The following is a 230686-nucleotide window of genomic DNA, read 5'->3' as shown; positions in this document are numbered from 1 at the left end:
CACCTATCAGGCCGCCGGTGTTATCGATCAACAACATTTCGACCATTTCGCCGGGCGGGTGGGGTTGTTTAACAATCAGGCGGGCGACAAGCTGCTACAGCAGGCCGATTTGATTGTCACCGTCGGCTACAGCCCGGTTGAGTATGCGCCTGCGCTGTGGAATAGCGGTCATGCGACGCTGGTGCATATTGATGTGCTTCCCGCTGAGGTTGAGAGCGCCTATCGCCCGGATATCGAGCTGGTCGGTGATATCAGCATCACCATTGATATGCTCAATCAACAGTTACGCTCACCGATTGCACTCTCTGCAACGGCGCAGCAGATTCTGGCCGAACGCCGTCAGCTACGTCACGAGCTGGCCACCCGGGCGATTAACATGGAGGGGTTTGCCATTCACCCTCTGCGGCTGGTGCGGGTGATGCAAGACCTGATAAACCAAGACGTGACGCTGTGCGTGGATATGGGCAGTTTCCATATCTGGCTGGCGCGTTATCTCTACAGTTTCCGCGCCCGCCAGATTTTGATGACCAACGGCCAGCAGACTATGGGGGTCGCTCTGCCGTGGGCGATTGCCGCCGCGCTGGTGAACCCGCATCAGAAGGTGGTGTCGGTATCCGGCGATGGCGGATTTATGCAGTCGAGTATGGAGCTGGAAACCGCCGTGCGCTTAAACGCCAATATTCTGCACATCATTTGGGTGGATAACGCCTATAACATGGTGGCAATTCAGGAGGAGAAAAAATATCGGCGTACATCCGGCGTCACCTTCGGGCCGATCGATTTTAAAGCTTACGCCGAGGCGTTTGGCGCGAAAGGGTTCGCGGTGGAGTCAGCCAGTGAACTGGTGCCCAAGCTTTGGCAGGCGATGGGGGTGGAGGGCCCCGCCGTTATCGCGATCCCGGTGGATTACTCCGACAACCATTATCTGATGGAAAATGTGAATATCAGCCAGCTTATCTAACTACGTTCCCTACCTGCTGCATAAATAACGTGCAGCCTTTGAGCCCCACTGCCGTGCCGCCAGACGATGGCTGCCACGGCAGCGAGGTTGCTCTACGCGTCCTGACACTCCGACACGGGGCTCTGCCCCTGCCATACATCGCCAGGTGTTGCAGGGCGAAGCCTGAGACTGGCTGGACGCGCATTTTTTCTGTGAACAGCAGCGAATCAGTAAATTGACTGGTGTCAGTAAATTGACTGATAGAGCGCCGCAATCTCTTGCACACTGGCTGGCCGAGGATTACCGCCGGTGCAGACATCGTCAAACGCGGCCTGCGCCAGCGCCGGAATGTCTTGCTCTTTGACGCCAACCTGACGCAAGCGCGGCGGAATATCCACATCCCGAGCCAGTTGGGTGACGGCCTCAATCGCGGCGGCTCTGGCGTGTGCCAGCGGCAGCGTCGCGGCCTCTTTTACCCCCATGGCCTGCGCGATCGCACGGTACTTTTCACCGGTGTAATCGGCATTCCAGGCCATAATGTGCGGCAGCAGAATCGCGTTCGCCACCCCGTGCGGCGTGTTGTAGAACGCCCCCAGCGGATGTGCCATACCGTGTACCAGCCCCAGCCCGACATTAGAAAAGCCCATTCCGGCAATATATTGGCCCAACGCCATATCTTCGACGCCTTTATCGTTGCCCGCCACCGAATCACGCAGTGAGCGGCTGATAATCTCGATGGCTTTTAAGTGCAGCATGTCGGTCAACTCCCAGGCAGCGAGGGTGGTAAAGCCTTCGATGGCGTGGGTGAGCGCGTCAATACCGGTTGCGGCTTTAAGAGAGGCGGGCATAGAGCGCATCATGTCAGCATCAATAAACGACACAATCGGAATGTCGTGCGGGTCAACGCAAACAAATTTGCGCCGTTTCTCTTCATCGGTGATGACGTAGGGTGTGTCCCGTAACTATTTTTTGTACAATCAGGGACATGATTTCACCACAAAAAGTCCTTTAATTTGGCTCGTTACGATTTTCCCGATGACGCCTGGGCGTTGATTTCTCCCATGCTGCCACCTGAAAGAGGCTCTTCCCGAGGCGGGCGTCCTTATTTTGCGCACAGACATGTCATGAATGGCATATTTTGGGTGCTTTGCTCTGGCGCACCCTGGCGGGACTTACCTGAGCGTTATGGTCAATGGAAAACCATTTACAACCGCTTCAATCGGTGGTCTAAAGCCGGAATAATGAACAGCATTTTCAATAAATTACTCCAGATTCTGGATGAAAAAGCGCTGATAGACTGGGATGTTATCGCGCTGGATGGCAGTAACGTTCGCGCCCTGAAAGCGGCCGCCGGTGCGAAAAAAACATCCCGATGAATGCGAGGACCATGGGCTGGGTCGCTCTCGCGGCGGCTTTGGCACCAAAATCCATCTGGCGACAGATGGCACAGGATTACCACTGAGTTTTTGCCTGAGCGGTGGACAGGCCCACGAAAGCCGATACGCGGAAACGTTGCTCAACCGGGTCGGATTATCCGAAAAAGCGGGCACCTGAAATCACGTCCGAAAGCGGTGCTGGCGGATAAGGGTTATTCAGGTAAAAACCTTCGCATTCACTTGAAAATGAAAGGAATAAAAGCGGTTATTCCGTTTAAATCGAATGAGAAGGCCAGTCAGGACGGACGTCGCCCCCTCGACACGCGCCTGTACAAAAAACGCAATGTCGTGGAGCGTTGCTTTGCGATACTTAAAGAAAATCGCCGTATTGCCACCCGCTCGGAGAAAACGGCCAGAAACTACCTGAGTATGCTAAAACTGGGAGCGATCAGGTTATTTTTAAAGCGGTTGTTAAGTTAAGGGACACAGCCTAGTTGATGGTCACTTCTGCGGCGGTGCCGGAGGTGGTCGGAATGGCGAAAATCGGCACGCTGGGTTTGCGCGTGGCGGCGACCCCTTCGAGGCTGCGCACATCGGCAAATTCCGGGTTGTTGATAATAATGCCGATGGCTTTACTGGTGTCTTGCGGCGAGCCGCCGCCGATAGCAATCAGGTAGTCGGCGGCAGCCTCCTGAAAACGCTTCACGCCCTGATGCACAATGGCAATAGTCGGGTTAGGAATAACGCCGTCATAGACATCATAAGGCAGGCCGGCGTTATCGAGCAGGCGGGTGACTTTGCCCGCCACCCCATGCGCCACCAGCTCGCTGTCCGTCACGACCAGCGCTTTATGAAAACCGCGCCGTTGCACCTCTTGCGTCAGGTGAGCTATCGCGCCTTGGCCAAAATATGACGTCTCATTGAGTATCATTCTGTGTGTCATCACTACGCTCCTGTTTTCGTTGATAAACCACAGTGTGAACCTCTTACACCCCGCCACCTTCCGGTTATTGCCATCATCAGCACCGCGCTGGCGCTGAGGGGAAGATAGCCGTGAGAGCTATCACAAAACGCCATACTGCACGGGCATTAACAATGACGTAACTGACCTGAAATAATCTAATTTCAGGTTTTTTTCGCATTACTTTATATAATGATTAATGCTTTTTTGTTATCTGATAACCCACTTCGATAGCGGTGTTTTTTGTATTTAGTGTTCAGTAAATAACTATATTGTGAGATTAAAAAATTATTTTATAATTATTTTTGGTTTTTAATTCTGATGATGATGGTGCGAGACAGGTCGGGGGTTTTATGTTTTATATAGATAAACTTATGACTAAGGGTGTGGTGGCGGGCGCATTTCGGTGGTAAGTTCAATGGCAGGATAAACGTTTGCGTCGTGGGGCCTGGCGTCACAACGCGCGGCTAACGTAGAAAGGCGTAGAGAAGAGAAAAATGGCAAACCACACTCCGTTGTATCAACAGCATCTGGCCGATGGTGCCAAGATGGTGGACTTCCATGGCTGGATGATGCCGCTGCATTATGGCTCGCAGCTTGATGAGCATCACATCGTGCGTAACAGCGCCGGTATGTTTGATGTTTCACACATGACCATTGTCGATTTGCGCGGCGCCCGGGTGCGCGAATTTTTACGTTACTTACTGGCCAACGACGTCGCCAAACTGACCCAACCCGGCAAGGCGCTCTACACCGCGATGCTGACGCCGTCTGCGGGCGTGATCGACGATTTAATCGTCTATTTTCAGAGCGAAGATTATTTCCGTCTGGTGGTGAACTCCGCCACCCGTGAGAAGGACCTGGCCTGGATTAGCGAGCACGCCAAACCGTTTGGGGTGACGCTCACCGAGCGTGAAGACCTGTCGCTGATAGCGGTGCAAGGGCCGCAGGCGCAGGAAAAAGTGCGCAGCCTGTTAAGTGCGGCGCAGTGTGAACAGATTGCGGGTATGAAACCGTTCTTCGGTGTGCAGGCCGACGAGTTATTTATTGCCACCACTGGCTATACTGGCGAAGCAGGCTACGAAATTGCCCTGCCGCAGGCGCAGGCGGTGAGTTTCTGGCAACAGTTGCTGGCCGCTGGCGTAAAACCCTGTGGTTTGGGCGCGCGTGACACGCTGCGTCTGGAAGCGGGCATGAACCTGTATGGTCAGGACATGGATGAAACCGTGTCACCGCTGGCCGCCAATATGGGCTGGACGATAGCCTGGCAGCCGCAAGAGCGCCAGTTTATTGGCCGCGAGGCGCTGGAGCGCCAGCAGGCGCAAGGCACCGAACAACTGGTGGGCCTGGTGATGACCGAAAAAGGCGTGTTGCGTCATGGTCAGACGGTGCGTTTTACCGACGCGAACAACGTGGTGCAAGAGGGCGTCATCACCAGCGGGTCATTCTCGCCAACATTGGGCGTCAGCGTGGCGCTGGCCCGTGTGCCTGCGGGTATCGGTGAGCAGGCAACCGTGCTGATTCGCAATCGTGAGCTGCCGGTGCATGTCACCAAACCAAATTTTGTCCGCGCCGGTAAGGCGCTGGTTCAGTTTTAATTTTTGGCTTAAGTAAGGAGAAAGTGGCAATGAGCAATGTTCCGGCAGAACTGAAATATACCTCCTCCCATGAATGGGTGATGGCGGAAGGCAATGGCATTTACAGCGTAGGGATTACCGAGCACGCTCAGGAGTTGCTGGGTGATATGGTGTTTGTCGATCTGCCGGAAGTAGGCAGCACGGTGAACGCCGGTGACGATTGCGCCGTAGCCGAGTCGGTTAAAGCCGCTTCAGATATCTATGCGCCGCTGAGTGGCGAAATCGTTGAAGTGAATGATGAATTAGAGGGCGCGCCTGAGCTGGTGAACAGCGCACCTTATGCGGAAGGCTGGTTGTTCCGCATCAAAGCCGCTGATGAGTCAGAGCTCAATGAATTGCTGGATGCCGAAGGCTATCAGGCGTTGCTGGCAGAAGAAGACGGCGACGAAGACGAATAACGCGGCAGCCCTGCGGCCTGATGGCGGCAGGGCATGACCGTTGCCCGCAGGTTTTGCGATCGGTTTTATTTTGTTGTCTGTTGCGGTATGTCTGCGGCGTATTGATACCGTTTGAGGCATATCACGGTGCTAAATGCAGGAAATTCCCCCCATGATCCAGACCCTCAGTGAACTTGAACACGCTCATGCTTTTATCGAGCGTCATATCGGCCCGTCGGATAGCCAACAGCAGCAGATGTTGCAGGCGATTGGCGCGGATTCTCTTGCCGGGCTGATTCGCCAGATTGTGCCCGCAGATATTCACCTGTCGCAGCCGCCTGCGGTGGGGGAGGGGGCGACGGAGGCGCAGGCGTTGGCAGAACTGAAGTCTATCGCCAACCTTAACCTGCGCTATAAAAGCTATATCGGCATGGGTTATCACGCCGTGCTAACGCCGCCGGTCATTCTCCGTAATGTGCTGGAAAACCCGGGCTGGTATACCGCTTATACGCCGTATCAGCCGGAAGTGTCGCAGGGGCGTCTGGAGGCGTTGCTGAATTTTCAGCAGGTGACGCAGGATTTAACCGGGCTCGAACTGGCTTCCGCCTCGTTGTTGGATGAGGCGACGGCCGCAGCAGAAGCGATGGCGATGGCCAAACGCGTCAGCAAGCTCAAGCAGGCGAACCGTTTCTTTGTCGCAGAGGATGTGCATCCGCAAACGCTGGATGTGGTGCGCACGCGCGCAGAGACCTTCGGCTTTGAGATTGTGACCGGGAAAGCGCACGAGGCGCTGGAACAAGAGGGCGTGTTCGGCGTGTTGCTGCAATACCTCGGCACCACCGGCGAGCTGCATGACTACCGTGCGCTGATGGCGGAACTGAAAAACCGTAAAATCATTATCAGCGTGGTGTCTGACATCATGGCGCAGGTGCTGTTAGCCGCACCGGGCGCGCAAGGCGCGGATATCGTGCTGGGGTCGGCGCAGCGTTTTGGCGTGCCGATGGGCTATGGCGGCCCGCATGCGGCGTTCTTTGCCTGCCGCGACGAATACAAACGTGCGATGCCGGGCCGTATTATCGGGGTGTCGCGCGATGCGGCCGGTAATACCGCGCTGCGTATGGCGATGCAGACCCGTGAGCAACATATCCGCCGTGAAAAAGCCAACTCCAATATTTGTACTTCGCAGGTGCTGCTGGCGAATATCGCCGGGATGTATGCTGTGTATCACGGCCCGCAGGGATTAAAACGCATTGCCCGCCGTATTCACCGTTTCACCGATATTCTGGCCGCCGGGCTGGTGCAGCGCGGCATGACCCTGCGCCATCACACCTGGTTTGACACCTTGACCGTTGAGGTGGCAGATAAAGCAGCGTTACTGCACCGTGCCATGAGCGCCGGTATTAACCTGAGAGCCGATCTGGATGGCGCTGTCGGGATAGCGCTTGATGAAACTACCACCCGTCATGATGTGCTGGCGCTGTTTGCCGTGTTGCTGGGCGACAACCACGGGCTGGATATTGATACGCTGGATGCCGCGCTTGCCCACAGCAGTGCCTCCATCCCACCGGCGTTGCTGCGCACGGATGACATTTTGGCTCATCCGGTCTTCAATCAATATCACAGTGAAACCGAGATGATGCGTTATTTGCATCGTCTGGAGAGTAAAGATCTGGCGCTCAATCAGGCGATGATCCCGCTTGGCTCTTGTACGATGAAGCTGAATGCCGTGGCCGAAATGTTACCGATCACCTGGCCGGAATTTGCCGAACTGCACCCGTTCTGCCCGCCCGATCAGGCATTGGGGTATCGTCAACTGATTACGCAGTTATCCGATTGGCTGGTGCGACTGACCGGTTATGACGCGGTGTGCATGCAGCCAAACTCCGGGGCGCAGGGGGAATATGCCGGTTTGCTGGCGATCCGCCGTTATCACGAAAGCCGTGGTGAAGGCGAACGCACGATTTGCCTGATCCCCAGTTCGGCGCACGGCACTAACCCGGCATCGGCTCAGATGGCGGGAATGCAAGTAGTGGTGGTGGCGTGTGATAAGCAGGGCAATATCGACCTCAATGACCTGCGGGAAAAAGCGCAGCAGTCGGATGAGGCGCTGTCTTGCATTATGGTGACGTACCCGTCTACGCACGGCGTGTATGAGGAAACTATCCGTGAAGTGTGCCAAATCGTGCATCAGTTCGGCGGCCAGGTGTACCTGGATGGCGCGAACATGAATGCGCAGGTTGGCATTACCTCGCCGGGCTACATCGGTGCTGATGTGTCGCACCTGAATCTGCATAAAACCTTTTGCATTCCGCACGGCGGTGGCGGCCCCGGCATGGGGCCGATTGGGGTGAAAGCGCATCTGGCGCCGTTTGTGCCCGGTCATCAGGTGGTGGCGATTAACGGTGTGCTGACGCGGCAGGGGGCGGTGTCGGCGGCGCCCTTTGGTAGCGCGTCTATCCTGCCTATCAGTTGGATGTACATTCGCATGATGGGCTCCGAAGGGCTTAAGCAGGCCAGTCAGGTGGCGATTTTGAACGCCAACTATGTGGCGACGCGTCTGCAAGAGGCCTATCCGGTGCTGTATACCGGTCGTGATGGCCGGGTGGCGCATGAGTGTATTTTGGATATGCGCCCGCTGAAAGAGCGCACCGGCATCAGCGAGATGGATATCGCCAAGCGCCTTATCGATTATGGCTTCCATGCGCCGACCATGTCATTCCCGGTGGCGGGGACGCTGATGATTGAGCCGACCGAGTCGGAAAGCCGCGTCGAACTGGAGAGATTTATTGATGCGATGCTGGCGATTCGCGCCGAGATTGACCGTGTTGCGGCAGGCGAGTGGCCGCAGGATGATAATCCGCTGGTGAATGCGCCGCATACTCAGGCTGAACTGGTGGCGGAATGGTCACACCCATACAGCCGTGAATTGGCCGTATTCCCGGCGGGTCAGGCCCATAAATATTGGCCGGCGGTGAAGCGCCTTGATGATGTGTATGGCGACCGTAACCTGTTCTGCTCTTGCGTGCCGGTAAGCGAGTACCAGTAAGCGTCACGGCTTCCTGACGGTATCTGTAACGGGCACGACGTGAGTAGTGCCCGTTTTTTTGCGTGTCAGGATGTATGGCATGGCACAGACACAACACAATGAAGGTGAGGAAGGATGTTAGGGATTCACGATCTGTCACTGTTTATCTTGTCTGGGATTTTACTCAACATTATGCCGGGCCCGGATTCATTACTGATAATGACAAACAGCGCCTCTCGCGGATGGCGTGTCGGGTCAGCGGCGGCGCTGGGGATAGGTTCGGGGACATTGGTGCATGTGCTGGCGGCCGCACTGGGGTTATCCGCTATTTTAGCGACCTCCGCCGCCGCTTTTACCGTGGTAAAAGTGCTAGGCGCCGCCTACTTGATTTATATGGGGGTACAGGCGCTGCTGGCGAAAGCTACGCTATCTGCCTCTGCTCTCACACCCGCCAGCCCGCTGTTGCTCTCTAAACGTAAGGTTTACTGGCAAGGGTTTCTCACCAATGTGCTGAACCCGAAAGTTGCGCTGTTTTTTCTGGCGTTTGTGCCACAGTTTATTGACCCACAGACACCACAAAAGGCGCTGGCATTCATTGTGTTAGGGTTGATTTTCAATACAAGCGGCATGCTGTGGTATCACTTTCTTGCTGTCTCGACCGCCATGGCCAGCCACCGCCTGAAAGTCAACACGGCGGTGCGTTTCTGGCTAAATAAAACCATCGGCGCACTGTTTATTTCATTGGGCGTAAAACTGGCGCTTTCGGCCAAAAACTGAAGACGTGAGAGATGGGCTGAACGTCGCAATAGACTGAATATATTACGTATTAATTATTGTTGAATCATATTGTTGAATCGTATTGTGAGCGGTTTGACATACCGCTCACGCTGGCGGGTGCTGTTTACTTTAGCCAGCCTTTCGTTTGCGCCTGCTCAAGATGCTGTTTCAGGTAATGCCAAAGTGCAGGGTAAATCTCGCCGATAAAGGCATTGCGGCTTAATACCTGTTCCAGACGAATGCCGTGCTCCACCCAGCTCTGGCCGCCGTTATGCAGGTTCATCAGTACCGGCATCACCCGGTCAATCATCAATGCAAAACGGGCTTCGGCGCTGTCCCCGGCTTCATACTCATGCCACAGTGCCAGAAACTGGTCATGCTGTGGTTGCGGCAGCAGGCCAAAAATACGGGCGGCGGCGGCCTGCTCCTGCTGTTGAATGGCGGCACGGGCTTTGAGGTCATAAACCAGTACGTCTCCGGCATCAATTTCCACGATATCGTGAATCAGCGCCATTTTCAGCACCCGGGCAATGTCAATCTCGGGTGCGGCATAAGGCGCAAGGCTCATCACCGCAACGGCAAAATGCCAGCTGTGCTCTGCGGAGTCTTCTTGTCTGTTTGTACCAATCACCTTTGAACGGCGTTGAACACTCTTGAGTTTGTCGATTTCCATCAAGAACTGCACTACTTCGGTCATAGGGCCGAAATCCAGCACGGGTAACGCTGATGACATGTCTAACCTCCTGTAATTAACCCGGTCATTGTAGAGGATGTCACCCGTGATGAATATGCCGCAACGCTTGTCGATGGCGGCCAGCCTTTATTTTAGCGTACAGGTGTACACTGGAATGGTTCTCAGTTAATCTGCACAAAGTGTGTTCAATCACGTTGGCTGTACGTTCGACGGGTTTATCACACGTGTTGAAAAAGAGGTAGGTTATGACGAAAAAATCGCAGGTATCAGAATATTCGCTGGCAGAGGAGATTGCCAACAGCATTAGTCACGGAATTGGCTTGGTGTTGGGGATTGTCGGGTTGGTTTTACTGTTGGTGCAGGCGGTTAACAGCGGGGCGGATACCACAGCGATTACCAGTTACAGTCTGTATGGCGGCAGTTTGATTCTGTTGTTCCTTGCCTCAACGCTCTACCATGCGATTCCACATCAGCGCATCAAGCGCTGGCTGAAAAAAGCAGACCACTGTGCGATATACCTGTTGATTGCAGGAACCTATACGCCGTTTTTGCTGGTGGGGCTGAACTCCCCTTTGGCGCATGGGCTGATGATTGCAATCTGGAGCCTGGCCCTGTCAGGCGTGATTTTCAAACTGGCTTTTGCCCACCGTTTTGAGGTGCTGTCATTAATCACTTATCTGGTGATGGGGTGGTTATCGTTGATTGTGATATATCAACTGGCGGTAAAGCTGTCTGCCGCAGGCGTTACGTTGCTGGCGCTGGGCGGTGCGGTATATACAGTGGGCGTGGTGTTTTACGTCAGCAAACGTATCCCGTTTAATCACGCGATTTGGCACGGTTTTGTGCTAGGCGGGAGCCTGTGCCACTTTCTGGCTATCTACCTGTATGTGGCGTAAACCCAGGGTTTGTTGAGTATTGGTACGGGGAGCTGGCATGTTGCTCCCCGCCCTTTCAGGCCGCCTGCGTGCGGTGTGAGTTAGTCCAACAGCGAGTAAGGCAGAGCCTGAATATTCAGGCGGCTGTTGCTGTCATCACGCACCCGCAGCAGGCTTTGTTCGTCCAGGTCGTTATTGAGCACGGCCTGCACCCATAGCGTTCCATCCTGTAACTGGCAGCTAGCCAGCACCGTTCCGGTACGACGCCAGTTTTCACCTAACTGAAGCTCCAGTTCATCACCGATGGCAGGTGCATTCGCCGCTGTACCGGCAAGCCAGTAAAGCGCGCGTTTGTTCGCACCACGATATTTGGCGCGCGCCACCATCTCCTGACCGCTGTAACACCCCTTGGTGAAGCTAATGCCCTGTAATGCTTGCAAATTGGTCGCCTGAGGGATGAACTGTGCGCTGTTAGCGCTGTCAATAACAGGAAGACCGGCTTCAATATCCAGCGCCAGCCATTGACGGCTGTCATTGGTTGGCAGCGCAGGAAGCAACGCATCCTGTAGTGACTGGGCCCGCGCCTGATTAAGCACCAGCACAAAACGTTCGGCAGGCTGCGCAATGTGCAGTAACGTCGCCCCGTCTTGTTGCACGACCGGATTATCGGCGTCAGGCAAGCTGTCGAATAGTGCGGCCAAAGAGTGGCGAATGTTCTGACCCGCCGCACCCAGTAACACCACGCTATCATCAGCCGTTAGCGTGGTTTTGGAAAAGACGGCGTATTTCTTAAGCTCTGTCAGTTGCGCGTCACGCAGGCTGCGGCGCTCAAGGTAGGCCAGCCCTTCGCCATAATGGAACAGGCGCAATGCGCTCCACATTTTTCCTTTGGCATCACAATGGCCGCATAAAACATGTTGGTTGGCGGCAAGGGCAGGGACATCAGCCGTGAGCTGCCCCTGAAGGTATTTGACCGTGTCCGGCCCGGTCATTGTCACCAGCGCCCATTCATCGAGTGCGATAAGGGTGGCGGGCAGGTGGGTGGAAGAGAAGAGCGGTTGTGCGGTAAAGGTATGAGCCATATTACAATCCTGCGATGCGTAATGTCAGCGATTGCCCAATGGTAAAAGAGCGACAAGGGTTTGCAAGTCATTTAGGTGCTATTTTTTTCACACCGGAACGCGAAGCGAATACGGTTGTGAAAAGCAAACCATCCGGTTTTGGCGTGTGCGATGGCGCACGCATTATTGCGATGTCTCAGTAAAAGGGTCGCGTAGTAATACGCGAGAATATGTCAAAGTGTTACTCTTAATGGCAGGCCATCAGGTAGAATGAGAAAAACTCCGCTGGTCAGTTGCCAGCGGCAGTCACCATACAGCGAAGCGGGCGAAATAACATGGATATTGATAATAAATCACGTATTCACTGGGCATGTCGGCGCGGAATGCGCGAATTGGATATCTCCATCATGCCGTTTTTTGAGCATGAATATGACGGGTTAAGCGATGATGATAAGCGTCAGTTTATTCGTTTGCTGGAGTGCGATGATCCCGATCTGTTTAACTGGTTGATGAATCATGGCGAGCCGCAGGATCCGGGCCTGAAACGTATGGTGTCCCTCATTCAGACGCGAAATAAAGATCGTGGCCCAGTGGCAATGTGATCTGCGCGTATCCTGGCGCATGCAATTGTTTTCGCTGATGATGCACGGTTTTCTGGTGCTGATGATCCTGCTGGCCCCCTGGCCAGATGGCTATGCACCACTATGGCTGGGGCTGCTGACGCTGGTGGTGTTTGGGTTTGTGCGCAGCCAGCGTGTGATTAAACTGCGTCAGGGTGAGATAGCGCTGCATGATGAGAACCGCCTGCGTTGGCAACAGCGGGACTGGCTGATGGTACGGCGGCCCTGGATGTTGCGCAGCGGTATCTTGCTGTCATTGCGGGCGGTGAATGGCAAAGAACAGCAGCGGCTGTGGCTGGCATCTGACAGTATGGGAAGTGAAGAGTGGCGGCGATTATGCCAGCTATTGCGGCAGCAACCATTAGCGGGCATTCAGTCCTCCCGTCACCACTAAACCCGTCATCGCTAAATACGCGACCTATTGAAAGCCGTTTTCCCTGCCATGGCCTGTGCTGTTTGTGGGGAGCGGCTTTCTGTCTGGCGCGTAATGCCCGTTTTTTAACGCACTGCTATGCACCGTAGACCTCCCCATAACGTGGTTTACAGCAACGCGGACATTTCTTGCAGGATTTGCTCACACCATTGTTCAATGCGCGCTTCACTCAGTTCGTATTGGTTGACGTCATCAAGCGCCAGCCCGACAAAGTGTTTCCCCTCTTGCGTCAGTGGTTTTGGGCTGGTGAATTCGTAACCCTCTGTTGGCCAGTAACCGATAAACTGCACGCCCAGCGGCGCGAGCTGCTGATGCAACATACCGAGTGCGTCTAAAAACCACTCGCTATACCCGACCTGGTCTCCCATGCCGTAGAGCGCAACGATTTTTCCTTGCAGATCAAGAGTAGGTAATTGTGCCCAGACGGAGTCCCAGTCTTCCTGAATCTCGCCAAAATCCCAGGTAGGAATACCTAAAATCAGGATGTCGTACTGCTCCATCGTGTGAAGCGCAACGTCCTTAACGTTGTGTAGTTCGACCAGCTCTTCGCCCAGCACATCGCGGATTTTCTCCGCTGCCATTTCGGTGTAGCAGGTGCTGGAGCCGTAAAAAAGTCCTATTTTCATAAGTGTCTGAGTGGTGATGGCATCAGTAAAGGCGCTAGCCTAGCGGAATATGGCGCAGGCGTACAGGGTGAAGGCAACAGCCTCCACCCTGTACGAAATCAGAAGAGGTTAACCGAGTGACTGGTGGCGAGTTTCTTTGGTTAACAGCAGGGCGATGAGCGTCAAGGATGCCATAGCCGCAAGGTAAACCCCCACATAGAACAGCCCGTAGTGACTGGTGAGCCAGGCGGCAATATAGGGTGCGACGGATGCGCCTAAAATCGACGAGACGTTATAAGAGAAAGACGCACCGGTATAACGCACCTCGGTTGGAAACAGCTCTGGCAGCAGGGCTCCCATCGGGCCGAAAGTCAGCCCCATCAGGCTCAGGCCACAAACCAGAAAGGCCATGATAAGCCCCTGATTACCCGAGCCCAGCAGAGACGGGAAGGCCATGGCGAACACCAGCATAATGCAGGTTACGGCAATCATGGTTTTACGGCGACCCAGCGCATCGGCCAGATACCCGGCAACCGGAATCATCAAACCAAAACCAATCACCGCTATCATCAGCATCCACAAGAAGTTGTTCCGGGGAATGCCAAGACCAGCGGGGGCAGGCGTGGTGCCATACGTCATGGAATACACGGTCATGATGTAGAACAAGGTATAGGTCGCCAGCATGATGAACGTACCCAGAACGGTCGCTTTCACATGTTTACTCAGCAACGTACCCAGCGGGATGCGCACCTGTTTGCCTGCTTTGGCAACCTTGGTAAATACCGGCGTTTCATGTAATGACACCCGGACATACAGGCCGATTATCACCAACACAGCGGAGGCAATAAACGGCACGCGCCAGCCCCAGCTCATGAATTGTTCGTTCGTCAGCCCCCAGGAGAGCAGTAAAAATGTACCGTTGGCAAAAAAGAAACCGATAGGCGCACCCAGCTGTGGGAAGGAACCATACAGCGCGCGTTTGTTAGCCGGTGCATTTTCTGTTGCCAGCAGCGCCGCGCCACCCCATTCGCCGCCAAGACCGAGCCCCTGACCGAAGCGGGCCAGCGCCAGTAACATCGGCGCCAGTACGCCAATTGTGGCATAGCTCGGTAACAGGCCGATTAAGACGGTGGAAATGCCCATCGTCAGCAATGAGGCAACGAGGGTGACTTTACGACCGATGCGATCGCCGAAGTGACCAAATAGCGCCGAACCAATCGGGCGTGCGACAAAGGCGATGGCGAAGGTTGCCAGAGATTGCAGCGTAGCGGCGGTGGCATCTCCCTGCGGGAAGAAGATATGTGGGAACACCAGCACGGCGGCGGTTGCGTAAATGTAAAAGTCGAAGAATTCGATGGCGGTGCCGATCAGGGAGGCGACAACCACCTTGTTGCGCGAGTTTACCGGCGCGTCGGTAGCTTGATTATCAAGAGTGGATGAGATGGAGGCTTGCATAGTTTTTTGCTTTTTTTTAACACACGGACGCGCATTCTATGCATAGAAAAAATTTCTTTTCAAACCCGCGCCCGGTCTGATGTCCGGCCTTACAGGAAAGGCATGCCGGGTTAGCGGCGAATAAGAAAATATAATCCGTTACTGGATTCATTTCGCAACAGGATGTGATGAAGTTGAGAATGATTACCGAATTGTACCCCGAACATGCACCATCATGCATAATAGACGGCAGAGCCCAGTGTTATTCGATCGGGAGGGAAGATGCAACAACCGGATCAGGCGTTAATCGAACAGTTTCTTGATGCGTTGTGGCTTGAGCGCAATCTGGCGGAGAATACGCTGTCGTCTTACCGTAATGACCTGTATGCGATGGCGCAGTGGCTGTCGCATCACGGCAGCGGCGTGTTGCAGGCCAACTCTCTCGATTTACAAGGGTTTCTCGCTGAACGGGTGGAGGGCGGCTATAAAGCGAGCAGCTCGGCCCGCTTACTCAGCGCGATGCGTCGCTTATTTCAGTACCTGTACCGCGAAAAACAGCGTACCGATGACCCCAGCGCGTCGCTGGCGTCACCCAAACTGGCGCAGCGCCTGCCCAAAGACCTGACGGAAGCGCAGGTAGATGCGTTGTTGGCGGCGCCCGCTATCGATCAGCCAATCGAGCTGCGTGATAAAGCCATGCTGGAATTGCTGTATGCCACCGGGCTGCGTGTTTCCGAGCTGGTGGGGCTGTCGATGAGCGATGTCAGCCTGCGTCAGGGGGTCGTGCGGGTGGTGGGGAAAGGCAATAAAGAGCGGTTAGTGCCGCTGGGTGAAGAGGCGGTGTACTGGCTGGAGCAGTATTTGCAATACAGTCGTCCGTGGCTGCTCAATGGGCATACTCTGGATGTGATGTTTCCCAGCAATCGCGCCCGGCCAATGACCCGGCAAACCTTCTGGCACCGGATTAAGCACTATGCGACACTTGCCTCTATTGACAGCAATAAACTTTCTCCGCATGTTTTGCGTCATGCCTTTGCAACCCACCTGCTGAATCACGGGGCGGATTTGCGTGTGGTGCAGATGTTACTTGGCCACAGCGATCTCTCGACCACGCAGATTTATACCCACGTTGCGACGGAGCGGCTAAAAACGCTGCATCAACAACATCATCCCCGGGCATGACGTCCGGTGGAGTGACAGGATGTCATGGCGGATTGCCCGCCAATGATGGACATGCACGGCGCTTGCGCCTTGATAACAGGATAATTCCATGAAAAAACGTATCGTATGGCTTTCGCTATTGACCCTGGCCTTTGGCGGCGTAGCACGCGCGGATGACGCGGCGATTAAACAAACGCTCAATCGGCTCGGCTTGCAAAATGTGGAAGTGAAAGAATCACCGATTGGCGGAATGAAAACGCTTCTGACCGATAACGGTGTACTTTACATCACCGAGGACGGCAAACACCTGTTACAAGGGCCGTTGTACGATGTGAGCGGCGCGACGCCAGTCAATGTCACCAACACGATTTTGAATGGCCGCCTCGATGCCCTTAGCGATCAGATGATCGTGTATAAAGCCGCGCAGGAAAAACACGTTATCACGGTGTTTACCGATATCACCTGCGGCTACTGTCACAAACTGCATGAGCAGATGAAGGACTATAACGCGCAAGGGATTACCGTGCGTTATCTGGCGTTTCCTCGCCAGGGCATGAATTCCCAACCGGCAAAAGAGATGCAATCTATCTGGTGCGTGGCAAACCGCAACAAGGCGTTTGATGCTGCCATGAAAGGCGATGAGATTTCGCCGGCCACCTGCAAAACCGATATTGCCGCACACTATCAACTGGGCGTTCTGTTCGGCGTGCAGGGCACACCGGCTATCGTGCTCAATGATGGCACCGTGGTGCCGGGCTATCAGCCTCCTAAAGAGATGCTGGCAATGCTGGAAGCGCATAAAGCGTCTCAGAAATCCGGCGGTTAATACGGTATTGAGCCATCGCTCAAGGTGGTGGCTCAAACGTCATGGTTAAGTTAAGTCAGCGTGATGGTTAAATCAGCGTGAATGTAGTCACCCAACTTCGTCGTCGCCCGGCAGTTTCAACACAATTGCCCGATACATTGCCCGATTTGCTGCGCCGCTTATATGCCCAGCGCGGCGTAACGCAGCCGCAGGAGCTTGAGCGTAGCCTGCATGGTCTGCTTGATTATCGTCTGTTGCAGGGGATTGATAAGGCAGTCAGTGTGCTGCAACAGGCATTATTGCAGCAGCGTCGTATTGTCATTGTCGGCGATTTTGATGCGGATGGTGCCACCAGTACCGCCTTGACGGTGCTGGCGCTGCGCAGTATGGGCGGGCGCGAAGTTCAGTATTTGGTGCCCAACCGCTTCGAAGATGGTTATGGGCTCAGTCCCGAAGTGGTGGCACAAGCCGCTGCCAAAGGTGCCGAGCTGATTGTCACCGTCGATAACGGCATTTCATCTCATGCTGGCGTTGATGACGCGCACCAGCGCGGTATCGAGGTGGTGGTGACAGACCACCATTTGCCTGGCGAAACCTTGCCTGCTGCCGAGGCGATGATAAACCCGAACCTGCCGGACTGCGCGTTTCCCTCTAAAGCGCTGGCGGGGGTTGGCGTCGCCTTTTACCTGATGATGGCGCTGAGGGCTCGGTTGCGTGAGTCCGGCTGGTTTAGCGCGCAGGGAATTGCCGAGCCCAATCTGGCCGAGTTGCTTGATTTGGTCGCCCTTGGCACGGTTGCCGATGTGGTGCCGCTTGATGCCAATAACCGGATTTTGGTGGCGCAAGGGCTAAGGCGCATTCGGGCCGGCAAGTGCCGACCAGGGGTTCGCGCCTTGCTCGAAGTGGCTAATCGAGAAGCTTCACAACTGGTCGCAAGCGACCTTGGGTTTGCCCTTGGCCCGCGTCTGAATGCCGCAGGCCGTCTGGATGATATGTCCGTTGGCGTTGAGTTGCTGTTATGTCAGGACATCGCCCAGGCGCGCATGCTGGCTTTCGAACTGGATGCGTTAAACCAGAGCCGACGCGAGATAGAAGCGGGCATGCAGGTCGAGGCATTACAATTTTGTGAACAGCTTGAGCGTAGCCGCGACGCGCTGCCGCTCGGGTTAGCGATGTACCACCCGCAGTGGCATCAAGGCGTGGTGGGGATTCTGGCCTCGCGTATCAAAGAGCGTTTTCATCGCCCGGTGATTGCATTTGCACCGGCAGGCGACGGCATTCTGAAAGGTTCCGGGCGGTCTATCGCCGGGTTGCATCTGCGCGACGCGCTGGAACGCCTCGATACCTGTCACCCCGGTATGATGCTGAAATTTGGCGGCCATGCCATGGCCGCTGGCTTGTCACTGATGGAGAGCCGTTTTGACGAGTTCCGCGCCCGCTTTGCCGAGCTGGTGGGCGAATGGCTTGATACTTCTCAGCTTGAAGGTGTGGTGTGGTCGGATGGCGAGCTTTCGCTGACGGAATTAACGCTGGATACTGCCGAAATGTTGCGCGAAGCCGGGCCCTGGGGACAAGCGTTTCCTGAACCATCGTTTGATGGCCGCTTTCGCATTCTGCAACCGCGCTTGCTCAAAGAGCGCCACTTGAAAGCCATGTTTGAGCCACTCGGTAGAACCGGCCCGGCACCGTTGCTGGATGGCATCGCGTTTAATGTCGATACGGCTATCTGGCCCGATCCGAGCATTAAAGAAGTGGAAATGGTCTACCGGCTGGATATCAATGAGTTTCGGGGGAAACGTTCCGTCCAATTGTTGATAGAACATCTGTGGCCGTTGTCATAATCGACGCGGAATAATACGGCGATGTGTTCGCGATAGATGTGTTTGCGATATAGATGTGTTCGCGATAATAGATGTGTTGCGTGATACACGCCGGGCTTTCCCCGGCGTTTTCTTTGTCGTTGCAGTAGGCGCTATCCTGGTCGGTACTATTTGTCAGGTCTTATCCCGCCAAACGCGACAGGCGGCTGCCGCTAAAATCGGTAAAGAACTATAAACCCCGGCGTTGATCCGCTACAATTCGCGGTTTACATGCATTCTTTCATCGATAAACAACCTATAAGATCTGACGACCATGTTTGAAATCAATCCGGTAAAAAACCGCATTCAGGACCTGTCTGACCGGACAGCCGTTCTGAGGGGGTATCTTTGACTACGACGCTAAAAAAGAGCGTCTGGAAGAGGTAAACGCCGAGCTGGAGCAGCCCGACGTATGGAATGAACCTGAGCGCGCACAGGCGCTGGGCAAAGAGCGATCCTCTCTGGAGATAATCGTTGATACCATTGATCAGATGGTGCAAGGGTTGGACGACGTTTCCGGCCTGCTGGAACTGGCCGTAGAGGAAGACGACGAAGACACCTTCAATGACACGCTGCTTGAGCTTGATCAGTTAGAAGGCAAGCTGGGCCAACTGGAGTTTCGCCGTATGTTTTCCGGCGAGTACGACAGTGCGGACTGCTATCTTGACCTGCAAGCCGGTTCCGGCGGTACGGAAGCGCAGGATTGGGCCAGTATGCTGCTGCGTATGTACTTGCGCTGGGCGGAAAGCCAAAGGCTTCAAAACCGAAATTATTGAAGAATCCGAAGGCGAAGTCGCGGGTATCAAGTCTGCCACTATCAAAATCATGGGCGACTATGCATTTGGCTGGCTGCGTACCGAAACCGGCGTACACCGTCTGGTGCGTAAGAGCCCGTTTGACTCAGGTGGTCGCCGTCACACCTCGTTCAGTTCTGCTTTCGTGTATCCAGAAGTCGATGACGACATCGATATTGAAATCAATCCTGCCGATTTACGCATTGACGTGTATCGCGCCTCCGGCGCGGGTGGCCAGCACGTTAACCGTACCGAATCTGCGGTGCGTATTACTCACATCCCGACCAATATTGTGACGCAGTGCCAGAACGATCGATCTCAGCACAAGAACAAAGATCAGGCCATGAAACAGCTGAAAGCCAAGCTGTATGAGTTTGAAATGCAGAAGAAGAACGCTGAGAAACAGGCGATGGAAGACAATAAGTCTGATATCGGCTGGGGCAGCCAGATTCGTTCTTATGTGCTGGACGACTCCCGCATTAAAGATCTGCGTACCGGGGTGGAAACACGCAATACTCAGTCGGTGCTGGATGGTGATCTGGACAAGTTTATCGAAGCAAGTTTAAAAGCGGGGTTATAAGGAATCTCATGTCTGAACCACAAAACCAGGGTGCCGAGCAGGCGCTGGATCTGAACAACGAACTGAAAACCCGCCGCGAGAAGCTGGCGGCGTTGCGTGATAACGGCATCGCTTTTCCGAACGATTTCCGTCGTGACAGCACCGCCGATCAACTGCATGCCAGCTTCGATGAAAAAGACAACGAAGAGCTGGAAGCGCTGGGCCTGGAAGTGACGGTGGCAGGGCGCATGATGACCCGCCGTATCATGGGCAAAGCGTCATTCGTGACTTTGCAGGACGTTGGCGGCCGCATTCAGCTGTACGTCGCGCGTGATGACCTGCCGGAAGGCATCTACAACGAGCAGTTCAAAAAATGGGATTTGGGCGACATCCTTGGCGCACGCGGCAAGCTGTTTAAAACCAAGACCGGTGAGCTTTCCATCCACTGTACCGAACTGCGTTTGCTGACCAAGGCATTACGCCCACTGCCGGATAAATTCCACGGCCTGGCGGATCAGGAAACCCGTTACCGCCAGCGTTACCTTGACCTGATTGCCAACGACGAATCCCGCCACACTTTCCGTGTGCGCTCGCAGATTCTGGCCGGTATTCGCCAGTTCATGGTTGGCCGCGATTTTATGGAAGTGGAAACGCCGATGATGCAAGTCATCCCCGGCGGTGCGTCTGCTCGCCCGTTCATTACCCATCACAACGCGCTGGATATCGACATGTATCTGCGTATTGCGCCGGAGCTGTACCTGAAGCGTCTGGTGGTCGGTGGTTTTGAGCGCGTATTCGAAATTAACCGTAACTTCCGTAATGAAGGGGTGTCGCCGCGCCATAATCCTGAGTTCACCATGATGGAACTCTACATGGCGTACGCGGATTACAAAGACCTGATTGAACTGACGGAGTCACTGTTCCGCACGCTGGCGCAAAATATTCTCGGCAACACCGAAGTGACTTATGGCGACCAGGTGTTCGACTTCGGCAAGCCGTTTGAAAAGCTGACCATGCGCGAAGCTATCAAAAAATACCGCCCGGAAACTGAAATGGCCGAGCTGGATCAATTCGATAGTGCGAAAGCCATCGCTGAAACCATCGGTATTAAGGTGGAGAAGAGCTGGGGGCTTGGCCGTATTGTGACTGAAATCTTTGAAGAAGTTGCAGAAGTTAATCTGATCCAGCCGACGTTCATCACTGAATATCCGGCTGAAGTGTCGCCGCTGGCGCGCCGCAACGACCAGAACCCGGAAATTACTGACCGCTTCGAGTTCTTCATCGGCGGACGTGAAATCGGTAACGGTTTCTCCGAGCTGAACGACGCTGAAGATCAGGCGCAACGCTTCCAGGATCAGGTGGCGGCGAAAGATGCCGGTGACGACGAAGCGATGTTCTACGACGAAGATTACGTTACGGCGCTGGAACATGGCTTGCCGCCGACGGCGGGCCTTGGTATCGGCATCGACCGTATGGTGATGCTGTTTACCAACAGCCATACTATTCGTGATGTCATTCTGTTCCCGGCGATGCGTCCGCAGAAGTAACGGTTGCTCGTCAGAGGTATACGGCCCGACTGCCTGAATAAGACAGCCGGGCCGTTTTCATTTCATTGCCTGACTGTTGATGATGGTGCCAGCCGTGGCATGATGCCTGTGGCAAACGATAAATGAAGGCTGATAACAAGGCTGATGGCAAAGCTGATAGAAAAGAGGAAAACAATGTTACTGGTTGTGCTGAGTGGATTACTGCTATCGCTGTCGCTGTGCCTGGATTTGGGAATGGTGAATACGGCGATCATTAACCGTGGCTTGCGCGATGGTGTGGGGGCGGCGTTTTTTATTGGCCTGGGGTCGTGCTTTGGCGATCTGATTTATGCCACGCTCTCGGCATTGGGGATGGTGGTCATCTTCAATTACACGCCAGTTCGCTGGCTGCTGTGGCTAGGTGGTGGCGCGGTGTTGCTGTGGTTGTCATTGAGTATGGCGCGTAGCGCCTGGCGTGACTATCGGCAACAACGCACGTTATCGCTTGAGACACAAGAGCCATCGGCACCGGTGGTGGCGACGGCCGCCGGGCGGAACTTTATCAGTGGCGTAGGAATGGCATTGGCATCGCCGAGTTCATTATTGTGGTTTGCCGCAGTCGGTGGCACGCTGATTGCGCAGGCAACCGATGGGTCATCCAGCCAGGTTGCCTTGTTTTTATCCGGTTTTTTTGCAGGCGGCGTGCTTTGGACGCTACTGATGTCGATACTCATCAAATTCGGGCGCGGCGCATTAAAAGGGCGCTTATCGCTTTATTGCAGTGCGATATCGGCAGTCTTGTTTGCTGGCTTTGCTATCCAGGTTATCGTGAATGGCTATCAAACACTGCTGTTACCACTGGCTTGATTCAATCGCTCAAAACACACGCAGTTAACCGGTGTTTTGTCTTGCCCGCCAGACAGATAACGCTATAATGCCTCTCACTTCCCGCGCGGGCGTAGTTCAATGGTAGAACGAGAGCTTCCCAAGCTCTATACGAGGGTTCGATTCCCTTCGCCCGCTCCAATCACGCGTGTAACATCTTCCCTTTCGCCAAGAGTCGAATCAGTCTCATAGACTGCGTTTTTTGATTATTTACCACGGCTTGTGTCTGCCAAAACAGTATAGCGGTAATAGTTTTCTACTGGGATCGTACCTTGCTCGGGGCTTTGAGATTGTGCTTAATATCTAGCTATGTATACCCGTTATACTTCAAATTGCAGGCGCGCTGGCTTTCCTGCAACTCGAATTATGTAGCGTATGGATACATATTTTTATGTGAATGAAACATCCTGCCATAACCGATAGTAAAGGTATGAAGACAGTGGAATTAAATCAACAATTAACCATGGAAATATATTTTCAAATATGGTTTTTATGTTGGTTATATTGATGCTTATGATTTTATTGATTTTTTAAACATTAACTGCATATTGAATATTTTGTTAATGCATGTCTCTATTGGTCAGTTTTATTTGGTAATGTTAATTTATCACCTATGGATTTCGGTGAATAAGGCTAGTGTTAACAAAGATATATACTTATATAAGGCTTTAATGTTTATTTTGGTTCAGTTGTTATCTATTGAAAATAGTTACCTTGATTAAAAATCGCCAAATGATTTTATTTGATAATGAAAATCAGTTTCACTTTTCTGATTTCCAGAATGACCTTATTCCATTTTAGGTCACAACTTTGTTTGATGTGTTGACTTGGCATGTGTTGGTTGACTGTTGTGCTGAAGTAGGAGTGGGGACTATTGCTTGTTATTCGTCAAGCTCTTATGGCGTGAATTTTGAGTTTTCTTATGGAGGTAAGTCACAATACTGCTACACCTCCTTTGCTGTGGCATGTAGAATATGCGGGTTATTTTTCCTTTTTCTGGCCATTTTTTCAACAAAATCGGACGTGCATCGACAAAACGAAGGCATAAGGCGAACTTTGGGAGCCCCCAAGGGCGGTAGCATGCCTAAAATTTGTACGGTTTTGTCGCAAAAACTGATGGTCAGCAAGTCAGATATTTCGTTTTCTGGATGCAAAACTATGAAAATATTAGTAACAGGTGGTGCCGGATTTATCGGTTCTGCAGTGGTTCGTCATATTATCAAGAACACAGCGGACTCCGTTGTTAACGTAGATAAACTCACCTATGCTGGCAATCTTGAATCGTTGGCTGACGTTAGTGGACATGAACGTTACGTTTTCAAGCATGTCGATATTTGTAATGCCGCTGACTTAAAAGAGGTTTTTGATAGCTGTCAGCCAGACGCGGTGATGCATTTGGCCGCAGAGTCCCATGTTGACCGCTCTATTGATGGCCCTGCTGCTTTTATTGAAACTAATATTGTTGGAACATACACATTACTGGAAGCGGCTAGGGCTTACTGGAGTCATCTGGAGCCGAGCAGGAAATCAGCTTTCCGTTTTCACCATATTTCGACAGATGAGGTCTATGGCGATTTAGAGGGAACAGATTCTCTATTTACAGAAACGACACCCTATGCCCCTAGTAGCCCGTATTCAGCCTCTAAAGCATCCAGCGATCATCTTGTCCGTGCCTGGTTACGTACTTATGGTTTGCCGACAATTGTGACAAATTGTTCTAACAACTATGGCCCCTATCATTTTCCCGAAAAATTAATTCCACTGATGATTTTAAATGCCTTAGAAGGTAAGGCGTTGCCGGTTTATGGTGATGGGATGCAGATTCGTGATTGGTTGTTTGTTGAAGACCATGCACGAGCGCTTTATAAAGTCGTTACTGAAGGTGTTGTTGGCGAGACTTACAACATTGGCGGGCACAACGAAAAAGCCAATATTGAGGTTGTTAAAACCATTTGCAGTCTGCTTGATGAATTAGTACCACAAAAGCCAGCTGGTGTTGGAGCATATCAGGATTTGATTACCTATGTAAAAGACCGTCCAGGGCATGATGTACGTTATGCTATTGATGCAGGAAAAATCGGTCGGGAGCTCGGATGGAAACCTCAGGAAACCTTTGAAAGTGGTATTCGAAAAACGGTTGAATGGTATCTAAATAACCGTTCATGGTGGGAGCGAGTATTAGATGGTTCATATAGTAGAGAACGTTTAGGGAGCGTGAATAAATAATGAAAGGGATTATTCTTGCCGGTGGTTCTGGTACGCGCCTTTATCCTCTTACTCGCGGTGTCTCCAAACAATTGTTGCCTATCTACAACAAGCCGATGATTTATTATCCGCTATCAACGTTGATGTTGGCGGGTATTCGTGATGTATTAATCATCACGACGCCTGAGGATAATGAGGGATTTAGACGCCTGTTGGGTGATGGAAGCCACTTCGGAATTAATATTGAGTATGCAGTACAGCCGAGCCCTGATGGTTTAGCTCAGGCATTCATTATTGGTGATAAATTCATAGGTAATGATCGTTGTTGCTTAGTTTTAGGTGATAACATTTTCTACGGCCAGTCTTTTAGTAAAATGCTTAAAACTGCCGCGTCAAAAGAAACGGGTGCTACTGTATTTGGCTATCAGGTGAAAGACCCTGAGCGTTTTGGCGTAGTTGAGTTTGATGCTGAAATGAAAGCTATTTCTATAGAGGAAAAGCCTCTCAAACCTAAATCTAATTATGCGGTTACGGGGTTATATTTTTATGATAATCGTGTAGTAGATTTTGCTAAACAAGTGAAACCCTCTCACCGTGGTGAGCTTGAGATTACCTCAATTAACCAGATGTATCTTGAAGACGGTTCGCTGAGTGTTGAGCTATTTGGCCGCGGATTCGCGTGGCTTGATACCGGAACACATGAAAGTCTGCATGAAGCCTCTTCATTTGTTCAGACGATTGAGAATGTACAAGGGTTGAAAGTTGCTTGCCTGGAAGAAATTGCTTGGCGTAATGGTTGGTTGTCTGATGATGTTTTAGTTTCGCTAGCTGAACCAATGTTGAAAAATGAGTATGGGCAGTATCTGATGAGCCTTGTTAAATAAAATCCTGACAAGAATACATGATGAAAATATTAATTACTGGCAGTAAAGGGCAAGTTGGACACTGTCTTGTCAATCAACTGTCCACGCAAGCAGATATACTTGCTGTTGATCGCGATGAACTGGATATTACGGATAAGAATGCCGTTTTTGACACTGTTAAAAAATTTCGTCCAGATTATATTATTAATGCTGCCGCTCACACGGCAGTAGATAAAGCTGAAGATGAAGTTGAGCTTTCGTATGCAATTAATCGTGATGGTCCCACATATCTTGCACAAGCTGCCAGCGCTATAGGCGCGGTAATATTACATATTTCCACTGACTATGTTTTTGATGGTGAAAGTGAGCATGAGTACGAGGAATGCATGCCTACCGCACCACAGGGCGTATACGGAAAGAGTAAGTTGGCTGGTGAACAAGCGGTCGCTTCCTCAGCAGATAGATATTTGATTTTGCGTACAGCCTGGGTATTTGGTGAGCATGGGCATAATTTTGTGAAAACAATGTTAAAACTTGGCTCAACTCGAGATAATATTAGTGTTGTCAGTGATCAGGTTGGTGGGCCTACTTATGCTGGTGATATTGCCACAGCATTAATTGGTATGGTCAATTACATTGACAGTGGGAAAGCCCCTGAATGGGGAGTGTATCATTTTTCAGGTATGCCCCACGTTAGCTGGTTTGAGTTTGCTTCTGAAATATTTTCTCAAGCTAAAGAAAAAAATGTATTAGAGTCTGTCCCGTGTCTCTCACCGATTCCAACCTCTGCATATCCTACACCAGCTAAAAGACCATCCAATTCTCGATTAAATTGTGAGAAAATTAAAAGGCAGTTCAATATTTCCCCCAGTGACTGGCAGAAAGCACTGAATAATATTCAAGCATATAAGTGATATTATGAAAGTTATAGATACAGATATTCCTGATGTTAAGATTATTGAGCCTGTAGTATTTGGTGATGAACGTGGTTTTTTCATGGAGACTTGGCAACAAGATAAATTTGATGAATTAGTTGCTGGTTATCCATGCCATTTTGTACAGGATAATCAATCAAGATCGCAGAAAGGCATTCTTAGAGGGCTTCATTATCAAACTGAGAATACTCAAGGGAAATTAGTCCGAGTAACACTTGGAGAGGTTTTTGATGTTGCTGTTGATATTCGGCAATCATCACCGACATTTGGGAAGTGGGTAGGCGTCTATCTTTCTGCAGAAAATAAAAGGCAATTGTGGATACCGAAAGGATTTGCTCACGGATTTTATGTCACCTCTCAGGAGGCTGAGTTTGTATATAAATGTACCGATTACTATAATCCCAAATCTGAATGTACATTGTTATGGAATGATGCTGAAATTAATGTGCACTGGCCCTTTCCAAAGGATTGGACTCCGGTTTTATCAGAAAAAGATAGAAGTGGTAAATCATTCGCAGAGTGTAAAAAATTATAGTAACTGGGGTATAAAAGAACATGCTTTCTCGACTGTATAATCATATCGGTCTAATAAAAACATTAACCATTAGAGATATAAGCTCTCGCTATAAAGGCTCTTTCTTAGGGGTTTTATGGACATTAATAAATCCGATAATGATGCTGGCTGTCTACACCTTTGTTTTCAGTGTTGTATTCAAAGCTAGATGGCCTGGGGGAACTGGAAGTAAAATTGAGTTCGCATTACTATTATTTTCAGGGTTAATTGTATACAACATTTTCTCTGAATGTGTTAATAAATCTCCTTTGCTAATAGTCAATAATCCGAATTTTGTTAAAAAAATCATTTTCCCCGTTGAGATTTTACCAATTGTCAGTGTTATATCTTCACTTTTTCAAGCGTTGATGAGTTTTATTGTTTGGGCGGGATTTTATTTTCTATTTTCCGGTGCTCCACCATTAACAATAATACTACTTCCTATAATTTTATTGCCTTTAATTTTTATTACTCTGGGTGTCAGTTGGTTTTTAGCCGCATTAGGTGTTTATATTAGAGATATTTCTCAGATAACAGGGCTAGTAACAACAGCACTACTTTTCCTATCCCCTATTTTCTATTCAACCGATTCCTTACCTGAGCAATTTCAGGATCTTATGAAAATAAACCCGCTCACTTTAATCATTGAGCAGGTTAGAGATATTATGATTTGGGGGAAGCCAGTAGATATTCTTGACTTTTTAATGATTACTGTTTTTTCTTTAATCGTGTTGGTCTTTGGTTATCTTTTCTTTAATAGAACCAAGAAAGGATTTGCCGATGTACTATAGTAAGAGATATATTTAATAATATATTTCATTTTTAATAAAGAAGTAAACCATGCTAAATATATAAAGTTCTTTATCGGGTCTTTATATTTATAATAATAATCGCAGGGGTTTTCTGCTCGGTCTAATTACTAGATGGTTAAATCAGTATCTCTTTTTATAGAAAATCAAAATACTCATATCTTTAATTAAATATAGCTTTCTATATTTTATATTGTTTTTTAGATGGAAATATAATAGGAACTATTTCGTTTGTTCCTATAGCTCTAAATTTTTGTAGCTTTCTCTAGCTATTTTAGCTTCAAAATACAATGAAGGGTTTTGCTGATGTCATCCGATATTGCGATAAAAGTAGAAAATTTAAATAAATGCTATGAGATTTACGATAATCCTTTAGACAGACTAAAGCAGTTCATCTTTCCTCCAATAGTTCGATCTCTGACTGGCAAAGATAAAAAATACCATAAAGATTTTTGGGCATTACGAAATATATCTTTCGAAGTAAAGAAAGGAGAAACAGTCGGATTGATTGGTCGGAATGGCTGTGGGAAGTCAACATTATTACAACTTATTTGTGGCACATTGAGTCAGACATCAGGAGATATCCAAACTAATGGCCGAATAGCGGCATTGCTCGAATTAGGTTCGGGATTTAATCCTGAGTTTAGTGGTCGCGAAAATGTCTATATGAATGCATCTGTTCTTGGATTAAAAAAGACGGAAATAGATCAGAGATTTAATGACATTATTGCGTTCGCAGATATTGGAGAGTTTATCGATCAACCCGTAAAAAACTATTCCAGTGGTATGGTTGTCAGGTTAGCATTCGCCGTCATTGCGCATGTTGATGCAGATATTTTAATTATTGATGAAGCGTTAGCCGTTGGTGATGCCTTTTTTATTCAAAAATGTATGAGATTTCTTCGGTCCTTTATGGAAAAGGGTACCGTTTTATTTGTAAGTCATGATACTGCGGCAGTTATTAATTTATGCAATAAAGCTATATATATAGATAAGGGTGAGGTTATTTCTATAGGCGCACCAAAGGATATTACTGCCAAATATCTTGCCTCTTTATATGAAGAGGAACAGGATATTAGTTACTCTGCTACTGATCATGATGATGTCAAGGAGATCAATGATTCTGAATACCGGGATTTTCGAGAGTCTATGATCAATGTCTCCACATTAAGAAATGACATTGAGATTTTTAAGTTCTCTCGCGATGCGGATAGTTTTGGTAGTGGTGGTGCAACAATTAATTCGGTTAGATTATTAGATTCTGATGGAACGCCCCTATCTTGGATAGTCGGTGGAGAGAACGTTATTTTAGAAGTGAGATGTTTTGCTAAAGAAGATATATTTCAACCCATAGTTGGTTTTGATTTTAAAGACAGACTAGGACAGGTTATTTTTGGTGATAATACATATTTAAAATATAAAAATACTCCATCAGAAATTAAATCGGGTCAAACAGTAGTTGCAAGATTCCATTTTAAATTACCTATGTTACCAACGGGGGATTATACCGTAAATGCGGCAATAGCTGATGGTACACAGGAAAAACATGTTCAATTGCACTGGGTTTATGATGCAATGATGGTCAAAGTACACGCGAGCTCTATATGTTTTGGCCTTGTAGGTATACCTATGCGAGATATTGAGTTATCTATTAAGTGATATAACTTAATTTTTATCGCAGTAGCCAATTTTTGATGATGTAAAAATTATATCTCAAAGCCTAAGTGAATTCTGAGGAAATACTGATGCATCAATCAGCTATGTATTACGGGGGCATGTTCTTTAAAGCATATTGCCAAAACCATATGAATAAAGAATTGGTAATAGCTGAAATTGGCTCCCAGAACGTAAATGGTTCATTAAGAGATATTGCACCTGAAGGCTCTAGTTATATAGGAATGGACTTTGTTGCAGGAAACGGTGTCGATATTATTATTAATGACCCATATCGGTTGCCACTTGACAATAACTCTGTCGATGTTGTGGTAAGCTCATCCTGCTTTGAACATTCTGAATTCTTCTGGCTTGTATTGCTTGAGGCATTAAGGATTTTAAAAAAAGATGGGATTCTATATTTAAACGCTCCAAGTAATGGATTCGTACATCGCTGGCCAGTCGATTGTTGGCGTTTTTATCCTGACTCAGGGCATGCATTGGTGAACTGGGCTAATAGAAATGGGCATAATGCATTGCTATTAGAGTCCTTTGTTGGCAAAAAATCGGAGGGCGAGGTTGCTAGTGGCGGAGCATGGAATGACTTTGTTGCTGTAATTCTTAAAGACGCCAGTTTTGCTGAACACTTTGATAATAGAATTATCGAAGAGCTATCAGAGTTTACAAATGGCTATTCAAATAAAGTATCTGGAGTTATTAACGATTCTGCGGAAAACCCAGATAGTACAGTCCTAATCCTTCAAAATGAAAGAATTAAAAAACTAACTAATGAAGTTGATAATATAAAAAACTTATTGAATGAAAAAGAATTATTAATAAAGGATATGACGGAAAGGGAAGGCGTCTTTATGGAGTCCGTCAAGCTCTTTGATGAAAGTGAGAGTCTGATTGATGAGAGCCCAGACTTTAATTTAAATATTAGCAAATCAATTATTAGCAATGCAATAAAGAAAAAAAGTAATCTTTTGGATAATATTAGATTGCTTGAAGATGAAAGAGATCAGCTTACTCTATCTCTGGATGCCAAGGATTTAGTAATTAAGGAGGTGATTGAAGATAAAAGAGTCCTTGAGGAAGAGATCGAATCTCTAAAAAATGAAAAATCAAGGCTAGAAGATGAAAAAGAAAATCTCAATCTATCACTCTCTGAATTAAATATAATAAATAGTGAGTTGCATAATACTGCAGACTCTTATTTCAATTACATTGAAGAAATTAAACGGTCTACTTCGTGGCGAATATCCTCACCGGTGAGACTATTTGGGAAAATATATAATAAAGCTAAGTATATGATAAAATACATAATTTCAAAATTAATTTCCTCCCCAAAAATAAAAATTGCCAAGTTATTTAATGCGCTTTCTTATGCACACCGCTATTATGGTTCTTATAATGTTTTGATGAAGAAAGTGATAAATATTTATAGCCGTGAGGGTATCAAAGGATTAAAGAATAGAGCCAATACTCTTTTATTAAGAAATGCTCCTCAAAATACCTTACCGCAGAGTAATGGTCATGCTGAAGATATTAATTTAGTTAATAGTAACTCTAATCATGGTTTTTCTGATGGATATAATTATACATTGCCTGGCCATTCTGATTATGAACCACTGGTGTCAGTAATTGTCCCTAATTATAATCATGAAAAATATTTAAAAGAAAGATTAGATTCAATTTATAATCAATCCTATAAAAACATCGAGGTGATACTGTTAGATGATAAGTCGACAGATAATAGTAGAGATGTTTTAGAGGAGTATGCTAAACGGTATAAAGAGAATACAAGAATTTTCATCAATGAGGAAAACTCAGGTGGTGTTTTCTTTCAATGGAAAAAGGGATTCTCTTTGGCCCGAGGTGATTTAATCTGGATTGCAGAAAGTGATGATTATTGCTCACCTAATTTTCTGGAAGATAACGTCAAGAAATTTAGTAATGAAGCCGTAATGCTGTCCTTCTGCCGGACTGTTTTTGTTTCTGGTGATGATAAAAAAGAGATATGGTCTTCCGATGAATATTTGAGAGGACTGGATGTAAAAAATTTAGATAAAGACTTCATAAAATCAGCTCATTATCTTGTAAATCAGTCTTGGGGTATTGGTAATCTGGTTGCTAATGTTAGTAGTGCTTTATTTCGCCACCCTGGAGATTTGCAAGTCTTAGATGATAAGAAATGGTTTTCGATGAAAATCTGTGGTGATTGGGTTTTCTATCTCCATTTAATTAGAGGTGGTCTTGTTGCTTATACGCCTCATAGTACAAACTATTATAGGCAGCATGAGAAAAACACATCGACCTCGAATCAATCAAAACCGATCTATTATCAAGAGTATGAGGCTGTTGCTAAACAGATTGTGTCACTATATAAGATTAACAATAATGTATTACCTAGGTTAGAAAAAGAAGTACAGAAGCAATGGAGTATTTTTAACTCTGATGAATCATTCGATGTTCTATCGGAATACTTTAATATAGAGCGAGTGAGATCAACTTCCTCAGAAAGAAAACCTAATTTGTTGATGTCTACATATGCTCTTGCGGCAGGCGGTGGCGAAACGTTCCCCATATTGTTAGCCAATATAATGCAGAAAAATGGATATGCTGTTACCTTGTTTAATTGGTACGATGCGCCTACAGAAATTGGCGTTCGTAAAATGCTAAATAAGAATATTCCATTGTTGCAAGATATTAACCGAGAACAGCTGTCAGCTATAGCCACAGATTTAGGGATTGAAGTTACCCATTCACACCATGCATGTGTTGATATGTCTCTAGCTGCATTGTTATTAGAAAATAAAGAAGTTGCTAGAGTAATATCTATGCATGGTATGTACGAGATGATTCCAGAGCAAGAGAGAAAACATTGCTTGGGATTAATGGAGCGCTCTATTCATAAGGTTGTATATACAGCACAGAAAAACCTGACTCCATTCTCGATAGATTTTCAGAAAAAACTCGGCTTCGTAAAAATAAATAATGCATTACCAAAACTAGCTATTAATCCCGTCGATCTCTCGTCCTTGGGGATTAATAAGAGTGACTTTGTTATTTGTTTGGTTAGTCGAGCTATTCCAGAGAAAGGTTGGGCTGAGGCTATAGATGCAATAAATATAGCTAATGAATCTAGTGAAAGAAAAATTCATCTTTTGTTAATAGGTGAAGGTGACTGCTATGAGTCATTATCAAAGTCTAAAGCATCCTCAAGTGTTCATTTCTTGGGTTTTAGAAGTAACATTCGTGATTACTTTAGTGCATCACATATTGGTTTACTCCCTTCTAGATTTAAAGGTGAGAGTTTTCCTTTAGTTCTCATTGATTGCTTACTTGCTGGTAAACCGATTATTGCTAGTAATGTTGGGGAAATTGCTGATATGATTAAGTCCCCGCAGGGTGATGCGGGTGTTCTATTTAATCTTAATGATTGGAAAATTCCTGTAAATGAGTTGGCATCGATATTTGTCGAATTATCAAATGCTAGCTCTACAAAGTACGATTTATTGAAAGATAATGTTCCTCATGCGGCATCTAAATTTAGTGAGGAAAAACTCTTTGAGTCTTATGATAGCATTTATACATCAACGATTTCACATATTGGTGATATTAATTAATCTAATATATAATATTAGAAATAAAACCAGCCCCAAATAGTTGGGGCTGTGATAGACAGCATTCTCGAGTTCTTTACTTTTATCATATTGGGAATGTACCTTAATATTGATAAGCTTTCAGTTACGGGGTATATGTGAGAGTACTTATATTAGGCGGCGGTGGATTTATTGGTTCAGCAGTAGTTGATAGATTACTGCATGATGGACATGATATCGTTGTTCTTGATAGGAAGAATGTTAAACCATTCAGAGAGTTTTCTGCTGAAGAGTCTGTTACGTGGATAGAAGGTGACTTCTGCGATAAAGATGATATTAATTCTGCACTAAACAATATTGATGTTGTTTATCATCTTGTGTCAACAACGTTACCGCAAAGTTCGAACGATAATCCATTTTTTGATGTTGAGAGTAACGTTCTTGGTACCATTCAGATTCTGAATTTAATGGCGGAAAAGAAAGTCTCTCGAATTATCTTTATTTCATCTGGGGGAACGGTGTACGGGAATCCTGTATATTTGCCTATAGATGAACAGCACCCTACAGAACCTATGGTTTCTTACGGTGTAACTAAGCTTGCTATTGAGAAATATCTCGCTATTTTTGAAAGAAAATATGGTATTAAAGCATTCTCTATGAGGGTTTCAAATCCTTATGGTGAAAGACAAAAAGTTAATACTGCACAAGGCGCACTAACAATTTTCTCCTATCTCGCACTACAAAATAAAACCATCGAGATCTGGGGTGATGGAAGTGTTACTAGAGACTTTTTGTATGTGGCCGATTTGGCCGATGCTTTTGCTAAGGCATTGACTTATGATGGCCTGCATCGCGTGTTTAATATTAGCTCTGGCACCGGAGCATCCCTTATAGACATAAAAAATACTATTGAAAAAGTTTTGGGAAGAGAGGTTTCATGTGAGTATAAACCAGGTCGAAGTTTTGATGTTCCGGTAAGTATTTTATCTAATTCATTAGCCTTGAAAGAGTTGAATTGGTTTCCCGCTATAGATCTTGAAACTGGTGTAAGAAAAACACTCCAATGGCTGAGTGATAATTATCTTACCAAATAAATTCTCATTGTTTTTTTGACGAATTTATCTCTTGGGTTTAAATTGAAAGTCATTCTATTTATTAATTAAATTATACAGGGGCTCCTGCTTGATAAGTACGGAGTTTTCTGCTCTTTTATCCTTTATTTTATTTTATTTTATTTTATTTTATTTTATTTTATTTTATTGGGTTGTCTTATTTTTATGACCATCCATTGCCTTTTATATGTGGAGTGAGTAATTTTATCATCTTGTTTTTTAGGCCACTTCATAAAAATAAGTCTATCATATAGTATTAACTCTATATCTAGTATATTTTAAGACCGAAGTCGAACGTTTCTTATAAAAATACCACCTACATGATATTGCGTGTCTGTTGATTGTGTTTAACAATCACAGATTTATAAAATTGTTTGAAAAAATGGTTATGTCATGAAAAATCTATATGGCGTTATCCCCCTTTCTAAAGATCGGTTTATATGGTTACTTGTCTTACTGGTGCTATTCTTTAGATTTATTATTGGCTCTACAACCGAAATAGTCGGGGGAGAGTATGATACGGATGCTCTTGCTTATCTGGTTAATGCAGGATACTGGGGGCATTCACAAGATCCTATTCGCCCTCCATTCTTTCCTTTACTCGGATGGGTTGTAATGAAAACTGGCATTCCATTTAGATTATTTTTGGAGTTTTCTTTTATTACATCAATATCTTGGTTGGCTATATTACTTCGGAAAGAGTTAGGCAAACTCCTGGCTATTGCTGTTCTGGTTGCAGTTATACTAAACCCATATACCATCCGTAGTTTTACCGAGGCGCAAAGAGAGCCTGTTCTATTAATATTATATATTATTGAGTTTGGTATCTTATTAAGTATACTGCAGCGTATTAAAAGTGGTAACGTTCCTTATCTTATAGGTGGGGCATTCTCCATTAATTCTGCTTTTATTATACTAACAAGAGAAGGTGAAGAAGTTTTTTCTTTTGTTCTAATTGCTTCGCTAGTGATTTCTATTTTTTTCTTTTATCGGCAGATTGAGAAAAAGAAATTAATTTATTTTTTGATTGTCATGTTACTTCCAATTTTAATTTTATTTAAAATTGTTTCATCATTAAATTATTCTTATTTTGGTGTTGATGGTTATAGAGGACTCTTCTCTTATGAAGTTAAGCTTCTCAATCAGCTTAACCGGATTAAAACTGATGATGCGGTAAGATATGCACCAATAACAAATAATTCTTTTAAACTTGCCCTTGAGAAGAGCCCGGCTTTTGCTGAGTTTGCATCAGATATAACTAAGCGAGAAGGGTATTATGAGTTATTGCGTCAGCATTCCTCTTCTTTTGTCGGTAAAAAGGAAATAGACCCTACGCGAACTATTTGGGCAATTAATAATGCGCTAGATAGTAAATATGCTCAGGATGGCCATACTAAAGCGGTAAAACTGAGTGCTGCTACACGCGAGCTTGAGACATTATTAAATGAGGGACAGCTACCATCTTATACCTTACCTCTGCCTTATCCTTTTGATCCTAACTTTGGTCATTGGATTGGGTATATAGTTTCTTCCTCTGCGTTCTTATTAAAAGATACAGTATTTTTAACAAATGATTTTTCTGGTCTGGGTGTTCGTAACGATTTTGATCCAGACAATTTTAATAATGCCTATAATCGCCGCCCGGCCGTTGTGCAGAAACAGTTCGGTGGGCGGATGCATATGGTTCGAGAGTATATCGTTTCACATTACGATAAATTTTTATGGTTTATTTGTTTTCTGGTCGTTCTTTTCCCACTGAAGAAGATTAGTAGTACGACGCTTATTTGGATGGGGATTATTTCGGCTTGTTTACTAGCTCGTACATTAGTTACTTCAATTCTTTTTACGAGCGTTGCACCAGTTAGCCGTTACATGGTTTTTTCTGCACCTTTATTCTCTATTTGGCTGGTTGTCTTCTTCTTTCTTTTAAAATGTAAATTTTTTCCTACGGTCAAAAAAACGCCGGAAAATTCAGTGGCTCGAGGTGCATAAATTTTATAAATAGACGAATTAAGTTTCGTTGTCTGGTAAATTTTTATTGTTGATGCTGCATCCACTTCTCTAGTGATATGTTGATAATCAATGTTAGGGCATGGATGCCGAAGTGTTTTTTGTAGGAGTGCGAATATATATTTCTTTCCTCATATACTGAAAGTTTTATCTATTAATTGGATGGAAGGTCTGTGTGTTCGCGTTTGATAACAATATATAGTGCCAAACAGTTATGCCCCTTGTTTGACACTATATGTTTATCCTAACTCTCAGAAAAATATCAGGGTGGTTTAGCAGTACAGCGACGACTCACCATCGGGGCGGGTTTTAAATCGGCGATGCAACCATAGATACTGCTCTGGGGCACGCAGAATTTCCCGTTCGATAATCTGATTCATATATTTTGCTGCAAGCTGTTGATCCTGGGAAGGGTAGTCCTGCAATTCAGGCTCAATAACCAGATGATAGCCCTTAAAGTCTGGTTTTCGAATCAATACTGTGGTGATAATTGCCGGCTGTGCTAAACGATGAATGGTAAATGTACCCGAAGTTGTTGCCGCATGTTCCACAGCAAAGAATGGCGCAAAGACACTGCCTTTCGGGCCATAGTCCTGATCGGGCGCGAACCATACCGCCTCGCCGCTTTTTAATGCCTGCACCATACCCCGCAAATCTTTCCTGTCGATCATCGCCTTGTTCGATCGCGAGCGACCCCAGGTTTGCACCAGTTCCATTACTTTATTGTTATGACGTCGATACATCGCCATCATCGGCTGACAAAGGCCCATTGCACGCCCTCCCAGCTCCAGCGACATGAAATGAACGCCAATGACCATAACACCACGTTGCTCACGCCCGGCGTGCTGCAAGTGTTCAAATCCTGAAACGTCAAACCACGCCCTGACACGCTTGTCTGACCAAAACCAGGCCATACCGGTTTCCATCAGCGCCATACCGAGTGAGGCGAAATTCGCCTCTAGCAAGCTTTCACGCTTTTCAACCGTCATCTCAGGAAAACAGAGTTCCAGATTACGGCGGGCCACAGCAACACGGCGTTTAAGAAAATAACGTGATCCCCGCCCCAATGCACTTCCTAACCGCATCAGTAGTGGGTACGGTAATTGCACGAGCAGAAACAAAATGGCCAAGCCACACCACAGTAACCAATAGCGCGGATGGAGCAAATCCCGGGTAAATGTTTGTTGAGTCATGATGAAATATTCCTGAATACGACGCCAGCCAGTTCTTACAAACCAACTATGCCCGACAGTGTCGTTATCCAGCCAACCCAAAGGAATACACAGTGAATGTAAAAAAAGAGGATGAACGGCAGCAAACGAGCGCATAAAGCCTGCTGCCGGAGCGGTTAAGATTACCCGAATTCCCGTTAAGAGAGGAGAGGCGGAGTGTAAATATTACCAAATAGCGACCATGCGCGGTGGTTACATTTTCCTGACTGTGTCACGGTATTAGCATGGTGTTGCCAGAATAACGCTGGAAGCCTTAATTAAGGCGATGACCTTACTGCCCGGCTGTAATCCCATTTCAACGACACTTTCATTGGTGACGCTTGCATGCAGTATAAGCCCGGCGTGAGTGGCTATCTGAACCGTGCTATGAACCGCCCCGTTGATGCATGAGTCAACCGTGCCGGAAAACTGGTTACGTGCGGAGAATTTCAGGCCGCAATCGGCTGATGCTAAAACCACCCAAGGGGCTTTGATTAACGCCAAGGCGGTTTTTCCTGGTTCCAGACCCAGTTCCACCACACTGCTACGCGTGATGATAGTCGTGAGCTGCTCGCCGCTTTCCAGCGTCAATACGACCTCGCTATTTACTGCGCCTTCGGAGACTTGTGACACAATACCCTTGAGCTGATTACGTGCAGAAACGGACATTTTCTCTCCTTAGATAACGATCGACACATTTAATAGACCACGTGTTTTACGATACAAACTCCATGCGTTTACATGAGATTTGCAGAAAATCATTTCGATTGCAGAGCGTATCTTCGATTACAAAGAGTATCGCGGTACGGTTTCACTCCTTTGCCATAAAAGGCGTCTCTCAATGCATTAGCGAACGCGATCCCCAGAGCCCTTACCAACGACAGTTTGTACTAAATAGGTGAAATAATGTGCCAGCGTCATTGTTTCTATCATCTGCCTATCGTACTCGGCCAGTTTTTGTGGTGTAGACATATCTACCGCATTAACCTGGGCCAGACCTGTAATCCCCGGTAACACCTCAAACACCCCCCGCTTTTGCCGTTCTTCAATCAACTCCTGTTGATTAAACAGGCAAGGTCTCGGCCCGACCAGGCTCATTTCACCTTTGAGCACATTAATCAATTGCGGTAATTCGTCTAACTTGGTTTTACGTAAAAAAGATCCGAGCGGCGTGATAGCCGCACGACTCGCAAGGTGTGTCGCAACCGATTCTGTTTTCACCGCCATAGTGCGAAATTTAATAAGATTAAACGGGCGTTGCCGTTTGCCAACACGCTGTTGAACAAATATCGGAGACCCCGTATCGAATAATCCCAACAGATAAACCACGACCATGACAGGCCACAAACACAGCACTCCAATCAGAGCAAGCATGACATCAAAAATACGCAACATAATTACCGCTCAACGTTTACCATCTGTTTTAAATGAAAAATATTCCGCTATTTGGCGTTTTTAGCCTCACCAGATTGCGCTAAAAACGCATTCGCTGTAATTAGCATGGCTTGATGGTAAGGGATGCTGGGCTGCCAGCCAAGGCAGCGCTGGGTATCAGATATATCGACTTGCAACGAGCCTAATAAGCGTTCAGCCATCGCTCGTTTACCGCACATTGCCGCCGCATATTTCAGAAATGCCACCGGGCACCGCCAGCTACGATTTTTTACCCCTAACGCACGAGCCATATCAGCCAATAATGTTGCGGTAGAGACATCATGATTATCCGAAATCATCCAGACTCTACCGGCAGCTAAAGGGTGCTCAAGGCATAATAATACTAAACTCACTAAATTATCGATAAATACCAGGCTGCGGCGATTGTCAACGGCAGCCAGTGGTAACGGAACGCGTTTCATCATCCAACGCATCATTGACTGAAAATTCGCTTTAACGCCAGGCCCATAGACCAGGGGGGGACGAATAATGACGATGTCCAGACCGGTTTCGCGCGATAACGCTAACAATCCTTGCTCTGCCTCGAATTTACTCAATCCATAGGGATCGGTAGGCGGAGTCACGACCTCTGCGCAAAAAGGCTGCCCTGCTGCGGTTTGTTCACCATTCACTTTGACGGAACTGATAAAAATAAATCGTTTTACCCCAGCCTCACTTGCCTGTCTGGCCAATTGCAGCGTTCCTGCCACATTGGTCTGCCGATAAAGCGACAGCATATCCTGTTTATCATTCATCTGATGGACTCTGGCTGCGCAATGCACAATGACATCAATGTCATGTAGCGCGGGTCTCCAGTCGGTAGACTCCGTCAGGTTCGCAAAAAAGAGGGACGGCTCGCCTTCGCTGGCAGCACTCAAGCTACGCTGACCTACGCAGGAGATGCCTTGCTGTTGCGCCAGAGCTATCACCCGGCTTCCGACAAAACCACTGCTGCCTGTGACAAATATTTTCAAGATAATTACCTGATTTAAAACCCATACCCAGTAAGATGAGGCAATTAACGATGAGGCGATAAATGTCGCCGCATACTGTCATCGCATACTACGGTATAGCGATAAAAACGAACAATGCGATACTATTGGCGTAAGAAGCAGCACACGATGATAGCGCCCACAAGATCTTTAACCAAAATTCAGCATAACACGACTGGTCAAGCCATTAGCAGACCACTAAAATACCCGATTAATATCACTTTACTGTCACATCCAAACATTCAGGTTCTTGATGTTAAAATTCATTTCGCTTTTGCTTAATGCTGAACGCGCCCAGAAGCGCACCGTGACGGTACTGTATGACGTTATCGCCATTATTGTCTCGCTCTATCTGGCTGTGGCTGTTCGCCTGGGTACGATGACCTTTCAGGTCGGTTATGCTGAAATTGCAAGCCTTGTCGTCACCCTTTCTATCACTATTTTAGTTTTTATCCGCTGTGGCATGTATCGGGCCGTATTGCGCTACATGATGCTACCTGCAATGGGATATGTTTTTTTATCCGTCATCTTATCTGCGATTAGCCTGTCATTGAGCAGTTTCTTTTTTCAATCTTTTGTACCACGCAGTGTGCCTTTCATCTATGCGGGTTTGGCCACTTTGGCACTGGGAAGTCCTCGCGTTCTTATTCGTACTTTTTATTACCACTATTACAAGCGCCAGAAGCCAAACGTCTTTATCTATGGTGCTGGTTCGACGGGGCGAGATCTGCTCTATGCGCTGATTCAGGGGGATGAATATCACCCGGTAGTGATATTTGATGATGATGAAAAAAAAATCGGGCAGATTATTTGCGGTATTCGAGTTCATCACAGCAGTGAATTTGAAAAATTAAAACCTCTGTATCAACCCGTGAAATTGCTATTGGCAGTGAACAACATCAAGAAAGGGCAACGCTTACGGTTACTGGAAAAATTATCGCATTGGCCAATTGAAGTGCAATCGGTTCCCTCTGTTGAAGATATTGCGGCAGGTAAAGCCGTTGCAACTGAAATACGCGATCTGGATGTGGCGGATTTATTAGGCCGTGAAGCGGTTGATCCAGACAAACAACTAATGGCAAAAAATATTTCTGGCAAATCAGTGATGGTCACAGGGGCCGGTGGCTCTATTGGTTCAGAGTTATGTCGCCAAATACTTACACAGCGTCCTCGTGTCTTGGTGCTGTTCGAACTAAATGAATACAACCTCTATACCATTGATCAAGAATTACAAAACATCAAAAAACGGCTGAAATTAGAAACGAAAATTGTGACTGCACTGGGTTCTGTACAAAAACAGAATCGGGTGCAAAAGCTGATAAAAGCCAATCAGGTAGAAACTATCTATCACGCGGCAGCATACAAACATGTTCCTCTTGTTGAGGAGAACGTTATCGAAGGAATCCGTAATAACGTTTTTGGTACTCTGGCTTGTGCTGAAGCAGCTATTGCTGAGGGTGTCACCAATTTTACGCTTATCTCAACGGATAAAGCCGTTCGCCCTACGAATATAATGGGCACCAGCAAGAGAATGGCTGAACTTATTCTACAAGCATTGGCGGAACGCCAGCATCAGACTATTTTTACGATGGTGCGTTTTGGTAATGTATTAGGGTCATCAGGCTCTGTTGTCCCCCTATTCAAGAAACAGATACGTCTAGGAGGGCCTGTTACTGTAACCCATCCAGATATTATTCGTTATTTTATGTTGATTCCTGAGGCAGCACAGCTTGTTATACAAGCCGGTGCTATGGGAATGAACGGTCAAGTGTTTGTATTAGATATGGGGGAACCCGTCAAAATTCTTGATCTCGCACGACGCATGATCAATTTGATGGGGATGAAAGAATACATTGAAGGGTATAGTGATGAGGGCGATATTGCGATCAAATTTACTGGGTTACGACCAGGAGAAAAATTATATGAAGAATTATTGATCGGTGAAAATGTAGAGGGAACCGATCATCCTAAAATTATGACAGCACAAGAGGAAAAACTCAGTTGGCAAGATATGCAACTGTTATTGGATAAGTTAGATAGATGTTGTCATGATTTTAATGTGGAGTCAATTAAAGCTATTTTGCTAATGGCTCCTACAGGATATACGCCGACGTTGAATAAGAAGGGTTGATATTGTGACTAATATTTTTATTTCTGTTGTCAGCCATAACAGTGATGCCCTAATTATTGAGAGTAATGTGTTATCTGTACTGGCTAAAAATTTTACGGTTGTTATTAAGTGTAATACGAAACCCAGCACCCAGTTACTTGAGTATGCAGAAAAATCAGGAATCACATTACTCAACGAAAAGTATGGATTAGGGTTTTCACAGAATAATAATTATGTTTACGACTATTGTCGGCATAATCTATGCATGTCCAGTGCTGATTTCTTTCTGGTATTGAACCCTGATGTAATTATTGATGTCGCTGAGTTGGTAAAGCTTCATGACATCGTTGAAAGAGAACGTGCGGAAATATGTACAATTAACCTTTTTAAAGACAAGGAAAAAAAACACCCTGAGAATTCTATAAAAAAATTCCCATCATTATTAGCACCATGGTCTGCTTTTTTTAACAGAGCACGACTGGACGTATACGATAAATCAGAAATAAAAAAACCTATTCCTATCGACTGGGCTGCAGGGTCATTTCTTCTATTTCGAGTGGATGTTTATCAATCTTTACATGGATTTAATGAAGGTTTTTTCATGTATTTCGAAGATGTGGATATTTGCAGAAGGGCGAGAAGGAAAAATATAGAAATTATTTATTATCCAAATATTGAGGCTGTACATATTGGTGCTTATAAGAATAGAAATATACTATCACGTCACTTTCTTTGGTATGTAAGAAGTTACCTTCGTTATCACTTTTCTTTCTAATGGCTGAAGGCGAAGTTTTCTCTGTGAGATAAATATAATTCTTTATGAAATACTCATTTTTATAATAAAAATTAGCTTCTTCTTTAAATTAAAATAGATATACCTCTGCGGTTTAACTATTTCTATATTTAATTAAGAAAATGTTTTTACGCTTACTCTTCAACTTCTTTCAAAATTCATATTAAAAAAATAATTCTAACACCCGTATAAATAATATATAGAAAATTAAAGCAATGAACCTACAGTATTACTGTAAATAAAAAAAACGGCTACCCAAAGGTAGCCGTAATAAGAAGGAGAGATAATGTATTACTTAACGAAACAGAGCGTATGGGTTAACACCGCGATAGGTTTTGCCCAACGCTTTTAATACTTGAGTGATTTGACGGACAATACTCATCGGTTTTACCCCCACACACTGAATAGAATTAGTTGTTGAACATACCGAAGTTAACGGTGAAATTTTCAAACATAGCGATAACTTTTTTCAGAAAGGTCATTGTCGTATTCCTCTAGTCGATTCATTATTTATGTGATGCTCTTCACGGTTTTAAAGATACACCTCGATTAACTTCGGGTCAACTTTTTCGTGATGTTCATCACAAAAAAATGAGCCATCGGTCGGTTGATTCTGAACCACTGTTTTATTTTTCAATTAAAATCAATGTATTGCTTTACCTTCTGCAGCGGACATTTGTTTCATCTTTGTTCATCACTGTGCGTTTGTGTGTTTTATGGCGGAGCCTTGGGTATCACGTCCGGCGATACTGGCAGGAATAGCAGTTGAAATGGATCTCCAGAAGGCAGGATAATCTGCGGCCTTAATAGCAACAGGCAGGGCTCGGCCTCTCTGTAATGCGGTGGTTAATCGTTTGCGTAGCGGTTGGAGCGGGTAAAATGGCAGTCTATTTTGCACCTGAACAGTGCGTGTGCCCGCCATAGGCTTCTTGTTAGCCCTGTGCCGATGATGATGCTCGATAACCATAATTATTTGATAAGAATGACAATTCAGGGGGATATATAATGTCTAAGACGACTCGTCAGGTTGACGATACGGCGCGCCCGACCTGCGCGCTTGATGCTTTCTTCAAGATTACACAGCGCGGAAGTAGCGTTCGTCAGGAAGTGCTGGCGGGCCTGACGACCTTTCTGGCAATGGTTTACTCAGTGATAGTTGTTCCGGGGATGCTGGGTAAAGCCGGTTTTCCTCCGGCCGCAGTATTTGTTGCCACCTGTTTAGTTGCAGGGGTTGGCTCGTTGTTGATGGGGTTGTGGGCTAACTTGCCGATGGCAATTGGTTGCGCAATTTCACTGACGGCGTTCACCGCTTTTAGTCTGGTGCTGGGGCAGCATATTAGTGTACCGGTTGCGCTGGGCGCTATTTTTATGATGGGCGTGCTGTTTACCGTCATCTCGGCCACAGGTATCCGCTCTTGGATACTGCGTAACTTGCCTACCGGGGTTGCGCACGGTGCCGGTATCGGTATCGGCCTGTTTTTGTTGATTATTGCGGCCAATGGTATTGGTCTTGTTATCAAAAATCCAATTGATGGTTTGCCCGTTGCGCTGGGGCACTTCACCGCGTTCCCGGTTATCATGTCGCTGATTGGCCTGGCTGCCACTATTGGTTTGGAAAAGCGTCGTGTCCCTGGTGGGATACTGATTGTCATTATCGCTATTTCAGTTATTGGTTTGATTTTTGACCCCAATGTGAAATATCAGGGATTATTCGCCTTGCCTAGTCTGAGTGATGCGAATGGTCAGTCACTGATTTTTGCTCTGGATATCAAAGGCGCGTTGCAGCCAGTCGTGTTACCAAGTGTGCTTGCGCTGGTGATGACGGCAGTATTTGATGCAACCGGTACTATCCGTGCCGTTGCAGGGCAGGCGAACCTGCTGGATAAAGAAGGGCAAATCACTAATGGTGGACGGGCGCTAACGGCTGATTCTGTGAGCAGCATTTTCGCAAGCCTGGTTGGGACGTCGCCTGCGGCAGTGTATATCGAATCAGCGGCGGGTACGGCGGCTGGCGGTAAAACCGGATTAACGGCCACGGTGGTTGGGGCGTTGTTCCTGCTGATTCTGTTTTTATCACCGTTGTCTTATCTGGTACCGGCTTACGCTACGGCACCCGCGCTGATGTATGTCGGTTTGCTGATGCTAAGTAATGTTTCCAAACTGGATTTTAACGACTTTGTTGATGCCATGTCTGGCCTGGTATGTGCTGTATTTATCGTGCTGACCTGTAACATTGTGACCGGCATTATGCTGGGTTTTGGTTCACTGGTGTTAGGGCGTCTATTTAGCGGTGAATGGCGTAAGCTTAACGCTGGTACGGTTATCATTGCGGTCGCGTTGGTGGTGTTCTATGCCGGCGGCTGGGCGCTTTAACGCGCTTTGTTAAGCGTGATGCTCGAATTTATTAAGGGGAACTGCGGTTCCCCTTTTTTGTTTTTCTTTGCTGATTTTCTTGTTGTTTCCTGTTCATCACACAATATCTTGTTATTATTGAAAAATGTTACTCTATAGATAGTGTGGGCTGCGTGGCTTATCGCAGTTTGGATGCGTTTCATGTAATGGCAGGCAACCAGGGAACACATGGAAATATTTTTCACCATTCTTATCATGACGCTGGTGGTTTCACTTTCTGGCGTTGTTACCCGTATTTTACCTTTTCAGATACCACTGCCGCTGATGCAAATTGCGCTAGGCGCTATGCTAGCCTGGCCTCAGTTCGGCTTACATGTTGATTTTAATCCCGAATTATTCATGGTGCTGTTCATTCCTCCATTGCTATTTGCCGATGGCTGGAAAACCTCAACCCGTGAGTTTTTGCTGCATATGCGGGAAATTCTTGGTCTGGCGTTGGTATTGGTTGTGGTGACGGTGGTGAGTATCGGTTATCTGTTGCATTGGATGATACCGGAAATGCCTTTGGTGGCGGCGTTCGCCCTGGCCGCAGTATTATCGCCCACCGATGCTGTCGCGCTGTCTGGCATCGTCGGTGAAGATCGCATTCCGAAAAAACTCATGGGGATTTTGCAAGGCGAAGCGCTGATGAATGACGCATCCGCGCTGGTTTCGCTGAAATTTGCTGTCGCGATTGCGATGGGCACCATGGTCTTTAGTGTCGCGGGCGCTACGCTGGCGTTCTTGCAGGTGGCGCTTGGTGGTTTGCTGGCGGGTATTGGTGTGGCCTGGATTTACAGTAAATCACTGGTTTTGCTGGGCCACCAAACGGACGATGATGCCGCAACGCAAATTGTTCTGCTGCTGTTATTACCTTTTGCTGCCTACCTTATTGCCGAGCATTTCGGCGTATCAGGCATTTTGGCGGCAGTAGCATCGGGCATGACCATGAGCAGAACGCAATTGCTGCGTCAGGCACCGCTCAATATGCGGCTTCGAGCCAATGGCGTGTGGAATATGCTGGAGTTTGTGTTCAACGGTATGGTGTTTCTGATGCTGGGGCTGCAATTACCCGGCGTGATTGAAGAGTCCATCGTGCAGGCTGAACTCGACCCGACTATCGAAACCTGGATGCTGTTTGCCGATATTTTGCTTGTCTATTGTGCGCTGTTGCTGCTGCGTTTTGCCTGGTTGTGGTTAGTGAAACTCTATAGCCGAGTGGTTAATCACAAACATCCTATGTTATTTGCGCGCTATACATCGCGTGAAATTTGGATCAGTACCTTTGCCGGCGTGCGGGGGGCGATTACGTTAGCCGGCGTATTGTCGGTTCCCCTTTATCTCAGCGATGGCGTGCCGTTTCCATCCCGCTATCAACTGGTGTTTATTGCTACCGGCGTGATTCTGTTTTCTCTGTTATGTGGTGTATTGGCGCTGCCTTTATTGTTAAAAGGCATCACGCTGACCGATCACAGCATGCAGAAAAAAGAAGAGCGCATCGCCCGCGTAACAATGGCGCAGGTGGCAATAGACAGCCTGAAGAAAATGCAGGAGCGGCTAGCCGCCGATCGTGAGGAAAACCTTGATGAGCAGGTTTTAGCCGAAGTAAGTGCCCGAGTTATCGGGATGCTGCATCGACGGGTCGCAGGCACTGATGAACTGGAAAACAGTATGGCGATTGAGAACCTTGAGCGGCGTTTTCGGTTGGCTGCGGTGAATGCCGAGCGTGCCGAACTCTATCACTTGCGAGCCACGCAGCGTATCAGCAATGAAACCTTGCAAAAAATGCTCAGAGAGCTCGATTTACTCGAAGCGGTGTTAAGCGAGAAGGTGTAATAAAAAAGCCGGGGAGACCCGGCTTAACAGAAGAGAGAAGAGATGGCATAACTGGCGTTATGCCATGTTTTCGTTAGTGCGAAGACCCTTTGGAAATACCAAGGCCAGTTTGTGAACGAATAAACTGCGCTTTAAACTTATTGCGCTCTTCAACGGCATTAGCCGAGTTATCGGTAATCGAGAAGAACCAGATACCGATGAAGGCGACCAGCATCGAGAATAACGCCGGGTATTCATAGGGGTAGATAGGGGTGGCATTACCCAGAATTTTCACCCAGATAGTTGGCCCCAAAATCATTAATATCACGGCTGTTAGCAGCCCGGCCCAGCCACCGATCATGGCTCCACGTGTTGTCAGCTTAGACCAGTACATTGACAGCAGGATAATCGGGAAGTTACAGCTGGCGGCGATAGAGAAGGCCAGGCCTACCATGAAGGCAATGTTTTGATTCTCGAACAAAATCCCCAACAGAATGGCGACGACACCCAGCGCTAATACGGTCATTTTTGACACTCTCAGCTCATCGCGCTCAGTTGCTTGCCCCTTCTTGATAACGTTTGAGTACAAATCATGTGATACCGCCGACGCGCCAGCCAGCGTAAGCCCAGCGACAACGGCCAGAATCGTGGCAAATGCGACGGCAGAGATAAAGCCCAGGAAGAAGTTACCGCCGACGGCATTAGCCAGGTGAATCGCTGCCATGTTGTTGCCGCCTATCAGTGCGCCTGCCGCATCTTTGAAGGCCGGGTTAGCGCTGACTAACAAAATGGCACCAAAGCCGATGATAAATGTCAGGAAGTAGAAATACCCCATGAAGCCAGTGGCAAACAACACGCTTTTGCGAGCTTCTTTGGCATCACTGACGGTGAAAAAGCGCATCAGAATATGCGGCAAACCCGCTGTACCAAACATCAACCCTAACCCAAGTGACAATGCGGATATCGGGTCGGAAACCAGTCCACCCGGCTTCATGATTGCGCTGCCTTTGGCATGGACTTTCATGGCTTCGGAAAATAGCGTGTCAAAGCTGAAATTGGCTGCTTTTAACACCATTAATGCCATGAATGTTGCGCCACACAGTAACAAGACCGCTTTGATTATCTGCACCCAGGTGGTTGCCAGCATGCCGCCAAACAAGACATACATCACCATCAAGATGCCCACTAACACGACGGCGACATGGTAGTTCAGGCCAAACAGTAACTGGATAAGTTTGCCTGCACCGACCATTTGCGCAATCAGATAGAGGGCGACCACGACCAGCGAACCACAGGCTGAGAGCGTTCGAATCGGTTTTTGCTGCAACCGGTAAGAGGCGACATCAGCAAAGGTATAACGCCCAAGGTTACGTAACCGCTCGGCTATCAAGAACAGAATAATAGGCCAACCAACCAGAAACCCGAGCGAATAAATCAGGCCATCAAACCCCGATGTGTAAACCAGAGCGGAGATGCCAAGGAAAGAGGCCGCAGACATGTAATCGCCTGCGATAGCCAGGCCGTTTTGAAAACCGGTGATATTTCCGCCAGCCGTGTAGTAATCACTGCGCGAGCGAGTACGTTTGGAGGCCCAGTAGGTGATGTAAAGTGTGGCGGCGACAAACAACACAAACAGTACGATCGCTTGTACGTTTAGTGGTTGTTTTTGCACATTACCGGAGACGGCATCCGCCGCCCATGCTACCTGTGCGAACAGTGGCAGCCCCAGCAAACCAGTCAGCAGCAAAAGACGGCTTTTCATTTTTGCACCTCGTTGAGCAGTTCTTTGGTCAGGCGATCAAACTCATGATTAGCACGGTAGACGTAAATACCGGTTAACGTGAAGGAGATGATAATAAGACCGATACCCAATGGGATACCACGGGTGGTGCCTGCGCCAGGGGCAATGGGCGTTCCCAGCCAGCCGGGTGCGAATGCAATCAATAAAATAAAACCGATGTACAGTACCAGCATGATCAGTGAAAGAAAGGCGGCAAAACGCTGCCGTTTCTGCACAAGCTCTTGAAACTTGGGGTTAGCCTCAATCCGTTGATAAATGAGATCATTCATCATAAATCTCCAGTCAGGTAGTACGTATCGTCCTGCCGGACGGCTGTTTTTCAGGTGCCATCACACACCAGATAACACAGAGCTTCTGGTGTGGATGACGCTGTTTTTATCGGATAACGATTAAGACGGTGTGTTGTCCATAGCTTGCTTTTCTTCCAGCAGCTTCTCTACGACGCCAGGATCTGCAAGCGTAGAGATGTCCCCGAGATTGCTGGTATCTCCAGCGGCAATCTTGCGTAGAATTCGACGCATGATTTTGCCGGATCGGGTTTTCGGTAGTGCGTCGGTCCAATGCAGGATGTCCGGCGTCGCGATAGGGCCAATCTCTTTACGCACCCAGTTGCGCACCTCGGTATAAAGTTCGCTGGTGGGTTCCTCACCATGATTGAGGGTGATGTAAGCGTAGATAGCCTGCCCTTTGAGACTATGGGGAATACCGACCACGGCCGCTTCAGCGATTTTAGGGTGAGACACCAGTGCCGATTCGATTTCCGCCGTGCCCAGACGGTGCCCGGAAACGTTTAATACATCGTCAACGCGGCCGGTTATCCAGTAGTAACCATCTTCATCGCGCCGCGCGCCATCACCGCTGAAGTACATCCCTTTGAAGGTGGAGAAATAGGTTTGTTCAAAGCGCTCATGGTCGCCAAACAGTGTGCGGGCCTGGCCGGGCCAGGAATCTGTAATCACCAGATTCCCTTCGCAGGCACCTGCTTGCGGCGTGCCAAGATTGTCTACCAACGCGGGTTGAACGCCAAAGAATGGCAACGTGGCTGACCCTGGTTTGGCTTCAATCGCACCCGGCAGCGGCGTTATCATGAAACCACCGGTTTCTGTCTGCCACCAGGTATCAACAATAGGGCAGCGGCTGTTACCTATTTTCTTGAAGTACCATTCCCAGGCTTCCGGGTTTATCGGCTCGCCAACAGAACCCATGATTTTGAGTGACTGACGAGAAGTACCTTCAATCGCTTTATCACCATCGGCCATTAACGCGCGAATCGCTGTCGGGGCGGTGTAGAGAATATTAACCTGATGCTTATCCACAACCTGACCCATACGGCTGGCGCTAGGCCAGTTAGGAACACCTTCAAACATCAGCGTAATCGCACCGCAGGCCAGCGGGCCATACAACAGATAACTGTGTCCCGTTACCCAGCCCACATCGGCCGTACACCAATACACATCACCAGGATGGTAATCAAACACATATTTAAATGTGGTGGCGGCATAGACCAGATATCCACCGGTAGTATGCAACACGCCTTTGGGTTTACCGGTCGAACCTGAGGTGTAGAGAATAAAGAGCGGGTCTTCGGCATTCATCTCTTCAGGCGGGCAGTCATCATCTACCTGAGCGATAACATCATGCCACCAGAGGTCGCGGCCTTCCTGCCAGTGACCCGCTTTACCGGTGCGCTGGAACACGATGACGTGATTGACGGTGGTCACAGCGGGGTTACGCAGCGCTTCGTCAATATTCTTTTTCAATGGAATCGCACGCCCGGCGCGGATACCCTCATCGGCGGTGATAACCAGTTTGGCACTGGAATCGACGATCCGCCCGGCGATGGATTCTGGCGAAAAACCGCCGAAAATGACGGAATGTACTGCGCCGATACGAGCGCAGGCTAACATGGCGACAGCGGCTTCTGGCACCATTGGCATATAAATAGCGACGACATCGCCCTTACGAACCCCTTTTGCTTTTAGTGCATTCGCAAAACGGCATACGGCAAGGTGCAATTCTCGGTAACTCACGTGACGGCTTTCACGGCTGTCATCGCCTTCCCAGATGATCGCTGTTTGATCACCCTGAGTGTCTAGGTGGCGATCGAGGCAGTTTGCTGACACATTCAGCGTGCCATCCTCGAACCAGCGGATGCTGATATGACCGGGATCAAAGGAGGTATTTTTCACCTGCTGATACGGTTTGATCCAGTCAACGATCTTGCCTTGTTCCCGCCAAAAAGCATCAGGATCCTGAACCGATTGCTGATACATTTTCTGGTATTTTTCGGCGGTGATTAACGCATTTTCTGCAATAGTTGTGGGTATAGGGTGCTTATTATATTGGCTCATAGCGCTTCTCCTTAAACATTGTTAATATTATGTCAATCAAAGGTTAATAACAGCGAGCCGTTAACATTTGTTTCTTTTTTGCGCGACGGATCACGCATTGCTGAAAAGGGCTGAGGCATTTGCTATTCAAGAATAGTCTTATATCGATATGTGTGAGGCCGCAGTGCGGGGGATGTGGCTGCTTTATGCGAAGGAGTTCACATTTTTATCGGCAGAGATCGCGCGATCTGTTTTGTTGAAGATTTCTATTAATGAAAAACACATTTTGATTGGTTTTTACTATCGTTAACCAGATCCAGATCGGGCTACATGATCAAAAGGGCAAAAGATCGGCCTTATTTGAACGATCAACTGCTGTTAAAAGCAGATATAGTGCAAACGACCTCTAAAAAACAGAGAAAACGGGATTATTCGTTGCCAGTTTGTTTTTTCTGTAACCAGAATGTGAGTAATCAATAGCCTGATTAGTGTAATAGACAATTTCGATTTACGTTCAGTCAAAGAGGTCTATATAGTCTGTTGAAAGAATACATTTATATTTATTAGACTGCATAATAACGAAGGGAATTAACCTCCCTGTTGCAAGTCTCTGTCTTGATTGGCTTAATTCCAATTATATCAACGGTTTAATTATTATGATTGTCGGATAAATATCCGGCTGATTTTAAAACTATCTTTCGTTTTCCGGCAATATCGTGGATATCACCGAGAGATATATTTCACATAGCAGAAGGCAGAGTTTATATGAGTCTGATATTTGGACAGAACGAGATAATGAGTATGTTAAGCGCCCCTGTCCATAATGACAGACGTGCGATTGCTGTGATTGACGAGAAATGTAAGATACTTTGCGCAAACTCTGCGTTTAATGCGCATTTTGGTTTACGTAGCGGTACTAACGCTCCTGCCTCTATCGATGATGTGTTGCCTGTGAATGTGCGCTTTGCCTATCAAGATTTTATGACAAACAATGACTTACTTAGTACCCATGTCGCCTGGGATCTACTATCGGATGGTTTCGCTAAAAAACCCTTGAGCACGCTCTCTTTTTCCAAGCTGAATGTGGAAGATAGAGTGTTATCGCTGTTGATCCTTAATCAGGATGAGAGTGAGATCCCGACAAATATGGCATCGTAAGCAAGATTTTTCTGCCCGTGTTAATGCATTTTTGCTGCCGGTTGTGAGCTGTTTCCATTCGATTTATCCTCCCCCATTTTCTGCCTCGCTGTGATTTTAATATCGATACGTTTCGATAACGGATATCGCTTATCCAGCGCATCAAGTTTTTATAATTAAATACACTTAATTAATTAAAATGTGTTCTTTTTCCGTGTTCCTATGTTGAGTACCTTTGTACGTGATGCGTGACGTGAATAGTGGCCGCTTGCTCACCTTTATATCCTGTTCGTGGATAACCGCATTTAAACAACACTATTATCATGGTTATTTAATGCGGCCATATTGCCGGGCGATAGCTGGCACAAGGGTCTCTACATCGTTGCACGGCAACGAAGGTATCGCTGTGATAGCCGACATTGCCGATGCGTTCTCGGCTACCTGAGTATCAAACGTTGCTCGACGGAGTGAGAATCTTGCTGGTATTTCGTCACTAAAACGCTAAGAATGTGAGCTGAAACACCATTTCATCGCCAGTAGATGGTTTTATCGCGACGAGATGGCGTGTTCTTTATGGCTGAGAGGCTTCTGGCATAGTGGTTCGAAACAGGATGTCGTATGCAGTTGTTAAATTTGAAACAAGCTCGATTGCTAAGTTTTATCTTTATCATGGGAGGGCTGCTGCTTTTATTGGAGTTGCGCTTGCTGGCCTGCTTTATTGCGGGGTTTCTGGTGTATGAAATCATTAATCTGCTCACGCCATATTTTCAGAAAGTGATCAGTGGAAAACGTGCCAGATTAGTCGCGGTGGCGATGATAAGCACTTTGGTTGTCAGTTTACTGAGCCTGTTATTTGGTACGTTAGTCGGATTATTGATGCAGGAGATGAAGGATACCAGTGTATTTAATGCCCGTATCGCGTTTATCCTGAACGATGTGCAAAAGCAGATAATGACCTACTTACCGGGCTATCTGCCCGTCAGTGTGGAAGAGTTGCAGCATGAGTTTGTCGTATGGCTGCAAAAGCATGTTGAAATGCTCCAGAATCTGGGGAAAGACTTTTTACATGGTTTCGTGACCATGTTAATCGGCATGATTCTTGGGGCTATCATTTCTCTGAATAATATTCAGCCTTCGCTGGAAAAACCGTTGCTGAAAACAGAGCTGTTGCACCGGGTGTCGCTGTTGTCATCTTCATTTCGTAATATCGTGTTTGCTCAAGTGAAAATATCACTTGTTAACACCGTGCTCTCCGCTGTTTTTATATTGGGCCTGCTGCCCGGGTTCGGTATTCATTTACCGTTTTCCAAGACACTGGTGATCCTGACATTCGTTTTTGGGTTGTTGCCGGTTATAGGGAATCTCATCTCCAACTCGGTTGTGTTTATCGCCGCCTTATCGATATCTTTACCGATTGCGTTGCTGGCATTGGCTTACCTGATGTTGATTCACAAGCTGGAGTATTTTCTGAACGCACAGATTGTTGGTAGCCGTATCAAAGCGCACGCCTGGGAGATTTTACTGGCGATGCTGGTGTTTGAGGCTGCATTTGGTATTGCGGGCGTTATTGCCGCCCCGATTTATTACGCCTACCTGAAAAGTGAGCTGCGTGAAGCTGCATTGATTTAAGGCATGAGGCGGTCAGGCTGCGGCTTTCGTGCCACAGGCCTGATTGCCGTGACCTGAGCACACCGCTGGTAATATCCACCTTTCTTGCGCTTGCGCCACGACCGGAGCAACTGCGCTGACTTTTGTTTGCCCACCACACAGCCTGTCTCCTGCAACTATCCGTACCACATGTCTATACCTCTGGGGCATTGATGCCCATCGGCGAACGCCCTGTTACGGCCTTGAGTGTTCGGGCTAACGTGTTGGCTCAGGTATCGGGAACGTCTGTTTGGCGGACAAGGGGAGGTTGGCTGGCAGGGGCTGGAGGTAATGCGTTAGGGAAATGTCCGGCCACCAATCGGTGGGGGTGATGAAATAACAATGCCGCCCGGTGTGAAGTGGGCGGCATTAAAACACGTTAATCAGTAGTCTTAACGGGGTGACGTTGCGACAACCGGCTCAGGCGCTTCCTGCTGTGCTCCGAGTGGGTTATTGCCCCAGCACTGCTCGTATTTCCAACCCGTCAGGTCTTCAGCTACGGCGCGGGCTTCTGCTGGCACATCAGCAATGGCACCACCGGCTTTGATACGGGCAATTTCTTGCAACAGAATCATGTGGTTTTTGCGATCCAGGTTCATCTGTGCGCTGTAGTAGATTGCCACGACAGCCAATGCAATCACACCCAGAGAGAAGACACCAACGATAGCCAATACCGCACTTTCTGGTTGAGCTGCCTTGCCAGAGACGAAACCGAACTGGCTCAGAATCCATCCCATCGCAAAGACGATAACAGAGCGAACCATTTTACCAGCGAAGGTCATGGCACCGGCATAAATCCCTTCTCGACGGCGGCCTGTCAGCACTTCATCCACATCGGCGAGGAAGGTGTAGACTGTCCACGGAATGTAGTAGATACCACCGGTACTCAGGCCGAAAACCGCCGTGATACCGAACAGCACTACGATCATCGCTGTCTGAGACCAGCCAGTGAAGTACAGCGCGGCGTACGCAATCACGCTGACGATAACCACCATCAGGGCCAGACGATACGGACGACCAAAGCCCATTTTCACGCAGATGCCGATGAACAGGAAGGTCGAGATAAACTGCATTATCGAACTGAAGCTGTTGAGCTGCGAAACAACGGCAGTGCTTTGTTTCAGGCCGAATACGATGAAATAGGTAAACGCGGAAGCGAACAGCCATTCAGCACCGAAACCGAACAGGTACATCCCGAGGTGTTTACGGAAGATACGCAGACGGAAAGTAGAGACCATATCGGTGCTCAGTTTCTTCAGTGACTGCAACAGATTCTGAGTGTGCTCGCGCGTCACTTCAGATGGAGAACGTTCCCAGGAGGTGAGGTAGAGAGCAATCATGGCAGCACACATAATCGCGCCGTAAGCCAAACCGGTGTAGAAGAATGGCGTGGCAGAGTCTTTACCATAGATCCCGATGAATTGCCCCGGAATGAACGCAGCCAGGAAGTTGGCAACTTTACCGAAAATGGCTTTAGAACCTGTCAGTTTAGAGCGCATTTTGAAATCGGTGGTCATTTCGGTAGCGAGCGTCTCGTATGGCACCATAATCGAGGTATAAATCAGCTCGAATACGATGTAAGTCGCCAGGTAATACCAGAAACCAAACCCTTCCACCCACAGCATCGGGTAGACCAGTACCAGCGGGATACCCACCAGAATGAAGAAACGACGGCGGCCTAAAAGACGGCCAATACGGGTGTTGTAGAAGTTATCACTGATGTAACCCATGATAGGGTTACTGATAGCATCGATAACGCTCGCCACAGAGAAAATGGCGGCGGCCTGAACTAAGGTTAATCCACAGAATGTGGTGTAAAAATACATTAACCAGGCACCACTAATGGCTAATGCGCCACTGCCTAGCAGGTTCGCACTGCCGTAGCAGAGCGTGTGTTTGAACGTAATAGATTTACTCATAGTCAATTCGCCTAACAATATTAAAACATTATTTCATTTGAAATGAACTTATGTTCTTATCATTTGCCTGATCGCGACAAAAGTAAACTAGCCATCCCGTTCCTGAGGGCTTTTAATAGCAATCTGTCATGGAGATCATGAAATAAGTTTTTTTAATTTGATTCAGGGATAAGAGAAGAGAAACGCAGTAGTTTGCTGTTATGTGTTGTTTTTTTACTGTTTAACAATAAAAGAATGGGGTGGTGAAGAAAGTCATTCCAATGAGAGTGGTGAATTCATCAACACCATTTCGCAGTTTCAGAGAAGAAAAAGCAAGCATAATTGTAAAAAATGGCGATAAATTGTGATCAGGTTGTGATATGAGGCGCTTGCGCTTGCCCTGAATGTGATTTACCTCACGCGGCAAGACGGAGTATTTTATCGGGCTATAGGTCAGTTTCTTGGTAAGTTGTCATGCCAATTGTTGTCAGACTCGATGTGCTGTTGGCACAAAGAAAAATGAAATCCCGTGAACTGGCGATGTTAATCGGTATCACGGAGCAAAACCTTTCTCTACTGAAGTCCGGTAAGGTGAAAAGCATCCGGTTTGATACGCTGCAAAAAATTTGTGGCGCGTTGTCTTGCCAACCGGGTGATGTGCTGGAGTATCAAGCCGAGGAGTAACGGTATCGGATGTCCCGCGACCGGATGAACCGCTTATCCCGTCGCGGGCCTATAATGCCCTCAGATACTGATATTAATGCTTAAACAGGCTGGCAACAGTGGCTGCTGCCCCGTGGTCACGCAGTGATAAATAAGCTTGGGTTAATTCTTCCACCCAGGCTTTGTTGGCGCGGAGATCGTCGCTAAACAGAGCGTTAACGGATAACCAACCTTGTACCCTTTCGTGTGTATCCGGCGTACTTTGGGCGATGTGCTGCAAGCTCTCTGCCAGCGGATCGCGAATATCGATATGTTGCCCGGCATCATCCATACCACCGACATAACGCATCCAGCCGGCAATGCCCAGCGTAAGTGCGCGGTGATCGCTGCCGCGAGCCAGATGCCAGCGTAGCGAGGCCAGCATGCGCTGAGGCAGTTTTTGGCTACCATCCATCGCAATTTGCCAGGTGCGATGTTTGAGCGCCGGGTTAGAGAAGCGCTCAAGCAACTGTTCGGCATAAGCCTCGAGATCGATACCGCTGACCTGTAGCGTTGGCGCTTGTTCCTTTAGCATCAGGTGGCGCACGGCACGGCGGTAGTTTGCGTCATCCATGCAGTTGTTGATGTGCTCATAACCGGCCAGATAGCCAAGGTAAGCCAGAAATGAGTGGCTGCCGTTAAGCATGCGCAACTTCATTTCTTCAAACGGCAGTACATCGTCTACCAACTGGACGCCCGCGTGCTCCCATGCCGGTCGGCCGGCGACAAAGTTGTCTTCAACCACCCATTGAATGAACGGCTCACAGGCAATACCGCATGGGTCTGCAACACCGGTTGCCTGGGCAATTTGAGCCAGCGTTTCCGGGGTGGCGGCTGGCACAATTCTATCGACCATGGTATTGGGGAAGGTGACGTGCTCGGTTATCCACTGCGCCAGAGACGCGTCTTGCAAGCGAGCGGCATCGATAACCACCTGACGTGTGACCTTGCCATTCTCCGGCACATTGTCACAGGAGAGCACCGAGAATGGGGCAATGCCACGTTCCCGGCGCAGGCGTAGCGCCTCAGCCAGAATACCCGGCACCGACGACGGCTGGCGTGGATGCGCAATATCTTGTTGTACCAGTGGATTATCTTTATCCAGTTCCCCGCGATTACCCGCCCGACAATAGCCTTTTTCGGTAATGGTTAGCGACACAATGGCGACGTCCGGGTCTGCCAACTGTGCCAGAATCGCCGCGATCCCCTCAACCCGCGCATGCAGCGAACGGCAAACGGAACCGACAATAATCGCCTGATTGCCCTGTGCCGATTTCTCCAGCACGGTAAAAAGGTGATCCTGACGACGTAGCGCTGAAATCAGGGTGTCATCACTGAATAACACCACTTCGCAGATGCCCCAATCGCCGCCATGCTGCCTGAGCACCCGGTCAGTCAGCAATGCCTGGTGCGCGCGGTGAAATGCGCCAAAGCCGATGTGAACGATACGCGGTGTTACGCGCTGCCGGTCATAGTCAGGTGACAGTACGTTATCGGGAAGGGTTACATTGGAGATGTTTTTTTCGTTACTGGATAAGGTGTTGCTGGACATATCGGGCGTCCTGAAGTGAGAAAATTAACCGCCCAACCTTAACGGCCTTTGCAACGGGCGGCAACCATCATGTTGTGTGTTCTGAAGATGTTTCACAGTGTCAGGAACCCTGAGTGCGCGAGGCAGTATCCGTTGGGTTCAGCACGGGACGGGGCCGGATAAACCATGCGGGCAGCATGGCAAAGAAAAAGAATAATGCCACGACAAAGAAACCATCCTGATAAGCGAACATTTGCGCTTTAGGCGTCAAGACCGAGAGCAGGTAAGTCATGATACCGGGATTAATGCTGGTACTGAGCGGGTCGCCAAGTGGATTGCCCGCGTGCCCGAATAGCAGGCCGAGTTGGCGAATCGCATCAGGGCTGCGCGTATTATCCAGCATTAACGCTTGCGACAACATCTGGCCATGAAAGGTGGTGCGCCGTTCGATAAAGACAGAGAGCAGGTTGACGCCCATCGCGCCGCCGAGCTGACGCACAAAGTTGAGGCTGCCCGCGCCCTGTGCCAACTGGTGAGGCGGCAAGGCCCGCAGTGCGCCAGCATTCATGGCGGGGAGCATCAGGCCCAAACCCACCCGACCAATCACAATCCACCAGGCCATTGTCCAGAACGGCGTGTCGGTGTCGGCTTCACTGGATAACCAGCATGATAAGCCAAACAGCAGCAGCCCTATCATCACCAACGTATGCGGCCTGAGTTTATCGCTTAATGAACCGGCCAGCGGAAATACCATGCCAAGGGCTAATCCGGCGGGCATTAGTAACAAGCCTGAGCGTGTTGGGGTATACCCCTGAATACTCTGGACAAATAGCGGAATAATATAGGTTGAGCCATAAATACCGGCACCTAACGCAAAGGCAACGATACAGCCTGATGTGAAGGCGGGATTCGCAAACACGCGCAGATTGAGCAGCGGGTGCGGCGTGGTGAATTCGCGCAGGATAAACAGCAGCATCGTGATAACGGCGACCGCCAGCAGGCTGATGATGAACAGTGAATCCCACCCGGTACGTTGGCCGTTTGAGAGCCCCGCCAGCAACGCGGTTAGCGCAATCACCAGCAGAATAAACCCTGCGGTATCAAATTGATGAGTGGCACCAGCCCGGTGAGGGCTTTTAGCCGGAAGAATCACCACGGCGGCAGCTATTCCTGCCAGACAAAATGGCACCACCACCATAAATACGGCGCGCCAGTCGAGAGAATCGACCATCAGGCCGCCTGCCGCAGGGCCTAATGCCGGGGCCAGCACCACGCCCACGCCATAAATACCCATTGCTTTGCCTCGCTCTGAAACCGGAAAAACCTGCGAGATAATAATCATGGCTAACGGCTGGATAATGCCGCTGGCACCGCCCTGAAGAATTCGGGCGATAATCACCTCTGCGCTGCTTTGGCTAAACGTGCCAAGAAGACTGCCCAGCACAAAGATAACCAGTGCCCCGACATAGGTAGCGCGGTAGCCAAACCGCTCCAGTGTCCATGCCGTGACGAGCATGGTGGCCGTCATTGAAGCGAGAAACGCGGTAGAGAGCCACTGCGCCTGATCCTGACCCATGCCAAATGCCCCCATGATATCGTGCATGGCGACATTCACGATGGTGGCGGTGGCGGTGGTGGCAATCGTCCCCAGCATGATGGTAAAGGTGGCCAGCCAGCGGTAGCTGTCGCCAAAGCGGGCGGCCTGGCTTTCAAGCGGCGACAACACAGGCTTATTTGGCGACATGGATGCTCACTTCCGCCATTAACCCCGGTTTCAGGCTCTCATCAGGGGTATCCAGTGCGATGCGAACCGGTACGCGTTGGGTAATTTTCGTGAAGTTGCCTGACGGGTTTGGACTGGGCAGCAGGGCAAACTGGCTGGTGGCGGTATTGCCGACGCGAATCACTTTGCCGCTGAAATGCTTGTCCGGGTAGGCATCGATTTGTATATCAACAGATTGCCCGACGTTAACTTGCCCGATAGCGGTTTCTTTAATATTGGCCTCCACCCACACGTGATGAGGCGAGTGAATCAACATAATCCACTGCCCTGCCTGCACATAACTGCCGCTATTGACGAAGGTTCTGTCCACTACGCCATCTATCGGTGAGTATAGGGCACGGTCTGCAATATCCTGTTTTAGCTGATCAAGCTGCGCTTGTAAGGCAATACGCTGTTGGCGTTGCATCTCGATTTGCCTGTCTTGCACCTGCAAGGTGTGGCGCTGTGCTTCGGCGTTATTCAACGCAGCCTGCCGAGCCGTGCGCTGCGCCTGTGCTTCATGCAGTTCGCTTTGGCGTTGTAATAATTGCGTATGGGATTCGTCCCAGGTTTTTCGTGGCGTCAGGTTGCTTTTCAGTAATTGATCGTCGCGCTGAAAATTGTTTTGCGCCAGGGCGAGCTGAGAGCTGGCATTGGTCACGGCAGAATCTGCAGAAGAGAGATTGGCCCGCGCTTCATCCAGCGCCGCCTGAGTGGTTAAATCCGTCACTTGCCGTTGGGTCTGACTATAAATGATTTGTGCATCGGCGGCAGCCAGCGTTCCCTCTTGTTCCGCCAGTTTTAGACGGGCTTCGCGATCATCAATCTGAGCCAGCAACTGGCCTTTTTTGATGATATCGCCATCAATAACCGGCCGGGCGGCCAGCCAGCCGCTTTCCCGACTGGCCAGCGAAATGACCTCACCCATGACGCGGGCATCGGTTTCGTTGACGTGGGTCAAGCGCTGGTGAAACCAGTATGACAAGGCGAGCGCTATCAATAACAACAGCGTGCTGCCAGTGAGTAAAAAGGTACGCTGACGCGGATTCAGGCGGCGCAGCCCCGCCAGTTTTGAGGTGTGATGATTCATGACTGACGGCTTTCTGTTTTAGCGAGATTGTCGATAACCTGGCTTATCACCCGGCTGACATGTTGGATATCCTGCTCGTCGAGCCCTTCTAAGGCGTGATGACGTACTTGTGCCGCGATCAGTTCTACCCGGTTGACCAGTTCAATGCCGCTCTCGGTAAGGTGTATTTCCTTAAAGCGGCGATCATTGCCTTCACGACGCTCGATCACGCCTTGCTTTTGCAAATTATCAAGGACTCTGACGACCGCCGAGGCATCCAGCCCCAGCGATTCAGCCAACGCCTTTTGATGGATAGGCGTATTGCCACGAGCAATGAACAACAACGGGAGCCAGGCGGCTTGGGTTAAGCCGTAGGGTTGAAGTTCCCGGTCTATCACCCGTCGCCATAGGCGGGTGGTTTGGCCTAACTGGATAGCAAAATTCCGGCGGGCGGAAGACTCAGTCTGTGACATAACGGTACTCATGGAGTGAATGAAATATCGGATGGGTATTAGTTAACCAAATCAATAGATGACAAGTCAATTGATTTTGAGCGTGAAAGTCTCATTGGCGGGCAATAGCGGATTTAGGCAGGCGCTGCACGATGTGGCGGTGGGGCATAGGCTATTTAACATAGGTGGTTGCCGCGTGTTGTGCCGGAGGCTACAGAGGGTAAAGCGATAGGTAAATGTGAGGCTGACGGCGAAGGAACGCGCCAGAAAAAATCAGGGCAGCGGATGGGCTGCCCTGATGAGGGGGATTAGGACTGGCTGGATGCGGTGGTGGAGACCACCGTCGTAGCCGGTGCCTGGGTGTTATCCGGGCTGCTGGTCTGCTGGATGGCCGGAGCCTGCGGTGCAACCGGCGCGGTTTCTTCCGGGCCGTTGACTTTGACCGGCATACCGACACGGTTTTGCAGCGCCTGGTTGACGGCGTTCTCGCTCACGCTGGCATCTGCCAGTGTTTTGCTGACAACCGGTGTCAGTTTGATTGGCGCTGGCGCTGATGAATTGAACTCTTCTTCCGTGCGTGACAGCGGGTTGTGAACCTCGACGTAGCGTGAACCGTCTGGCTCAACGGTGGCTTTTACCGGCTCGTTAATAAACTGTACGCGGGTGCCGACCGGAACGTGGTTAAACAGGTACTTGATGTCGTCTGCACGTAAGCGCACACAGCCGTGGCTGACGCGCAGGCCGATGCCAAAATTGGCGTTGGTGCCGTGAATCGCATAGAGCTTACCGATGTAGAGCGCATACAGGCCCATCGGGTTATCCGGGCCTGCCGGGTAAACCTGCGGCAGGTATTCGCCACGAGCGGCATATTCTGCGTGCATGGCCGCAGTGGGCGTCCAGGTTGGGCGCTCTTTCTTACGCTGCACGGATGTTACCCAGTTAATCGGCGTGTCTTTACCCAACTGGCCGATACCGATAGGCAACACGACCACGGTTTTTGAACCTTTCGGGTAGTAGTACAGACGCATTTCCGCCGTGTTGATCACAATACCTTCACGCGGCGCATCAGGAAGAATCAACTGCTGCGGTACAATCATGGTGCTGCCCGGCTTCGGCAGATAAACGTCGATGCCCGGATTCGCTTCCAGTAGGTTGCTCAGGCCCATCTGGTATTGGGCAGCGAATTGCTCCAGCGGAGCCGTGCTGTCTTTAGGAATGGTTACTTCAATGTTTTCACCGACCAGCCGACTGTTTGGCGCTGGCAAGGGATAAACCACGGCGAGAGCTGTCTGGCTGAAAGCCGCCACCGTTACAACTACTGATGTCAGGATCGCGCGAATACTCATTTTCATGTCTTTGTTGAGTGTTAAAGCCATTGTGGCAAAGGAATTGTTGTTATACCGGTATGACTCGGGTTGCTGGTCGTCTGGCTGCCTGGTGACTGCCACCGGAATCATTCGGTATCTCCGGCTCACAACTGGCCGGATGCGCATTATATGTTCAGAATGGTGACAGGAAAACCCGATGTACAATCCATTACATTTCTTTGTCATCAAAACGGTTGATTTATAACCACTGGTCAACGTAACAGACGATAAAGGGAGCAGAATGCTCCCTTTGTCATACTGCGGCGCGCTGTGCGCTTATTCCGGCGTATTTTTCTCCGCTTTTCCTGCCAGCATGCTCAGAAAATCGTAGCGACGGCGTAGGTCAGCTTCGGCTTCGGCATAGAGCTGGGCGGCGGCATCCGGCTGTAGGGTATTCAGGCGGCGAAAGCGTTGCTCGTTGAGCAGCGTATCGCTCAGGCTGGCCGACGGTGCGCGTGAGTCTGTCACCAGCGCCGGTTTCCCTTCCTCGGCGCGTCTCGGGTCGAATCGGTAGAGCGGCCAGAATCCGGTGGTGGTGAGCTGGCGCATTTGCTCGTGGCTGTGCGCCAAATCATAACCGTGCTCCTCACACGGGCTGTAGGCGATAATCAACGACGGGCCCGGCCAGGCTTCGGCTTCCTGAATGGCTTTAACCGTCTGGTTTAACTGAGCGCCCAGTGAGATTTGCGCCACATAGACATGGCCGTACATCATCACATTGATGCCCAGGTCTTTACGCGCTTTGCGCTTGCCGTGTTCGCCGAATTTGGTGACGGCGCCAAGCGGCGTCGCTTTGGATTGCTGGCCGCCGGTGTTGGAGTAGCACTGGGTATCCAGCACCAGTACGTTAACGTTCTCCGACAGGCTCATCACGTGGTCAAGGCCGCCGTAGCCAATATCGTAAGCCCAGCCGTCACCGCCAATCAGCCAAACGGATTTTTCGACCAAGTGGTCGGCATCGGCTGACAACTGGCGCGCGGCATCGCTGGTGTGCGTTTGCAGTAACTGGCGCATCTGGGCAATCTGCTCGCGGCGTGCATCAACGGTGACACGGCTGTCGCGCAGGCCCTCGACCAATTCTGGCGGGAGCTGGTCACTCAGCTGCTCCAGCAGGCGCAGCGCGCGCTGGCGGTGGCTATCGACGCTCAGGCGAAAGCCCAGGCCGAATTCGGCATTGTCTTCAAACAGCGAGTTAGCCCAGGCCGGGCCCCGGCCATTGGCGTCGGTTGTCCACGGTGTGGTGGGCAGGTTGCCGCCGTAAATCGACGAGCAGCCGGTGGCATTGGCAATCAGCAGGCGATCGCCATAGAGCTGTGTCAGCAGCTTGATATAGGGGGTTTCGCCACAGCCTGAGCAGGCACCAGAGTATTCAAACAGCGGGGTAATCAGCTGCGAGGTACGAATATCGATGCGTTCAATCTGGCTGCGGTCAATTTCCGGCAGCGTCAGGAAGAAATCGTAGTGCGTTTTCTCTGTCGCGACATGCTCCAGACGCGGCTCCATGTTGATGGCTTTAATGTCCGGGTTTTGGCGATCTTTGGCCGGGCAGACTTCGACACACAGGTTACAACCGGTGCAATCTTCAGGGGCCACTTGCAGTACATATTTTTGGCCGCGCATATCGCGCGCCTTCACGTCCAGCGAGGCCAGTGACGCCGGAGCCTCCGCCATTGCCGTGGCCGGAACGACTTTCGCGCGGATAGCCGAATGCGGGCAGGCGGCAACGCAGTGGTTGCATTGCGTACAGAGTTCAGCTTTCCACAGCGGGATACGCTCTGCGATGTTGCGTTTCTCCCACTGGGTGGTGCCGGTAGGCCAGGTGCCGTCCGGCGGCAGGGCCGACACCGGCAGGCTGTCACCCAGCCCGGCTAGCATGGCGGCGGTCACGGTTTTTACAAAATCAGGGGCGGCATTGGACACGACCGGTGGGCGGTGTGGGCTGGCCGGATTGACCGGTTCCAGCGCGACGGCGTCGAGTGAAGCGAGCGTGGCATCCAGCGCCTGCCAGTTCCGCTCGACCAGTTCCTGGCCTTTGTTGCCATAACTGCTGCTGATGGCGTCGCGCAGTTTATCGCGTGCATTCTCGCCCGGCAGAATTTGCGTCAGGTGGAAGAAGGCCATCTGCATCACGGTGTTGATGCGTGCGCCTAACTGACACTCCCGCGCGATTTTGGCCGCATTAATGCAGTACACCCGCGCCTGCCGCTGGTTTAAACCGGCCTGAACCTCTTGTGGCAACCGCGCCCACAGTTCGCTTGCGCTATACGGGGCATTGACGAGGAAGATTCCGCCCGGTTTCAGGCGATCGACCATGCTGTACTTCTCGATAAACTGCCATTGGTGGCAGGCGACAAAATCCGCCTGTTCAATGAGATAGGCCGAGTGAATCGGGTGCGGGCCGACGCGCATGTGTGAGACCGTCAGGCTACCGGCTTTCTTGGAGTCGTAGACGAAATACCCCTGAACGAACAACGGCGTAGCGGTGCCGACGATTTTAATCGAGTTTTTGGCGGCAGAAACCGTGCCGTCGCTGCCAAGGCCGTAAAACAGCGCTTGCAGCGACATCTGCGTCGGCATCGGTTGCCCGGACAGCGGCAGTGATAAATGGGTCACATCGTCATAAATACCGACGGTAAAACGCGCTCTGGGGTTAGTAAGCGCCAACTCGTTATATACCGCTTCTACGCACTGCGGCGTGAACTCTTTGGAGGAGAGCCCGTAACGGCCACCGATGACTTGCGGCATCAGCGAGCGCTCACCGCGAGAGAAGGCTTCTGCCAGTGCCGTCATCACATCCAGATACAACGGTTCGGCCAGCGCACCCGGCTCTTTGGTTCTGTCGAGCACGGCAATGCGCTGCGCGCTCTGCGGGATGCAGCCCAGCAGGTGTTGTGCCGAAAAGGGGCGATAAAGGCGCACTTTCACCACCCCGACCTTTTCGCCGCGCGCCAGCAGCGCATCGACCACTTCTTCACAGGTGCCGCTGCCTGAACCCATGATAACCACCACGCGTGTGGCTTGTGGGTGGCCGTAATACTCAAAAGGCTGATACTGGCGGCCGGTGACGCCAGCGAAATCATCCATCGCCTGTACGACATGGCCAACGGCGGCGTCATACCACGGGTTGGTTGCTTCCCGTGCCTGGAAGAACGTATCGGGGTTGGACGCCGTTCCCCGGATAACCGGGCGATCGGGTGTGAGTGCTCGCTCACGGTAGGCATCAATTGCAGCCTGTGGCAGCAACGTGCGCAACACATCATCGCTCAGGGGCGCAATTTTATTGATTTCATGCGAGGTGCGAAAACCATCGAAGAAATGGATAAACGGCAAGCGACTATTCAGACTGGCCATTTGCGCAATCAGCGCGAAGTCTTGCGCTTCTTGCACACTGCTGGCGCAGAGCATGGCGCACCCGGTTTGGCGTACCGCCATCACATCGGAATGATCACAAAAAATCGACAATGCATGCGTTGCGACGGTGCGTGCGGCGACATGCAATACCAACGGCGTCAGTTGGCCGGCCAGTTTGTACAGCGTCGGGATCATCAGCAGTAACCCCTGCGATGAGGTAAACGAGGTGGACAGGGCACCGGTTTGCAGCGCGCCGTGTACCGTGGCGATGGCACCGGCTTCCGATTGCATCTCAATCACCCGAGGTGTGTCTCCCCAGATATTTTTGCGTTCGTCACTCGACCAGGCGGCGGCCTGTTCCGCCATGGTCGAACTGGGCGTAATGGGGTAGATGGCGATGACTTCGCTGGTGCGAAACGCAACGGAAGCGACCGCGTTATTACCATCGGTGGTGATCATGACGTAACCTTCTCACTGATTGCTGAATTGATGACCCTGCGGGGGCTTATTATCGCTATCTCGCTGAGTTTTTTGACCGACGCTGACCTGGCAGAGTTGTTTCAAGATGTGTATAGGCGTATGGCCCGGTATTGAAGACAGCACCGTCATGGTTGCTGCCCGCATCATAACAGCTTGGGCAAGGCGTTTGCAGTGATAGTCGGCTAATCAGAGGAGTGAGGCGTTGTTTTCTTTCGCTGGACGAGCAGAGACCGCCACGCGCCCGTTTTTCTCATGGGGCGGATATTTTCCGGCGAAGAATGTGACCGGACACGCTGTAATGAACCGGTTAAATTGACGTTAATATGTGAAGAGGTTTCTATCCGGCGAGATGTTAAGCCTATGTCTATACTCAAGATGTGAGCCAGGATGGAAAAAAGTAACCTGTACCTTTAAAGCGTGATAAGTCAGTGGAAGGATAGGCATCTGCGCCTATGCTGAAAGTAATACCATGATGTACCTGATGCTGATACGTCATGCCTCAGGTGTAAACATCCCAGACGCGAGGGTTAAGGATAGCGGTTCTACTCCAGGGGGAGTTTTCGCGGTCTTCGGGCTGATTATCGATTTCGACGGAAGGAGCAGCGCTATGTTTAACGATCTGAGAGAAAAAATGGTGACGGTATTAGCTCGAATCCGCGAAAGGGGCTACGGGCCGCAAGAGGCTATCATGCATATCGTGCAGTCCCTGGGGAGTCGTTATAGCGATGTGTCCAGAGTGAACGTATTAACGTCGAAATTGATCGCAGATGTCATTTACTCCACCTATCAGGATGAGACATCCGCGCTGGAAATCGCCGGTATTATTCGCATACTGGGTTATGCCAGCCGTGACGTGGTGGGCGGTATTCACGGGCAGTTTCCCGAGCTGACCCCTGAAGAGGTAGGGCGCATCGTGCTCAATGAGCAGGTCTACCCGAATATCGATCGCAGCACCTTTGTCGCGGCGATGACATACGGCGGCTATTCCCGTGAAGAAAGCGAGCAGGTGGCCACGCTGCTTTACTCATGAACGGTTTCCTGGGCGCGGAAAGGTGCGCGGCACCTTTCTGGAACCGTGGCCGATGAGAATGCCACCTAAACAGTACGCCATAAGGCACACATGCCCGCTGTGCTGGCGCGACTGAGAAGGAGAGCACCATGTCGCCACAACCCTCACTGACCACCGAACACCTGATACTGCGCCCGTTACACGGCCACGATGCCGGGCCTATCTGCACATTGCTAAATAGCGATCCGAGCATATCGGCCATGACGCTACTCATTCCTTATCCCTGCTCGCTTGAAGCGGTACAACGCTGGATTGCCGATTTCCAGCAATACTGGCTACAGCGCAACGGCATTGCTTATGCCATTTGTCACCGAGGCAGCCAACAGATTATTGGCGCTATTTCACTGGTATCGCTGGAAACGGCGCACCCGGAAATTGGTTACTGGCTGGAACCGGCCTTTCGACAGCAGGGGCTGGGCACTGAAGCCAGCCGCATGCTCTGCCAATTCGCCTTTAATGAACTGGGTATCGAAAAAATCTACGGTTGTCATTTACCGCAAAATACCGCTTCTGGCAGGGTGCTGCTGAAATGCGGTTTTCACTCCCTGGGGCTGCGGGTGGTGTTCTTGAATACGCTCCAGCGGCAGGAAACGGTCGCCGTTTATATGATGGAGCCGTCACGCATGCAACTTTCTGCCTGATGCGTCGCTGATAGGAGAATTGGGATGGGGTTTCGCCGTGGGGCAGCAAAATAAGACAACCGGGCGGGAGCTGACGAGCGATGGCGGTTGACGTCTACGCCAGGCTGCGGTGGGCAGGGGGCTGGCGTAGACGATAATGATTATTCAACGACTAGCCATTCGTCGGCTTCTTCAAACATTTCCTCGACGATGCGATTGATGGTGGATTTGTCCTGCTTGCTGGCGTTGGAGTTAATTGCATTCGCCTGCATCGGCTTGATTTTGATCTCCGCGTCTGGGAATACCCGGTGAATCCGTTTGGTCAGCTCGTTTTTGATCTGTTCTGCCGCGTTGGGTAATCCGCTCACGTTTCTTTTGTCGTAAACCAGCTCTACATACATTGCTGCCATTGCTGTGTCTCCATAAAAAATACTGGTTGAATATACAGCGTTTGCGTGAATCGGCGCAATGCTTTTTTTATGCGCTTTTCGCCAGCGTTTTTTCCATATAGACACTCAACGGATCGTCGCCATAAGGGGGAAACGGGCCGCGTATTTGATAGCCATGGCGCATATACAGGCGGATCGCCTGAGGTTGATGAATGCCGGTTTCCAGCCTGATAACCCAACAACCTGCATGATGGGCTCGTTTTTCCAGTTGTCTGAGCAGTTGATCGGCCGCTCCGCTGCCCCGGCACTCAGGCGAGAGGTAAATTCGCTTCATTTCGCCCTCACCCGGTTTACGCAACACGATTGCGCCACAGCCTACGGCGTGGCCGTTTGCGTGGCGAATAACCAAAAAAATCAGTTTATCCGTCGCCACGGTGCGCAAATCAGTGAAGTGGCAGCACTCCGCCGGGTACAGCGTTGACTGATACGCATCCAACTGTGCCAGCAGCGCGAGCACCTCCGGCTGGTCAACGGCTTCCGGCTGGATGGAGAACAGGGGGGAATGATGAGGAGACATATCGGTTGCGCCATTATCAGAAAGTGAACGTACTATTCCATATAATTCCATGATAAAAAAGAGGATTTCTTATTGTGGTCAATTTTTTAAAACCGTGCTATCACTGTATCTGGAAGCCAAAAGGAGCAAAATATGACCACGTTGCGAGTGGCGAGGCCGGTCACGGATTTGGCGCGTAGTGAACGGATGTACTGCGATGGCGTAGGATTGCAGAAATTAAGCGCGTTTGCGCAACATGATGGATTCAGTGGTGTTATGCTGGGGCTACCGGGGTTGGCCTGGCATCTGGAGTTTACGGTTTGCCATCACCATCCGGTCAGACCGACTCCGACGGAAGACGATTTACTGGTGCTGTACATTCCCGAGCCGATACGGTGGCAGGCAACCTGTGAGCGTATGGTGCAGGCCGGGTTCAGCGTGGTGACGTCATTTAATCCTTACTGGGATCGGCTGGGAAAAACGTTTGTCGATCCCGACGGTTATCGGATGGTGCTGCAAGCCGGGCGTTGGCCGATAGCCGACTGATAATGAAGAGAACGACCATGTTTATCATCAGTCTGACATACACAGCGCCAATGGATGAAGTTGAGGGATTTTTGGAATCGCACGTCACCTGGCTCAAACGAGGCTATGAACAGGGAATATTTATCGCCTCGGGGCGCAAGAACCCGCGTACCGGCGGGGTGATTCTGGCCCGCAGTATTGAGCGTGCCGCACTGGAGGATTTTCTCAAACAAGATCCGTTTCAGGCGGTGGCAAGCTATGAGGTAATTAATTTTCAGCCATCTATGACCAGCGACAGTTTTGCGATGTTAAGCCGCGTGTGATGCTGATGAGAGAAACCCGGCTTAGTCAGCCGGGCTGGCTGGCGACAAGAGGGCGTACTGGTACGCCCTCTTTGCGTTTATACGGCTTATATTTATACGACTTACGTTTATATGACCTGCGGTTATACCGTTGTCGTAAAAATGACGCATGCTCGCCGAGACGCTGGCGGATAGCCGCAACCGCCGCGCCGGGCGCACGGCGAACCATCCGGGTTACTCTGGCGAGACAGAACTTTGCAGGTTTGTGTCTTGTGCATGGCGCTCCAGCGCCAGTTCTATCAGTTGCGTAATTAACTCGCTGTAGCCAAGGCCGCTGGCTTCCCAGAGTTTGGGGTACATGCTGATGTTGGTAAAACCAGGCAGCGTGTTGATCTCATTGACGATCACCTGATTATCTGGTGTCAGGAACACGTCTACTCGCGCCATGCCACGGCAATCCAGCGTTTGGAAAGCCAGCAGCGCCAGTTCACGAATACGCTGATGCACGGCGTCATCCATCGGGGCCGGGATCGCCACCGCTGCACCGGCTTCACTGATGTACTTGGTATCGTAAGAGTAGAATTCGTCATGCAGGACGATTTCGCCGCACAGACTGGCTTTCGGGTAGTCATTACCGAGTACCGCGCATTCGATTTCCCGCCCGACAATCGCCGACTCGACCAGCACTTTGTGGTCATAACGGAAGGCCAGCGCCAGCGCCTCGTCGAACTCGGCGCGGTTGCGCACCTTGCTGACGCCAACCGATGACCCCTGATTCGCCGGTTTGACGAACAGCGGCAGGCCTAATTCCGCGCTCAGGCTGTCATAACTGTGGCGCGCGCGGTTGGCGCGCGTCAGCGTCACGAACGGGGCGACCTGTAAACCGGCATCGCGCAATAACCGTTTGGTGATGTCTTTATCCATGCTGACTGCCGAGCCCAGCACGCTGCTGCCGACAAACGGGATATTCGCCATACGCAGCAACCCTTGCAGCGAACCGTCTTCGCCCAGCGTGCCGTGTACGATAGGGAAAATAACGTCAATCTGCGATAGCGCGCCCGCGCCCTGGGTGTCAATCAACTGATGATGGGTTTGCCCCGGAATCAACGCCACATTCTGGCTGGAGCGATTAAGGGCGATAAGCTTGGGATTATCCGCGTTCAGCAGGTAGTTGGAGGCGTCATTAACGTGCCATTCGCCTTGCTTGTCGATGCCCAACAACACGACATCGAACCGCGTTTTATCAATGGCATCCACAATATTCTTTGCCGACTGGAGAGACACTTCGTGCTCAGAGGATTTACCACCAAAAACCACGCCAACCCGAATTTTACTCATATCACTCTTTCCGTTATGGGATCAGTTGTACTGGCTACTGCCTGATAAGACGTTATTTGATCTAGGGCTGCAAGAGTATCATTTCAGGCCGGACGACGGGACTTTTTTCCATCAGATACGTGCATGTGAATGCGGCAATATTCGCCATGATTTTCCGGTTCATGGCGAGTGATGAGGCTGTCGCCGCGCGATGGTCATCGGCGCAGGCGCAGCGAAACACGCGGTCATTTGGCGGCAGGTGGCGAGGATAATTGCCGTGTTGGCTGGCGGTTGCCCTGACGGTAGGCCAGCGACACCATCAGCGATTGCACCAAACAGAGCGTCGCTGACTGGGAGCGGAACGCATCCACCTGCGCTTCCTTTACCACGAAACAGACATCGCTGAGGCTGGCAAGCGGGCTGAGTTGGCTGTCGGTGATGACTATCTGGCGCGCCCCGGCGCGGGCGGCTAGTTCGCTTGCCATCACGGTTTCGGGCGCGTAGGGCGAAAAACTGATGGACACCACCACATCCTGTTCGCTGACCCGACATAGCTGCTCGTGAAACATGCCGCCCAGCCCATTGACCAGTACCGGCCGACTCTCCAGATGGCTTAACGCATACGCCATGTACGCCGCCACGCTAAATGAACGTCGTAGCCCGACGATATAAATGGTTTGCGCCTGCGCCAGCCACTCGACGGCTTTTTCCAGCGTTTCAGGCGCGGTACGCGTGGCGAGCTGTTGCATCGCCTGGGCGTTAGATCGCGCAAACTCATGCAATATGTCTTGCGGGCGTTCTGGCGCGGCTTCTTCCATTTCACGGAATAGCCGCGCGCGGTCAGTGTAGCTGGCGGTTTCCTCAACCAGATTCATGCGAAACAGCTGTTTCATTTCATTGAACCCGCTGAACTCAAACGCATTGGCAAAACGGATAAGCGTGGACGGCGGCACATCGGCTTGCTCGGCGATGATGGCTACGGTGTCGAACGCGACGCTATTGGTGTTATCAAGCACATAGCGGGCCACTTGTTGCAGGCGTTTGCTGAGTGTGTCGTACCGGGCGCGGATTTGCTGTTGTAATTCTCTCAGGTTGGTCGCCATCGCCATGATTCTTCTCCGTCACGCAGGCGGGATACAGTCGCTCAGATTCTAGTGAGTTGAACCGGCATTTCAAACCGTTTTCTGATGTTTAACGTGAAAAATAGAATAAATAATTCAATTGGCTCGCCGCTTAACTGAACGATAAAACGCTATCGGGTCGCGTTATTGCTGGGTTTTTCGAAAATCCACGCTGGATCACAATAATCAACATTTATTTTATTTCCTATTAAAATGAAATTTTCATTTCATATACAGTAATGCGGTAGCAGCCAATTGCCCCTTAACCCCAGCGGAGGTGTCATGATGGAAACGGTCTCGAATTTTATCCACGGCGAGCGCGCAGAAAGTCACAGTGGCCGGTTTGCCCCGGTGTATAACCCGGCGACAGGCGAGCAAACGCGGCAGGTGGCATTAAGCAGCGCGGCGGAAGTTGAACAGGCTATCCACGCGGCGGCCAACGCGTTCCCCGACTGGGCCAGGCAGTCGCCGCTGCGCCGGGCTCGTGTGTTATTCCGTTTTAAGGCGCTGCTGGAAGAGAATATGGATAAGCTGGCGCGCGTTATCTCTGATGAGCATGGCAAAGTTTACTCTGATGCGCTCGGCGAACTGACCCGTGGCATCGAGGTGGTTGAGTTTGCCTGTGGCATGGCGCACCTGCAAAAAGGCGAACACTCGGCGAATGTCGGCAGCGGGGTGGACAGCCATTCGCTGATGCAGCCTTTGGGGGTGTGCGTGGGCATTACGCCGTTTAACTTCCCGGCGATGGTGCCGATGTGGATGTTCCCGATTGCGCTGGCGACCGGTAATACCTTTGTGCTTAAGCCGTCGGAGAAAGATCCTTCGCTGTCGCTGCTGCTGGCGCAATTACTGAGCGCCGCCGGTTTACCGCCGGGGGTCTTTAACGTGGTACAAGGCGACAAAGAAGCGGTGGATGTCCTGCTCAGTGATGCGCGCGTTCAGGCGGTGAGTTTTGTCGGCTCGACGCCGGTGGCGGAGTACATCTACCGTACCGCCTCGGTGCACGGCAAGCGCTGTCAGGCATTAGGCGGTGCGAAAAATCACTGCATCCTGATGCCGGATGCCGACATGGACATGGCCGCCAGCGCGATTCTGGGAGCCGCTTACGGCGCGGCAGGCGAGCGCTGCATGGCGTTATCGGTGGTGGTGGCGGTGGGTGATGAGACGGCGGAAGCGCTGTGCCAGTCGCTGGAGCGGCAGATTGCCGCCATGCGCGTCGGCCCCGGCCTGACAGAGGAAAAAGAGTATGACATGGGGCCGGTGATTTCGGCGGCTCACCGTGACAGCATCATCGGTTATATTCAGCGCGGCGTTGAGCAGGGCGCAACGCTGCGGGTGGATGGCCGTGCCCTTCGCGTAGCGGGGCATGAGCAGGGTTATTTTGTCGGCCCGACGCTGTTTGATAACGTGACGCCGCAGATGGATATTTACCGGAAAGAGATTTTCGGCCCGGTGCTTGCGGTGGTGCGCGTGCCGGACTACCAGACCGCGCTGACGCTTATCAACCAGCATGAGTACGGTAACGGCGCGGCGATTTTTACCCGTGATGGCGATACTGCACGCCAGTTCAGCGAGGAGGTGCAGGCGGGGATGGTCGGCGTAAACGTGCCGATCCCGGTGCCGATGGCGTTTCACAGCTTTGGCGGCTGGAAACGCTCTATCTTTGGTGCGCTCAATGTACACGGCAATGACGGCGTGCGTTTTTATACCCGCATGAAAACCGTGACCAGCCGCTGGCCTGCCAGCATCAGGCTTACGCAGCACACCAGCCATTTTGTGATGCCGACGCTGGAATAATGCCACTTCAGGTGCAGGAGCAGAGCGATGCAAACATTGAACATGACCATGGCGCAGGCGCTGGTTAAGTTTCTGAATCAGCAATACCTTGAGGTCGATGGTGTGGAAACCCCGCTGTTTGCCGGGGTGATGACTATTTTTGGCCACGGCAATGTGCTGGGCATCGGGCAAGCGCTGGAGCAGGAACCGGGGCACTTGCGCGTGTATCAGGGCTGTAATGAACAGGGAATGGCGCACATCGCCATTGGTTTTGCCAGGCAGCACCGCCGCCTGCGTGTGATGGCGGTGACGACATCGGTTGGGCCGGGCGCGGCGAATCTGGTGACTGCGGCCGCCACCGCTACCGCTAACCGCATTCCGCTATTGCTGCTGCCGGGCGATCTGTTTGCCAGCCGTCAGCCCGACCCGGTATTACAGCAAATCGAGCAGTACCACGATGCGACCCTCAGTACCAATGACAGCCTGAGGCCGGTTAGCCGCTATTGGGATCGCCTCTCCCGCCCCGAGCAACTGATGAGCGCGTTGCTCAATGCCATGCGGGTGCTGACTGACCCGGCCGATACCGGAGCGGTGACACTGTGTTTGCCACAGGATGTACAGGGGCAAGCCTGGGATTATCCGGCGGCCTTTTTCCAGCGCCGGGTACACCATCTGGAACGTCGTCCGCCGGATGCGTCCCGTCTGGCGCAGGCGGCGGCACTGCTGGCGCGCAAGCAGCGGCCATTGTTGATTTGCGGCGGCGGCGTGCGTTACGCCGGGGCGCATGAGGCTTTCCAGGCCTTTGCCGAACGCAGCCAGATACCTTTTGCCGAAACGCAGGCGGGCAAGAGCGCGGTGGTGTCGTCCCATCCGCTCAACGTCGGCGGAATTGGTGTGACCGGCGGGCAGGCGGCCAACCGGCTGGCGGCGCAGGCAGATGTGGTGATTGGTGTCGGCACCCGCCTGACTGATTTCACCACCGCGTCGAAGTCGCTATTCACGCATCCCGACGTGGAGTTTTTACTGTTGAATGTGGCGGAATTTGACGCCCTGAAGCTGGATGCCACTGCCTTGATAGCCGATGCGCGCGTCGGGTTGCAGGCCCTGTCTGCGGCGACCGAAGGCTATTGCAGCGCCTGGGGCGAGGCGATAGCGAAGGCCCGCGCCGACTGGCAGCGTGAGTGCGAGCGCCTTGCCGCCCGTCGCGATGACGATGGGCAGGGGCTGGAAATCGCCGGGCACCTTGAGGCGCAACTGGCGGAATACCGCGAAGCGCTGGGGACGCGTTTGATGCAAACCCGTGTGCTGGGCCTGCTTAACCAGGCGCTGGAGGAGGATGCCATCATCGTGGGGGCCGCCGGTTCCCTGCCGGGGGATTTACAGCGGCTTTGGCAGGTCAACACGCCAGACAGCTACCATCTGGAGTACGGTTACTCCTGCATGGGCTATGAAATCGCGGCGGCGATGGGCGCACGGCTGGCCGCGCCGTCGCAGCCGGTGTATGCCATGGTGGGCGATGGCTCTTACCTGATGCTGCACAGTGAACTGCACACGGCGGTACAAGAGGGCATCAAAATCACGGTGCTGTTGTTTGATAATGCCGGTTTTGGCTGCATCAATAATTTGCAGATGAGCCAGGGCATGGGCAGTTTTGCCACCGAAAACCGCAGACGAGAGCCGGGCAGTGGCCGGTTGACCGGCCCGCTGGTGACGGTAGATTTCGCCCGCAATGCCGAAAGCTACGGCGTGCGCGCCTGGACGGTGCGCGATGAAGCCTCGCTGTTGCACGCCTTACGCGAGGCGCAGGCGCACCCCGGCCCGTGTCTGCTGGATATCAAAGTGTTGCCCAAGAGCATGTCGCACGGTTATGACGCCTGGTGGAACATCGGCACGGCGCAAACGGCGGAAAACCCGGCGATTGTCGATGCCGCCCGCGAGGTGCAATTACAGCGCGCCCGCGCGCGGCAGTATTAAGTGATTAACCGGGTATTAAGTTATTACGTCATCCGGCAGGCGCTGCGCCGTCTCTGATTGCGGCGTTGCGCCTGATTTATCGCTTGCGCCAAGGGGCCGGTTACTGCTCTGCCTCCTCTTTTCTGCGATAGACGGGAAAGCCTTCCGGTTTTAAATCCGGGTGGTCGAGCGAAATATCATTAATCACATTGCACAGCGTATGGATGAGGTAGCCCACCTGATGTCGGCATTTTTTATATTCCTCTTGCGGTAATTGTTGGCCTAATTCGACCAGCTCTTTTTCAACCAGCACGATCATTTTTGATGACTGGTTAAGCACTTTTCTGGCTATCTCTTTATCGGTAATAAACAAGGCGAAACTCCAAATATTGGTTAAGCAGAGAAAGGGGATTGGCCTGAGTCAGGGCCGCGTTATTCCTTCATTAATTCCTGCAACATTCTTTCCGGGTGATTGAGAAATGATCGCGTAATTTGGTAATGATCCGTATCGCGATAATTGACTGACGAAAGCGCTGCACCATCAAATTGATAGATCAACGCATCGGGATAACCGAGCAGAATCGGCGAATGGGTGGCGATGATAAATTGCGAGTCATCCCGAATCAGGTCATGCATTCTGGCCAGCATCGCCAATTGTCTGGCGGGGGAGAGCGCCGCTTCCGGTTCATCGAGCAGGTATAATCCTTGGCTGCCAAAGCGGCTCATCATCAGTGAGAGAAACGACTCGCCGTGCGACTGCTCATGTAACGAGTGGCCGCCATAGGAATTAATCACCGGCGGGCTGGCGGCGGGTTCGGCATCAAGGCGTTCGATTTCGGAGGCCAGATTAAAAAAGCTTTCGGCACGGAAGAAAAAGCCCGTGCGCGGAGGCTTCACCCCTTTGGCGATTCTCAGGTAATGCGATAATTCGGAATGTGATGCCCGCGTGCTGAAATGAAAATTGCGCGTACCGCCTTCGGGGTTAAACCCCATGGCGACGGCGATAGCCTCCAGCAGGGTGGATTTCCCTGAACCATTCTCGCCGATAAAAAACGTGACGTTGGGATGGAGCGGGAGCGTATCAAGAGCGTGGATCGCGGGAATGGAGAAAGGATACCCCTCAAATGACGGCACATCATCACGCCGCAGCGAAACATGGCTGATGTATTGGCTGGAAATCATATGCGCTAATCTGCTACCGATGAGTGTAAATGCTACTCATTATCATGATTTTGCCTGCCCATGCCAACAGGCAGAGCCGATACCGGCAGAGGAATCTCACCGCCGCGCTGTTTAATCCAGTGTCTTTTGAAATATTCATTTCATTTTGTGGCGGTAAGCCTGATGGCGAGACAGGCATAAACCGCACGGCCTTCTGTCAGCGCACCGCTCATCCGTCTCGCTTTTGGGGCATTCTCCGCCAGACACGGCTATGCCATAAAACGGATACACCATGAAGCGTGGCCGGGCAATCGGGCGGCCTGTCGTTGGCTTTTCCCCCGCTGGGGCCATCCTGCTGATTCCGTGACTTTGCTAACACTATTTTGCTGATTTGTCACCAAAGTGTTATCTGGTGCGCAAAAACGTAATTTCCAGTTTTACTGAAATTGGAATAAACGTTCTATTATCAGCACAGGATAATGCTACCTCACACAGAAACCCGACACTCAACCAGAGATACCCGGCGGTATCGAAGGAGCAGCCATGTTTAACATTGCATTACTGGGCGCTGGCCGTATTGGTCAGGTACATGCCGTTAACATCGCCAGTCATCAGGACACCTGTCTGTACTCGGTGGTTGACCCGAACCCGGCCAGTGCCAGCGCATTGGCGGCGCGTTATCAGGCGCGCGTGCAAACGCTGGATGACGCCATGGCCGACCCGGCCATTCACGCGGTGTTGATAGCTTCCGCCACCGATACCCATGCCGATTTAATTGAGCGTGCCGCCCGGCATGGCAAAGCGATTTTCTGTGAAAAGCCGGTGCATCTGGATATCGCCCGGGTACGCGACTGCCTGAAGGTTGTTGAGCAGCAGGGCGTGCCGCTGTTTGTCGGCTTTAATCGCCGTTATGACGCGCAATTTCGCCGGGTACACACGCTGGCGCGTGAGGGCGCAATCGGCAAAACCGAATCGCTGATGGTGATTTCCCGCGACCCGTCCCCGCCACCGGCGGAATATGTGCGCGTGTCCGGCGGCATGTTCCGCGATATGACCATTCACGATTTCGACATGGTGCGTTTCATCATGGGCGAAGAGCCAGTATCGGTGTTTGCCCAGGGCAGCAATCTGGTTGACCCGGCGATTGGCGAGGCCGGCGATATCGACACCGCACTGGTGGTGTTCCGCTTCGCCAGCGGAGCGATGGCCACCATCGTCAACAGCCGTCGCTCCGGTTACGGCTATGACCAGCGCTTAGAGTTGCACGGCGAGCGCGGCGTGCTGCGCGTCGGCAACGTCCATGAGCATCAGGTTGAACACTGGGGCGATGCCGGATGTCTGGCGGCCAAACCGGAGCACTTCTTCTTGCAACGTTATCGCGAGGCTTACGCCGCCGAGTGGCGTCACTTCGTTGATGTGCTGCACGGGCGCACGCAGCCTGAGTGCAGCGGCGCGGATGGCGAGCGTGCGCTGTATCTGGCGGATAAAGCGCTGGAGTCGCTGGCAAGCGGGCGCGCGGTGGCATTGTGATATGACCCGGGCTGGCTATGTACCGGCCCGGTAATAACGCTGCAATGCCGCAGCAGCGGCATCGCGGCACCTCTACCTACACCAACGGATACCGAGACAACACCATGAAAAAAAACCTCACCCTCATGGCCGTGGCACTGGCTTTCGTCACGTCACCCGCTCTGGTACAGGCCCAGAACGAGCAAATCGTTTTTAGTACGCCCAATCTGGCCATGCCGTTTGAAGTGCATATGCAGCGCACGGCGGTCAAAGCGGCCAAAGACTTGGGCGTGAACCTGCAAGTGCTCGATAGCCAGGGCAGCTCGCCGAAGCAGGTGGCTGATTTGGAAAATGCCATTACCCGTGGCGCACAGGGCTTTGTGGTTTCCCCGAATGATGTGAATGCGGTGTCCGGTGCCGTGGGGGAAATTCAGGATGCCAAATTGCCGGTGGTGACGCTGGATCGCTCCGTTAAAACCGACAGAAAAGTGCCGCATTTTGGTGCGAATAACTACAAAGGCGGGCAGGCGGTGGCGGATTTTGTCAAAGCGCGTTTTCCCAACGGCGCGGATATTGTGCTGCTGACCGGGCAGCCAGGGTCGTCATCCAATATTGAGCGCACGCAGGGCATCCGCGACAGCCTGAAAGCCGGGGGCGCGAAATACCGCCTGGTGGTCGATCAAACCGGTAACTGGATGCGCTCGGAAGGGATGCGCATTGTTGAAAGCGTACTGCCTTCGCTGCCAAAGCGCCCGCAGGTGATTTTATCGGCGAACGATGACATGGCGCTGGGGGCGATTGAGGCGTTACAGAGCCAGGGGTTTAAGCCGGGAGAGGTGTTGGTGACAGGGTTTGATGCCGTGCCGGAAGCGCTTGCGCGCGTGCGCGATGGCTGGCTGGCGGCGACGGCTGACCAGCGCCCCGGTTATGCGGTCACGCAGGCGATGACGCAATTAACCAACAATATTCGCACCAAAGCGCCGATTACCGGTGCTGACTATCCGCCCACCATGATAACCAAAGACAACCTTAACGACGCAGAGCGAATCGGCGAAGCGGGCAAGTAAGCTGAAACGCGCTCTATCGGGCCATTCAGCAGACACACCACGCAGGCACCGGTCATCAGGCCGGTGCATAACGAGGGACATGCCATGACTGAACCTTTACTGAACATTCGTGACCTGACGAAAAATTTCTCCGGCGTGTTGGCGCTCAATCAGGTGCAACTGACGGTACTGCCCGGAGAAATTCATGCCTTGCTGGGCGAGAACGGTGCCGGGAAATCGACGCTGCTCAAGGCGCTGGCCGGTGCCCAGCCGCAGACCAGCGGCGATATTGACTTTAATGGCGAACGGCTGTCGCCGCAGGACTCACCGGTCGAGCGGCAAAAACGCGGCATCATCACCATCTATCAGGAATTCAACCTGCTGCCCAATATGACGGTGGCGGAGAACATGTTTCTGGGTCGCGAGCTGCAACGCAACCGCCTGTTTGTGGATGCGCAGGCCGTCAATCAGGAAGCCCGCACGGTACTGGAATATCTGCAATTAAACATTGAACCGACAACCCGGGTTGCCCGCCTGAGCGTGGCGCAACAGCAGATGGTGGAGATAGCCCGGGCGCTGACCCTGAATGCGCGTTTAATCGTGATGGATGAACCCTCGGCTGCCCTGAGCGACAGCGAAGTCGAGAGCCTGCACCGGGTGGTGCGCGAGCTGAAGGCGCGCGGTGTCAGCGTGATTTATGTGACGCACCGTTTGCATGAAGTGTTCCAGCTGTGTGACCGCTTTACCGTACTACAGGATGGCCGCTATACCGGTTCCGGCAAGGTGGCTGACATCGATGTGGCGGGCATCATCCGCATGATGGTCGGGCGCGATGTGGTGTTCACCCGCCGCCCCGCCTCGCAAACCCACCATCAGGACAAACCGGTCAGACTGGCGGTGAACGGGCTATGCCGCGAGAAACCGCCGCTCGACTCGCACGGCATCGCGCTGAACAACATCAGCTTTCAGGTGCATGCCGGTGAGATCCTCGGTATCGCCGGGCTGGTGGGGGCCGGGCGCACCGAAGTGGCGCGCTGTCTGTTTGGCGCCGATCCGTTCACCCACGGCGAATTCTGGCTGGACGGCCAGCCCTACCATCCGGTCGATCCGCTGCATGCATTGGAGCAGGGCATTGCGCTGGTGCCGGAAGACCGCAAAAAAGAGGGCGCGGTGCTGGGGCTGTCGATTCGCCATAACCTGTCGCTCTCTAGCCTGTCATCGTTGCTGCACTGGCGCTATTTCGTCGATACCCGGCGCGAAGATGCGCTGATTGAGTCCTATCGACAGGCGTTGCGCATCAAGATGGTCGATAGCGCTCAGGAGGTGCGCAAACTCTCCGGCGGCAATCAGCAAAAGGTGATTCTGGCGCGCTGTATGGCGCTCAAACCACGGGTGCTGATTGTTGATGAGCCGACGCGCGGTATTGACGTCGGCACCAAATCCGAAGTGCATCAGGTGCTGTTTGATATGGCAAAACAAGGCGTGGCGGTGGTGGTTATCTCGTCTGATTTACCGGAAGTGATGGCGATTTCCGATCGCATTATCACCCTGAGTGAAGGGCGGGTAACGGGCGAATTACACGGCGATGAGGCCAGTGAAGAGCGGTTGATGACCCTGATGGCCATCTGCCATGACACGCAACATGCCGCCTGAGGAGAATGAATGTATGAGTATGCAGCAACCGTTATTTCGTACCACCCTGCCGACCTCGTCGTCTGGCCGTCGGCGCATTGACCCGATCGCGTTTTTTGAACGCTTTGGCGTGTTTATTTTCATGATTTTGCTGATTTTCTTCTTTCAGTCGCAGAACAGCAACTTCCTGACTGAGCGCAACATCACCAACATCCTGACCGAAGTGTCCATCTACGGCATCATGGCCGTCGGCATGACGTTTGTGATTCTCACCGCCGGGATAGATTTGTCCGTCGGTTCGATTCTGGCGGTGTGCGCGATGACGGCGGCCTGGGTCATCAAAGGGGATAATTTCACCACCGTTGATGCGCAAGCCTGGGGCGGCATGAGCTGGCTGGTCGGGCTGGGGCTTTGCCTGATGATAGGCACGCTCATCGGGTTTTTACATGGCCTTGGGGTCACGCGGCTGCGGCTGTCGCCGTTTATCGTCACGCTCGGCGGCATGACCATCTGGCGCGGCCTGACGCTGGTTATCAATGACGGTGCGCCGATTGCCGGTTTCGACCCCGGCTATCGCTGGTGGGGGCGCGGCGAGATGCTCGGTATCTCCGTTCCTATCTGGATTTTTGCGCTGGTGGCGCTGATTGGCTGGCTGGCGTTGCACAAAACGCGCTGGGGGCGCTTTGTCTACGCCATCGGCGGTAATACCGAGGCGGCAAGACTTGCCGGTGTCAACGTGCGGCGTGTGCTGGTGAGCGTTTATGTGGTGATGGGGTTACTGGCGGGGCTGGCCGGTTTCATCCTCAGCGCCCGGCTGGGCAGCGCCGAGGCGGTGGCGGGGATTTCGTTTGAACTGCGCGTCATTGCTTCGGTGGTGATTGGCGGCACCTCGCTGATGGGCGGCTACGGGCGCATCAGCGGCACGCTGATAGGCTCCATCATCATGGGTATTTTGATTAACGGGCTGGTGCTGATGAATGTCTCGGCCTACTACCAGCAGGTGATTACCGGGCTCATCATCGTGCTGGCTGTGGCGTTTGATACCTATGCCAAAAACCGGCGCGGCGCGCTCTGATACGGGGAATAACACCGATGAAACAGGTAAGAATCGGCTTGATTGGCAGCGGCTACATCGGGCGTGCCCACGCCATCGCCTATGCTCAGGCACCGGTGGTGTACCCGCTCCAGGGCGAGCTGGTGCGTGAGATGCTGGCGGACGTGTCCCCGGCGTTGGCCAAACAGCGCGCGCAGGCGTTTGGCTTTGCCCGCTCAACCGGCGACTGGCAGGCGCTGGTGGCTGACCCGGCTATCGATGTGGTGGATATCTGCGCACCGAATTTCCTGCACCATGAGATGGCGATGGCGGCGATCCGCCACGGTAAACACGTCTATTCAGAAAAGCCGCTGGCGCTCAATGCCGCTGAAGCGCGCGCCATGGTGGACGCCGCGCGTCAGGCCGGTGTGAAAACGCTGGTCGGCTTTAACTACATGAAAAACCCGGCGGCGCTATTAGCAAAAGAGATTATTGCGCGCGGTGAAATCGGCGAGGTGACGCATTTCTACGGCACGCACAATGAAGATTATCTGGCTGACCCGTTAAAACCCGCAGACTGGCACTGCTTTCGCCATACCGCCGGGCTCGGCGCGCTGGGCGACGTGGGCGCGCACATCGTCAATATGGCGCACTTTCTGGTCGGCGACATCACCGAGGTGTGCGGCGATCTGCACACGGTGGTGGCCGAGCGGCCAGTGAGCGCGGGCAGTCATGAGCGGGTGACGGTGGAAAATGAGGATCAGGCCCATGCGCTGGTGCGCTTTGCCAGCGGCGCGCGCGGGGTGATTGAAGCCTCCCGCGTCGCCTGCGGGCGCAAAATGGGGCTGAGTTATGTCATCACCGGCACCCGTGGCGCGCTCAGTTTTACGCAGGAGCGCATGGCGGAGCTGAAACTCTACCGGCATGACGACCCGGTGAATCGGCAAGGTTTTCAAACCTTGCTGATAGGGCCACAGCACCCGGAATATGCCGCTTTTTGCGCCAGCGCCGGGCACGGTATCGGCTTTAACGACCAAAAGACGGTGGAAGTGCGTGACCTGATTGACGGTATCGCGGCGGATAAACCGCTGTGGCCGGATTTTGAAGAGGGCTGGCGCGTCTCCCGGGTGCTGGATGCCATCGTGCTGTCGCATCAGGCGGCGCGTTGGGTTGCGGTGCATGAGCAGGGATAACCGCCGTGCCAACGGGTGGTCGATTTCCTTATTTGGCTGACAGGAATGGGCGTTATGACGACGGAAAAGCAGTTTGATGTTATTTGCATGGGGCGCGTCGCCGTTGATCTTTACGGGCAGCAGATTGGCGCGCGTCTTGAAGACATGGGCAGTTTTGCCAAATACCTGGGCGGCTCCTCGGGCAATGTGGCTTACGGCACCGCCCGGCAGGGGCTGCGCTCCTCAATGCTGGCGCGGGTGGGCGATGAGCACATGGGGCGTTTTCTGCGTGAGGAGTTACAGCGCGTCGGCTGTGATACCCGCCACCTGATTACTGACCCCCATCGCCTGACGGCGCTGGTGCTGCTCGGCATTAAAGACCGGGAAACCTTTCCGCTTATTTTCTATCGCGATAACTGCGCGGATATGGCGATAACGCCGCAAGACGTCAGCGAAGACTACATTGCCTCATCGCGCTGCCTGGCCGTGACCGGCACCCATTTGTCACACCCGAATACCCGTGAGGCGGTGTTGACGGCATTAGGCTATGCGCGCCGAAATGGGGTCAAAACCGTGCTGGATATCGACTACCGGCCCGTGCTGTGGGGGCTGACCTCGCTGGGGGATGGTGAAACCCGATTTATTGCCTCGGCCACTGTGACCGCGCAACTGCAACAGGTGGTGTCGCTGTTTGATGTGATTGTCGGCACCGAAGAGGAGTTTCATATTGCCGGGGGCAGCACCGACACCGTGCAGGCGTTGCAACAGGTTCGCTTACATACCGGCGCGACGCTGGTGTGTAAGCGCGGCGCGCTCGGGTGCTCGGTGTTCACGGCGGCGATTCCCGCCGCGCTCGATGACGGCCTGACGGTAAAAGGCGTTCAGGTTGAGGTGCTCAACGTGCTGGGCGCGGGCGATGCGTTTATGTCAGGGCTGCTGCGGGGCTATTTGAGCGGCGAAGGCTGGGAGAAAGCCTGTGCGTATGCCAACGCCTGTGGCGCGCTGGTGGTTTCCCGCCACGGCTGTGCGCCAGCGATGCCAAGCCGTATCGAGCTGGATAATTATTTGGCGCGGGCCCATGCGGTGCCGCGCCCGGATCTTGACCCGGAGCTGAACCACCTGCATCGCGTCACCACCCGCCGCCAGCAGTGGGACGATGTGTGCATCATCGCCTTTGATCACCGCATTCAACTTGAAGAGATGGCGCTGGCGTGCGGGGCCGAGCTCTGCCGCATTACGCGTTTGAAACAGCTGATCCTTCAGGCCGGTCAACAGGCGGCGGAACAGGCGGGTCTGCTGCCCGGCCATGCCGGACTGCTCTGCGATGGTACCTTTGGCCAGGAGGCGCTTAACGCCATCACCGGGCAGGGCTGGTGGATTGGCCGCCCGATTGAGTTGCCCGGTTCACGCCCGCTGGCGCTGGAGCACGGCAACATCGGCTCGCAACTGGTGAGCTGGCCGCTGGAGCAGGTGGTGAAATGCCTGGTGTTTTTTCACCCGGAAGACGACAGCCCATTGCGGCTGGCGCAGGAGCGGCAGGTGGCCGAGGTCTATCGCGCCTGCTGTCAGTCCGGCCATGAACTGCTGCTGGAGGTGATTTTGCCTGCCGACATGCCGCGCAGCGACGCGCTGTATCTGCGCGCCATCACCCGTTTTTACAACCTGGGTATCCGGCCTGACTGGTGGAAGTTACCGCCGCTCAGTCGTGATGGCTGGCAGCGTTTATCGGCGTTACTGCACGCGCGTGACCCTTACTGCCGGGGCGTGGTGATCCTCGGGTTAGATGCCCCGCTGGACAGATTACGCGAGGGGTTCAACGCCGCCGCCGGTCAGCCGGTGGTGAAGGGGTTTGCCGTCGGGCGCACGCTGTTTGCGCAACCGGCGCAGCAGTGGTTGCGCACGGACATCGATGATGAGCAATTGATCGATGACATCAAACATAACTACCTGCAATTAATAGCGCTTTGGCGTCAGCGCGGGTGATCCGTTTACCGTTATCAGAAGGAAGCGACAATGAGCGTACAACTGGGTATTAATCCATTGACCTGGACTAACGACGATTTGCCATCGCTGGGGGCAGACACGCCGCTGGAAACCTGCCTGAGTGAAGGACGGCAAGCGGGGTTCGCCGGGTTTGAGCTTGGCAATAAGTTTCCGCGCCAGTCAGGGGTTCTCGGGCCGATACTGGAGCGGCATGGGCTGAGTCTGGTTTCCGGCTGGTATTCCGGCCAACTGCTCAGTCGCAGCGTCAGTGAGGAAATAGCCGCCATACAAGACCACCTCGCGCTGTTACGCGAACTGGGGGCGAAGGTGATGGTGTTTGCCGAAGTGACGGGGGCGATTCATGGCGAACAACACACGCCGGTACACCTGCGGCCCCGTTTTCCGGCGGCGCGCTGGCAGGAATACGGCGATAAGCTCAGTGAACTGGCGCACTACACCCGCCAGCACGGGGTAGAACTTTCTTACCACCACCATATGGGCACGGTGATTGAAAGCGCAGAAGACATCGACCACCTGATGAACCACACCAGTGATGCGGTGGGGTTGCTGCTGGACACCGGGCACCTCACCTTTGCCGGTGCCGACCCGCTGGCGGTGGCGCAACGCTGGGCCGCGCGCATCAACCACGTACACTGCAAAGATATCCGCCCGGACGTATTAAAAGACGTTAAAAATCGCAAAACCAGCTTTCTGGATGCGGTACTCAGCGGCGTGTTCACCGTACCGGGCGATGGCTGTGTCGATTACCCGTCGCTGTTCCGGTTGCTGAAAGCGCAGGATTATCAGGGCTGGCTGGTGGTGGAGGCCGAGCAAGACCCGGCCATCGCACATCCGCTGACTTACGCGACGCTGGGGTTCAATAACCTGCAACGCTTTGCCCGTGACGCCGGGCTGATTTAAGTTGCGCTTATCAGGGAGGCGGTGATGTCTGAATTATTGTCGCGTTATCACGCACCGGATGCGCAAGGCCGCATCCAGCATATTACCCCGCAGCGCGCAGGCTGGCGTCACGTCGGTTTTGAGGTCTATCAGCTCTCTACCGGGGCGGTGCTGACGCTTCCGGCGGTGGCGCAAGAGCGCTGCCTGGTGTTGGTGGGCGGCCTTGCCAGCGTGCGCACGCCGCAGGCGTACTTCGCCGATATTGGCGAGCGCATGAATCCGTTTGAGCGCAAGAAACCGTGGTCGGTGTATGTGACGGCGGGAGAGTGCGTGACCGTACAGGCGCAAACGCCGCTGGAGCTTGCCGTGTGTGCCGCCCCTGGCCTTGGCACCTATCCGACCCGGCTGATAGCGCCGTCGGATGTGGCTGCCGAGGCGCGCGGCAGCGGGCGCAACCGCCGTTTCGTGCACAATATTTTGCCGGAAGATAAAGCGGCAGACAGCCTGCTGGTGGTCGAGGTGTACACCGACGAGGGCTGTACCAGCTCCTACCCCAGCCACAAACATGATGTCGATAACCCGCCGCAGGAAACCTGGCTGGAGGAGACTTACTATCACCGGCTCAACCCGCCGCAGGGCTTCTGCCTGCAACGGGTTTACACCGAAGATAGAACGCTGGATGAGTGTATGGCGGTCTATGACCGCGATGTGGTGATGGTGCCGCGCGGCTACCACCCGGTGGCAACGCTTGCTGGCTACGACAGCTATTACCTGAATGTGATGGCCGGGCCGGTGCGCCAGTGGCGTTTTAGCTGGGAGCAGGATCACCAATGGATAAACAGCGCACAATATGCCGCGCGGCACGGCGGATGAGGCGGTAATGAATCGAAGCGGTCGCCCTGTTGGTTGCCTGACTGACAGGGTGCCTGGCCGACTATTGTTTTATCAGGCCAACTACCGCTGTACCAGGCCAAAGACCTCTGACAGGCATTTCTCACCGCCTTACCTGACCGCCACACCATGATGACGCCGCTGTCGCAGGGCCGAATCGCCTGCTATCTGTTTCTCTCTGTTAGCGCGCTCGTTGATAATTAACGTCATCGGCGAATACGCGCTTTTCTTTTTTTATTATTGAAAATAGTAGGGTAATTCCCTTTTTTTCTGGCTGCAGACAGAAGTATTCCGCGCTCAGAATATCTCTCTTTGCCCCCCGTTTTATGGTGTGCCGATAGCGAAAACATTTACGGAATATCATTATCCGGCGGCTAATTACGAATATCAGTAACAAGGATTTATATCATTCGATTTTATTTTACCTGCAATTTTAGATAAAAACGGAATGGCTTTTCCAAGATACTAAAAACGTATTTCATAACAATGTGTTTACATGGTATGTTTTTTACAGCAAGGGAGTGTTCTGGTTAATATAATGAAAAATAAACTTATTATATCGATTGCAGACGGAATTCATGATGCGCTGCCAATAGCGCGTCAGCAATTTCGTACGCAGTTAGCGCGCGATAGCTTTATCTTATGGTCATTACCGCAGTTTAATGCAGAAGAACTCGCGCGAACCCCGGTGTTTCCCTCTGATGCTGAAAGCGTTGAGGAGAAAAATGCCGCGTTACATGGCGCATTATTGTCTGCACATTTTGAGGCGGGTTTATGGCCGGTAGTCTATCAGGGAGAGAATGATGGACATTTAATTCGTCATGTTTGCCCCATGAAACATGCCGGAGATAAAATCAGTTCTCAGGGAGGAAAATATGATTTTTATCCGCATGTTGATAATCCCGATCTCCGAATAACCGGAGAGAAACCGCATGAATTTATGGGCAGTTGTCCTGATACGCTCACCTTGCTGTGTCTGCGCAAAGAAAAAGGGGTTAACACCAGTCTATTAACGTTGGATGCCGTTATTTCAGCACTGTCAGACGAAACAAGAGAAATACTCTCACAGCCGATCTTTAAGGTAAACAGACCCGCCAGTTTTGACGGGCACAGTCACGTTGAGGGTGTTCCAATATTGGTTTGTGATGCCGGTGTTTGGTATTCGAGGTTTGACTGGCATAATCTCAGCGGTTTAAATGCGGATGCCGAAGCCGCGCTGAACCGTATGCGCCATGTTTCTCTGGATCGCGAACTTTGGTTTGATGCGCCATTAGAACCTGGCGATGCAATTACATTTCTCAATCAGAGAACGTTACATACCCGTAATGCTTTTGAGCCACGTTTTGATGGAACCGACCGCTGGCTATTGCGTGTATTTGGCATGATGAAACGTCCTCTTGATACACAATTACTCGATTCGTCTGTTTGTCTTCATCATTTACGTACAATTTAATTGGGAAAATTATGCTTGAATTTATTGATTCCTCACTGTTTGTTGAGGGCAGTATTATCTCTAAATATCTCCTGGCGGGCGTGTTATTGCTGGTTGTGGCCTCATTTGTTGCGGGATATATTGATGCGATAGCCGGTGGCGCAGGACTGATTCTGATACCGGCTTTTATTCTTACCGGATTGCCGCCACAGCTGGCGTTGGGGCAGGAGAAACTCGTCAGCACGATTGGTACGATTGCCGCGATAAAAAACTTCATTAAGAATAAATCGGTAATTTGGTCTGTGGTGCCAGCCGGTCTTATTTCAGCACTCGTCGGTGCGTATGTCGGTGCCAAGGTTATTTTATTACTGCCTGCTGAAACATTGTCACTAGTGATTGTCGTTCTATTACCTATTGGCTTAATTGCCGCAACGATAAAGGGAAAAATAAAGAACGTCGAACAATCTAACGATAAGCATGCATTCTTACCTATTTTTCTGGTGTGCTTTACCGTTGGTTTTTACGATGGCTTTTTTGGCCCGGGAACCGGTAGTCTTTTTATTATTGCACTCACTGTAATCAACCGCTTCCAACTGTTACAGGCCTCTGCAACGAGTAAAATATTCAACTTCTCATCCAATATTGGTGCCTTTGTTGCTTTTGCCATTGCAGGGAAAATGGCATATGTAATCGGTGTGCCGATGATAATATCCAGCCTGATAGGTAATCATATTGGTAGTCTTCATGCGATAAAAACAAATGGTGAAATTATCAGAAAAGTTCTTTTCATCTCGGTGGGTGTTATGATGATTACACTATTAGTGAAGTATTTTCCTGGGTATTGATAATGATGCATGATAAATCGATTACCGTTCGTTTGGCGAACGGTGATGATATTGAGGGAGTGAAAGCGTTACTGGAATGCCATCACGTCAAAAATCTTACTGCCGAACAGCGTGAGAATGGTTTTGTCACAACAGATATGACGCCCTTGCAACTCAGCCAACTGAGTGAGCAAGAGCATGGCGTTATTATTGCTGTTGATGAGCACAGCGGGCGCATTGTCGGTTTGCTGCTAGGGGCGTCATGGGCGTTTTTAAAACCCTGGCCTATGTTTGATTATATGGCCGGTATTTTAAAAGATTACACCTTTGATGGTGAGGCGCTTGATATCAATACCTCATATCAATACGGCCCAATTTGTATTGATGAGGCATTTCGTAGTCAGGGGATTGGCGAATCATTATTAGCGTATCAGCGGCAGGTTTTTGCCTCTCGCTATCCGGTTGTTGTGACGTTTGTCAATGTACTCAACCCTCGCTCTTACGCCTTTCATCTGCGTAGTCATTTTAAGGATTTGGGCCATTTTCACTTTAACAACAACCAATACTATATGCTGGCGATGTATACGCGTGACTGAGCCAGTCGTGTCAGAGTGAAGCCAAATCAAGATAAGCTGTATAAAAAAAGGATCTCGGTGAGATCCTTTTTTACGCGAAAATATCTGCCCGCCGGAATGAGCCTAATAGCCCTGACGCGCCTTTTTCACCTCTTCGCCTAACTGCCACACCGCCATCGCATAATGCACGCTTTTGTTGTAGCGAGTAATGGCATAAAAGTTAGGCAGGCCGTACCAGAACTGGTAGTAACTGCCCATGTCGAGGCGCAATAGGCTGGCTTCTTGCGCACCGCCTAATGAGGCGTTCGGGCGCAGCCCGGCGGCGGCAAGCGTTGAGAGCGAATAGTGGGTTTTAAAGCCGGTTTCCAGCGCGAACGTTTGACCGCTGGCGGGAACAGCGACCTGGCCGCCAGACTGCCAGCCATTGGATTTAAAGTAGTTAGCGACGCTGCCAATCGCATCGACCGGGTCCCACAGGTTGGGTATGCCGTCGCCGTTAAAATCTACCGCGTATTTTTTGAAGGCCGACGGCATAAACTGGCCATAGCCCATGGCCCCGGCAAAGGAGCCGCGCAGTGTGAGCGGGTCAAACCCATCTTCGCGCGCCATCAGCAAAAAATACGCCAGCTCGCTTTGAAAATACTCGGCGCGACGCGGGTAGGCGAACGCCAGCGTCGCCAGCGCATCAAGAATACGCGTTTTCCCCATCACCCGGCCCCAGCGCGTTTCCACCCCGATAATGCCGACGATGATCTCCGGCGGTACGCCGTAAACCTGCTGGGCGCGGTTTAGCGCATCCTGATACTGGCTCCAGAATGCGGCCCCGTATTGCACCGTCTCTGGGGTAATAAATTGCTGGCGATAACGCAACCATGAGCCATTCGGCGTATTTGATGGCGTGGCAGTTGAGGGGGCAGGTGCCTGTTTATCCATCAGGCGAATTACCCAATCCAGACGCTGCGCCTGGGCCAGAATGCCGCGCAGTGACTGGCGCTCGAAGCCATGCTGTTGCACCATCCGGTCTATAAACTGGTTGACTTCCGGGCTGTTGGCAAACTCGCCGTTGGCGAGCAGGCCTGCCTGTGCCGATGCATTAAACGCCGAGGACGCTGGGGTTTGCGCGCGTTGACCTGAAGGATTAAAAAAACCGCCGGTTGGTACGGTGGATGACGGCCCGACACCCGTCACGGTGTTGTCATTCGACGATTCGGCAGAGTGATTGCTACAGGCGGTTAACGCCATCAGTAAAGGAATAACAGCAATTAGGCGACGCATCAGATATCCATATAACCAAGCCATAAAAATGTGGCGGCCATGTTAGCGCAACCGCAATTTAGCGCAATCATCCTGGCGAAAAACTGAATGGGTTGACGGGCTTATCGCCGCTATCCGGTGGCTTTTCCCGGCAATGTGCTTTTTTATTGGCTGACATCAAAAGCCGGGTGCAAAAAAATGCGGGTAATCACTGGCATATTGTGATGTTTGTCACGAAAATGGCGGCATTCATACGCCCGATAGCGATACGTCCGAGGTGAGTGTCGTGGCGACGGGGAATGCGGAGCAGATAATGGATATTATTGGCATCATTATGTCAGCGGGGAAAGCCTCGGTTGACGTTGCGCTCTACACATTACTGCCGATTATGGTGGTGATGCTGGTCATGATGAAATTCCTTGAAGCCAAAGGGGTCGTTGATGCGCTGGTACGCGTGATGGCTCCGGTACTCAAACCGTTCGGTTTAACCGGCATGAGCACGTTTGCGTTAATTCAGCTCAATTTCGTCAGTTTTGCTGCACCGCTGGCCACACTGTCGATGATGGAGAAACGCGCCACCTCCGATCGCCATATGGCGGCAACGCTTGCCATGGTGTTTGCGATGGGGCAGGGCAATGTGTTTTATCCGTTAACGCCATTTGGCCTGCACTGGGCGCTGTCGATTCTGATTTCGGTGGCAGGCGGGCTGGCTGCGGCCGCCATCACGTATCATGTGTTGGCGCGCCGCTTATCCACCCGTGAAGGGCAGCATAGCCGCGATATCCCGGCAGAGGAGCCGGGCGCGAAAGGGATAATTGCGATTATTAACAGCGCTGGCGCTGATGCCATCCGGCTGGCATGGGGGTCGGTGCCCATGTTGATTTTGTCACTGAGCGTGGTGGGCGTACTGGAGTCCGCCGGTGCGGTGCGTGCACTGGAGCGAGGGTTGTCGCCATTGCTGGCTGCGATAGGTATTTCACCGGTTTTTGTCCTGCCTGCGCTGGTGAAATGCCTGGCCGGTGGAACGGCCTATTTTGGCGTGGTTTCCGACCTGATGGCGCAAGGAAAAATGACCGCCAGCCAAATCAACGCATCAGCGGGGCTACTGGTTCAGACGCTTGATTTACCGGGCATCGGCATTTTCCTTGGCGTTGGCGCGCGTTTTATTCGGCTGTTTCGCTATGCCGCGACCGGTGCCTTGCTGGGGATTGCGCTGCGAGCCGCACTGCATGCGGTCATTTTCTAGCGCCACTGCTGATGCCGGGAAAACGAATGGCTGAATGAAAACGAATGGCTGAATGCGTCGCACAGCGACGAGCGTAGCATCAGCCGAGGGCGGTGCCGCATTGCTGACAAAAACGTGAGTCTGGCGTTGCGGAAAACTGGCAATTTGGGCAAACAGGCCCTGCATTATGATTAATAACGGAAGGCGTATTATGAGAGTGGTGGTGTTGATGACGGTGATGTTGTTCGTGATGACGGTGGCGGTCATGGTGGTGACTTAATAATTTATCAAAAATACCCATAAGTTCTTCTCTTTTCAGGTAAAAACTATCCATATCAGGTGAAACACTCCATAACGCCATGCCGACGCTTCGGTTATGGCTATTCGGTTGATTCAACACCTTGTCGTTACTACAGAGTCAAGTGCTGCGATCGCGCAGGGTAAGAAGGGTGAGGCTTGCCGGATAGAGCGCTACCCGACCCACTGAATGTTGAAGGCGGCCATCATCGGGACGTCTATCAAAAGCGGCCATCAAAATAAGCCGTTGTGAAGGGCTCGATGTTCTTGCTGGCTGGCGCATCCTGTGACATCGCCTTACCGAAGAAGATTGCGGCGGCCAACAACCGCTGTTTTTCTTGCCACCATGTAGACGCATCTGGCGGTAGCAAAATCTTATTATGCGTCTCATGCCACCCACACGCCGCAAGCGGTGTGATGAATCGATAGCGTACGCTAAAAAGCCTGTAACGGCGGGGTACCCGAGCTCATCTGCGGTCAGATGAAGGCTATTTGCTCTGTGGTGAGTAGTGTCATGATAACCCACGTTGATTCGGCCAACAGCGCATGGCGCAGAGCGGTTTCTGGCGTGCTGGAATTTGGCTTAAGGATGCAAAAGTAGGGCCGACAACGAGAGGTTAAACATTAAATGCTCTAATGTTTTATATCGAAAAAAGAGCATTTGCATGAGAAAGTAGTGTATAAATCGCTGCATTTGGTTTTTTTTAACTAAAATTTAACATTGGTCGCTATTTTTTATGATCGCTTAATTAACATAAAATAAACAATCTATTTACATGGGAATTTTTATGTGTTTATATCCTCGACGTTATAAACGTAGCCACACTTAGAGAGGATTTAATTCTAAGGAATGACTCTGATTTAAATCGTGAAAATAGTTTCCTGAAAATCATGCTGGGTATTATCTACGTATAAAGGGATTTTTATGCTATCTAATATTTATGACATTATTGGTGTCGGATTCGGTCCTGCGAATTTAGCGCTGTCCATATGTATTGATGAGAACAATGAAAAGTTAAAATATCCCGCATCACCGTTGAAAAGCCTGTTTTTTGAAAAGAACGAATCTTTTTCCTGGCACCCTGGCATGTTAATCAACGATGCCACGATGCAAATATCATATCTAAAAGATTTAGTGACTCTGCGAAATCCTGCTAGCCCATTTAGCTTTCTGAACTATTTACATCAAAAAAACAGGCTTGAAGATTTTATTAATTTAAAGAGTTTCTACCCAACCCGGGTGGAATATTTTGACTATCTTAATTGGGCCGCACAACAGCAACAGGATTGTGTGCGATATGCACATCGTGTTGATGATATAAAACCGCGGCGATTATCAGATGGCAGCACGATTGTTGAGGTGTGGGTTACGGATTTATCCAACGGCACTCAACATCGCTTTTTGACAAAAAATCTGGCTGTCGCGACAGGGATTGTACCTAAGATGCCCGAGATACATCAGGTCTCAGCGTCCGTTATTCATAGTTCACAATTTCTCCCGACAATTCAGAATATCCCTTCATCTGACACAAAGAAATTTTTGGTGGTTGGTGGTGGGCAAAGTGCGGCTGAAATTGTTAATCATTTATATGACCGATTTGACAACGCGACGGTTACATCTGTTTTTTCTACGTTCGGATTTAAACCTGCGGATGACAGTCATTTCGTAAATAGAATATTTGATGCAGAAAGTGTTGATATGTTTTTTAGCGCATCGGCATCGCTAAAAAGCAAAATCATGGATACTCATGCTGATACTAACTATTCCGTGGTAGACGGTGATCTGATTGCGGAAATTTACAAAAAGGTTTATCAGGAAAAAGTTAACAATCAAAAAAGAATACAGCTAAGGCAATTAACTCGATTGAGTAGTGTTAAGCACGTTGGGAGTAAACCTATCGCTACATTACATAATCTAAAAACTGATGAAATTTATACGGAAGAATTTGATTATATCATAATGGCGACAGGATATCGGGTTCCAGACATTACTGAACTATTCCCTTCTGCATCTGAACTGATAGCACTGGCTGAAGATAATAGTATTACACTCGATCGCAATTATAGCGTGAGTATTAATCGTCCCTTGGCAGGGAAAATCTATTTACCTGGCATGTCAGAAGCGCATCACGGTCTATCCGCTACCTTGCTATCGCTATTACCGATAAGAGCCAACGAAATTGTTCGTGATGTCACGAATACCCTGAGTGTTAAAGCCGCTTCGGTGTCAGCTGAGGTCGTCAATGCCAATTAAGCAGAATTTCGATGTTGTGGTGCTGGGCGCAGGTATTCTTGGAGCTGCGACAGCACATGAACTGACCCGCAGAGGTTTAAAAACGGCGCTGTTGGAGCGTGGCGTGCCTGCACAAGGCTGTACGTCTTACTCTGGCGGTATTGTGCGGGTGTTATCACAGCAGTGATTACCTGACGGAACTTGCTGCCAATGCCTTCAAATATTATCTGGATTTTGAGGGAAATACGGGCGTTCCTGCCACCTTTATTCGCACAGGGTATCTCTATTTCCCTCCGGTGCAGGATAAGGCCCGGGTTCAGGAAAAAATTCAGCAGCTTCAGGCAAAAATAGACATTGAATGGCTGGATTACCGGCAAGTTGCTGAGAAATTTCCCTCTATCCGTTGTGAGGATGGGGCGGTTTATGAAGCTAAAGCCGGTTATATGGCACCCGCTGAGGTCACTCGGGCATTTATTCATGCCGCGACTGCGAAAGGTCTGGCTGTTTATCCTGGAACCGAGGTCTACAGGCTTATTCGCAGCGGGAACCGAATTGTCGGTGTGGCGACATCACAAGGCGTATTTACTGCCGGTCATGTGGTCGTCGCCATGGGGCCTAATACCCCCATGTTTCTGGACAAAAATAATATCCCTCACCATTTATGGTCACAGCGTATTCAGGTTGATATCAGGAAACCTTCGTCGGCGATTACCGGTCATCCGGCATGGATTGATGATGTGCATGACTTGAACGGCCGACCCTGTGAAAACGGTGATTTTCTATTGGGCTACCCCACAAATGATCGTGTATTTGTCGATGGCGTTGCGCCCGGCAGCACTATATATAGCGACGTCACCAATATGATGGGGCAGAAAAGGTTCGATTGGGTTAGCGGCTCTGAACAACGAGGCGCCTGGTCGAGTTTTGACTGTTATTCACCGCAGGGGACAGGGGCTGCCGAAAGCATTGATGGAATAGCGTCATTAAGCCTGTTAACCGGTTATTCGGGGGGCGGATTTAAATTAGCGCCAGAGTTAGCCAAACGCCTCACTGACCACATTATTAAGGAATAAACATGTCGTACAAAAATATTAAAGGTGTTCTTCCTGTCATACTCACTCCCTGGGATGAGAATTTCGATATACATGAAGAAGACTTCTCCAGGCAAGTTAATTATTGCTATGAAGTCGGTGCTGACGGCATTGTTATCGGTCAGGTTTCTGAATTGATGCGAATGAATAGCCGTGAGCGCCATCAAATTACCGATTTAGCCGTTAAATATGGTAAGCCCGGTGGTTTTGTCGTGGTGAGTACCGGGGCTGAAAGCACTAAAAATGCCATTGAATATTCTTTATATGCACAAAATTCCGGTGTTGATGCTGTGCTATTGATGCATCCGTCGACTTCGCCATTAACCGAAGAAAGAATGCATAAGTATTATCGTGATGTGATACAGCAGTTGAGTATTCCAGTTATTATCCATCATGCTAAAAGCTATGCCAAAACACCAATGACAATAAAAATGCAGGCCGACCTTTTACACGAATTTGGCGCTGACAGAATATTATTTAAACCTGAGTCGTCACCGTTACCGCCAAAACACACTGAGTTACAGCTTGCTACCAATAACCAGGCGCGGATTTTTGAAGGTGATGGTGGCATGATGATTATTGACAGTTTCTTTCGGGGGTTGTACGGCTCTATTCCGGCGACTGACTGCGTTAAGTATGTGGTTAAAATATGGCAGGCTCTGCAAGCCGGGGATATGCAATATGCAGAGAAAATTGCTTACCCACTCTCTTATATGATGTGTCAGATGATGAATAGCATTGACTGCTATCAGCACCTTTCAAAACATATTCTACATCGCAAAGGTCTTATTACGCATCCTCGTGTCAGGGAGCCTGTGGATTCTGTCCCTGATGCCATCACCTATAAAGAGATTGATAGAATTATTTCTGTATTGGATAACATCTGCGAATAAAAGAGGAAAGCATGAAAAGTTGGGCGCTTACTATTGAATTACGTAACCAAAAAGCTGTAGATATCTATCGTGAAATGCACGTTAATCAAATTCCAGAGATTCATGCTGGCGATGGTGCTTTAGCTAAAATTGGTGTGAAAACCATGCAAATCTTCTTCATGAAACCCAATATGTTATTTATGTATATGGAGACGATTGATGATTTTATACCGTCGCGGGAATTTACTCATGCACTGACGTTGAATCCCAAAGTGAAGGAATTCGATGATTATGTTCATGGGGAACTGTTGCAACGGGTATTTATGAATGACGGGCCTACGGAATGGGCGGTAATGGATAAATTCTATCAGTTCGACGCCAGACCCGATCCGGTTCAGTATTAATACACGTTTAGTTTCTCGCCTGTTAATGTCGCATCCAGCAACATGTATTACGTACATGTTGCTATTCAGAAGAGATGAATAATGATAGCTGAACATAATGTAATTTTGTTGGATTGCACTTTCCGTGACGGTGGGTATTATACCAACTGGAATTTCGATGAAGAACTCGTCAATATTTATTCCCCTGCTATTGTTGAAGCGAATGTCGATATTATGGAGGCGGGGTATATTTCAATAGATGCAACGGGCTGTGGTCGTTTTAAAATACAAAACGTCTCCGATTTTAACTTCTTGCCCGTAATTCCTGGTAAGTCCTGGGCGGCGATGATCGACAGCAAAGCGCTTCTCTGTCGGGATAACTGGCAAGACATTACTCGTGATATTCTGAAAAAACCAGCACGCCCTGTTATAGATGTGATTCGTATTGCCAGTCATTTTAATCAGCTTGAGCAGGTTGACCGCCTCTGTGAGATTATTTCTTCCTTAGGCTATCGTGTTGTATTGAATTTAATGCAAATTGATTTGGCCAGCGAGAGTGAACTGGCTACGGTATTTGATAAAATATCAAAAATAAATTGTGCGGAAACGGTATATCTGGCCGACTCTTTTGGTTCGATGATTCCCCATCGGGTGACGGAGCTGATTACGCGTTTAAAGAAATCCACATCCGCAAATATTGGATTTCATGCCCATAATAATATGGGGCTGGCACTTGTGAACAGTTTAACGGCTATTCAGGCTGGGGCAAACTGGATTGATGCGACCTTTGCAGGAATGGGGCGAGGGGCTGGCAATGCCGCGACGGAAGAACTCTCCGAATTACTGAAGAAAACGGGTGATGAAACACCTGCGGTAGATATATTGCTTAACCGACACATGAACGTGTTGAAAACCACCTACAACTGGGGTGGCGACGTGTTATATCGTCGGGCAGGTAAAAAGAAAATACACCCTACGTATGTGCAGTCTCTCAAAGATGCTGATTTACCTGTTGAAAGAGTCTACTCATTATTAGAGAAGATACCTGAATCTTCTCGTTCAACTTTTAATAATACTCTGCTGAAGGCATTGATACATGAGAGTTGAACAATTCTCCCATATTGTATTTGATATGGATGGCGTACTGATTGATAGTAATCCGTTTAAAATTTCCGTCGCAAAGCGAGTGATGCAGTCGATATTACCTGAAGCGGCGATGGTATTTGCTGAACACTTTCGTAAAAATTTTGGTCAGACCCGAAAAGCGCATTTTACCTGGGCGTATGAGAATGTGTTGGCTCGGCATGGGTTTACTGAAGAGATAGTTGATACTCTTATTGAACAATATGGCAAGCTAATAGCAGAGAATTATGCGAGTTGTGACGTCACTGCTGGCACGCGTTCTTTACTGTCGCAATTACATCGCCCTTGTTATGTTCTGACTGGCTCTGATCAGCATGAAGCCAGAGCGCTGTTGGGCGGACATCAACTGAATACCCAATTTGTCGATATTCTGGGTGGGCCGGTAAATAAGTCAGATAATCTTAAAAATGTCATTCATACCTATGGCATTAATCCGGCTGAATCGGTCTTTATCGGAGATGCCTTACATGATTTTGAAGTCGCCAGTCACTTTGGTTTATCTTTTATTTTAGTTACCCAATATATGCCTTTTGATAATCAAGCCTTGATTGAGAAAGTTATTTCATCAGGCGGCTATGTGATCGATACATTATCTGATTTACTGATTGATAGGCTCAATAAATGAAAATCAACAAGCATACCACTAAATTAAGTTATGGTTTGAACTCACGCGGTCTTATTTTTCCGATTAGCACCCTTGGCGGTATGTCATGTTCACTGCCCCCAAAGGCGCGATCAACCTTTCACCGTCATCATGAAACCGAGGTGTTTTTGATAACCTCCGGTCAAGGTCGTGTTTACGTTGAAGGAGGGGGGACGGAGGATGTCGTGGCAGAAGATATTATTTATATCGATTCGCTTAGTGGCCATACGATTGAAAATATCTCTGAGAATGAAGATCTGCGTTTTACCACCGTGTATTGGGTTGATAATGTCCAGCCATCGCGCACTGATTTACCTAAAGAGACATTGTTAATTTCAACGCCGCCTACGCCAAACGGTGATTTACATCTTGGGCATTTGTCCGGGCCTTATCTTGGCGCAGATATTTATCGGCGTTATCTGTCACTTAATGGTGTGACCGCCCATCACTTGACTGGCCGGGATGACAACCAAACTTATACCAAACGTATTGCCAGCAAAGAACAGCGTTCGCCTGAAGATGTGGCTGATGATTACGCTGATAAAATCTGTAAGACCTGGAGTGACGCCGGTATTGAACTGGATTTTTTCTCCAGCCCACAGACGACGAAAAACTATTATGCTCGTGTTAACAGCATTATTGATCGTCTGTATGAGCGTGGTTTTATTTTTAGCAAGGAAGTGAATGAACTCTATGATGTTAATACGGGGTTCAGTCTTCATGAAGGTTATATCAAAGGAACCTGCCCTCACTGTCACAGCGCTTCAGATGGTAATGCCTGTGAACAGTGCGGCAGACCAAATGATTGCGTTGATCTGATTAACCCCACGGGAACGCTGCCGGAAACGGTCGTAGGTAGCCGGACAATTAAAAAGCTCTATTTCCGGCTATCGGCATTAGCGCACCCGCTCGCGGAACTGACGGCGCAAAGTAATATGTCACCCCGCGCTCGCGCGTTGACGGAAGGAATGCTGGCTGACGGTTTACCCGATATCTGTATTTCCCATCGTTCAGATTGGGGAATTCCTGTTGCTATTGCTGGGTTTGAAGATCAGGTTCTGTATGTGTGGTTTGAAATGGCGGCAGGTTATCTGGCGGCGGATGAAGCATTGCATCCACAGCAACCCTTTTTCAAAAATAAGCAATGTGACATTGTTCATTTTTATGGGTTTGATAATGCTTACTACCACACATTATTATTCCCGGCCATCTACTATGCATTGGATGAAGAATACAATGTACCCGTTAATCATGTGATTAATGAGTTGCTCTATTTACGAGGCGAGAAATTTTCAACCAGCCGTCGCCATCTCATTTGGGCTGCAAAACTATTGGCGAATGTCTCGACCGATTATGTCCGCTGGGGGCTGGCTCGCTCGCGTCCTGAAACCACGAACGAGAATTTCGATCTTGAGCTTTTTATTGATGCGATTAATGATTTTTTCGTTGGTACATTACAACAGCATTTAACGGACAGTTGCCAGCAACTGAATTTACAGTTTAAGGGTGAAATGCCAGAGCCGGGGGCATGGTCAGCGCAGCATACCGCTTTCTATGAACGTATTAAGCAGTTAGCGGCCGGTGTCGAGCATTCCTATCGTGTTGATGCGTTTTCACCGCAAACGGCCACATCCCGGCTTGAGGAAATGGGGCGTTTAACACGTCAATTCTTTCATGCTCAGTTAAAGCATGAAGCGTTACCGGCGTTATATAATTATCGGCGCACGACGTTTGCTCTGAATTTTTGGGCATTAAAGCAATTTGCCAGCCTTGCTCAACCGATTATACCGCAAAGCAGTGAATATATTCTTAAGCTCCTTGGTCAGGATACGGTGAGTTGGAAAAACCGTAACGACTTTATTCATAGCACTCATATAATTCATGAATGGGATGAGCAATTTTTTAAAAACATTCTCAAGGATAAAGATAGTATTGAGCAGATTTGCCAAGTAAATTAAAAATATTTATTTTTTGATTAAATTACTCACCGTAAAAGGAATCTATTATGTCCAATGCTGACTTACGTGTAGTTATTACCGGTGCCGGTCGTGAAATGGGGCGTTCTCTGGCTATTCGTTATGCACAATCTGGCGCGGAAGTATTGCTTTCTGCTCGCGATCTCGATGCGGCCCAAAACGTGTGTAATGAGTTACAGTCATTGGGCTACACGCGTGTTAATGCCTTCCACTGCGATTTATCAGACCCTGCGACGATTCGAGCCTTTGCACAGAGCGTTGAAAATAAGTTTGGTCGTGTGGATGTGTTGATTAATAACGCCAGCCCCTGGCTGGAAGGCAAAGCGCTTGATGCGGCCAGCGATGAAGACATGATCAATGTAATCTTGTCCTGCACTGCGGGTACTGCTTTGATGATTAAACATTTTCTCCCGCTTTTACGACAATCCAGTCGGCCGGACATCGTCAATATCGTTTCTTCTTCTGCTCATCCTCTCACCCATGACTGTGAGGGCCATGCCGCTTTTTATGCGGCGAAAGCCGGGCAGGGTCGTCTGGCCGAAACGCTCTCTTTGCGCCTGCGTGAAGAGGGGATCCGTGTGATTTCCCTCTACCCGCCCAAATTCAATAACAGCGATCCGCTGCTGGACGGCGCTCAGATTTCTCGCACGTCTCAGGATCAACTGACATCAGAGTCATTAATCGATTGCATCCAGTTTGCCGTCAACATGCCAAGAGACTGCTTCATTCGCCGCTTCGATTTCGAATCGGTCTGAACGAGGGGAACAACGGATTTTCTCAGGCATCGTATTTCTTGTAGGGAGAAGCAGCTATGTGCGGAATTGCAGGATGGGCAACGTTCAGCCGTGATTTTCACGCCAGCCGAAGCGAGCTGGAGGCAATGGCGGCAACAATGGCGTTACGGGGGCCTGATGCCTCGGGCTTTTGGATGGATCGCCATGCCGGTATGAGCCATCGCCGTTTGGCCATTGTTGACCTTGAAGGGGGCGTCCAGCCAATGACGGCCAATCTACCCGAAGGGAGTGTTTCGCTTTCTTACGGCGGCGAGGTCTACAACTTCACCGAATTACGCCAGGAGCTGATCCAACTCGGCCAGACATTTTCGACCCAAAGCGACACGGAAGTGGTGCTGAAAGGCTATTTACAGTGGGGGACCGGGGTCAGTGAGAAATTAAATGGCATGTTTGGTTTCGCCATCTGGGATGCGCGGCGTGACGTGTTGCTTCTTGTGCGCGACCGATTTGGCGTAAAACCGCTGTATTACAGCGTTATCGGTCAAGCGATGCTGTTTGGGTCGGAACAGAAAGCCATTCTCGCTCACTCGCAAATGCCAGGCAGACTGACCCGCGATGGCCTCTGTGAGGCGCTGGGGTGGACGAAAACACCGGGGCATGGCACCTGGGATGGGATAAAGGAAGTTAAACCCGGAACGTTTGTACAGTTTGGTCGCTCTGGCGTGCAGGAGGAAACGTACTGGAAACTTCAGTCCCGACCTCATACTGATTCGCAGGAGGACACGATAGCGCATATTCATGCGCTCCTGAGCGATACGGTAAACCGGCAAATGGTTTCAGACGTACCGCTTTGCAGCCTGCTGTCCGGCGGGCTGGACTCCAGCGCCGTCGCCGCCATTGCCAGCCAGCAGCTCGCTGGCACTCGGCAGTTGCAAACCTTTGCCGTGGATTTTGAGGCGCATACGGAACAATTTGTACCCGATGCTTTTCGCACCGATTCCGATGCGCCCTATGCCCGTATGGTGGCGGAGAAAATCGGCTCGTTACACACCAATCTGGTGCTGGGCCACCAGCAGATTGGCAGCGAAGAAACCCGACGGGCGGTGATTGCGGCGCGTGATTTGCCCACCGGGTTTGGCGATGCAGATAATTCAATCTACCTGCTTTTTAAGGCTATCAGAAATGAGGCTACGGTAGCGCTTTCTGGCGAATCAGCTGATGAGGTTTTTGGCGGTTATCGCTGGTTTCATCAGCCGGAAATCATGCAGGGGGAGACGTTCCCTTGGGCGGAACACACGTTTGTGACCAATTTTAATACAGGGTTAGAGGCATTCTCGCCCGATTTGCTCGCGAACTTAGCGCTGCCCGACTATGTTCATTCCCGTTATCAGGAGGCGCTGGCTGAAGTCCCGCGTCTGGAGGGAGAAGCGCGCCAGGAGGCCAGAATGCGCGAGGTGCTTTACCTTCATCTGACCCGCTATATGCGTATTTTGTTGGATAGAAAAGATCGCCTGAGTATGGCGGCAGGGCTGGAAGTCCGAGTGCCGTTTTGCGATCACCGCTTGGTTGAATACGTTTTCAATACGCCGTGGAAAATGAAAACGTTTGACGGACGGGAAAAAAGCCTATTACGGGCGGCAATCGGCGATTTACTGCCGCAGGCCGTTCTGCAACGAAAGAAAGCGCCCTATCCGGCCATACAGAATGCCCACTACAGTGCGGTATTACAGCGTCAGGCGGCGGAACTGGTTGCCAACACCCATCACGCCGCCCGAGATTTACTCAATATTGATTGGCTAAATAAAGCATTACATATTGATCCTACCGCCATGAGCCGCGAAGTCCGTCACGGCTTAGAGCGCGCGCTAGATTTCGCCACCTGGATAGACCTGCGTAAGCCATTACTGAACGTGTAAATTTTCACTCAATTTGATGCAGAGGGATTCGTATTATATGGCTTATTTATTAAAAATGAGTGTTGAAAATAGCTCAAGAATATATCTAAGAACAACAGATGATGAAATTATAGCTGAAGAGCTTCGGCCTTATAATGTCCTTTTCTTTCATGAAGAAGATATTTTGGTGGCCGATAAAGCATCATCGCCATGTTGTACGCTGGCGGAGCGGATTAAACAGCGTATTCCTGAGTTAAATACGTATTTTGTTGAATCGTCAGCGGTGCAGGTAAATGCGAATGATCCCACTGCATTATCTCTTGCCGCCCAGAGCCGTGCTCAGTATTACCAGGAACATACGCACGATGAAAATGAAGCCTGGTTTTTTCAGCACGGGCAGGCTGCATTTTACTTACGCCTTCGGGAATATGTCTATATGCCATCATATGCACTGCGGGTGATTTTATCTGTGTTCCGGGAAAAACCCGGCATTGGTTTGATGCGGGGGCTATCCCCGCTTTTAGCGGGCTGCGCTTTTATTTAACAATGAATGCCCCTGTTATTTCTGGGGATGACATTGCCCTCAGGTATCCTCAAATAGAGCATTTGTATTCACTTATTACTTTGGAAACGGTCTTATGAAGTGGGAAAAATACGCAGTATTATTAAATAATCATCAGGTAAGAAATATTATCCTGCTGGGGTTATTTGCCAAAATACCTGTCGTGGCGATCCCTGCTGCATTGACATTATTAGTTGTGGTAGGTTTGGATGCCGGGTTTACCTGGGCTGGCATTATTAATGCAGCCTGGATGGCGGGTGCGGCTATTGGCTCTCCGTGGCAAGGGCGCTATATGGGGAAATATGGCGTCAGGAAACTGTTGCGCTTTATTTTTGTTATTCAACTCATCTTCTGGTCTTCCGCCGCTTTTTTACCTCTGCCGCTGCTGGTCGTGATGGCTTTTTTCGGTGGGATTTTCTGTTTTGCTGCGTTTACGATTGGCCGAATGGCGATTGCGGAGCTGTCCGAGCCTGAAAATCGGCATCGCGCTTTTGCCCTTGATGCCATGACCACAGAGTTAGCTTATATGAGCGGCCCTCCGTTGGCCGTTGTGATTAGCGCCAGCCTGTCGCCTCAGGCTGCGGTGATCGCGTGCGGCGCGATTATTCTGGCGCTGATTATTTACTATTCTTTCGCCAATCCCCGTATGTCTGCTCAGGAAAAAAAACAGGCACCGGATCAGCGCATCGACTGGCGTTCTTTGTTAAAAAGCCGATTAAGCACGTCTTTGCTATTAACCGTGATGGCGACATTTGTGATTGCCAGTTATGAGGTTGTCGGACTGGCGGCATTAAAACATTTCGGGCATATCACCTGGGCTACCGGGTTTTATATCGCCTGCGGCGTCGCTTCATTGGTTGGCGGAATACTGTATGGCGGTTTTGATAAACCGCCTGAGACGATTTTAATTTGCGCGCTGTTAGCACTTGCCACCGGCATGATCGGCTTTTCTCAAAATGCGTTTGCTGTTTGCGTGCTGATTATTCCAGCCGCGCTGATGTGCTCCCCGGTTTTCTCGGCGACAGCCAATGATATTAGCCGCTATAGCGCACCACATCAGCGTGGACTGGCAATGGGCACTTATGGCTCTGCGCTCACGATTGGCAACGCCATTGGCTTTCCGTTGTCAGGCGTGATGGTTGACACACTTGGCTTCAATGTCGCCTTTTTCTTGGTCGGCGGTCTGGCATTGGTGATGACCGCTATCGCGTTTGGCATCAATGCGCTGCTTATCTCTGCCCCGGCTAGCGTCGCCTCGGAATAATGGGCTGGCCGCAATCAGGACTGAATCGGGAGTAATAACGTGACCATTATCGAACCCAATGACAGCCGATATCTGAGTTATATCACCGGTATGAACCAGCGCTGGCGCGCTTGCCCGGCGAAAATCGTCTTGCCGGGCAATACGCAGGAAACCGTGCAGTGCATCGACAAGGCGGTGGAGCAGGGGCTGCGTATCAGTGTGCGAGCGGGGGGCTACGGTTATCAGGATTTCGCCTGTCATGCCGATGTCGATATTCTTATCGATGTCTCTGATCTGGATGAGATCGCTTTTGATCCTGATATGGGGGCGATTGCCGTTGGAGCCGGTGCCACGCTATCCAGAACCTATGAAGTGCTTTACCGCCGCTGGAATGTGACCCTGCCTGGAGGCCCGGCCAGTCACGCAGGAATGGGCGGTCATGTTTGCGGCGGCGGCTTTGGCTTACTCTCCCGCCGTCATGGTTTAACCGTCGATCATCTTTACGCCATCGAAGTTGTTACCGTCGATAGCTCGGGTAAGGCGCATGCCCTGATTGCCCGGCGCGATCGGGATTGCCCAAATCACGATTTATGGTGGGCACATGCTGGCGGCGGCGGCGGGCAACTGGGGATTGTGACGAAATTCTGGTTTCGCTCGCCAACCGCTCAGGGGAACGATCCGGCAAAAATGCTGCCTGGCCCGCCTGCGGAAGTCTATTTGAGTGTAAAAGTGATTCCGTGGGAAAGCCTCGGGAAAAGGGATTTCTCACGCCTGATGCGTAATTACGGCGCGTGGTATATGAAACACCAGCGCGCTGACAGCCCCGAATCCTCGCTGGCTGGTTATCTTGTCATGTATCAAAAAGCGCAGGGGGTTGTCGCACTATTGACACAGATGGATGCGTCAGTCGCGAATGCTGAGGCTATTTTAGCGCAATATCATCGTGATATTTTCGAAGGTATTGAAGGTGTTACGGGTTTTTCCGCACTTTCACACCTGGAAGCGCCACGCAGATTGCCATGGCTAAAATCGTTACGGCTACTGGGCAGCAATAGCCCGTCGCTATCGGATCCCACATTGCGCGGCGCGTATAAGTCCGCGTATATGAGGCAAAATTTTCCCGAGCAGCAGACCGAAACGTTATATCGCTATCTGACGACGGACAGTTTTACGAATAAAAATGCGATGGTGATGGTTTTACCCTATGGCGGTGCGGTGAATGAGGTTGCGCCGGACGCAACGGCCGTCTCACAACGTGACTCGGTGATGAAAGTCCTGTATCAGAGTCTTTGGGCCGATGAAAAAGATGATCGGCAGAATCTTGACTGGATTCGCCAAATTTACCACAGCACCTATGCCGATACCGGCGGTGTTCCGGTAAGTAATCACATCACCGATGGATGCTTTATTAATTATCCTGACGCCGATCTGAATGATCTGGCATTAAACACTTCCGGTGTGACGTGGGCTGAACTTTATTTCAAGGATAATTATCCACGACTACAGGAAATTAAAGCAAAAAGAGATCCTTTAAATATATTCCGGCACCGTCAATCGGTTGAGCCAGCCAAAATTTGAACGGTTAATCGCTGTCATAAAATATTACCGGCAGGATCAATAATGCAATTAAGAGTCTGTATTGCAGGCCCGTTAACGGGCCCACGCGCTTGCTATGGCGAACTGATACGTAAGGCAATGGCGGATGTTTTACCCAAAGAGGGGTTGTCTATTCATTTCTTTGACGATAAAGCCGATCCGCATACCGTTAAACGTCATCTTGAGCAGATTATAGCGCACAGTGATGTAGTTATTGGCCATTTCAACAGTGATTGCGCACAGGCGGCGATACCCGCCTACCGCGCAGCGGGAATTCCCTTATTGTTACCCGCATCAACCGCCGCGCATTTGGGGGATGGTGAGTCGGTATTTCAGCTTTGTGCTACTGACGTGGAGCAGGTCAGCGAGCTGAAAGCGATTGCCGATAGCCACTTTCCTCATTCAACGCGCTATTACTGGGCGGATGGCTCGAATTACAGCCGCCGGTTACTGAATTTACTGCAACAGCAGTATGAATATGCAATACCGGAGATTGATGCCAGTAATGATGATGGTGAAGGCGGCGTGACATTTTATCTGGGGGCGCATTTTTCCATTCTGGAACGTATGCGTCATGAAGGGGCATCATGGCGTGGCGCAGCTATCTGCTGTGATGATTGCGATATTACAGAATTTACACAATGTGCCCGTCCAGGCGTTTGGGTATGTTCTTCAATGCCAGGATATAGCGATTTACTTAAGCGCAGTGTGAATATGGCCTGGAAGGTCATGTGCCTGAAACATAATACCTGGGCGGATTATTTTGATGAACGAGGCCGTTATCTGCCAGCGGGCTGGAAGGGATATTGTATTAAATAAATACCGTAATAAATCCATTCTTATTTACGAGAAACGTAATAAACAGTGAGATGATTAATATGGAAAATAAAGGTATCGTCATTATCGTTGATGCGTATTCGCCAACACGCCGTTTAGCACCTGAATTTATTAAGCATGGCTATCGCTGCGCACGCGTGCAGAGCACACCTGATATCCCTGATATTTATAAAGGTTCATTCAGTCTTGATGATTATTGTGAAAATATTATTCACCAGGGCGATTTATCACTTACGCTCCAGCGCGTTGCTAATCTTAACCCTGTCGCCATTATTGCTGGTGGTGAAATCGGCGTCGAATTGGCTGACATATTAAGCGAGCGTTTGGGGCTTGCGTCAAACGGAACTCAATTGAGTGTGGCACGGCGTCATAAATACACCATGATAGAGCGTCTGCGCAGCGTGGGTCTTCGCGCCACGCGGCAATATCTTCCGGCAAATGGTGAGGCACTACGGGAATGGCATACCAAGACCGGGGGGCGGATTGTGGTAAAACCAGCCCGTAGCGCAGCCGGTGAAGGGGTACACTTCTGTGATACGCCCGATGAGTCATACGCAGCTCTGCAAGCGATTGTCGGGAAAAAGAATATCTTTTCGGAAATCAATCAGGAGGTGGTGGCACAAGAGTATCTTTCGGGTACGGAATATGTGGTCAATACCGTATCTTGTGAAGGGAAACACCGTGTAACCGACATTTGGAAAACGACCCGTATCAGCGCGAATGCCTTTTTGGACATGGGGGATTCCATTCAGATTATGCCACGCGAGGGGCAGATTCAGGATATTTTAGTTTCCTATGCACTACAGGTGCTTGACGCGATGAATATTCAGTATGGGCCAGGGCATATGGAAATAAAAATGTGTCATGATGGCCCTTGTCTGGTTGAAATCGGCGCGCGAATCGCGGGAGGCGATATGCCTTATTATGCCGAGCTTGCCACGGGTCAATCACAAATAAACTGGACTCGATTGGCTTATACCGAACCGCAAAAATTCCATGAAATGTGTGATGTTCCTTATCCTCTTCATCACTATTTTGCCTCGGTCGCAATGATAAGTCCTTTTGATGGGGTGCTTGAGTCTTATCCTTATAAAGATCAGATAAACCAACTGGAAAGTTTGTTGGAGATCCGCGAATACGTGAAACCCGGTGAGAAAATTAGCAAAACCATCGACGATACAACCTACCCGATGCTGGTGCTGTTAAAACATCGTGCTGAAGAGGTCGTTTTACGTGATTGGGGAACGCTACGTTATTTGGACGGACATGCGTTTTACCACGTTTATTAAAATATTTGTGACAACCTTTTAGCGCACCAGACGTGATATATACCCCAAATAATTCGGGTTGCAGGAATGCAGCCAACACACTTGCAACGTAAGGTATGACGGGTATAGCAATGAAGAAGGAAGCATAAAATGCAGGATGATGTTATTTATATATGGCATAGAGTTCCCTTTTATTGTGTTCGCTATGATGAAATACTTAATCATACCGATAACCATATTATCTATATTGGAACAAAGCGTGCCCTTTCTGATATTCCTGATGAACTGAACTGTGAGAAATGGATATGGCAAGAGCAAGACGGTGTGGATATTCTGATTGACATGATGAGAACAAAAACACCCTCACCACGAAACTTTATTGCTTTATCTGAATATCAAATTGATATTGCTGCACATATTCGAGATTATTTCAGCATTCCAGGGCCAAGCGCTGCCGAGGTTGAGCTCTTTAGGAACAAACTGTTGATGAAAGCGGCAGTGGCGGCAGCGGGGCTGGCGACACCTACATGCCATGCGCTGGATGCCGTTTTAGATAATCCGACCATTCTTGATGAATTCAAATCGACCCAGGTCGTACTTAAGCCGCTGGATGGGGCATCCAGTGAGAATGTGCAAATTTATCCCTCTCATCATGCATTACGCCTGGCGTTGAATAACCACAGCACTTATATCGATGATATTGATAGGCGACAGAATACCGCCCGGTATCAAGTGGAAGAATTTATTGAAGGGGATATCTGGCATATTGATGGCTATGTCCGTTCTGGTGAAATTGAGCTCTGTGTGAGCAGCCGTTATATCGGTAATTGCCTGAGTTTTGCCCAGGGAAGTCCCCTCGGTTCTTTACAGTGCGAGCTACCTGCGACGCTGTTAACGTTCTCCCGTCAGGTGATTGCAGCCGTGGGTATCAAACAGGGTTGTTTTCATCTGGAGGTCTTTCAACATGCCTCGGGCTGGGTTTTTCTGGAAATAGGGCATCGGGCGGGTGGGGCTAGCGTAGTGCGTGCATTTGAGTTACGGACGGGCGTCAATCTGCACCAGGTACATCTGAGCGCACAATTAGGTTGGGTGCCGGATGTCATTAAAAACACACCGGAAAAAGAATATTACTTCGGCTGGTTTGTCTTTCCCGGCCACCATTTACCCGAAGGCTATGCCTGTATTAACGGTGCCAGCGCGTTCAGCGCGTCCCCATGGGTTTATGAATGGCACCCACTGCCAGCTCAAGTAAAAATGAGCACGACACTGACTTATCTGGAGAACGTCGCGCCATTGGCAGGCATGTTGTGCGCAACATCATTTCAGGATGCTCACAATTTCGTGCTTGATATGTTTAGTCATATATCCATTACGAGTATCACGGATGCAGAATACGCGATGAGTTAATGGTGAAACACGTTTATTGGCGTGAGATAACGGGATAGGGTGGCGGATATTTATTTTCTGCCACTGAAAATGATGTTCAGGATGAATACAGGCAAGCTAATCTTGTTACCATCCTGGTCTGTTTGGTTAGTCAAAGGGATATTCGATGATTAATATTCGTAAAGCCGAAGCAAGCGATTATGACGCGTGGTTAACGCTCTGGAAAGGGTATCTGCATTTTTACGGTTCCGAGCTGGCAGATGCGATTACCTTATCGACATGGCAGCGAACGCTTTCGCCAGACTCTGGATTAATATGCCGGGTAGCCGAAAAAAATAAACACATTGTTGGGTTTGCAATATGCGTTTTACATGAGGGCACATGGTCTACTCAGCCAATTTGTTATCTCGAAGATCTGTTTGTTGACATTAAGGCCCGCAGATCGGGAATAGGAAAAACGCTGATAGACGCTATTTGTGATGAAGCTCGAGAAAAGGGGTGGTCAAAAGTATATTGGCATACCAGAGAGGATAATCCAGCCCGATTATTATATGACAAGTTGGCCACACGCGATGATTTTGTCCGCTATAGCATAAAAATATAGAGCCTAAATAAGTCGAGTTGCAGGAAAGCCAACGCACCTGCAACTTGACGTATGACGGATATATCACGGGCAGTCAGTATTAAACCCTCTCACCATCAGCCCTCGCTTGAGTCAGTGAAATCCCGCCAACAGTATTGCACTCCGCCTTGCCCTGCCGAGCCAATGCGCATTGCGTTGCAACTTGCATCCTGAGGTAGGCTGCCGCTTGCCACTGGCCGGGTTTGACGGTTATTTGACCTTGTCATGTATAAGGGCTCTGTTTTTCTTAGTGAGAATGCTCACAAGGTCATGGGCGTTTGCCTAATTTTCCATATCATAATTTCATCATATGGGAGAAATTGCCTAATGACTAAATGATATACAGCCATAATAATCTAAATAAAACGCAATTTCCTTTTAATTAATACATGGTTTCTTTTCTTGGGTATTTTGTCTTTGTCGTCTGACGGCAAAGAAATATATCGGTTTTTCGCTTGATACATAATTTTCGCCATATATACCCAAAATAATTCGAGTTGCAGGAAGGCGGCAACCGAGTGAATCCCCAGGAGCTTACTCAGGTAAGTGACTGGGGTGAGCGAGGGCAGCCAACGCACCTGCAACTTGAAGTATGACGGGTATATCAGATGCATTTTTCGATACACACAGTTTATTGCTGCACGTTTTGTAAATGGGTCAACTATTCAGGCAGGTAATCAACGTGAAAATTGAATCAATCGACGTCACCGTCTTCACTTATCCCACTCGCCGCGTTTCCGACAGCGCCGGGCACTCCCATCCGGGCGATGAGCATCAGGCCAGCATGGCGCTGCTGACGGTCAGTACCGATGACGGGCACAAAGGCTATGCGTTTGCGCCGCCGGAAGTGGTTCGCCCGTATGTGGTGAACAGTTTTTTCCGCAAGGTGCTGATTGGGCAGAACCCGTTTGATCGTGAACGCCTGTGGCAGGATCTGGTGCACTGGCAGCGCGGCAGCGCCAGCCAGTTGACCGACCGGGCGCTGGCCATCATCGAGCAGGCATTGTGGGATCTGGCCGGGCGGGCGCTGAACGTGCCGGTGTATAAGCTGCTGGGCGGCTACCGCGACAAAGTGCTGGCCTATGGCAGCACCATGTGCGGCGACGAGCTGAAGGGCGGCCTGTCAACGCCGGAGGAGTACGGCCAGTTCGCCGAAAAACTGGTGCAGCGCGGTTACAAGGCCATCAAGCTGCACACCTGGATGCCGCCGGTGTCGTTCGCGCCGAGCCCGCAAATGGACGTGAAAGCCTGTGCGGCGGTGCGCGAGGCGGTGGGGCCGGATATCAGCCTGATGCTGGACGGCTACCACTGGTACAGCCGCAGCGAGGCACTGTACATCGGCCGTGAACTGCAAAAACTGAACTTCAGCTGGTTCGAAGAGCCGATGGAAGAGCAGAGCATGGCCTCTTACAGCTGGCTGAACAAGAATCTGGATATCGATGTCATCGGGCCGGAAAGTCTGGGCGGGAAATACTTCAGCCGTGCCGACTGGGTGAAGGAAGGGGCCTGCGACATTCTGCGTGCCGGGGTGCAGGGCGTGGGCGGCATTTCACCGTGCCTGAAGGTGGCGCATCTGGCGGAAGCCTTCGGTATGGATTGCGAAATCCACGGCAACGGCGCGCCCAATCTGGCGGTGGTGGGAGCGATTAAAAACTGCCGCTGGTACGAGCGCGGCCTGCTGCATCCGTTCCTCAACTACGATGAGCCCGCCGCTTATCTGAATGCGCTGGTAGACCCGATGGACGAAGACGGTTTTGTACACCTGTCGCAGCGGCCCGGTCTGGGCGAGGACATCAATTTTGACTGGATTGAGGCGCACACATTGAGCCAGGCCTAGCGCAGTCATCCGTACGGTCATTTTTATTAAAAAAAACAAGATGTTGTCGTCTTCCATACTGCCACACCTGGAGAAGCACAATGAAAGCGCGAGCAATACTTCGTACCCTGTTACTGAGCACGCTGTGTATGGCCGCCACACCGGCGGTTCTGTCTGCTAAAACGCCTGACGATCAATTGATTGTCGGCATGAATATGAACAACATGCTGTCGCTCGACCCCGCCGCGATGACCGGCAATGAAGTGGTCGGCGTCGTGGTGAATCTCTACGACTCGCTGGTCGAGCTAGACCCCGACAACCTGAGCCACGTGTTGCCCGCGCTGGCGAAAAGCTGGAGCGTGAGCGACGACGGCAACGTCATCACTTTCAATCTGGTGGATAACGCGAAATTCCATTCCGGCAACCCGGTGACGGCTGAGGATTTTGTCTGGTCGATGAGCCGGTTGCTGCACCTGAATATGGCGCAGGCGACCACCTGGAAATCCTACGGCTTTACGCCGGATAACGTCGCGAAGATGATCCGCGCCAAAGATGCCCATACGGTCGAGATAGAACTGCCCAAACCCAACGATGCCAAACTGATCATTTATTCACTGGCGACGCTCGGCAGCGGCTCGGTATTGGATCGCAAAACCGTGCTGCAACACGAGAAAAACGGCGACTGGGGCAATGGCTGGCTGACCACCAATGAAGCCGGTTCCGGCCCCTTCAAGCTGGATGTATGGCAGGCAAAAGATGTGCTGCGTATCAGCCGCGCCAACGGCTACTGGCAGGGCGACGCCAAAATGAAGCGCGTCATTTTCCGGCATATGACCGAATCGCAGGCGCTGCGGTTGATGATAGAGAAAGGCGACATCGATGTGGCGACCGGCATGTCGGTGCCGGATATCAACGCGCTGAAGCAGGATAAAGAGGTCGTGGTGAAAGAAGTGACCAAAGGCACGTTGTATTACGTGTCGATGAGCCTGAAGAACACGTATTTCGCCAACCCGAAAGTGCGCGAAGCGGTACGCTATCTGATCGACTACGATGGCATCAACAACACCGTGATGACCGGCTATGGTTTCTACCATCAGCGCCCGATCCAAAAAGGGATGGACGCCACGCTGCCCGATCCGGGGTACAAGCTGGACGTGGCGCGGGCGAAGACCTTGCTGGCGCAAGCGGGCTACCCCAACGGCTTTGAGACGACGCTGCGCGTGTTGTCCGATCAACCTTTCCTCAATCTTGCCACTTCAGTGCAATCGACACTGGCGCAAGCTGGCATCAAAGTTCAGATCCTCTCCGGCACCGGTAATCAGGTCTATGGTGCGATGCGCGATCGCAAGTTCGACATGCTGGTCGGGCGCGGCGGCGGCGGGGTTGACCCTCATCCGCATTCCAGCTTGCGCTCCGTGGTGTACAACCCCGACAACAGCGATGAAGCCAAGTTGACCAATTTTCAGGGCTGGCGCACCTCGTTTTATGACAAGCAGCTGAACGAGGTTATCGATCAGGCGTTGCTGGAAAAGGACCCGCAAAAGCAGAAGCAGATGTATATCGACGTTCAGAACCGTTATGAGGCGTTGTATCCGGCCATTATTCCGGTTTCTCAGATGATCGACTCGGTGGTGTTGCGCAAGGACGTGGTGAAGTATGTGCCGCATCCGTCTTCCACCACCCATCTGCGCGACGTGTACAAGCAACGCTAATAGGCGACAGCAACGCGCCAACGTGAAATCACCGGTCAGCGGCAGCCTGATGTCTGTTGCTGACCGGGAACGAGGGAGAAAGAACATGGTTTTCTCTGATCGAATCAAACCGGGTGAGTGGCTGAGGCCGGGAGGGATGTTGCGCCGGTTGGCGAAACGTCTATTCCAGGTCGCGGTCACGCTGTTTGGTTTATTGATCCTGACGTTTATTATCGGCCGCGTCATGCCTATCGATCCGGTGCTGGCGATCGTCGGGCAGGATGCCGATCAAAGCACCTACCAACAGGTTTATCAGCAACTGGGGCTGGATAAGCCGCTGTATGTTCAGTTCTGGATTTACTTCAACGCGCTATTGCACGGCGATCTCGGCAATGCCTTGCTGACTGGCCGCCCGGTCATTGACGACATTATCCGCGTTTTCCCCGCCACCGTTGAGCTGGCGACGATGGCGATTATCGTCGGTGCCGGGCTGGGCGTGCCGCTGGGCGTGCTGGCGGCGGCAAGGCGCGGTAAATGGGCGGATTACGTGGTGCGTTTCATCAGCCTGGCCGGTTATTCCACCCCGATCTTTTGGGTGGGGATGATGGGGCTGCTGGTGTTCTATGCCTGGTTGAACTGGGTCGGCGGCGCCGGGCGGGTCGATATGGCTTACGACGGGTTGGTGGAAAACCGTACCGGCCTGCTGCTGGTCGATTCGCTGCTGGATGGCAACTGGGAGGTGTTCCGCAGCGCGCTCAATCATCTGGTGCTGCCCGCCACGCTGCTGGGGTTTCACTCGCTGGCGTACATCAGCCGTATGACGCGCAGTTTCATGCTGGCGCAGTTGTCGCAGGAATACATCATCACCGCGCGGGTGAAGGGATTGTCGGAATTTCGCGTGGTGTGGGCACATGCGTTCCGTAACATTCTGGTGCAGTTGCTGACGGTGGTGGCGCTGGCTTACGGGTCGCTGCTGGAGGGCGCGGTATTGATAGAAACGGTGTTCTCGTGGCCGGGTTTTGGCTCTTATCTCACCGGCAGCCTGCTGCTGGGCGACATGAACGCGGTGATGGGTTGTGTCCTGCTGGTCGGGTTGATTTTCGTCAGCCTGAATCTGCTGTCGGACATGTTGTATCAGGTCTTTGATCCGAGGACGAGAGTATGACGATTTCCTCTGAGCCGGTATTGCGCGCGCAGCCGCAGAAACGTACCGGCAGCCAGAAGCTGCGCGGGGCGCGTCTATTCAGCTTTTTACTGCTGATGATGCGCAACCCGTTGACGGCGATAGGTTTGGCCATTGTATTGCTGTTGCTGCTGATGGCGGTGTTTTCACCGCTTATCGCCACCCACGACCCGCTGGCGCAGGATCTGACCAATGCGTTGCAGGCACCGAGCGCCAGCCATTGGTTTGGCACCGATGAATTTGGCCGCGATGTGTTCAGCCGTCTGGTATACGGTTCTCGTATCACGCTGTATATCGTGGCGCTGGTGTCCGTCACCGTCGGGCCCATCGGGTTGTTGCTGGGCGTGGTCGCGGGGTATTACGGCGGCGTGGTCGATACCATTTTGATGCGCATCACCGATATCTTCATCTCATTTCCCAGTCTGGTGCTGGCACTGGCGTTTGTGGCGGCGCTCGGCCCAGGGCTGGAGCATGTGGTGATTGCCATTACGCTCACCGCCTGGCCGCCGATCGCACGGCTGGCGCGGGCGGAGACCTTGTCGCTACGTCAGGCTGATTTTGTCTCGGCGGTAAAACTACAGGGCGCGTCTTCGCTGCGTATTCTGCTGCATCACATTGTGCCGCTGTGCCTGCCGTCGGTGATTATTCGTATCACCATGAACATGGCTGGCATCATTCTGACGGCCGCTGGCCTGGGCTTTCTCGGGCTGGGTGCCCAGCCGCCCGACCCGGAATGGGGGGCGATGATTTCGGCAGGCCGCCGCTACATGATGGAGTGCTGGTGGCTGGTGACGATCCCGGGGCTGGCGATTTTAATCAACAGTCTGGCGTTCAATTTCCTAGGAGATGGCTTACGTGACATCCTCGATCCCAGAACTGAATAATGTGAATGTGACTCACCGCAAGGCGCAAGCCGGTTCGCTGCTGGAGGTAGATAATCTGCGGGTGAGTTTCGTCAATGGCCGGGCGGTGACGGATGCCGTGCGCGGTGTGTCTTTCTCGCTGGGGTGTGAAAAGCTGGCGATTGTGGGGGAATCCGGCTCCGGCAAATCCACCGTTGGGCGCGCCTTATTACAGTTACATCCGCGTAGCGCCCGCATTACCGCCGACCGCCTGAACTTTAACGGTATCGACCTGCTGGCAGCGGACGAAGCGCGCATGCGCCAGATTCGTGGTAAACGCATCTCCATGATCATGCAGGATCCCAAGTATTCGCTGAACCCGGTGGTGTGCGTCGGCGATCAGATAGCCGAAGCCTATCTCGCTCACCACCGTGTCTCATGGCGGGCGGCGAAGGAAAAGGTACTGGCGATGCTGGATGTAGTGCGCATTCGCCAGCCGGAGCGGGTGTATGGCTTGTATCCGCATGAGATTTCCGGCGGGCAGGGGCAGCGCATCATGATTGCCATGATGCTGATTACCGAACCGGAGGTGGTGATTGCCGACGAACCGACCTCGGCGCTGGATGTGTCCGTGCGCCTGCAAGTGCTGGCGATGCTGGATGATTTGGTCAGTGAGCGCGGGCTGGGGCTGATTTTTATCAGCCACGATATCAATCTGGTGCGCAGCTTCTGCGATCGGGTGCTGGTGATGTACGCCGGTCGGGTAGTGGAGTCGATAGCCGCCGCCGATCTGGAGCAGGCGCAACACCCTTATACCCGTGGTTTGCTCAATGCCCTGCCGGATATCGATAATCCTCGGCCACGTTTACCGGTCATGAACCGTGATCCCGCCTGGCTCAACCCTTAAGGAGCACCTATGACGACTGAGGCAAAACCCACGCCGCGAGCGATGATTGAGGTGCGTAACCTGAACCTGACGTTTGGTGAGGGAAGCGCGCAAAATCAGGTGTTGTACGATGTGAATCTCACCGTTAACGACGGGGAGATTTTTGGGCTGGTCGGCGAGTCAGGCTCTGGCAAAACCACGGTACTGAAATGTCTGGCCGGGCTGTTTAACCACTGGCAAGGCCAGCTTAAGATTGATGACCAACCGCTGGCGCACCGTATTGAGCAGGCGCGCTGTCGCCGGGTGCAAATGGTATTTCAAGACCCTTATGGTTCGCTGCACCCGCGCCATACCGTCGAGACGATTCTGGCGGAACCGCTGTTAATCCACCGTATCGCCGATCGCGATGATCGCATCGATACGTTATTAGCAAAGGTTGGGTTGGGGCCGCAGTTCCGCCGCCGTTATCCTCACCAGCTTTCCGGCGGGCAGCGTCAGCGCGTGGCGATCGCCAGAGCGTTGATTCTTGAACCTCGCGTACTGCTGCTCGACGAGCCGACCTCGGCGCTGGATGTCTCCGTGCAGGCGGAGATTCTGAATCTGCTGGCGGAGTTGCAGCAGCAGGACAAGCTGACTTACCTGATGGTAACGCATGACCTGGGAGTGATAGCGCATCTGTGCCACAACGTGGCGGTAATGCAATACGGCCGCATTCTGGAAACGCTCGCTACCCGCGACCTGGCGCGCGATACCCCCAAAAACGCCTACACCTCAATGCTGGTCGATGCCAGCCGACAATACAGCCGGGAACTGGCGGTGCGATCGGAGCAGATGTAAACCGGAAACGCTAGCGAGTGCCGAACACGGGAGGGCGATGCTCTCCCGTTTCTTTTGTGCCTGTTGAGGTTATCCCGCAACTTGAATGATGTCGCGTCAGCCGCGAGAAAAACGTGATACCGACAGCCTGATATTTTTGCTCTATAACCTAATCAGTCTCTCGTTCCTGGGCGTAAACATGCGGCTCATCATGTCGGTGTTTTATCGTGAAAACGCTAAGGAGGGTTGCTGACACCGTATTTCATGGTCAGAGTATTTGCGCCTTGGGCGGGTTTGATGCCCATATCGCTTAACGGCTTGGCTTTTCTTGCCATGGGAAGTAAGTCTCCGTGCGTTTAGGCCCAACGAAAAAATAGCGCTTTTCGCTGGGCCTAACAAAATGCCTGAAAGGTTCGGATTGAATGAGTCGAGATCGGACGTCGCGGTACAAATCGAGGGCACAAAAAAGCCCGCAAGGCTTGCGCCGTGCGGGCTTTCAGGACTTCATCGGATGACTCTGGTAATCACCGGCTGGGGGAGTCTGAATTGGTAATGTAACTTGTTGTTAAATGGATTGTAATCTTCAGTTCAATTTTCATTTTGGTCCCATTGTTGGTCCTAAAAGAAAATGTCAGTTTTTTTCGGGGGAGGTTACAGCGGGAGTCTCTTCGTCTATGAGTTTAGCATTTTGCTTTCCTTCAGTCTGCTCTGTATTTAAGCGTTTATTTCACATTAGTTTTTAGCAAGCCGGTAGAGCGCCTTGCTCGCAGAATATCCACTACGGAAATATACGGGGTTTGTTCTTGCCACGAAAATCCCTTTCGGTCGATACGGACAAGCCCGTATTTTTCGACAAGAAAGTTCACCGCATCGCTGAGCGATACTCCAGCATTAATATGTTCCTGAATAACTGTTTTATCACTAAACGGCGTGTCGTTTAGCGTCAGGCCATAGTGTTGTTCCAGCAGGCGTGTCAGTAACATTTGCCAGACAGACACGGGCGACAGACAGGGCTTCGCCGCCCGCGAAATTGTAGCAGGTAGATTTTTCATGTTTGCTCTCGTGAAATTTGTTAGCGTTGAGTGGGATAAATGGCGATGTATACGTAGCCGCAACTACCAAGGGTATCGGCTTCGCAGGTAAAACCGTTGTGGTACAGGGTGACGCAATGGGCATGGTGAGGGTTCATTTCACCAGAGGTGAGCATCGAGTCCATCTGGCTGATAAAATGCGGAAATGCCACATCCAGCTTAAGACATTCGGCATCACTAAACTTACCGGTGATACTGGCCCGGTCAGCCAGATAGTGCAGCCGGTTGCCCTCCTGCACCAGACGTGCTCCCAGGCGCGGCGTGATATCCCGCTGCAGGCCCCATGTGGTGTTGCTCATTTATAACCTCTTTATTGTCAGTTCAGGGTGATACTCATCAGACAGGCATAAGGGCCGTTGCGGTCCTGGCGGCGTTCGGCGTATACCGCCAGCACGCCGGGAATGTCAGGAACTACCTTACCGGTGTAATGACAGACACTGCCGTGCCACTGGTATCTGCCGGTGCAGTATCGAAAAATGCGGGAGGCCGGATACTGACGGTAAATCGTCATTGCCCGGCGTTTACTGATAATTTTCATGTCATACCTCAAAGCAGACCGTGTTCAGCGAACGACAATATCTGCGTGCCACCGACGATAAGGTGGTCATGCACACGGATATCAACGAGCTGAAGCGCCTGCACCAGACGCTGCGTGATGGTCTTATCTGCCTGGCTGGGCGTGGTGTCGCCGGAGGGATGGTTATGTGCCAGTATCACTGCGGCCGCATTGAAGTACAGGGCGCGTTTGACCACCTCACGGGGATGCACCTCGGTGCTGCTAATGGAACCGGCAAACAGGGTTTCGTGGGCAATCAACTGGTTCTGCTGGTTCAGATACAGCACCATAAATTCTTCACGCTCCAGCCCCGCCATTTTCAGCTTCAGCCAGTCACGGGCAGCCTGAGTGGAGGTGAATGCCACAACTGTTTCTCGCAGGTGTCGGTCAAGCAGCGTTAAAGCGCGTTTTACCGTGCGTTGTGCGGCCAATGGAAGTGCCGTAGCCTGTGGGATAAGTGACTGTTCCATCATGAATATCCTTAATCAATAATGCGCAAAATGGCGTGGGATTCAGGGTGCTGCAGGGCGTAATCCCGCAGTCGGTAATAGTGCTCCGTCATGGCATCGCATTCGGTACGACAGGCGTGATGGCTGTATTCAATCAGGCAGATAGCAATACCTGCGGCTTCTGCGCTCATTTGCGAACTATTACCGTTCATGCTGTTGAAAAGATGCCATTTATCGTCACTGTCAGCATCAGGAGCCATAAACGCGCCGCCATTGCTGAGCGTGTAAAAGGACCAGATACCACCGCTGTACTCATCACAGAAGCGGTCCATCCAGGCGAAAATACGGGGTTCCAGCGTTATCCACTGCGTGATAGCACCAAAGTGCAGCGGCCAGAAATCGAGACGCTGCTCGTCAGGTACTGGTGATGCAGTAAGGTCAAATTGAGGTTCATTAGCGGACATCAATTCGCATTGCGTTTGTGTCGTCATGGATATTCTCCGTCAATAAAAACGCCAGCGACGATGGCTGGCGTATAGGAAATAAAGGACATGCAGGGATGATGAATGGGTGTAGTCAGGGGGAGGATGCTTTGAGTATGCCTGACTTGCGGATATAACGATTAAGTCCTTCACCGGCATCAGGTTCAAAGCACCACGTCCGCCAGACCATCCGGCCTTCAGAGTCACGAACCACCAGGCGGAAGTGACTGTGCCGGGCATCTTCAATGGCGATGTTTTGATACCGGCAGGTAATAGCGTCGGCCTGCTGTCGGGTGAAAGGTCCCGGTGGCAGCATGTGAGATTCAGACATTCAGTGTACCTTAAAAGCAAAAGCCCCTGATGCATCTGCGTCAGGGGCTGTGGGAGTTTGCATGTGTGGGGGGATTGTCAGTAACCGGTTTGCACCTTATACAGCCGCAGGGTTTTGCTGCCCCGTACAATTTTCACATACAGGGCATTATCTTTCGGGCCACGCACAAAACCGGCCTGCACATCGCCCTTACAGTCACCACCATCGTAAGGAATGTTGACACCGGTCTGGCGCACGAGGTCGATAACCCCGAAGCTTAAGTCTTCACAGGCCGGGCCCGGCAGGTCGTGAATCAGGGCAAATTTATGGTCGTCGCTGACACCTGTCAGTGAGCACATGGAGGTGTTGATATCGTTTCCCTGGCACCAGTATTCCTGGCCGGGATTGTCTTTATCCATAAGGCTTGCCGGAAGTTGAGCGGCACCGGCACTGAAGGCGGCAAGTGACAGAATGAGGGCGGGTACAGCAGAGGTCATTATTTTCAGCATGGTCTTCTTCCTGAATTAATCCAGCCCGCTGTCGGGCAAAATGAGAGAGGTTGATATCGGGTGTTATCAGAAGCGCCGGTAGCGAAACAGCTCTTTGCCCTGGTAAAGTGCCACTAGGTCGTCATATTCCGGCTTCTTCTGGTTGGGCTTAAAGGTCACTACCGTGCCCGGACGGCACAGATCTTTTACGGTGAGACCGAATTTCTTATCCGGAGTAATGGTGAATCCCTTCGACACATCATTGTGCATGATAGTTATCCAGCCCCACAGGCCGCCTTCGCAGTCTTTAAAGGGGGCTGAACGCACCGTGACCATCCCGCCCAGACGGTCAACAGACATGGCTTCGCATTTGCCGGTAACCTGACGATGAGCATCACACCAGAAAATATTCCCGTTGTTGTCATTAACTACCGCAGGTAGCGTCCGGTTATAAGGCTGAGCCTGAGTTCCTGCACAGAGCAGAAGGCTGCCGGTAATGCCCAGTATTTTAATCAGCGTTTTCATTACGTTGGTCCTTAACAGAGAAAGTATCAGGTAGCGACGATTCAGGCCAAGACAGTCAGGCCCAGCATCACCAGCCATACCCAGAAGTAAGCCGGTTTCTGAGCGAGGGTTTTCGCCCGCCGCCACAAATAGAACGGCACCAGCCAGGCCAGTTTGCCGAACATGGTGGTATCCACTCCGGCCTTACGCAGGCCTCGTTCATCGAGATACCCCAGAGCGATATTGAGCAGCAGTGTGATAAACCAGTACCGTCCGCCCGAGACTGCCTCATATGCCTCGTCAAATGACATCCCGTTCAGCCCTGCAGTCCACAGCTCGAGCGCATAACCAATGAAGGGAGCAAATGCCAGTGTCCATACGACTCCGCCCGGAATACGGTTCCCCGGCAGCGCTGGTGGTGTGGTGCTCCGGAGCAGCGCCGAAGCCAACGGGGTAGCGGAGACCGGTTGCCACTCCGTCATTCCCTGTCGCCATACCAGAGTGGATGCAGTCAGTTCACCGCGCATAATCAGGCCAGTGATGTCGTCTTCGGTCACATCGTCGTGACGTATTCCATTTTTCTCGTAATGCCAGGTCATTGTTTTTCCTTATTTACAGAGGTAATTAAATCAGTGTGTTGCCCGGCTCCTCCTCAGAGGGCCCAGAAGACAGGACTTCGCGGATACAGCTGAAGTGCGGAAGGGCCCGGATAAAGCCCGCCTGTGTGGTTAACTGGCTGAGACGTTTTAGCGGGGTGAACGTAGTGTTGAGGACTGTCACCGCATGGATGGTCGCCAGAGGATGCACGGTGATATACCCGTTAAGTTCACCAGTGAGATACCAGCAGCCGTCGAGTGATATCAGGCGGTACGGAGCCAGCCCGTCGCAGCGCTCTCCCTCGGCCAGCAGCAGTACCCGCTGGCAGGCGGTAATAGCACTGACGAGACGGTAGAACACCAGTGAGATGACCGGGGACACAGACTGTGGCGGCTGCCATACCAGACACGGCATCTCTCCCGCAGTGAGCAGCATGCCCGCCAGACGCCGGTCCAGCCCCGGAAAAATATCGGCCAGTCCGGCTCGGTGCGCGAAGGTCAGCGCATCAAGCTCGCCCTGTACGCCCCCACCGGTGCTGCGCAGGCGGCATTGCCCCCGTCGATACTCAAGGTCGAGGTACATCAGCCGTTCGCGAAAATCCCGTCGCAGGGTACGGACTGACACACCAAACTCTGCAGCCAGCCGCGCCATGTTCAGCGTTTCACCTGCAACCAGGCGGCTGATTATCAGTGACAGCCTGACAGCCAGCCGGTCGTGACGGCGCTCTGCCTGTGTCATCTTAAATCTCCGTAATAGTTAACTGACTGAATATGAAATGATTCTAAAGAGGGGGGCGGACAGGGTATGGACATGGAATGAACTATTTTTTATTTTCCACTGGAGGCAGGCCCGACGCGGCGCTCCGTGAAATGCGGTGAAAAAACACTCAACCCAATGGAGGTAAAACGGACAGGGAGTGTCCTTTCCTAACATGCTGATAACAAGCTCAGGACTGAAACCCACTCAGCATCGCTTCCGCCATCACCCAGAGAGCCCGGTTGAGCTTCACATCGCCATCGATACCACGCACGGCACGGGTATGCGTTCGCCCGCCTTTTGCACTCTTTGCACTCCGACCACTGAGCCCGCCCTTAATTAGGTTCTCCTGAATACGCTGGTATGTGGTCCACAGATCATTGCTCTCATCCTGCCAGCGGCGTGGGGAGAGTATCTGAGGTGCTGTCACCGGCTGGTGGTCCTCACCAAAACGGTACGTCAGTGCAGCCTGTGCCAGAGCCCGTTGTGCCGGTGGCGGCAACATCAGCGACTGCATGGCATCTCGTTTCTCTTCCACACGGTCAAAAATCCCCAGTACTTCATACGCCCCCTCAATCACCTGAGTCACAACATCCCCTTTATGCGGCACCCGCACCTCGCCAAACGACTCACCGCAGACGAGCCCGTTCTGGCATACCGCACGGAATAGTCCCGGTAACATCTGATACGAACTGGAGCCATCGTGAGAGTTGAGCAGAATAATTTCCGGCACCTGCTTACCGGTAATCTGCCCCTCCCGACGCAGGCGCAGCATATGCTTCGTATGTTCACGACGACCCGGATCACGCACACGGGTCTGGCAGGCAAAGAACGGCTGGAAGCCTTCACGTTGCAAATTATCCAGAAGGGTAATCGTCGGAATGTAAGTGTATCGGTCGCTGCGGGACTCATGCTTTTCTTCACTGAACACGCTGGGTACGGTGCGAAACAGCTCTTCGCGGGTTAACGGGCGGTCGCGGCGGATAAGGTTTGCTGCGCCAAAGCGCGAGGCCAGACGGGTCATAACGGAACTCCTTAAGATGGCTGAAAATAAAAAGCCCGGACGCACAGGCGACCGGGCTCGGAAAACGGATGGGTAATGCAGAATTAACGGCTCAGAAGAACACCGCCCACAAAGTGCGGGCCACGGACACCACGGTATCGCGCAGCGTCTGGATAAGCGTGCGCACCGTGGCCGGTATCAGCGGCAGACGGCTGACGGTATCGAGCGTGCTGCCCACCGTATCGGCAAAATCATCACGGGCTTTTTGAGTCACGCGTTCGCTACGAAGGGGCGGCTGTAGCTGTGTGACCAGCGGGCTGCTGGCTTCGCGCGGCAGGCTTGCCACCATCAGCGCCGCCATGTGCGACAGCCCCCAGCGCAGCCGCACCGAAACTGCACAGACCGGATGCACCGGCAAAAACAGGGTGTGCAGCAGGGTGATTTTGCGCGCAAGGCTCTGCCGCTGTGTGGCAGACAACGCCTTCACGCCGCCCTCAGTGGGTTCAATCTTGTCCGCCTGACTGACCACAAACAGCACCTTGTGCCGCCAGGCTTCGCCAATCACCTGATGGTAAAAGTGCTCGTCCACCGCCAGCGCCCGGTCATCGGCCTTAACCAGCCACAGCACCAGATCGAGATGCGGAAGTTGCTGGCGATACATCGCGGCATACTCCGCATCACGCCGTTCACTTTCACCGACACCGGGCAGGTCTACCAGCGTCATGCAACGCTCACCCACGTTCAGGCGCAAGCGCAACGGCCCACGGGTACAGGCCGACACATTACTGACCGGCGACACCTCACCGGCGAACAACGCATTACACAGTGAGGATTTTCCTGCCCCGGTTTTGCCCATAATGCCGATCACCGGCTCGTAGTTGGTTAACTGGTTTACCTGGTGCAGAATGCTTTCAGATACCCATTGCGGCAAGCTGGAAAGTGAGTTCTGCAGCGACTGCAGACCTTCAGAATTGCTCATCATTACTCCTCTGAAAAGTAAAACAAAAACGGCAGAACTGTGAGGTTCTGCCGTTAATGGGAGATGTTCAGAAGAATGATATATATTTGAAGATTTTTACAATGCTATCCTCTGGACCGAACGGTGTTATAGGGCAGGATCGTCTAACGGTGTGGTATTAGCCCAAGTTGTGAGAACAGTCCATATGTGATTAAGGGCCATAGATTAGAAGTCATTGTATAATCTAGTGAATATCGGTGGGATTAACTAATTTGAATGAAGTGCTATTTTGCTTGTTAGGGGATTGATGCTTTTATGGATTTTTTGTGTATCTAAAATGAAAAATGTTGGGGGTAAGAATGCCAGCAGTATTTGTTCATGTATCAGATATCCATTTTGGTCAAGAAAAAGGTGACGACCGTGTCCACATACATGATGATGTGAAACAGCAACTAATTTCTGATGCACGACACGTAGTTTCAAATTTAGCCAATGGGGTAGCACATGGGATCTTGGTTACAGGTGACATTGCTCATTCGGGAACCAAGGCGGAATACGACTCTGCAGGGGAATGGCTAGACCAACTTGCTTCCAGCATAGGGGCAGAAATCCATTGTGTTCAAATGGTTCCGGGTAACCATGATCTTGATCGTTCAAAGTTGTCGTTATCGGGACAAGCTATTCTTGACCACATCCGTACTGGTGGCCCCAAAGAATACGAACAAGTTATGAATAATCCAGTGGATCGTGCCGCTCTTTTTGCTCGATTCGAAGACTACGGAAACTTCAGTTTCGGCTACGATTGCCCACTAAACGATGAAGGAACATTTGCTTCCGAGCTGGAAGTAAACTTAGCTCCAGGCCGCTCTATTCGTTTTATAAGGCTCAATTCATCTTTGCTTTGCCATGGAAAAGAACGCGATGAAGATCCAGAATTAATGATCGGAGCGCGACAATTCGTCATTCCCCGTAATGATGGGATTGAAAATGTAATTCTCGTTCACCATCCTCTTAGTTGGTACAAAGATCAAGAGCAAGTCCGTCAATATGTACGTAGCCGTGCTCGTGTATTTATTTCTGGTCATGAGCATGATCCTAAGGTATCCGTGGATAGCGTTGATCAAGGTTGTGATGTTTTAATGCTCGCAGCTGGTGCAACAGTTCCTTATCATTCCGATGACGTCTACACCTTTACTTATAACATCATTGAGTTTGATTGGGATGAAGAAATCGATGGGCTATCGGTAACAATACATCCAAGAGCCTGGAACCCGCAGCGTACTTGTTTTGAAAATGACGATAAGCGCTTAGGTGGAAAGGATCCCAATTATCGCCTTAACTCACCAAATTTTCGCGTTGCTCCACGCCCTGAAGTAACTCCTTCCTCTTCCCCCATAGAACCAATACTGGCTGTAGATGTAGTGGCACACTAAATTTGGCCACCTGAATAGAGGTGATATCATCGCCTCATAGTCAAAAACAGGTGACATTATGACCGGACGTAACAGACGCAATTTTAGCCCTGAGTTTCGCCTTGAAGCTGCCCAGCTTGTACTCGATCAGCATTACACTGTTGCCGCCGCTGCCACGGCAATGAATGTCGGCAAATCCACGATGGATAAGTGGGTCCGCCAGTTGAAAGAAGAACGAGCGGGAAAATCACCCATAGCTTCACCCATGACACCTGAGCAGATTGAAATACGCGAGCTGAAGAAAAGACTTCAACGTGTTGAAATGGAAAGGGATATATTAAAAAAGGCTACCGCGCTCTTGATGTCAGACTCCCTGAACAATTCTCATTAGTTGAGAAACTCAGGGCGCGGTTTCCCGTTGCCGTTATGTGCAATGTGTTTGGGGTTCATCGCAGCAGCTATAAATACTGGCGGCAACCAAAGAAGCCTGATGCCACACACGTGGTATTACTCAGTCTTGTTCGTGAAAGCTATCGCGAAAGTAATGGTTCTGCAGGTGCACGTAATATTGCCGCGATGGTCACAACCAAAGGCGTAAAACTGAGTCGCTGGCGGGCAACAAAGCTGATGAAAGAACTTAATCTCATCAGTTGTCAGCAGCCCGGCCATCGATATAAGAAGGCGTCTAAGGAGCACGTAGAGATCCCCAACTATCTTGAGCGCCAGTTTGCAGTAACAGAACCTAATCAGGTCTGGTGTGGTGATGTGACGTATATCTGGACAGGTAAACGTTGGGCTTATTTAGCCGTTGTGCTTGATCTGTTTTCTCGTAAACCAGTTGGCTGGGCGATGTCATTTTTCCCGGACTCTGCATTGACAACGAAAGCGCTGTCCATGGCCTGGGAAGCGCGAGGAAAACCCTCTAATTTGCTGTATCACTCGGATCAAGGTAGCCACTATACCAGCAGAAATTTCAGACAATTACTGTGGAGATATCAGATAAAGCAAAGCCTGAGTCGCCGGGGGAATTGCTGGGATAACAGCCCGATGGAACGTTTTTTTAGAAGCCTGAAAACAGAGTGGGTGCCGAATAATGGATACGCCAACTTTAGTGAAGCCAGCGCAGCGATAACGAACTACATCACGGAATATTACAGCCAGCTCAGACCCCATCAATATAATGGTGGTTTGACGCCGAATGAATCAGAACGATTGTTCTGGAAAAACTCTAACGCTGTGGCCAGTTTTTGTTGACCACTACAAAAGAGCTGAAATCATGTACATATCTCACGAAGCCAATTTCCAGTAAACACTTATGTAGAGGGATATAGCGTAAGGCGTTGGGCGTTTTTAACCTTTGTTCATCAAAACGCTTATCAATGCGGATACACCACACCTTTCCCACCAGCTCGATGTCATCGACATACAGTAAGCAAGCCTCGTTCGGGCGAATGCCTGTAAAGAGGCAGAGTAAAGGAAGCCAGAAGTGATGTGGATGTTGAATTTTGTTGGTCACAAGGCCTCGATGCTCAGTAAAGATGTGATGGTTAAACACTTTTACTGCATCTTCGTCAGAAATCGCATGTCTCGCTGCCTTATTGCTCTGCTTTGGCTCGGGTAATGGTTCTTTAGGTATGGGATTGTCATCAGACAGATACCCTGTATCTAGCATCCATTGAAAGAAGCGGCGTACCTTTTCAAGGTGATCGTTAGCCGTAGCCGTTGCGATAGTTTTGGAAGCCTTTTTCTTAGAAATAAGCTCAAGTAGTGGAGTTTCGAGCATTTCTTTGGCTTTGAGTTTCTCAGGTAATGAGGCAAGTAACTCACGAAACTCTCTACCGCTGGATAATGAGATCTCCGAAATGGGCACATTGCCGAAGAAACTGAAGGTCAGTGCGAGCGAATGAGCATATTTGTCCTGACTTTTCTGCGAGTGCTCTTTGCTTGCGTTCTCGGCTTGGTACTTGCTGATCATATCTGAAAGAAAATGAACATCTGAGCGGGACGTCTCTTGTGAGGGAACTGGGCTAGTTGTAAGCCAGTCAGCATCACCTCCAAGAATGATTGCTCGGGTATCCTGCAATGATTTGACCTTAGCTTGTGCCACCATACGAGCAATAACTTGATAATCGTATTCGCTGAGAGTTGCTTTGAGGTGTGGCAGTTCGTCCAGAACTGTATTTGCTTCGGCCCGGTGCAGTGATGGCTTATCATCGTAAGCAATGCGTTCCTTTAAATCAGAGACAACCATATCTAACGTCTCTAGATAATCGTTCAGGTCGCCTTCGTTACGTTCAGAACCGCAGAACCAATGTTCTGTCTCTTCGGCGGTCCATTCGGCAATTTTTGCTCGAAGTTTTGCTTTGATTTGCTCTTGTGCTGATTTTCCCATCACGCCATTCTTCTGTTTCTTGGGGGCCCCCAAAGAAGCAACCATCTGTTGGCAAAGTGTCTGTAAACGCAGGGCGAGAAGCCGGGCACGCTGAAAGCTTGCTGTTTGCAGGCTCAGCCTGTACTCGATTGCATTGCCCTGAGATACAAAGCGCTTTCTAAACCACCATGTGTGGTTACGCTTATAGAGGTAATGGGGGATGCTGTTGGACGACATATGGTACACTCCTGAGTCACAGTTGTGCCACATGCTCAAAGAAAAACGGCCTGAATCTCTAAGAGAATCAAGCCGTTAGGTTTGGTGGAGCTGGGGGGAGTTGAACCCCCGTCCGAAATTCCTACACCGTCGGTACTACATGCTTAGTCTGGTCTTTACATTCGCTTGCCAGCTGCGGACAGACACGCCACTAACAAACTAGCCTGATTGGATTTAACGCTTCAACCCCAGGCAGGGCATCCACGCGATCTCTTTTAGGTTTGACCTCTCTTGATCCCCGTCCTAAGAGCGGAGGCTAGGGAGAGAGGGCTGTAAGCAGGTTATTAAGCTGCTACGGCGTAAGTTTCGTCGTTTGCGACTATTTTTTTGCGGCTTTTTACGAGGCCAACCGCCCCTCGGCATGCACCTTGGGTTTCGCGAATCCCGTCGAATCCAGAATCAGCCCCAAGATATTTTTCCATTATAACAGAAAGATGGCTCGCTGCGCTAGCGACTGTTAACGAGCCGCGTTTTTCATGATGCGCGCTTTATCCAGCTTCCATTCACGCTCTTTGATATCGTCACGCTTGTCGTGTTCTTTCTTACCTTTGGCTACGCCAATCTTGACTTTGCACCAGGCATTTTTCCAGTACAGAGACAATGCGACAACGGTGTAGCCTTCTCGGTTGACTCGACCATATAGCGAATCCAGTTCGCGTTGATTCAACAGCAGTTTTCGGGTGCGTGTCGGGTCACAAACCACATGGCTGGATGCGCCATGTAGCGGAGTAAAAGTGGCACCGAACAGGTAAGCTTCACCATCACGCATCAGGACATAACAGTCACTGATGTTGGCTTTGCCTGCACGCAGCGATTTGACTTCCCAGCCCTGAAGGGCCAGCCCCGCTTCAATTTCTTCTTCTATGAAGTATTCATGGCGGGCGCGCTTGTTGAGCGCAATGGTGGCGGAACCGGGTTTATGTGCTTTTTTCTTTGTCATAGTGCCATCATTATACTGGTTGTCGTTGTGAATGAAATCCCTCATCGGGATTCCCGTCGCGCTTTGTGAGCGGGTGCGATGCCCTTCGCAGAATTTTTGCCTGACTGAGTATCAGTGGTATTATTTTGCGCGTTTTATGAATCACGGAAAAGAGTATGCCTAAAATCAGTCGTTCAGCATTGGTGCCGTTCAGTGCTGAACAGATGTATAAATTAGTGAATGACGTGTCATCTTACCCGGCTTTTTTACCCGGTTGCACCGGTAGCCGCGTGTTGTCGGCCAGTGAGAATGAAATGACGGCGGCCGTCGATGTGTCGAAAGCGGGGATCAGTAAGACGTTCACCACCCGTAATACCTTGACCAGCAATCAGTGCATTGCAATGCAACTAGTGGATGGGCCGTTTCGTCAACTCAATGGTGACTGGCGGTTTACGTCGTTGAGTGAAGCGGCATGCAAAGTTGAGCTAAATTTAAACTTTGAGTTTAAAAATGCCTTGATAGAAATGGCGTTTGGCAAAATATTCAAAGAATTGGCTAATAATATGGTGCAAGCTTTCACTCAGCGAGCCAAAGAGGTTTACAGTGCCTGAAATCCGTGTGGAAGTCGTTTATGCTTTGCCGGAGCGCCAGTTTTTGCAATCGGTGACGGTGGAAGAGGGCTGTAGCGTTGAGCTGGCTATTCAGATGTCTGGCCTACTCGCATTACGCCCGGATATCGACTTGAATGTAAATAAAGTGGGCGTTTTTAGTCGTCCGGTGAAATTAAGCGATGTGCTGCGTGATGGCGATCGCATTGAGATTTATCGCCCGCTGTTAGCAGACCCGAAAGAACTGCGTCGTCAGCGGTCGGAACGTTCTAAAAACAAGGCGCGTTAAACGCGCCCTGCATGCTTCAGTAATAGAAAATCACAGTAATATAGACACTTACCATGATGTAAACGACGTATGCCGCTTCTGACTTTGGTTACTGAGTCTGTAGTGCGGGTTTATTGTCAATATGGGTAAGAAGGCCCTGTGAGTTGAATGTCAGGGTCAGCGTCTGCTGTTTAGCGACTTCGTGCCCAGGTTGCTGGCGGAAAACGTAATACCAGGTGTCAGAGCCGAATGGGTCTTGCATCATTGGTGTGCCCAGCGTGTATATGACCTGCTGTTTGGTCATTCCACTGTGAATTTTGGCAACATCAGCGGATGCTAGATAGTTCCCCTGATTGATGTCTGGCCGATAGACAACCCGTTCAAGGGTGGAGCAACCGGCAGTCAACATGACAACAACCACCGTGGCGACGACAGTCAGCGTTTTACAGCGCATAGTGATTAGATTCCTTAAGGGCATAGGTTGCAGATGATAATAGACCTTGCCTGACTTGAAAACCTGCAAGATGCCTGTAAGACAATGCGAATTCGAAAAAGTTGACCTTCACTATGCCGCTAATAGCTCTCTGGCATTAGCCAGCGTATTTTTTGTTACGGCAGACCCACCAAGTAATCGTGCGAGTTCTTGTAGCCGTTCACGTTTTCCAAGTAACTGCATGAGGGTTTCAGTGACTTCGCCATCGGTGTGCTTACTGACGAAATAATGGTGATGGCCGCATCCAGCCACTTGCGGCAAATGTGTGACGCACATGACCTGAGTGGAGAGGCCGAGCTGACGCAGCATTTTGCCCACGATGGCAGCAGTTGGCCCACTGATGCCCACATCGACTTCATCAAAAATCAGCGCGGGTGTTTCCATTTTTCTTGCTGCGATAACCTGAATAATGAGCGCGATTCGAGATAACTCACCACCCGAGGCTACCCTGGCCAAGGGTTGATGGGGTTGGCCTGGATTCGTGGTGACTCGGAATTCGATGTGGTCGGCTCCATGAGCGGCCAGCGTGTTCGGGTTTAACGTGACATCAATTGTAAAATGGCCATGTGGCATTGCCAGATCGTGCATATGCGTTGTAATTAAGTGGGCCAATTCTTCTGCATGTTGACAGCGGCGTTGGTGTAACTGCGCGGCGATATGGCATGCCTGTTTGTAATGCTCTTCGACGGCGAGATTGAGAGCGTCATGGTCGCTGTCTTGTTGTTCCAACTGGCGCTGCTCATCAAGCAATTGCTGATGGAATGCAGGGAGTTCTTGTGCGCTAACATGGTGTTTACGTGACAACATCAGTTGGCGTGACAGACGCTGCTCTAACTCATACAGGCGAATAGGATCAAGCTCCATCCTGTCACAATAATGGCGTAGCTCATCACTGGCTTCACTAATCTGGATACTGGCCTCTTCAAGCATAGTGAGTACCCCTGAGAGTTTCTCATCCAGGGTTATGAGTTCGGTGAGCTGGTGTTTTGCGCTGTGCAGCATACTGAGCAAGTTATGGTCTTCGCTTTCGCTAAGAAGCTGTAACGCATGTTGGCTGAGAGACAAGCGCTGGCCGCTATTTGCAAGCCGTTTATATTCGGCATCAATTTGTTCGTATTCTCCGGCTTGCGGGGCGAATTCATTCAACTCTTTGAGTTGATATTGCAGCAATTCTCTGCGCGCTTCTCGCTCGATGCTGGCTTGCTGGTGCTGTGTCAGCGCCTGGCAACTACGGTGCCATTGCAGCCAGGCTTGACGCATGCTGGCCAGCAATTGCGGCTCATCGGCATAAGCATCAAGCAGGTGACGCTGATAATCTGATTTTAATAGCAATTGGTGTGCGTGTTGCCCATGCACCTGAATAAGGTGCTGACCTAACTCACGTAGCTGTGATAACGGAACCGCCGTGCCATTGATAAACGCACGTGAGCGGCCATCGGCGCTGATCACACGCCGCAGCAGGCACTCATTGCTGTCATCAAGCTGGTTGTGCTCCAGCCAACGTAACGCTGCTGGTGTATCAGACACCGAAAAGCGAGCGCAAAGATCGGCCCTGGACGCGCCAGGACGCACCATGTTGGCATCGGAGCGGTTGCCAAGGCAAAGCCCCAGGGCATCAATCGCAATGGATTTACCCGCTCCGGTTTCCCCGGTAATGACGCTCATCCCTGCCTGAAAATCAATTTCCAGTTCGCGTACAATGGCGAAGTTACTGATTGTGAGTTGCGCCAGCATGATCGTTTCCTGTAGGTAACAACAACTGTGATTACGTACAGTATAAACTGGTTTTTTATACAGTAAATAGCGGATGGCGACTTTCAGAATAATTTTTTAGACCAACCTAGCTTGCTACTTAGCGTATTGAAATAGCTGTAATTTTCTGGGTGAATTAAATTAAGGTGGTACTGGCTACGTTGAATTAACACTTCAGCGCCTTCCTGAACCGGCAGTGAGATTTGGCTATCGCAGCTAATTTCCAAATCTTGTGTGATGTGCGAGAACTTCAGGCGGATAGTGCTGCTGCTATTGATGACCAATGGGCGAGCCGAAAGGGTGTGCGGGAACATCGGCACCAAAGCGATAGCATCCAGAGAGGGCGTAAGGATAGGGCCGCCACCGGAAAGCGAGTAGGCCGTTGAGCCTGTCGGCGTGGAGATAATCAAACCGTCAGAGCGCTGGGAAAAGGCGAAACGGTCGTCAATATAGACCTCAAACTCAATCATGTGCGCCACTTTTCCCGGATGCAGCACGACTTCATTGATTGCGGTGCTGCTACTGCCGGGATGGTTAGCGCGACATATCTGTGCTTCCAGCATAAAGCGCTGTTCGCGCAGATAACGACCGGCCAGCACTTCGCTGAGTTGTTGCTGAGTGTGGTCAGGGTCGAGATCGGTCAGAAAACCGAGGTTGCCACGATTAACGCCGATAACGTCAATATCGTAGCGTGACAGTACCCGCGCGGCCCCCAGCATGTTGCCATCGCCTCCGACAACGACAGCCAGGTCAGCGTGCTGGCCGATGTCGGATAAGCTGCCGGTGTCGGCATCATTGAGATGCAACTCGCGGGCGATCTGTTGCTCTATCATGACGTGATACCCCAGCTCACGCAGCCAGTGATACAGCATCTCATGGGTACTTAGTGCGTTAGGGTGGCGTGGGTGGCCGACGATACCGATGCAATTAAACGATCTGTTCATGCTGTTCATGTGGGTGCGTTGTCCTCAATAAGAGCACCGGAGACTCACATTTTTAGGCCGCAGAGTTGGCTAACAATATGTGAGTGGTTCCCTTGAAACCCCGGTTTTGATCCCCATAATAAGCGAACTAGCGAGATGAATGCGAAAAACGCGGAGAATTTCATGAGTAGTAAAGAACAGAAGTCGCCTGACGAGCAAGTCTTCGATCAAAAGGACGCAGTGGAAGGTCAATCAGCGGATGCGCAACCAGAGACGACGGACATGGCCGATCCGCGAAATGAACGCATTGCTGAACTGGAAGCGCAATTGGGCGAGGCGCAACAGCGTGAACGTGAAAGTGTGTTGCGTGTCCGTGCCGAGATGGAAAACGTGCGTCGCCGCGCCGAGCTGGATGTGGAAAAAGCACATAAGTTCGCACTGGAGAAGTTTGCCGGTGAAATGTTGCCGGTTATCGACAATCTTGAACGTGCGCTGGATATGGCTGATAAGTCCAATGATGCCCTTTCCTCGATGATCGAAGGGGTTGAGTTGACGTTAAAAGCAATGCTGTCTGCCGTGCAGAAATTTGGTATTGAGGTGGTCGCTGAGGTTAATGTGCCCTTTAACCCTGAGATTCATCAGGCAATGACCATGTTGCCATCTGCCGAGCATGAACCGAATCACGTCATGATGGTGATGCAAAAAGGCTATACCTTAAATGGCCGACTGTTGCGTCCGGCGATGGTCGCCGTTTCTAAAGCGGCGGAATAAGCGACTCCGCACTGCTGCCAGGGGTGCCGCCTGCGTGCCCCTGTGTTTTCCTCTTCGTTCTACCCCGTTTCATTTTCAACCCATCGTGGTCTTACTGCGCGTCGCGGTTATTTGGCGTTTGCACTTGCCCGGTTTTTCTTTTTGTTTATAGCCCTTAAAGGAATGGCACATCAGTGCTTTTTTGTTTATATTTTGTTAATATTTACGTATTAAAACGAGTATCGTTCATTACACAGATGCTTCATTATCATTACCTATCAGAGCAATCATCACTTCCGTTCTAAATGCACTTGATAATCATTATCAACTTTGCGAGAGTAGTAAAACAACAATAGCATTAGAAGGGTTACTCATATGCCGGGGAGTCGTGTAGTGGAATCAGTCAGCCGTACGTCAAGAAAGCTCAAGCTTTCCCTGATGGGGCCGGCATTTATCGCGGCGATCGGGTATATCGATCCGGGTAACTTTGCCACCAATATTCAGTCCGGCGCGGCGTATGGCTACCAACTGCTTTGGGTGGTTGTGTGGGCGAACCTGATGGCGATGCTAATCCAATTGTTGTCGGCTAAATTGGGTATCGCCACCGGTAAGAATCTGGCCGAGCATATTCGCGATCGCTTTCCTAAACCGGCGGTTTTCGCCTATTGGGTTCAGGCCGAAATCATTGCAATGGCAACTGATCTGGCCGAGTTTGTCGGCGCGGCAATGGGCTTTAAGCTATTGTTAGGCGTTTCGTTACTTGAAGGCGCGATTCTGACGGGTATTGCCACGTTTTTGATCCTGATGTTGCAGCAACGTGGTCAGAAACCACTGGAAATGGTGATTGGTGGTTTACTGCTGTTTGTTGCTGCGGCTTATATTGTTGAGCTGATTTTTTCTCGCCCAGAATTGGCAGCCCTGACAACCGGCATGATGGTGCCGAGCCTGCCGAATTCGGATGCGGTGCTTCTGGCTGCTGGCGTGCTGGGCGCCACTATCATGCCGCATGTGATTTACCTGCACTCTTCGCTCACCCAACAGCAAAGTCATGTCACTCGCGCTGAACGCTATAGCGCAACCAAGGTCGATGTTGCCGTGGCGATGACGATTGCCGGTTTTGTGAATCTGGCCATGATGGCGACGGCGGCGGCCGCGTTTCACTTTAGCGGCAATACTTCTGTTGCTGAACTCGATCAAGCCTATTTGACGTTGAAACCGTTATTGGGACAAGCGGCCGCCACGATTTTTGGTTTAAGCCTGGTTGTCGCGGGGCTGTCTTCTACCGTCGTCGGTACTTTGGCAGGCCAGGTGGTGATGCAGGGATTTGTACGCTTTCATATTCCTCTGTGGCTGCGTCGGGTTGTCACAATGCTACCGTCTTTCATTGTGATTCTCTCTGGTATGGACCCAACCAGGGTATTGGTGTTAAGCCAGGTCCTGCTGAGTTTCGGTATTGCGTTGGCGCTCATCCCGCTGTTGGCATTTACCGGCAACCGTGAACTGATGGGAAACCTTGTGAATACCCGTTTGGTACAAAACAGTGGCAAGCTGATTGTTTGCCTGGTTGTGACGCTGAACTTGTATTTGATCGTAGATACCTTATTGGGTAAGTAAGTTTACCTAAGCGGATGGGTGAATGACGCCTTCACAACTGATGTGAAGGCGTTTGTTTTTATAGTGAGTTGAGCGTTGTGCCTCGCGCTTTTATTTTTCATTGGATGAAAAGTGCATTCCCGCTGGGGCAGGGCTATTATCTGATGTTGAATTTTGTTACCGGGATACCCCTATGTCTGCACCTATTACTGTGCTTGAAAAGAAGCTGTTATCCGATCACTGGTTTGTTCTTCATAAATATGTATTTGATTTAAAGAGAAAAAATGGCGATACGGTACGACAGGTACGTGAAGTGTATGATCGTGGCAACGGGGCGACCATTCTGCTGTATAACCGCGCCAAGGCGACGGTGGTGCTGACACGTCAATTCCGCATGCCCACTTATCTTAACGGCAACGACAGTGGAATGTTGCTGGAGGCATGCGCCGGTCTGTTGGATGATTTATCGCCAGAGCAGTGCATTCGCAATGAGGCAATAGAAGAAACCGGTTACGAAATAGGTGAGGTTGAGAAGTTGTTTGAAGCCTATATGTCGCCTGGTGGCGTGACGGAGCTGGTACATTTCTTTGCGGCGGAATATGACGATGCGCAAAAACGTTTCCACGGTGGCGGGGTGGAGGATGAAGACATTGAAGTGCTGGAATTACCGTTTACTGAAGCGATGGCAATGATCAAAGACGGTCGTATTCGCGATGGTAAAACCATCATGTTATTGCAGCATGCCTTTATCAGCGGTTGGTTCAATTCAACGCGTTAATGCATATTTAACCCTGCCAGCGCTGTGTCTGGCCTGTTTCCTGACGTGGCATGCCCGCTAAAGTCGCCACTGCGCGTATCGCGCGCGATGGTGGCGCTTTTTTACTGAGAACCGATTCTCTCCACCTGCTTTTATCACGCGGTCAGGCGAATTTACGCCTGATGACGCTCGTGATGCTTCTGTTCTGATTCTCCAGGCTAGTTGATTGATATATCAGCACTCTTTCGCCTTACTCCTGCAATAGAGTGGCTGATTTTCAGCCTCGTTAATTAATTATATTAAGCAGTATTCCGGCGCGTATTTTGTAATGCTTCATAGTTTGGCAAAACGCAGACACGCTAAACTGGGTAGGTGACTACCCTACTGAAAGCAATAAGACAAGGTAATGAACTATGGACGAACAACTCAAACAAAGCGCATTGGATTTCCACCAGTATCCGGTGCCGGGGAAAATACAGGTTTCCCCTACCAAACCGCTGGCCACGCAGCGTGACTTGGCGCTGGCCTATTCGCCTGGCGTGGCGGCTCCCTGTCTCGAAATCGCAGACGATCCGCTGGCGGCGTACAAATATACTGCCCGTGGCAATCTGGTGGCGGTTATCTCTAACGGTACGGCGGTATTAGGATTAGGGAATATCGGTGCGTTGGCCGGTAAACCGGTGATGGAAGGCAAAGGCGTCCTGTTTAAGAAATTCTCCGGCGTAGATGTGTTTGACATCGAAGTGGATGAGCAAGACCCGGATAAACTGATTGACGTGATAGCGGCACTGGAACCGACGTTCGGTGGTATCAACCTGGAAGATATCAAAGCGCCGGAGTGTTTCTACATCGAGCAGAAACTGCGCGAGCGCATGAAAATTCCGGTATTTCATGATGACCAGCACGGCACGGCGATTATCTGTACCGCTGCTGTACTAAACGGCCTGCGCGTGGTGGAAAAACAGATTGGCGATGTCCGTCTGGTGGTGTCCGGTGCCGGTGCGGCGTCGATTGCCTGCCTGAATTTGCTGGTGGCGCTTGGCCTTAAGCGTGAAAACATCACGGTGTGTGATTCCCGTGGGGTGATTTATAAAGGCCGTGAAGCCAACATGGCAGAAACCAAGGCCGCTTATGCCATTGACGATAACGGCAGCCGCACGTTGGCGGATGTGATCCCGAATGCCGATATTTTCCTTGGCTGCTCCGGCCCCGGCGTGCTGACGCAGGATATGGTCAAAACCATGGCCCCGCGCCCGCTGATTATGGCGCTGGCGAACCCGGAACCGGAAATCCTGCCACCGTTGGCGAAAGCGGTGCGCCCGGATGCGATTGTCTGTACCGGTCGTTCGGATTACCCGAATCAGGTCAACAATGTGCTGTGTTTCCCGTTCATCTTCCGTGGTGCGCTGGATGTTGGCGCGACCACCATTAACGAAGAGATGAAACTGGCTTGCGTCCACGCCATTGCCGAGCTTGCCTTAGCCGAGCAGAGTGAAGTGGTGGCCTCGGCCTATCGCGATCAGGATCTGTCGTTTGGCCCGGAATATCTCATCCCGAAACCGTTTGACCCACGCCTTATCATCAAGATTGCGCCAGCGGTAGCGAAAGCGGCGATGGACTCCGGTGTTGCCACCCGTCCGATTGCGAATTTTGACGAGTACGTCGAGAAACTGACGCAGTTTGTCTACAAGACTAACCTGTTCATGAAGCCGATTTTCGCCCAGGCGCGTACCCAGCCAAAACGCGTGGTGCTGGCGGAAGGGGAAGACCCGCGCGTCCTGCACGCCACCCAGGAGCTGGTGTCGCTGGGGCTGGCCTTCCCGGTGCTGATTGGTCGCCCAGGGGTTATCGAAAAGCGCATTCAGAAACTGGGCTTGCAGATTGCTATCGGCAAGGATTTCGAAGTCGTCAACAATGAGTCCGACCCGCGCTTTAAAGCTTACTGGACAGAATACTTCGAGATGATGAAGCGCCGTGGCGTCTCACAGGAGCAGGCCCAGCGCGAGATGCGAGCCAACCCGACGCTGATTGGCTCTATCATGGTTCACCGTGGTGAAGCCGATGCGATGATCTGCGGTACGGTGGGCAATTACGAAGAGCATTTCGGCGTGGTCGAAAAGGTGTTTGGCTATCGTGACGGCGTACATGTTGCCGGTGCGATGAATGCCCTGTTGCTGCCGAGCGGTAACACCTTTATCGCCGATACCTATGTCAACCCAGACCCAACGCCTGAGCAGTTGGCGGAAATTGCCCTGATGGCGGCCAGCACCGTGCGCCGTTTCGGTATTGAGCCGAAAGTGGCGCTGTTGTCGCATTCAAGCTTTGGCACCTCCGATTCGCCGACGGCGAAGAAAATGCGCGCCACGCTGGAGCTGGTGAACAAGATGGCCCCGGATCTGCAAATCGACGGCGAGATGCACGGCGATGCGGCGCTGGTCGAGGCTATTCGTCGTGAGCAGATGCCAGACAGCCCGCTCAAAGGGGCGGCGAATATCCTTATCATGCCGAACATGGAAGCCGCACGCATCAGCTATAACCTGCTGCGTGTGTCATCCTCGGAAGGTGTGACCGTCGGCCCGGTGCTGATGGGCGTGGCGAAACCGGTACATATTCTGACGCCGATCGCCTCGGTACGTCGCATCGTGAATATGGTGGCGCTGGCGGTCGTTGAGGCACAGACCGCGCCGCTGTGATAGATGATTAGCTGCAGGTAACATTCAAACCGGCAGGTTCTCCTGCCGGTTTTTTTATGCCTGCTGGCGTAGCCACTTGTCCAACTCGTTGGCGAACTGTTGGCGGTCACGCTGGTTTAGGGTGGCGGGCCCGCCGGTTTGTACGCCGCTGGCGCGCAGGGTATCCATAAAATCACGCATCGTCAGCCGCTCGCGGATCGTCTCCGGGCTGTAGCGCTCGCCGCGTGGGTTGAGCGCCACGGCGTGTTTCGCCAGCACTTCGGCAGCCAGCGGAATATCGGCAGTGATAACCAGATCGCCCGGTTCGGCGCGGCGAACAATTTCGTTATCAGCCACGTCAAACCCAGCCGCGACCCGCAGGCTATGAATATAAGGCGAGGGCGGCGTGCGCAGAGGCTGGTTGGCAACCAGCGTCAGGTGGGTTGCGCTGCGCTCGGCTGCGCGAAACAACACTTCTTTGATGACATTCGGGCAGGCATCGGCATCGACCCAGATAGCAGCCATTAGCGCATCTCCTCATTGAGGCCAAGCCAGTCTCGAACCGGCAGAAAATCACGATACAACGCGGCTTCGGGGCTATCGGGCTCGGGGTGATATTGATATTCCCAGCGCGCCAGCGGCGGCATCGACATCAAAATGGATTCCGTGCGGCCGCCGCTTTGCAGGCCAAACAACGTGCCCCTGTCCCACACCAGATTGAACTCGACGTAACGCCCCCGGCGATAAAGCTGGAATTCGCGCTCACGCTCGCCCCATGGTGTGTCTTTACGGCGCATGACTATCGGCAGATAGGCGGATGAAAAGCCCTCGCCGACGGCGCGCATAAACGCGAAGCTGCGCTCAAAACCCGGTGCATTCAGGTCATCAAAAAACAGGCCGCCAACGCCGCGCGCTTCGTTGCGGTGTTTAAGAAAGAAGTAATCGTCGCACCATTTTTTGTAACGTGGATAAACGTCATCACCAAAAGGCTGGCATAAATCAAAGGCGGTCTGATGCCAGTGCCGCACATCTTCTTGAAAGCCGTAGTAGGGCGTGAGGTCAAAGCCGCCGCCGAACCACCAGACGGGCGCTTCACCCGGTTTCTCGGCGATAAAAAAACGCACGTTGGCATGGCTGGTTGGGACGTAAGGGTTCAGCGGATGAATAACCAGCGAGACACCGAGCGCCTGAAAGCTGCGCCCGGCAAGCTCGGGGCGATGCGCGCTGGCAGAAGGCGGCAGCGAGGCACCGCAAACGTGAGAGAAGTTGACGCCCGCCTGTTCAAACACGCGGCCCTGACGCAACACCCGGCTGCGCCCGCCGCCGCTGCCGGAGGTGTGTTGCCAGGCGTCTTCCATAAACGTGGCAACGCCGTCGGCCTGTTCCAGTTGCTGGCACAGCGTATCCTGCAAGGTCAGCAGGAAGTGTTTGATAGCCGCGATGTCAGGTGCGCTCATAATGTCCCTTATTGGTGTGAGTAAAAAGCGGTGGTATCCCGTTGGGGGAGTATAGCGAATCACCCTGACGTGATGGCGAGAAAATCGCGCCATCCTGCTGTCGGACGATGAGTGCGAGGCGTGAAATTATCTAAGGGTTGCGTCTGTGGTGGATCACAGCATAATCAGAGGAAATGATTGACTCAATATGGCAAGCCTTATGGAAATTCGTGTATTCCGGCAAGATGATTTTGAAGAAGTCATCACCCTTTGGGATCGCTGTGATCTGCTGCGTCCCTGGAACGATCCTGAAATGGATATCGAGCGTAAGCTTAATCATGACCCAGACCTGTTTTTGGTGGCGGAAGTGGGCGGCGCGGTGGTGGGGTCAGTGATGGGCGGATATGACGGTCATCGCGGGTCGGCGTACTACCTTGGCGTCCATCCTGATTACCGTGGTCGCGGCATTGCCAATGCATTGATAAGCCGCCTTGAGAAAAAATTGATTGCCCGTGGCTGCCCGAAAATTCATCTGATGGTGCGCGAAAACAACACGGCGGTAATCGGTATGTATGAAAAAATGAACTATGATCAGGTGGATAGTATTACCCTCGGTAAACGCCTGATTGAAGATCAAGAATACTAATGATGTGTTGCACCGGGCAGCGGCATGATGCTACCCGGTGAACGCCAGCCTGCTGGCGTTGTTGTGCCGTTGCGCGGCCTGCCGCCGATGTGTGGTTCCTGCCTGTTTTTTCACCTTCTCCTGCCCGCCAGTTTTCTATCAGAATGGTCAGAATTTTCTGGTCATTTGTATCATTTTGTTGATAATGAGTATCGTTTTGATCTCAATAATCATTGCCTTTGTTAGCGTTACCATAAAAGGCAGCTAACGATACCGACGCAGTGGTGTACGGTTGAAATAAAAATAATATAAAACAAGGTGTTAGTTTGAGAGTTACCCATTCTTTTCTGCTATCTCTGGCTATCCACCTGTCTGTGGTTTATGCCCTGCTCTGGGGGTATACGCAGCGGGATGCGCTGACACTCTCTGCCGGGCGCAGTGGGGAGAGCATGTCCGGTTTACAGGTCGCGCTCTTATCGTCTTCAGCGATGCAGTGGCAGGCCATCAATACACATACCGACAGTGCGCCAGAGGCGTTTGCCCCATTGGCCGTGTCGGACTCGGCGATGCCGGACTCGTCTGAGACGGCTGCATTGCCCGCAGAGGCTATTTTGCCGGTGAATGCGCAGGCGGTCGTCACCCTGCCGGAAAGCAAACCGGTGCCGCGCCGTCAGGTAAAAGAGGCCTCCGAGCGTAAGCGCGAAGAGCCGACCGTGCGTAAAAGTGCGCCACCGGTGAAAAAACGGCAAGAGGAGCCGAAAACAGCGGAAGAGTTATCTGCTGTTGCATCACCGTCATTCGAGCGCGAAAAAGCGCCGCGCGAAGCCAAAATGCAGTCAGATACGAAAGCGCAGTCAGATGTGAAAGCGCAGTCAATCGATGGCGCATCGACGGAGAACGCGAAAGAAACGGCACATGCATCCAGCGCGCGCCATGCGGGCGCACAGCAGGTTGGCGCCGCATCCCGGCAAGGCGAGAGTCGTGAAGGGCAGGCTGACCAGGGTGCCGGTAATGACCAGAGCCAGGTCGTTAAAGCGCTACAGCGTCGGGTGAATTACCCAACCCGGGCGCGCGCGATGGGGGTTGAGGGGCGTGTCAGGCTACAGTTTGATATTACCGACAGCGGTACGGTTACGGCGATTCGGGTGTTATCAGAAGATCCCGCCGGGATGTTTAGCCACGACGTCATCAAAGATATGGCGCGCTGGCGTTATCAATCGGGTACTGGTGCAACTAACCAAACGGTATCCGTTATTTTTCAATTAAACGGGCATATTGAATTGCAACGTTAATTTTTTAATACCACCAGGGTTATAGGAAATGACTATATGAATAAGCATCTTTATTTGATGATGATACTTGGCGTATCGTCAACGGCGCTGGCTGCCGAACAGCAAGATAAAATACAAAAGGGTGATAATAGTAAACCGCTGGCTGCGGAAAATAACCCTGCAAGTGAAGATACTATTCTGGTGCGCTCAACACCGACCAGCCAGACAATGGGTACGCAAATTATTACCAGTGAGCAAATTAAACGCACGCCTACCCGCAATGGCAGCGTGACGGAATTGCTGCGTAATAACCCCAATGTGCGTTTTTCAAACTCAGCGGATAGCAGCCAAACACCGGGTGAATTACAGCCGGAAAATGTGTCATTTCATGGTGAGAAGTTTTACCAGAATAACTACATGATTGATGGGTTATCAAATAACAACGTCATTAACCCTGGGGCGAATAACGGTGAGCTGAGTAATACGCCCGATGGTTATAGCCCGACGGATTTACCAGCAGGTGGCGCACAATCATTCTGGATTAACTCAGAACTGATCGAACAATTACAGGTGTTCGACAGTAATATTTCCGCTAAATACGGTGATTTTACCGGTGGTGTGGTTGATGCCAAATTAAAAGACCCGAAGTTGGATCGCGCATCAGGGCGAATAGCTTACCGCACTACCCGCGATAGCTGGGCGCGCTATCATATTGATGATGATATTTCATCGGACTTCTTTTCTGCCAGCCAGCTTTATTATCAGCCGAAATTCACCAAGAATTTTTATTCCGTTAGTATGAACCAACCGTTAAGCGATAAAGCCGGGTTTATTTTTGCCTATAATCGCCAGCAATCAACCATCCCTTTTTATAATACGGTGATGGGCGATACGGTTAGCCAGACGCGTCAGGCGGAAACCTATTTATTAAAAGGCACCTATCTGGCGGATAACGGCGATATTTTACGCCTGACGGGGATGTATGCGCCGCACGAATCCCGTTTTTACAAGAAAGACATCAAAAACGGCGGCTTTACCAATACCGGCGGCGGATATCGCGGCAATATTGAGTGGGAACACAATACGGACTGGGGGAAAGTCACCAGCCTTGCCGGATACCAGTTTGAGGAAAACCGCATTGAGCATGAGTCCGACAGCTATCAGTCCTGGTATCGCTACAACCTTCCTTCTCGTTTTGTCTCTAATGTCATTGACTGGGGCAGCGGTGCGGCGGGGGTAAACTCTCAGCTCGCCGGGATCGGTGGCTACGGCAAGTATGCGACAGAAAAACAGACCGTCACCCTAAAACAGGATTACGAGCTCAACCCGCTGGCGCTGTGGGGCACCAGTCATCAGCTTGATATGGGCTGGCAGGTGGATTCCTATCAGGCGCGCTATCGCCGCTTTAACGACGTCTATTCCAACCGGGGTGCGCCCACTATCAGCAAAGGCGTGGCCTGCCGCAGCGGGGATGATTTCTGTATTGGCGGCGAGCAATATTACCGCAGCCGTAACCTCTATCCGGCCCGTCAGGTGCAGGGTGATTACCTCAACTACGCCATGTATTTGCAAGACAGTGTGAGCTACAAGCGGCTTGAGGTGACGCCGGGCGTGCGTCTGCAATATGACGATTACCTGAAAAACCTGAATATCGCCCCGCGTCTGGCGGCCTCTTATGATGTGTTTGGCGACCGTTCGACGCGGCTGTTTGGCGGCGCGAACCGCTATTACGCCCAGAACATGCTGGCCTATAAACTGCGTTCAGGCATCAGTGAGTCGGTGGTGCAATCGCGCACCAGCGCCAGCGGAGCCTGGAGTAGTAGCGCGACCGGTTATGGTTCCAATGACTATGATATTTCTGACCTGAAAACCCCGTACAGCGATGAGCTCTCGCTCGGCCTGTCACAGCGTGTGTATGACACCGTCTGGACGCTGAAATGGGTGAACCGGCAAGGGCGCGAGCAGTTTGGCCGCAGCAGCCGAACCGACGCCGACGGCCAGCGCTATTACTACCTGACTAACGATGCCCGCACGCAAGGCAATACTTTCTCGCTGGAAGTGGAGCCTATCAGCCCTTATAAGCTGAAATACGCCGATATCGGCTGGAAACTCAGCGCCAGTAAAGTCGATAACAAAAGCAGTTCGCAGATTTACTATGACCAGAGCAATCAGGATGACAGCAAGGTCATTTTTAAAGGCCAACTGACCGACCGCCGTGACATGGATGCGCTGGACTACAACACGCCGTGGGAAGTGGCGCTGAATCTGAATACCTATTTCCCGGCTCTGCGCCTGAACTGGGATCACCATCTGGCCTATACCTCCGGGTATACCGGTTATCGCACCCGTAGCATTACCTGTTCTGCCAGCATCAGCGGCTGCGGCGATTACACCGGCGCGGCAACGCAGTATACCGACCGTAAATATCAGGATTACGTCTCGTATGACTGGCGTTTTAACTACTCGGTGCCGACGTTCAAAAATCAGTCGCTGGATCTGACCGTGGATGTCATCAACGTATTTGACAACGTGATTGCCACCTCGCAGGAAACCACCGGGGATACCGTGACGTACAAACTGGGTCGCCAGTTCTGGCTGGGTGTGGCCTACAACTGGTAATCAGCGGCCATGAATGACAGGGCGCAGAGCGAGAGCTTTGCGCCCGTCGTGTCATTTTGGCGAGATGCCATCTGTTCTATGTAATCCATAATGAGTGATCAATGAGAAACATGATTTTACGCTGGATAAGCGCGGTGGGCGGCTGCCTGTTAAGCACACTGGCCACGGCCCAGCCACCGATTATCACCAGCCCGTTGCCGCAGATAACGCAAGGGCAACTGGCGAACGGTTTGCGCTATACCATTGTGCCGCTGGCAGGCCAGCAGCAACGCCTGGATATCCGTCTCAGCGTCGAGAGCGGTTCGCTTGATGAACAGGATAACGAGTCCGGCGTGGCGCATATGGTCGAGCATATGGTGTTTCGCGCCACGCGTGATTACCCGCAAGGGCTGGCGCAGATGCTGGGGCAGCGCGGCTGGGTGCGCGGTCAGCACTATAACGCCATGACCAACTATGAACGCACCGTCTATATGTTAAGCCCGCCGGATGGTAAGCCCTCACTGACCTTGTCGCTGAATGCTCTGGCTCAAATCGCTGCTCAGGCGCGTTTCGAGCCGGAAGACTGGCAGCGTGAGCGCCAGGTTATTCTTGAGGAGTGGCGCGGTAAACTCGGCGTGGCCGAGCGGATGAATCAGCAGCGTGTGGCGGCGATTCGCCATGATTCGCGGTATCCCAGCCGCCCGGTTATCGGCTCTGAAGCTTCCATTCAATCGACACCGGTAACGGTGCTGCGCGGCTTTTATTCCCGCTGGTATCAGCCGCGTAATATGCGCCTGATGGTGATTGGCGATCTCTCGGTTGAGGAGGTTAAACAGGCGATTACCCAGACAATGGGCAACCTGCCGGATGTGGCGTTGCCCGAGCGCGCTGACGCCGAGCCGCAATTGCGCCCGCAACGTCATCTGGTGCGCCTGCAAGACAGCCAGAGCAGCGTCAGTCAGGTGTCATTCGTGTTGCGCTTTGATGATTCGGTTGGTAAAGCAGCGGGAGAGGCGGGTGTGCGCCAGCGGTTGATCAACCAGATAACGCTGGAGGCGCTGAGTCGTCAGGTGCAGCGCCAGCCGCTGCCGACCTCCGGTGCTGTCAGCAGTCTGGTGGTGCGTAAGTCAGATATTGGCCGCACCACCGTTGCACTGGGGCTGTTTGCGTCGGTATTGCCGGAGAGCCATCTGCAAGGGCTGGATGTGCTGCTGCAAGAAATGACTCGCCTACAGCGTTACCCGCTATTGGCCGCCGATATTGCCGCCGTCAAAGCGACGTTACGCCAGTCGGCTGAAAAAATGGTGGCGACGCCCGAGCAGCGTGAATTCTCTGACTGGGTTCAGCAGTTGGTCATAGCCTGGCAGCAGGAGCGGCCTTATGTTGGCAAACAGCAACTTGGCCAGCAGGTGTTGACCCTGCTGCAAGGCATCAGCGATGCGGATATTCACGCTTGCCTGCAACGCTGGTTGTCCTCGCCGGATCAACTGGTGCAATTCAGCATTCCGGGTGGCCAGCCATTTACGCTGCCTTCCCAGAGTGAAGTTGAAAAACGCTATCAGCAGGTCGCACACTCGACGCTCTCGCCCTTACAGCCGCCGGTCGAGCGGGTGGTGCCTTCGTTACCGGAGGCACAGGAGCAGGGCTCAATTACACAAGAACGAGCTTTTCCGGCACAAAAAGTAGCCGAGTGGCAACTGGCAAATGGCGACCGGTTAGTGTGGTTGCGCCCGGCGCAGCCGGGAAAATCAGCGATGCTGACGGTGCTGTCACCCACCGGTTTTATGGCTCCGGGGCGCGACCCGTGGCTGGCCCAGCTTGCCGGACAGCTTGTCAGCCAGAATGGGCCTGCGGGCTGGAAAGGCCACGATCTGGCCGACTGGAAAAAAGCGCAGCAGGTTTCACTCAGCCTTGACTATCAACCCGATGAGCTGCGCTGGAGCGGCAGCGCCAGCATCAGCCATTTAGAATCGCTATTTCATCTCTATTACGCGATGAATCGACAGGGCGATATTGAAGAAGGTGCTCTGCGCGAGAGCCTGGCGACGCTCAAACGTCAGCAGGTCACGCGCGAGCAGAGCGTGAGTACCCAGCGCGAGCGGGCAATCGCCGAATTGCAGTTTGGCAAAACCGGTATGGCGTTTCCAACGCGTGCGGCGTTAGATGCGGTGAGCCGTGAGCCGCTGCTACATCAGTGGCGACAGACCGCCGCCGCGCCGGTGACCTACTATCTGCTGGCGGATATGCCGGCCGAGCAACTGCGCCCGCTGGTGACACGCTACCTTGCGGCGTTGCCGCGTCAGGCAAGTGACGCCAGCACGCCCTATCTGGCACTACCGGGTAAGCGTGAGCGGGTGCTGGCGATGAATCTGGAGCCTCGCGCAGATGTGTATCTGTGGAGCTTCACCCCGCAGCGCTGGACGCCGCAGCAAGCGGTGCAGGCGAATATCGCCGCCCGGCTGGCGGCACGCTATCTCAAAGCCAGCTTGCGTGATGAGGCACAGGGTATTTATAACCTGAAGCTGGAAAGCCGGTTAAACGACAAAAATGAACGTATCGAAACCGAACTGCGTTTTACCACCTCGCCACAGCGGGCGCAGGAGTTAAGGCGCAACGCGCAACAGGTGCTGGAAACGGCGGCGGCACGCATCACGCCGCAGGACGTTGAGCAAGAACGGCGTCAGTTCATTCAAAGCGAACGGGCTCGTCAGCAAGACAACAGCGCGCTGATGTCACGGCTTATCCTCAGTTATCGCCACTATCATGACCCTCGTTATCTCACCGAGCTTGATAGCCTGGCACCGTCGATTACCTTTGAGGCGATTCGTGAGGCGGCCGCGAGATTATGGCACCCGGATAATCAGGCGGTGCTGGTGACGCTGCCGCAGGAGAAAACATCGTGAAGGCCTTCGCGCGCGCGTTTCTCTCTCTGTGCCGCCCGTTCTGGCTGAACTGGCGCTACGGGCAAAACTGGCTGTTGCTGGCGGCTATCGTGGCGATGGGCGGCAGCATTGTCTATCTCAACGTCCGTATCAACGACTGGAGCAAAAGCTTCTATGATGCGCTAGGCGCTTTTGACAGCGCGCTGCTTTATCTGCTCATCAAGGAATATTGCCTGTATATTCTTATTTATATTGGCGTGTTCGTGTATCAGGAGTGGCTGACCAAACTGCTGATTATTCGCTGGCGTGAGCAGATGACGGCGGAGCTGATTGACAGCTGGCTGGCCAAGCGTGCGTTCTACCGCCTGTCACTGAGTAATCAGGTTGATAACCCTGACCAGCGTATCGCGCAGGATGTCGATCTGTTTGTCACCCAGACGGTGCGCTTGTCGGTGTCGTTTCTTATCACCTTTGCCCAGTTGTTCTCATTCCTGCTCATCTTGTGGGATCTTTCCGGCGTGCAGCAGTTCTCGCTGTGGGGGTACAGCATCTCGGTAAGCGGCTATCTGGTGTGGGTGGCGCTTATCTACACCCTGTTTGGCAGCCTGATCACCCAATGGGTGGGTAAACGTTTACACGGCATCAACTACCACAAACAGCAGGCCGAGGCGGATTTTCGTGCGGCATTGTTGCGCAAGCACGATCATGCGGAACAGATAGCGCTCTATGGCGGTGAACGTCAGGAGCGCCAGCAACTGCGCGGCCATTTTTTATCGATAGTGCGTAACTGGCGCGCGCTGATGGGTGCAGAGCGCAACCTTGGCCTGTTCACCGTTGGTTACACCCGCGTTAGCCTGATTGTACCGGTCTTTGCGGCATTGCCCGCCTTTCTTAGCAAGACCGTTACCCTGGGGGGCTTAATGCAAATTCGCAGCGCATTCGGCCAGGTACACAGCGCGCTGAGTTGGTTTATTCGGGTCTATTACTCACTGGTGGAGCTGTCCGCCAGCCTGACGCGTCTGGATCAGTTCCGTCAGGAAATTGCCGCGCATCAGGAGACGTCGCGCCCGGTGGTGCAAGGAAAGTTGTTGCAGGTTGAACGCCTGAGCTTCTCCACGCCGCAGGGGCAGCCATTGCTGCGTAACGTGACCTTTAGCTGCGCGCCCGCTAGCTGGAGCCGCCTGTGTGGGCAGAGCGGGCTCGGTAAATCGACGCTGTTGCGCACTCTGGCGGGGCTATGGCCGTATTACGAAGGCGCGTGGCAGACCGGCAGCGGTAGCCACTTACTGTTGCCGCAGCACAGCTATCTGGGCCAGGGAACATTAGCCGAAGTGGTGTGTTACCCGAGCGCGCCGCGAGAAGACGATGCGGTATTGCGTCAGGCGCTGGAACAGGTTGGACTGGGCGAGTGGGGCGAAAGCTTGCAGCAGCAAATGAACTGGGATCGCGTCTTTTCCGGCGGTGAACGCCAGCGGCTGGCGCTGGCGCGGGCGCTGGTCAATCGACCAGATCATCTGTACCTCGATGAAGCCACCAGCCAGCTTGACCAACAGGCCGCACGCCAGGTGCTGGAGGTTATCCGTCAGGCGCTGCCTGCATGCACGGTGATTGCCGTTACTCACCAGCAGGAACTGGCGGATTTGTTTCACGACCATATCGATCTCGCCGCATTCCGCTAATCTCACCAGGGCTGGCCGGGGAAGGTTTCACCGGCTGGCCCAATCAATGTTAACCTTGGCACCTTAAACCGCATGTGGTGAAGTGTCGGCGTAAATTTTTACGGCACTTTCTGTGTGTTGCAGACTCCAATAGCCAGTGCGATGGCCGGGGTCGGCGATGCGCTGCCGTTTTATGTTGAGGAGTCGAGTGTGACAAAAGTGCGTCCATTATTGCTGTTTTTCCCTTTCTTATTGGCTGGGTGCAGTACGCTTTCCAGCTTTTCCTGGTCAAGTCTGTCGCCATTTAACTGGTTTGGGCACCATTTAAGCGTGACGGATGCGGGCGTCGGCGGGGTAAATGCATCAACACCGATGCTGGAGTCTGCGTTGAGTAATGCACTCAATAGCGACTATCGGCTGCGTGGCGGTATGGAAAGCCGCAACGGTAAACTGGTGTCGGTTTATCAGGCGATGAAGGATGAGCAGGTGGTGCTGGAAATTACCGGCGCGCCAAAAGGCCAGGTCAGCCAGGTTGTGGTGACAGACCGTGCCATCGCCAGCGAATGGGGCGTAAAACTGGGTGATGAGTTCAGCGGGTTATACAGCAAAGCGTTCGGGGTGTGCCAGCCTGGGCAAGGTGCCGATGCGCGCGCGGTAGAGTGTGTCGCGCCACAGGGTAAACATGTCAGCTACCTGTTTTCCGGCGACTGGAACGGCCCGGAAGGACTTATGCCGCCAGACGATATTCTCATGCACTGGAAAGTCAGCAAAATCGTCTGGCATGCACAGGGGCGAGAGTAACTATTTTTACCGCCCGCAGGCGGCTTCAGGCCGGGTGTTGCTGCCCGGCCTGAAGATAGATAGCGTAGGCGCTCTCACTCATGCTGAGGGTTGCGAATGAGGCTGGGTATTGGTGTTACGCATCAACTTTCTGCGATCAAGTAGCGTATTTGTCTGTGGGTCGTAATAACGACTCGGCCAGATCTCTTCCGGTTTGACACCCAGTGCGCTGGCAATAAGCCACTCGCCTTTTGGCCATGGACGATAAAGGGCGTTTGCCAGCGTGGTTGAGCTTAGGCCAGCCTGTCGTGATACCGCAGAGAGAGAGGTTCCTTTCTTCCTTAACGCAGCAATAATATCGGCGGAATGCCAGTCCGTTCTCCTTGAGCGCATATTTAATCCTCTATAACCAGGGCTGATTGCTATTTTTTGTGACAGGCTTTTACTATTACACACTTTTATAGGTAAAAAATACTCTTGAATTAAATTTCATTTGATGAATTTAGCGATATCATGCTGGTAACAGTTATTTAAGAGTAATTTTGGATGTTGATTGTTTTTATGTGATTTATTTTTGTTTTGAAATTACGACAAAGATTAATTATCTCGGTAATTATTTTTTTTGTTTTAATGTGGGACGTGTTTTATCTACAGGGTGTTGTTTGCCATGACAGACATGCAGACTTATCTGTGCTCGTTTATCCCTTTGCTGAATGGACTAAATGAGCCTTGGGGGATTAAGGATATAAACTCTCGCCATGTTTATATGAATGCCGAAGCGTATCGTTACACCAATACGCCAGCATGCTTCGATATTGAGGGCCGTTTTGATGAGGAGTTCCCCATCGACTGGGCCGAATTCTCTGACAAGTTTATTGAGCACGATCGTCGTACCGAGGCATGTGCAGAGCGAGTGGCGGTGATTGAAACACATTATTGGTTCGGTAAGTCAGAGCTCTCACCGTTTATTAGCGAAAAAATCCCTCTGTTTACGCCTGAAAAAGAGTGTGTGGGGATTTTATGGAACGCCAGACCAATGGGGACATTGTCTCCGCTTATCCATATTCACAAGCGCAAGCCTTCAATACTGAAAACCGATGCAACAACCCACCTGTTTACCCGGGCTGAGTTGGATACGTTATTTCTGCTATTGCGTCGTTTTTCCAGTAAGGAAATTGCGCGTCAGTTCAATCTCTCCAGCCGTACTATCGAAAATAGAATTCAAAGTATGTATCAAAAGGCCGGGGTGAATTCATTTAGCCAGTTTGAGGAGTTCTGTTATCAGCAGGGACTGGATAGTTTTATTCCTGCGTCATTGCTGACGAAAGGCATTTTATTTATCTGACAAGGACATTCAGTCATGGCGAATATTGATGATTACCCGGTGAGTCGTGTGCCGGGGTCGGCACGGTTGCCGCTTTTTAATGTGGCGTTGGTGCATATTGGTATGTTGACGGCGCTGGATCAGTTTATGTTGGGAGCCGTGTTGGGCCACGGTATGAGTTCTGGCGATGCATTCCTGGCGATAGCGATAGGTAGCGCCATTTTTGGCCTTGCCACCTTAGGCCTGGGATACGCCGGGATGCGAGAGGGACTTTCCGGCAGTTTACTGGCACGCTGGTGTGGTTTTGGTCGATTGGGCGCGGTGCTTATCGGTGCCATTATCGCCATCAGTCTGCTGGGGTGGTTCGGTGTGCAAAACGCTGTGTTCGCCCGCTCGTTAAATTATGCCTTAGGCGACCGGCTGGGGTTCGGCGTTGCTGCAACGCTTTCTGGCTGCGCATTAACGCTGCTGGTCACGTTCGGTTTTCGCGCGCTGCGCTATACCGCCAGAATTGCCGTGCCGCTGTTTATCATGGTGGTCGGTTATATTTCGGTAATGACATTAAGTGGCCATAGCCTTGCCGTATTGTGGCAAACAGCGGCTTCAGGCGAGGTGATTACGGTGAGTGCCGGGGCAACGATGGTGGTTGGCGGCTGTATTGTCGCAAGCCTCATCACACCGGATATGACGCGCTATTCCCGGCAGGGCTCGCATGTGATGTGGATAACCCTGCTCTCTATCGTCATCGGCGAGTTCTTCGTCAATGGGCTGGCGATGTTAATTGCCCGGGCGCTGAATACGGCGGATATTGTCACCATCATGTCACAAACCGCCGGTGGAATAGGGCTGATTACCGTGATTTTCTCCACGCTGCGGATTAATGACATTAACCTCTACTCCTCTTCGCTGGGTATCGCGAATGCCGTTGAAGGCATTACCGGTAAAAAACTTCGTTATCAATCCATTACGCTATTGATTGGCCTGGTGGGGACGTTCCTGTCGGTGATAGGCATTTTAGACCGCTTTGTGGATTTTCTGACCTGGCTTGGCGTATTTTTCCCGCCGGTAATTGGTGTCATGTTGGTGGATTATTATCTGCTGCGCACCAGCCGCCGTTTGCTTGATGACAGCCGCCGCGAGGGGGCGTTGCCGGATGAGAAGCACACGCCTGCGATTGGCTGGATGGCGATTGTGGCAAGTCTGGTGGGCAGCGGCGTTGGCGCATTTACCGACTGGGGTATTCCGGCATTAACGTCGCTGCTGGCGGCGAGCCTGTTGTATGGGGTGCTGGGGGTTATGGTTGCGACAAGAAGGGGCAGTGCGCAACGCGCGCAGGCAATATAGCGACGTCTTGGTATCATGTGGCGACAAAAAGGCGGCTTTCTACCTTGAGCTGTAAGGTTATTCTGTCATCGTCAACATCGTCTGATATCATGGTGCATTGGCTGGAGGCGTGTGGTACACGCCTCTGCGTTTTCTTGATGACACTGCGCTGAGTAATGTGAGGAAGCTACTGATGACGCAAATTCAAAGCGGTATTTTGCTTGAACATCGCCGTTTTGCCATTTTTATGGAGGCGATGGTACAGGGAGAATTTGATGCCATCCGCCAAGGGTGCAAAAAGTTTTGTCAGGCACTGACTGAGTTGCAGCAGCGTTTCCCCGATGCCGGACTGGGTGCGGTGGTGGCTTTTGGCTATGAGGTCTGGCGTGAGCTTGACTGCGATAACAGTGCGGTAGAGTTGAAATCGTTCACGCCGCTCGGTAATGGTCTGGCCCCGGCAACGCAACGCGATATGTTGATTCATATTCAGTCGCTGCGTCATGACGTCAACTTTACTCTGGCACAGGCGTTGCTGGCGGCATTCGGCAACACCATCAACGTTGAAGAGGAAACCCACGGTTTTCGCTGGGTGGAAGATCGTGACCTGAGCGGGTTTGTTGATGGTACAGAAAACCCGCAGGGTGAGGCACGCCAGGCGGTCGCGATTATTCCTGAAGGCGAGCCGGGCGAAGGCGGCAGCTATGTGTTTGTGCAACGCTTTGAGCATAACCTGCGCCAGCTTAACCGCATGAGCGTGGAGCAGCAGGAGCAGATGATTGGCCGCACCAAACAAGATAACGAAGAACTCTCAGCTGAGGAACGCCCGGTAACGTCACACTTAAGCCGCGTTGATCTGAAAGAAGAGGGTAAAGGGCTGAAAATTCTGCGCCAGAGCCTGCCGTATGGCACCGCCAGCGGCAAACATGGCCTCTATTTCGCCGCCTACTGTGCCCGCCTCTATAACATTGAGCAGCAGTTACTGAGCATGTTCGGCGATCGCGATGGTAAGCGTGACGACATGCTGCGTTTTACCCGCGCAGTGAGCGGCAGTTACTTTTTTGCCCCTTCTCTTACCCGCCTGTTATCGCTATAACTGCTATCGATTGATATCACCGTCAGGCACTCGTCGTGGTGCCTGTTTTTTTGTGTGCGACGGGCGCACCGGAGAGAGCATATGACCACACTCGAACACTGCGTTGGCAACACGCCGCTGGTCAAACTGCAACGTTTGGCACGCCATACCGACAGTGAAATCTGGCTGAAGCTTGAAGGGAATAACCCGGCCGGTTCGGTAAAAGACCGGGCGGCGCTGTCGATGATAACCGAGGCAGAGCGGCGTGCAGAGATAGCGCCGGGTGACAGGCTAATTGAAGCCACCAGCGGCAATACCGGTATTGCGCTGGCGATGGTGGCGGCGATGAAAGGCTATCGTTTACGGCTGCTGATGCCCGATAACATGAGCCTGGAACGTCAGGCTGCTATGCGGGCCTACGGCGCAGAGTTGGTGTTGGTTAGTCAGGCGCAAGGCATGGAGGGCGCGCGCGATCTGGCGGCATTGATGGCTGAAGCAGGCGAGGGAAAATTATTGGATCAGTTTAATAACCCCGATAATCCCCTGGCGCATTTCACCACGACCGGGCCGGAAATCTGGCGGCAGACCGGTGGGCGAGTCAGTCATTTTGTCTCTTGTATGGGCACCACCGGCACCATAACCGGTGTGAGCCGTTACCTGAAAAGTCAAAATCCGGCGGTGTATACCGTTGGCCTACAGCCGCAAGCCGGTAGTCAGATCCCCGGCATTCGGCGCTGGCAACCGGCCTACATGCCCGGCATTTTCCAGCCGCAACTGGTTGACAGCATCATGGATATCTCTCAGCAAGACGCTGAAACCACGCTACGGCGGTTGGCGCGCGAGGAAGGCATCTTTTGCGGTGTCAGTTCCGGCGGTGCGGTAGCCGGTGCGTTGCGCATCGCCGCTGGGCATCCCGGCAGTTTGGTGGTTACGGTGGTGTGCGATCGTGGCGATCGTTATCTGTCTACGGGCATTTTTGCGTCAGGCACCGAGCATGAGGTGCCGTGCTGAAATAGTGCGCCTGCGCCTGAATATCAACGTCCTCATCAGGCGACCCCCATTGCTCTTGGCACCGACAGAGCCTTTCCACAGAACCTTTCACGCCGCCGGAAGGCTAGCGCGAGGCCGTCACACCGGTGGCGCAGGCGTGATTTTCTCGCCATAGCGTGCGATCGGGTTATATTTTGCTCAGTAAAAGGTAAGGATTCCGTAAATGGAGCTGCGTCTATGACAACCAACGCTGACAATAGCGTGGTGACAACGTATGGGAAGACTTGCATGAAAATTTTACTGGTAGATGATGATGCTGAACTGGGGCACATGTTGTGCGAATACCTGACGGCGGAGGGGTTTGAGACGTCACAGGTCATGACCGGCAAGGAGGGCGTGGCCGGTGCGCTGTCTGAACAATATACCGCGATGATTCTGGATATCATGCTACCGGATATGAGTGGTATTGATGTGTTGCGGCAAATACGTCGCAGTAGCTCGATTCCTATCATTATGTTGACGGCAAAAGGCGACAACATCGACAGAGTCATCGGGCTGGAAATGGGCGCGGATGACTATGTGCCCAAACCATGCTATCCGCGTGAATTGGTCGCGCGTTTGCGCGCGGTGTTGCGCCGCTATGAAGATAAGCCGGAAAAAGTGGAAGACAGCGGCACGGTGACATATGGCGATCTGGTGCTGTGCCCGTTAACCCGCAGCAGCAAGTGGCGTGGTAACGCTTTTGACCTCACGGCATCGGAATTTAACTTGCTGGAGTTGTTGATGCGTTCATCTGAGCGGGTTGTCACCAAAGATGAGCTATCGGAAAAGTGCCTGGGCCGCCGCCGTGAGGCTTATGATCGCAGCGTAGACGTACACATCAGTAATATTCGCCAGAAGCTGGCCGCGCTTGATGGCTGCACTCTGGCGATAGAGACGGTACGCAGCGTCGGATATCGGATTCGCTAACATGCATGGGCGGCTATTCTGGAAAGTGCTGTTTGGTCTGTGGTTGACGTTTTTTGTCATCTCGCAACTGCTGTGGGTCGGTTTCTCGCTCTATGGCGGCCATAACGATCCGCCAGAGTTTCGGCTGGGCAAACATACTATTTCATTGCAAATGGCGCTGGCGACGCAGGCGCTGCGTCAGGGTGGGATGGCGCAGTTTGGGCGCACGCTGGCTGAGTGGCCTAAAAGCGAGCAGGGCTACATCAGTGTCGCGATTATCGGTGATGGCGATAATCGCGATAATGGCAGTAACGGCGAACGGCTATCGCCGTCGGTTGAAGCAAGAGAGCCACCGCCTCGGCCAGCATTGCCGGATTTTGCACCGCCGCCAGAGGAGCGTGGCCGCCCGGCGTGGCATCATGATGCGGTTCAGCAGGTCGTTGAGGGGGCAGATGGCCAGCGTTACCGTGTCAGCTTTGATACTGACCGCTGGCGGCAAGATATGATGCCTGAAGATAAGCGTCCAGGGCCGGTGCCGTTCTTTTTACACCTGCCGCCGCCGACAGTCTGGATTGGCGGGTTAGGCGGGCTGCTGTTTAGCGCGATGTTGGCCTGGAACCTGGCGCGCCCGTTGAGCCGATTGCGTGAGGGGTTTGATCGGGTTTCCCGGGGGGATTTATCCGTCCGTATTTACCCGTCGATGCGCCGCCGTCATGATGAAATCGCCGATGTCGCGCGTGATTTTGATGCCATGGTCGAGCGCCTTGCGGTGTTGGTGGGCGCGCGTGAACAATTGCTGCATGATGTCTCTCATGAACTGCGATCGCCTCTGGCTCGCCTGCAACTGGCGATAGGGCTGGCGCGTCAAAACCCCGATAATGTTGAAAGCGCACTGCAACGTATGGAGCGCGAGGCACAACGCATGGATAAAATGATCGGTGAAGTATTGACGCTATCGCGTGCCGAAAATCATGCGCTGAATAACGAAGAGTATTTTGATCTGCTTGGGCTGGTCAATGCGGTCGTCAACGATGCGCGTTATGAAGCGCAGGTGCCGGGCGTGGATATTTCATTACACTGCGGCGAGTTTGACGATTATACCGTGAAAGGTTCAGCCGAATTGATGCGGCATGCGCTGGATAACGTTATTCGCAACGCATTGCGCTTTTCCTCGCGTGGTCAACAAGTGCTGGTTACGCTATCGCGCGATGAAAAAGAGTGGTGCATTGGCGTTGCAGATAGCGGGCCGGGTGTCGACGCCAGCAAGTTATCGAGTATTTTTGACCCCTTCATGCGTATTGACTCGCCCAAGAGCGGCAAAGGCTATGGGCTGGGTCTGGCGATAGCGCGTAAAGCCGTTAGCGCACACGGCGGACGTATCGAAGCAGAAAACCGGACTCAAGGGGGCCTGCTGATTCGTCTTTGTATTCCGCGCTGGCAGTAATTGCCGAGCCCGAAATAGAACATGTGGGGAAAATAGACGGTAAAAAATAGGCCGTAAAGATGTAGCAAATCGCGCGGCCGAATATATCTCGCGACCTGAAGAGATCAATAAAAAATCAGAGCAGTAAAAACCAGAGCAATAAAAAACGGTGCCTAGGGCACCGTTTTAGTCTCAGCTAACGAGAGTATTACTTCTTGATGCGGATAACCGGTGTTTCACCGACAACAACCGTACCCGTCAGCTTGGTCAGTTCTTTGATTTCATCCATGTTTGAGATGACCACTGGCGTCAGCGTGGATTTGGCTTTTTCTTCCAGCAACGCCAGATCAAATTCGATCACTACGTCGCCTTTTTTCACGCGCTGCCCTTCTTCTGCAATGCGTTTAAAGCCTTCGCCTTTCAGCTCTACGGTATCAATACCAAAGTGCACGAAAAGCTCAATGCCACTGTCTGATTCAATGGAAAAAGCATGGTTGGTTTCGAAGATTTTACCGATGGTGCCATCGACCGGTGCCACCATTTTGTTACCGCTTGGTTTAATGGCGATACCGTCACCCACGATTTTCTCTGCGAACACGACATCAGGTACGTCTTCGATGTTGACGATTTCACCGGATAACGGGGCAATGATTTCGATGCTGCCGATTTCTTTCTTTTCGTCAGAAACCAGAGATTTCAGTTTATCGAACAAACCCATGATTTTCTCCTAAGCATTAATATTGGGTCAGCACAGCGGTATCAGCAAAGCGTCTTTTCTTTAATGAACCGGCTTACCAGACTGCTTAACTCTTCTGCCGTCGGCTGGGCTAATGCCTGCTCCGCCAGCGCTTTCGCATCTTCGTAATTGGCATTACGAATAATTTTTTTAATGCGAGGAATCGAGATGGCACTCATGCTGAACTCATCCAGACCCATCCCCAGCAGCAGTAGTGTAGCACGTTCGTCACCCGCGAGCTCGCCGCACATCCCCGTCCATTTGCCTTCGGCATGAGAGGCGTCAATCACCTGTTTAATCAGGGTTAACACGGCCGGCGACATGGGGTTATAGAGATGAGAAATCAGCTCATTCCCGCGATCTACTGCCAGAGTATACTGGGTTAAGTCATTTGTCCCAATACTAAAGAAGTCAACTTCCTTCGCCAGATGATGAGCGATAGCCGCCGCTGCAGGCGTTTCTACCATGACACCGACTTCAATCGTCTCATCAAAGGCTTTACCTTCTGCACGTAGCTGTGCTTTAAGCATTTCCAGCTCTGCTTTCAGCGCACGCACTTCTTCTACCGAAATGATCATCGGGAACATGATGCGCAGTTTGCCAAACGAAGAGGCGCGTAAAATCGCACGTAACTGAGCATGCAGAATCTCTTTGCGATCAAGGCAGATACGGATTGCGCGCCAGCCTAAGAAGGGGTTTTCTTCTTTCGGCAAGTCCATGTACGGCAGGTCTTTATCACCACCGATATCCATGGTACGGACGATAACGGCCTGAGCCCCTACCGCTTCGGCTACCGCTTTGTAAGCCAGGAACTGTTCGTCTTCGGTTGGCAGCGCGTCACGATCCATAAACAGGAATTCGGTGCGGTACAAGCCTACGCCTTCGGCGCCATTGCGCTCTGCACCGGCGACGTCACGCACGGTACCGATGTTGGCGCACACTTCTACCTGATGACCATCCAGCGTGATGGCAGGCAGGTCTTTCAGTTTGGTCAGCTCATGTTTTTCAGTGTTGTATTGCTCCTGAATCGCTTTGAGCTGGTCAATCGTCGCCTGATCGGGGTTCTGATAAATGGTGTTATTCACGCCATCCAGAATCAGGAAATCACCGTTATGAATCTTCTGCGTTGCATCCGTGGTGCCGACAATCGCAGGTAATTCCAGTGAACGCGCCATAATCGAGGTATGAGACGTCCGGCCACCGATGTCGGTAATGAAGCCCAGCACTTTGTTCAGGTTCAACTGTGCGGTTTCAGACGGCGTTAAATCTTTGGCGATCAGGATAACCTCGTCCTGAATATCACCCAGATCGACAATATGCATGCCAAGAATGTTTTTCAGCAGGCGCTTGCCGATATCGCGCATGTCCGCCGCGCGCTCTTTCAGGTATTCATCATCCAGTTCTTCCAGCGCTTTCGCCTGCGTCTCGATGACGGAAAACGCCGCCGCATCGGCTGATGCGTGGTCGTCTTTAATCAGGGAGATGATTTCCTGCTCGAATTCTTCATCTTCAAGCAGCATGATATGCCCCTCAAAGATGGCTTCCTTCTCTGGCCCCAGCGTTTCAGCCGCTTTTTTCTTGATAACTTCCAGCTGCTGAGAGGCTTTCGTCCGCCCAGTCAGGAAACGTTCGATTTCTACGTCTACCTGATCCGCAGAGATTTTTTTCCGGTTGACGATAATTTCATCATCTTTCAGTAACAGCGCCTTACCAAAAGCAATTCCCGGTGATACCAATATGCCTGAAATCATAACCCTTACCTTACTTGATTCTGATATTCACAAAGAGAGCGGGCTGTTATTCAAGTTCAGCCATCAGTTTGACCAGATGCTCAACGGCTTGCTGCTCGTCTTCACCTTCTGCGGAAATCGTGACGACAGTGCCCTGAGTCAGGCCGAGAGTCTGTAATTTGAACAGACTTTTGGCGCTGGCGCTTTTGCCGTTGGAGGTCACGGTGATTTCAGCGCTAAATCCTTTGGCTTCCTTGACAAACTGGGCAGCGGGACGGGTATGCAGACCATTTGGTGCGGTAATCGTAACGTCTTGCTTAAACATTCTTTTTTCCCCAACTTATTTGGATTGGATTCATGTTGTGGAACTAAAGTTTAGTGTAGGAACTGAACTTTAGCCTGTTTGGTTGCTCTGGCAGCATCAGAGCCGGCCGGGATGCGGTGAAGGGAAACGCCGGGTTTCTCTTTGCTAAATACCGCGATGATGTCCCAGGCCGTTATCAGACTGGCGATTGAAACATCCGGCCGAGGGTTTCATGTCGCTTGTCTGTTGTGCGCAAGGGGACGATGGGTATTAATTTTACGCATCAAAATAATTGTCCGGTTAAATACTAGACCTGAGTGTGAAAAGCAATCTGTCAGTAACGGAAAATTTGAACTCGACCACAAAAAAGCACCCCGGAGGGTGCTTTTTTTAGTTTTTAATTACCAGTAAAGAGAGGAATTACTGTTGCAGTTCCTGCTCGGTAAACAGATCGGCGAACAGTGCGGTACTCAGATAACGCTCACCGGAAGACGGCAGAATAACGACGATGGTTTTATCCGCAAACTGCTCTTCTTTCAGTAGGTTAAGCGCTGCGGCAACGGCTGCGCCAGACGAGATGCCCGCCAGAATACCTTCTTCTTCCATCAGGCGACGCGCTGTGGTGATGGCATCATCGTTACTGATGCGCTCAACGCGGTCAATCAGCGTTAAATCGAGGTTGGCCGGAATAAACCCAGCGCCAATACCCTGAATTTTATGCGGGCCAGGTTTGATTTCTTCGCCTGCCAGCGCCTGGGTAATGACCGGCGAATCAGAAGGTTCAACGGCCACAGAGGTGATGGCTTTTCCTTTGGTATTCTTGATATAGCGGCTGACGCCGGTCAAGGTGCCGCCAGTGCCGACGCCTGCGATAAACACATCCACTTCACCATCGGTATCTTCCCAGATTTCCGGGCCGGTGGTTTTTTCGTGAATTTCCGGGTTAGCCGGGTTGCTGAATTGCTGGAGCAACAGATAACGCTGCGGATCGCTTTCGACGATTTCTTCGGCTTTGGCGATAGCCCCTTTCATGCCTTTGGCGCCTTCCGTCAGCACCAGATTGGCGCCCAGCGCTTTAAGCAGCTTACGCCGTTCCAGGCTCATGGTTTCAGGCATGGTGAGCGTCAGTTTGTAACCGCGAGCAGCGGCAACATAAGCCAGAGCAATACCGGTATTTCCACTGGTTGGTTCTACGAGTTCAACGCCAGGCTTCAATACGCCGCGTTTTTCCGCATCCCAAATCAGATTGGCACCGATACGGCATTTGACGCTGAAGCTTGGGTTGCGTGACTCCACCTTGGCCAGAATACGCCCGTTGCCGATGCGATTGAGACGAACCAGCGGCGTGTGGCCGATAGTGAAAGAATTATCTTCGTAGATCTTGCTCATAGCCCGTCCTTAATAACTGTATGAAATTTTTGCGAACCTCAGAGAGGATACTCGTTCGGGGCAGCCAGTGAAGTAAAGAATCGCTATATCTATATGTTCTGAGGAAATATGTTTTCCTCAATTTCTGGTTATACCGCGTCATGCAGTTGTCTGAGTGATTGCAGTGGCATCCGGCCCGGCGCGGCCAGCAAACTACGCCGGGGCTAACGGTTAATGCGCGTGAGATACGCCAGAGAGATGGCGATAGTTGTCAACCCATAAGGCCGTCGCGCCACACACCGCTACCGGCATAATAAGCAGGTTCAGCAGCGGCACCATGGTACACAGGCTGACCAGCGCCCCGAATTGCAAATGGGTTAGTTTACGTTGGCCTAATGCCTGGCGCATGGCGGGAAAACTGACTTTGTGGTTATCGAAGGGATAATCACAGTATTGTACGGCCAGCATCCAGGCACCAAACAAGAACCACAGGATGGGGATGACTGTCTGACCAAGGCCGGGAATAAAATAGAGCAGCACCAGCACCAACGCCCGAGGTAAATAATAGGCCAGTTTTTGCGTTTCACGTTTCAGAATGCGGGGAATATCTTTGGCAATATCCACAATCCCGCTGCCGGGTAATGGCTGGCCGGTTAAGCGGGCCTCGAGTTGTTCTGCCAGCAACCCGTTGAATGGTGAGGCTATCAGGTTGGTGAGCGTGCTGAAGAAGTAGCTAAATACCAACAAGACAAACACCGTAACCAGCGGCCAGAGCAGGTAACTCAGCCATTGCAGCCAGCCGGGAATATGGCTCATCAACGCTGGCATCCAGACGCCCAATCGATGAAAGAGCCACCAGAAGGCGCTGCCCATTATCAGAATATTCACTAAAAGAGGAAGCAGAACAAAACGGCGGATGCCGGGAAGTGACAGCAGTTGCCAGCCTTTAAGAAAGTAATGCAGGCCACTGCGTTTGCGATCAAGCTGTTGCGTGTAAGACATGGTGCTGTTTTCACCCTATGATATGCAGGTGACGGCATCATATCGGGAGGGCTTTCAACTGGCTAGCCGTGATTTGCATGAAAAAAACGCAAAAAAATGCCGCCTATTGATCTTTATTATCATAAACTATCGCCCAGACTTGCACTTGGTTACTCAGGCAAATACAGTTAGGGGTATGTGTATTTGCCGTTGTGGCAATGTGCCGTTTTGGCAATGAATGGGAATAACTGGGATAGCAATGATGCAGGACCTGCGTCTAATCTTAATCGTCGTTGGCGCGATCGCAATTATCGCACTGTTATTGCATGGTCTGTGGACCAGCCGTAAAGAGCGCTCGTCCCTTTTTCGCGATCGTCCCGTTAAACGTTTGAAGCCCAAGCGTGATGACGCTGTGCTTGATGAAGCGGAAGAGGATGGCGTGGGCGAGGTGCGTGTAACGTCTTCTTCACGCTCTTCAGGGGCTCCCGCTTTTGGTCACTATGATTCATCGCATGATGAACGTACTTCTGCTCCCGCTACTCGCCAAGAGCCAGCTCTGTACGATCCGCTACTTGATGCGTCTGCGCCGCCGGAAACCGTACATGCCCGTCGTCCTGCTGTGGCAGAGTCTGCACCGCAGCCTGAGCCGGTGTATCGTCAAGCGCCGCAGCCTCAACAGCCTGCTGCGCCAGTAACGGAAACACCGGTGACGTTTTCTCCAACGGCATCTTCCGCCATTCCGGTTACGCCTACGCCTTCCGTTCCGCCGCAGCCCGAGGCCGTGCGTGAGGTGGTGCTGGTGTTGCATGTGGCAGCCCATCAGGGCGGCGTTATCGGTGGCGAGTTGTTACTGCAAAGCGTATTACAGTCGGGATTTCAGTTTGGCGAGATGAACATTTTCCATCGCCATGTCAACCCATCGGGCAGTGGCCCGGTGCTGTTCAGTTTGGCCAATATGGTCAAGCCTGGCTCTTTCAATATTGATACGATGGCGGAATTCAGTACCCCGGGTGTATCTATCTTTATGATGGTGCCGTCTTATGGCGATGCCAGTCAGAATTTTAAACTGATGTTGCAATCAGCGCAGCGTATTGCTGACGATGTCGGTGGCGTGGTGCTGGATGATGAGCGCCGTTTGATGACGCCGCAGAAAGTTGAAGCGTATAAAGGCCGTATCCGCGATGTGCTGAGGGCCAATAGCGCGCAGGATGCGTAATTCCCGCATGTACTGTGCGATGAAGCCTCCGCTTGCGGGGGCTTTTTTACTCTTATGCCTTTTACCCTTGTGTGTTTTACCTCGTTTCGATGTTGTAACGGTGATGGCGTAATCGCTGGCTGGTTTACTTGAATCAGACTGGCATTATCCATACGCCACGCACGTCGGTATGGGAGAGGGGCAAGGATAGCATTAACCACAAGGTCGATACTGTGAGTCATTCTCAGACGTTAAAACAGGAGTTGGGGTTAGTACAGGGCATTGGTTTACTGTCTACCTCTTTGCTAGGCACCGGAGTATTCGCTGTTCCGGCGTTGGTTGCAGAACAGTCGCGCGGCGACAGTCTATGGGCCTGGCCGCTGCTGATTATGCTGGTGTTTCCTATTGCGATTGCATTCGCCTCGCTTGGCCGACACTACCCTAATGCCGGTGGCGCCGCGCATTTTGTCAATCTGGCATTTGGGCCACGGCTTGCCCGCGTCACCGGCTGGTTGTTTTTATCCGTTATCCCGGTCGGGCTGCCGGCGGCAATGCAAATTGCTGCCGGTTTTTGGCAGGCGGCGTTTGGTCTTAGCGCGACAGGGTTGCTGTGGGTGCAGTTGTTGACGCTGGCGGCCATCTGGCTACTGGGGCTGCGTAGTGCAGGCTCCAGTGCGGTGATTCAAACGTTGATCGCGGTGTTGGTTGTCTTGCTGGTCGTCGCTATCTGGTGGAAAGGCGATATTGCGCTCACACAGATTCCGTGGCCTGCGCCATCAGCGATTAACGCACCTGTGATGCTTGACGCATTAGCGGTGATGTTCTGGTGTTTTGTCGGTCTGGAGGCGTTCGCTCATCTGGCGACGGAATTCACTTCACCACAGCGTGACTTTCCACGGGCATTGCTGATAGGCATGTTACTGGCCGGTGCGGTTTACTGGGGATGTACAGTCGTTGTACTGCATTTCGGCGCTTATGGCCCCCATCAGGTAGCCACGGCGTCACTGCCGGGCATTGTGGTTCGTCTGTTTGGGGAAAAAGCGCTTTGGCTGGCATGTATCGTTGGCTACCTTGCCTGTTTTGCCAGCGTCAACATTTACACGCAAGGCTTCGCCCGGCTGGTTTGGTCACAGGCTCCGGCGGGGAGTCGGCTGGCGCAGTTGTCAGCCGCCCGCGCACCGGCGAATGCGCTATCCCTGGTCGTTGCCTGCTGTCTTGTCTGCTGTCTTGGCATTTACTGGTTGCAACTGCCGCTGTCTGTCTTAATCGTTTACGCTAACGGCATTTTTATCCTGATTTACCTGTTATGTATGTTAGCTGGCTGTCGCTTGTTGCGTGGACGTTCGCGCCTGATGGCATTGGTCGGGAGCATTCTGTGTATCGCGCTGCTACTGACGCTTGGAACAAAAGTCTGGTATGCGTTGTTGATGCTGGCAGGATTATGGCTGGGATTACCGGTCAGAAAAGAGATGCAGCCAGAAAGATAATACCGATGCGGTTTGGCGCGTTTGCCCGGTCTCGTTGTTTGTTACATACATATCGTTTGCCACATAAACGTTTATTGCGTGAGAAACATATGGCTTGATTGACAGGAGAGGGGCTACCCCTGTCCTGTCAATACGTGTTACTGCGGGTCAGCAGGCGGTTGTGGGGCCTGTTCAGTGGCGGTGGTTTTCGCTTCCAGCGCCGCCAAACGTTGCTCCAGTTGGGCGAGCTTTTCGCGCGAACGCAGCAGCACCTGCGTTTGGATATCAAATTCTTCGCGGCTGACCAGATCGAGTTTGCCTAACTGCGACTGCAACACCTGACGAATTTTTTTCTCCACATCTTCGCCAAATTCCCGGATGCCTTTTGGCATGGATTCCTGCACCTGACGGGCAATTTGCTCTAATTTTTTCGGGTCAATCATGACGCTTTCCTGAATGGTTTGACGATATCGCGGACAGTCTCAAGTGTACTGCCTGACCGGTCTGGTATAAACAAAAAGTGATTTTGATTGTGTGAATTTTGCGATCTTTACGCGGGCTTATTGATTGCCGGAATCGTCGGTTAGCGTTATAGTAATTGCGCTTATTCTCAGGGCGGGGCGTAATTCCCCACCGGCGGTAAACCAGTTCAAGCTCATCGCTTACTGGAAGCCCGCGAGCGCTCAGGCTGTTGCCTGAGGTCAGCAGATCCGGTGAAATTCCGGGGCCGACGGTAATAGTCCGGATGGGAGAGAGTAACGAGTTGCGACAGGCACGCTGCCTGCATGCGTTATTTTTCGTTTTTGTTCGTCATTCTGGTTCCTGTCATGGGGCCTTAGATTGCGTATAAAACAACTCCTCAAGTTCGCCCTGATTCTGGTAATCCATATAAAAATTGAGGTTTTTTACCATGAATCAGACTTTACTTTCCGAATTTGGTACTTCTGCCGAGCGCGTTGAACGTGCGCTGGACGCTTTGCGTCAGGGCCGTGGTGTGATGGTGCTCGATGATGAAGACCGAGAAAACGAAGGCGACATGATTTTTGCCGCTGAAACCATGACCGTTGAGCAGATGGCGCTGACCATTCGTCACGGCAGTGGTATCGTTTGCCTGTGTATTACCGAAGAGCGTCGTCAGAAACTGGAACTGCCGATGATGGTGGAAAATAACTCCAGCCACTATCAAACCGCGTTTACTGTGACGATTGAAGCCGCAGAAGGCGTAACGACAGGGGTGTCAGCCTCCGATCGCCTGACCACGGTGCGTGCGGCTATTGCTGACGGCGCACGCCCGAGCGATTTAAACCGCCCTGGCCATGTGTTCCCGCTGCGTGCGCAGCCCGGCGGCGTACTGGTTCGCGGTGGTCATACGGAAGCCACGGTTGATTTGATGCGTCTGGCTGGCTTTAAGCCGTTTGGGGTGCTGTGTGAGCTGACCAATGATGACGGTTCTATGGCGCGAGCGCCTGAAGTTATCACATTTGCCAAGCAACACGACATGCCGGTGCTGACGATTGAAGATCTGGTGGCTTACCGTCAGGCCACTGAGCGTAAAGCCGGTTGATAGCCAAAGGCGCATCGCTCCCTGCGCTCGTTTCTTCAAGGCCGTTTTTACGGCCTTGAAGAGGGCGAAGCGGTAAGACATCATGCGCTACCGCCCGTCATCAGCTAGTCCGGTTTACGGGCTAGCAGGGTCGCAAAGCGCAATTTGATGCGTTTGCCCTCCGCGTCCGTTTTGTGCAGTTCTCCCACCTCCTCGTTATATTTCACAATCTCCCAGTCTTGGTAGTAATGACGCAATTCGTCATGTGCGAAAGTGAATGAAAAGGGCACCGTACAGGGGAAATCCTCGGTGGACATGGCCGCCACAATCAAATTATGACCGCCCGCCAGGGTGTGCGCCTGCATATTCTCGATAATCGCAGGGACGCTCTCTCGGTTGAGAAACATGAACACCACGGTAGACAGGATAAAATCATACTGGTGATGAATATCGGCCTGATTAATGTCGTGTACAAACGTTGCTATGTTGCTGAGTTGTTCGTCAGCGATGATGTCATTGAGTGCATTGATACTTTGGGCATTTTTGTCACAGGCAGTGACATCGAATCCTTGCAGATTGAGATAGAGCGCATTACGCCCGCCACCGCAGCCAAGATCGAGCGCTTTGCCGGGCGTAACATGGGGCATGGCGGCAATGACTTCAGAGTGGGTGCGCGTCAGGCCATATTTTTTATGGTAATAGTCTTCTGCGCGGCAATAAAAACTCAACTGGCATTGCAGATCGTCAGACACAGCGACAATACGGTGCCAGCGCTGAGGCTCGATGTAAGGCGGCTGCTGCTGAGTAGAAAACTGCAACACGGCTTCTTCCTCACCCTGCTCGGTCAGCAGAGCAAAGGTCAACTCGCCTTTGAGAATATGTAGCCTGGCCCAGGTACCCTCTTGTGTGTTGTGCTTTTCCCGAAACGCGGCGGGCAACGTTTCGCTGTTCCATTGCGGTAATTGTTTGTAGCACATCAACGCCGGTGTATCGCTCATCATTCGCCCTCTTAATTTTGTTGCTGGCGTGCAGCCTTACGGGTGCTCGCGCGGATAAACATATTGGTTGATGACCAGGTTTATGATCGTGATTGATGACCATAGTGTGGTTGATAAGCATAGTGTATGCGCAGGAAGGGGCGGATGGCTATAAGTTGCATTAAAAATACATCAATTAAACCGGGGGCGGCAGGCGCGGGTATCCGTGCGGTATGACAAGGCGGCAATGCACCGATGGAGCAAAAATAGCGGGGATGGCGCAGGCCACCCCCGAGAAGCGTTGCGATGAGGCAACGGCGACGAGCGCCGTTATGGTGCGATTAACCGCAGCGGTTGCACTGTTTCGTCTGAATAATCTGGAAGAAGTCATTGCCTTTATCATCGACCAGAATAAAGGCCGGGAAATCTTCCACTTCGATTTTCCAGATAGCTTCCATCCCCAATTCCGGGTACTCAACGCACTCCAGACTCTTGATGCTGTTTTGCGCCAGAATAGCCGCCGGGCCACCGATGCTGCCGAGGTAGAAACCGCCGTGTTTTTTACAGGCGTCGGTCACTTGCTGGCTGCGGTTGCCTTTTGCCAACATCACCATACTGCCGCCGTGCGATTGCAGTAAATCGACGTAGGAATCCATACGCCCTGCGGTGGTGGGGCCGAGTGAGCCGGAGGCGTAGCCTTCCGGGGTTTTGGCCGGGCCTGCATAGTAAATCGGGTGATCTTTAACGTATTGCGGCAAGTCAGCCCCGCTGTCGAGTAACTCTTTGAGCTTGGCATGAGCGATATCACGCGCCACGATAATGGTGCCATTGAGCGACAGGCGGGTGGAAACCGGATACTGCGACAGGGTTTTCAGGATATCGGCCATGGGGCGGTTTAAGTCGATGCGCACGACTTCGCCTTCACCCGCCTGACGCAGATGCGCAGGAATGTATTTACCCGGGTTGGTTTCGAGCTGCTCAAGCCACAGCCCTTCACGGTTAATCTTGGCTTTGATGTTACGGTCAGCCGAGCAGGAGACCCCCATGCCGACCGGACACGATGCACCGTGACGCGGCAGGCGGATAACGCGCACGTCATGAGCGAAGTATTTACCGCCAAACTGCGCGCCTAGCCCCAGATTACGCGCTTCTTCCAGCAGTTCCTGCTCCAGAACCACGTCGCGGAAAGCCTGGCCGTGTTCGTTACCTTCGGTCGGCAACTCGTCATAATATTTGGTTGAGGCCAGTTTGACGGTTTTCAGCGTACTTTCTGCCGAGGTGCCGCCGATGACAAACGCAATATGGTACGGCGGGCAGGCGGCGGTGCCGAGCGAGCGCATTTTCTCTACCAGGAAATTTTTCAGTTTCACCGGGGAAAGCAGGGCTTTGGTTTCCTGATACAGGTAGGTTTTATTGGCTGAACCGCCGCCTTTGGTGACGAACAGGAATTTGTACTCTTCGCCCTCGGTGCTGTAGAGGTCTATCTGCGCGGGCAGGTTGGTGCCGGTGTTCACTTCTTTGTACATATCCAGCGCCGCGTTCTGGGAGTAGCGCAGGTTGTCTTCGATAAAGGTGTTATACACCCCGCGTGACAGTGCTTCGGCATCATCGCCACCTGTCCAGACGCGCTGGCCTTTCTTGCCCACAATGATAGCCGTCCCCGTGTCCTGACAGGTTGGCAGAATGCCTTTGGCGGCAATTTCAGAGTTACGCAAGAATTGCAGTGCAACGTAGCGATCGTTTTCGCTGGCCTGCGGGTCGCTCAGAATATCAGCGACCTGCTGCTGATGGGCCGGACGCAGCAGGAATGAGGCGTCATGAAAGGCCTGTTGCGCCAGTAGCGTTAACCCCTGCGGATCGACTTTCAGGATATCCTGACCTTCAAACTGACTGACAGAAACAAAGTCACTGCTGATTAAACGGTATTCGGTTTTATCTTTCGCTAATGGAAACGGATCTTGGTAATAGAATGGTTTATTCGACATTTTCTTCTCACTTGCAGCCGCATTATTGAGTCATTCACATCGGGTGTTATTTTCCGTCCAGGGTTTTTGTGTCGGTCTTATTGTTGTTACGTCTTGTTGTACCACCGACAGGTCTGACAACAAAAACCATGAACGTGAGGTGATATTCCTTAAATCACGCAGATTCACGGCGACGTATCGCCTTAACTGCGCACCTTTGAGGGATACCGACTCACATACTATGGCTTTATGTCAGGCAGTACCACGCTAACAAGTCACATTATTTTTATCTTCGTCATGTTTTTATCGAAAATATATCCTTAAAAAAATTATGGATTAGATAATCATCAGCGCACGCCCACATATTCATATTAAGTCATTTATTTAATTTATTTAAGTGGGTGCCATCCAGAGCCTCGCCATAATATGAATAACAAAAAAATGGCGGCCAGGTTAAATGGCTCGCCGGTATTTTTTGTCGAAAACAGCGCGCCTCAATCGATGCGTTTTCGCGCCGCCCGGCGCACTGACTTGCCACGATGAGGGCTACTCTGTTTGCGCCAGTAGCGCGTCAATCATCCATAATCCGGCGGGGCCAGGCGGAGCCGGTCGTGACCAGGCGACATCCACGGCGATTTGTTGGGGAAAGCCGTTGAGGTGAAGTTCGACCAGTCGATTCGGCGCGTACTCATTGACCAGCCAGCGTGGCAGCACACTCCAGCCAAACCCCTGTTCTGCCATTTCCAGCAGCATCAGGTAAGAGGGGGTTGACCAGATGGCGCTTTGTGCCTGTGGCCGGGCGCGCGGGCTGTAAGTGTGCAGGCACAACTGGCGCACCGTGGCGAGCTGTTCATGCGTGACCTGCGGGGAATGCGCCAGCGGGTGGCCTTTTGCCACAAACACTGCCATTTCGGTTTTTACCTGCAACCGGGAAACCGCGATGTCCGTTGGGTAGTGGGCACGCGCTTGCAGCACCCCCACCTGAGCGCGTTCAGATTGCAGCAGCTCCAGCACATCTTCATCTTCGGCTATCAGGCACTCAAATTCGACTGCGGGAAAGCGTTCGCCAAAGCGTTGCAGCACCGGGTAGTAGTGACGGCATTGCCAGGTATCTGACAGCACAAAGGTCAGGCGCGGTTCGACATTGTCCGCCAGCTGGATAGCTAACTCATCCAGCGCTTCACTGGCAGCGAGGATCGCCCTGACATGACTGAGCACCTTACGCCCCTCATCTGTCAATACCGGCTGATGGCCGCGCCGGTCAAACAGCGTCAACCCCAAATCGGCTTCCAGATTCGCAACAGCGGTACTGACGGTAGACTGGCTTTTTTGCAGGTGACGGGCAGCGGCAGAAAAGGAGCCGCAGTTGGCTGTGGCAATAAATGCCAACAACGATTCAGGCGAGTAACGCATGACCACCTCTATCGATTTTCTAGATGGAAACTAATTTAACACTATTGGATATTTCGATGAAAATAGCACCCTCTGATGATTTTCGCACCAGCAGAAGGAGAAACGTATGCAACAGCGAATGAAACCGTCAGCCCATCCAGCCCCGAAAACATGGCGTGAGCGGGTGCTCCATGCCGTGGGGTTTGAAGTGATGGCACTATTGATTTGTGCCCCTGTCGGTGCTTGGGTGTTGGATCGCCCAATACTTCAGGTTGGCGTATTGTCGCTGTTGTTATCCAGCGTGGCGATGGTGTGGAACGTGCTTTATAACAGCCTGTTTGACTGGCTGTGGCCGGTCAGCCGTGTGGCGCGTACTCTGTGGGTGCGTATTACCCATGCGCTCGGTTTTGAAGGCGGATTTATTGTGATGGGTCTGCCGCTGGCGGCGTGGATGCTGCATATTACGCTGTGGCAGGCATTGATGGTGGAAATCGGTTTCTTTTTATTTTTCCTGCCCTATACCGTGGCCTATAACTGGCTGTATGACCTGCTGCGCGCCCGCTGGTTCGCCGTTGCGCTACCGGTGCGTCGCTAGTTGCTTGCCACCTGTCGGCGTCGGTACGTCCTTGCGGCCTTTTGCCCGTTTGCCCGTGAATGATTTCGCATCACGGCGGTTGCCACGTGCTGAGATAAATAAAACATGGCTGTGAATGGTGATCTGTTTGCCGATGACGCCCCCCAGACTGGCCGCGAAGCGCTGGCGGCTGGGGCCGTGCTGCTGCGCGGTTTTGCCTGGGCGCAGGCGGAAGAATTGTTAAGCGCGCTGGCGCAGGTGATACGGCAGGCGCCGTTTCGCCACCAACAGACCCCCGCAGGGCATGCGATGTCGGTTGCCATGAGCAACTGCGGCCAAACCGGGTGGATAACCGATGCCTGCGGGTATCGCTACAGTGCGTTTGACCCGCAATCCGGTAAACCGTGGCCTGCTATGCCCGCGTGTTTTTTACGCATTGCGCAGGCCGCCGCGTATGAGGCCGGTTATTCCGGGTTTACCCCGGATGCCTGTTTGATTAATCGCTATGCCGTGGGCGCGAAAATGTCGTTACATCAGGATAGCGATGAGCAGGCGCTGCATCAGCCGATTGTTTCTGTGTCGCTGGGGCTACCGGCGCTGTTTTTGTTCGGCGGTGCGACGCGCACTCATCCTTGCCAGCGTGTACCGCTCTGGCACGGTGATGTGGTGGTGTGGGGGGGCGCATCGCGGCTTTACTATCACGGCGTGCAGCCAGTCAAGGATGGCCCGTTACCGCTGTGCATGAAAGAGGCGGTACGGTTTAATCTTACGTTTCGTCAGGTGTGACACACCCTTGAGCGGTGTGTCACCGGCGCGTTGCCGCGCCGTTTTCCTGACGATTTTTTACGGCCGATTATTTTTTAGTAAAGTGCAGGTAATCGAGCGCATTCTCGCCCGCCATGCGGCCTGAGTTGAGCGCAAAACCAAAGGTACCGCCACCCAACAGCAGGTCATAGGTGTCGCCATACATGCCAGCGGCGTCGTTACCGGTGACATACAACCCTGGAACGGCGCTGCCCGCCGGGCTCATGGCTTCCATCTTGTCGTTGATTTTCACGCCGCCGAGCGTACCCAGCGCGGCAGGCATCATTTTCACCGCATAGAAGGGGCCCGTTTTCACCGGACGCAGGTAATCCATGTTCTTATTGAACACTTCATCGCGTTTTTGGGCGGCAAAACGGTTGTTCTCTTCCACCGTGTGCTTAAGCACGCTGGCATCCATGTCCATCGCCTTCGCTAACTCGTCCAGCGTATTGGCTTTGAACACAAAACCACGGTTTTTCTGGCTCTCTTTGGCGAACTCTTCGTCGAATTTCACCAGTTTGGTGTTGGCGATAACCCATTCGCCAATCGGTACGTCAATACCGTCATTGACCACGTGTTTGCGTGTTTCGTCATCGAACACGGAATACATCACGCCACCGGCCTTGGCCAGCGCATTACCGGCGTGTGGCCAAATAATGACGATGGATTCATCCGTAAAGCGGCGACCGTGTTTATCCACCCACAGATAAGGCTGACGTGCGGCGGCCAGCATTTGCGAGTTGGGGGCATAATCCGGCAGGCCTGGGCGGTAGGATTGAACGACGCCCATGCCTTCCTCTTTTGCCCCGGCTTTCCAGGCCATTTTGATGCCATCGCCGTCTTTACCGATGTTACCGACCATGATGGTGTCCGGCATCGCGACGTATTTTTGCAGCATCTCTTTATTGTTGGCGTAGCCGCCGGTAGCAATAATTACCGCTTTTGCGTCGATCTGGAACGGTTTGCCGTCGCTGCCTTCGGCTATCACGCCAGCGACTTTGCCGTCCTTCATCACCAGGTCTTTACCGGCTGTTTTCACAAGCGTTGTCACCGGCATGCTTTTGAACTGCTCGTGGAAGGTTTTGATCAGGTGACGACCATGGCCGGGGCCGTCGATAACGTGCCAGGTCAGCATGCCGCCAGGGCCGCCGGGGCCGATGTATTCAAACTTAATCCCTTTGGATTTCACCCATTCGATGGTATCAGCCGAGCGGTTGACAAATGCGCGCACCACAAACGGGTTAGCCATCCAGTGGCTGTATTCCATGATGGTTTTAAACGCCATATCGGGCGTGACCACAATGCCCTGACGTTTTTGCATGGCGCTGTTGGCGGCGAAAATCCCTTCGGCAAAGTTTCCGGTGCCGCCGACCGCCGGTTGTTTTTCCAGCAATACGACGCTGGCACCTTTTTCTGCTGCCGCCATGGTTGCGGCCGTGCCCGCCGCCCCTGCGCCGATGACGACTACATCGGCACTTTTAGGAATGACGACCGGTTTCGCCGCTTCGGGGGCGCTGGCAGGTTGCGGTGCAGCCTGATCGGCCTGAGCCGAGGCTATTCCGAGCACTGACAGGCACAGGGCGGCAAGAAGTGTTCTTCGGTATTGAGCCATCTTGTTTTCCTTTTTGCTTTTTTTCACCAATAACATCGTTATCACTTGCCGTATTCACACCGGGATTGCCCAAGGCATGACACGGCTTGTCTGGCTATTGACGCGCTTTGGCGTAGGCCTCTTGTGCAGCATCGTGTACCGCACCGCTGGTCATGGTGGCGCCAGAAACGCCATCCACATTGATGGTTTTCTTTTCGGTCATGGTTTTTGCCAGTTCTTTCGCGGCTTCACCGCCGACTTCTGGCGTTTCTGATGGCGCATCAATACTGGCTTTATTGACCGTGCCAGCGGCATCCACGTCGATAGTAACGGTCACGTCACCGCCGATGCCTTGCTTACTGGCGGAATAGGTACCGGCCTTGAAGGATTCTGCCTGCGCCACCGTAAGGCTGCCGGCTGCTATCAGAAGACTGGTGAGTAATGTGATGGAACTTCTTTTCATAACGCGGTTTCTCTGTTGATTAATAAAATGCTTGATGAGCAAAACATGTGATGCGTAACACCTGATGCGTAACACCGCGCTCTGCCGCCGTTCAGGAAGACGGGGAGAGCAGAGCATGGCCATCCTCCTGATGGAGATGGCGAAACAGTAGGCTGCTTAACATCAGCCCGCAGCCGAGTACCACGCACAGCAGGCTGAATGCGCTGAGATGCAGCCAGGGCGTCAGGTGCGACAACGCACGCAGCGCCGGAAACGTCAGCGCCATACTTAGCATCACTGCCAGTAACTGACTGAGTAACATGATGTTATTACCGCTATTGCAGGTGTCATGGCGCAGGTGACAGCAGGCCAGCGTGCTTTCAGCGCAGTGCAATAGCGCGCCTAATACGCCAAGCGCGGTGGCTATCAGGCCGATGGCGGGCAGCGATCGCTGTTCAATCGCCAGCGCCAGCGCCAGTACCCCCAATGCCGCCAGGAGTGATGCCCCGATCAGCAACTGGCGATAACCAAGACGGCGCACTACCCCCTCAAACACGCTTTTCGCCACCAGCGCCCCGATGGAGAACAGCAGCATAATCAGCCCGGCCGTCGCAGTCGGAAGCGCCAGCGCCGTTTGGATAATCAACGAGAGCACCACCGGCAATGAGGCCAGCAATAGTCGGGTGACGACACCGCCCCACACGCCGATAGAGAACGTGCGGACGCCGAATAGCGACATGGGCAGTAACGCTTCACGGGTGGTCGGCGAGGTACGCAGATAGCACCAGCCGCAGCCTGCGGCCGCAATGCCTGCCAGCAGTAACAGTGGCGGCGGTAACAGCTGTTTGGGCGCGGCACTGAGCAACAGCGCGCAGAGTAATAACGTTGCCATCAGCGCCAGCAGGCCCGGTAACGCGATACGGTGAGTCGCTGGCCTGACGCCTGCGCAAATAGCATGACGACTTAGCCACAGACACAGTAATGACAACGGGATGACGGCCAGAAAAATCGCCCGCCAGGAGTAAACGTCACTGAGCAGGCTGCCGATGAGCGGGCCGGTGAGCGTGCCGAGCAAGCCAAGCCAGGTCATACGGTTCAGAAATGGCAGCTTCTGCTGTGGCGTGGTGGTACGCAGCGCCAGCGTACGTACTACCGGCAGCAGTAATGCCCCGCCGATGCCTTGCCAGCAGCGGCTGATAGCCAACATGACAATCGAGTCAGCCTGGCTGCATAACAGCGCCCCGCTGAGAAAGATACACAGCGCCAATTGACATACACAGCGTTCCCCCAACTGCTGACTGAGCCAGCTGTTAAGTGGGGTGAACGCCACCACGGTTATCAGGTAGGCGATGACCACGCACTCCATCTGCAATACCGGTTGTTGTAACGCGCGCGCTATCGCCGGAATGGTGACATACAGCATGGTGGTATCGAGCGACTGCATGAAGAACGCCACCGAAGCCAGCCAGAACAAAGCACGCGCGCCGTTCATCTCAGGCCACCGTCATCTGACCGGCATACAGCACGAACAGCCGCAGTAAAAACACCCCCAGCAGGCTGAATGAGGCGGTGGTGAACATGATGCGACGGCTGGCTTGACGTGCAGCCGGTAGCGCCTGAGCGAGCAGCGGCAGCACAATACCGACACCCAGAATACCGAGCCAAAATACCGCGCCCCAAAAACCACTGAGGGCCACCTGTGCAGCGACGGCCTTTTGACCTCCGCCTAATAACAGGCCGACAAAAAAGGCCAGCAGTAAAAACAGTTCCGTGCCAGCCAGCGGTTTTTCCAGCCGATGCCAAAAAATGTACTGTTTGCGGGCAGGCGGCGCGAAAGCGTGGGGTGGCGGCGACCAGCAGCATCACGGCAAGGCCGGAGGTGAGGCCGGAAACCAGAAACAGCACCGGCAGTACCGGGTTATTCAGTAACGGGAACGATTTCAGCGCCGAGAGCAGAAAGCCGGTGTAGCAGCCCAGCAGTAACGCCAGCACCAATAACACCGACTCCAGCCGAACGACGTGGCGCGCCAGCGCCGTCAGAACACGGGTCAGCGCCTGATGGTAGCGTGCGGGCAGCCGGGCGGCACACAGACGTAGCAGGGGTTCACGGTACAGCGTGACCAGCCACAGCATCATCACCAGTAAGTAAACCTGAAACAGCATCACCCCAAGCGACATAATGGAGTGCGGGTTATAGAAGAAAAGCAGATACCAGAAGGTCATTGGCCGCGCCAGATGGAAAATCAGGATAACCAGCCCCAGCATGACCGACAGCGGCGCGACGATAGCTGTCGCGATAACCAGTGGGTGCGTTGGCTGGTACTCCTGCGGCACATAATGGCGAAACAGCAGCGTCAGCACCATCATGCCAGAGGAGATCCCCACCAACAGCAGATAGATGGCAATCGGCCAGTCCCAGACCAGCGAGTCGAAGTGAAAGGCATTATGCATGGTCGCTTTCTCCGTATTTGCCGGGGATGCGGTAAAGGTTAGGGCCGGTGCCGAGATACACTTTGCTGCGATAGATGGGGTTGTTTTTAATCATCTTCGCGATGTCACTTTCAGGATCGTTGAGATCGCCAAAGACCAGCGCTTTCGTCGGGCAGATCTCCACGCACGCCGGTTTTTTCCCTGCCGCCAGATTGGTTTCCCGGCAAAAATTGCACTTGTCGGCGGTGTTGGTGGTTGGGTTGATAAAACGCACGTGATACGGGCAGGCCGCGATGCAGTAACGGCAGCCGACGCAGCGCTTGTCGTTGACATCAACAATGCCGGTCAGCGCATCTTTGAATGAGGCTCCGGTAGGGCAAACGGAAACGCAGGGCGGGTTATCACAATGCTGGCAAGACTGGCGGAAGAACTGTTTGACCGGTTTGTTGGTATCGCTCGCCGTCATATCGACCGTCTGTATGATGTTCAGCCGGGAAACCCCTTCTGGCACCTGATTGGTTTTGCGGCACGCGCTCACACAGGCTTTACAGCCGATACAGCGTAATTCGTTATGCAACATGCCGTATTTGACCGGCCTGGGCCCTTGCGCGGTTGTCGCCGCGTCCTGGGCAATGGCGGGTAAGCCACTGCCCGCTGCGGTCAGCGCGCTGCCCATAATGGCGATAAAACGACGTCGGGTGTAATTTTCCATAAAATAACCTTTCAGCAATCGGGGCTCGCCCGGTATCACGAGAATGGATTGCGCGATGAAATATTTTTACGCCATATTCTGAATAATTCGCTTTCAGGCAATGGCGTTATTTTTATCTTATTAAGTCTTTTTTATTCGTCTTAATAATAAATCTAATTTTCGAGAAGGCGATGGCGATATTCGACTGAGCGTTCTCGGTAAATGAATAAACAACCAGGAATCTACTGTAATAAATTGGAACATGTGCGGTGGCACGGATTTGTGGGTTGCTTCACAATTAATTTTTTGCAGATAGGGATATAAATAATTGCAAAGCACGATAACTGGTAAAATAGTATTTTTATTGTGATGTTTTTATTTTTTATTGTTGCCCTGTTGTTACTTGATGGTGTTTTATTTTGTTTTTTGATATTTGCCAATGAAAGGTCTTTCTCATTAAAAGAACAAAAATGATGTAGCGCAAGAGTGAAAATAAGATGCAAAAAAAGAGGCGAAATACGCCTCTTTGAATGGTAGAAACCAATGTGGCAGAAATAATGGATTGAAACGGTAACGCCTATTAAGGTTTACGATTTCAGGTGACTGTCGAGAAAGGCTATCACTTTCTGCATGATTTCCGGTTGTAACCAGTAAACGCCGCCATGTTCTGCGCCGTTGACCAGATAGTAATTACTCTCGATACCCTGCTGGCGCAGCGCCTGGTGCAATATTTCGGTTTGACGCGGCGATACCACGGTATCGGCGCTGCCATGCATGATAAGAAACGCAGGGGTGTGCTTGCCGATATAAGTTATCGGGTTGGCCGCCGTCGCTTTTTCAGGGAAACGGGTAATGGGGCCGCCTTCATTAAATACCGACGTGCCGTTAACCCAAATTGCCTCGGTGGAAGAGGCAGATGTATGTTTTTGCACGACATTGTCAGGGAAACCTTCCCCGACGCGGGTTAAATCAGACAGGCCATAAAAATCGATAACCGCCTGAACGTTGCTGTTCTGGTCAAGATTGTCGCCTTTGTCGAATTGACGGCTGCCGCTGGTCGTACCGGCAAAGGCTGCGAGATAACCGCCGGCGGATGCGCCAAATACCGCCAGATGGTTGGCATCAATACCGAATTTGCTGGCATTGGCACGAAGATAGCGAATCGCTGATTTTACATCCTCCAGCGGGGCCGGGAACATTACCGTCGGCGCGACGCGGTACTCCATGCTGGCCACCACATACCCGGCCTGAGCCATCGCCAGACGCTGTTGGATGTAATTATCTTTGTTGGCATTAATAAATCCCCCGCCAGTAATAAAGAGTACGACCGGCTGGGGCGATTTGACTTCAGGTTGCAGAATATCCATTTTTAATGCCACATTCGAATAACCGCGCATCGGCACCTGGGCATATACCACATCAGAAATCAGTTTTACTGAGGTCTGGCGCGGCGTTATTGTCAGTTCATGGATGTTGTCTGCGGATTTATTGTTTGATGCCATGGCGGGAACCTGCGCCGTTGCGCTTATCATCACAGAAGATAACAGTATCATTTTTAGCGAAGGGGTACGCATGAAGTATTCCTTAAAATTATTATACAGTGGTAAGTTAATTCTGGTCATTTCAATAACAGTGGAGGGAAAAACTGCGGCAGGCTATCATGGCCGAGATGAATGCAAATGTGCTTAATCTCACATTAGTATTTTTGCAATTTAATATAATTGCTATTGGTATAATATTATATGTTCTATACCCTAAGTAATTCCGGTTGCAGCACAACACGGATGCATGTTCAACAATGCAACGTGTTGGCCCTGCAAGGGCGAGTTCCAAAGATGGGCCGAGTAATTAAAGCCAACGCACCGGTAACTTGACGTATGACGGGGATAAATAAATTGGAGGCACGAAACCATGCACATAGCGGTGATAAGGTGAATCGCTGGCAATAAATGATAATGTGAAACAAGAAGAGTCAGGGATGCACACACAAGCAATACGCTTGCAATCTGAAGTATGGCGGGTAGAAAAATAATCATGATAAGTATAAAAAGAGCACTTTATTATCACGAGTTAGTGCGTAAGGGGAGTTTTACCCAAGCCGCCAAGTCACTCAATATCTCTCAGGCCTTTCTTTCCCAGGAAATTTCCCGTCTTGAGCAGGATCTGCAACGGAAATTGATTAATCGCACCACCCGGCAATTTTCTCTGACACCGTTCGGTCAGGCATTTGACGACAAAATCAAGCCGCTGATCCGTGAGTATTATGATGTGGAGCAGTTTGTGCAATCCTACGAAGAGAGTCAGGATGGCGCGCTGATGGTAGGGGTGATCCCTATCTTTAATCGACTGAAATACTACGATGTATTTACACAATTCCAGCAGCAACACCCGAATATCGAACTCTCGTTTATCGATGGCGTCAGTAGTGATTTGCTGGAAAAAGTGAGAAATGCCCAAATTCATGTCTCGCTATCCACCCCGTTTGATGACTACCTGCAAGACCCGCTGTTTAATCACTCGGTTTTCTTGCAAGACAGCCTGGTCGCGGTGATGGCAAGCGCCCACCCGCTGGCGGGTGAGTCCAGCCTGACATTACAGCAATTGGCGCAAGAGCGACCGATTGTGCCGCAAAAAGGCACCGGCGAGCATGCCGCTGTGTCCACGGCATTTAGCCGCGCCGGGCTGGAGCAAACGTGTTTTCGTGAATGCAGTAACCTCGACATCATCATGGATTTGGTGATGCATCATGGCGGCGTGGTGTTTTTATGTACCTCGGTGGCGTTTAGCCTAAAAGGTTATGACATCGCCATTCGGCCTATTGCCACACCGATTAACCGCACGTTTGCCGTCAGTTACTTAAAACGCAGCGCCTCGATTCCGATGGTGCGCCGTTTTCTGGATTTTATGGAACGGCATCACCCGGTGTTGAGTACACCGGGCGCGGGCGGATAGTGCGAGATAGCGTGATAAGTGCCTGACAGCGTAAGCCAGGATGACCGGCAAGCCCAAGGCTTGCCGGATAACGCCGGGTCAACGCGTTTTCGGCAGGCGGGCAAAACTGACGGCTAATTGTATCGCATTGATCAAAATCAGCAGGGCGGTGGCGAGAAACACCCAGCGATAACCGTACAGTGCCGAGACGCCGGAGCCGAGCAGCGGGCCTGCGACATTACCTAAGTACATGCAGGACTGGTTATAGCCGAACAGCCGACCGGTCACGTGCTGGCTACTGTATCTCACTAATAATGCCTGAACCGCAGGCATGAGCGCGCCATCGGCAAACCCGAGCGCAAAGCGCAGAATGCCCAACTGCACGGCGCTTTGTACCGCTGACATCAAAAAGAACAGCAGTGCGCAGAAAAACAGCGCCACCACCAGAACCCGCTGTGAACCGATGCGATCGCCTAGTTTGCCAAGGCGCGGCGCGGATAATAGCGCAGAAACGCCGGGTACTGCGGCAATTACACCGCTGACAAAGGCAATGTTGTCGATATTCGGCGACAGGTCACGAATAAAAAGCGTCAAAATAGGGCTGATAGAGCCATTGGCCATCTGAATCATCAGCGTGGTGATGCACAGACTGATTATCAGCAGCGGATAAGGCAGCGATGAAAAGACCGCCTGGCGGCTCAGTTGCTCTTTTTTACTGACGGTAATCGCGTTTTCTCGAATGGCGAACAGCGTAATTAAAAAGCAGATGAACAGCATCCCAGAGGTGACAAAAAACACGGTGCGCAAACCAATGGTGTCGGCCATCATGCCGCCGAGCAGCGGGCCAATCAACACCCCGGCCACTTGCCCGGTCGAGAGCGTACCGAGCGCCCAACCGCTGCGGTTACGCGGTACTTGCGAGGCGATGAGCGCCATTGCATTGGGAATATAACCGGATGTTAACCCCATTAACGTGCGCAAAATGAATAATTGCCACACATTGGTGGCCATGCCCTGCAACCCCATGATGACTGACATACCAAGCGCGGCGCGCAGCAGCATCAGCTTACGGCCTTTACGGTCGGCCAGGCTGCCCCACAGGGGCGCGACAACAGCCGAGACCAGAAACGAACAACTGAATACCAGCCCTGACCACAAATTCAGCGCGGTATGGTCACTTACGCCAAGGTGTTCGATATACAGCGGCAAAAAAGGCAGGATTTGGCTCATCGCCATACCCGTAAAAAAGCATCCTAGCCAGGCGGAGAAGAGATTGAGTTTCCAGGTTTCCATAAGGCAGGTATCGGTCGTCAGTGAAAGCCAGGCAGTACACGCGAACTGGCGAAGTGGGCCTAGTATGGCCGTTTTTCGTTAGCCGGGAAATGATTTTGTCCTCTTCCCGTGGGGGATAAGCGCGCCGCTGGCGCAGCGAAAAGAGTGGGTCGGGTGACACGCGCGGATGAGTGAATTGCCCGGAAAATCAGCAAGTTCAAATAAACCAAAACGCCATTCCTTTTTTTATGTGATATGCATCACATAAATCTTGCGTTCGTATTCAACAAAACGTACAATCTTTTACCAGAAAGTTCACAAACCACTCATTCGCTAAGGTGATCAACGTGCGTAAATTCCTGAAAAAACTTCTGGTCGCTTATGTCAACGCCTATAAAGACATTCCGCCAGGTGCCATGCACTAAGTCTGTCGTCGCAGCCAACGCCCGGCTGCCACGATAAACCGCAAAGCACCATGAAGAAGGCCACTGTACAGTGGCCTTTTCTTTTGGGCTGGATTCAGCGGTTAGCGTTCATTACACGCGTTCATTACAAGCGTGCGTTCGGGTCTGCCGTTTGTCCGCCATCTTTCACCGGCCCGCCGAGTTGCGTTTTAAACCAACTGACCACTCTGTCGATAATCGGTTTCTGGAACCAGGTGAGATCGCCATGCTGCGCGCCTGCGACCAGTACATACTCCGCTTTATCGCCTTTCGCTTTCAGCGCCTTATACAGTTGCTCACTCTGCCAGGGGGAGACATGGGTATCATCACTGCCGTGCATGATTAAAAACGGCGGCTCGCTGCCTTTGATATGGCCCATCGAGCTGGCGTTTAATGCTTTGGCTTTGTCGCTCATCACCGATGCGCCAGCAAAGTCGCGAAACGCCGCGCCATTGAGCAACAGTGCTTCTGTCACCGCCGGTGATTCATGCACTTTTTGCAGGTTCTCCGCCAGTCGCTCGCCGATATTGAGTAGATTGGAAATGCCATACAGCGTGACGACCGCCTGAACATCGGAGGACTTATCCAGATAATCCCCTTTGTCGAAGGCTTTTTCGCCATTGGTGGTGCCGACTAACTGAGACACATAACCACCGGCTGAGTCGCCCAGTACGCCAATGCGGGTGGGGTCGATACCGTATTCACGGGCGTGGGCGCGTAGATAGCGCACGGCGGCTTTGCCATCTTCCAGCGGTGCCGGGAAGGTATCCGGGACAACGCGATATTCGGCGGCGGCGACCACGAACCCGGCCTGGGCAAGCGCCATGCGCATTTCGATGTATTTTTCGTGATCGGCAGAGGTAAAGCCGCCGCCAGGAAAGTACACGATGGCCGGTTTCAGGTCAGCGGTGCGCGGCACAATCAGTGACATTTTTAACTGACGTACTGCCCGCGTTTGCTTGATTTGATTATAAATAACGCCACTGAGCACATCGACCTGCTCTTGGGTTTTCGTCACGCGGATCACTTCCGCGCCAGCGGTGTAACCCGGCAGGTCAGCATCAGCAGCCAGCGCAGCGCCGGTGCTTAATAGCAAGGTGGTGAGTGTGGCAAGTGTAAAACGTATTCCTGTACGCATAAAATTCTCCTGTTTAAGCGGTGGCTATTATTGCTCACCAGTGCGTAATCTACGGTAGCGGGGGGGTAACAGGATAGAGAAAACCGACCGCTGAATCACCAGACAACACATGCCCTGAGATCAACGGTCAGCCCCGGCGGTGAGTGTCAGCGACTGAGCGCGTGCGCAATCGCTTTGCCTAATTCAACGGTGTTGCCGTTTCCGCCCAGATCCCGCGTGAGCGGCGCATGCGCGGGCCCTTGTGAGAGAACTTGCTCAATGGCGCGTAATACGGCGGCACCGGCAGCGTCGTAGCCAAGATGTTCCAGCATCATGGCACCACACCAGATTTGGCCTATCGGGTTTGCAATACCTTTACCGGCAATGTCTGGTGCCGAACCGTGTACCGGTTCAAACAGACTTGGGAAGGTGCGATCGGGGTTGATGTTAGCTGACGGCGCAATACCAATGGTGCCGGTACAGGCCGGGCCCAGATCGGAGAGGATGTCGCCAAACAGGTTGCTGGCGACCACCACGTCAAACCAGTCAGGGTGCAGTACAAAGTTCGCCGTCAGAATATCGATATGGTATTTGTCTACCTTGACCTCGGGATAGTGTTGCCCCATCTGCGCGACCCGGCTGTCCCAATAGGGCATGGTAATGGCAATACCGTTAGATTTTGTTGCGGACGTGAGGTGCTTTTTCGGGCGTTTCATCGCCAGTTCATAGGCGAATTTGAGGATGCGATCGACGCCGACGCGGGTCATCACCGTTTCCTGGATCACCACTTCACGTTCGGTGCCAGCAAACATCGTGCCGCCGACGCTGGAATATTCTCCTTCGGTGTTCTCACGCACGATATAAAAATCGATATCCCCTGGCTGGCGGCCTGCCAGCGGCGCTTTGACGCCGGGCATCAGGCGACAGGGACGCAGGTTGACGTACTGGTCGAACTCGCGGCGGAACAACAGCAGCGATTGCCATAATGACACATGATCCGGCACCACCTCGGGCCAACCGACGGCACCGAAATAGATGGCATCAAAATCTTTTAATAATGCAAACCAGTTATCCGGCATCATTTTGCCGTGCTGGCGATAGTAATCGGCACTGGCGAAATCAAACCATTCCCACGTTAATGGAATATCAAATAATTCCGCCGCACGGCTGAGAACCCGTACGCCTTCCGGCATGACTTCTTTGCCGATGCCGTCGCCGGGGATAACGGCAATACGATAATTCGGTGTAGACATAGTGACTCCTGACAGAGCGCATCTGTCGTGTAGGGCGTTGTACTTGGGTAACGGGCAGTGTATTTACTCTGTTTGACGTAAACAATTTCGCTTTTGGTAAAGCCATTATTGAATAAAAGAGAAGAATTGATGAGCACAATGGATGATCTGCTGTTCTTCAGTCGTATCGCGGCACTGGGGAGTTTAACGGCGGTGGCGCGTGAATATGGTTTATCACTGCCTGCGGTCAGTAAACGCCTGACGCAGCTAGAACAGCGGCTGGGTGTGCAACTGATAAGGCGCACGACGCGGCGGCTGGACATGACACCCGAAGGGCAGCTCTATGCGGAGGGGGCGTTACCCATCCTGCATGATATCGATGCGCTGGAGAGTCAGGTACGGCGTAATCAGCTCACCTTGCGCGGACGCCTGTGCGTTAATGCTTCATTTGGTTTTGGGCGACGGCATATTGCGCCATTGATTTCGGCCTTTGCCCGCCAACATCCAGAACTCGATATTCAGCTACAGCTCACCAGTCAGCCGCTGAACATGTTGGATGCAGGCGTGGACATTGACATCCGCTTCGGGGCTCCGCCGGACTCGCGTCTGGTCGCGCACCGGCTGCTGCATAACCCACGGCTGCTGTGCGCGGCACCGCACTATCTGGCAGCGCACGGTACGCCAACAACCGTGGCCGAGCTTGCCGGACACAACTGTCTGGTGTTACGTCAATATGAAAGTGATTATGGACTCTGGCGTTTTTATCGCCACGGGCAGGAGTTGACTCACCGGGCGTTCGGCAATCTTTCCGCCAATGATGGTGAAGTTATCATGCGTTATGCGCTCGATGGGCACGGCATTATTTTGCGCTCATGGTGGGATGCGCACCCCTGGCTTGCGAGCGGTAAACTGGTTGCGTTACTGACGGATTACACCCTGCCGGAGGCCGATATCTACGCGGTGTATCAACAGCGCCGCCACGTTCCGGCGCGTATTTCCGCGTTTGTTTCCTGGCTTAAACAGCAACTGCCGCATGTGCTGGCCCCGCAAGGGGAGAGCGCCACAGAGTAAGTGTGAGAAACCGGGTCAGTGCGGCAAACCGCGTCAGTGTGGCAAAAATATGCCGGGGGACTCATCGGGTGGCGAGCAGTATAGCGAGAGCGCCTTGGCCGGCGCTCTCCAGAGAACATCCTGACGCTTATTGGCGCACCAGCCGCCCGGTGGTGGCTTCAGCCTCAAAGTCGCTGCGAAACGGGTTGATGTCCAACCCGCCGCGACGGGTGTAGCGGGCGAATACCGACAGCTTTTGTGGCTGGCAGTAGCGTTTCAGGTCATTGAAAATGCGCTCAACACACTGCTCATGGAATTCGTTGTGCTGACGGAAGGAGATCAAATAACGCAGCAGCGCCTCTTGGTCTATCTGACGCCCTTCGTATTTTATGACCACGCTACCCCAGTCCGGCTGGTGCGTGACCAGACAGTTCGATTTCAGCAAATTCGAGTTCAGCGTTTCTGACACCAGCGGCGCGCCATCACGCACGGCGTGTTGCAGGTAATCAGGGTTGAAGCTGTAATCGTTCACTTCAATATCCAGCTCATCAATGTTGCTGCCCGGTAACTTGTCAATGTCGGCAGGATAACCGCTAAGGCCCGGATAAAGCGTGACTTTAACGTCGCCGTTGGCGGCAGCGCTTAAATCTTTGATAAGCGTGGCGTGTACTTCGCCAATATCGTTAAAGCGCGTTTGGTTAAAGCTGTTGAGATAGAGTTTGAACGATTTGGATTCGATCAGGTTTTCTGAACTCGCCGGAATAATAAATTCGGCAATACCCACCAGCGGCTTGCCTTTGCGGTTCAGCCAGGAGAGTTCAAAGGCTGTCCATATGTCGTGGCCGTGAAACGGCAGCGTATCACCGCTAAGGCCGATGAGGTCGCGCCCCCGTGCGCGCGGCAGCGCTTCCAGAAGCGAGGGGTCATAGTTATCCGGGTAGCTGGAGCGTACGCCCAGATGGGTAATGCTATCGTTCTCAGTAATATGCATAATCGCTCAGTTCCTTGCTGGTACAGGTACGGTATGAATATATTTCCTGAACAGTCTGCGGCTACCGTAAATGGGGCCAACGCCTAACACCGCATAGACCACTTTAATCAGAAACTGCGACACGATCATGGTGCGGATCATGTCAGCACTCAGGACATTATAAAATGCGATGGTGCAGAAAATCACACTATCAACGGCAGAGGCCGTTACGGTGCTGGTGATCACACGAATGAACAAGTAGCGTGATTTCGTCAGAATTTTGATTTTGTGCAACACCCAGGCGTTAATGTTTTCTGAAATCAGATACGCGACGGATGAGCCGAGCAGAACGGCCACCATGTTATCAATAATACCGTTATAGGTTGTGCTGTATTCCCACTCGGCAACGCCGGGGATAAGGCTTGTTACCCACAGTCCGAGCACGAACACCAGATGAAAAAAGAACGCAATCAGGATGGTGCGCCGCGCCAGCCGCAGGCCATAAAATTCGTTTAAGATATCCACCAGAATAAACGTCAGCGGGTACACAAACACCGCTGGCGGCACCACCATATTCAGCGCGGGGATAAAAATGGGTTTCACGCCGCTGACGGTGGAAAAAATATAAATGACGCAAAGTGCGGTGGTGATCATCAGGTAGGCCAGCCAGGAGCGTTCATTTCTGTCGCTCAGTTCATAGGCGGTGGTGATGTCCTTACCGGAGTAAAGCTTTTTGTACAATGCGTTGAGCTCATGCCGACTGAAATCGTCGGAAATGTCGCTATCGACCAGCTCCTTTAAGTTCATATGCAGCGTTTTGCCGGTCGATAACACCATAATATTCGCAGAGAGCTCGCCGCTGTGGTTAAACCCTAGCAGTTTGAATTTCTTGTTTGCATCCATTTATATCCTTTCCTCTATGATATACCCCAGCAATGTCGCTGCCGCCGGACGTTTCCTCTCGCCTGCTTGCGCTGCTGGTGGCATTTCGACAAAAAATCCGCTGTCCGGTGAGTGGTACAGTGCCGGGGTATCGGGAACCAGCGCCGGTGGGCGGCGCACGATCAGTAGCGTGCCTGCGGAAAAGAGCTCGCCGAGCGGCGCTTCAAGCTTGATTGCCACCATGTTGGCTTCATCGCCAAAAAACCAGGTCAGCGGGTAGGTAACGACCAGTTGCCCAATGCGGTGCTGCATCACCGACAGCAGTTCTGATTGTGGAATCACCGGGATGGCGGACGGATTCTTGTTGCCATCAAAAGACAGCGTGTTATTGAGCTGCTCAACCTTTTCCAGATCGTAATCTTCAATTTCCTCACAGGAAACGCCGAAGAAATCAGAAATACGGTGGATGGTCGATTGCTGAACTTTATTCACTTTACCGTCGAGAATTTTGTAAATCGTGGTGCGCGTAACTCCAGTGCGGTTGGAGAAAGAGGCTTTGGTTTCGCCTCGGGTACGCATCAGATATTCAATATTTTTAATAATATTGGTCTTGCGCTGAGCATTGGTTGTTTTCATGTTCGTTCCTTTTCAGGCTGTTTCTCAGACAGCGTCATCTTACGCTAAAAGCCAGGATTTCAGCTATTGCGACAGGGGTAAAAAATGCCGCGCGCGCCCGTCGATGCTATTGCGGGTGCTGTTGCGGGTACTATTGCGGGTAAAGCGGTGCATTCACATGCGGGCGGCATGCATTCATAAAATTTCTGTCAGGTGTGAGGTCGATACTAAAAATGGACATTAAAGGCAATCAGGTGTTTATTAATTTGTTGACTTGATCGTTTTCATTGCGATACCGTTTAGTAAAATTGATTAATTGTAAGACCCTATTCAAGTTGTAAACATTAATTATAATTAACTGACTAATTGATTACTCTCGACACTGAGCTCGAAGGTAATCCGTCTGACACCAGGGAACCCAAGAACGGATGCGTTGATAAGGTGGGGAGCAGGGCGCTCGTCATTCATCCATACCGACATCGTTGTTAAACCTTTGCCTGTGTCGCCGCAGGCAGTCTACTTTGTGCTGAAGGCGGCCAATGGCGCGCCATCGGCCTGCCATTGGTGGTGATTATTTTCCGCCAGCCAGATCGATAAAGCTGCCGGTGACGTAACTGGCTTCGTTTGACAATAACCAGCCGATCGCGTTCGCGACTTCTTCCGGCTGGCCGCCGCGCTGCATGGGAATGGCCTGGCGAACCCGGTCTACCCGGCCTGGCTCACCGCCGTCAGCGTGGATATCGGTATAAATAAAGCCAGGCCGCACGGCATTGACCCGAATGCCCTGAGCGGCCACCTCCAGCGCCAACCCTCGGGTCATGGAGTCCACCGCGCCTTTCGATGCGGCATAATCGATATATTCATGGGGCGAGCCCAACCGGGATGCCGCCGAGGAAACATTCACTATCGCTCCGCCTCTACCGCCGTGCCGGTGAGCCATGCGTTTGACGGCTTCACGCGCGCACAAGAAATACCCGGTGATATTCGTGGCGAATAGCGCATTAAGCCGTGCTGCATCCAGCGCTTCAATACTGGCCTGCGGGCGTAACACTCCGGCGTTGTTGACTAACCCGGTCACGGTTCCTAACTGGCGGTCGATGTCAGAAAATAGCGCGATAACCTGTTGCTCATCGGCAATGTCTGCCTGGATAGCGATGGCGCGTCCGCCGCTGGCGCAGATTTCCGCCACGACCTGCTGCGCCTGCTGGTACTGATGTAAGTAGCTGATAGCGACCCAATGGCCCATCCGGGCCAGATGCAGCGCGGTCGCACGGCCAATGCCTCTTGACCCGCCAGTCACCAATGTGATGTGTTGCATATTAACATCCCGTCTTCTGGTTGCTGAACTGGCTGCACGTAGTGTATGTCAGCGCCCGGCGTCAGGACACTCTGCAACGGCGTCGCGCTATGTGAGAAGTGCATAACGTGACGCCGTTTTTGTGGCTATCAGCGGCTATTAACGGCTATCAGCGGCGTGATGGCGGTTAACGCGACTGGCCGGGCGGCGTTTCTGTGAGGGTAATGGCATCATACATCACCATGCCACCCTGCAATTCCAGCGAGATCGCGTTGTTGCCATCGCGTAATGCCCCGGTGGGAAGGGGAATGTGGACGTCGTGATAGCGTCCGCTCTGCATCGCGCCGCGATAAATGGCTTTATCGTTGTTCATACTTGAGTGTGGTTAGCCATTGGTCATTGAGTTTGACGGCTAACTGTGGCGTCGTCACTGGCGTGCTCATGCCGCTGTTACTGGCACCCGCTAAACCGATGTGTAGGGTGTAGGCTTTTTGCGGTTGGTGGGTGGTAAACAAGATGCGCCAGCTTCCCGGCTGGGTCTGGGCATAGTACCAGTCATGGCGCTCACGGCTTTTGCCGATTTCATAGCTCAGGTTGGCGGGAACATCGGTTTGCCAGTGATACTGGCGCAGTTTATCGCCAAAACGGAACTCACCGGCTTTTCGGTCTGCCTGGCCGATGGCCCACACCAGCGCTTCAGCCGGGCGGGTTGCGATAGGCGCAAGGGTGACGCGCCCTGCGTCAATATGCACCGTTTGTTGTGCCAGTAACCCTATCTCGCTGCCGCCGTCGGCATAGACGGATAACTGATATTCACCGGGCGGCACATCATGCAGCGTAAACTGACCATCACGGTTGGTGCGCGCATGATACAGATAACCGTGGGTCTGTATATCGGCATCTTCACCGCTGCTGTTTAACGCCACCAGAGCATGCGGTGCCTGGGTGCGCACCTGACCGCTGACCGTCGCGCGTTGTTGCGGGTAGCGTGCGTCATCCATCCATGTGTATGGCCAGCGGGCGCGTTCATGTTCAGCCCGGCGGCTGGCATCAGCCAGCACTTCACGATCGCCGCCTTGGTTGATGTATAACAGCCACGGGCCGTAGAGTTTTTCAAAACCGGGTTGTGCCACCATATCTGGGGTGCCGAAGTGCGAGCCGGTGAGGTAGTTGAGGATAATGGCGTCTTGATGAACCAGTAGCTCTTGTTTGAGGGCATCGCCAGAGTAGTATTCGTCGCTCGCGGGCACTAACCAGGCACCATAGCCATTGCCGAGCACGCCCCAGTAACGGGTTGCTCGCTGATAACCGGCGAAGTCGTATTTGCTGTAGATGTTGCCGTCGGGTAATTGCCAGGTTTCATCTTGCACCTTCGGTTGGGCTTCAAGCTCGCGGTAAAGCAGCGGCGTACCGCGTCGCACGCCGTTAAACAGTTGGTTCAGGCGGCTGGCATCGAAGCGGTAAACATTGCGCAACTCACTGACGGTGACGGGGGTTGAGCCGGTGTTAGCGGCGACCACATAGCTGTAGATGCCGCTGACATTGCTGCGCATGATGAAGTGATATTCCAGCCGCAGTTTGCCGTTTTGGTCATCGATATACGCCAGATGAACCTGATCGGGCGTTTGACTCATGATACTGATGCGCTCAGGGACGAATTCATTGACGCCGCCGGAGTAATAATCGAGATAAAAGCTGCGGTTTTTATCCGGGTCGCGCGCTGCACCGGAGAGGTGCTGAATCAGATTATTGCCGCCTTTCCAGATTTCCTGAGCGCTGCCGTCTGCGCCGAGACGCACTTTGAGCAGGCCGTTATCCAGCGTGCTATTCATGCCATCCAGCGTGAGGGTGACGGCACTGGAGGCGGCGAGCGGTATCGCCAGCGCGACCGCCAGTAGCGGAGCGTGCCACGTTTTCAACGATCTTTTCATGATGAACCATCCATTGTCATGCATTTATTCATCGCCAGGCACAGGTGAAAAAGGCTGGCGTGTTCTGGCCGGGTCAATGCGCCGTACCGGCCACAGCCTGGCATACGGCGGGCTGTCGCGCCTTTGTCAGGTGGTCATGGCGGCGTGGTATGTGGCAGGAGGGGGAAGATAGCGGCGATCGAGATCATACTTATGACGTGTATCCGGTGCCAGTATCGGGGCAGGATGGGGCGATTAGCGCTGCTTTAGCATGCTAATTGTTTAAAAATCAATGCAATATATCTATACATAATTGAATGGCACCGGCAGGCGATTTTTCGCTATGATGCACGTCTCTTAAACCTGTACCTGATAGGCGCTATGGAACGTTTTCTGGAAAATACGATGTACGCTGCACGGTGGCTGCTGGCTCCGGTTTATCTGGGGCTATCGCTGGGCTTGATGGCGCTGGCGATTAAGTTCTTTGAAGAGATTTGGCATGTGTTGCCGAACATTTTCACCATTTCCGAATCCGACCTGATTTTGACATTGCTGTCATTGGTGGATATGACGCTGGTAGGCGGCCTGCTGGTGATGGTGATGTTTTCCGGTTATGAAAATTTCGTGTCGGCGCTGGATATCGGCGAAGACAAAGAAAAGCTGAACTGGCTTGGCAAGATGGATGCCAGCTCGCTGAAAAACAAAGTGGCCGCCTCCATCGTGGCGATTTCATCCATTCATCTGCTACGGGTGTTTATGGATGCGAAAAACGTGCCGGACAACAAGCTGATGTGGTATGTCATCATCCATTTGACGTTTGTCTTGTCGGCCTTTGTGATGGGTTATCTGGATTGGTTATCTCGTCATGACCACCACGCGCATCATGACCCGGAGACACCGCACCCGAAACCGTAATCCATACACGGTGCTGCGGCGTCAACAACGCCCCCGCTGGCCGGGGGCGTTGTTTTATCTGCCGTTTAACCGGGTGTCAGAGTGCGAGCACGTCCACCAGGCAACTCATCGCATTCGGGCCTTGCGTCAGCGGTGAGGTGGCGATGTCGAGTGTGAGCACATTGGCATTGCCGGACTGTTCCACCTCGTGCCACTGCGCCTGACCGAAACCGGGCTCAAACCAGGCACCGGTTGCCATCATTACCACACCCGGTGTCACGCCATCGGTGATTGCGGCTCCGGCGTAAATCCGCCCGCGATCGTTGCGTACTTCCACTCGATCGCCGTGGTGGATGCCGCGTGCGCTGGCGTCCTGCGGGTGTATGTACAGGGTTTCGTGCCCGGCGGTTTGGTTGGCGATGACGTGCGGTGTGCAACCAAGCTGGCTGTGCAGGCGATCGGCTGGCTGAATGGAGATAAAGTGTAGCGGCCAACGCTGCGCGGCGTTATCGCCCAGCCATTCGACCGGCGGCTGCCACTGCGGATGCGGTGCAAAATCGCGGTAGCCGTATTCGGCAATGGTGCGGCTAAATAGCTCGATTTTGCCGCTCGGCGTGTTGAGCGCATGGCGCTGCGGGTCGTGGCGAAAGGCGTCGAAAAACACGAACGGCTGCTCATCCATCGGGATTTCCACGAATCCTTGCTGCCAGAACGCGTCGAAATCAGGCCAGGCCTGGCCCGAGCTGCCCTGCTGTTCCCGACAGGCGAGGTACATGGCTTCCAGCCATTGTCGCTCGCTGCGGCCTTGATGGGTGAAGGCTGCGCCGTACCCCAGCCGCTCGGCCAGTTCACTGAAAATGTCGTAGTCATTGCGCGCCTGATGCTGCGGCGCAATCGCCTGATGCATGGCAAACACGAAGCGATCGCGCGAGGAACCACCGATATCGTTTCGTTCCAGCGAGGTGGTGGCAGGCAGCACGATATCCGCCATCTGTGCCGCTGCTGTCCAGACGATATCCTGCACGATAACCGTATCCGGTCGCTGCCAGCCCTCAACCAACCGGTTAAGCTGCTGGTGATGGTGGAACGGGTTGCCGCCAGCCCAATGGATGAGATGAATATCGGGGTAAGTCCGCAGCTCGCCGCAAAACGTATAGGGCTCGCCGGGGTGCAGTAACATATCGGCGATGCGCGCCACCGGAATCGACTGGCCGCGATTGGCGACGGAGGGCGAGGCGGGCGCTGGCGAAGTGATGCGCTCATTGCCGACGCTGTTCATCGAGCCGTGCCCAAACGAGAAGCCGCCGCCCGGTAGACCTATCTGGCCGAGCATGGCCGAGAGCGCAATCATCATCCAATATGGCTGTTCGCCGCGATGGGCGCGCTGCACCGAATAAGAGCAGGTGATGAAGCTGCGTATTCCCAGCAACTGTTGCGCCAGTTTTTCGATACGTGCAGCCGGAATGCCGGTGATGGCGCTGGCCCACGCTGGCGTCTTGGCGATGCCGTCGCTGTGGCCGTTGAGATAGTCGCGCAACTGTGGATAGCCCACGCAGTGGCTGTCGAGAAAAGCCCGGTCTTCTGCCTGATGGCGCTGAATCTCGTAGCCCAGCGCCAGCATCAGCGCCACATCGGTGTTGGGGCGGATAGGTATCCATTCGGCATTGACGAACGCCGGGCAATCATCGCGCATCGGGCTGATGTTAATCACCGGAATACCGCGTGCCACCAGAGTTTCCAGCGCCGGTTTTAACGTGTGCTGTCCGGCCCCGCCGGAGGCTACCTGGGCATTTTTCAGCGCCAGCCCGCCAAAAGCGATAAACAGCTCACAGTGCTCGGCCACGCTGCGCCACTCGGTGACTTTGCCGGTCAGCGGGTGGAAGGTGCCAATCACATAGGGCAAGAAAAATTGCGCCGCTCCCCAGCTATAATTGCCGGTTTGATCGACCGCGCCGCCGCCGGAGAAATAAAAGCGCCGCACCTGCGAGCGCGCGTGATGAAAACGTCCGGCGGACGACCAGCCGTATGATCCGGCGAACAGGCCGTCCGCGCCGTAGCGGTCGCGTACCCGGCGGTTTTCCTCCGCCACCAGACTGAGCGCCCGATCCCACGTCACCTCGACGAACGGCTCTTTGCCGCGCAGCGTGCGGTCACTGTGTTCGCGCTTCGCCAGCCACGAGCGGCGCACCATGGGTTGACGAATACGCTTGTCGGAATAGACCAGCGGTACGATGGAGTCGAGCATCGGCGATGGGTCGGGATCGGCGGCAAACGGTTCGCAGCGGATAAGCTTGCCATCCTCAACGACGGCGGTAAATGCGCCCCAGTGGGCGAGGTGTGGGTAACGCCTGGTTGTCATAGCATCCTCGGTCAAAAGGCGTGTTCTGTGCAGGTTAACGATGTGGGCAACCTACCGTATTTCTTTGTTATGGCTAAGAAAATATTGCAGCTAAGAAAATGTTGCGGCTCAGAGCATCGGCCCGCTGCCTCAATGAGATAGCCTGCTATTTATCAGGCTTGTCATCATACAAGCCTGCCTCGGCGCAGGCCAGCCAGCCTTTATACCTATTGGATAGGTGTTATATCAGGCCGATGCTCCGTCTTCTCCCTTGCCGGTGTTTTGATAACGCCGATGCCTGTCTCTGGCAAAAAATCACCCATACGTGGACTAAATTGACGTACTAAGCCAGACCGGGTGAAAGGCGGTAAACGCCTTGACAGTCGTTCTTCCGCTCGCATAGGGTGGAAAAGAGCGGTGTGGTTGACGGGGAATATTCAGCCAGCCGATGCCATAAGCGGCTTTTACACACGGCCTGATGTATCGGGTAACGAGAAGAATAAATAAGGTGCTGCAACATGAGTCTGACGACGTATCTGGGCAAACAGGTGCTGGGGGTGCTTGCCTGTTATCAACAAGGCAATGTGGTCATTCATATTTGCGGGGTGTATCCGCGTGCTGACAACAGCCTGCGCGTGTTTTTCCCGAAAGGGCATGAGCTGGCGGTAGGGGATTTGGCGACGCTACATCTCGACAATCGCACCGGTGTTGATGAATTTGACGCCAATATTTCGGTGTATCGCGCCTCGTACAAGGGCCGCGTGGTAAGCGTGGATGAAGACTGGGTGATTCTGGCACCGCGTGAATGCCAGCTGTTGCACGGTTTCACCCCGGTGGTGGATATTCGTGAGCCGGGCTACGTGTTCCCAACCGATCATCGCCCGGAACAGCCGGTGCCCTGGACGGCGATGACGTCGCTGCCGGATACCGAACGCAAAGACTTTACCAATAAAGTCGGCGTGCTGGTGACGATGGCCGAAGAGCAGCCGCATACCACGGTACTGGCGTTTCTCTCCTCGGTCGAGGACGATATTTTCCTGATAACGTTCCCGGAAACCTTCAAGTCCAAATTACTGAAACGTAACCCACATTGTTTCTTCGCCATGGATGAGCGCTCGCATTATACCTTTGAGCGCTCCATTGAATGGAATTACACCCTGATTGAAGGGGATGCGCATTTGATTGACCCGGCAACGCCGCTGTTTGAAGAAGTGCGCCATGCGTTTATCAATAAGAACCCGTGGGAAATGGCCTTTTTCTTGCGCCCTAATCTGGAAATGTACCATATCAAGAGCCGTCAACTGGTCTGCCCCGGCTCTCGTCAGTCTATCGAGGCGTAAGAGCTGTCGAGGTGTAAGAGCTATCGAGGCGTAAGTAACGCAATAGCGGGTTTTATGTGGAAGATGAAAACGCGCGGCCTAACCGCGCGTTTTTTACAATAATGAATCAATGATATCTAATAAATCAATAATATAGCGAGTACGCGCCGTTTATTTAAAATCCACCGTCATGAGCTCGGGGACGCTAAATTGGCGGGTGGTTTCCACACACTTATCGACATACTCTGTAAAGCGCGGCGGGTGCTTCATCCCCAGTTGCAGTAACTTACGGTTGCTGAATTTGACGTTGAGCTGGGCAAATGATCCGTATAAACGCATGGCTCGCAGCATCAGGCGTTCGTTGCATGGCCCGTAAAGTTCGCTAAAACTGCTGCGAAGTTTGATGAGGTCGCTATAGCTAACCTGACGATACGCTTCACCCATCGGCGGGCGTGACGCCGCGCGCGCCATCGCTTCATCGACCTCGTTAAAGCTGACGCTTGCGCTTTCTCCCGCAGAAATATGGTAGATATCATCAACGGCTTGCGGATTATTGAGCAGCAACAAAATGGCGTCGGCGCAGAAATCCACCGGGATGACATCGATTTTGTCATCCAGCGAACACATGAAGCGCTGGAGTTTCATCGCCATTTCAAACACCCAGTAAATACTGCTGGAAGGCTTACACCCCAAACGTGAGTGGCCGACGATAATCGACGGGCGCACAATCAGCAGCGGCATCGACGGGCAGTGCTCGCGAATCAGGTTTTCAATGGTGGCTTTAGAGAGTGTGTACTCAACGATATGGGATTTTTCGGTATCCAGCAGCGGCGACTCTTCTACCACTTCATCCGGCTCCGGCACACAAGACATTGCCGTGCCTATCTGAATAAATTTCTCCAGTGACGCCACTTCACTCATGCGGCGCGCAAAGGCCAGCGTCCCCTCAACGTTCACTTTCCAGATAAGCGGGTTATTGCCGAATGACGCAACCGCCGCACTGTTGACGACATGCGTGACATGGTTCAGCGCCGGGTGCTGGAGAAAGCCGTCAGGTTCAGCCAGATCGCCGATAATAATATTGTCGGTCGTCAGTTGTGATAAAACGCTTTCCGCGATATCGAATTTGCGCAGATTATGCACAATGCGCTGCAAGCCTTCGTGCGGATTACTGGCGCGTACCAATAACAAAATACGTGTTATCTGCTTGTCCTGTAGCGCTTTTTCCATAATTGCGCCACCCAGAAAGCCGGTTGCTCCTGTGATGAGTACTGTTTTCATGACGTTGTTGCCCTTGTTTAGAATAGTGCGGCATGGTGGTAGCCGAAGGGTAGTGCTGTCTGAATCGCACTCAGGAACAGCGCGGCCATTCTATTGCAGGGGTTTTTCGCTTTTCAATTTTTCAGACGGCTTTTCTTATTCTGTTGTCGTTTTGTTTAGCTTTTTGTGCTTTTCAATGGTTGTTATTGCTACCCAAGGTATTGATAGAGGTAAAAAAGCCCGGAAATCCGGGCTTTTTGGCGTTCAGGCGAACGAAATTGACGCAGTGAGACGTTAGAAGGCGTATGTCACCGCCATCACGCCGGTAAACTGATCCGGCTGGAACACGATGGGGCTATCGGCGACTTTGTCATTCAGGTGGGTATAGCTGCCGCTAAGGGTGCTGGCCCAGTGTGGCGTAAAGCGATGGTTCCAGAACACCGACACCGACTGGCCATACAAGCCGCCGTTGGTTTGATAGGCGCGATAGCCGGAGTTGGCGCTCTGTGAGGTGTTTACGCCATAGAACAGGTTGTTGTAGCGAGCATCGCCGAACAGCAGGCTGCCTTGTGCTCCCAGCGTATCTGACTCGTCTTGAAACAGCGTCGCGTTGACGGAGGTTTGATACTGCATCCCCTGGCTGTCTGTTAACGGGGCAATGGCTTTGGCTTCGAGCGAGAGCTGGTCGGTAAATTCAAACCCCAGCGTGAGCGCGGTATTCAGCGCGCCGCGAATCTTGCCCATGCCGCGCAGTTTGTCAGACCCGGCCTGAAAAGAGGTGTTCTTATCGGTACGGCCAGCGGCGTAACCCAGCGTATGTTCCAGATAGAACTGGCCGAATTGCAAATCGTAGCCTGCGCCTTTTGCGGTATCAAAGAAGAAGGCCCCCTGACGCGCCTGAATCACCGGCAGCACATCCCATTGGCGCTCATTTGAACCGCTATAGCGCGGCGCATTGAGTGTCGCCAGACCGATGGTGACACCGTCTTTCTGGTCTGGCTGGGTATCGTTGGCCTGGCTGATAGGGCTGCCAATGACAAACAACAACGTCGCTAAATAGAGCGGAGTATGTCGCATTATCATCCTGTTTTGACTCCTTGGTTGGGGGGAGGGAAAAGGTGTTATCCTGACAGGGTTTCTCGGCGCTAAAACACGACCGACAAGCGGTATCGGCTTCTCGGGACAAGGCCTGATGAGCACCACGATGATGGATAAATCGTGCTTTTCCGCGCTGCCCTGCGTTGTCGCTTGTTCCGGCTAAGGCGGTAAACGACGAGAGCATTATCACGAGAATCATCCTATCAAGAGAACCACCATGAATCCGAAACGCATTCTGATAATTGAAGATGACACGGATGCCGCCAGTGTATTGGAAGCCTACCTGAAACGCGATAATTTTCAGGTTTTGTTGGCGCGCGATGGCATCAGTGGCCTGGAAATGGCTTTGCGGCTACAGCCCGATTTGGTGCTGTTGGATGTGATGCTGCCTGGAATGAATGGCACCGAGGTGTTATCGGCGTTGCGCCGTAAAAATGATATTCCTGTCATCATGGTGACGGCGATGGGCGATCAAACCGATAAGATTGGCGCGTTGCGCTATGGCGCAGATGATTACGTCACTAAACCCTACCATCCCGGTGAAGTGGTGGCCCGGGTACAGGCGGTGTTACGTCGCAGCAGCGGGGAGGCGATGGCGGGGCGTATGTTACGTTTTGGCGCGCTGGCGGTGGATCTGGATGCGATGAGCGCAGTGGTGACAGATGCGCAAGGCCAGCGGCAGTGGCTTGATCTGACGCCAACGGAACTGAGCCTGCTCACCACGCTGCTTGGCGCGCAAACCCGCGCTTTTTCGCGGCAGGAGTTGCTGGAGGCGTGTCTGCCGCAGAGCGATGCGCTGGAGCGGGTGGTGGATACCCATGTCTATAATTTGCGTAAAAAACTCGAATCGGTAGGCATTCGCGGTGTGTTGCTAACGGTACGGGCATTTGGTTATCGGTTTCGTCAGCCATGAACATACGCTCTCCTCTTTCGCTGTGGCGTTGGTTGTGTCTTCGCATTCTGTCGCTGGCAATTGGCGCGGTGGTGTTGATTGCCGCCTGCATGTGGCTGCGCTTTGCCGTCTGGAATCTGGAAGTGAGCCAGACGATGCCCGCTGCCGTGCAGGAGGAATTTGCCGCCTTACGCGTGAATCCCGATCTGAATCGCGCCCGTTATTACGACATTCTTAGCACCTGGTATGGCCCCCGCTCTTTTGATACCTCCATCAATGCCGAAGAGTGGGTCATCATGTGGACACTGGTGCTGGTGGCTACCCCGCTAATTGTCATTCTGGGGCTGTGGGCGGCCCGACCGCTGTCGATGCAGTTTAGCCAACTGGCCGTGGCCGCCCGCGCCGTGGCGCGTGGGCAATTCTCCACCCGGGCGCAGTCTGTGCCGGGCGCACCGGCGGAATTGACGCGACTGACGGAGGATTTTAATGCCATGACCGCGCAATTGGCGCGTTATGAGCGTGAGCTGCACGCGTCGCATGTGGCGATGGCGCATGAGTTACGTTCGCCGCTGACGGCGGCGATGGGGCGTTTACAGGGCATGCTGGATGGGGTGTTCCCGCCCGATACCCAGCAATTGCAGATGGTGATGCAACAAATGCAGAATCTCAACCGTCTGGTGGACGATCTGCATCTGCTTTCGATGGCCAGCGCCGGGCAGTTGGCCATTACCCCCACCCGGCTCAATGTGGTGGAGTTGCTGCGCGATCGCATTGCCTGGCTCAAGCCGAATGCGCAGGCGCTCGGTTTTACCCTCCAACTGCATGCAGAGCATGACGGCTATTGCCTGGCAGACCCGCTCCGCTTAGGGCAGGTGTTTACCATCCTGATGGATAACGCGCTGCGTTATGCTGCCGAGGGGAAGACGCAGCAGATAGAGGTTAGCGCGTTGCCCCATCGCTGGCAGATTCGTTTTCGTGACTACGGCCCCGGCGTCAGCGAGGCGTTCTTGCCGCATATCTTCGAGCGCTTTTCCCGCGCCGAGTCTTCGCGGGCGCGTCACTCTGGCGGCAGCGGGTTGGGGCTGTCTATCGCGCAGGCGATTTGTGATGCGCAGGACGTCAGCCTGACGGCGGAAAACCATCCGCAAGGTGGCATGTGTTTTACGCTTGAGTTGCCGAGAGTGCGTTAACCAGGCGCGGCAGGCGGGGGTGTTTGCTGTCTTTTCCATGCTCTTGATGATTTCTTGATGAAGCGTGGAAAGAATCTGGAAATCGGTACGGTGTAATGGTGGTGAATCAGTAACAGGAAACCATCATGACACCGACCGAGTCTCTGCTTTGTCTTTTTCATTCTCTCATTCGCTGTATGCGCTATGGCGCGCTGCCGCGTTTCGGCGGGCCGTGGGCAGTATTGCTGCCGATAGTTGGCGTGCTGGCGGGCTGCGATGACGCGGCGCGCGCACCCGTAGCCGAGCCATTGCGCCCGGTGCGTACTGTCACCGTACACCCCACTCTTTCCGGCGATGTGCTATCCCAGACCGGTGAAATCCGCCCGACGGAGGAAACCTCGCTGGGTTTTCGTCTTGATGGACGCATCCTGTCACGTTTGGTTGATGTGGGAGGCGAGGTCAGGCAAGGCGACGTTATTGCCACGCTCGATACGCGAGACAGCGAAAATCAGTTACTCAGCGCCAGAGCGGAGCTGGCCCGTGCGGTGGCATCGGCGCGACTGGCGGAGCAAAACCTTAGCCGCATGAAGCAACTGGCACCGAATGGCGCGATTTCACGCGTGCAGTTGGATGAGGCGCAGTCTAATTGGGCATCAGCGGTGTCGGTGCGTGAAAGCGCGCAGGCCAGTGTGAAAAGTGCTCAGGATAGACTGGGATACACCCGCTTATTGGCACCGGTTGCCGGGGTGATAACGTCCGTTAGCGCGAACCCCGGTCAGGTGGTGAACGCCGGTCAGGAAGTGGTAAAACTGGCCACCTTTAGCGGTCGTGACGCCGTTTTTAATGTCTCTGAGCGTTTGATTACCAGCGGCCTGACCGACCCGCTGGTGCGTGTTGCGCTGTTATCCAACCCGGCTATCAAAACGCAGGGGCGGGTGCGTGATGTCAGCCCGCTGGCGGATGCGGAAACCCGCACCTGGCGAGTGCGGGTATCGCTTATCGACCCGCCGCAGGACATGGTGCTGGGGGCGACGGTGGCCGGGGAAATTACGCTACCGGCAAGGCCCGTTATCGCATTGCCTGCCTCTGCATTGACCCGTCAGGGGGAGCGCCCGGCGGTGTTTGTGGTTGAGCCGAGCACACAGACGCTACGGTTACAGCCCATCGTCTTACATCACTACAGCGACACACAGATAGGGGTTGCCGATGGGCTGGCGGAGGGCGACAAGGTGGTGACGGCCGGGGTGAGTAAATTGCGCGCCGGTGAGAAAGTCGCGTTAACGGAGGCGCAATAATGTCCGCTGCCGTCAAGCAAAAGTGGAATTTGTCTGCCTGGGCGCTGGCCCACCAGCAACTGGTCGCGTTCCTGATGTTGGTGATAGTCGTCGCCGGGGTGATGAGCTATGAGCGTCTGCCGCGCAATGAAGACCCGGCATTCACGATTAAAAACGTTGTGGTGTCGGCCACCTGGCCGGGCGCGACTGTGCAGGATACCGTCAGTTTCGTCACCGATGTGCTGGAGAAGAAGCTACAGGAAATCCCGTATCTGGATGTTATCGAAAGTTACAGTCGCCCCGGCGAGGCGGTGATTTTCGTCAACCTGCGTGACAACACGCCGCCGCAGGAGGTGCAAGGCATTTGGTACACCGTCCGTAAAAAAATGAAGGATGCCGCCGCCAGCCTGCCGGAGGGCGTGGGCGAACCGGTGGTTAACGATGAGTTCGATGATACGTTTGGCACGATTTACGGGTTTAGCGCCGACGGTTACTCGCCGCGCGAACTGCGTGACAAAGTCGATGAGGTGCGTACCGAACTGCTGACTACGCCGGATATCGGTAAAATCGATGTGCTGGGAGCACAGGATGAGCAGGTGGTGGTGGCCTTTTCGCCCAAACAACTTGCCGGGATGGGGCTGGATCTCCAGCAGGTGACGGCGGCATTACAGGCGCAGAATGCGGTGAGCCCGAGCGGCAACATTCGCACCGAAAATGACAGGATAGCGCTGCGGGTGAGCGGCGCATTTGTCTCTGAAGCGAGCCTGCGTCAGGTCACGCTGCGTATCGGGGGCCGTTTTATCCCGTTGACCGATATCGCAACGATTACGCGTCAGGCCGCCGAGCCGCCCGCGCCCGGCTTTCGCGTGAATGGTCAACCGGCTATTGGGCTGGCTATCTCCATGTCGCCGACCGGCAATATGTTGGACTTTGGTCAGGCGTTGCGTAGCAAAATGGCGAGTATTCGCGCCGCGCTGCCGCACGGTATCGAGGTCACGCAGGTGGCGGATCAGTCAGCGGTGGTGGCGTCGTCGGTGGAGGGTTTCGTCAGTGTGTTGCTGGAAGCCGTGGTGATTGTGCTGGCGGTGTCATTCGTTTCACTCGGCAGCCGCGCCGGGCTGGTGGTGGCGGTGTCTATCCCGGTGGTACTGGCGATGACGTTCATCGGCATGGAGATTGCCGGTATCGGGTTGCAGCGTATTTCCTTGGGCGCATTGATTATTGCGCTCGGCTTGCTGGTGGACGATGCGATGATAACGGTCGAGGCGATGGTGTCGAGTCTGGAGAACGGCGAGGCCCGCGAGCACGCCGCGACCCGTGCTTATGAGACAACCGCGTTTCCCATGTTGACCGGGACATTGGTGATGGTTGCCGGGTTTATTCCGGTCGGGTTTGCTGCCTCCAGCGCCGGTGAATACTGTTATTCGTTGTTTATCGTCGTGATGATTTCCCTGATTAGCTCCTGGGTTGTGGCGATTCTGTTCTCACCGCTGCTCGGCGTTTGGCTGTTGCCCAAAACGATGAAACACCCTGCGCATCAGGCCGGGTGGCTCGCACAGCGGTACAGCCGTTTACTGACGGCGGCACTGCGTTATCGCGCGATTACGCTGTCGCTGTCGGTTGCGCTGCTGGCGCTGGCGATTGTTGCGGCCGGTCGGTTAGAGGGCGAATTCTTCCCCGCCTCCGATCGCCCGGAACTGTTGATAAGCCTGACGCTACCGAATAATGCGTCGCAGCAGGCGACCGAGCGCGAAGTGGCAAAATTCGAGCAGTCGCTCGCAGGCGATGCCGACATCGACCATTTTTCAACCTATGTCGGTTCTGGGGCGGTACGCTTCTATTTGCCGATGGATGTCCTGTTGCAGAATGAACATATCGCGCAACTGGTGGTGGTGGCGAAGGGGCTGAAAGCGCGTGATGTGTTACGCGCCCGGCTGGAAAAACGCTTGCAGCAGGAGTTCAGCCACCTGGTGACGCGCGTCTCGCCGCTGGAGTTGGGGCCGCCGGTCGGCTGGCCGCTGAAATATCGCCTCTCCGGGCCGGATATCGGCAAGGTGCGCGAATATGCAACGGCGTTAGCGGCGTTGATTGGCAATACGCCCGGCGCGCGGGAAGTGAACCTGACGGCTGGCGAGCCCGAGCGCGCGATTCGCGTTGAGCTGAATCAAACGCAAGCGCGGGCGGTGGGCATCAGCTCGCAGGATGTCGCCAGCGCGCTGGCCACGCTGTTTTCCGGCACCACGGTGACTCATGTGCGCGATCGTAACCGCATGGTCGGCGTGGTATTACGCGCTCAGGATGAGGAACGTCACGATCTTGATACCGTCGCCAGCCTGCAATTGCGTGCAGCGAACGGGCAGCGCGTGCCGCTGGGACAGATAGCGTCGGTTGCCTATGACGTAGACGAACCGATTATCTGGCGTCGCCAGCGCTTGCCGTTCATCACCGTGCAGACTGACCTGACGCCGGGCGTTCGCGCCCAAACGCTGTCGCAAACACTGGCACCGGCGATAGCGGCTTATCAGGCGACGTTGCCGAGAGGGTATCGCATTCAGGAGGATGGCGCGGTCGCGGAGTCCAATAAAGGTAATCGCTCGGTGTATCAGGTATTGCCGGTGACGCTGCTGGTGATGCTGGTATTGCTGATGGTGCAGTTGCAGCGCTTCTCGCGCCTGGTGCTGGCGCTGTCGATGGCACCGTTTGGTTTAATTGGCGTGGTGGCGGCCATGTTGCCGACTTCGACCCCGATGGGGTTTGTCGCTTTACTTGGGGTCATCGCGCTGGCGGGCATGATCATTCGCAACGCCGTCATTTTAATCAGTGAAGTCGATACCAATGTGGCTAGGGGTTTAGCGACGCTCGACGCGATTGTCCAGGCCGCGCAGCACCGCTCAAGGCCGATTATTTTGACGGCGCTGGCCGCGATATTGGGCATGATCCCGATTGCGACCCAGGTATTCTGGGGGCCAATGGCTTATGCGATTATCGGCGGATTGCTGGCCGCCACCTTACTGACATTGACCGTTTTACCCGCTGCCATCAGTGTGGTGATGGCATGGGAGGCGCGGCGAAAAGCGCCCGGTGTAGCGGTTGTGCCGCCGCGTTCATCGTCTATCGACTAAGGGGCGGACGGCGTAGCAAGCCCAGAGGGAGGCGAAGAGAATAAGGCGGGCCCGGTGCCTGCGTTGTCCGGCGGGTATGCAACCGGCGGCGGCGCGCCGCATGTACCCGCCCGTCTCGGCACCCTCAACGCAAAGCCATTGCTTATTTTTTACAGGCTCCTTACCCTTGGGCCCAATCGCCTTGAGCCTGGAGAAACCGATATGCCAACCCTCGACAATTTGCTGCGCGGCGATGTGCTGGCGGCTGCCTGTCCTTCGCGTAAGGTGCTACAGCATATTACCAGCCGCTGGGGGATTCTTATCCTGCTGGTGCTGGACGCCAAAACGCTGCGTTTTAGCGAGTTGCGGCGTCTTATTAACGGCGTCAGTGAGCGTATGCTGGCACAAACGCTACAAGCGCTGGAAGGGGATGGGCTTATCAACCGGGTGGCTTATGATGTGGTGCCGCCGCACGTTGAGTACAGCCTGACGCCATTAGGTCAGGAGGCCTCGGAGAAGGTGCGGGTGCTGATAGACTGGATAGAGCAGAGCATGCCGCATATTGCCGACCACTGGCGTAAGAGCGAACGCGATGAGCCTCGCACGCTGGCGTCTTCGCGTTAGCCCCGCCTGCTAACCTCGATAGCATGGCATCGTTATCGGCGGCCACTTGCCGCGCCCTATACTCATACTCAAGACGAGCCTGACGCAGCGTTTCTGTCGCTAATCCAGCGACGATAGTGTGTCGGCGTCATGCCCATGACGTGTAAAAACGCTTTCCTGAATGCCGAATCTTCGGTGTAGCCACATGCGGCGGCCACTTTGCGGATATGACAAACCGGGCTTGCCAGCAAGACGCAGGCGGATTCAATGCGAACGCGGGTGATGAAGGCTTTGGGGCTCTCCCCGGTAAGCGCCGTGATTTTACGTTGTAGCGTTCTTGGCGTGGTATTCAATTGCGCGGCCAACTGTTCTGCGGTTATCGCCGGGTGGCGGTAACGGATAATCTCTTCGGCACGCAGCAACAGAGGGTGCTGTGTACTGATAAACCCCGGCGGTGCGTAGAGCTGTTGCGAGAGCGGTTGGCTGTCGGCCACGGCCATGTCAGCGGTCAGTTTGGCCAGTTCAGGCCCCGCTACTCTTTTGACGATATGCAATGCCAGCGCTGCCCAGGAAAGCGGGCCGCCGCTGGTCAGGATACGGTCTTGCTCTTCCAGCGATTTTCCCCATACCGCTTTGGCTTTCGGGTAGCGCTGGCGTAGCGTGTGGTAGAGCCACCAGGTGGTGGTACAGGCTCGTCCATCTAATAATCCGGCCTCGCCCAATACCAGGCTGCCAGCGCAGGCACCGCCCACATAAGCCCCTTGCTCATACTGTTGCCGCACCCAGTCGGCTGCATGGCGAATTGCGTCTTCGTTGAGAGGCAGACGATCGTGTCCCAGCGCCATACCGGTCATCAAGACGTAGTCAGGGTTTCCCGCCTGTGCAAAGGCGCAGTCTGGCTGAATTTTTCGCCCCTGCGCATCGTTGACGGGGTTGCCATCGGCGGTGGTAATGATGGTTTCAAACCGCGTGTTTGGTTGAGTGGCGACATGCCGAGGGCTCGAGAGCGCCGTTTGATTGGTTATCCAGAACATGTCGGCAAGACCGGCAACCGCAGAAAGCAGGCTGCCTTCAATCGCAATAATCGCAATACGCATCGGTGAAATTGTCCTGACAGAATATGTCGCTTTTTGCCTGTTTATTGTCAATTCAGCCATCTTACCACGCACCAGGCTAACACGTAGACTGCCTCCATTGCCGGAATCGGAGCGCGCGGTACCGTCAGTGCGAGGAGCATCATGTGATAACACTGTCAATAAAACCGTCAATAAAACCGTCAATAAAACCGTCAATAAAACCGTTAATAACACCGTTGCGTCGTCTTTTCACTCCCCTTGCGCTGGCGGCGGGGCTGCTGGGCGCGCAGGGGCAGGTAGAGGCTGAAGTGGTAAAAAATATCGTGTTGGTACACGGCGCTTTCGCCGATGGTTCAAGTTTTGCTGCGGTGACGCGACGGCTTCAGGCCAAAGGCTACCACGTGACCGCTGTACAAAACCCTCTGACATCGCTGGATGACGATGTTGCTGCCACCGAGCGGGTACTGGCGCGCCAGCACGGTCGCGTCTTACTGGTGGGGCACTCCTGGGGAGGCGCGGTCGTCACGCAAGCGGCTAACCACCCTAATGTCGCCGCAATGGTTTATCTCTCGGCGTTAGTGCCAGACAGCGGCGAGTCGGTCTCGACGCTGTTAAAGAGGCTGGGGGCACCGATGCACGGCCTCACCCCGGATAGCCATGGCTTTGTCTGGCTTGATGATGTGCAGCAGTACCGCACCATGATGGCGGCAGATGTTGCGCCACAAACGGTGCGCGCGCTGGTCGCCGCACAGCAACCCATCGCCCTTGATGCCTTTAATGGCACCCTACGTCATGCCGCCTGGCGGGATAAACCTAGCTGGTATTTGATGACCAAAAAGGATAGTGCGTTAGCGTTTAGCGTTCAGGAAAAGATAGCGCATTTCACGGGGTCAAGGGTTGCACAGCTTGATTCCAGTCACATGTCGATGGTATCGCACCCCGCTGAGGTCGCTGCGTTTATTGATAACGCGGCAAAACAGGCTCACTAAGTTTTATTTTACGCATCAGGAGAAAAGCATGCCCAGGGTTTTACATATTGATTCCAGTATTCTTCAGGGGAATTCCGTCACCCGGCTACTCAGCGCGGAGATAATCAATACGCTGAAGGAAAAATACCCGGATATCGTGGTGAATTATCGTGATGTCGTGCGAGAGGATATTGCGCATTTAACCGGGCCGATTGCCGCAGGCTTTCGTTCGGTGGCGCATGAAAATATCAGTGAATATGTGGCGGAGCAGCACCGATTATCTGAAGTGTTGGTGAGTGAGTTTCTGTCCAGCCAAATTATTGTCATCGGTGCGCCGATGTATAATTTTTCCATTCCGACGCAATTAAAATCCTGGTTGGATCGTCTGGCTCAGGCGGGAAAAACTTTTCAATACACGGAAAAAGGGCCGGTTGGCCTGGCGGGTGGCCGAACTGTGATGGTTGCATCAGGCCGTGGTGGATTTTATGGCAGTGAGCCTTTGGCGGAGATGGATTTTCAGGAGCGTTATCTGGCGGCCTATTTCCGTTTTTTGGGGATTCACGATGTGCATTTTATTCGTGCTGAAGGGGTATCAAAAGGAGAGGCTATCAGACAGCAATCGCTGCAAATGGCAATGAATGCAATGACTGATGTTATTGCAACAATCAACGTATAATTTTATTACGGGAAATATTCTATGATTTATGCCATTACATTACATGACCGCGTGACTAAAAATGAGCGGGAAGCATATCTGGATTATCATAAAAAATGGCTGGCCGGGTATATACAGTCAGGCCAGATATTATTTGCAGGCCCGCTGGATAATGATAGCGGTGGATTTATTCTGGCCCGGTTTGAGCATGATGCCGCCGTAACAGCCGCATTAGCTCAAGACCCTTTTGTGAGTAATGCACTGGTCTCTGTGACGCTTCAGGCCGTGACACCGGCAATCTGTTCTGATTTATTTCCGATATCATGGCGGAGTAGTGCGAAGGTTATTCCCTCACTGAATTAAGTGTTTTTATTGCATTGTCATTACGTTTTATTGCGTTTTCATTCTACGCTTATCAGCGCCTGTGCGTTGTCGCCTGATGTTGATGACTGCCCGATACGCATTGCGCTTACGATATATTATCCCTTCGGGTTTGAATGCTGAGATTATCATGGCGTTATACTCTTTTCGTGACGCTGATATTCTGCGTTCAACCCGTTTTTTCCTAATAATACGCTCGGATGTTTTTTATGCACCGTGCGCTTTGCTGTGTTAAACCATAAAATAAATAGGGCTATGCGGCATTGGGTTTTAGATGAATTATCGCAGTAGTCATTATTTTTATTGTGGTTAATTTCGGTGTTAGTTATTTTTTTCTGAGTTATCGTGGCGGAATTAAAATACTGTCTCGTTTTTTCAGTCTATTCCTGCATTCATAAAAAGGTTACTGAATGATGATGCTCATCCCCTTTTTACCGGGGTGAAGTCTATTTTTTTTACTATAAGTAGAATGGAGGAGTGCATTGTGAGTAAACGAAAGTTTTTAACCCTTGAGGAGGTTCGCCGATTAATTGCCGCGAGCTATGAAAAAGGAACAGGCGTGCGTGATAGTTGTTTGATTTTACTTGCGTTTCGCCATGGTCTGCGCATTAGTGAATTGCTTGATTTGCGTTTTCCCGATCTGGATTTAACCGAAGGGCGTTTGAATGTACGCCGCCTCAAAAATGGTTTTTCCACGATTCATCCGCTTATGGAGGATGAGCGTCAGGCGCTCAGTGCGTGGATGACGTTACGCCAGAGCTGGAAAGCGGCGTCAGGTAGCAATGCGATATTTATTTCCCGACGCGGGACGCCGCTATCAAGGAAGCAAGCCTGGCGCGTTATTCGCTGCGCCGGAGAAGTCGCGGGCATTACCACCGTGACCCATCCGCATATGTTGCGCCATGCCTGCGGTTATGAGCTGGCAGAGCGCGGCACCGATACCCGGCTGATTCAGGACTATCTTGGGCACCGTAACATTCGCCATACCGTTAGCTACACAGCGAGCAATGCCGCGCGTTTTAGTGGCATATGGGAAAAAGATAAACGTGCGGGGGTATGCCAGTCATAACGCGGGAAATATTAAGTAGAGTAATATATCGCTTTAGGTCAAAAAAAAAGCATCTTTAAGACATTTGGGACCAAACTGTCTGTACTATAGAATTACCTCTTTCGCATTGCAACATCCTTTCATACTTATTAATGGTTTTAATTAATTATGTTGATGATAAATATGATTTTTTTGATTTCATCAAATCAGTAACCGCCAAACACGTCATCCAATTACTGACTTATTTTCACCATTACCTTTACCGCCGTCGCCATGGATCAGGCATGCGTGCTGCCATTCTGCAAGGTTTTTTCATACGTATCGCTCAATTTTCACCTCCTATTTTTAGTTTTTAATTCTAATTAAAAACAATATTACAGTCTAAAAATCTATAAGACAAAATGGTCCCAAGTGTCTCATTTTCGGGGCCGGACAAGATGTTTTACGGCACCCGGTTTTGGCCTGAAAAAGGCCCGGACTGGCTGCGTTGCAAAGGCGCGTCGCCATGCGGCTGTATTTTTATAACGCAATGTTTATTAAGGAAATGGTATGAAATTTAACTCTCTGGCAATCGGTATTTTGTCAGCACTGACGTTGAGTTCCGTGGCTCATGCTGCGCTCAGTGAATTCGGAAGAGAGACTCCGGCCAAGCCTTCGGTCGTTACCGTGAATGGGGGAACGGTTCATTTTAAAGGTGAGGTGGTTAATGCGGCATGTGCTGTAGATGCTGGGTCGGTGGATCAGACGGTGCAATTAGGCCAGGTACGTAGCGCCAAACTGGCCTCCGCTGGCAGTACCAGTTCTGCCGTTGGTTTTAACATCAAACTGAATGATTGCGATACCACGATTGCCAGCAAAGCCTCCGTGGCATTCTCGGGGTCAGCCGTCAGCACCAAGTATGAGAATGTGCTGGCGCTGCAAAGTTCTGCGGCGGGTGGGGCGACTAACGTCGGGGTGCAGATTCTCGATGGCAGTGGCAGCCCGTTGGCGCTCAATGGCACCGGCTTTAGCGCCCCTGTCACACTCAATGATGGCAGTAATACGCTGCCATTCCAGGCCCGTTACTACGCCACCGGCGCAGCGACTGCCGGTGTGGCCAATGCGGATGCCACCTTTAAGGTGCAGTACCAATAAGGTGCAGTAGCCATAAGGTGCCGTGCCAATAAAGCGCAGTACCCATAATTCTGTTGACAGGGATGGACGCGGACTGGGCAGGGAGGCCCATCACGAGTGGCAGGGTGTGTAATCAATAAGGGAGACGGTGACATGCGAGGCAAGGTGCAGGCGGTGCTGCTGATTATCCTGCTATCGCCGCCAGTCATAGCCGGTCATCGCTGGCATGTGGTATTGCCTGGCGGAAATATGCGGTTTCAAGGGGAGATTATTGCCGAGTCATGCCGCGTGGCCGTGGGCGACAGGCAAATGCGTGTCTCTATGGGGCAGATAGCTGATAGCCGTGTCAACCAGGTCGGGGCGGATGCCAACCCGGTTCCGTTTGTTATTCACCTGCAAGATTGCAACACGGCGGTGAGTGACCGGGTCGGCGTGGCATTTCGCGGCGTGGCTGATAACGCAAATCCTGACGTGCTGGCGCTGACAGATGAGCCGCAAGCGGCGCGCGGGATTGGTGTGGCGCTGTTTGATGAGCGTGACCGGTTAATTCCACTTAACCGAGAGCCGCACTCTTGGACCAAATTGCATCCGGGGGCGGTCGAGCTGCGTTTTGTCGCTAAATATCGGGCGACTCAGCGTGAAATCAGTGGCGGCGTCGCTAACGCACAAGCCTGGTTTGCGCTCACTTACCAATAGCATTTACCTGTAATCAATAGCATTTACCCGTAATAGCTTTTACCCGTAATAGCATGCGTCGTTTAATCATCACTATCACCAACCGGGCTGTCACGCTGCGCGCGGTGATAATCGCCCGAAAACAGGGCGAGAGGGAGTAATAAGGGGATCATGTGGCAAGGCAGAGAGAAATGATAATGCGTATGTGGATGGCCGGGGTCGTATTGCTGATCGGCATTGGGGCGGTTGCTCCGGCTGTCGCTGGCGTTGCCCTCGGCGCGACCCGGGTTATCTATCCGGCAGACCAAAAGCAGGTGCAACTGGCGGTAAACAATAATGATGCGAACAGCACCTATCTGGTTCAGTCATGGGTGGAGAACATGAACGGACAAAAGGATGGGCAGTTTGTCATCACGCCGCCGCTGTTTGTGATGCAGGGTAAAAAAGAGAACACGCTGCGTATTATTGACGCCACCAATCAGCGGCTGGCGCAGGATAAAGAGAGCCTGTTCTGGATTAATGTTAAAGCCATTCCCTCTCTGGATAAAACCCGACAGCAAGCCAACACCCTGCAACTGGCGATTATCAGCCGTATCAAGTTGCTTTATCGGCCAACAAATTTGCCGATATCTCCGAGCCAGGCAGCGGCAAAGTTGCGTTTCAAACGCCAGGGGAACCACCTGTTGCTCTCAAATCCTACCCCTTATTTTTTAACGGTGACGGAACTGAAGATGGGCGATCAGACGCTGGAGAACGCATTGGTGCCGCCGACAGGACAGGTGCAGGTTCCGCTGCCGGCCAGCGCCAGTGGGCGTATTACCTATCGCACGATTAATGATTATGGCGCGTTAACTCCCGCAGTGATGGGGGTATGGGAGTGATCCCAGAAGGGCGTGCCTGAAGTAGCGCTCACCTGTGGCTGTTTATCAATAAAACCCTAACTCAGGGTCACAGTGATTCTTTGCCAATATGCGAAACCGGACGAGCCATATCGGGCCGGAGGGAATATGTCATACCTAAAATACCGAATGGGCCAGGATTTTTGGCAAAAAAGCAGGGGCGCATTGTGGGAGGCCCCGATGGCGCTGGGGCTGCTACTCATGCTGTCGTTATGCCGCCAGGCGGCGCATGCCGAGCTCTATTTTAACCCGCGCTTTTTGGCCGATGATCCCGCTGCGGTGGCCGATCTCTCGCGCTTTGAAAAGGGGCAGGAAGCGCCAGCAGGAACTTATCGTGTTGATATTTATTTAAATGATGGGTTTGTGACGACCCGTGATGTGACATTTCATGCCGATGAGAAGAGCGGGCGACTGGTGCCTTGCCTGACGCGCAACCAACTGGCGGCTATGGGGGTAAACACGTTGTCGGTGAGCGGCATGGCTCCGTTATCACCACAGGCCTGTGTTCCGCTGGCGGCGCTGATAGACGCTGCCGGTACGCGGTTTGATGTGGGGCGGCAACGCCTTGAGATCAGTGTGCCGCAGGCATACATGACAAGGCAGGCGCGCGGATATATCCCCCCCGAGCATTGGGATAACGGCATTACGGCGGGTGTGCTGAACTATAGCCTGAACGGAAATCGGGTAAAGGGGCGTGACGGCGGCACGCGTGACTACCTGTATCTGAATGTGAACAGCGGCCTGAATATCGGTGCCTGGCGGTTACGCGATAACACGAACTGGCGCTACAACAGTGGCAGCTCGCGCGATTCTCGCTCAAGCCGCTGGCAGCATATTAATACCTATCTGGATCGTGACATCGTGCCGTGGCGGGCGCGGATGACCGTTGGCGACAGCTATACCCAGAGCAGTATTTTTGATGGCATCAATTTTCGCGGTGCGCAGATAGCCACGGATGACAACATGTTGCCGGACAGCCGCAAAGGGTTCGCGCCGGTTATTCGTGGCATTGCGCATGGCACCGCGCAGGTGTCGGTAAAACAAAATGGCTATGAGATTTATCAGACCACCGTCCCCCCGGGGCCCTTTACGATTAATGATTTGTATGCCGCAGGGAGTAGCGGCGATCTTCAGGTGAGTGTCAAAGAGGTGAGTGGCAAGACGCGGGTCTTTAGCGTGCCATATTCTTCCGTGCCCATTTTGCAACGTGAATGGCAGACCAAATATGCACTGACGGCGGGGAAATACCGCAGCGGCAATGTCACGCAAAAGACGCCTGCGTTTTTCCAGGCTACGGTGATGCAAGGGTTGCCACGGGGCTGGACGGCCTATGGCGGTACGCAGCTTTCCGAGCGCTATCGGGCAATGAACCTCGGCGTCGGCAAAAACATGGGGCAGTGGGGGGCGCTGTCGCTGGATGTGACTGGCTCGCAGGCCCGACTGCCGGATGACAGTGAGCACCAGGGCCAATCGCTGCGTTTTCTCTATAACAAAGCGCTGACCGAGACGGGAACAAATCTGCAATTGGCGGGGTATCGCTACTCCACCCAAGGCTATTTCAATTTGTCGGATACCACCTATCAACGCATGAGCGGCTACCGTGTCGTGACACAAGACGGCGTGATGGAGGTGAAACCCCGCTTTACCGATTACTGGAACCTGGCTTACAGCCGTCGCGGACGTGTGCAGTTAAGCGTGACCCAGCAACTGGGGGCGAAATCCACCTTGTACCTGAGCGCCAGCCAGCAGACTTACTGGGGGACACCGCGCAGTGACCAGCAATGGCAGACAGGGGTGAGCAGTGCTATCGATGACATCAACTGGACGCTCAGTTACAACCTGACGAAAAACGCCTGGCAACAGGGACGCGATCAGATGCTGGCCTTGAGTGTCTCGGTGCCCTTTAGCCACTGGCAGCGTTCAGATAGTCGCTCGGTCTGGCGTCACGCCAGCGCGTCCTACAACACCTCTTACGACATGCAAGGACGGTCAACGCACCTTGCGGGTGTTAACGGTACGTTACTGCCCGACAATAACCTGAGCTACAGCGTCCAGTCGGGGTACACGCGGGGAGATAAAACCCAGCAAGGCACTAATGGGTATGCCGCAATGAATTACCGTGGCGGTTCGGGCTATGCCAACGTGGGATACAGCCGCAATGATGGCTACAGCCAGCTCTACTATGGCGTGAGCGGTGGAGTTGTCGCACATGAGAATGGAATAACACTGAGCCAGCCATTAGGTGACACCGTCGTGCTACTCAAAGCACCGGGCGCGGCCAATGCCAAAGTGGAAAACCAGACCGGGGTGACAACCGACTGGCGTGGCTATGCCGTGCTGCCCTACGCGACGGATTACCGTGAAAACCGCGTGGCGCTTGATACCCGAACCCTGGCTGAAAACGTCGATATTGATGATGCCGTCGTGAATGTTGTGCCAACGCGGGGGGCCGTAGTGCGCGCGGATTTTAACGCGCGGGTCGGCATGAAAGCGCTGATGACGCTACGCGTTAACGGCAAACCCGTGCCTTTCGGTGCCATGGTGATGTCCGATGGCCATCAGGCAGGCAGCATTGTGGCGGATAACGGCCAGGTCTACCTGACCGGGCTGCCGCCTGCCGGTAACGTGCGGGCGAAATGGGGCGATGGCCCTGGTGAACAGTGCGTGGCGTCCTATCGTCTGCCAACGAAAAAAACGCAACCGATCTTGAGCCAATTGACGGTGCAGTGTCAGTGAACAGAGGTATCAACATGATAAAAGGCCGTATGTTCATAAAAAAACAGGTACTTGCTGGCCTGCTTCTCACCCTGCTGCTGGTTGGGCGGGGCTGGGCGGCTGGCAGCGGCAGCACCATCACGGTCACGGGCTATGTAAAAGACAATGTCTGTGAGGTGGCGACGGATTCAAAAAATTTCACGGTAGATTTGATGAGTCATGCCGCCAGGCAGTTCCCGCAGGTGGGGATGTCCACGCCCGCCGTGCCCTTTCGTATTGTGCTTTCGCCTTGTGGTAGCGCGGTGACGGCGGTGAAAGTCGGGTTTGGCGGCGTGGCGGATAGTAATAATCCTCGGCTATTGGCGCTAGACGGTGGCGCACAGGCGGCCTCCGGCCTCGGCATTCAGGTGTTGGACAGCCATCAGCGCGAACTGGCGATAAATAGCGCGGCTGCGACACTTGCCTGGATACCGCTGAAACCGGGGCCGTCAAATGCACTGGCGTTTTATGCCCGGCTGATGTCTACCCGTTTGCCGGTAACGGCTGGCACAGTTCATGCCACTGCCACGTTTACCCTTGAGTTTCAGTAACCGGAGAACCGTAATGACGAGGACAGCACAGCGATTACAGGCCCTCTTGCTGATGATGGCGCTGACGGGTATTGCGCAGGCGGCGGATGTGACCATCACCGTCAATGGTCGCGTTGTCGCCAAACCCTGCACGGTATCAACGTCAGATGCGGCGGTGGATTTGGGCGAGTTGTACACCTTTAATCTGGCTAATGCAGGGGCGGCATCATCATGGCACAGCGCCACATTACTGCTGGATAACTGCCCTGTCGGAACCTCACGGGTAACGGCGACGTTCAGCGGCACTCAGGATAGCCATGGCTATTACCGCAATGATGGCGAGGCGAAAAATATTTCACTTCAGCTACAAGATGAAAAAGGCACCACGCTGAACAACGGGGCAAAAAAAGAGATAACGGTGGACTACCAAACGCAATCCGCCCGTTTTCCCCTGCGGGTGAGGGCATTGACGGTAAACGGCAAGGTGACGCAAGGCAGTATTCGCGCGGTGATTAATGTCACCTATACCTATGCCTGAATCAGGAGATTTTACGATGCGTATAACGAAAACCGCTCGCCTGGCAGGTCAACTGACATTGCTATGCATAGCGCTGGTATCTTTTTATCCCATCACCAGTCAGGCTTTTTCCTGCCGAACATCCAGCCGTGCCGGAATAACCAGCGGTAATGTCGATATTTATGTGAATATGCAACCGGCGATAGGCGTGGGTCAGAACTTGGTGGTGGATTTATCGAAAGAGATTTTTTGCAAGAATGACATGCCAGGCATAAAGCAAGAGGATGTGATTAATCTGAGATCGGGCTCTTTATTTAATGGCGGGCTTCAGTCATTTCGGGGAACAGTCTATTTTAATGGTGCGAGCTATCCTTTTCCTTTATCTGGCGATACTGCACCTCTCATTTATTCTAATCGCGATGATACCTATAAACCCTGGCCGGTCAGACTCTATTTAACGCCATTAGGCGGTGCTGGTGGTGTCGCTATCACCAATGGTTCGTTAATAGCGACATTAAGTATGTATAAATACAATAAATATTATGGTGATACGGCCAATTTCACCTGGCGGATTTATGCCAATAATTCGGTGGTGGTTCCTGTCGGCGGGTGTGATGTATCCAGTCGTGATATTACCGTTACTTTACCTGATTATCCCGGAACATCGCCCGTGCCGCTGACCGTACATTGTGCGCAACGGCAGCAATTATCGTACTACCTGACGGGGGCCACGGCTGATGCATCACGCACGGTGTTCACCAATACCGCGAGCGCCGCTGCCACGGGCGTTGGGGTGCAATTATCGGGCCCCGGCGGTGTTATCGCCGCAAACCAGCATGTTTCGCTGGGGCAGGTTGGCACATCGCCGGTGAGCCTTGGCTTGAAGGCCGCGTATTCCCGTACGAACGGCCCGGTTACGGCCGGTGCGGTGCAGTCGGTTGTGGGGGTGACATTTATTTACCAGTAAGTCACCCTAAGGTGTGAATATTGTGAATATCATGCTGAAACAATGCCGGATAAATAACAGGCATGGATGCCTGTGACAAAAATATATTTTCATTTTTTATTTTGATGTGAATGAGCAGCGCTAACACGTGCTTCATATTGGCAAATGCATGTTGGTGAATACCTATTAATAAATAAAAGAGACGCGTTTTTCGATGCGTTTTTATAGATGCGTTATTTATAGGCGCATTATTCACCTGTCTGTTATTAGCCTGTGTGACTATTTACCTATGCTTGCTTATATATGGTCGTTTACATATGAATAGACTGCATGCCACACCGCGTGATGCGGTAAATTATGCTGGGGTGAATTATATTATTTCCCCTTGTTTTTTGACGGCTCGCGGGGTGTCTGAATTATTGCTCGCTAAACATGAGCCGGTGGGGGTGATTCATTTTTACGCATCCGAAAAAAGAATGTGTGCGAATGAAGATGTCAATGCCGATGTCATCGGCATGGTGTCGGGTGAAGACACCTTGCCGGTGATGCGCCAATGCGATCGGGCGATTGTTTTTTTACCGGAAGAGTTACGCTATTTATTTTATAGCCTGCGGCAGTTGGTTGTGATGCTAAAACGTAAGGCGCAGCACGCAGAGGTGATGATACTGAGTCGCTATTCTCCCGCCTGGCTGCATGCCACGCTGTCTGCGTTGCTTGATAGCGAGTCTTGCCTTGACCATGTGCATCTCTCTCGCTCCGATATTTCTTGCTCTACGCTGACCCGGCTGCTGTGTGATGATTGGTCGAGACTACCTGATCTGTTAGAGCAGGCGCAGAGGGATAGCGTATTGATAAAAAAGCCTTTTTCTGCGCTGACACCGCGTGAGTTTTCCGTTCTGCTTGGCTTATTGAGCGGTTGTAATATCCGAACGCAATCAGCGAGGCAGGGGTTGAGTGAGAAAACGCTATATCACCAGCGGCGTCTGGGATTAAGAAAACTCGCCGGTCAAATCCCTGTTTTTGCTGCCCAGATCCCCGGGTTGCACCGTAAATCATCGGGGGGAGTGACAAGGGATAACGCCCCTGAACGGCAGGATAGGGAGTTTATTCAGGCAGTTTATTGCCGCCAGATTGTGCCGGTGTTCCAGCCGGTAGTCGATCGGTGTATGGCGATTCAGGGGGCGGAGGTTTTTGTGTTGTGGCAACGCCATGACCGGATGTTATCGCTGGCTGAGTTTCAACCGGCGCGCGGTTCACGCGCGGCCTGGCGCTATTTGATAGCGCTGATGCTCTATGAAACGGTGTGCGCGATTAATCGGTATGAGGGTCGGCTGTATTTTTCGTTCAAAATCCCTGATGGAGTCATCGATACCCGCTCGCTGATGCACTTGATTGACGCGGCTCGGCAGCGGTTACATCAGGCACAATGGATAGCATGTTTGATACTGGAGCTCTCGGAGTCGGTCGCGATGAGCGGCAATACCTTCGCGGTTCCTCCGCTGAAACGGCTGTTGATGATGGGGGCCCGCGCCATGCTAGAAGAGCGCGGCGCTCAAGACAGTATTGGTCTGCCAAGGCTGATGGCATTAAGCGGCTATAAGCTTGATATCGGTGTCGTGAACGGTTTTTTGTGCGACACACACGAGCGCGTTTTGATTAATAGCCTGATCTATTCCTGCCAGTTGTCAGGGAGCCTCTGCCTTGCTGAAGGGGTGGATTCGTGGGAGAAATTTGATGCGCTGGTACACTTGGGTATTGAAGGATTTCAAGGCGATATTATTTCGCCGCCGGTCTCTGCTGCGTCTTTTGGCGAGCGGGTTTGCCCGCGTCGCGGCTACTAACCCGCAGTGCTGTCGCCACCACCTCATGGCGACGACGGCGAGGGTAACGGCTCGCTTTTCTGCGCACAGGCAAGATGGCGCGCGAGCAAGCGCCCTCTTCGCTGCTGCACTGGGCTGCCCGACTGTCGCCTATGCCTTCGCATGTACCGATGCGACGGGGCATGTCATCAATAGTCAGGCTGGCGGATATGGCGTTTTTTCTGTGTATGTGAACCTGCAACCGACGTTGTCTGAGGGGCAAAATTTGGTGGTGGATCTGGCTGACAGCATCCGCTGCCAGAATGAACTGCCAGAGGAGTATATTGACTGGGTTTCCCTGCGCGCAGGCTCGGCGTTCGGCGGCGCACTCAAGAATTTTACCGGCACCGTCCAATATCACCAGAACAGTTACCCTTTCCCGACTGTGGCACCGACGCCTGATATCGCCAATCGCGCATCCGTTTTTGCTTCCTGGCCGGTGCGGTTGTATTTAACGCCGGTGTCTGCCGCAGGCGGCGTCGTCATTCTTCAGGGCGAGAAAATAGCGCAGTTGAATATGTTTAAATATTCAACCAACCCACGCACCGGTCAGCGTAATGGCACGCAAGATAGTTTTGTCTGGAATATTTATGCCAATAACCGCGTGGTTGTGCCCACAGGCGGCTGTGATAGCGATGTCCGTGATGTGAATATCACGTTGCCGGATTACCCCGCGCTGCCAACAGCGGTTCCTTTAACGATACGCTGTGCCCGCCCTCAACATTTGGCCTATTTCCTCACCGGCACGACGGTGGATCCCGAACGGACGATATTTACCAACACGGCTGCGCCATTAGCCGCCAGCGGTGTAGGGGTTCGGCTCTCAACGGCACAACAAACGCTGGCGACCCATCGCACCCTTTCGCTGGGGTCGTTGGCCCTGCACCGGTTAACCTTGGGCTAATGGCATCCTACGCCCACACCGGCGGGGCGATCGCGGCAGGCCCGGTGCAGTCAATTATTGGCGTGACGTTTGTTTACCTGTGATTTATTACCGCCAGGTACAATCATGTAAATAATAATTTACGAATGTTAGCGCATTGGATTTATCTTAATGTTTTGATTTAAAGTTATTTTTCATTTTCCCATCCTATATGCTGCAACGGTAATCCTAGCGAAGTGGATTTTTTTTCCGCCATACACCACTGCCTCAATCCCCCAGCGACAGGATATTCGTTGGGTGAGAAACGGATGTTATGTTATATTGTTTCAGTTTCGAACGATGAAACGAGATGAAACACATCAGGCTGCCTGCTTGTTGACGTACCCTCAGTGCAACCAGAAACACCGGTTAGCGGCGTTATCGCCGTCAAGATAAGAATAACGCTGTAAAAACGTGCCTCGCAGTGCCGATCTTTGCGTAATAAAAGAGATGTATTCGCATTGACTCAGGGCATGAATGCCGATGAGGGAGTGATGTTTTTTTAACAAAACATGATTTTTTTGGTTAAAAAGCAGTGTAGTTCATAAAAAAGTACTTTTCACACAATCGCTGGTATGGAGTACATGATGAAAAATAGGCGATATCTTACCCGGGAAGAAGTGCATTCGTTATTGGATGCAGCGCAGGCTGGAAAGCACGCGGCCAGAAACTACTGCATGATTCTCATGTCCTTTCTACATGGCTATCGGATCAGTGAGTTACTTTCACTGAAGATTTCCGATGTTGATATGATGTCCAGACAAATTTATATCAGGAGAAAGAAAAATGGCTTTTCATCTATCCACCCGCTAGACCCCAGCGAGTATCGCTGTCTGGTAAACTGGCTGGATATTAGAAAAAGCTACCCCCCCTCTCGGCACAGCAATCGAATCTTCATTACTGAACGCAGCGGCAGTTTGTCACGCAAGCAGGCCTGGTTCATTATCAAGGAGTGTGGCCGTAAAGCGGATATCCCGATCCCTTCCTACCCGCATATGCTTCGTCATGCCTGTGGTTACGCGCTTGCGAATGGCGGGGCTGATACCCGGCTAATTCAGGATTATCTCGGCCATAGAAACATCCGTCACACCGTACATTACACAAAATGCAATCCGGCCAGGTTCGCTGAGTTTACCCATATCTTGCTGTAATAGATGTACTGACAAGGATAAATAACAACCATCGTGAGTCACGGTATGGTTTTCCTGCCTATCAGACAGACTATACCGTGACACATTGCGTGTGTTCCCTCTTCGTGGCGTTTGCTTGCCATGATAGTTACTCGCCATGATATTTCCGCGTCATGAGGCTCCCTCTCCGTCGTGTGCCCGCTTTCTTTGCGCTGTTACCGGCTTCTGCTGTAAATCAGTGAAACGTATCAAGTGTCGCGGTGTTCTTTTATGCTAGGGTGAGTTTCCTAAAAACAGGCGTGGTTTGCTGTGCGGTTGTCTTATCCGGGTCGTAATTATGTATGAGTTCAAACTGGTTTTACTGTTGCTCCAGCAGATGTGTGTCTACCTGGTGATTGCTTACTTACTCAGTAAAACGCCGTTGTTTATTCCTTTAATGCAAGTCACGGTGCGCCTGCCGCATAAATTGCTCTGCTACGCCATGTTTTCCATGTTCTGCATTATGGGCACCTATTTCGGGCTGCATGTGCAGGATTCGATTGCCAACACCCGGGCGATTGGCGCTGTGCTGGGCGGCTTATTGGGCGGGCCGGGCGTCGGCATGCTGGTCGGTATGACCGGCGGATTACACCGTTATTCACTCGGTGGCATGACGGCGTTCAGTTGTATGGTCTCAACCATCGTGGAAGGCTTGCTGGGCGGCATGGCGCACCGCTTGCTGATGCGCCGTGGCCGGATAGACCGCCTGTTTAACCCGTTTACCGTCGCTGGCGTGACCTTCATCGCCGAATTATTGCAGATGAGCATCATTCTGCTGCTGGCGCGCCCCTTTGAGGATGCGCTAACGCTGGTCAAAGACATTGCCGTGCCGATGATAGTGACCAACAGCGTTGGCGCGGCGATGTTTATGCGTATCCTGCTGGACAGGCGCGCCATGTTTGAGAAATACACCTCGGCGTTTTCCGCCCGCGCCCTCAAGATAGCCGCCTGCACCGAAGGTATTTTGCATCAGGGGTTTAACGAAGAAAACAGCATGCGGGTTGCGCAGGTTATCTATCAGGAGATGGATATTGGCGCGGTGGCGATCACCGACCGGGAAAAACTGCTGGCGTTTATCGGCCTGGGTGACGATCACCACCTTCCGGGTACGCCGATTGCCTCGCGCCACACCCGGCGCGCCATCGAACATAACGAAGTGGTGTATGCCGATGGTAACGAAACCCCTTATCAATGCTCGTTACGCACCAGTTGTCGGCTCGGCTCGACACTGGTTATCCCGCTGTGCGGCGAGAATCAGCAGGTTATCGGCACGATTAAACTCTACGAGGCGAAAAACCGGCTGTTTAGTTCGATTAACCGCACGTTTGGCGAAGGCATTGCCAGCCTGTTGGCCGCGCAGATTCTGGCCGGGCAATATGAACGTAGTAAGCAGTTGCTGACGCAATCGGAAATCAAATTGCTGCATGCCCAGGTAAATCCCCACTTTTTGTTTAATGCGCTCAATACCTTGCTGGCGGTTATCCGTCGTGACAGCGAGCAGGCCGGAAAACTGGTGCAATCGCTGTCAACGTTTTTCCGTAAAAACCTCAAGCGCTCTGCCGAGGTTGTCACGCTGGCGGATGAAATTGAGCACGTTAATGCTTACCTGCAAATTGAAAAAGCGCGTTTTCAGGAACGGTTACAGGTGCGTTTTGAACTGCCGCCTGAACTGATGACGATGCGTTTACCGGCGTTTTCGCTGCAACCGCTGGTTGAGAATGCTATCAAGCACGGTACGGCGCATCTGCTTGGCACCGGCATCATTACGCTGAGTGCCCGTCGGCAAGGTCGCAGTTTGTTGCTGTGCATTGAGGATAACGCCGGGCTTTATCAACCGGATGCGGATGTGAACGCCAATAGCACCGGGCTTGGGATGAATCTGGTGGATAAGCGTATCCGCAGTCGCTACGGCGAAGGATATGGACTCAGCGTGACCTGCGAACCGGATTGTTACACCCATGTACTCGTCACCTTGCCTTGTGAGGAAGCTGTATAGATGTTGAGTGTGTTGATTGTCGATGATGAACCGCTGGCGCGCGATAATCTGCGTTGCCTGCTGGAGCAGGATGGCGAGTTGTCGCTGGTCGGCGAGTGCGCCAATGCGCTGGAAGCGATTAGCGCGATTCACCGCCAGCACCCTGATGTGGTGTTTCTGGATATCCAGATGCCGCGCATCAGCGGGCTGGAAATGATAGGCATGATTGACCCGGATAATATGCCCTATATCGTGTTTATCACCGCCTATGATGAATACGCCGTTAAAGCGTTTGAAGAGCAGGCGTTTGACTATTTACTCAAGCCCATCGACCCGCAGCGGCTGGCGAAAACACTGCGTAATTTGCACCGCGAGCGCCCGGCGCAACCGCTCGATGGCTTACCCTTGCAAGCCGGGCTGGATTACATTCCCTGTACCGGCCACAGCCGCATTTACCTGATGAAAAGCAGCGAGGTGCAATACGCCAGTTCGCGCCAGAGCGGGGTTTATGTCACCGGGCCGCAGGGCGAGGAATGCTTCACCGAGCTGACGCTCAAAACCCTGGAGAGCCGAACCACGCTGGTGCGCTGTCATCGTCAATATCTGGTGAATATGGATTGCCTGCGTGAGATTCGGCTTGAGGAGAGCGGTCATGCCGAGATTTTACTGAAAAGCGGGCAGACGCTGCCGGTCAGTCGCCGCTATCTGAAAACCCTCAAGCAACTGCTTGGCTTGAAAGGCTAAGTCGCCCGCCGCGCTGTTCTCACACCTCAGGCGGCAACCGCAACGGTTGCCGTGCCAGTCGCAAGGTTCACGCTCTGTCGGGGGCTATCCTGTCTTTGCCGATGGGCTGCCGCTTATCCCGCTATATGACCGGTCATACGCTTATCCGACCACTTATCCAAAATTCCCTGTCATGTGATAGAGGGGCTGATTACAGTCACTCTACATAACTGCATCATTAATAAAGACATCATTAATACAGACATCATCAACAAGCGACCATAACAAGAGAGAGCGTGATGAAGGATAAACTGCTTAAACACCTACCCTGGGTATTGCTGGGGTTCATCGGGGCGTGTTGTCTGGGCGTAGTGGCATTGCGCCGTGGCGAGCACGTAAGTGCCATGTGGATAGTCGTAGCGTCGGTGGCCGTCTATCTTGTCGCCTACCGTTATTACAGCCTGTATATCGCTCGTCAGGTGATGCAGCTTGACGCCAATCGCGCGACGCCCGCAGTGGTGAATAACGACGGGCTGAACTATGTGCCGACTAACCGCAACGTGTTGTTCGGCCACCATTTTGCCGCTATCGCAGGCGCGGGCCCGCTGGTCGGGCCGGTACTGGCCGCGCAAATGGGCTACCTGCCCGGCACGCTGTGGCTGCTGGCGGGTGTGGTGCTGGCAGGCGCAGTACAGGACTTTATGGTGCTGTTTATGTCCACCCGCCGCAACGGGGTGTCGCTCGGTGAAATGATCAAAGAGGAAATGGGGCCGGTGCCCGGCACCATCGCGCTGTTCGGCTGCTTCCTGATTATGATAATCATCCTGGCGGTGCTGGCGTTGATCGTGGTGAAAGCGCTGGCGGAAAGCCCATGGGGTGTGTTTACCGTCTGCTCCACCGTGCCGATTGCGCTGTTTATGGGCATTTATATGCGCTTTCTGCGCCCTGGCCGGGTGGGGGAAGTGTCTGTCATCGGCATCGTGCTGTTGCTGCTGGCGATTTGGCTTGGCGGTGTTATCGCCCATGACCCGTACTGGGGCCCGGCGTTGACCTTCAAAGACACCACCATCACCTTTGCGCTGATCGGTTATGCGTTTATCTCGGCGCTGCTGCCGGTATGGTTGATTCTGGCACCGCGTGACTATCTGGCGACGTTCCTGAAAATCGGGGTGATCGTCGGTCTGGCTATCGGCATCGTCATCATCAACCCTGAGCTGAAAATGCCGTCCATGACGCAGTTTATCGACGGTACTGGCCCGGTGTGGAAAGGTGCGCTGTTCCCGTTCCTGTTTATTACCATCGCCTGTGGCGCGGTATCCGGCTTCCATGCGCTGATTGCGTCCGGCACCACGCCGAAACTGCTGGCGAACGAAACCGATGCCCGCTTTATCGGTTACGGTGCGATGCTGATGGAGTCGTTTGTCGCCATCATGGCGCTGGTGGCCGCGTCGATTATCGAGCCGGGTTTGTATTTCGCCATGAACACCCCGCCGGTCGGTCTGGGTATCACCATGCCGAACCTGCACGAGCTTGGCGGCGCTAACGCCCCGGCTATCATGGCGCAGTTGCAGGGCGTTACCGCGCAGGCGGCGGCAACAGTCAGCGCCTGGGGCTTTGTGATTTCACCGGAGCAGATTCTGCAAACCGCGAAAGACATCGGCGAGCCGTCGGTACTGAACCGCGCCGGTGGCGCACCGACGCTGGCGGTAGGGATTGCGCATGTGTTCCATCAGATTATCCCCAGCGCCAACATGGGATTCTGGTATCACTTCGGGATTCTGTTTGAAGCGCTGTTCATCCTGACGGCGCTGGATGCGGGCACGCGTTCTGGCCGCTTTATGTTGCAGGATTTGCTGGGTAACTTCGTCCCGTTCCTGAAAAAAACCGATTCACTGATTGCCGGGATTATCGGCACCGCCGGTTGCGTCGGCCTGTGGGGGTATTTGCTGTATCAGGGCGTGGTCGATCCGCTCGGTGGCGTTAAGAGCCTGTGGCCGCTGTTCGGTATCTCCAACCAGATGCTGGCGGCTGTGGCGCTGGTGCTCGGCACCGTGGTGCTTATCAAGATGAAACGCACCCGTTATATCTGGGTTACGATGCTGCCAGCGATTTGGTTGCTGATTTGTACCACCTGGGCGCTGGTGCTGAAGCTGTTTAGCAATAACCCGCAGATGGAAGGCTTCTTGTATCTGGCGCGTGTTTACAAACAGCGCATCGCTGAGGGGACGAATCTAAGTGAACAGCAGATTGCCAACATGCATCACATCGTGGTGAATAACTACACCAATGCCGTATTGAGCGTTTTGTTCCTGGTGGTGGTGTATAGCATAATCTTCTACGGTATCCGCACCGCGCTGGCTGTGCGTAACCGCCCGGCGCGCAGTGACAGGGAAACCCCCTATGTGCCGGTGCCGGAAGGTGGCGTGAAGATATCTTCCCATCACTGATAACCGGGAGATAGCCGGGAGGGTATCGCCGACAGGTTCTGGTAAGAGCCTGTCGGCGTGAATGCAAAGAGAGGGCGATATGTTCGGAAATCTGGGTAAAGCGGGAAAGTATTTGGGCCAGGCCGCCAGAATGCTGGTGGGGATTCCTGATTACGACACCTATGTACAACATATGCAGACCAACCACCCCGACCAGGATGTGATGAGCTACGAGGAGTTTTTCCGCGAGCGCCAGCAGGCGCGTTATGGCGGCAGCGGCAAAGGCGGTTTCCGCTGTTGTTAAACCGAAAAAGGTTAAATCGAAAAAGGTTAAACCGGAAAAGGTTAGACAGGAAAAGGTTAGACCGGAAAAGGTTAGACCGGAAAAGGAATGCAGCGCCAACACATCAACAGGAGTCCCTGTGAGCACCATGCCATTGCCCGCAACCATCCTCACCGGTTTTCTCGGGGCCGGAAAAACCACCTTACTGCGATATCTGTTGCATGCCGATCACGGTGAGAAAATCGCGGTGATTGAAAATGAATTTGGCGCGGTCGCCATTGATGACGCCTTGCTGGGCGATCGCGCGACCCGTATTACCACCTTAAGTAACGGATGCATTTGCTGTAGCAGCGCCAATGAATTGTCCGATGCGCTGCATGACTTGCTGGACGGTATCGACAGCGGCGAGCTGATAATTGACCGTCTGGTGATTGAATGTACCGGCATGGCCGACCCTGGGCCCGTTATCCAAACGTTTTTTGCCGACGAACGCCTGAGCGAACGTTTTGTCCTCGACGGCGTGATTGCGCTGGTCGATGCGGTGCATGCCGATGAGCAGCTCTCTCGCCATACTGTCGCGCAGGCGCAGGTCGGCTATGCTGACCGGCTACTGCTGACCAAAACTGACCTGGTTGCTGATACGCAGGCGCTGGAAGCGCGGCTGGCGCGCATTAATGCGCGGGCCGTGCTGCACCGGGTGGTGAACGGGCAGATCGATCATGGGGTCATCTTCGGGGTAGAGGGCTTTATGCTCGATGACCGTCTGGCGCTATCAAGGCCACGTTTTCGCCCGCTGATTGAACCGGATAACGCCATCAGCTCACTGGTTATCACGTTACCGCATGCGGTGGACATTGAGGCGGTATCGGCTGTAATGGAACAATTGCTGTTGAATTGCGCTGATAACCTGCTGCGCTATAAAGGCGTGCTGGCGATAGACGGCGATGAGCGTCGCCTGCTGTTTCAGGGGGTGCAACGGCTCTACAGCGCCGACTGGGACAGGCCATGGCGTGACGATGAAGCCCGCGAGTGTGTAATGGTGTTTATCGGTATTCGTTTACCGCAAGAAGAAATACAGCGCGCCTTTGCAACGCTGGCCCCTGAAGGGATGAGCAGCGAGACGCGCTGATCGCGCTCATAGAGGTACAGATAGCGGAACTGATAGGAGTGCGGAGAGAGGCTGCCTGCAAAGGTTGCAGACAGCGGCTCCCTTATTTGGCCGCGCGGCTGTAATAGGCGGTAAAACTGGCTTTAGCCAACGTGTTGGCGTTTATCATGTACCCGCCGAGCGCCGGATTAGCCTCTTTGGGGATATCCAGTGTCGGCGTTTTCAGCGCGTAAACGGTGAAGATATAGCGGTGCGGCTTATCTCCCGGCGGCGGGCAGACACCGCCCCAGGCTTCCACGCCATAATCAATACGCAACTGACGAGCGCCATCGGGCAGGCGCTTGCCACCCGCTTCACCGGCATTATCGGCCAACTGATTGACGGAGGCCGGAATGTTAATCACCATCCAGTGCCACCAGCCCGACCCGGTCGGGGCATCCGGGTCATAGACGGTGACAGCGAAGCTCTGCGTGCCAGCGGGGGCACCTTGCCAGTGAAGCGCCGGTGACTGGTTCTCACCCTGACAGCCGAAGCTGTCGGCTTCAAAGCGTTTTGGCAGTGTGCTCTTTGGCGCGATAGCCGGACTTGATAAGGTTAATGTACTGGCCTCTGCGGTGGCCAGCGGCGATCCGCACAGCAAGGCGGCTGCGATAACCCCAGCGCGTAACTCTCTTTTCATATCGATTTTCCTGTGTCTCATGGTAGGCTTGCCGCTTAAAGGTAGGCGTCTTGTCGTTCATCACTGTAACCGGTGTCAGCGACGCGCGGTGCTCCAGACGGCGCAACCTCTGCTCCATTTCCACCACGGATACGTTATGACCATCAACACCACGCTTATCGCGCCAGCGGATACCGGAACAGCGGGGCTGACATTGTCTGCGCCTCTGGCGTTATCACACCAGATTGTGGCGCGGAATCAGTATGTGCTGCGCACAGTGGTGATGCGCGCCGATTTGATTGGGCTGGTGTTATCGGGCACAAAGCAGTTGCTTGCCCCGCAAGGGCGCTGCGCGTTTTCAGCCGGTGAGTGCTTTATCCTGCCGCGCGGCACGCAATGGGATGTGGTGAATGACCCGGCCCCGCAAGGGCGCTATGTCGCCCGGGTACTGAATCTGCAACCGGAAACCCTCACGCACTTTTATCAGCAATTTGGCCACTTCGCCGCACTGCCTGCGGTGCGCAGTTTTGCCCGTGTGACAAACAGCGCCCAGATGCAGGAGACGTTTTTACGTGCCGCCGATGCCCTTGCCGATGAGCGCTGTTCCGCTGCGTTACGCGAGCATCGTGTGATGGAGGTGCTATTGGTGCTGGCCGAGCAAGCGGCGATAGTGTTGACACCGCCGAGCGTTTTGAGCTGGCGTGAGCGGGTGCGGCGGCTGGTGGCGCAGCGCCCCCATGATGACTGGTCGGTAACGCGGGTGGCGCAGGCGCTTTCCAGTACGCCGAGCACCCTGAACCGGCGGCTGGCGCAAGAAGCCAGCACCATTGCCGCCTGTGTGCGTGAAACCCGGCTGGAAGCGGCCATGGTGTTATTGCAGTCATCACATCGCTCGGTTGCTGCCATTGCCAGAGATGTTGGCTATGAATCTCACAGTAAATTTACGGCGGCGTTTCGCCGTCGTTTCGGGGTGTTGCCGTCCGCATTACGTGATGGATGTCCGCTGGGCGAGGGCGAGCCGTAACACATAATGACGTGTTCGCGCGTGTTTGGCTGATTCTCAAACGATTTTTCATCTTTACTGCGTGTTATGCACACTTGCTGGCTGTCGCTGACATAACTTTCC

At 52.2% G+C, this 230686-nt stretch carries 200 protein-coding genes, 1 tRNA gene, 1 other RNA gene, 6 pseudogenes and 1 riboswitch (1 of these 209 running past the window's edge); of the genes and pseudogenes, 129 read left to right on the top strand and 79 right to left on the bottom strand.

Annotated elements, in window-relative coordinates:
- Nucleotides 1–961, top strand: partial view of an acetolactate synthase AlsS gene (alsS, locus tag O1Q98_RS08290; protein WP_125258292.1) — the 3' portion only. It extends 719 nt beyond the left edge of the window; only the last 961 of its 1680 coding nucleotides appear in the window; the start codon falls outside the window, past its left edge; the stop codon is at nt 959–961.
- A 224-nt stretch (nt 962–1185) separates the two neighbouring features.
- Here alsS and O1Q98_RS08285 read toward each other — a convergent pair.
- Nucleotides 1186–1887, bottom strand: a pseudogene (locus O1Q98_RS08285) (dehydroquinate synthase/iron-containing alcohol dehydrogenase family protein); the annotation flags it as partial.
- Between the two features lie 66 nt (nt 1888–1953).
- Between O1Q98_RS08285 and O1Q98_RS08280 the strand changes: the two are divergent.
- Nucleotides 1954–2796: pseudogene (locus O1Q98_RS08280) on the top strand (IS5 family transposase).
- Nucleotides 2797–2809: 13 nt separating this feature from the next.
- Here the strand turns inward: O1Q98_RS08280 and O1Q98_RS08275 are convergent.
- A pseudogene (locus O1Q98_RS08275) lies at nt 2810–3259 on the bottom strand (iron-containing alcohol dehydrogenase); the annotation flags it as partial.
- A 515-nt stretch (nt 3260–3774) separates the two neighbouring features.
- On the opposite strand from O1Q98_RS08275, the gene gcvT reads away from it, so the two are divergent.
- From gcvT to O1Q98_RS08255, 4 genes are all read left to right on the top strand, one after another.
- The gene (gcvT, locus tag O1Q98_RS08270) at nt 3775–4875 is read left to right on the top strand and encodes a glycine cleavage system aminomethyltransferase GcvT (protein WP_125258293.1); all 1101 of its coding nucleotides are present in this window, start codon (nt 3775–3777) and stop codon (nt 4873–4875) included.
- Between the two features lie 29 nt (nt 4876–4904).
- Nucleotides 4905–5312, top strand: coding sequence for a glycine cleavage system protein GcvH (gene gcvH, locus O1Q98_RS08265; RefSeq protein ID WP_125258294.1), 408 nt, complete (start codon nt 4905–4907; stop codon nt 5310–5312).
- Nucleotides 5313–5463: 151 nt separating this feature from the next.
- The gene (gene gcvP, locus O1Q98_RS08260) at nt 5464–8337 is read left to right on the top strand and encodes an aminomethyl-transferring glycine dehydrogenase (protein WP_125258295.1); all 2874 of its coding nucleotides are present in this window, start codon (nt 5464–5466) and stop codon (nt 8335–8337) included.
- Between the two features lie 114 nt (nt 8338–8451).
- On the top strand, nt 8452–9093 hold the full coding sequence (locus tag O1Q98_RS08255) for a LysE family translocator (protein WP_125258296.1): 642 nt from the start codon (nt 8452–8454) through the stop codon (nt 9091–9093).
- A 124-nt stretch (nt 9094–9217) separates the two neighbouring features.
- Here the strand turns inward: O1Q98_RS08255 and O1Q98_RS08250 are convergent, their stop codons facing one another.
- The gene (locus tag O1Q98_RS08250; RefSeq protein ID WP_125258297.1) at nt 9218–9826 is read right to left on the bottom strand and encodes an HD domain-containing protein; all 609 of its coding nucleotides are present in this window, start codon (nt 9824–9826) and stop codon (nt 9218–9220) included.
- A gap of 206 nt (nt 9827–10032) precedes the next feature.
- Between O1Q98_RS08250 and trhA the strand changes: the two genes are divergently transcribed.
- Nucleotides 10033–10683 carry a PAQR family membrane homeostasis protein TrhA gene (gene trhA, locus O1Q98_RS08245; RefSeq protein ID WP_125258298.1) on the top strand — a complete coding sequence of 217 codons (651 nt, stop codon included), beginning with the start codon at nt 10033–10035 and terminating at the stop codon, nt 10681–10683.
- An 80-nt stretch (nt 10684–10763) separates the two neighbouring features.
- Here trhA and ygfZ read toward each other — a convergent pair whose 3' ends face one another.
- A complete protein-coding gene (gene ygfZ / locus O1Q98_RS08240; RefSeq protein ID WP_125258299.1) occupies nt 10764–11744 on the bottom strand; it encodes a tRNA-modifying protein YgfZ in 981 nt (326 codons plus the stop codon).
- A gap of 314 nt (nt 11745–12058) precedes the next feature.
- Between ygfZ and sdhE the strand changes: the two genes are divergently transcribed.
- Together sdhE and O1Q98_RS08230 are read left to right on the top strand one after the other, a co-directional pair.
- Nucleotides 12059–12325 (top strand): FAD assembly factor SdhE, encoded by a 267-nt coding sequence (gene sdhE, locus O1Q98_RS08235; RefSeq protein WP_125258300.1) that lies wholly within the window; start codon nt 12059–12061, stop codon nt 12323–12325.
- A complete protein-coding gene (locus O1Q98_RS08230) occupies nt 12306–12737 on the top strand; it encodes a protein YgfX (RefSeq protein WP_125258301.1) in 432 nt (143 codons plus the stop codon). The genes sdhE and O1Q98_RS08230 overlap by 20 nt, the downstream gene beginning before the upstream one ends.
- 146 nt (nt 12738–12883) lie before the next feature.
- Here the strand turns inward: O1Q98_RS08230 and fldB are convergent, their stop codons facing one another.
- Together fldB and O1Q98_RS08220 are read right to left on the bottom strand one after the other, a co-directional pair.
- Nucleotides 12884–13402, bottom strand: a complete 519-nt coding sequence (fldB, locus tag O1Q98_RS08225) for a flavodoxin FldB (RefSeq protein WP_125258302.1) — start codon at nt 13400–13402, stop codon at nt 12884–12886.
- A 108-nt stretch (nt 13403–13510) separates the two neighbouring features.
- Nucleotides 13511–14836 carry an MFS transporter gene (locus O1Q98_RS08220; RefSeq protein ID WP_125258303.1) on the bottom strand — a complete coding sequence of 442 codons (1326 nt, stop codon included), beginning with the start codon at nt 14834–14836 and terminating at the stop codon, nt 13511–13513.
- A gap of 261 nt (nt 14837–15097) precedes the next feature.
- Here O1Q98_RS08220 and xerD point away from each other — a divergent pair, with 261 nt between their 5' ends.
- From xerD to O1Q98_RS08140, 16 genes and pseudogenes are all read left to right on the top strand, one after another.
- On the top strand, nt 15098–15997 hold the full coding sequence (gene xerD / locus O1Q98_RS08215) for a site-specific tyrosine recombinase XerD (RefSeq protein ID WP_125258304.1): 900 nt from the start codon (nt 15098–15100) through the stop codon (nt 15995–15997).
- A gap of 88 nt (nt 15998–16085) precedes the next feature.
- Nucleotides 16086–16802, top strand: coding sequence for a bifunctional protein-disulfide isomerase/oxidoreductase DsbC (gene dsbC / locus O1Q98_RS08210; RefSeq protein ID WP_125258305.1), 717 nt, complete (start codon nt 16086–16088; stop codon nt 16800–16802).
- 77 nt (nt 16803–16879) lie between these two features.
- Complete coding sequence (gene recJ, locus O1Q98_RS08205) at nt 16880–18622, top strand: single-stranded-DNA-specific exonuclease RecJ (RefSeq protein WP_125258306.1); 1743 nt, start codon at nt 16880–16882, stop codon at nt 18620–18622.
- Nucleotides 18623–18914: 292 nt separating this feature from the next.
- Nucleotides 18915–20014 (top strand): annotated as a pseudogene (gene prfB / locus O1Q98_RS08200) (peptide chain release factor 2).
- 8 nt (nt 20015–20022) lie between these two features.
- Nucleotides 20023–21540, top strand: coding sequence for a lysine--tRNA ligase (gene lysS / locus O1Q98_RS08195; protein ID WP_125258308.1), 1518 nt, complete (start codon nt 20023–20025; stop codon nt 21538–21540).
- Nucleotides 21541–21714: 174 nt separating this feature from the next.
- Complete coding sequence (locus tag O1Q98_RS08190) at nt 21715–22386, top strand: LysE family translocator (protein WP_125258309.1); 672 nt, start codon at nt 21715–21717, stop codon at nt 22384–22386.
- An 85-nt stretch (nt 22387–22471) separates the two neighbouring features.
- A tRNA-Gly gene (locus O1Q98_RS08185) sits at nt 22472–22545 on the top strand.
- 1017 nt (nt 22546–23562) lie between these two features.
- Nucleotides 23563–24630, top strand: coding sequence for a dTDP-glucose 4,6-dehydratase (gene rfbB / locus O1Q98_RS08180; RefSeq protein ID WP_125258385.1), 1068 nt, complete (start codon nt 23563–23565; stop codon nt 24628–24630).
- On the top strand, nt 24630–25493 hold the full coding sequence (rfbA, locus tag O1Q98_RS08175; RefSeq protein ID WP_125258310.1) for a glucose-1-phosphate thymidylyltransferase RfbA: 864 nt from the start codon (nt 24630–24632) through the stop codon (nt 25491–25493). Before rfbB ends, rfbA begins: the two co-directional genes overlap by 1 nt.
- Nucleotides 25494–25510: 17 nt before the next feature.
- Nucleotides 25511–26386 carry a dTDP-4-dehydrorhamnose reductase gene (rfbD, locus tag O1Q98_RS08170; protein WP_338068227.1) on the top strand — a complete coding sequence of 292 codons (876 nt, stop codon included), beginning with the start codon at nt 25511–25513 and terminating at the stop codon, nt 26384–26386.
- A gap of 4 nt (nt 26387–26390) precedes the next feature.
- A complete protein-coding gene (rfbC, locus tag O1Q98_RS08165; RefSeq protein ID WP_125258312.1) occupies nt 26391–26942 on the top strand; it encodes a dTDP-4-dehydrorhamnose 3,5-epimerase in 552 nt (183 codons plus the stop codon).
- Between the two features lie 20 nt (nt 26943–26962).
- Entirely contained in the window at nt 26963–27751 is a 789-nt protein-coding gene (locus O1Q98_RS08160) for an ABC transporter permease (protein ID WP_125258313.1), read from the top strand.
- A gap of 324 nt (nt 27752–28075) precedes the next feature.
- Entirely contained in the window at nt 28076–29428 is a 1353-nt protein-coding gene (locus O1Q98_RS08155) for an ABC transporter ATP-binding protein (RefSeq protein WP_125258314.1), read from the top strand.
- 86 nt (nt 29429–29514) lie between these two features.
- A complete protein-coding gene (locus O1Q98_RS08150; RefSeq protein ID WP_125258315.1) occupies nt 29515–33051 on the top strand; it encodes a glycosyltransferase in 3537 nt (1178 codons plus the stop codon).
- Between the two features lie 134 nt (nt 33052–33185).
- Nucleotides 33186–34121 carry an NAD-dependent epimerase/dehydratase family protein gene (locus O1Q98_RS08145; RefSeq protein ID WP_125258316.1) on the top strand — a complete coding sequence of 312 codons (936 nt, stop codon included), beginning with the start codon at nt 33186–33188 and terminating at the stop codon, nt 34119–34121.
- A 411-nt stretch (nt 34122–34532) separates the two neighbouring features.
- Nucleotides 34533–36131 carry a hypothetical protein gene (locus O1Q98_RS08140; RefSeq protein ID WP_125258317.1) on the top strand — a complete coding sequence of 533 codons (1599 nt, stop codon included), beginning with the start codon at nt 34533–34535 and terminating at the stop codon, nt 36129–36131.
- 290 nt (nt 36132–36421) lie between these two features.
- Here O1Q98_RS08140 and lpxP read toward each other — a convergent pair whose 3' ends face one another.
- From lpxP to O1Q98_RS08120, 4 genes are all read right to left on the bottom strand, one after another.
- Nucleotides 36422–37342, bottom strand: coding sequence for a kdo(2)-lipid IV(A) palmitoleoyltransferase (gene lpxP, locus O1Q98_RS08135; RefSeq protein ID WP_205744238.1), 921 nt, complete (start codon nt 37340–37342; stop codon nt 36422–36424).
- A gap of 258 nt (nt 37343–37600) precedes the next feature.
- The gene (locus tag O1Q98_RS08130) at nt 37601–38029 is read right to left on the bottom strand and encodes a TOBE domain-containing protein (protein WP_125258318.1); all 429 of its coding nucleotides are present in this window, start codon (nt 38027–38029) and stop codon (nt 37601–37603) included.
- A gap of 177 nt (nt 38030–38206) precedes the next feature.
- On the bottom strand, nt 38207–38755 hold the full coding sequence (locus O1Q98_RS08125; protein WP_125258319.1) for a sugar transferase: 549 nt from the start codon (nt 38753–38755) through the stop codon (nt 38207–38209).
- Between the two features lie 47 nt (nt 38756–38802).
- Entirely contained in the window at nt 38803–39768 is a 966-nt protein-coding gene (locus O1Q98_RS08120; protein WP_125258320.1) for a UDP-glucose 4-epimerase family protein, read from the bottom strand.
- A 271-nt stretch (nt 39769–40039) separates the two neighbouring features.
- Here O1Q98_RS08120 and O1Q98_RS08115 point away from each other — a divergent pair, with 271 nt between their 5' ends.
- From O1Q98_RS08115 to O1Q98_RS08100, 4 genes are all read left to right on the top strand, one after another.
- Nucleotides 40040–41917 (top strand): polysaccharide biosynthesis protein, encoded by a 1878-nt coding sequence (locus O1Q98_RS08115; RefSeq protein WP_125258321.1) that lies wholly within the window; start codon nt 40040–40042, stop codon nt 41915–41917.
- A gap of 4 nt (nt 41918–41921) precedes the next feature.
- The gene (locus O1Q98_RS08110) at nt 41922–42671 is read left to right on the top strand and encodes a glycosyltransferase (RefSeq protein ID WP_125258322.1); all 750 of its coding nucleotides are present in this window, start codon (nt 41922–41924) and stop codon (nt 42669–42671) included.
- 1023 nt (nt 42672–43694) lie between these two features.
- Nucleotides 43695–45062 (top strand): NCS2 family permease, encoded by a 1368-nt coding sequence (locus O1Q98_RS08105; protein ID WP_125258323.1) that lies wholly within the window; start codon nt 43695–43697, stop codon nt 45060–45062.
- Nucleotides 45063–45269: 207 nt separating this feature from the next.
- Nucleotides 45270–46916: a Na+/H+ antiporter gene (locus tag O1Q98_RS08100; protein ID WP_125258324.1), complete on the top strand. Its 1647-nt coding sequence runs from the start codon at nt 45270–45272 to the stop codon at nt 46914–46916.
- A gap of 73 nt (nt 46917–46989) precedes the next feature.
- Here O1Q98_RS08100 and actP read toward each other — a convergent pair whose 3' ends face one another.
- The 3 genes from actP to acs form a co-directional block, all read right to left on the bottom strand.
- Nucleotides 46990–48657, bottom strand: coding sequence for a cation/acetate symporter ActP (gene actP / locus O1Q98_RS08095; protein WP_125258325.1), 1668 nt, complete (start codon nt 48655–48657; stop codon nt 46990–46992).
- Nucleotides 48654–48965, bottom strand: coding sequence for a DUF485 domain-containing protein (locus tag O1Q98_RS08090; RefSeq protein WP_125258387.1), 312 nt, complete (start codon nt 48963–48965; stop codon nt 48654–48656). The genes actP and O1Q98_RS08090 overlap by 4 nt, the downstream gene beginning before the upstream one ends.
- A 120-nt stretch (nt 48966–49085) precedes the next feature.
- Nucleotides 49086–51047: an acetate--CoA ligase gene (gene acs / locus O1Q98_RS08085; protein ID WP_125258326.1), complete on the bottom strand. Its 1962-nt coding sequence runs from the start codon at nt 51045–51047 to the stop codon at nt 49086–49088.
- A 744-nt stretch (nt 51048–51791) separates the two neighbouring features.
- Here acs and O1Q98_RS08080 point away from each other — a divergent pair.
- Both O1Q98_RS08080 and O1Q98_RS08075 read left to right on the top strand, forming a co-directional pair.
- Nucleotides 51792–52184, top strand: coding sequence for a transcriptional regulator (locus tag O1Q98_RS08080; protein ID WP_125258327.1), 393 nt, complete (start codon nt 51792–51794; stop codon nt 52182–52184).
- Nucleotides 52185–52781: 597 nt separating this feature from the next.
- Nucleotides 52782–53792 carry an AI-2E family transporter gene (locus O1Q98_RS08075; protein ID WP_125258328.1) on the top strand — a complete coding sequence of 337 codons (1011 nt, stop codon included), beginning with the start codon at nt 52782–52784 and terminating at the stop codon, nt 53790–53792.
- Between the two features lie 410 nt (nt 53793–54202).
- On the opposite strand, the gene O1Q98_RS08070 is transcribed toward O1Q98_RS08075, so the two are convergent.
- A complete protein-coding gene (locus tag O1Q98_RS08070) occupies nt 54203–55729 on the bottom strand; it encodes an MFS transporter (protein ID WP_125258329.1) in 1527 nt (508 codons plus the stop codon).
- A 453-nt stretch (nt 55730–56182) separates the two neighbouring features.
- Here O1Q98_RS08070 and O1Q98_RS08065 point away from each other — a divergent pair, with 453 nt between their 5' ends.
- Nucleotides 56183–56392: a helix-turn-helix domain-containing protein gene (locus tag O1Q98_RS08065; protein ID WP_125258330.1), complete on the top strand. Its 210-nt coding sequence runs from the start codon at nt 56183–56185 to the stop codon at nt 56390–56392.
- 73 nt (nt 56393–56465) lie between these two features.
- Here O1Q98_RS08065 and O1Q98_RS08060 read toward each other — a convergent pair whose 3' ends face one another.
- The 6 genes from O1Q98_RS08060 to nifJ all read right to left on the bottom strand — a co-directional run bounded on the left by O1Q98_RS08060 (nt 56466) and on the right by nifJ (nt 66401).
- Nucleotides 56466–57962: a mannitol dehydrogenase family protein gene (locus O1Q98_RS08060; RefSeq protein WP_125258331.1), complete on the bottom strand. Its 1497-nt coding sequence runs from the start codon at nt 57960–57962 to the stop codon at nt 56466–56468.
- A 100-nt stretch (nt 57963–58062) separates the two neighbouring features.
- Nucleotides 58063–59664, bottom strand: a complete 1602-nt coding sequence (locus O1Q98_RS08055) for a DHA2 family efflux MFS transporter permease subunit (RefSeq protein WP_125258388.1) — start codon at nt 59662–59664, stop codon at nt 58063–58065.
- 7 nt (nt 59665–59671) lie between these two features.
- Complete coding sequence (locus O1Q98_RS08050; RefSeq protein WP_125258332.1) at nt 59672–60793, bottom strand: HlyD family secretion protein; 1122 nt, start codon at nt 60791–60793, stop codon at nt 59672–59674.
- Nucleotides 60790–61245: a MarR family winged helix-turn-helix transcriptional regulator gene (locus O1Q98_RS08045; protein ID WP_125258333.1), complete on the bottom strand. Its 456-nt coding sequence runs from the start codon at nt 61243–61245 to the stop codon at nt 60790–60792. The genes O1Q98_RS08050 and O1Q98_RS08045 overlap by 4 nt, the downstream gene beginning before the upstream one ends.
- 287 nt (nt 61246–61532) lie before the next feature.
- Entirely contained in the window at nt 61533–62570 is a 1038-nt protein-coding gene (locus O1Q98_RS08040) for a L,D-transpeptidase family protein (protein WP_125258334.1), read from the bottom strand.
- A gap of 297 nt (nt 62571–62867) precedes the next feature.
- Nucleotides 62868–66401 carry a pyruvate:ferredoxin (flavodoxin) oxidoreductase gene (nifJ, locus tag O1Q98_RS08035; protein ID WP_125258335.1) on the bottom strand — a complete coding sequence of 1178 codons (3534 nt, stop codon included), beginning with the start codon at nt 66399–66401 and terminating at the stop codon, nt 62868–62870.
- Nucleotides 66402–67029: 628 nt separating this feature from the next.
- Between nifJ and O1Q98_RS08030 the strand changes: the two genes are divergently transcribed.
- Nucleotides 67030–67452, top strand: a complete 423-nt coding sequence (locus O1Q98_RS08030; protein WP_125258336.1) for a hypothetical protein — start codon at nt 67030–67032, stop codon at nt 67450–67452.
- Between the two features lie 128 nt (nt 67453–67580).
- Nucleotides 67581–68132 (top strand): GNAT family N-acetyltransferase, encoded by a 552-nt coding sequence (locus tag O1Q98_RS08025; protein WP_125258337.1) that lies wholly within the window; start codon nt 67581–67583, stop codon nt 68130–68132.
- Nucleotides 68133–68272: 140 nt separating this feature from the next.
- Here the strand turns inward: O1Q98_RS08025 and O1Q98_RS08020 are convergent, their stop codons facing one another.
- Entirely contained in the window at nt 68273–68512 is a 240-nt protein-coding gene (locus O1Q98_RS08020; RefSeq protein ID WP_125258389.1) for a DinI family protein, read from the bottom strand.
- A 76-nt stretch (nt 68513–68588) separates the two neighbouring features.
- The gene (locus tag O1Q98_RS08015) at nt 68589–69077 is read right to left on the bottom strand and encodes a GNAT family N-acetyltransferase (protein WP_125258338.1); all 489 of its coding nucleotides are present in this window, start codon (nt 69075–69077) and stop codon (nt 68589–68591) included.
- A 132-nt stretch (nt 69078–69209) separates the two neighbouring features.
- Here O1Q98_RS08015 and O1Q98_RS08010 point away from each other — a divergent pair, with 132 nt between their 5' ends.
- Both O1Q98_RS08010 and O1Q98_RS08005 read left to right on the top strand, forming a co-directional pair.
- Nucleotides 69210–69602 (top strand): VOC family protein, encoded by a 393-nt coding sequence (locus tag O1Q98_RS08010; protein ID WP_125258339.1) that lies wholly within the window; start codon nt 69210–69212, stop codon nt 69600–69602.
- Nucleotides 69603–69619: 17 nt separating this feature from the next.
- Complete coding sequence (locus O1Q98_RS08005; RefSeq protein WP_125258340.1) at nt 69620–69904, top strand: YciI family protein; 285 nt, start codon at nt 69620–69622, stop codon at nt 69902–69904.
- 213 nt (nt 69905–70117) lie between these two features.
- On the opposite strand, the gene ddlA is transcribed toward O1Q98_RS08005, so the two are convergent.
- Together ddlA and O1Q98_RS07995 are read right to left on the bottom strand one after the other, a co-directional pair.
- Nucleotides 70118–71221, bottom strand: a complete 1104-nt coding sequence (gene ddlA / locus O1Q98_RS08000) for a D-alanine--D-alanine ligase (protein ID WP_125258341.1) — start codon at nt 71219–71221, stop codon at nt 70118–70120.
- 224 nt (nt 71222–71445) lie between these two features.
- Nucleotides 71446–72309 carry a MurR/RpiR family transcriptional regulator gene (locus O1Q98_RS07995; protein ID WP_125258342.1) on the bottom strand — a complete coding sequence of 288 codons (864 nt, stop codon included), beginning with the start codon at nt 72307–72309 and terminating at the stop codon, nt 71446–71448.
- Between the two features lie 297 nt (nt 72310–72606).
- Here O1Q98_RS07995 and O1Q98_RS07990 point away from each other — a divergent pair, with 297 nt between their 5' ends.
- The gene (locus tag O1Q98_RS07990; protein ID WP_125258390.1) at nt 72607–74118 is read left to right on the top strand and encodes a CoA-acylating methylmalonate-semialdehyde dehydrogenase; all 1512 of its coding nucleotides are present in this window, start codon (nt 72607–72609) and stop codon (nt 74116–74118) included.
- A 27-nt stretch (nt 74119–74145) separates the two neighbouring features.
- The gene (gene iolD, locus O1Q98_RS07985; RefSeq protein WP_125258343.1) at nt 74146–76071 is read left to right on the top strand and encodes a 3D-(3,5/4)-trihydroxycyclohexane-1,2-dione acylhydrolase (decyclizing); all 1926 of its coding nucleotides are present in this window, start codon (nt 74146–74148) and stop codon (nt 76069–76071) included.
- A gap of 100 nt (nt 76072–76171) precedes the next feature.
- On the opposite strand, the gene O1Q98_RS07980 is transcribed toward iolD, so the two are convergent.
- The gene (locus O1Q98_RS07980; RefSeq protein WP_125258344.1) at nt 76172–76423 is read right to left on the bottom strand and encodes a hypothetical protein; all 252 of its coding nucleotides are present in this window, start codon (nt 76421–76423) and stop codon (nt 76172–76174) included.
- Nucleotides 76424–76482: 59 nt separating this feature from the next.
- Entirely contained in the window at nt 76483–77232 is a 750-nt protein-coding gene (locus O1Q98_RS07975; RefSeq protein WP_125258345.1) for an AAA family ATPase, read from the bottom strand.
- 522 nt (nt 77233–77754) lie between these two features.
- Here O1Q98_RS07975 and iolG point away from each other — a divergent pair.
- The 11 genes from iolG to O1Q98_RS07920 all read left to right on the top strand — a co-directional run bounded on the left by iolG (nt 77755) and on the right by O1Q98_RS07920 (nt 90229).
- A complete protein-coding gene (gene iolG / locus O1Q98_RS07970) occupies nt 77755–78741 on the top strand; it encodes an inositol 2-dehydrogenase (protein WP_125258346.1) in 987 nt (328 codons plus the stop codon).
- Nucleotides 78742–78866: 125 nt separating this feature from the next.
- Nucleotides 78867–79787, top strand: coding sequence for a substrate-binding domain-containing protein (locus O1Q98_RS07965; protein ID WP_416232403.1), 921 nt, complete (start codon nt 78867–78869; stop codon nt 79785–79787).
- Nucleotides 79788–79871: 84 nt separating this feature from the next.
- The gene (locus O1Q98_RS07960) at nt 79872–81419 is read left to right on the top strand and encodes a sugar ABC transporter ATP-binding protein (RefSeq protein ID WP_125258348.1); all 1548 of its coding nucleotides are present in this window, start codon (nt 79872–79874) and stop codon (nt 81417–81419) included.
- Nucleotides 81420–81432: 13 nt separating this feature from the next.
- Complete coding sequence (locus O1Q98_RS07955) at nt 81433–82473, top strand: ABC transporter permease (RefSeq protein ID WP_125258349.1); 1041 nt, start codon at nt 81433–81435, stop codon at nt 82471–82473.
- A gap of 17 nt (nt 82474–82490) precedes the next feature.
- On the top strand, nt 82491–83624 hold the full coding sequence (locus O1Q98_RS07950; RefSeq protein WP_125258350.1) for a Gfo/Idh/MocA family protein: 1134 nt from the start codon (nt 82491–82493) through the stop codon (nt 83622–83624).
- Nucleotides 83625–83678: 54 nt separating this feature from the next.
- On the top strand, nt 83679–85586 hold the full coding sequence (locus tag O1Q98_RS07945; RefSeq protein ID WP_125258351.1) for a bifunctional 5-dehydro-2-deoxygluconokinase/5-dehydro-2-deoxyphosphogluconate aldolase: 1908 nt from the start codon (nt 83679–83681) through the stop codon (nt 85584–85586).
- A 30-nt stretch (nt 85587–85616) separates the two neighbouring features.
- Complete coding sequence (iolE, locus tag O1Q98_RS07940; RefSeq protein ID WP_125258352.1) at nt 85617–86507, top strand: myo-inosose-2 dehydratase; 891 nt, start codon at nt 85617–85619, stop codon at nt 86505–86507.
- A gap of 24 nt (nt 86508–86531) precedes the next feature.
- On the top strand, nt 86532–87359 hold the full coding sequence (iolB, locus tag O1Q98_RS07935) for a 5-deoxy-glucuronate isomerase (protein WP_125258353.1): 828 nt from the start codon (nt 86532–86534) through the stop codon (nt 87357–87359).
- Between the two features lie 556 nt (nt 87360–87915).
- Nucleotides 87916–88830, top strand: a complete 915-nt coding sequence (locus O1Q98_RS07930; RefSeq protein ID WP_164512951.1) for a TauD/TfdA family dioxygenase — start codon at nt 87916–87918, stop codon at nt 88828–88830.
- Between the two features lie 11 nt (nt 88831–88841).
- A complete protein-coding gene (locus tag O1Q98_RS07925) occupies nt 88842–89654 on the top strand; it encodes a sulfite exporter TauE/SafE family protein (protein ID WP_125258355.1) in 813 nt (270 codons plus the stop codon).
- Nucleotides 89655–89656: 2 nt separating this feature from the next.
- Nucleotides 89657–90229 carry a GNAT family N-acetyltransferase gene (locus tag O1Q98_RS07920; protein WP_240632712.1) on the top strand — a complete coding sequence of 191 codons (573 nt, stop codon included), beginning with the start codon at nt 89657–89659 and terminating at the stop codon, nt 90227–90229.
- Between the two features lie 102 nt (nt 90230–90331).
- Here the strand turns inward: O1Q98_RS07920 and mltB are convergent, their stop codons facing one another.
- Nucleotides 90332–91483: a lytic murein transglycosylase B gene (gene mltB, locus O1Q98_RS07915; RefSeq protein ID WP_125258356.1), complete on the bottom strand. Its 1152-nt coding sequence runs from the start codon at nt 91481–91483 to the stop codon at nt 90332–90334.
- Nucleotides 91484–91775: 292 nt separating this feature from the next.
- Here mltB and O1Q98_RS07910 point away from each other — a divergent pair, with 292 nt between their 5' ends.
- A complete protein-coding gene (locus tag O1Q98_RS07910) occupies nt 91776–92708 on the top strand; it encodes a nucleoside recognition domain-containing protein (protein ID WP_125258392.1) in 933 nt (310 codons plus the stop codon).
- Nucleotides 92709–92787: 79 nt separating this feature from the next.
- Here O1Q98_RS07910 and O1Q98_RS07905 read toward each other — a convergent pair whose 3' ends face one another.
- Together O1Q98_RS07905 and O1Q98_RS07900 are read right to left on the bottom strand one after the other, a co-directional pair.
- Nucleotides 92788–93048 carry a zinc-ribbon domain-containing protein gene (locus tag O1Q98_RS07905; protein ID WP_269975622.1) on the bottom strand — a complete coding sequence of 87 codons (261 nt, stop codon included), beginning with the start codon at nt 93046–93048 and terminating at the stop codon, nt 92788–92790.
- Between the two features lie 157 nt (nt 93049–93205).
- Nucleotides 93206–93355: a hypothetical protein gene (locus O1Q98_RS07900; protein ID WP_269975623.1), complete on the bottom strand. Its 150-nt coding sequence runs from the start codon at nt 93353–93355 to the stop codon at nt 93206–93208.
- Between the two features lie 554 nt (nt 93356–93909).
- Between O1Q98_RS07900 and O1Q98_RS07895 the strand changes: the two genes are divergently transcribed.
- The 23 genes from O1Q98_RS07895 (at nt 93910) to O1Q98_RS07785 (ending at nt 118723) form a co-directional block, all read left to right on the top strand.
- A complete protein-coding gene (locus O1Q98_RS07895; protein WP_125258357.1) occupies nt 93910–95238 on the top strand; it encodes a lysine N(6)-hydroxylase/L-ornithine N(5)-oxygenase family protein in 1329 nt (442 codons plus the stop codon).
- On the top strand, nt 95228–95404 hold the full coding sequence (locus O1Q98_RS07890) for an FAD-dependent oxidoreductase (RefSeq protein WP_278143406.1): 177 nt from the start codon (nt 95228–95230) through the stop codon (nt 95402–95404). The genes O1Q98_RS07895 and O1Q98_RS07890 overlap by 11 nt, the downstream gene beginning before the upstream one ends.
- Nucleotides 95337–96290, top strand: a complete 954-nt coding sequence (locus O1Q98_RS07885; protein ID WP_278143404.1) for an NAD(P)/FAD-dependent oxidoreductase — start codon at nt 95337–95339, stop codon at nt 96288–96290. The genes O1Q98_RS07890 and O1Q98_RS07885 overlap by 68 nt, the downstream gene beginning before the upstream one ends.
- A gap of 2 nt (nt 96291–96292) precedes the next feature.
- The gene (locus tag O1Q98_RS07880; RefSeq protein WP_125258359.1) at nt 96293–97201 is read left to right on the top strand and encodes a dihydrodipicolinate synthase family protein; all 909 of its coding nucleotides are present in this window, start codon (nt 96293–96295) and stop codon (nt 97199–97201) included.
- Nucleotides 97202–97212: 11 nt separating this feature from the next.
- Entirely contained in the window at nt 97213–97584 is a 372-nt protein-coding gene (locus O1Q98_RS07875) for an L-rhamnose mutarotase (protein ID WP_035339986.1), read from the top strand.
- Between the two features lie 81 nt (nt 97585–97665).
- Nucleotides 97666–98670, top strand: coding sequence for a beta/alpha barrel domain-containing protein (locus tag O1Q98_RS07870; protein WP_035339987.1), 1005 nt, complete (start codon nt 97666–97668; stop codon nt 98668–98670).
- A complete protein-coding gene (locus tag O1Q98_RS07865; protein WP_035339989.1) occupies nt 98660–99331 on the top strand; it encodes an HAD family hydrolase in 672 nt (223 codons plus the stop codon). Before O1Q98_RS07870 ends, O1Q98_RS07865 begins: the two co-directional genes overlap by 11 nt.
- Nucleotides 99328–101307, top strand: coding sequence for a class I tRNA ligase family protein (locus O1Q98_RS07860; RefSeq protein WP_125258360.1), 1980 nt, complete (start codon nt 99328–99330; stop codon nt 101305–101307). The genes O1Q98_RS07865 and O1Q98_RS07860 overlap by 4 nt, the downstream gene beginning before the upstream one ends.
- A gap of 47 nt (nt 101308–101354) precedes the next feature.
- The gene (locus tag O1Q98_RS07855) at nt 101355–102080 is read left to right on the top strand and encodes an SDR family oxidoreductase (protein WP_035339993.1); all 726 of its coding nucleotides are present in this window, start codon (nt 101355–101357) and stop codon (nt 102078–102080) included.
- Nucleotides 102081–102136: 56 nt separating this feature from the next.
- On the top strand, nt 102137–103975 hold the full coding sequence (gene asnB / locus O1Q98_RS07850; RefSeq protein ID WP_125258361.1) for an asparagine synthase (glutamine-hydrolyzing): 1839 nt from the start codon (nt 102137–102139) through the stop codon (nt 103973–103975).
- A gap of 37 nt (nt 103976–104012) precedes the next feature.
- Complete coding sequence (locus O1Q98_RS07845) at nt 104013–104498, top strand: cupin domain-containing protein (protein WP_278143395.1); 486 nt, start codon at nt 104013–104015, stop codon at nt 104496–104498.
- Nucleotides 104499–104592: 94 nt separating this feature from the next.
- The gene (locus O1Q98_RS07840; RefSeq protein WP_125258363.1) at nt 104593–105780 is read left to right on the top strand and encodes an MFS transporter; all 1188 of its coding nucleotides are present in this window, start codon (nt 104593–104595) and stop codon (nt 105778–105780) included.
- A gap of 39 nt (nt 105781–105819) precedes the next feature.
- Nucleotides 105820–107337 carry an FAD-binding oxidoreductase gene (locus O1Q98_RS07835; RefSeq protein ID WP_035339999.1) on the top strand — a complete coding sequence of 506 codons (1518 nt, stop codon included), beginning with the start codon at nt 105820–105822 and terminating at the stop codon, nt 107335–107337.
- Between the two features lie 42 nt (nt 107338–107379).
- Nucleotides 107380–108174 carry a type 1 periplasmic-binding domain-containing protein gene (locus O1Q98_RS07830; protein ID WP_125258364.1) on the top strand — a complete coding sequence of 265 codons (795 nt, stop codon included), beginning with the start codon at nt 107380–107382 and terminating at the stop codon, nt 108172–108174.
- A gap of 59 nt (nt 108175–108233) precedes the next feature.
- Nucleotides 108234–109481: an ATP-grasp domain-containing protein gene (locus O1Q98_RS07825; protein WP_164512953.1), complete on the top strand. Its 1248-nt coding sequence runs from the start codon at nt 108234–108236 to the stop codon at nt 109479–109481.
- Between the two features lie 129 nt (nt 109482–109610).
- On the top strand, nt 109611–110867 hold the full coding sequence (locus O1Q98_RS07820) for an ATP-grasp domain-containing protein (protein WP_125258366.1): 1257 nt from the start codon (nt 109611–109613) through the stop codon (nt 110865–110867).
- 145 nt (nt 110868–111012) lie between these two features.
- Nucleotides 111013–111450, top strand: coding sequence for a GNAT family N-acetyltransferase (locus tag O1Q98_RS07815; RefSeq protein WP_125258367.1), 438 nt, complete (start codon nt 111013–111015; stop codon nt 111448–111450).
- Nucleotides 111451–112150: 700 nt separating this feature from the next.
- Complete coding sequence (locus O1Q98_RS07810) at nt 112151–113305, top strand: mandelate racemase family protein (protein WP_125258368.1); 1155 nt, start codon at nt 112151–112153, stop codon at nt 113303–113305.
- 80 nt (nt 113306–113385) lie between these two features.
- Nucleotides 113386–114996: an ABC transporter substrate-binding protein gene (locus O1Q98_RS07805; RefSeq protein ID WP_125258369.1), complete on the top strand. Its 1611-nt coding sequence runs from the start codon at nt 113386–113388 to the stop codon at nt 114994–114996.
- An 85-nt stretch (nt 114997–115081) separates the two neighbouring features.
- Nucleotides 115082–116140, top strand: coding sequence for an ABC transporter permease (locus tag O1Q98_RS07800; protein WP_125258370.1), 1059 nt, complete (start codon nt 115082–115084; stop codon nt 116138–116140).
- Nucleotides 116137–117042, top strand: coding sequence for an ABC transporter permease (locus O1Q98_RS07795; RefSeq protein ID WP_125258371.1), 906 nt, complete (start codon nt 116137–116139; stop codon nt 117040–117042). Before O1Q98_RS07800 ends, O1Q98_RS07795 begins: the two co-directional genes overlap by 4 nt.
- Entirely contained in the window at nt 117014–117907 is an 894-nt protein-coding gene (locus O1Q98_RS07790) for an ABC transporter ATP-binding protein (protein WP_240632713.1), read from the top strand. The genes O1Q98_RS07795 and O1Q98_RS07790 overlap by 29 nt, the downstream gene beginning before the upstream one ends.
- Nucleotides 117908–117949: 42 nt before the next feature.
- Entirely contained in the window at nt 117950–118723 is a 774-nt protein-coding gene (locus O1Q98_RS07785; protein WP_125258394.1) for an ABC transporter ATP-binding protein, read from the top strand.
- A 701-nt stretch (nt 118724–119424) separates the two neighbouring features.
- On the opposite strand, the gene O1Q98_RS07780 is transcribed toward O1Q98_RS07785, so the two are convergent.
- From O1Q98_RS07780 to O1Q98_RS07725, 12 genes are all read right to left on the bottom strand, one after another.
- On the bottom strand, nt 119425–119754 hold the full coding sequence (locus O1Q98_RS07780) for a TA system toxin CbtA family protein (protein WP_125258372.1): 330 nt from the start codon (nt 119752–119754) through the stop codon (nt 119425–119427).
- A 20-nt stretch (nt 119755–119774) separates the two neighbouring features.
- Nucleotides 119775–120092 (bottom strand): type IV toxin-antitoxin system YeeU family antitoxin, encoded by a 318-nt coding sequence (locus tag O1Q98_RS07775; protein ID WP_125258373.1) that lies wholly within the window; start codon nt 120090–120092, stop codon nt 119775–119777.
- Between the two features lie 17 nt (nt 120093–120109).
- Nucleotides 120110–120331: a DUF987 domain-containing protein gene (locus O1Q98_RS07770; RefSeq protein ID WP_125258374.1), complete on the bottom strand. Its 222-nt coding sequence runs from the start codon at nt 120329–120331 to the stop codon at nt 120110–120112.
- An 8-nt stretch (nt 120332–120339) separates the two neighbouring features.
- The gene (locus O1Q98_RS07765; RefSeq protein WP_125258375.1) at nt 120340–120822 is read right to left on the bottom strand and encodes a JAB domain-containing protein; all 483 of its coding nucleotides are present in this window, start codon (nt 120820–120822) and stop codon (nt 120340–120342) included.
- Nucleotides 120823–120830: 8 nt separating this feature from the next.
- Nucleotides 120831–121289, bottom strand: a complete 459-nt coding sequence (locus O1Q98_RS07760; RefSeq protein ID WP_125258376.1) for an antirestriction protein — start codon at nt 121287–121289, stop codon at nt 120831–120833.
- Between the two features lie 85 nt (nt 121290–121374).
- On the bottom strand, nt 121375–121611 hold the full coding sequence (locus O1Q98_RS07755; protein ID WP_125258377.1) for a DUF905 domain-containing protein: 237 nt from the start codon (nt 121609–121611) through the stop codon (nt 121375–121377).
- A 77-nt stretch (nt 121612–121688) separates the two neighbouring features.
- Nucleotides 121689–122099 (bottom strand): hypothetical protein, encoded by a 411-nt coding sequence (locus O1Q98_RS07750; protein ID WP_125258378.1) that lies wholly within the window; start codon nt 122097–122099, stop codon nt 121689–121691.
- 66 nt (nt 122100–122165) lie between these two features.
- A complete protein-coding gene (locus tag O1Q98_RS07745) occupies nt 122166–122603 on the bottom strand; it encodes a hypothetical protein (protein WP_125258379.1) in 438 nt (145 codons plus the stop codon).
- A gap of 41 nt (nt 122604–122644) precedes the next feature.
- Nucleotides 122645–123181, bottom strand: coding sequence for a DUF4339 domain-containing protein (locus tag O1Q98_RS07740; RefSeq protein ID WP_125258380.1), 537 nt, complete (start codon nt 123179–123181; stop codon nt 122645–122647).
- 25 nt (nt 123182–123206) lie between these two features.
- The gene (locus O1Q98_RS07735) at nt 123207–123917 is read right to left on the bottom strand and encodes a DeoR family transcriptional regulator (RefSeq protein ID WP_125258381.1); all 711 of its coding nucleotides are present in this window, start codon (nt 123915–123917) and stop codon (nt 123207–123209) included.
- Nucleotides 123918–124125: 208 nt separating this feature from the next.
- Nucleotides 124126–124959 (bottom strand): DUF932 domain-containing protein, encoded by an 834-nt coding sequence (locus O1Q98_RS07730; protein ID WP_125258382.1) that lies wholly within the window; start codon nt 124957–124959, stop codon nt 124126–124128.
- A 91-nt stretch (nt 124960–125050) separates the two neighbouring features.
- Complete coding sequence (locus O1Q98_RS07725) at nt 125051–125917, bottom strand: GTPase family protein (RefSeq protein ID WP_125258383.1); 867 nt, start codon at nt 125915–125917, stop codon at nt 125051–125053.
- Between the two features lie 338 nt (nt 125918–126255).
- On the opposite strand from O1Q98_RS07725, the gene O1Q98_RS07720 reads away from it, so the two are divergent.
- Nucleotides 126256–127329, top strand: a complete 1074-nt coding sequence (locus O1Q98_RS07720; RefSeq protein ID WP_125258384.1) for a metallophosphoesterase family protein — start codon at nt 126256–126258, stop codon at nt 127327–127329.
- 58 nt (nt 127330–127387) lie between these two features.
- Nucleotides 127388–128562 (top strand): IS3 family transposase gene (locus tag O1Q98_RS07715; RefSeq protein ID WP_423201726.1). Its coding sequence is split into 2 segments (ribosomal slippage): nt 127388–127646 and nt 127646–128562, totalling 1176 coding nucleotides; the frame shifts between segments, so codons are not numbered across the junction.
- On the opposite strand, the gene O1Q98_RS07710 is transcribed toward O1Q98_RS07715, so the two are convergent.
- The 3 genes from O1Q98_RS07710 to smpB all read right to left on the bottom strand — a co-directional run bounded on the left by O1Q98_RS07710 (nt 128537) and on the right by smpB (nt 130895).
- Nucleotides 128537–129916: a site-specific integrase gene (locus O1Q98_RS07710; RefSeq protein WP_125258395.1), complete on the bottom strand. Its 1380-nt coding sequence runs from the start codon at nt 129914–129916 to the stop codon at nt 128537–128539. The two genes, O1Q98_RS07715 and O1Q98_RS07710, sit on opposite strands and share 26 nt — an antisense overlap.
- Before the next feature lie 82 nt (nt 129917–129998).
- Nucleotides 129999–130362, bottom strand: a transfer-messenger RNA (tmRNA) gene (gene ssrA / locus O1Q98_RS07705).
- A 50-nt stretch (nt 130363–130412) separates the two neighbouring features.
- Nucleotides 130413–130895: an SsrA-binding protein SmpB gene (gene smpB, locus O1Q98_RS07700; protein ID WP_125258396.1), complete on the bottom strand. Its 483-nt coding sequence runs from the start codon at nt 130893–130895 to the stop codon at nt 130413–130415.
- Nucleotides 130896–131050: 155 nt separating this feature from the next.
- On the opposite strand from smpB, the gene O1Q98_RS07695 reads away from it, so the two are divergent.
- Together O1Q98_RS07695 and O1Q98_RS07690 are read left to right on the top strand one after the other, a co-directional pair.
- Entirely contained in the window at nt 131051–131485 is a 435-nt protein-coding gene (locus O1Q98_RS07695) for a type II toxin-antitoxin system RatA family toxin (protein WP_125258397.1), read from the top strand.
- Nucleotides 131478–131771, top strand: coding sequence for an RnfH family protein (locus O1Q98_RS07690; RefSeq protein WP_125258398.1), 294 nt, complete (start codon nt 131478–131480; stop codon nt 131769–131771). The genes O1Q98_RS07695 and O1Q98_RS07690 overlap by 8 nt, the downstream gene beginning before the upstream one ends.
- 88 nt (nt 131772–131859) lie before the next feature.
- Here O1Q98_RS07690 and bamE read toward each other — a convergent pair whose 3' ends face one another.
- The 3 genes from bamE to nadK all read right to left on the bottom strand — a co-directional run bounded on the left by bamE (nt 131860) and on the right by nadK (nt 134939).
- Nucleotides 131860–132204, bottom strand: coding sequence for an outer membrane protein assembly factor BamE (gene bamE / locus O1Q98_RS07685; RefSeq protein WP_125258399.1), 345 nt, complete (start codon nt 132202–132204; stop codon nt 131860–131862).
- 111 nt (nt 132205–132315) lie between these two features.
- Nucleotides 132316–133977, bottom strand: coding sequence for a DNA repair protein RecN (gene recN, locus O1Q98_RS07680; protein WP_125258400.1), 1662 nt, complete (start codon nt 133975–133977; stop codon nt 132316–132318).
- 83 nt (nt 133978–134060) lie between these two features.
- Nucleotides 134061–134939 carry an NAD(+) kinase gene (nadK, locus tag O1Q98_RS07675; protein WP_164512955.1) on the bottom strand — a complete coding sequence of 293 codons (879 nt, stop codon included), beginning with the start codon at nt 134937–134939 and terminating at the stop codon, nt 134061–134063.
- Nucleotides 134940–135101: 162 nt separating this feature from the next.
- Between nadK and grpE the strand changes: the two genes are divergently transcribed.
- The 4 genes from grpE (at nt 135102) to maeB (ending at nt 140711) form a co-directional block, all read left to right on the top strand.
- Nucleotides 135102–135689: a nucleotide exchange factor GrpE gene (gene grpE / locus O1Q98_RS07670; protein WP_125258402.1), complete on the top strand. Its 588-nt coding sequence runs from the start codon at nt 135102–135104 to the stop codon at nt 135687–135689.
- Between the two features lie 354 nt (nt 135690–136043).
- Nucleotides 136044–137282 (top strand): Nramp family divalent metal transporter, encoded by a 1239-nt coding sequence (locus O1Q98_RS07665; protein WP_125258403.1) that lies wholly within the window; start codon nt 136044–136046, stop codon nt 137280–137282.
- A 172-nt stretch (nt 137283–137454) separates the two neighbouring features.
- Entirely contained in the window at nt 137455–138039 is a 585-nt protein-coding gene (gene nudK, locus O1Q98_RS07660) for a GDP-mannose pyrophosphatase NudK (protein WP_125258404.1), read from the top strand.
- Between the two features lie 392 nt (nt 138040–138431).
- Complete coding sequence (gene maeB / locus O1Q98_RS07655; protein WP_125258405.1) at nt 138432–140711, top strand: NADP-dependent oxaloacetate-decarboxylating malate dehydrogenase; 2280 nt, start codon at nt 138432–138434, stop codon at nt 140709–140711.
- 54 nt (nt 140712–140765) lie between these two features.
- Here maeB and O1Q98_RS07650 read toward each other — a convergent pair whose 3' ends face one another.
- Nucleotides 140766–141215, bottom strand: a complete 450-nt coding sequence (locus O1Q98_RS07650; RefSeq protein ID WP_035340027.1) for a YaiI/YqxD family protein — start codon at nt 141213–141215, stop codon at nt 140766–140768.
- Entirely contained in the window at nt 141215–142147 is a 933-nt protein-coding gene (hemF, locus tag O1Q98_RS07645) for an oxygen-dependent coproporphyrinogen oxidase (RefSeq protein WP_125258406.1), read from the bottom strand. The genes O1Q98_RS07650 and hemF overlap by 1 nt, the downstream gene beginning before the upstream one ends.
- Before the next feature lie 199 nt (nt 142148–142346).
- Here hemF and O1Q98_RS07640 point away from each other — a divergent pair, with 199 nt between their 5' ends.
- The 6 genes from O1Q98_RS07640 (at nt 142347) to O1Q98_RS07615 (ending at nt 151961) form a co-directional block, all read left to right on the top strand.
- Nucleotides 142347–142772 carry a GNAT family acetyltransferase gene (locus O1Q98_RS07640; protein WP_125258503.1) on the top strand — a complete coding sequence of 142 codons (426 nt, stop codon included), beginning with the start codon at nt 142347–142349 and terminating at the stop codon, nt 142770–142772.
- A 305-nt stretch (nt 142773–143077) separates the two neighbouring features.
- The gene (locus O1Q98_RS07635; RefSeq protein ID WP_125258407.1) at nt 143078–144043 is read left to right on the top strand and encodes a TonB family protein; all 966 of its coding nucleotides are present in this window, start codon (nt 143078–143080) and stop codon (nt 144041–144043) included.
- 36 nt (nt 144044–144079) lie between these two features.
- The gene (locus O1Q98_RS07630) at nt 144080–146641 is read left to right on the top strand and encodes a TonB-dependent receptor plug domain-containing protein (protein ID WP_125258408.1); all 2562 of its coding nucleotides are present in this window, start codon (nt 144080–144082) and stop codon (nt 146639–146641) included.
- A gap of 101 nt (nt 146642–146742) precedes the next feature.
- A complete protein-coding gene (locus O1Q98_RS07625) occupies nt 146743–149523 on the top strand; it encodes a M16 family metallopeptidase (protein ID WP_125258409.1) in 2781 nt (926 codons plus the stop codon).
- Nucleotides 149520–151181, top strand: a complete 1662-nt coding sequence (locus O1Q98_RS07620; protein WP_125258410.1) for an ABC transporter ATP-binding protein/permease — start codon at nt 149520–149522, stop codon at nt 151179–151181. Before O1Q98_RS07625 ends, O1Q98_RS07620 begins: the two co-directional genes overlap by 4 nt.
- Before the next feature lie 189 nt (nt 151182–151370).
- Complete coding sequence (locus O1Q98_RS07615; RefSeq protein ID WP_240632716.1) at nt 151371–151961, top strand: RpoE-regulated lipoprotein; 591 nt, start codon at nt 151371–151373, stop codon at nt 151959–151961.
- 78 nt (nt 151962–152039) lie between these two features.
- Here O1Q98_RS07615 and O1Q98_RS07610 read toward each other — a convergent pair whose 3' ends face one another.
- Nucleotides 152040–152333 (bottom strand): helix-turn-helix domain-containing protein, encoded by a 294-nt coding sequence (locus O1Q98_RS07610; protein WP_125258411.1) that lies wholly within the window; start codon nt 152331–152333, stop codon nt 152040–152042.
- Nucleotides 152334–152607: 274 nt separating this feature from the next.
- Between O1Q98_RS07610 and O1Q98_RS07605 the strand changes: the two genes are divergently transcribed.
- The 6 genes from O1Q98_RS07605 (at nt 152608) to O1Q98_RS07580 (ending at nt 159041) form a co-directional block, all read left to right on the top strand.
- On the top strand, nt 152608–153285 hold the full coding sequence (locus O1Q98_RS07605) for a helix-turn-helix transcriptional regulator (RefSeq protein ID WP_125258412.1): 678 nt from the start codon (nt 152608–152610) through the stop codon (nt 153283–153285).
- Between the two features lie 15 nt (nt 153286–153300).
- On the top strand, nt 153301–154608 hold the full coding sequence (locus tag O1Q98_RS07600) for a purine-cytosine permease family protein (RefSeq protein WP_125258413.1): 1308 nt from the start codon (nt 153301–153303) through the stop codon (nt 154606–154608).
- A 172-nt stretch (nt 154609–154780) separates the two neighbouring features.
- Nucleotides 154781–155680, top strand: a complete 900-nt coding sequence (locus O1Q98_RS07595; RefSeq protein ID WP_125258414.1) for a Dyp-type peroxidase — start codon at nt 154781–154783, stop codon at nt 155678–155680.
- A gap of 81 nt (nt 155681–155761) precedes the next feature.
- Nucleotides 155762–156670 carry a cysteine synthase CysM gene (gene cysM / locus O1Q98_RS07590; RefSeq protein ID WP_125258415.1) on the top strand — a complete coding sequence of 303 codons (909 nt, stop codon included), beginning with the start codon at nt 155762–155764 and terminating at the stop codon, nt 156668–156670.
- Between the two features lie 267 nt (nt 156671–156937).
- Nucleotides 156938–157618, top strand: a complete 681-nt coding sequence (locus O1Q98_RS07585) for a response regulator transcription factor (RefSeq protein WP_125258505.1) — start codon at nt 156938–156940, stop codon at nt 157616–157618.
- Nucleotide 157619: 1 nt separating this feature from the next.
- Nucleotides 157620–159041, top strand: coding sequence for an ATP-binding protein (locus O1Q98_RS07580; protein ID WP_125258416.1), 1422 nt, complete (start codon nt 157620–157622; stop codon nt 159039–159041).
- Nucleotides 159042–159228: 187 nt separating this feature from the next.
- Here O1Q98_RS07580 and crr read toward each other — a convergent pair whose 3' ends face one another.
- From crr to cysZ, 5 genes are all read right to left on the bottom strand, one after another.
- Complete coding sequence (gene crr / locus O1Q98_RS07575) at nt 159229–159738, bottom strand: PTS glucose transporter subunit IIA (protein WP_125258417.1); 510 nt, start codon at nt 159736–159738, stop codon at nt 159229–159231.
- Nucleotides 159739–159779: 41 nt separating this feature from the next.
- Nucleotides 159780–161507, bottom strand: coding sequence for a phosphoenolpyruvate-protein phosphotransferase PtsI (ptsI, locus tag O1Q98_RS07570; protein WP_125258418.1), 1728 nt, complete (start codon nt 161505–161507; stop codon nt 159780–159782).
- A 46-nt stretch (nt 161508–161553) separates the two neighbouring features.
- Nucleotides 161554–161811, bottom strand: a complete 258-nt coding sequence (gene ptsH / locus O1Q98_RS07565; RefSeq protein ID WP_125258419.1) for a phosphocarrier protein Hpr — start codon at nt 161809–161811, stop codon at nt 161554–161556.
- 399 nt (nt 161812–162210) lie between these two features.
- Nucleotides 162211–163179 carry a cysteine synthase A gene (gene cysK / locus O1Q98_RS07560; RefSeq protein WP_125258420.1) on the bottom strand — a complete coding sequence of 323 codons (969 nt, stop codon included), beginning with the start codon at nt 163177–163179 and terminating at the stop codon, nt 162211–162213.
- Between the two features lie 210 nt (nt 163180–163389).
- A complete protein-coding gene (gene cysZ, locus O1Q98_RS07555) occupies nt 163390–164160 on the bottom strand; it encodes a sulfate transporter CysZ (protein ID WP_125258421.1) in 771 nt (256 codons plus the stop codon).
- A gap of 238 nt (nt 164161–164398) precedes the next feature.
- Here cysZ and zipA point away from each other — a divergent pair, with 238 nt between their 5' ends.
- On the top strand, nt 164399–165355 hold the full coding sequence (gene zipA, locus O1Q98_RS07550; RefSeq protein ID WP_125258422.1) for a cell division protein ZipA: 957 nt from the start codon (nt 164399–164401) through the stop codon (nt 165353–165355).
- A 212-nt stretch (nt 165356–165567) separates the two neighbouring features.
- Nucleotides 165568–166821: an L-methionine/branched-chain amino acid transporter gene (yjeH, locus tag O1Q98_RS07545; protein WP_125258423.1), complete on the top strand. Its 1254-nt coding sequence runs from the start codon at nt 165568–165570 to the stop codon at nt 166819–166821.
- Nucleotides 166822–166958: 137 nt separating this feature from the next.
- Here yjeH and ubiK read toward each other — a convergent pair whose 3' ends face one another.
- On the bottom strand, nt 166959–167243 hold the full coding sequence (gene ubiK / locus O1Q98_RS07540; protein ID WP_125258424.1) for a ubiquinone biosynthesis accessory factor UbiK: 285 nt from the start codon (nt 167241–167243) through the stop codon (nt 166959–166961).
- A 159-nt stretch (nt 167244–167402) separates the two neighbouring features.
- Nucleotides 167403–167561, top strand: a riboswitch (FMN riboswitch).
- Between the two features lie 149 nt (nt 167562–167710).
- On the opposite strand from ubiK, the gene ribB reads away from it, so the two are divergent.
- Nucleotides 167711–168364, top strand: coding sequence for a 3,4-dihydroxy-2-butanone-4-phosphate synthase (gene ribB, locus O1Q98_RS07535; RefSeq protein WP_125258425.1), 654 nt, complete (start codon nt 167711–167713; stop codon nt 168362–168364).
- Nucleotides 168365–168468: 104 nt separating this feature from the next.
- On the opposite strand, the gene tehB is transcribed toward ribB, so the two are convergent.
- From tehB to O1Q98_RS07520, 3 genes are all read right to left on the bottom strand, one after another.
- Nucleotides 168469–169341, bottom strand: coding sequence for an SAM-dependent methyltransferase TehB (gene tehB / locus O1Q98_RS07530; protein WP_125258506.1), 873 nt, complete (start codon nt 169339–169341; stop codon nt 168469–168471).
- Nucleotides 169342–169661: 320 nt separating this feature from the next.
- Nucleotides 169662–171305, bottom strand: a complete 1644-nt coding sequence (gene fumA / locus O1Q98_RS07525; protein WP_125258426.1) for a class I fumarate hydratase FumA — start codon at nt 171303–171305, stop codon at nt 169662–169664.
- A gap of 525 nt (nt 171306–171830) precedes the next feature.
- Nucleotides 171831–172697 carry a LysR family transcriptional regulator gene (locus tag O1Q98_RS07520; RefSeq protein WP_125258427.1) on the bottom strand — a complete coding sequence of 289 codons (867 nt, stop codon included), beginning with the start codon at nt 172695–172697 and terminating at the stop codon, nt 171831–171833.
- A 106-nt stretch (nt 172698–172803) separates the two neighbouring features.
- Here O1Q98_RS07520 and O1Q98_RS07515 point away from each other — a divergent pair, with 106 nt between their 5' ends.
- Nucleotides 172804–173271 (top strand): multidrug/biocide efflux PACE transporter, encoded by a 468-nt coding sequence (locus tag O1Q98_RS07515; protein ID WP_125258428.1) that lies wholly within the window; start codon nt 172804–172806, stop codon nt 173269–173271.
- A gap of 111 nt (nt 173272–173382) precedes the next feature.
- On the top strand, nt 173383–174036 hold the full coding sequence (gene alkB, locus O1Q98_RS07510; protein ID WP_125258507.1) for a DNA oxidative demethylase AlkB: 654 nt from the start codon (nt 173383–173385) through the stop codon (nt 174034–174036).
- 67 nt (nt 174037–174103) lie between these two features.
- On the opposite strand, the gene O1Q98_RS07505 is transcribed toward alkB, so the two are convergent.
- The 6 genes and pseudogenes from O1Q98_RS07505 to O1Q98_RS07480 all read right to left on the bottom strand — a co-directional run bounded on the left by O1Q98_RS07505 (nt 174104) and on the right by O1Q98_RS07480 (nt 180782).
- On the bottom strand, nt 174104–175666 hold the full coding sequence (locus O1Q98_RS07505) for an FAD-dependent oxidoreductase (RefSeq protein WP_125258429.1): 1563 nt from the start codon (nt 175664–175666) through the stop codon (nt 174104–174106).
- A 94-nt stretch (nt 175667–175760) separates the two neighbouring features.
- Nucleotides 175761–176108 (bottom strand): FMN-binding protein, encoded by a 348-nt coding sequence (locus O1Q98_RS07500; RefSeq protein WP_125258430.1) that lies wholly within the window; start codon nt 176106–176108, stop codon nt 175761–175763.
- 91 nt (nt 176109–176199) lie between these two features.
- Nucleotides 176200–177579 (bottom strand): MFS transporter, encoded by a 1380-nt coding sequence (locus O1Q98_RS07495; RefSeq protein ID WP_125258431.1) that lies wholly within the window; start codon nt 177577–177579, stop codon nt 176200–176202.
- A gap of 1 nt (nt 177580) precedes the next feature.
- Nucleotides 177581–178538: pseudogene (gene nrfD, locus O1Q98_RS07490) on the bottom strand (cytochrome c nitrite reductase subunit NrfD).
- Nucleotides 178531–179229, bottom strand: a complete 699-nt coding sequence (locus O1Q98_RS07485; RefSeq protein WP_125258433.1) for a 4Fe-4S dicluster domain-containing protein — start codon at nt 179227–179229, stop codon at nt 178531–178533. The pseudogene nrfD and the gene O1Q98_RS07485 overlap by 8 nt, the downstream one beginning before the upstream one ends.
- A 566-nt stretch (nt 179230–179795) precedes the next feature.
- Nucleotides 179796–180782: an alpha/beta hydrolase gene (locus tag O1Q98_RS07480; protein WP_125258434.1), complete on the bottom strand. Its 987-nt coding sequence runs from the start codon at nt 180780–180782 to the stop codon at nt 179796–179798.
- Nucleotides 180783–181242: 460 nt separating this feature from the next.
- Here O1Q98_RS07480 and O1Q98_RS07475 point away from each other — a divergent pair, with 460 nt between their 5' ends.
- Nucleotides 181243–182160, top strand: coding sequence for a LysR family transcriptional regulator (locus O1Q98_RS07475; RefSeq protein WP_125258435.1), 918 nt, complete (start codon nt 181243–181245; stop codon nt 182158–182160).
- Nucleotides 182161–182238: 78 nt separating this feature from the next.
- Here O1Q98_RS07475 and O1Q98_RS07470 read toward each other — a convergent pair whose 3' ends face one another.
- On the bottom strand, nt 182239–183432 hold the full coding sequence (locus tag O1Q98_RS07470; RefSeq protein WP_125258436.1) for a multidrug efflux MFS transporter: 1194 nt from the start codon (nt 183430–183432) through the stop codon (nt 182239–182241).
- Nucleotides 183433–183749: 317 nt separating this feature from the next.
- On the opposite strand from O1Q98_RS07470, the gene azuC reads away from it, so the two are divergent.
- Complete coding sequence (azuC, locus tag O1Q98_RS19780) at nt 183750–183836, top strand: stress response protein AzuC (protein ID WP_145916229.1); 87 nt, start codon at nt 183750–183752, stop codon at nt 183834–183836.
- Between the two features lie 124 nt (nt 183837–183960).
- Here the strand turns inward: azuC and O1Q98_RS07465 are convergent, their stop codons facing one another.
- Together O1Q98_RS07465 and O1Q98_RS07460 are read right to left on the bottom strand one after the other, a co-directional pair.
- Entirely contained in the window at nt 183961–184992 is a 1032-nt protein-coding gene (locus tag O1Q98_RS07465) for an alpha/beta hydrolase (RefSeq protein WP_125258437.1), read from the bottom strand.
- Between the two features lie 146 nt (nt 184993–185138).
- The gene (locus O1Q98_RS07460; RefSeq protein ID WP_125258438.1) at nt 185139–186224 is read right to left on the bottom strand and encodes a tartrate dehydrogenase; all 1086 of its coding nucleotides are present in this window, start codon (nt 186222–186224) and stop codon (nt 185139–185141) included.
- Nucleotides 186225–186353: 129 nt separating this feature from the next.
- Between O1Q98_RS07460 and O1Q98_RS07455 the strand changes: the two genes are divergently transcribed.
- The gene (locus O1Q98_RS07455) at nt 186354–187274 is read left to right on the top strand and encodes a LysR substrate-binding domain-containing protein (RefSeq protein ID WP_125258439.1); all 921 of its coding nucleotides are present in this window, start codon (nt 186354–186356) and stop codon (nt 187272–187274) included.
- A 127-nt stretch (nt 187275–187401) separates the two neighbouring features.
- Here the strand turns inward: O1Q98_RS07455 and queF are convergent, their stop codons facing one another.
- The 6 genes from queF to O1Q98_RS07425 all read right to left on the bottom strand — a co-directional run bounded on the left by queF (nt 187402) and on the right by O1Q98_RS07425 (nt 192948).
- A complete protein-coding gene (gene queF, locus O1Q98_RS07450) occupies nt 187402–188244 on the bottom strand; it encodes an NADPH-dependent 7-cyano-7-deazaguanine reductase QueF (RefSeq protein WP_125258440.1) in 843 nt (280 codons plus the stop codon).
- 6 nt (nt 188245–188250) lie between these two features.
- Nucleotides 188251–189126, bottom strand: coding sequence for a queuosine precursor transporter (locus tag O1Q98_RS07445; RefSeq protein ID WP_125258441.1), 876 nt, complete (start codon nt 189124–189126; stop codon nt 188251–188253).
- Nucleotides 189127–189741 carry a helix-turn-helix domain-containing protein gene (locus tag O1Q98_RS07440; protein WP_125258442.1) on the bottom strand — a complete coding sequence of 205 codons (615 nt, stop codon included), beginning with the start codon at nt 189739–189741 and terminating at the stop codon, nt 189127–189129.
- A 550-nt stretch (nt 189742–190291) separates the two neighbouring features.
- Complete coding sequence (locus O1Q98_RS07435; RefSeq protein WP_125258443.1) at nt 190292–191038, bottom strand: SDR family oxidoreductase; 747 nt, start codon at nt 191036–191038, stop codon at nt 190292–190294.
- Between the two features lie 166 nt (nt 191039–191204).
- Nucleotides 191205–191390, bottom strand: coding sequence for a polysaccharide lyase family protein (locus O1Q98_RS07430; RefSeq protein WP_278143342.1), 186 nt, complete (start codon nt 191388–191390; stop codon nt 191205–191207).
- On the bottom strand, nt 191377–192948 hold the full coding sequence (locus O1Q98_RS07425; protein ID WP_278143340.1) for a polysaccharide lyase family protein: 1572 nt from the start codon (nt 192946–192948) through the stop codon (nt 191377–191379). The genes O1Q98_RS07430 and O1Q98_RS07425 overlap by 14 nt, the downstream gene beginning before the upstream one ends.
- On the opposite strand from O1Q98_RS07425, the gene O1Q98_RS07420 reads away from it, so the two are divergent.
- Together O1Q98_RS07420 and O1Q98_RS07415 are read left to right on the top strand one after the other, a co-directional pair.
- On the top strand, nt 192947–193120 hold the full coding sequence (locus tag O1Q98_RS07420; protein WP_164512956.1) for a hypothetical protein: 174 nt from the start codon (nt 192947–192949) through the stop codon (nt 193118–193120). The genes O1Q98_RS07425 and O1Q98_RS07420 overlap by 2 nt on opposite strands.
- Nucleotides 193121–193308: 188 nt before the next feature.
- Nucleotides 193309–193842, top strand: coding sequence for a TIGR00645 family protein (locus O1Q98_RS07415; protein ID WP_125258445.1), 534 nt, complete (start codon nt 193309–193311; stop codon nt 193840–193842).
- A gap of 76 nt (nt 193843–193918) precedes the next feature.
- Here the strand turns inward: O1Q98_RS07415 and O1Q98_RS07410 are convergent, their stop codons facing one another.
- Nucleotides 193919–196180 carry a molybdopterin-dependent oxidoreductase gene (locus O1Q98_RS07410; protein ID WP_125258446.1) on the bottom strand — a complete coding sequence of 754 codons (2262 nt, stop codon included), beginning with the start codon at nt 196178–196180 and terminating at the stop codon, nt 193919–193921.
- A gap of 497 nt (nt 196181–196677) precedes the next feature.
- Between O1Q98_RS07410 and O1Q98_RS07405 the strand changes: the two genes are divergently transcribed.
- Nucleotides 196678–197499: a hypothetical protein gene (locus tag O1Q98_RS07405; RefSeq protein WP_125258447.1), complete on the top strand. Its 822-nt coding sequence runs from the start codon at nt 196678–196680 to the stop codon at nt 197497–197499.
- 150 nt (nt 197500–197649) lie between these two features.
- Here O1Q98_RS07405 and O1Q98_RS07400 read toward each other — a convergent pair whose 3' ends face one another.
- Both O1Q98_RS07400 and O1Q98_RS07395 read right to left on the bottom strand, forming a co-directional pair.
- Nucleotides 197650–198759, bottom strand: a complete 1110-nt coding sequence (locus O1Q98_RS07400) for an SDR family oxidoreductase (RefSeq protein ID WP_125258448.1) — start codon at nt 198757–198759, stop codon at nt 197650–197652.
- Between the two features lie 273 nt (nt 198760–199032).
- Nucleotides 199033–199821, bottom strand: a complete 789-nt coding sequence (locus O1Q98_RS07395) for a MipA/OmpV family protein (RefSeq protein ID WP_125258449.1) — start codon at nt 199819–199821, stop codon at nt 199033–199035.
- Nucleotides 199822–200053: 232 nt separating this feature from the next.
- On the opposite strand from O1Q98_RS07395, the gene O1Q98_RS07390 reads away from it, so the two are divergent.
- The 5 genes from O1Q98_RS07390 to O1Q98_RS07370 all read left to right on the top strand — a co-directional run bounded on the left by O1Q98_RS07390 (nt 200054) and on the right by O1Q98_RS07370 (nt 206896).
- Nucleotides 200054–200749 (top strand): response regulator, encoded by a 696-nt coding sequence (locus tag O1Q98_RS07390; RefSeq protein WP_125258450.1) that lies wholly within the window; start codon nt 200054–200056, stop codon nt 200747–200749.
- A complete protein-coding gene (locus O1Q98_RS07385) occupies nt 200746–201918 on the top strand; it encodes a sensor histidine kinase (RefSeq protein WP_125258451.1) in 1173 nt (390 codons plus the stop codon). The genes O1Q98_RS07390 and O1Q98_RS07385 overlap by 4 nt, the downstream gene beginning before the upstream one ends.
- 125 nt (nt 201919–202043) lie before the next feature.
- Entirely contained in the window at nt 202044–203192 is a 1149-nt protein-coding gene (locus O1Q98_RS07380; protein ID WP_125258452.1) for an efflux RND transporter periplasmic adaptor subunit, read from the top strand.
- Complete coding sequence (locus tag O1Q98_RS07375; protein WP_125258453.1) at nt 203192–206293, top strand: efflux RND transporter permease subunit; 3102 nt, start codon at nt 203192–203194, stop codon at nt 206291–206293. Before O1Q98_RS07380 ends, O1Q98_RS07375 begins: the two co-directional genes overlap by 1 nt.
- A 201-nt stretch (nt 206294–206494) precedes the next feature.
- On the top strand, nt 206495–206896 hold the full coding sequence (locus O1Q98_RS07370; RefSeq protein ID WP_125258454.1) for a winged helix-turn-helix transcriptional regulator: 402 nt from the start codon (nt 206495–206497) through the stop codon (nt 206894–206896).
- Nucleotides 206897–206964: 68 nt separating this feature from the next.
- On the opposite strand, the gene O1Q98_RS07365 is transcribed toward O1Q98_RS07370, so the two are convergent.
- Nucleotides 206965–207972, bottom strand: coding sequence for a GlxA family transcriptional regulator (locus O1Q98_RS07365; protein WP_125258455.1), 1008 nt, complete (start codon nt 207970–207972; stop codon nt 206965–206967).
- Nucleotides 207973–208178: 206 nt separating this feature from the next.
- Between O1Q98_RS07365 and O1Q98_RS07360 the strand changes: the two genes are divergently transcribed.
- The 19 genes and pseudogenes from O1Q98_RS07360 (at nt 208179) to yjiA (ending at nt 228923) form a co-directional block, all read left to right on the top strand.
- Nucleotides 208179–208940 carry an alpha/beta fold hydrolase gene (locus tag O1Q98_RS07360; RefSeq protein WP_416232405.1) on the top strand — a complete coding sequence of 254 codons (762 nt, stop codon included), beginning with the start codon at nt 208179–208181 and terminating at the stop codon, nt 208938–208940.
- Nucleotides 208941–208968: 28 nt separating this feature from the next.
- A complete protein-coding gene (locus O1Q98_RS07355) occupies nt 208969–209595 on the top strand; it encodes an FMN-dependent NADH-azoreductase (RefSeq protein WP_125258456.1) in 627 nt (208 codons plus the stop codon).
- A 21-nt stretch (nt 209596–209616) separates the two neighbouring features.
- Nucleotides 209617–209937 (top strand): YciI family protein, encoded by a 321-nt coding sequence (locus O1Q98_RS07350; protein ID WP_125258457.1) that lies wholly within the window; start codon nt 209617–209619, stop codon nt 209935–209937.
- A 502-nt stretch (nt 209938–210439) separates the two neighbouring features.
- Nucleotides 210440–211024 carry a tyrosine-type DNA invertase gene (locus tag O1Q98_RS07345; RefSeq protein ID WP_125258458.1) on the top strand — a complete coding sequence of 195 codons (585 nt, stop codon included), beginning with the start codon at nt 210440–210442 and terminating at the stop codon, nt 211022–211024.
- A 528-nt stretch (nt 211025–211552) separates the two neighbouring features.
- The gene (gene fimA / locus O1Q98_RS07340) at nt 211553–212137 is read left to right on the top strand and encodes a type 1 fimbrial major subunit FimA (RefSeq protein WP_125258459.1); all 585 of its coding nucleotides are present in this window, start codon (nt 211553–211555) and stop codon (nt 212135–212137) included.
- A gap of 132 nt (nt 212138–212269) precedes the next feature.
- Nucleotides 212270–212812, top strand: coding sequence for a fimbrial protein (locus O1Q98_RS07335; protein ID WP_125258460.1), 543 nt, complete (start codon nt 212270–212272; stop codon nt 212810–212812).
- Nucleotides 212813–212988: 176 nt separating this feature from the next.
- Nucleotides 212989–213672 carry a fimbria/pilus periplasmic chaperone gene (locus O1Q98_RS07330; RefSeq protein WP_416232406.1) on the top strand — a complete coding sequence of 228 codons (684 nt, stop codon included), beginning with the start codon at nt 212989–212991 and terminating at the stop codon, nt 213670–213672.
- A gap of 198 nt (nt 213673–213870) precedes the next feature.
- Nucleotides 213871–216426, top strand: coding sequence for a fimbrial biogenesis usher protein (locus O1Q98_RS07325; protein ID WP_240632719.1), 2556 nt, complete (start codon nt 213871–213873; stop codon nt 216424–216426).
- Nucleotides 216427–216455: 29 nt separating this feature from the next.
- Nucleotides 216456–216995: a type 1 fimbrial adaptor subunit FimF gene (gene fimF, locus O1Q98_RS07320; RefSeq protein WP_125258463.1), complete on the top strand. Its 540-nt coding sequence runs from the start codon at nt 216456–216458 to the stop codon at nt 216993–216995.
- A gap of 52 nt (nt 216996–217047) precedes the next feature.
- Nucleotides 217048–217512: a type 1 fimbrial minor subunit FimG gene (gene fimG / locus O1Q98_RS07315; RefSeq protein WP_125258510.1), complete on the top strand. Its 465-nt coding sequence runs from the start codon at nt 217048–217050 to the stop codon at nt 217510–217512.
- Between the two features lie 16 nt (nt 217513–217528).
- Nucleotides 217529–218458 (top strand): fimbrial protein, encoded by a 930-nt coding sequence (locus tag O1Q98_RS07310; RefSeq protein ID WP_125258464.1) that lies wholly within the window; start codon nt 217529–217531, stop codon nt 218456–218458.
- 296 nt (nt 218459–218754) lie between these two features.
- The gene (locus O1Q98_RS07305; protein ID WP_125258465.1) at nt 218755–220278 is read left to right on the top strand and encodes an EAL domain-containing protein; all 1524 of its coding nucleotides are present in this window, start codon (nt 218755–218757) and stop codon (nt 220276–220278) included.
- Between the two features lie 25 nt (nt 220279–220303).
- A pseudogene (locus O1Q98_RS07300) lies at nt 220304–221283 on the top strand (fimbrial protein).
- Nucleotides 221284–221802: 519 nt separating this feature from the next.
- Complete coding sequence (locus tag O1Q98_RS07295; RefSeq protein ID WP_269975631.1) at nt 221803–222369, top strand: tyrosine-type DNA invertase; 567 nt, start codon at nt 221803–221805, stop codon at nt 222367–222369.
- Nucleotides 222370–222685: 316 nt separating this feature from the next.
- A complete protein-coding gene (locus O1Q98_RS07290; protein WP_125258466.1) occupies nt 222686–224383 on the top strand; it encodes a sensor histidine kinase in 1698 nt (565 codons plus the stop codon).
- Nucleotides 224384–225106, top strand: a complete 723-nt coding sequence (gene btsR, locus O1Q98_RS07285) for a two-component system response regulator BtsR (RefSeq protein ID WP_125258467.1) — start codon at nt 224384–224386, stop codon at nt 225104–225106.
- 278 nt (nt 225107–225384) lie between these two features.
- Nucleotides 225385–227532, top strand: coding sequence for a carbon starvation CstA family protein (locus O1Q98_RS07280; RefSeq protein ID WP_420810493.1), 2148 nt, complete (start codon nt 225385–225387; stop codon nt 227530–227532).
- A gap of 79 nt (nt 227533–227611) precedes the next feature.
- A complete protein-coding gene (locus O1Q98_RS07275) occupies nt 227612–227815 on the top strand; it encodes a YbdD/YjiX family protein (protein ID WP_125258469.1) in 204 nt (67 codons plus the stop codon).
- A gap of 127 nt (nt 227816–227942) precedes the next feature.
- The gene (gene yjiA / locus O1Q98_RS07270; protein ID WP_125258512.1) at nt 227943–228923 is read left to right on the top strand and encodes a GTPase; all 981 of its coding nucleotides are present in this window, start codon (nt 227943–227945) and stop codon (nt 228921–228923) included.
- An 82-nt stretch (nt 228924–229005) separates the two neighbouring features.
- Here yjiA and O1Q98_RS07265 read toward each other — a convergent pair whose 3' ends face one another.
- A complete protein-coding gene (locus tag O1Q98_RS07265) occupies nt 229006–229581 on the bottom strand; it encodes a YbhB/YbcL family Raf kinase inhibitor-like protein (RefSeq protein ID WP_125258470.1) in 576 nt (191 codons plus the stop codon).
- A gap of 136 nt (nt 229582–229717) precedes the next feature.
- Here O1Q98_RS07265 and O1Q98_RS07260 point away from each other — a divergent pair, with 136 nt between their 5' ends.
- Complete coding sequence (locus O1Q98_RS07260; RefSeq protein WP_125258471.1) at nt 229718–230584, top strand: helix-turn-helix transcriptional regulator; 867 nt, start codon at nt 229718–229720, stop codon at nt 230582–230584.
- Nucleotides 230585–230686: the final 102 nt, after the last annotated feature.

Origin of the sequence: Dickeya lacustris, assembly GCF_029635795.1 — a bacterium.
In the GTDB taxonomy this organism is placed as follows: Bacteria; Pseudomonadota; Gammaproteobacteria; order Enterobacterales; family Enterobacteriaceae; genus Dickeya; species Dickeya lacustris.
The sequence above is the reverse complement of the archived record's forward strand: the minus strand, read 5'-3'. Positions and strand labels throughout refer to the sequence as shown.

Coding starts and splice junctions, on each gene's coding strand:
- gcvT (WP_125258293.1), top strand. CDS start 3,775: ATGGCAAACCACACTCCGTTGTATCAACAGCATCTGGCCGATGGTGCC.
- gcvH (WP_125258294.1), top strand. CDS start 4,905: ATGAGCAATGTTCCGGCAGAACTGAAATATACCTCCTCCCATGAATGG.
- gcvP (WP_125258295.1), top strand. CDS start 5,464: ATGATCCAGACCCTCAGTGAACTTGAACACGCTCATGCTTTTATCGAG.
- O1Q98_RS08255 (WP_125258296.1), top strand. CDS start 8,452: ATGTTAGGGATTCACGATCTGTCACTGTTTATCTTGTCTGGGATTTTA.
- O1Q98_RS08250 (WP_125258297.1), bottom strand. CDS start 9,826: ATGTCATCAGCGTTACCCGTGCTGGATTTCGGCCCTATGACCGAAGTA.
- trhA (WP_125258298.1), top strand. CDS start 10,033: ATGACGAAAAAATCGCAGGTATCAGAATATTCGCTGGCAGAGGAGATT.
- ygfZ (WP_125258299.1), bottom strand. CDS start 11,744: ATGGCTCATACCTTTACCGCACAACCGCTCTTCTCTTCCACCCACCTG.
- sdhE (WP_125258300.1), top strand. CDS start 12,059: ATGGATATTGATAATAAATCACGTATTCACTGGGCATGTCGGCGCGGA.
- fldB (WP_125258302.1), bottom strand. CDS start 13,402: ATGAAAATAGGACTTTTTTACGGCTCCAGCACCTGCTACACCGAAATG.
- O1Q98_RS08220 (WP_125258303.1), bottom strand. CDS start 14,836: ATGCAAGCCTCCATCTCATCCACTCTTGATAATCAAGCTACCGACGCG.
- xerD (WP_125258304.1), top strand. CDS start 15,098: ATGCAACAACCGGATCAGGCGTTAATCGAACAGTTTCTTGATGCGTTG.
- dsbC (WP_125258305.1), top strand. CDS start 16,086: ATGAAAAAACGTATCGTATGGCTTTCGCTATTGACCCTGGCCTTTGGC.
- lysS (WP_125258308.1), top strand. CDS start 20,023: ATGTCTGAACCACAAAACCAGGGTGCCGAGCAGGCGCTGGATCTGAAC.
- O1Q98_RS08190 (WP_125258309.1), top strand. CDS start 21,715: ATGTTACTGGTTGTGCTGAGTGGATTACTGCTATCGCTGTCGCTGTGC.
- rfbB (WP_125258385.1), top strand. CDS start 23,563: ATGAAAATATTAGTAACAGGTGGTGCCGGATTTATCGGTTCTGCAGTG.
- rfbA (WP_125258310.1), top strand. CDS start 24,630: ATGAAAGGGATTATTCTTGCCGGTGGTTCTGGTACGCGCCTTTATCCT.
- rfbD (WP_338068227.1), top strand. CDS start 25,511: ATGATGAAAATATTAATTACTGGCAGTAAAGGGCAAGTTGGACACTGT.
- rfbC (WP_125258312.1), top strand. CDS start 26,391: ATGAAAGTTATAGATACAGATATTCCTGATGTTAAGATTATTGAGCCT.
- O1Q98_RS08160 (WP_125258313.1), top strand. CDS start 26,963: ATGCTTTCTCGACTGTATAATCATATCGGTCTAATAAAAACATTAACC.
- O1Q98_RS08155 (WP_125258314.1), top strand. CDS start 28,076: ATGTCATCCGATATTGCGATAAAAGTAGAAAATTTAAATAAATGCTAT.
- O1Q98_RS08150 (WP_125258315.1), top strand. CDS start 29,515: ATGCATCAATCAGCTATGTATTACGGGGGCATGTTCTTTAAAGCATAT.
- O1Q98_RS08140 (WP_125258317.1), top strand. CDS start 34,533: ATGAAAAATCTATATGGCGTTATCCCCCTTTCTAAAGATCGGTTTATA.
- lpxP (WP_205744238.1), bottom strand. CDS start 37,342: ATGACTCAACAAACATTTACCCGGGATTTGCTCCATCCGCGCTATTGG.
- O1Q98_RS08130 (WP_125258318.1), bottom strand. CDS start 38,029: ATGTCCGTTTCTGCACGTAATCAGCTCAAGGGTATTGTGTCACAAGTC.
- O1Q98_RS08125 (WP_125258319.1), bottom strand. CDS start 38,755: ATGTTGCGTATTTTTGATGTCATGCTTGCTCTGATTGGAGTGCTGTGT.
- O1Q98_RS08115 (WP_125258321.1), top strand. CDS start 40,040: ATGTTAAAATTCATTTCGCTTTTGCTTAATGCTGAACGCGCCCAGAAG.
- O1Q98_RS08105 (WP_125258323.1), top strand. CDS start 43,695: ATGTCTAAGACGACTCGTCAGGTTGACGATACGGCGCGCCCGACCTGC.
- O1Q98_RS08100 (WP_125258324.1), top strand. CDS start 45,270: ATGGAAATATTTTTCACCATTCTTATCATGACGCTGGTGGTTTCACTT.
- actP (WP_125258325.1), bottom strand. CDS start 48,657: ATGAAAAGCCGTCTTTTGCTGCTGACTGGTTTGCTGGGGCTGCCACTG.
- O1Q98_RS08090 (WP_125258387.1), bottom strand. CDS start 48,965: ATGAATGATCTCATTTATCAACGGATTGAGGCTAACCCCAAGTTTCAA.
- acs (WP_125258326.1), bottom strand. CDS start 51,047: ATGAGCCAATATAATAAGCACCCTATACCCACAACTATTGCAGAAAAT.
- O1Q98_RS08080 (WP_125258327.1), top strand. CDS start 51,792: ATGAGTCTGATATTTGGACAGAACGAGATAATGAGTATGTTAAGCGCC.
- O1Q98_RS08075 (WP_125258328.1), top strand. CDS start 52,782: ATGCAGTTGTTAAATTTGAAACAAGCTCGATTGCTAAGTTTTATCTTT.
- O1Q98_RS08070 (WP_125258329.1), bottom strand. CDS start 55,729: ATGAGTAAATCTATTACGTTCAAACACACGCTCTGCTACGGCAGTGCG.
- O1Q98_RS08065 (WP_125258330.1), top strand. CDS start 56,183: ATGCCAATTGTTGTCAGACTCGATGTGCTGTTGGCACAAAGAAAAATG.
- O1Q98_RS08060 (WP_125258331.1), bottom strand. CDS start 57,962: ATGTCCAGCAACACCTTATCCAGTAACGAAAAAAACATCTCCAATGTA.
- O1Q98_RS08050 (WP_125258332.1), bottom strand. CDS start 60,793: ATGAATCATCACACCTCAAAACTGGCGGGGCTGCGCCGCCTGAATCCG.
- O1Q98_RS08045 (WP_125258333.1), bottom strand. CDS start 61,245: ATGTCACAGACTGAGTCTTCCGCCCGCCGGAATTTTGCTATCCAGTTA.
- O1Q98_RS08040 (WP_125258334.1), bottom strand. CDS start 62,570: ATGAGTATTCGCGCGATCCTGACATCAGTAGTTGTAACGGTGGCGGCT.
- nifJ (WP_125258335.1), bottom strand. CDS start 66,401: ATGATCACCACCGATGGTAATAACGCGGTCGCTTCCGTTGCGTTTCGC.
- O1Q98_RS08030 (WP_125258336.1), top strand. CDS start 67,030: ATGTTTAACGATCTGAGAGAAAAAATGGTGACGGTATTAGCTCGAATC.
- O1Q98_RS08025 (WP_125258337.1), top strand. CDS start 67,581: ATGTCGCCACAACCCTCACTGACCACCGAACACCTGATACTGCGCCCG.
- O1Q98_RS08020 (WP_125258389.1), bottom strand. CDS start 68,512: ATGTATGTAGAGCTGGTTTACGACAAAAGAAACGTGAGCGGATTACCC.
- O1Q98_RS08015 (WP_125258338.1), bottom strand. CDS start 69,077: ATGTCTCCTCATCATTCCCCCCTGTTCTCCATCCAGCCGGAAGCCGTT.
- O1Q98_RS08010 (WP_125258339.1), top strand. CDS start 69,210: ATGACCACGTTGCGAGTGGCGAGGCCGGTCACGGATTTGGCGCGTAGT.
- O1Q98_RS08005 (WP_125258340.1), top strand. CDS start 69,620: ATGTTTATCATCAGTCTGACATACACAGCGCCAATGGATGAAGTTGAG.
- ddlA (WP_125258341.1), bottom strand. CDS start 71,221: ATGAGTAAAATTCGGGTTGGCGTGGTTTTTGGTGGTAAATCCTCTGAG.
- O1Q98_RS07995 (WP_125258342.1), bottom strand. CDS start 72,309: ATGGCGATGGCGACCAACCTGAGAGAATTACAACAGCAAATCCGCGCC.
- O1Q98_RS07990 (WP_125258390.1), top strand. CDS start 72,607: ATGGAAACGGTCTCGAATTTTATCCACGGCGAGCGCGCAGAAAGTCAC.
- iolD (WP_125258343.1), top strand. CDS start 74,146: ATGCAAACATTGAACATGACCATGGCGCAGGCGCTGGTTAAGTTTCTG.
- O1Q98_RS07975 (WP_125258345.1), bottom strand. CDS start 77,232: ATGATTTCCAGCCAATACATCAGCCATGTTTCGCTGCGGCGTGATGAT.
- iolG (WP_125258346.1), top strand. CDS start 77,755: ATGTTTAACATTGCATTACTGGGCGCTGGCCGTATTGGTCAGGTACAT.
- O1Q98_RS07965 (WP_416232403.1), top strand. CDS start 78,867: ATGGCCGTGGCACTGGCTTTCGTCACGTCACCCGCTCTGGTACAGGCC.
- O1Q98_RS07960 (WP_125258348.1), top strand. CDS start 79,872: ATGACTGAACCTTTACTGAACATTCGTGACCTGACGAAAAATTTCTCC.
- O1Q98_RS07955 (WP_125258349.1), top strand. CDS start 81,433: ATGAGTATGCAGCAACCGTTATTTCGTACCACCCTGCCGACCTCGTCG.
- O1Q98_RS07950 (WP_125258350.1), top strand. CDS start 82,491: ATGAAACAGGTAAGAATCGGCTTGATTGGCAGCGGCTACATCGGGCGT.
- O1Q98_RS07945 (WP_125258351.1), top strand. CDS start 83,679: ATGACGACGGAAAAGCAGTTTGATGTTATTTGCATGGGGCGCGTCGCC.
- iolE (WP_125258352.1), top strand. CDS start 85,617: ATGAGCGTACAACTGGGTATTAATCCATTGACCTGGACTAACGACGAT.
- iolB (WP_125258353.1), top strand. CDS start 86,532: ATGTCTGAATTATTGTCGCGTTATCACGCACCGGATGCGCAAGGCCGC.
- O1Q98_RS07930 (WP_164512951.1), top strand. CDS start 87,916: ATGAAAAATAAACTTATTATATCGATTGCAGACGGAATTCATGATGCG.
- O1Q98_RS07925 (WP_125258355.1), top strand. CDS start 88,842: ATGCTTGAATTTATTGATTCCTCACTGTTTGTTGAGGGCAGTATTATC.
- O1Q98_RS07920 (WP_240632712.1), top strand. CDS start 89,657: ATGATGCATGATAAATCGATTACCGTTCGTTTGGCGAACGGTGATGAT.
- mltB (WP_125258356.1), bottom strand. CDS start 91,483: ATGCGTCGCCTAATTGCTGTTATTCCTTTACTGATGGCGTTAACCGCC.
- O1Q98_RS07910 (WP_125258392.1), top strand. CDS start 91,776: ATGGATATTATTGGCATCATTATGTCAGCGGGGAAAGCCTCGGTTGAC.
- O1Q98_RS07905 (WP_269975622.1), bottom strand. CDS start 93,048: ATGGCGTTATGGAGTGTTTCACCTGATATGGATAGTTTTTACCTGAAA.
- O1Q98_RS07895 (WP_125258357.1), top strand. CDS start 93,910: ATGCTATCTAATATTTATGACATTATTGGTGTCGGATTCGGTCCTGCG.
- O1Q98_RS07890 (WP_278143406.1), top strand. CDS start 95,228: ATGCCAATTAAGCAGAATTTCGATGTTGTGGTGCTGGGCGCAGGTATT.
- O1Q98_RS07880 (WP_125258359.1), top strand. CDS start 96,293: ATGTCGTACAAAAATATTAAAGGTGTTCTTCCTGTCATACTCACTCCC.
- O1Q98_RS07875 (WP_035339986.1), top strand. CDS start 97,213: ATGAAAAGTTGGGCGCTTACTATTGAATTACGTAACCAAAAAGCTGTA.
- O1Q98_RS07870 (WP_035339987.1), top strand. CDS start 97,666: ATGATAGCTGAACATAATGTAATTTTGTTGGATTGCACTTTCCGTGAC.
- O1Q98_RS07865 (WP_035339989.1), top strand. CDS start 98,660: ATGAGAGTTGAACAATTCTCCCATATTGTATTTGATATGGATGGCGTA.
- O1Q98_RS07860 (WP_125258360.1), top strand. CDS start 99,328: ATGAAAATCAACAAGCATACCACTAAATTAAGTTATGGTTTGAACTCA.
- O1Q98_RS07855 (WP_035339993.1), top strand. CDS start 101,355: ATGTCCAATGCTGACTTACGTGTAGTTATTACCGGTGCCGGTCGTGAA.
- asnB (WP_125258361.1), top strand. CDS start 102,137: ATGTGCGGAATTGCAGGATGGGCAACGTTCAGCCGTGATTTTCACGCC.
- O1Q98_RS07845 (WP_278143395.1), top strand. CDS start 104,013: ATGGCTTATTTATTAAAAATGAGTGTTGAAAATAGCTCAAGAATATAT.
- O1Q98_RS07840 (WP_125258363.1), top strand. CDS start 104,593: ATGAAGTGGGAAAAATACGCAGTATTATTAAATAATCATCAGGTAAGA.
- O1Q98_RS07830 (WP_125258364.1), top strand. CDS start 107,380: ATGCAATTAAGAGTCTGTATTGCAGGCCCGTTAACGGGCCCACGCGCT.
- O1Q98_RS07825 (WP_164512953.1), top strand. CDS start 108,234: ATGGAAAATAAAGGTATCGTCATTATCGTTGATGCGTATTCGCCAACA.
- O1Q98_RS07820 (WP_125258366.1), top strand. CDS start 109,611: ATGCAGGATGATGTTATTTATATATGGCATAGAGTTCCCTTTTATTGT.
- O1Q98_RS07815 (WP_125258367.1), top strand. CDS start 111,013: ATGATTAATATTCGTAAAGCCGAAGCAAGCGATTATGACGCGTGGTTA.
- O1Q98_RS07805 (WP_125258369.1), top strand. CDS start 113,386: ATGAAAGCGCGAGCAATACTTCGTACCCTGTTACTGAGCACGCTGTGT.
- O1Q98_RS07800 (WP_125258370.1), top strand. CDS start 115,082: ATGGTTTTCTCTGATCGAATCAAACCGGGTGAGTGGCTGAGGCCGGGA.
- O1Q98_RS07795 (WP_125258371.1), top strand. CDS start 116,137: ATGACGATTTCCTCTGAGCCGGTATTGCGCGCGCAGCCGCAGAAACGT.
- O1Q98_RS07785 (WP_125258394.1), top strand. CDS start 117,950: ATGATTGAGGTGCGTAACCTGAACCTGACGTTTGGTGAGGGAAGCGCG.
- O1Q98_RS07780 (WP_125258372.1), bottom strand. CDS start 119,754: ATGAAAAATCTACCTGCTACAATTTCGCGGGCGGCGAAGCCCTGTCTG.
- O1Q98_RS07775 (WP_125258373.1), bottom strand. CDS start 120,092: ATGAGCAACACCACATGGGGCCTGCAGCGGGATATCACGCCGCGCCTG.
- O1Q98_RS07770 (WP_125258374.1), bottom strand. CDS start 120,331: ATGAAAATTATCAGTAAACGCCGGGCAATGACGATTTACCGTCAGTAT.
- O1Q98_RS07765 (WP_125258375.1), bottom strand. CDS start 120,822: ATGATGGAACAGTCACTTATCCCACAGGCTACGGCACTTCCATTGGCC.
- O1Q98_RS07760 (WP_125258376.1), bottom strand. CDS start 121,289: ATGACGACACAAACGCAATGCGAATTGATGTCCGCTAATGAACCTCAA.
- O1Q98_RS07755 (WP_125258377.1), bottom strand. CDS start 121,611: ATGTCTGAATCTCACATGCTGCCACCGGGACCTTTCACCCGACAGCAG.
- O1Q98_RS07750 (WP_125258378.1), bottom strand. CDS start 122,099: ATGCTGAAAATAATGACCTCTGCTGTACCCGCCCTCATTCTGTCACTT.
- O1Q98_RS07745 (WP_125258379.1), bottom strand. CDS start 122,603: ATGAAAACGCTGATTAAAATACTGGGCATTACCGGCAGCCTTCTGCTC.
- O1Q98_RS07740 (WP_125258380.1), bottom strand. CDS start 123,181: ATGACCTGGCATTACGAGAAAAATGGAATACGTCACGACGATGTGACC.
- O1Q98_RS07735 (WP_125258381.1), bottom strand. CDS start 123,917: ATGACACAGGCAGAGCGCCGTCACGACCGGCTGGCTGTCAGGCTGTCA.
- O1Q98_RS07730 (WP_125258382.1), bottom strand. CDS start 124,959: ATGACCCGTCTGGCCTCGCGCTTTGGCGCAGCAAACCTTATCCGCCGC.
- O1Q98_RS07725 (WP_125258383.1), bottom strand. CDS start 125,917: ATGAGCAATTCTGAAGGTCTGCAGTCGCTGCAGAACTCACTTTCCAGC.
- O1Q98_RS07720 (WP_125258384.1), top strand. CDS start 126,256: ATGCCAGCAGTATTTGTTCATGTATCAGATATCCATTTTGGTCAAGAA.
- O1Q98_RS07710 (WP_125258395.1), bottom strand. CDS start 129,916: ATGTCGTCCAACAGCATCCCCCATTACCTCTATAAGCGTAACCACACA.
- smpB (WP_125258396.1), bottom strand. CDS start 130,895: ATGACAAAGAAAAAAGCACATAAACCCGGTTCCGCCACCATTGCGCTC.
- O1Q98_RS07695 (WP_125258397.1), top strand. CDS start 131,051: ATGCCTAAAATCAGTCGTTCAGCATTGGTGCCGTTCAGTGCTGAACAG.
- bamE (WP_125258399.1), bottom strand. CDS start 132,204: ATGCGCTGTAAAACGCTGACTGTCGTCGCCACGGTGGTTGTTGTCATG.
- recN (WP_125258400.1), bottom strand. CDS start 133,977: ATGCTGGCGCAACTCACAATCAGTAACTTCGCCATTGTACGCGAACTG.
- nadK (WP_164512955.1), bottom strand. CDS start 134,939: ATGAACAGATCGTTTAATTGCATCGGTATCGTCGGCCACCCACGCCAC.
- grpE (WP_125258402.1), top strand. CDS start 135,102: ATGAGTAGTAAAGAACAGAAGTCGCCTGACGAGCAAGTCTTCGATCAA.
- O1Q98_RS07665 (WP_125258403.1), top strand. CDS start 136,044: ATGCCGGGGAGTCGTGTAGTGGAATCAGTCAGCCGTACGTCAAGAAAG.
- nudK (WP_125258404.1), top strand. CDS start 137,455: ATGTCTGCACCTATTACTGTGCTTGAAAAGAAGCTGTTATCCGATCAC.
- maeB (WP_125258405.1), top strand. CDS start 138,432: ATGGACGAACAACTCAAACAAAGCGCATTGGATTTCCACCAGTATCCG.
- O1Q98_RS07650 (WP_035340027.1), bottom strand. CDS start 141,215: ATGGCTGCTATCTGGGTCGATGCCGATGCCTGCCCGAATGTCATCAAA.
- hemF (WP_125258406.1), bottom strand. CDS start 142,147: ATGAGCGCACCTGACATCGCGGCTATCAAACACTTCCTGCTGACCTTG.
- O1Q98_RS07640 (WP_125258503.1), top strand. CDS start 142,347: ATGGAAATTCGTGTATTCCGGCAAGATGATTTTGAAGAAGTCATCACC.
- O1Q98_RS07630 (WP_125258408.1), top strand. CDS start 144,080: ATGAATAAGCATCTTTATTTGATGATGATACTTGGCGTATCGTCAACG.
- O1Q98_RS07625 (WP_125258409.1), top strand. CDS start 146,743: ATGAGAAACATGATTTTACGCTGGATAAGCGCGGTGGGCGGCTGCCTG.
- O1Q98_RS07610 (WP_125258411.1), bottom strand. CDS start 152,333: ATGCGCTCAAGGAGAACGGACTGGCATTCCGCCGATATTATTGCTGCG.
- O1Q98_RS07605 (WP_125258412.1), top strand. CDS start 152,608: ATGACAGACATGCAGACTTATCTGTGCTCGTTTATCCCTTTGCTGAAT.
- O1Q98_RS07600 (WP_125258413.1), top strand. CDS start 153,301: ATGGCGAATATTGATGATTACCCGGTGAGTCGTGTGCCGGGGTCGGCA.
- O1Q98_RS07595 (WP_125258414.1), top strand. CDS start 154,781: ATGACGCAAATTCAAAGCGGTATTTTGCTTGAACATCGCCGTTTTGCC.
- cysM (WP_125258415.1), top strand. CDS start 155,762: ATGACCACACTCGAACACTGCGTTGGCAACACGCCGCTGGTCAAACTG.
- O1Q98_RS07585 (WP_125258505.1), top strand. CDS start 156,938: ATGAAAATTTTACTGGTAGATGATGATGCTGAACTGGGGCACATGTTG.
- O1Q98_RS07580 (WP_125258416.1), top strand. CDS start 157,620: ATGCATGGGCGGCTATTCTGGAAAGTGCTGTTTGGTCTGTGGTTGACG.
- crr (WP_125258417.1), bottom strand. CDS start 159,738: ATGGGTTTGTTCGATAAACTGAAATCTCTGGTTTCTGACGAAAAGAAA.
- ptsI (WP_125258418.1), bottom strand. CDS start 161,507: ATGATTTCAGGCATATTGGTATCACCGGGAATTGCTTTTGGTAAGGCG.
- ptsH (WP_125258419.1), bottom strand. CDS start 161,811: ATGTTTAAGCAAGACGTTACGATTACCGCACCAAATGGTCTGCATACC.
- cysK (WP_125258420.1), bottom strand. CDS start 163,179: ATGAGCAAGATCTACGAAGATAATTCTTTCACTATCGGCCACACGCCG.
- cysZ (WP_125258421.1), bottom strand. CDS start 164,160: ATGTCTTACACGCAACAGCTTGATCGCAAACGCAGTGGCCTGCATTAC.
- zipA (WP_125258422.1), top strand. CDS start 164,399: ATGATGCAGGACCTGCGTCTAATCTTAATCGTCGTTGGCGCGATCGCA.
- ubiK (WP_125258424.1), bottom strand. CDS start 167,243: ATGATTGACCCGAAAAAATTAGAGCAAATTGCCCGTCAGGTGCAGGAA.
- ribB (WP_125258425.1), top strand. CDS start 167,711: ATGAATCAGACTTTACTTTCCGAATTTGGTACTTCTGCCGAGCGCGTT.
- tehB (WP_125258506.1), bottom strand. CDS start 169,341: ATGAGCGATACACCGGCGTTGATGTGCTACAAACAATTACCGCAATGG.
- fumA (WP_125258426.1), bottom strand. CDS start 171,305: ATGTCGAATAAACCATTCTATTACCAAGATCCGTTTCCATTAGCGAAA.
- O1Q98_RS07520 (WP_125258427.1), bottom strand. CDS start 172,697: ATGCGTTACTCGCCTGAATCGTTGTTGGCATTTATTGCCACAGCCAAC.
- O1Q98_RS07515 (WP_125258428.1), top strand. CDS start 172,804: ATGCAACAGCGAATGAAACCGTCAGCCCATCCAGCCCCGAAAACATGG.
- O1Q98_RS07505 (WP_125258429.1), bottom strand. CDS start 175,666: ATGGCTCAATACCGAAGAACACTTCTTGCCGCCCTGTGCCTGTCAGTG.
- O1Q98_RS07500 (WP_125258430.1), bottom strand. CDS start 176,108: ATGAAAAGAAGTTCCATCACATTACTCACCAGTCTTCTGATAGCAGCC.
- O1Q98_RS07495 (WP_125258431.1), bottom strand. CDS start 177,579: ATGAACGGCGCGCGTGCTTTGTTCTGGCTGGCTTCGGTGGCGTTCTTC.
- O1Q98_RS07485 (WP_125258433.1), bottom strand. CDS start 179,229: ATGGAAAATTACACCCGACGTCGTTTTATCGCCATTATGGGCAGCGCG.
- O1Q98_RS07480 (WP_125258434.1), bottom strand. CDS start 180,782: ATGCGTACCCCTTCGCTAAAAATGATACTGTTATCTTCTGTGATGATA.
- O1Q98_RS07475 (WP_125258435.1), top strand. CDS start 181,243: ATGATAAGTATAAAAAGAGCACTTTATTATCACGAGTTAGTGCGTAAG.
- O1Q98_RS07470 (WP_125258436.1), bottom strand. CDS start 183,432: ATGGAAACCTGGAAACTCAATCTCTTCTCCGCCTGGCTAGGATGCTTT.
- O1Q98_RS07465 (WP_125258437.1), bottom strand. CDS start 184,992: ATGCGTACAGGAATACGTTTTACACTTGCCACACTCACCACCTTGCTA.
- O1Q98_RS07460 (WP_125258438.1), bottom strand. CDS start 186,224: ATGTCTACACCGAATTATCGTATTGCCGTTATCCCCGGCGACGGCATC.
- O1Q98_RS07455 (WP_125258439.1), top strand. CDS start 186,354: ATGAGCACAATGGATGATCTGCTGTTCTTCAGTCGTATCGCGGCACTG.
- queF (WP_125258440.1), bottom strand. CDS start 188,244: ATGCATATTACTGAGAACGATAGCATTACCCATCTGGGCGTACGCTCC.
- O1Q98_RS07445 (WP_125258441.1), bottom strand. CDS start 189,126: ATGGATGCAAACAAGAAATTCAAACTGCTAGGGTTTAACCACAGCGGC.
- O1Q98_RS07440 (WP_125258442.1), bottom strand. CDS start 189,741: ATGAAAACAACCAATGCTCAGCGCAAGACCAATATTATTAAAAATATT.
- O1Q98_RS07435 (WP_125258443.1), bottom strand. CDS start 191,038: ATGCAACACATCACATTGGTGACTGGCGGGTCAAGAGGCATTGGCCGT.
- O1Q98_RS07430 (WP_278143342.1), bottom strand. CDS start 191,390: ATGAACAACGATAAAGCCATTTATCGCGGCGCGATGCAGAGCGGACGC.
- O1Q98_RS07420 (WP_164512956.1), top strand. CDS start 192,947: ATGATGAACCATCCATTGTCATGCATTTATTCATCGCCAGGCACAGGT.
- O1Q98_RS07425 (WP_278143340.1), bottom strand. CDS start 192,948: ATGAAAAGATCGTTGAAAACGTGGCACGCTCCGCTACTGGCGGTCGCG.
- O1Q98_RS07415 (WP_125258445.1), top strand. CDS start 193,309: ATGGAACGTTTTCTGGAAAATACGATGTACGCTGCACGGTGGCTGCTG.
- O1Q98_RS07410 (WP_125258446.1), bottom strand. CDS start 196,180: ATGACAACCAGGCGTTACCCACACCTCGCCCACTGGGGCGCATTTACC.
- O1Q98_RS07405 (WP_125258447.1), top strand. CDS start 196,678: ATGAGTCTGACGACGTATCTGGGCAAACAGGTGCTGGGGGTGCTTGCC.
- O1Q98_RS07400 (WP_125258448.1), bottom strand. CDS start 198,759: ATGAAAACAGTACTCATCACAGGAGCAACCGGCTTTCTGGGTGGCGCA.
- O1Q98_RS07395 (WP_125258449.1), bottom strand. CDS start 199,821: ATGATAATGCGACATACTCCGCTCTATTTAGCGACGTTGTTGTTTGTC.
- O1Q98_RS07390 (WP_125258450.1), top strand. CDS start 200,054: ATGAATCCGAAACGCATTCTGATAATTGAAGATGACACGGATGCCGCC.
- O1Q98_RS07385 (WP_125258451.1), top strand. CDS start 200,746: ATGAACATACGCTCTCCTCTTTCGCTGTGGCGTTGGTTGTGTCTTCGC.
- O1Q98_RS07380 (WP_125258452.1), top strand. CDS start 202,044: ATGACACCGACCGAGTCTCTGCTTTGTCTTTTTCATTCTCTCATTCGC.
- O1Q98_RS07375 (WP_125258453.1), top strand. CDS start 203,192: ATGTCCGCTGCCGTCAAGCAAAAGTGGAATTTGTCTGCCTGGGCGCTG.
- O1Q98_RS07370 (WP_125258454.1), top strand. CDS start 206,495: ATGCCAACCCTCGACAATTTGCTGCGCGGCGATGTGCTGGCGGCTGCC.
- O1Q98_RS07365 (WP_125258455.1), bottom strand. CDS start 207,972: ATGCGTATTGCGATTATTGCGATTGAAGGCAGCCTGCTTTCTGCGGTT.
- O1Q98_RS07355 (WP_125258456.1), top strand. CDS start 208,969: ATGCCCAGGGTTTTACATATTGATTCCAGTATTCTTCAGGGGAATTCC.
- O1Q98_RS07350 (WP_125258457.1), top strand. CDS start 209,617: ATGATTTATGCCATTACATTACATGACCGCGTGACTAAAAATGAGCGG.
- fimA (WP_125258459.1), top strand. CDS start 211,553: ATGAAATTTAACTCTCTGGCAATCGGTATTTTGTCAGCACTGACGTTG.
- O1Q98_RS07335 (WP_125258460.1), top strand. CDS start 212,270: ATGCGAGGCAAGGTGCAGGCGGTGCTGCTGATTATCCTGCTATCGCCG.
- O1Q98_RS07330 (WP_416232406.1), top strand. CDS start 212,989: ATGCGTATGTGGATGGCCGGGGTCGTATTGCTGATCGGCATTGGGGCG.
- O1Q98_RS07325 (WP_240632719.1), top strand. CDS start 213,871: ATGGCGCTGGGGCTGCTACTCATGCTGTCGTTATGCCGCCAGGCGGCG.
- fimF (WP_125258463.1), top strand. CDS start 216,456: ATGTTCATAAAAAAACAGGTACTTGCTGGCCTGCTTCTCACCCTGCTG.
- fimG (WP_125258510.1), top strand. CDS start 217,048: ATGATGGCGCTGACGGGTATTGCGCAGGCGGCGGATGTGACCATCACC.
- O1Q98_RS07310 (WP_125258464.1), top strand. CDS start 217,529: ATGCGTATAACGAAAACCGCTCGCCTGGCAGGTCAACTGACATTGCTA.
- O1Q98_RS07305 (WP_125258465.1), top strand. CDS start 218,755: ATGAATAGACTGCATGCCACACCGCGTGATGCGGTAAATTATGCTGGG.
- O1Q98_RS07295 (WP_269975631.1), top strand. CDS start 221,803: ATGATGAAAAATAGGCGATATCTTACCCGGGAAGAAGTGCATTCGTTA.
- O1Q98_RS07290 (WP_125258466.1), top strand. CDS start 222,686: ATGTATGAGTTCAAACTGGTTTTACTGTTGCTCCAGCAGATGTGTGTC.
- btsR (WP_125258467.1), top strand. CDS start 224,384: ATGTTGAGTGTGTTGATTGTCGATGATGAACCGCTGGCGCGCGATAAT.
- O1Q98_RS07280 (WP_420810493.1), top strand. CDS start 225,385: ATGAAGGATAAACTGCTTAAACACCTACCCTGGGTATTGCTGGGGTTC.
- O1Q98_RS07275 (WP_125258469.1), top strand. CDS start 227,612: ATGTTCGGAAATCTGGGTAAAGCGGGAAAGTATTTGGGCCAGGCCGCC.
- yjiA (WP_125258512.1), top strand. CDS start 227,943: ATGCCATTGCCCGCAACCATCCTCACCGGTTTTCTCGGGGCCGGAAAA.
- O1Q98_RS07265 (WP_125258470.1), bottom strand. CDS start 229,581: ATGAAAAGAGAGTTACGCGCTGGGGTTATCGCAGCCGCCTTGCTGTGC.
- O1Q98_RS07260 (WP_125258471.1), top strand. CDS start 229,718: ATGACCATCAACACCACGCTTATCGCGCCAGCGGATACCGGAACAGCG.